This window comes from Hydrogenophaga sp. T2 (assembly GCF_049843535.1).
In the GTDB taxonomy this organism is placed as follows: Bacteria; Pseudomonadota; Gammaproteobacteria; order Burkholderiales; family Burkholderiaceae_C; genus Hydrogenophaga; species Hydrogenophaga crocea.
In genome coordinates, this window is record NZ_JBBHZJ010000002.1 from 388,242 (window position 1) to 607,659 (window position 219,418).

Genomic DNA, 219,418 nt, shown 5'->3' on the forward strand with positions numbered 1-219,418 from the left:
TGGTAGTCGGGTGAGCCGCCCCATTCGTCCATGGCCTCGCCCGCGAGCACCAGGGCCTCGTCGAGACCGCCGCTCTGCCCCAGGCAATGCAGCAGGCGCACCAACAGGTCGTGCCGGTAGGGCGCGCCGGGCTGGCTGCGCAGCCAGGCCGCGCGGTAGCAGGTGGCGGCGTCGGCATGCTCGCCGTAGGTTTCGTGGTCCTTGCCCAGGTGCAGCCAGACGTGCGGGTCTTCGGGATGGGCGTCGCGCTCGGCCAGCAGCAGCGTGCGGTTGCGGCCACGCTTGAGCGCGAGCTGGGCCTGGCTGTAGCCGTCGTGGCCGAGCTGTATGCCCAGGCGCACACGCGGCAGCGGCGACTCGGGCTGTTCGTGAATGCGGCCCTGGTAACGCACGCCGCGTGGCAGCACGCGCGTGAGCCAGGAGATGTGTTCCTGCGTGCCGTCGCCGAAGCCGCTGTGGATGCGCAGCTGCCCCAGGTGCATGGGCCGCTGGTGCTGCAGCGCCTCGATGGCGGCGCCGCCCGCGATCAGCCATTCGTCCGCGTCCACGACCAGGTTCCAGTCGGCGTCGGCGAGCTCGAGCGCGCGGTTGCGCGCGGCGGCGAAGTCGTCGCACCACGCGAAGCGCTGCACCTCGGCGCCGGCGGCGCGCGCGAGCGAGACGGTGTCGTCGCGCGAGCCGGTGTCGAGCACCAGCATGCGCTGCACGTGCGGCCGCAGGCTGTGGAGGGCGCGCTCGATGCAGCGCGCCTCGTCGCGCGCGATCATCACGAGCGCCACGCTGTGGGGGCCGCGGGCGGTGTTCACGCGCGGCTCAGTGTTCGCGCATCTTGGCGCGCAGGCGCGCGATCGACTGGCTGTGCAGCTGGCACACGCGCGATTCGGTCACGCCGAGCACGGCGGCGATCTCCTTGAGGTTCATGTCGTGCTCGTAGTACATGCTCATGATGTGCTGCTCGCGCTCGGGCAGCGTCTTGATGGCTTCCACCAGCGCCATGCGCATGCGCTGGTCCTGCAGCACCGATGAAGGATCGGCCTCGGTGTCGCCCATGTGGCGGTCGAGGAAGTTCTCTTCGTCGTCGCCACCGCCGCTGATGTCTTCGAGGTACACGAGCTGGGTGCCGCGCACCTTGGCCAGCAGGGCCTGGTAGTCGGGCAGGCTCAGGCCCATCTCGGCGGCGATCTCGCTTTCCTTGGGCACGCGGTGCAGCTTCTGCTGCAGGCGGTGCACGGCCTGCTCGATGTCTTTCTGGCTCTTGCGCGAACCGCGGCTCATCCAGTCGCCGTCGCGCAGCTCGTCGATCATGGCACCGCGGATGCGCTGGCTCGCGAAGGTCTCGAACTGCACGCCCTGCGAGGGCTCGTAGCGCGCGATGGCCTCGGTCAGGCCGATCATGCCGACCTGGATCAGGTCGTCGATCTCCACGCTCGGGGGCAGCTTGGCAATCATGTGGTGCGCCAGCCGGCGCACCAGCGGGCTGTATTTCTTCAGCTGGTCGTCGCGGTTGAGCGTGCCTTTGGCGGTGTACATCGTCAGCTCCAGAGGGAAGCACCGTCGGCGGCCACCGGGCCGCGGGCGTGGGAAGCTTGCTGGGAAAGGGGGTGCGCGTGCGCACGCACCAGGGCGCCGTCGGGCACGCGCTGGGCCCAGCTGCCCTGGGCCCACACCGGCGTGCGCAGGCCCAGGTGGCGCTGCGCGGTCTCGATCACATTGCCCAGCACCTGCGCCGAGGCGTCGAGCGGCGCCAGCACCGGGCACAGGCCCGCGCCGTGCAGCCACTTGAGCGCGCCGTAGGCGTCGATGCTGGCCTGGGGTTGTTCGACCACCGGCACCAGCACGCGCGCGCTCACCCCGCCCAACAGGCCCGCGAGCGCCTGCGCCGGGGCGTAGAGCAGCACCAGGGTGCCGGCCGCGAAGGGCGCGAACAGGCGCGAGAGCGCGATGTCGGCGCCCCCCGCGCGGGCCGTGCCCACCAGGGTCTGCAGGCCGTGGGCCGCGGGCATCACGAGCCAGTGCTGTGGGTTGCTGTCCAGGCCCAGGTGGGCCTCGCTGCCGTCGGCCAGGGCATGCACCAGGCCGCCGCTGTCGCCGCGCTCGCTGGCGCAGGCGTCCAGCACCACCACGCGCTGGCCGGCGTCGGCCAGGGACATGGCCAGGCGGCACAGCCATTCGAAGCCGCGCGAGGGCTGGGCCGGGCTGGCCAGGGGCATGAGGGCCGGGCTGCCATCGCGCGCCTGCATGTCCAGGCGCAGGCCGGCGGCCTGGTCGAGACCGAACTCAAACATGCAGGCCACCCAGGTTGGCGTTGCGGCCACCGGACTGGGCGAAGTAGAAACCCATGTCGGTGTTGGCCGGGTCGAAGGCCGACTTGTTCGCCGAGCCCATGCTCATCTTGACCAGCGCGCCGGCGTCGGGCTGCTGCCAGTCTTCGGGCACGCGCTGGCCGTTGGCCACGCCGCGCAGCGTCACGTGGTGGCGCACCAGGGCGTCGATCGCGGGGCCGAGCTTGACGGCCTCGTCCACCTTGGAGAGCACCACGCCGTGCAGCTTGTCGGCCTTGAAGGCGGACAGGGTCTCGTCGATGGTGTCGCCCTGCGAGCCGGCGTTGAGCACCAGCACCTTCTTGAGCGTGGGCATTTCCAGCACGTCGAGCATGTCCTGCACGCGCTGGTCGCGCTGGCCCAGGCCGGCGGTGTCGATGATGACCAGGCGCTTGCCGGCCAGCAGGCCCAGCATGTCCTTGAGCGCGGCGCGGTCGTGCGCCAGGTGGGCCACCACGCCGAGCATGCGGCCAAAGGAGCGCAGCTGCTCGTAGCCCGAGACGCGGTAGCTGTCGAGCGTGACCAGGCCCACGCTGCCGGCGCCGTACTGCTTGACGCACTGGGCGGCGAGCTTGGCGGCGGTGGTGGTCTTGCCCACGCCGGTGGCGCCCACGAGCGCGACCACGCCGCCCTCGTCGGCCAGGCCCGCGCCGTTGCCGGCCACACGCAGGTTGCGCGTGATGGCGTCCATGAGCCAGCGCAGGGCTTCACCGGCGCCGGCCTCGGCAGGCAGGCGTTCGAGCAGCGCGCGCGCCATCGCGGGCGAATAGCCGGCGCGGATGAGCTTGTGCATCAGGCTCGACTGGATCGGGTTGTTCTTGCTCGAACCCAGCCAGGCCAGGGTGTTGAAGCGCTCTTCGATCATGTCCTTGAGCGCGTTGAGCTCGACCGCCATGCGCTGGTCGTCCTGCGTGGCGAAGCGCGTGGGCGGCTGGCTGTCGGCGAAACCGCTGTCGCGGGTGCGGATGGGCTGGGCGCGGGGCGCGCTGATCTGCGGCGGCTCGTTGTAGCGCTGCACCGGCACCACGATGGGCTCGGGATCGGCCATGCGCATGGCCGGCTGCGGCATGGCCTTGGCGACCGGCGCCTCGGGCTCGGCGGCGGCGCCCAGCGACTCGCGGCGCTTGCGCAGCATGCGCTCGCGCACGTAGTCCTGGAACGACAGCGTGCTCATGGCCATGGCTTCGGTGTCGTTGGCCACCGAGGTCTGGGTGTTGGCGAACACCTCCTTGCGCGCGGCGGGGGCGGCGGGCGCGGCGGCGGCCATGCCGGGCTGCGCCGCCTGGGCGATCGAGGCCAGGCTCTCTTCGGCCGCGGCCATCACTTCGAACCCCTCGGCGGTCTGGCGGGTGGAGAGGATCACGGCGCTGTCGCCGATCTGGCGGCGCGCACGGGCCATGGCTTCGCGCGAGGTGGGGGCAATGAAGCGTTGGATGTTCATGCTGTCAATCCCGGAGGTGAGCGATCAATCGGAGAAAGGGGTCAGGCCGCGAGCTGGCCCAGGATGGGGCCGATGCGGATGAGGTGGGTTTCGGGCACTTCGCTGTGCGCCAGCACCTGCAGGCGCGGGGCGGCACGGCGCAGCAGGCGCGCCATGGCGCTGCGGATGGCGTCGGGCACCAGCAGGCAGGCGGGCACGCCCTTTTCTTCCTGCCGGTTGGCGATGTCGGTGGCGGACTTGCTCAGCATCTCGGCCACGCCGGGATCGAGCGCACCGGCGTTGTTGCCGGTCAGGGCCTGCATCAGCAGGCGTTCCAGGCCGGGCTCGATGGCGATCACTTCGAGCTCCTTCACCGGGCCGTAGATCTGCTGCACGATGGCCGGGGCGAGCGCCATGCGCACGCGGCGCGCCAGTTCGTGGGGTTCGGTGGTCTGCACCGCGTGTTCGGCGATCGATTCGATGATGGTGCGGATGTCGCGCACGTTGACACCTTCTTCGAGGAGCAGCTGCAGCACCTTCTGGAACGTGGCGACGGAAACCATCTTGGGAACGACTTCTTCGATCAGCTTCGGGGCCAGGCGGGTCACGTGTTCGACCAGTTCCTGGGTCTCGGTCCGGCTCAGCAACTTGGCGGCCTGGACTTGCATCAAGTGTGAAAGATGGGTCGCCAGCACAGTCTCGGAATCAACCACGGTGAAACCGGCCATTTGCGCGTTTTCCTTCTGGCGCTCGTCGATCCAGTGCGCGGGCAGGCCGAAGGCGGGGTCGGTGGTGGGGGTGCCGATCAGGGGCGTGCCGGTGCCGCCCGGGTCGATGGCCAGCCACATGCCGGGGAAGACCTCGCCCTCGCCCACCACCACGCCGCGCAGGGTGATGCGGTAGGCGCTGGGGCGCAGCTCGAGGTTGTCGCGCACGTGCACCGGCGGGGGCAGGAAGCCCACGTCCTGCGCAAACTTCTTGCGCACGCCCTTGATGCGGGTGAGCAGGTCGCCCTGGCGGTTCTTGTCCACCAGCGAGATCAGGCGGTAGCCGAGCTCCAGGCCCAGCAGGTCCACGGGCTGCAGGTCGTCCCAGCTGGCTTCGCCGTCGTTGACCGGGCCGGCCGGCGCGTCGCCGGTCGCGGGCTTGGGCGCGAGTTCCTGCTGGCGGCGCCACCAGGCCGCGCCGCCGAGCAGCGCGGCGAAGGCCAGGAAAAAGATGTGCGGCATGCCGGGAATGATCCCGAGCAGGAACAGCACGCCGGCGGCGATCGCCATCACGCGCCACGAGACGAACATCTGGCGCGCCACCAGGCTGCCCACGTCCTCGTCCTTGCCCACGCGCGAGACCACCATGGCCGCGGCCACCGAGATCAGCAGGCCGGGGATCTGCGCCACCAGCGCGTCGCCCACCGCGAGCAGGATGTAGTTGTCGGCCGCCTGGCCCGCCGACAGGCCGTGCTGCAGCATGCCGATGGCGAAGCCGCCGATGATGTTGATGATCAGGATCAGGATGCCGGCGACCGCGTCGCCGCGCACGAACTTGGAGGCGCCGTCCATGGAGCCGAAGAACTCGGCCTCTTCGCCCACCTCGGCGCGGCGGCGCTTGGCCTCCTTCTCGTCGATCAGGCCCGCGCCCAGGTCGGCGTCGATGGCCATCTGCTTGCCGGGCATGGCGTCCAGCGTGAAACGCGCCGACACCTCGGCGATGCGCTCGGAGCCCTTGGTGATCACCACGAAGTTGATCACCACCAGGATCACGAACACGATCAGGCCAACCGCGAAGTTGCCGCCGATGAGGAAGTGGCCGAAGGCCTCGATCACCTCACCCGCGGCGCCCGGGCCGGTGTGGCCTTCGAGCAGCACCACGCGCGTGGAGGCCACGTTGAGCGACAGGCGCAGCAGCGTGGTGAGCAGCAGCACCGTGGGAAAGACCGAGAAGTCCAGCGGGCGCTTCATGTGCGCAGCCACCATCATCACCACCAGCGCGAGCGCGATGTTGAGCGTGAAGAAGGTGTCGAGCAGCCAGGGCGGCAGCGGCAACACCATCATGGCGAGCACCGTCATCACGAGCATGGGCGCGGCCAGGGCCCCGGCCATGGCGCCATTGCGCTTGAACCATTGCTGCAGATCGTTCATGCCTCAGACTCCTGGGCGGCTTTCTTGAAATGGGGGTCGAGTTCGGGCGGCACCTGCGGCTGCGGGTCGGCGGGCATCACGCCCTCGCCGCGCAGCGCGGCCTTGAGCTGGTACACCCAGGCCAGCACCTGGGCCACGGCGGTGTAGAGCGCGCCGGGAATCTCCTGGTCGATCTCGGCGTGGGCGTAGAGCGCGCGCGCCAGCATGGGCGACTCGAGCACCGGCACCTGGTTGGCCTTGGCGACGTCGCGGATCTTGAGCGCGATCAGGTCGGTGCCCTTGGCGATCACGCGCGGCGCGGCCATGGTGGCGTCGTCGTAGCGCAGCGCCACGGCGTAGTGGGTCGGGTTCATCACCACCAGGTCGGCCTTGGGCACGGCGCGGATGCTGTTGCGCTGCGCGAGCTCGCGCTGGCGCTGCTTGCGCTTGCCCTTGACGTGCGGGTCGCCTTCGGCCTCCTTGTGCTCGCGCTTGATCTCGTCGTGCGACATGCGCAGCTTGTGCTTGTGCAGCGCGCGCTGGGTGGGCACGTCGATGGCGGCCACCACGCCCACCACCAGCAGCAGCAGGCCCACGCCGGCCATGAGCCATTGCGCGAGCTGGCCGATGCCGGCCTCGAGCGGGCGCATCAGCAGGGTGGAGAAGGCCTCGGCGTGCGAGCGCACGAACTGCGTGGCGACGGCCAGGATGATGGCCACGATGAGCAACAGCTTGGCAGTTTCCACCAGCTGCTGGCGCGAGAACAGGCGCTTGATGCCCGCCAGCGGGTCGAGGTGGGACAGCTTGGGCTCGATGGGCTTGGTGCTGGGCGCGTAGCCGCCCGAGGCGACGATGGCGGCGATCACCATCACGGCCACGATCAGGGCCAGCGGCAGCACCAGCACCAGGCCATTGCCGGCGTTGTCCACCAGGCGCTGCAGCATGAGTTCGGGGGTGCGCACGCTGGCGTTGTCGAAACGCAGCTGGGTGGCCAGCGCATCGCGCAGGCGGCCGAAACCCATGGGCGCGAGCGCGAACAGCGCGGCCATGCCGCCGCCCAGCACCACCAGGTGGGTGAGGTCTTTCGAGCGCGCCACCTGGCCCTCATCGCGCGCCTTCTTCAGGCGCTGCGGGGTCGCTGGCAGGTTCTTGTCTTGGGCGGAGGAATCCATCGATCAGGCTCGGAGCAGTGAGCCTGATTGTGGAAAGCGGGCCGGAAAACTAAAGGGCGATAAGGCGGTGCGAAACCGGCCTTTTCGCCCGGGCCGATGGCCGGGTGTGCGGTTTTCAGCGCGCGTCGCTAGGCCAGCGGACCGAGGCCCTGCAGCCCGATCATGAGGGTCATGGGTTCGAGGCCCGAGGGCTGGAAGCCGTGCCGCAGATAGAACGAGCGGGCTTCATCGTCGATGGCGTGGCACAGCAGGGCCCGCCCGCCGACGATGCGCGCGGCCTGCACGCTGCGCAGCAGGGCGTCCCGCAGCAGCCCCGCGCCGATGCCACGGCCGCCCCAGTCGGCTCGAACGACGAGCCGGCCCAGCACGAACACCGGCACCAGGCTGGGCATGTTGCGCCGCACCGGGCCGGTGGCCACGGCGTGGGCGACGGCCCCTGGCGCCAGCGCGTAATAGCCCACCACGTCCCGGTCCGCCGTGCACACCACGTAGGTGCTCGACGCCCCGCTGGCCTGGCTGCTCAGGGCGCGCTTTTGCAGCCATTCGGTCAGCGCGGGGTGCTTGCACACGAAGGCCGAGCTGTCGTGCTCGGCGGTGATGGGCTCGGGTGCGCGGAGCGGGCCGGGACTCACGCCGACCATGGGGTTCGGCGCGACAGCAGGGCGCGAACGGCCGCGTTGTATTCGACGGGCTGCTCCATCACCGCCTGGAAGGCTTTCATCTGGGCCTCGTCGGCCTGGAAAAACACCTGGTCGAGCAGCACGCGGCGGGCCGCCTCGACAGACGCCTCGAGCATGAAATCGGTGCGTGTCTTGCCCTGGGCCTGGGCGGCGCGGTCGATGAGATCACGCACCTCGGCGGGTGCGCGGACGTTGATGGTGGTGGCGGCGGCTTGCATGGGGCGCCAAACATGCCAGCCCGTATACACAACGTCAACACAGCGCCGCTCGCGGGCGGCGCGATGGTCGCACGATCAGAAGCCCAGCGAGGCGAGCAGGTCGTCGACCTGCTGCTGGTTGGTCACCACGTCGGTGCGGCCTTCGGCGCTCACCACCGGGCCCGCGAGTTCGTAGGCCTTGTCCTGGCCGGGCTGGCCCGAGGGGGCCGATTCGAGCAGCAGCGCGAGCAGCTGCTCCTCGATCGTGCCGGCCAGGTTCACCACGCGCGCGATCACCTGGCCGGTGAGGTCGTGGAAGTCCTGCGCCATCATGATCTCGGTCAGGCGCTGGTCGGTCTTCTCGGCCAGGGCCACCACGTCGTTGGACCATTCGAGCAGCTCGGGCATGGCCTTGGCCAGCGCGGGCACGCGGCGGATGGTGTCGGCGAGCTCGCGGCCGCGGTGGGCGAGTTGCTCCTGCTCCTTCTTGCCCTCTTCCACCTGGCTCAGCACCTTCTCGGCGGCTTCGCCGGTGAGGCGGGCGATGTAGGACAGGCGGCTCTGCGCATCGGGCAGTTGCTCCACCGTGCCCTGGAGCTTGTCGGTGTAGCCCAGCTCCTTGAGCGCGTCGTGCAGCTGGCGCGTGATGCTGCCCAGCTTGCGGAACATGTCCGGGCTGCTGCCGGACTCGCTATCGTTGATGTCGCTGCTCATGACAAGCCCCCGTGCTCAGAGACCGAGCTTCTTGAAGATGTTGGCGAGCTTGTCTTCCAGCGTGGCCTTGGTGAAAGGCTTGACGATGTAGCCGGCCGCGCCGTTTTGCGCCGCGAGCACGATGTCTTCCTTGCGCGCCTCGGCGGTCACCATGAGCACGGGCAGGTGCTTGAGCTTTTCGTCCTGCTTGATCGCCGACAGCAGCTCGAAGCCGTTCATGTTCGGCATGTTGATGTCGGTGACCACGAAGTTGAACCCGCCCGACTTGAGCTTGTTCAGCGCGATCGCGCCGTCTTCGGCCTCGTCGGCATCGGTGTGACCGATCTCCTTGAGCAGGTTGCGCACGATGCGGCGCATGGTGGAGAAGTCGTCAACGATCAGGAATTTCATCGGGGTGGACATCGCAGGCTCCACGGTTCAAGGGGCAACACGGGCGCGCCAGGGTCAGCGCGGGCTCGCTTCTTTAGAAGCTTTCGTCAGGTTGGCGGAAATCTGTAGGGGCGGCACGATGTTGGGCGTCATCGGCGCGCCAGGCGCGGGGTTGGCCGAGGGGTTGGCCGCTGGGGCGGCCGGCGCCGTGCCCATGCTGGCGGGCGGCAGCGGCGCGGCCGGCAGCGCGGGCGGGAACATGCGCTCCTCGTACTCCTTGGTCATCACCACGATGCTGATGCGGCGGTTCGAAGGGTCCAGCGGCTTGTCGGGCAGCAGCGGCACGCTCGCGGCCAGGCCTTCGACGCGGCGCAGCTTGTTGTCGGGCAGACCGCCGGCCACGAGCTCGCGGCGTGAGGCGTTGGCGCGGTCGGCCGAGAGCTCCCAGTTGCTGTAGCCGCGATCGCCGCTGCCGTAGGGCGAGGCGTCGGTGTGGCCGGCCAGCGCCAGGTGGTTCTCCACGTCGCCCAGGGCCTTGCCCAGGGTGCGCAGGATCTCCTGCATGTAGGGCTTCACCAGCGCGCTGCCGGTGTCGAACATGGCGCGGTTCTGGTCGTCCACGATCAGGATGTGCAGCCCGTCGGGCGTCTTGATCATGCGGATCTGCGAGCGGTACTCGCCGAGCTTGGGGTTGCTGTCGATCAGCGTGCTGATCTTGCGCTCGAGCGCGTCGATGCGCTCCTGGTCCTTGCGCGCGAGTTCGGCGCGTGCCATCTGGGCGCCGAGCTCCCTGGTCGTGCGCTCGGTGTCGCCCGAATCGCGCTGACCGTTGGTGGCCGACAGGTCGCGGCCGCCCCCGGGGATGATGCTGTTGCTGTTGCCCGTGCCATTGCCGCCCATGAGCGACACCTTGACCGGGTTGGAGAAGTAGCTCGCGATGCCTTGCAGCTCGCCCTTGGCGGTCGAGCCGAGCAGCCACATGAGCAGGAAGAAGGCCATCATGGCCGTGACGAAGTCGGCGTAGGCGATCTTCCACGCGCCGCCGTGGGCCGCGTGACCGCCCTTCTTCACGCGCTTGACGATGATGGGCTGTAGTTTTTTTCCGTCCCCGGCCATGTCGGTGCCTCAGGTGATCAGGCCTTCTTGCCCTTGACGTGGTTCTCCAGCTCCGAGAACGAAGGACGCACGTCGCTGAACAGCACCTTGCGGCCGAACTCCACCGCGGTGGCGGGCGCGTAGCCCTGCATGCTCGCGAGCAGCGTGGTCTTGATGCACTGGAATTCCTTGCCCGCCTCTTCGACCTTCTGGTCCATCAGGCCGCCGATGGGCTCGAACACGCCATAGGCCAGCAGAATGCCCAGGAAGGTGCCGACCAGGGCCGAGCCGATCATGGCGCCGAGCACCGCGGGCGGCTGGCCCACCGAGCCCATGGTGTTCACCACGCCGAGCACGGCGGCCACGATGCCGAAGGCCGGCAGGCCGCCCGCGAGGCGGCCGATCGCGGCCACCGGCGCGTGCGCTTCCTGGTGGTGGGTCTCGATCTCGCTGTCCATGAGCGACTCGATCTCGTGCGCATTGAGGTTGCCCGAGACCATCATGCGCAGGTAGTCGGTGATGAACTCGACCACGTGGTGGTCGGCCGCGATCGTGGGGTACTTCTTGAACACCGGCGACTGGTCGGGGTTCTCCACGTCCTGTTCGATGGCCATCAGGCCTTCCTTGCGCGCCTTCTGCAGCAGGTCGTAGAGCAGCGCCAGGATCTGCATGTAGCGGTCCTTGGTGTACTGGCTGCCCTTGAAACAACCGGCCATGCCTTTGAACGCGGCCTTGACCACCTTCATCTGGTTGTTGATCAGGAAGGCGCCCAGCGCCGCGCCGAGGATGGTGGTCATCTCGAAAGGCAGGGCCTTGAGCACCACACCGATGTTGCCCCCGTGGGCGATGAACACCCCGAAGATGCAGGCCATCGAGACCAGGAAGCCGATGATGACGAACATGTTGTTGGTCGCTTGGGTGGCGGGTGCAACGGGCGCACCTGCCGGAATGGGATGAAGAACTTATCGGCCGACTCTAGGGGGGATGAAGGCCCTTCAGAAACGGAAAAAGGGCCCTTGTCGGGGCCCTTTTCCGGCTTTGAGGAAGCGCAGGGTGTTCAGTGCAAGCGCAGGCTGCCGGCGGTGGAGCCCTTGCCGGCGCGGGCCGGCGGCTGGCACAGGCCGCAGACGAAGTTGCGCGCGTTCTCGTAGGGCTCGGTGACGAAGTTGCCGCCGCAGCACGAGCACTTGGTCAGCGTGAGCATGCCGTTGTCCACGAACTTCACCAGGCGCCAGGCGCGGGTGATGGACAGCAGGGGCTCGATGGCGCTGGCGGTCATCTGCTCGCTGTAGAGGCGGAAGGCCTTGATCACGGTGTCGATCTCTTCGAGTTCGCTGGTCTTGGACAGGTACTCGTGGATGTTCAGGAACAGCGAGGCGTGGATGTTGGGCTGCCAGGTCAGGAACCAGTCGGTGGAGAACGGCAGCTGGCCCTTGGACGGGCTCTTGCCCGCGACTTCCTTGTACAGGCGCAGCAGGCGCTCGTAGGACAGGCTGGTTTCGTACTCCAGCACCTGCAGGCGGGCGCCGAGCTGGATCAGCGCGACGGCACGTTCGATGTCACGCGACTCGTTGAGGATGCTTTTGCCTGCGGCCATGGTGCGCTCCGGGGTACGAAATGAGACGGGGATCAGTGGGCGGTGGCGGCGACGGACTCGGCGAACTTGCCGGCCATCAGGATGCTCGCGTGCAGCTGGGTCGTGGTGGTGTTGTCCACCTTCTTCACGTTGTGGTTCGTGAGCAGGTTCCACACCAGGTCGTCGTCGACGCGGAAGCGGCACAGCAGCATGTTGCTCGACGCGATCTTGAGCAGCTGCGCGGTCGACAGCATGCCCAGCAGGTCGGCGGCCTCTTCGGTCAGGCCCAGGCGGAACAGGGCTTCGGCGCGGTCCTTGCGGATCAGGTTCTGCGCCAGCATCAGGTAGGTCAGGTTGGCTTCGCGGATCTCGGCCAGAAGTTGTTCGCTGTCCATGTGTCGCTCCTTCGCGTTCCTCAAGTGGGGGGTTTTGCTGCCGAAAGGCTTTGCGAGACCCGATGTGAGGAATTGTGTCGACCGGTGAAAAAACTTGAATCGGTAATTCGCTGTGCAACGTGTCGGGAGAACCGGAGGCCTTTGTCAGCGCGTTGCCTACACCTTTGGTTTTCAAAACGGCCCGAAACCGACTGTGCGGTGGGCAAACGGGGACCAGCGGAACTGGCGGGCGACTTGGGGGCTTATCGAGCGATCGGTTTTCACGGCGGCCTAAAGAATTCCAGCGCATCACCGAAATTGGACTCAACGGACTTCAAAAGGGGTTCGTCGTCCGGCCAGCCAAGCCCGGGGCCGCGGTGATGCAGGTGCAGCGCCGCAGCCAGGGAAGAAGCTCCGGTCAAGCCGCCGGTGGCATCGCCGGCAACTGATTGGCAGCAATGCCGGATTACCAGTCAATCTCTTTCAGGAGTAAGTCATGACCGCCATCAACACCAACGTGATGTCCCTCAACGCCCAGCGCAACCTGGCCACCAACCAGAGCTCGCTGGCGACCTCGATGCAACGCCTGTCGTCGGGCCTGCGCGTGAACAGCGCCAAGGACGACGCCGCCGGCCTGTCCATCGCCACCCGCATGAGCGCCCAAGAGCGTGGCATGAACGTCGCGATCCGCAACGCCAACGACGCCATCTCCTTCTCGCAGACCGCCGACGGCGCGCTGGGCAAGGTGAGCGACGCCCTGCTGCGCATGCGTGACCTGGCCGTGCAGTCGGCCAACGGCACCAACGGCACCGGCGACCGCGCCAACCTCGACGCCGAATTCCAGCAGCTCGCCTCCGAAGTGACCCGCCTGGGCAGCTCGACCCGCTTCAACGGCGCGAACGTGTTCGGCTCGGCCTACACCTTCCAGGTCGGCGCCAACAGCGGCGACACCATCGCCGTGGCCTCGGTGGCCGCCGTGACCATCACCGGTGACGTGACCAGCGCCGCCAACGCCACGACCGCCCTCGGCGCGATCGACACCGCCCTGAACGACGCCACCACCAAGCGCGCCACGCTGGGTGCGGTGCAGAACCGCTTCGAATCGGTGGTGAGCAACCTGCGCATCGCCTCGGAGAACCAGGCAGCTGCCCGCGGCCGCATCATGGACGCCGACTTCGCGCAGGAAACCGCGAACCTGTCGCGCACCCAGGTGCTCACGCAGGCCGGCACCGCGATGGTGGCCCAGGCCAACCAGGTGCCGCAGAACGTGCTGGCCCTCCTGCGCTGATCCGGCGTCAGGGAGCGTTCACGCGGCGGAGGTGCGAGCACCTTCCGCCGCTTCGTGCGTTTCGCGCCCGCGAAACGCCGATGCACCCAGCGCATGCCGCACGGCGTGCGCTGCGTCCATCGAGCGAAAGGCAAGACCATGGCCATCTCTTCCCCCGGCATCGGCACCGGCCTGGACGTGCAGAGCATCGTCTCGCAGCTGGTCGCGATCGAACGCAAGCCGCTGGAGACCCTGCAGACCCAGGCCACGTCCCTCAAGACGCAGCTCTCCACCTACGGCACCATCAAGTCGCAGTTCGCCGCGCTCGGTGACGCCGCCGCCAAGCTCTCCACCACCTCGGGCTGGGGCCTGTTCACCGCGAGCTCGAGCGACAACACCTCGATCAGCGTCACCGCGGGCACCGGCGCCACCGGCGGCAGCTTCACCATGGAGGTGCAGCAGCTCGCGCGCGCGCAGTCCACCGCGTCGACGCCCGTGACCACCGGCAGCACGGTCGGCACCGGCACGCTCAGCATCGAGATCGGCAGCTGGTCGGGCACGGCCTTCACCAGCAACGGCAAGGCCGCCGTGCCCGTGAGCGTGAGCGCCACCGACACCCTGAGCAGCATCGCCACCAAGATCAACCAGGCCGGCGCCGGCGTGACCGCCACCGTGCTGCGCGACGCCAACGGCGAGCGGCTGCTCATGCGCTCGAGCGAAACCGGCGAGACACAGGCCTTTCGCGTGCAGGCCAGCGGCGACGCCGGCGTGCAGGCCCTGGGCTACGACCCCGGCGGCACGGGCGGCGCCACGCTCACGCAGGCCGCGCAGAACGCGCTGGCCAAGGTCAACGGCGTGGACATCGTCTCGGCCAGCAACAAGCTCAGCGACACGCTCACCGGCCTGAACATCACGCTCAACCAGACCACGCTGGCGCCGGTCGAGATCCGCGTGACGCCCGACACCGAGGCGCTGAAGAAGCAGATGCAGGCCTTCGTGGACGCCTACAACACGCTCAACGACACGCTGAGCAACGCCGTGAAGTACGACGACGCCACCAAGACCGCGGGCCCGCTGCAGGGCGACTCCACCACCGTGGGCCTGCAGAACGCGCTGCGCGCGATGATGCGTTCGGTCTCGGGCACCACGCCGTTCTCGCGCCTGCTCGACGTCGGCATCTCGACCCAGCAGACCGGCGGCAAGCTCACGCTGGACACCAAGAAGTTCGACGAGGTGATGGCCAAGGACCTGCAGGGCGTGCAGCGCCTGTTCACCGCCACCAACACCGACGCCACGCTGCGCGGCTTCGGCCTGAAGGTGAAGGCCTTCACCGACGGCATGCTCGCCACCGACGGCAAGATCACCAGCCGCACCGAGGCGATCCAGAAGCAGCAGACGCGCAACACGCAGGAGCAGGACCGCATCAACGAGCGCGCCGACCGCGCCCAGACCCGCCTGCTCGCGCAGTTCTCGGCCCTGGACACCACGGTCGCCCAGTACAACACCCTGGGCAGCTTCGTGAGCCAGCAGCTGTCGCTGTGGAGCGCCGGTTGAGGCGCGCTTGAAAGCCTTTGTGACACCGCGCGTTTCGACGCATCAGCCGCCTACAGTCCGGCCCTGGCTTGCCGATACAGAAAGGCATCAGATGCAAGGAACCGACGCCATGTTCACCTCTGTCAACACCCGAGCCGCCAGTGCCTACCGCCGTGTCGCGGTGGAGTCCAATGTGCAGGCCTCCGACAGCCACCACCTCATCGCCCTGCTGTTCGACGGCCTGCTCCAGGCCCTGAGCAAAGCACAGGCCGCGATGGCGCGCGGCGACGTGGCGGTCAAGGGTGAACAGATCGGCAAGGCCTTGCGCATCCTCGACGAGGGCCTGCTGTCCGGCCTCGACGAAGCCCGCGGCGGTGAACTGGCCGTCAACCTGCGCCTGCTCTACACGTACAGCGCCAACCGCCTTTCGCTGGCCAACCTGCACAACGACGTCAAGCCTCTGAACGAGGTCGTCGCGCTCATCGAGCCCATCGCGCAGTCATGGCAACAGATCCGCGAACAGGCCATTGCCGGAGCCTGACCATGACCACCCCGCTGATCGACTACTACAAGGCCATCGAACGCACCAGCGAGCAGATGCTCGCGGCCGCGCAGTCCGAGAACTGGGACCAGGTGGTGCGGCTCGAAGGCGCCTGTGCGGTGCTGATCGCCCAGCTGCGCTTCAAGTCGCGCGAGACCGATCTCGCGCCCGAGGAGCGCAAGGAGAAGGCGCGCATCATGCAGCGCATCCTGCGCACCGACGCCGAGATCCGCTGCCTGGCCGAGCCCTGGCTCAACGACCTCGAGCACCTGCTCGACAAATCGAGCAAGGCGGCCACGCACTGAGGCCGTCAGGCATTCATCAGGCGAGCACGCGGCCCTTCGGGGCCGCGTCTGCATTCGGGGCCGTGCCAACACGCACGGGTACCGCGATTGCCAGCTTCCTCCTGCGGCCACGATCCGGCCGTTTCCTCAGGAGGGCTCATGAAATCATGGAAACACCGGCGCGCACGCGCCAGCCTGGCCACGCTGTTCGTGGCGCTGACCCTTGCGGCCTGCGGCGGGGGCGGCGGCGGCGGAAGTGGCGCCACCGGGGGCGCAACGGACCAGTCCACCGGCTTGCAGGTGAGCGCACTGGACGGCCAGACCTACCGCTTCAGCTGGCCCCCGGCCAGCGGCGCCACCGAGCTGCGGCTGATGGAAAAGGCGCCGGGGCAATCGGACTACAGCCTGCTCGACACCCTGCCCCCTGGCACCACGGTGCATGACGTCGGCATCTTCCTGCCCACCCACGTCAACGCCTCGTACATCCTGCGCACCTGCCAGGGCAGCCAGTGCACCGACTCGAATGCCGTCACGCTGGCCGCCAGCCTGGCGCAGGCGGGCTCGGTGCTGCAGGCCTCGAACATGGGGGCCGACGACGGCTTCGGCGTGGCCGTGGCGCTGTCGGCCGACGGCACCACCCTGGCCGTGGGCGCCATGGGCGAGGACAGCGCCGCCACCACCATCAACGGCGAACAGCGCCTCAACGAGACCGCGCCCCAGAGCGGCGCCGTGTACGTGTTCACGCGCGGCGCCGGCGGCTGGACCCAGCAGGCCTACCTGAAGGCCGACAACGCCGGCAGCGACGACCGCTTCGGCCTGTCGCTCGCCCTGTCCGCCGATGGCGACACGCTGGCCGTGGGCGCACCGCTCGAAGACAGCGGCAGCGCGGTCGATGGCGGCAGCAACACCGCGCCCGACAGCGGTGCCGTGTACGTCTTCGGCCGCGCCGGGAGCCAATGGACCCAGACCGCCTACCTCAAGGCCTTCAACGCCGCGAGCTGCCCGGCCACCGCCTGCGGCGACCAGTTCGGCGGCCAGCTCGCGCTGTCGGCCGACGGCCAGACCCTGGCGGTGGGCGCCATCCACGAGGGCAGCGACCTCAGCGGTGTGGTCAATGGCGTGCCCGCCGCGAGCGCGATCAACCAGAACGCCGACAACAGCGGCGCGGTGTACGTGTTCGCGCATGCAAACGGAAGCTGGCAGCCCCAGGCCTACCTCAAGGCGGCCAACGCCGGGGCCGGACAGTGGTTCGGCTACAGCCTCGCGCTCGCGACCGACGGCAGCACCCTGGCCGTGGGCGCGCCCGGCGAGGACAGCGACCTCACGGGCGTCATGCCCGGCGCACCGGGCGCCACCAACGGCAATGCCACGGACAGCGGCGCGGTGTACCTGTTCGCGCGTGCCGGCACGCAATGGAGCCAGACGGCCTATGTGAAGGCGTCCAACACCGGTGCACACGACAGCTTCGGCTTTCGCGTGGCGCTTTCGGCCGCGGGCGACACGCTGGCGGTGTCCGCCTTGCTCGAAGACAGCCTGGCGGCCAGCATGGCCGGGCAACCCACGGCCGCCCAGACCATCGATGCGGACGCCAACGTGGACAGCGGCGCGGTGTACGTCTTCGCCCAGGACGGCAGCGGCCAATGGGCGCCGCAGGCCTATCTGAAGGCCTCCAACCCGGACCGGGCCGACGCCTTCGGCCGCAGCCTGGCGCTATCGGGCGATGGCAACACGATCGCCGTGGGGGCCGCCACGGAAGGCAGTGCCGACATCGGCCTGGGCGGTGACGGCGCCGACAACGACCGCCTCAACAGCGGCGCGGCCTACGTGTTCACCCGCGGGGCCACCGGCTGGACGCAGCAGGCCTACATGAAGGCGCCCGTGGGCAGTGCCCAGCAGAACGCGCTATACGGGTATGCCGTGGCCCTGGCCGGCCAGGGCCAGCGGCTCACGCTTGCCGTGGGCGCGGTGCAGGAAGACCGCCGCGACCGCGACCAGCAGATCGTGCTGAACAGCGGCGCGGTGCACCTGTACTGATCCGGCGGCTTGGCGCCCGCCAGCGCCGGCGTCAAGCCGCCGGCGGGCCGGCGTCGGTGGACAGGTCTTTCAGTCTGGCGAGGAAGGCCTGCATCGCACTGGCCCGCTTGTGGGCCACGCGCACGCTCGCGTAGTCCACGGCGATCCGGTCCCACGACAGGCCGGGCTTGAGGTACAGGGGCTTGCCCTGCACGCGGGCAGGCGCGCCGGCGTCGCCGGACGGAGCGGCGTTCGGGGTGGCCGCAAGCCCCCCGGGTCGGGCGCCCGCGCGGGGCGAAAGCGGTGTGGTCATGGAGGTCTCCAGGGGATCAGGCCCGGACCAGGGGCGGGACGGCGGCCTCGCGGGGTGCCGGACCGGGGACGCGGCCCGGCGCCGGTGGTTTCGCCAGGATCTCCTGCCAGACGCGCACCACGGACGCCACTTCGTCGAGCAGGTCGGCCAGTTCATCGGCGCCGTGCAGATCGATGGGCCAATGCCCCCACAGCTCATAGATGTCGTGGTCGCCGAGGCCGACGCGGAAGTGGTCGCAGGCGGCCGCGAAATGCGCGAGCAGCGCGTGCACGGTGTGGCGGGCCTGCTCGTGGCTCACCCGCCCGAGGGCGGCCCACAGACGCAGGCGTTCGCCGTCGGCTTCCAGCACGAGGGTCAGCACGGCCGCCCCGGGGAGGGTCACCGACCAGGTGCCGGCGTGTTCGGGGTGGCGCACGAGGGTGCGGGCGCGCGAGCGCTCGACGGCGTGACGCAGGCAGGTGTCGATCGAAGGGTCTTGCATGGGGAGCGGGTGCAGGCGTGAGGTCTGAGTGATGAACGGGCTTGACCGGTTCCAGCCCGGGCGGGCAATCGACGGCCGGCCCGCCGCCCCGGCGCGCCTGCGCTCACACGCAGTAACGCACCGCGAGCTCGGCCAGGCAGGCGTCGAGCGTGGCCGGCGGTGGCCGCTCCACCGGCGGCCGCGCGAGGATCTCGCGCCAGCTGTGCACCACGGGCGCGATGTGGTCGAACAGCGCCGCCAGATCGGCCGGCCGGCCTGGCCGCAGCGGCCAGTGGCTGTGCAATTCGTACACGCCCGCATCGCCGAGCACGATGCGCGAGCGTTCGACCGATGCCGCGTAACGCGCCATCAGGCCGTGGACGGCGTCGCGCTGCTGCGCGTCGGCCAGAGGGCCGAGTTCTGCCCACAGACTCAGGCGGCCGCGGGCGGGCTCCGATTCGGCGTACAGAACGGCCGAGCCATCGAGCACCACGCTCCACATGTCGTCGTGCTCGGGGTGGCGCAGCAAGGCATGGATGCCCGACAGCTCGGCCGCTTGCTGCAGGCAACGCTCGAGTTCGCTGGGGTGCATGGGGGCCGGGGATGGGGTGGACACCCGGCCGCGGCCGGCGGGCGACGCGCAGGTAGTGCGCCCGGCCCGCCAATGGGTTCCCGGGCCGCGCTTCGGCCCGCCCGGCGGATCAGACCGACATGTTCATCACGTCGGTGTAGGCCTGGACCATGCGGTTTCGCACGTGCAACGCGCTCTGGAAGCCGATCTGCGCCTTCTGCATGGCGATCATGGTCTCTTCCAGGCTGACGTTGGGGTTGCCCAGGGTCACCTGGGTCTGCATCTCGCTGGCCTTGTTCTGGGCCTGGCTGACCTTATGCAGCGCGGTCTTGAGGTTGTCGGCGAAGGCCGCGCCCGCGCCGCCGGCCGCGGCGGTGCCCGCGGCCGGCCGCTTGAGGGCGCCGGTGCTGGCGAGACCTTGGCTGGTCAGGGGGTTCAGGCGCATGTCCATGGAGGGACTCCTTCGAGGGTTTGCCGGTTGACAGGGCTCCATGCTAGGGACCCCCTCGGCACGAAGGGCTGGAAATAAAGGCCCATAAAAGCGCCTTTTTCCGGGACTGCCCGCCAGCCCCCTTCGGGATACTCGACCGCATTCGGGGGCCCTCCGTGCCTCCTTTTGAAGAGTCATTCCGCCCATGAGCACCACTGCCGTTGCCGAAATCGACGCCCAGCCCGTGCGCCGCAGCCCGCTCGCCGAAGGCTTCGCCCGCATGGACAACGCCCAGAAGATCAAGCTGGGGCTGGGCGTGGCCGCGCTGATCGCCGTCGCACTGGCCTTCTTTTTCATGGGCCGCCAGCCCGAGTGGCGCGTGCTGTACGCCAACCTGGGCGACAAGGACGGTGGTGCGATCGTGGCCCAGCTGTCGCAGATGAACGTGCCCTACAAGCACGCCGAGGGCGGCGGCGCCATCCTCGTGCCGGCCGACAAGGTGCACGACACCCGGCTGCGCCTGGCCTCGCAAGGCCTGCCCAAGGGCACGGTCAACGGCTTCGAACAGATGGAGACCAACCGCTTCGGCATGACGCAGTTTCAGGAGCGGCTGAGCTTCCAGCGCGGCCTCGAAGGCGAGCTCACCCGCTCCATCCAGTCGCTGGCCTCGGTGCAGGCCGCGCGCGTGCACCTGGCGCTGCCGAACCAGAACGGCTTCTTCCGCGAGCAGCAAAAGCCCAGCGCCTCGGTGCTGCTCACCCTGTTCCCGGGCCGCACGCTCGACCGCGCCCAGGTGGCCGGCATCGTGCACCTGGTGGCCAGCAGCGTGCCCGAGATGAACCCCAAGGCGGTGAGCGTGGTGGACGACCAGGGCAAGCTGCTGTCCAACCCGCCCGACGGCCAGAACGAGATGGCCGCCGACGTGCAGAAGCTGCAGTACCAGCAGCAGCTCGAACAGACCTACACCCGCCGCATCCTGGACATGCTCGAGCCCCTGGTGGGCGTGGGCAACGTGAAGGCCCAGGTGAGCGCCGACGTGGACTTCTCGCAGGCCGAGATGACCTCGGAGCAGCACCGCCCCAACCAGGGCAACGAGCCCAGCGCGGTGCGCAGCCAGCAGCTGATCGAAGACCGCAACGGCGGCGCGGGGGCACAGCCCGCGGGCGTGCCGGGCGCGGTGAGCAACCAGCCGCCGGCCCAGGGCCAGTCGCCCATCAACGGCTCGGCCGCACCGGTGGGCCCGGGCACCGGCACCAACGGCCAGGGGGCTGCGGCCGCCAACAGCGGCTCGAGCCGCCGCGAATCGGTGGTGAACTACGAGGTGGACAAGACCGTGCGCGTGGTGCGCGAGGCCACCGGCACCATCAAGCGCCTGAGCGCGGCCGTGGTGGTGAACCACAAGACCACGCTGGACAAGTCCGGCAAGCCGGTGTCGGCGCCGATCCCGGCCGAGCAGCTCGCGCAGATGACCGCGCTGGTGCGCGAGACCATCGGCTTCAACCAGACCCGCGGCGACTCGGTGAACCTGGTCAACGCCGTCTTCAACGAGGTGAAGGCGCCCGAGGCCGACGAGGTGCCTTTCTGGAAGCAGGCCGACACCCTCGACCTGGCGCGCAGCATGGCCTTCCCGGCTGGCATGGTGCTGCTCGCGCTGATCGTGTTCTTCGGCATGGTGCGCCCCGCGCTCAAGCTCATGAAGGCGCCGCCGCCGGCCCCGGTGCGCGAGGTCACGCCGCTCAACGCCCTGCTCAACGAAGCCCCCGAGCGCCCGGGTCTGCCGCAGCCCGAGGCCGTCAACGAAGACACGCCCGAGAAGCGCCGCCTGAGCGAAGCCAAGCGCCTGGCGCTGGAGAACCCGGCCGCGGTGGCCAACATCGTCAAGGGCTGGGTCAACGGCGAACAGCCGGCCTGAGGCCCCACCGGAGGAATCACGACCATGGACGACCAGGGACTGCAGGACGCCGCGATCTTCCTCATGTCGATCGGCGAGGAAGAAGCGGCCGAGGTGTTCAAGCACCTGAGCCCGAAGGAAGTGCAAAAGCTCGGCGAGACCATCGCCCGCACGCGCGCCGTGTCGCACGAGCGCGTGGACGAGGTGATCCAGCGCTTCACCAGCACCGCCTCGTCGCAGAGCCTGCTGGTGTCCGACACCGACAACTACGTGCGCAGCGTGCTCAAGCGCGCGCTGGGCGACGACAAGGCCGCGCTGCTGATCGACCGCATCCTGCAGGGTGGCGATGTGTCGGGCATCGAAAGCCTGAAGTGGATGGACCCGTTGTCCATCGCCGAACTGCTGCGCAACGAACACCCGCAGATCGTGGCCGCGATCCTGGTGCACCTGGAGGCCGAGCAGACGGCCGCCGTGCTCAAGAACTTCACCGAGCGCCCGCGCAACGAAGTCATGCTGCGCATCGCCACGCTCGAAGGCATTCAGCCCACCGCGCTCAAGGACCTCAACGAGGTGCTCTACAAGGTGCTCGCGGGCGGCGACAAGGTGCGCAAGGCCTCCATGGGCGGCGTGAAGACCGCGGCCGAGATCATCAACATGATGGGCACGCAGATCGAGAGCTCGATCATCGAAGCGATCCGCGACCACGACGCCGACCTGGCCCAGAAGATCATGGACAAGATGTTCATCTTCGAGGACCTGCTCAAGCTCGACGGCAAGGCCATCCAGCTCATCCTCAAGGAGATCGCCACGGATCAGCTCGTGGTCGCGCTCAAGGGTGCGAGCGCCGAACTGCGCGAACTCATCCTGGGCAACATGTCCTCGCGCGCGGCCGAAGCGCTGCGCGAAGACCTCGACGCGCGGGGCCCGATCCGCCTGTCCGAGGTCGAGGCGCAGCAGAAGGAGATCCTCAAGGTCGTGCGGCGCCTGTCCGACGAAGGCCAGATCATGATCGGCGGCGGCGGTGAAGAGGAGGCCTTCGTATGACCAAGATCGATCCCTACGCGCGCTTCATTCCGCGCGAGGAAATCGACGGCGTGGCCGCCTGGCAGTTCTCGGCCGTAGACGGCAGCGACCAGCGCGCGCCCGTGCCCGCGGAGACCCCCGACCCGGCGACCGACGAGCGCATGGCCGAGGTGCGCGAGCAGGCCTATGCCGAGGGCTTCCGCCATGGCCACGACGCCGGCGCGCAGTCGGTGCGCGACGCCATGGAAGCCACCATGCGCCGCACCGCCGAAGAAACCGCGGTGCGCATGGCGCAGCTGCTGCGCCACACGCGCGACCACATCAAGCGCAGCGAACAGGACATGTCGCGCCACATCCTCGACCTCGCCTGCGACCTTGCGCGCCAGGTGGTGCGCCAGGAACTGGTGCAGAACCCCCAGCACCTGCAGGGCGTGGTGGCCGAGGCGCTGAACCAGCTCATCGACGACGGCCTGCCCGCCACGGTGCGCATGCACCCGAGCGACCTCGCGCTCATGAAGGGCGCGCTGATCGAGACGCTGGGCGAGCCCGCGCCCGAGTTCGTGGGCGACGCCGCCATCACCCCGGGCGGCTGCGTGGTCGAGTCGCGCACCAACTCGGTCGACGCCACGGTGGAGAAGCGCTGGCTGCGCGCCATCGGCAACCTGGGCCTGAGCGAACCCTACAACCCCGCCGACGCCGACCTCTGAGCCCCTGGCCGCGACCATGACCGACAGCACGTTTGACGAAACCCCCAGCCGCTGGGGCCACTTCATGGAAGACCTGCGCAGCAGCGCCAAGGCCCCCACGCCGCTGGAGTCGCGCGGCACCCTGACCAAGCTCGCGGGCCTGGTGCTCGAAGCCGTGGGCCTGCGCGCCCCGGTCGGCTCGCAATGCGTGATCGACAACGGCGGCAAGCAGCCGGTGCTGGCCGAGGTGGTGGGCTTTTCCAAGGACCGCGCCTTCCTGATGCCCGCGGGCGACGTGCACGGCCTGGCCAGCGGCGCCAGCGTGACGCCGCTGCCGCCCTACCGCAGCGTGCCCCGCCTGGGCCAGGCCAACCCGCCGCCCTCGCCCAACGACCGCAGCGTGCTCAGCCTGCCCATGGGCATGGGCCTGCTCGGCCGCGTGGTCGACTCGCATGGCCAGCCGCTGGACCACCAGGGCCCGCTGCGCGACGTCGGCGTGTCACCGCTGGAGCGCGCGCCGCTCAATGCCATGGACCGCGACCCGGTGCGCGAACCGCTGGACACCGGCGTGCGCGCGATCAACGCCCTGCTCACCGTGGGCCGCGGCCAGCGCCTGGGCCTGTTCGCCGGCTCGGGCGTGGGCAAGAGCGTGCTGCTGGGCATGATGGCCCGCTACACCAAGGCCGACGTGATCGTGGTCGGCCTGATCGGCGAGCGCGGCCGCGAGGTGAAAGAGTTCATCGAAGACATCCTGGGCGAAGACGGCCGCGCGCGCTCGGTGGTGGTGGCCGCGCCGGCCGACGCACCGCCGCTGGTGCGCATGCAGGGCGCGAGCTACGCCACCGCCATCGCCGAACACTTCCGCGACGAGGGCCTGCACGTGCTGCTGCTGATGGACTCGCTCACGCGCTACGCCATGGCCCAGCGCGAGATCGCGCTCGCCATCGGCGAGCCGCCCGCCACCAAGGGCTATCCGCCCTCGTGCTTCGCCAAGCTGCCGCAGCTCGTGGAGCGCAGCGGCAACGGCCTCAACGGCCGCGGCTCCATCACCGCCTTCTACACCGTGCTGTCCGAGGGCGACGACCAGCAGGACCCGATCGCCGACGCGGCGCGCGCCATCCTCGACGGCCACATCGTGCTCTCGCGCGCGCTCGCCGAATCGGGCCACTACCCCGCGATCGACGTCGAGGCCTCGGCCTCGCGCGTGATGCACAACGTGGCCGGCCCCGCGCACCTGGAGCTGGCGCGCAAGTTCCGCTCGAATTACTCGCGCTACCAGAAGAGCCGCGACCTGATCCAGCTCGGCGCCTACGTGGCCGGCAGCGACCCGGACACCGACCGCGCCATCGTGCTCTACCCCGGCCTGCAGCGCTTCCTGATGCAGGACATGCGCGAGGCCGCGCCCATGAGCGACAGCCTGCGCCAGATGCGCACCGCGCTGCAGGAAGACAAGGCCGCCGCGCCGGCCCAGCCGCAGGCCCAGCGCGGCGCGCGCCCGCACCACAATCCCTATGAGGGCAATCAATGACCAGCGCACGGCCGCCCGAAGCTGATCGCACCGCAGCGCACTGCGCGGAGGTTTGCGAATGACCCGTCCGGCCCAGCAACTGGACCCCGTGATCGAACTCGCCGAACGCCGGCGCGACGAAGCCCTGGCCGAGTGCGCGCGCCAGCAGCAGGCGCAGCGCCAGGCCCAGGAACAGATGGACCAGCTCAGCAGCTACGCCGACGAAGCCAACCGCCGCTTCGCCGAGCGCGGCGCGGTGGGCGTGAACGTGGCGCTGCTCATGAACCACCGCCAGTTCATGGCCAAGCTCGAACACGCCATGGACTTCCAGCAGGGGGTGCTGGCCGACCACGCCCGCCGCGTGGACCAGGCCCAGGCCGCCGTGGTCGACGCCGAGCGCGAACTCGCCAGCCTGCGCAAGTACGCCGCACGCCAGATGGAAGCCTGGCAGCAGAGGCTGCAGCGCCGCGAACAGAAGCACACCGACGAGATGGCGCAGAACATCCACCGCCGCCGCCTCGAGAACGACAGCAGTTTCCAGCCCATGTCCTCCTCATGACCACCGCCGCCACCAGCACCCACGCCCCGCAGACCCCCGGCCACGCGCGCACCCAGAGCGCGCAGGGCAGCCAGGGCGCCAACGGCACGCAGGCGCACAGCCAGCGTCAGGCGCCGGCCGACCTGTTCGCCACCCTGCTCGCGCTCGCGGCCGACGCCGCGCCCGTGGACGGCAGCGCCACCGACGCCCTGGCCGCGGCCGACGCGATCGACGGCCTCGACAGCGGCGCGCCCGCCAGCGGCAAAGTCGGCAAGGCCGGCAAGGGCAAGCCCGGCATCGACGCGCAGGACCCGCTCGGCGAACACCCGCTGGCCGGCCTCATGCTGTGGCAGCCGCCGGCCCTGGACAAGACCCACCCCGACCTGGCGCGCGCCGCCCGCGGCGACACCGCCGCGGCCGCCAGCGGCGCCGCGCTCGCCGAGACCCAGGGCGCCCAGGCGCTCGACACCGACCCCGCCCTGCGTGCCACCGATGCGGGCGCGAATGGCACCGCCCGCGCGCCCGGCCTGAGCTGGCAGGTGGCGGCCACGCGCGCCGCCCAGGCCCAGCCCGCCGCCGGCTCGCCGGCCGCGCTGCAGGCCGCCGCCCGCGCCACGGGCGGCAATGGCGCCGACGCGCCCGCCCTGCGCTGGAGCGCCGCCGCGCCCGACGCGCCCAGCACGGCCAACGCCCACCTCGACGCGGTGCGCAGCACCGTCACGCTCGACGCCCGCTTCCCGGCCGCACACGCTGCACTGGGCGCCGCGGGCGCCAGCGCCGCCGACGACCCGGCCCCGGGCGCCGCGCCCAGTGGCACCTGGACCGGCCCGGCCGCCGTGGGCGCCGCCGGCAACGCCGCCCAGGCCGACGGCTCGGGCGGCCAGGCCGGCGCGGGCCCCGACAGCCACGACGGCCACACCCGCCTCGCCACCGACGACAGCACCGCCCAGCCCAAGGACCCCTATGCCGAGGCCCGCGCCGACGCCGAGGCCGTCGAGGTGCAGCACTGGGGCGGCGCGCACGGCCTGCGCCACGCCAGCCTGCGCGTGGGCGAAGAAGCCGGCCGCGCGATCGACATCCAGCTCGCCGTGCGCGGCGACGAGGTGCGGCTGGACATCCGCACCGACGACAGCGCCACGCGCGACGCCCTGCGCGAGCAGGCCCGCGCCGCGCTCGGCGAACGCCTGCAGCAGGGCGGCCTGCAGCTGGCCGACGTGTCGGTGGGCAGCCAGCAGCAGGACCGCCCGCGCGAGGGCCACACGCCCACGCTGCACCAGCCGCGCGTGCAGCGCGACAGCGCCGAGCCCGCCGCACCGGCCACCCCGCCGGCGCGCGCCCAGGCCGCCCAGCGCCCGGCCAACGGCGGGCTCGACCTGTTCATCTGAGCCCGGGAATAAGCGCCTTTTTCAGCGCTTATCCGGCGAACGGGCGTGGGAGTGGAATCCCACAATCCTTCTCATCCCCCCCGCCCTGTGCGGGTGCCACCGATGAAGGAAGCCCATGTCCGCCGCTGCTGCCGCCGCCACCGCCGACGCCCCTGAAGCGCCCAAGAAAAAGGGCAAGAAGCTGCTGTTCATCATCGTCGGCGTGCTGGTGCTCGCCGTCGCGGGCGCGGCCGGCGCACTGTTCATCCTCAAGAAGAACACCGCCGAGGACGACCACGAGGAAGACGCGCCCGTCGCCCACGTGAAGAAGGTCGACCCCAAGCACGCGCCCACCTTCCTGCCACTGGAGAACATGGTGGTGAACCTGGCCGACACCGGCGGCAACCGCTACATCCAGATCGGCCTCACGCTGCAGCTGCAGGACGCCGCCACCGGCGAGGCCGTGAAGGCCTACATGCCCAGCATCCGCAGCGCCGTGCTCATGCTGCTGGCCAAACGCACCAGCGAGCAGGTGCTGAGCGCCGAAGGCAAGGAAAAGCTCAACCAGGACATCATCGCCGCCGTCTCCGAGGTCATGGGCTACGAGGTCGACGACCACGAGGAGGAAGGCAGCAAGAAGAAGAAGCGCCGCGCACCGCCCAACCCGGTGCAGGCCGTGCTGTTCTCCAGCTTCATCGTGCAGTAACCGCGCGAGCCCCGCCATGTCCGACTCGTTTCTGTCCCAGGAAGAGGTCGATGCCCTGCTCGAGGGCGTGACCGGCGAGAGCCAGAAGCTCGCCAAGGAAGAAGCGCCCACCGACGGCGTGCGCAGCTACAACCTCTCGAGCCAGGAGCGCATCGTGCGTGGGCGCATGCCCACCATGGAGATCGTCAACGAGCGTTTCTCGCGCAACCTGCGCCAGGGCCTGTTCAACTTCATCCGCCGCAGCCCCGAGATCTCGGTGGGCGGCGTGCAAGTGCAGAAGTACAGCGCCTTCCTGCGCGAGCTCGTGGTGCCCACCAACTTCAACATCATGGCCATCCGCCCGCTGCGCGGCAACGGCCTGGTGGTGTGCGAGCCCACGCTGCTGTTCGGCGTGATCGACAGCCTGTTCGGCGGCAACGGCAAGTTCCACACCCGCATCGAAGGCCGCGACTTCTCGCCCACCGAGCAGCGCGTGATCAACCGACTGGTCGAGGTGGTGAGCGAGGAATACAAGAAGGCCTGGCGCGGCGTGTACCCGATCGAGCTGTCGTACCAGCGCTCGGAGATGCAGCCGCAGTTCGCCACCATCGCCACGCCCAGCGAGATCGTGGTCTCCACCAGCTTCACGCTGGAGATCGGCGACCTCACGGGCTCGCTGCACATCTGCATTCCCTACGCCACGCTCGAACCCATCCGCGACGTGCTGTATTCCAGCGTGCAGGGCGACGCCATCGAGGTCGACCGCCGCTGGGTCAAGCTGCTCAGCCACGAGATCCAGGCCGCCGAGGTCAACGTGGTGGCCGAGCTCGCCAAGACCGAGGCCACGGTGGAGCAGCTGCTGGCCATGCAGGTCGGCGACTTCATCGAGCTCGACCGCCTGCCCACCATCACCGCGCACGTCGACGGTGTGCCCATCTTCGAGTGCCAGTACGGCACGCACAAAGGCAAGTACGCCTTGCGCGTGGAGCGCAGCCTGCGCGGCGCCGACCTGAACTGGCTCGGCTCCAACGCCGACCTGTGACCCGTTTTCAGGAGAGACATCCATGTCCGACACCCCGAACCAGGACGCCATCGCCGACGAGTGGGCCCAGGCCCTCGAGGAACAGGCCGCCACCGCCACCGCCGATGGCGCCCCCGCCTTCGATGCCGAGCACACGCCCGTGAAGGCCGCCGCCGCCGCGGCCGCGGGCAATGCCGCGATGCAGGACATCCAGATGGTGCTGGACATCCCGGTGCAGCTCTCGGTGGAGCTGGGCCGCACGCGCGTGCCGATCAAGTACATCCTGCAGCTCGCGCAGGGCTCGATCGTGGAGCTCGACGCGCTCGCGGGCGAGCCCATGGACGTGCTGGTCAACGGCTACCTGATCGCCCAGGGCGAGGTGGTGGTGGTCAACGACAAGTTCGGCATCCGCCTCACGGACATCGTGACGCCGTCCGAGCGCATGAAACGCCTGAGCCGGAAGTAAACCCATGTGGCAGAACGCTTGGCCGGCGCTGGTGCTGCTGGCGCTGATGGTGGGCATCGCCTGGGCGCTCAAATGGGCGCGCGGCCGCATGCCCGGCTTGGCCGGCCTGCCCGGCGTGCCGGGCCAGCAAGGCCCCGCGCTCAGGCTGCTCGCGAGCCAGGCGCTCGGCCCGCAGCAGCGCGTGGTGACCCTGCAGGTCGGCCAGGGCGAGGACGCCGTGTGCCTGGTGCTCGGCGTGGCGCCGGGCAGCATCACCGCGCTGCATCACATGCCGCTGCCCGAGGGCGCCGCCGCTGCGCCCGCAGCCCCCGCGGGCTTTGCCGCGCGGCTGGCGCAACAACTGGTCAACAAGGGCCCTGGCGATGCGCCGCGTTGACGTGCTGATCCTGCGCACGCTCGCGCTCTTTCTCGCGCTGGCCCTGCTCTCGCTGGGCGTGTGGGCGCAAGGCGCGCCCGTGCCCACGCCGCAAGGCCCCTCGCTGCCGCTGGTGGTGGGCCAGGGCGCCGGGGGCAACAGCTATTCGGTGCCGATCCAGACCCTGCTGTTCTTCACCGCGCTGTCCTTCCTGCCCGCGGTGCTGCTGCTGATGACGGGCTTCACGCGCATCGTCATCGTGCTCTCGCTCATGCGCCAGGCCCTGGGCACGCAATCGGCCCCGCCCAACCAGGTCATCGTGGGCCTGTCGCTGTTCCTCACGCTGTTCGTCATGGGCCCCACGCTCGACCAGGTCTACGACAACGCCTACGCGCCCTACTCGCGCAACCAGATCACCTTCGAGCAGGCGCTGCAGCGCGGCGAAGCGCCCATGCGCGCCTTCATGCTCAAGCAGACGCGCCAGTCCGACTTCGAACTCTTCGCCCGCCTGGCCAAGCTGCCTGCCGACGTGAAGGCCGAGAACGCGCCGCTGCGCGTGATCGTGCCGGCCTTCGTCACCAGCGAGCTCAAGACCGCGTTCCAGATCGGCTTCATGATCTTCATCCCCTTCCTGGTCATCGACATGGTGGTGGCCAGCGTGCTGATGTCGCTCGGCATGATGATGCTGTCGCCGGTGCTGGTCGCCCTGCCCTTCAAGCTCATGCTGTTCGTGCTCGCGGACGGCTGGAACATCCTCATCGGCTCGTTGGCCGCATCCTTCGCGCAATAGGCAAGACCATGGAACCCCAAGCCGCTCTCACCTTCGGCCAGAACGCGCTGTTCCTGCTGCTCAGCGTGGCCGCGCCGGTGCTGCTCACCGTGCTCGGCGTGGGTCTGGTGATCAGCCTGTTCCAGGCCATCACGCAGATCCACGAACAGACGCTGGCCTTCGTGCCCAAGCTGGTGGCCGCCATCGCGGTGTTCGCCATCGCCGGGCCGTGGATGCTCACCACCCTGGTCGAGTTCATCCGCAGCACGCTGCTGTCGATCCCGCAGTACGCCGTCTGAGCGCAGGCCCGCGGACGGTTCGAGCATGGTCACGTTCACCGAAGCCCAGCTCATGGCCTGGGTGTCGCCGGTGTTCTGGCCCTTCATCCGCGTGCTCGCGGTGTTCTCCAGTGCGCCCATCTTCTCGGCGCGCTCGGTGCCGCTGCGCACGCGCGTGGCACTGGCCTTCCTGATCGCGGTCTGCGCGCAGGCCACGCTGGGCGATCAGCCCGTGGTCGCGCTCGCCGACCCGCGCGCACTCGAGGTGCTGATGCAGCAGCTGCTGATCGGCGTGTCCATCGGCCTGGCGGTGCGCATCGTGTTCGCCGCGGTGGAACTGGCGGGCGAACTCGTGGGCCTGCAGATGGGCCTGAACTTCGCAGGCTTCTTCGACCCCACCACGGGCGCCCAGACCAGCACCGTGGGCCGCTTCTTCGGCAACACCACCATGCTGCTGTTCGTGGTCATGGGCGGCCACCTCATGCTGCTGCAGGCCGTGGTGGCCAGCTTCAACACCTTCCCCCTGGGCGGCGGCGCGCTCGACGCCGTCAACACCATGCGCCTGCACGAACTCGGCGCGGTGGTGTTCCGCTACGGGCTGTGGATCGCACTGCCGCTGATCGGCATGCTGATCTTCATCAACACCGTGCTGGGCATCGTCTCGCGCATCGCGCCGCAGATGAACGCCTTCGCCATCGGCTTTCCGGTCACCCTGTCGGCCGGGCTGCTGGGCATCGCCTTCACGCTGCCCATGCTGGACACGCCGATCGCCGCGCTGCTGCGCGTGGCCACGGCGATGTTCACCGGCTGATCACCAACGACGCCGGGGGGTGGGTACACGCGCTGCGCTTCACTAGATTGGCCTGTGCAGGTCCATTCCGGGCCTGCGGCTTTGCCCAAAGCCTCAACGCCATGAAACAGGAGCCTTCCATGTTGTCCCACCTCATCGACCTGCCCGAGTCCGTTCGCCACAGCCTGCCTGCACCCACCCCGGCGCGCCGCGCCATCAAAACCTTCCTGCACAGCATCGACATCTACCTGAAGGATTCGAATGCCTATGCAAACACGTACTTTGCGCGGTACTTTGAATGGCAAGGCATCTGCCGTGAACGCTGGCTGCACGAGAGCGTGTCTGCAGAGGCTCGGCGCTCGCTCGGCGTGTTCATCACCAAGCGCGCCCATCTTGAGTACGTGCATGAGACCTTTCCGTTTCAGCGCGTCGACTGCGAACTGAACAGCTTCGATGTGCGCCAGTGTTCGTTCTACATCGAGTTTCGGTTTGCCGTGGAGGGCCGGAACGTCGCCACGGGCTACCAGCAGATCGTCTATGCCGGTCCAGACAAACGCATCCAGCGGCTGCCCGAGTGCGTGTTGCGCCATGTGCGCGATCACGCATTGGATGTCAGCGGAACCGTCACGCTTTGCTGAGTCCTGATCGGGGGGGTGGGGAAGCGCATGCTGAATGCGGTGTACTCGCCCTCCACCGATTCGCAGGCCATGCTGCCGCCGAAGGACTCGACCACGCGGCGGCAGAACGCAAGGCCAAGCCCGACACCCTGCGTGGATTTCGTGGTGAAGAAGCTTTCGAAGATGCGTCCCATGTCGTCATTCCGGATGCCCGTGGCAGTGTCACGCACCACCAGCACCGAGCCACCGACAGGCCGTTCCATCGTCACCTGGATGTCGCCCTTGCCGGCAACGTGCATGGCGTACAAGGCGTTCTTGAACAGGTTGAAGAGCACATAGACCATCAACGGCTCGGACCCCACGAACTCGAAGTCCTTGTCGGTCTCGACCTTGAGCTTTTCACGCTCTCCGCCCCGGAATGGGTAGCTGTCGATGGCTTCGCGCACGCAAGCCCGCATGGAGCAGCGCGTAAAACCACTGCGATCGATCCGCTCCATGCGCGCTGCGGCCAAGGTGAGATCGATAACCAGGTTGGAACGGTCGATATGGCGGGCAATGGCGCGCGCGGCTGCGCACAGGCGCCCAAGATCGGGGGCAGCAAAAGGCCTCATGAGGAGACCTTCGTCGACAGCCATGCGGTAGCCCCGGTCAAGTTCCGGCAACCATTGGGCCAGGGCTTCCGCCTGCATGCGGATGCTGGCCAACGGCGTGCGCATTTCGTGCACCACCGAGGCGGCCACCGCCACCGGATTCATGAGCTGGTGCCGAGTGACCGCGAGCACGATCAAGCCGAGGCTGATCGCAATGAAGATGACCCCGGGTGGGTAGAAGCTGAAGCCGTAGTTGCACAAGTAGTCACCGGCAGCGAAGAAGTAACCCACGAGGCTGGCCGCACACAGCTTGAATCGTGTCCTCTGCTCCCTGGGTGCATCACAGCCTGCCTGCCAAGAAACCCAGAAGCTGCGCAGGCCAACGGCCACCGTTTGCAGCACATGGAGACCGTGCAATGGACCGGCCTTGGGGTAATAGCCGAAGAAGTAGGTGTAGTGCCCCTCAACGAAGAGGCCACTGCTGGCATTGACAATGAGTAGCGCGAACGCAGGCACATACGACAGCCGGACCCACCACAAATCGCCCCTGCGCTTGGCCGTCTCTACGATGAAGTGGTAGTAACAGGTCGGCAGGAACAGAATGGGCATGTAACCCAGGCGCACGAGCAGGTCGGCCGTGGCGGGATCGCGTGTCTGGTATAGAACGGCCCACGCCGCCTGCCACAGGAAAGTGGTCAGACACAGCAAAAAGAAAATGCCGCTCCCGCGATTGAACCCCTTGCTGACGATGACGTGAAAGCCATAGCCCAGGAACAGCCCCGCGACCAGAGCCGGCAGCAACGAGTACATGGGGTTCCTCCTGCGGCCGGCTGCTGCGCCGGCACTGAGCGGCGCAGTGTAGGTTTGGCCAGGCCGGGCAAACCCCGCGATCCGGGGTGCAGCGCGCGCCAGCGCATGATGTTTCGATCAGCGCAGAAGAATGGCCTGCGCGCCGCGTTCGCGGCGGGCCGGTGAAAGGCGATCCAAAGAACCCTGTAGGGTATTTAGCCTGATGTTTCGAGCAAGAGCGCTGACCGCCTCAGACCAGCCCGTTGCGGATGGCATAGACCGTCAGTTCCGCGTTGTTCGACAGGTGCAGCTTCTCGAGCACCCGCGCGCGGTACACGCTCACGGTCTTGGGGCTGAGCATGAGCTCTTCGGCGATGTCGGACAGCTTGCGGCCCGAGGCGATCTTCTGCAGCGTCTGCAGTTCGCGCTCGGACAGGCTGGCGTGCAGTTCCTCGGTCTCGGGCGCGCTCAGGGTGTCCACCAGCATCTGCGCGACCTCGGCCGTCACGTACTTGCGGCCCTGCATCACCACACGGATGGCGTTCACCAGTTCGGCCGGGTCGCCGGCCTTGTTCACGTAGCCGCGTGCGCCCGCGCGCAGGCAGCGGATGGCGTACTGGTCCTCGGGGTACATGGACACCACCAGCACCTTCACCACCGAGCCCTCTTCCTTGAGCGCGGCCAGCACCTCCAGGCCGCCGCGGCCGGGCATGTTCAGGTCGAGCACGAGCACATCGCACACGGCCTTGCGCATGAGCTCGCGCAACTCGGGGTAGCTGCCGGCCTCGCCGACCACCTGGATGTCCACCGCTTCACTGATCGTGTCGCGGATGCCGCGGCGCACCACGGCGTGGTCATCACACAAAATCACCTTGATCATGGGCTTCCTTGGGGGCGGGGACCTCGGCGGCCCGCGGCAATGGCACCGACAGGATCACGGAGGTGCCGCGGGGCGACGAGCTCACGTCGAGCCAGCCACCGACCTTGGCCGCGCGCTCGCGCAAGCCGAGCAGGCCGAACGATTGGGTCTTGCGCAGGGCGCCCGTGCTCATGCCCGGGCCGTTGTCGCTCACCTCCAGCGTGAGCACGCCCTCGCCGTCGCTGAGGTCGATGTCCACCTGCGACGCGCCCTGCGCGTGTTTGCCGATGTTGGTGAGCGCCTCCTGCGCGGTGCGGTAGGCCACGAGCTGCACGTCGCGCGAGACCTCGATGCGCTCGGCCGAGCGGCGCACGTTCACGCGCAGGCCGGTGCGCCGCTCGAAGCCGCTGGCCAGCCACTGCACCGCGGCCACCAGACCCTGGTCGAGGATGGGCGGGCGCAGGTTCATCATGATGCGCTGGCTCGCGCCCAGGGCGTGCTGCAGCATGTCCATGGCGCTGTTCAGGTGGCGCTGCACCTCGGGGTCGCTGGCGCGGCGGCTCACCCACGACAGGTCGAGCTTCACGGCCGCCAGTGCGCCGCCGATGTCGTCGTGGATCTCGCGCGCGATGTCGGCGCGTTCGCGCTCGATGCTGGTCTGCAGGTGCTCGGCGAGCTCGCCCAGGCGCTGGCGCGACTCGGCCAGTTCGGCGTCGGCGCGGGCCTTGGCGCGCCGCGTTTCGCTCACCTCCAGCGCACGCTGCACCACGTGGGCGAGCCGGTGCATGCTGTCTTTGAGCAAGTAGTCACTTACGCCGCGGTGCATGGCATCCACGGCCGCGGTCTCGCCGATGGCGCCCGACAGCACCACGAAGGGGATCTGGATCTTGAGCTCGCGCGCGACCTCCCAGGCCTCGATGCCGGTGAAACCGGGCAGGTGGTAGTCGGCCAGCACGATGTCGTGCCGCCCCTGCTGCAGTTCGCGCCGGAAGTCCTCCAGGGTGTCGACCAGCGTGATCTCGTTGGCCAGCTGGCTGCGCTGCAGCGCGAACTTCACCAGGGCATGGTCGACCCGGGAGTCCTCGAGGTGAAGGATGCGCACCACGCGCTGTTCGGTCGCTGCACCGGGGCCGGTCATGGGTGATCGGAAGGAGGGGGGAGGAAGCCGACGAGGGGTCTTCGCAGGCGACCAAAAGCGCCTGATTTCTGGCGGTTTTCGGTCGATACACCACGGGACTGCTGTCGAGAATTCTAGTACCCCCTAACCGTATATCTGACCGAACTGTTGCCATGGAGCCCACCCCAATGCTGCCGAATGAGCCATCGGTCACGCTCTCCGTGGCCCTGGTCGCCGATCTGCAGGATTCGCTGCTGATGGCCATGACCGACCTGCAGCGCCTGCAGGGCCTGCTCGACCACGCCACGGGCAACCTGCTGGAGCGCTTCGGCAACGCCAACCGCGACCTGGCCGCCCTGGAGGCGGTGCACGGCGCGGGCGAGCTCACGCGCATCCACCACAGCCTTCACCAGGCCGTCACGGAGTTGCAGTTCCACGACATGGCGACCCAGCTGCTGACCCACACCGGCAAGGTGCTGCAGGGCTGCGCCTGGCGCCTGGCCGACCAGGCCATGGCGCCCGAAGAAGACGAAGAGCCGCTGCAGCTCGACCCCATCCCCGAACGCCCCAGCCCCGTGACGCAGAGCGAAATGGACGCCGGGTCGATCGAACTGTTTTAAGAACGCGCGCCCGGTGCCGATAACACCCGAAGTACGGAGAAACCCATGCGATCCATCCTAGCCGTCGACGATTCGGCATCCATGCGAAAAATGGTGTCGTTCACGCTCACCGGAGCGGGCTTCCACGTGGTGGAGGCGGTGGACGGCCAAGACGCCTGGGACAAGGCCCAGAACCACAGCATCGACCTGGTGCTGACCGACCAGAACATGCCGCGCCTGGACGGGCTGGGGCTGACGCGCAAGCTGCGCGAGCACCCCAAATTCAAGACCACCCCCATCCTCATCCTGACCACCGAGTCGAGCGACGCGATGAAGCAGGCCGGCCGCGCCGCGGGCGCCACGGGCTGGCTCGTGAAGCCTTTCGACCCGGGTCGCCTCATCGAGGTGATCAACAAGGTGATCCGCTGAGCCGCAACCCCAGGAGCCAAGACATGGGTGACATGATGAGCGAGGGCCAGCACCTCGGCAACGACATCGACCTGAGCCAGTTCTATCAGATCTTCTTCGAGGAGGCCGGCGAGAACCTGGACCAGATGGAGCAGATGCTGCTCGCGCTGGACGTGGAAGCGGCCGAAGACGAAGAGCTCAACGCGATCTTCCGCTGCGCCCACTCGATCAAGGGCGGCGCCGCCACCTTCGGCTTTGCCGACGTGGCCGAGCTCACGCACCAGGCCGAGTCGCTGCTGGACAAGCTGCGCCGCCACGAACTCAAACCCACCACCGCCATGGTCGACGTGCTGCTCGAATCGAGCGACGCGCTGCGCGGCCAGCTCGCGGTGCACCAGGGCGGCGCCAGCAGCAGCCCCGACACCGGCAACCTGGTGGCCCGCATCTACGCGCTGGCCCAGGGCCAGGAGGCACCCGCCGCCGTGGCCAGCGCCCCGGCGCCCGCGCCGGTGGCCGCCCCCGCGCCGGTCGCGGCCGCACCCGTCGCTGCGCCCGAGACGCCGAGCGAGCCCGCCAAACCCCTGGCCAAGGGCGAGCGCGAGATCGACATCCACATCGGCCCGATCGACAACCCCGCGACGGCCGATGGCATCGCCGAGCTGTTCCGCGACATCCCGGGCCTGGGCACGGTGAGCGCCCTGCCCTGCGACCAGCCGGGCAAGCGCGTGTTCCGCGCGCGCACCGCGGCCAGCGACAACGAACTGCTGGACCTGTTCACCTTCCACGTGAGCAAGGAACAGATCCAGATCCACGAAGCCGGCGACATGGTGCACGGCCGCGTGCCCATGCCCCCGGCCACCGAAGGCCGCGACTACGGCTTCTTCGAAGGCTCGCCCGGCCTGCCCGCCGCCGACGCCGCGCCCGCGCCGCGCAAGGACGCGCGCAGCGCCGAGCCCAAGGCGGCGGCCGCCGCCAACAGCAGCGCCGGCCTCGAATCGACCACGCTGCGCGTGTCGGTCAGCAAGGTCGACCAGCTCATCAACCTGGTGGGCGAGCTCGTGATCACCCAGGCCATGCTGGCGCAAAAGAGCCGCGAACTCGACAACACCGCCAGCCACCCGCTGCTCGCGGGCCTGGCCGATCTGGACCGCAACACGCGCGACCTGCAGGAAGCCGTGATGTCGATCCGCATGATCCCCATGTCGGTGGTGTTCAACCGCTTCCCGCGCATGCTGCGCGACCTCGCGGCCAAGCTCGGCAAGAAGGTCGACCTGGTGACGCAGGGCGAATCGACCGAACTCGACAAGGGCCTGGTCGAGAAGATCACCGACCCGCTGACCCACCTGATCCGCAACAGCTGCGACCACGGCATCGAGATGCCCGAGGAGCGCCGCGCCAAGGGCAAGAGCGAGACCGGCACGATCACGCTGTCGGCCACGCACCAGGGCGGCAGCATCCTCATCGAGGTGCGCGACGACGGCAAGGGCCTGTCGCGCGAGAAGCTGCTCCAGAAGGCGCGCGAAAAGGGCATCGACGCCCCCGACACGCTCAGCGACCCGGAGGTCTGGAACCTGATCTTCGCGCCCGGCTTCTCCACCGCCGAACAGGTCACCGACGTGTCGGGCCGTGGCGTGGGCATGGACGTGGTCAAGAAGAACATCACGGCGCTCGGCGGCACGGTCGAGATCGACTCGGCCGAGGGCTACGGCATGCGCGTGTCGGTGCGGCTGCCGCTCACGCTGGCCATCATGGACGGCATGTCGGTGCGCGTGAGCGACGAGGTCTACATCCTGCCGCTGGCCAGCGTGATCGAGTCGTTCCAGATCAAGCCCAAGGACATCAACACCGTGGCGCACGGCGCCCGCGTGGTGAAGGTGCGCGACGAGTTCATGCCGGTGGTCGAGCTCGAGCAGATCTTCTCGGTGCCGCGTTTCGAGCACAACGCCGCCAGCCCCATCATGGTGGTGGTCGAAGCCGACGGCCAGCGCGCTTCGCTGATGGTCGACGAACTGCTCGGCCAGCAGCAGGTGGTGATCAAGAACCTGGAGAGCAACTACCGCAAGGTGCCCAACGTGTCGGGCGCCACCATCCTCGGCGATGGCAAGGTGGCGCTGATCCTCGACACCTCTGCCCTGGTGCGCCGCTCGCGGCACTGAACATGAACACCCCCGCCGCGCTTCGCGCGACCCCCTCGAGGGGGCAACACCAGCGGCCCGGCAAAGCCGGTTCCGCGGGGTTTCCCGGTTCCGGGCCGGCGCTCGACGACGGGCCGGTGGCCGAAGGCCGCGAGTTCGTCTGGTCGGACGCCGACTTCGGCCGCATCAAGGCGCTGATCTACCAGAAGGCCGGCATCAGCCTGCACGACGGCAAGCACGCCATGGTCTACAGCCGCGTCTCGCGCCGCCTGCGCGAAACCGGCCATGCGAGCTTCAAGGACTACCTCGACTGGCTCGAGCGCCACGACGGCGCCGAGTGGCAGGAGTTCATCAACGCGCTCACCACCAACCTCACGGCCTTCTTCCGCGAGTCGCACCACTTCGACGCCCTGGCCCAGCTGCTGCGCAGCAAGCCCGGCCATGCCTGGCGCATCTGGTGCGCGGCCGCGTCCACCGGCGAGGAGCCCTACTCCATCGCCATGACCTGCGCCGAGGTGCTGGGCGCCAACGGGCAGTACGAGATCGTCAACAGCGACATCGACACCAAGGTACTCGCCACGGCGCAGCGCGGCGTCTACAAGGTCGACGGCAACAAGGGCCTGTCGGCCGAGCGGCTGCAGCGCTTCTTCCTGCGCGGCAAGGGCGCCAACGCGGGCTACATGCGTGTCAAGCCCGAGCTGCAGAAGCACATGAGCTTCCTGCCCGTGAACCTGGTGCAGGAGCTGCCGTTGCGCGACACCTTCGACGTGGTCTTCTGCCGCAACGTGATGATCTATTTCGACGCCGGCACCCAGCGCGCCGTGCTCGAACGCATCCACCGCGTGATGCGCCCGGGCGGCACCCTCTTCGTGGGTCACGCCGAAAACTTCAGCGACGCCCGCAGCCTGTTCCAGCTGCGTGGCAAGACCGTGTACGAGCGCCTATGACCGCCGCCGCGGTGCCGACGCCGCACAAGCCCCTTCTGCCGGTGACGCCGCACCCGGGCACGGTCTCGCGCGTGGCCGAGTACCGCGCGCGCAAGCCCAAGCCCGGCGAGGCCTCGTTCTTCTTCTACGACCCGCACTTCCGCAGCGATGCCGTGAAGGTGCTGCCGGGCGAGTACTACGTGAGCGCCGACCCGCTCGTGATCCAGACCGTGCTGGGCTCGTGCATCGCGGCCTGCATCTGGGACCCGCGTGTGCGCGTGGGCGGCATGAACCACTTCATGCTGCCCGAAGGCGGCAGCGACTCGGGCGGGCGCTACGGCTCCTACGCGATGGAACTGCTGATCAACGAACTGATGAAACAGGGTGCGCGGCGCGAGACCATGCAGGCCAAGGTGTTCGGCGGCGGCCAGGTCATGAGCAGCTTCACCACCATGAACGTGGGCGAGCGCAACACGAGCTTCGTGCTCGACTACCTGCAGACCGAACGCATCGCGGTCGTCTCCAAGGACGTGCTGGACATCCATCCGCGCAAGGTCTGCTTCTTCCCGTCCACGGGCAAGGCCATGGTCAAGCGCCTGGCGCATTCGCACCCCGAGACGCTGGAAACCCAGGAACGCAAGGGCAGCGCCGCCACCGTGGTCACGAGCACCGCGGGCGGCTCGATCGACCTGTTCTGAGGGCGCGACGACAAGGAGAACAACATGCCCAAGACCCGAGTGGTGGTGGTGGACGATTCGGCGCTGGTGCGCAGCCTGCTCACCGAGATCATCAACCGCCAGAGCGACATGCAATGCGTGGGCGCGGCCGCCGACCCGCTGGCCGCGCGCGAGATGATCCGCGAGCTCGACCCCGACGTGATCACGCTCGATGTCGAGATGCCGCGCATGGACGGCCTGGAGTTCCTCTCGCGCCTCATGCGCCTGCGGCCCATGCCGGTGGTGATGGTGTCCACCCTCACCGAACAAGGCGCCGAAATCACCATGCGCGCGCTCGAATTGGGCGCGATCGATTTCGTGGCCAAGCCGCGCATCGGCGTGAGCCAGGGGCTCAACGAACTCGCCAGCGACATCACCGACAAGATCCGCGTGGCCGCGGCCGCCAAGGTGCGGCGCCTGGCCGCCGCCGCGCCGGCGGCCAGCCCCGGCGTGAACCCTGCCGCGGCCGTTTCTCACACCCGGCCCGCGGCCCCCTTGCCGCGCGTATCGACCGAGAAGATCATCTGCATCGGCGCCTCCACCGGCGGCACCGAAGCGATCCGCGAGGTGCTGGTGCCCATGCCCGCCGACGCGCCCGCCATTGTCATCACCCAGCACATGCCGCCCGGCTTCACCACCAGCTTCGCGAACCGCCTCAACGGTCTGTGCAAGATCCGTGTGGCCGAGGCCCGCGACGGCGAGCGCATCCTGCCCGGCCATGCCTACATTGCCCCCGGCGGGCACCACCTGCGCATCGACCGCAGCGGCTCCAACTACGTGGCTGTGGTCGAAGACACCGAACCCGTCAACCGCCACCGGCCTTCGGTGGAGGTGCTGTTCAAGTCCGCCGCCCGCGTGATCGGGCCCAACGCCATCGGCATCATGCTCACCGGCATGGGCGCCGACGGCGCCAGCGCCATGCGCGAGATGAAGGACGCGGGCAGCTACAACTACGTCCAGGACGAAGCGAGCTGTGTCGTGTTCGGCATGCCCCGCATGGCGATCCAGCACGGTGCGGCGCACGAAGTCCTGCCCCTCAACCAGATTGCGCCGGCGGTGTTGGCCCGCCTGGCGAACGCACCGGCCGGTGTGCGTCACCGCATCTGATGCCAACGCACCCTTTCTGGAGTACCCCGATGTCCCTGCATCCCCGTCTGCCGCGCCGTGGCGCGCTCGCCCTCGGCTTTGCGCTGGCCTTCTCGACGCTGACCGCCGCCGCCCAGGGCCTGCCCGAACCCAAAGGGCGCGTCATCCTCACGGTGAGCGGCCAGATCGAGCAGACCAACCGCGGCAAGGACGCCGCCTTCGACATGGCCATGCTCGAAGCGCTGCCGCAGCAGAGCTTCACCACGCGCACGCCGTGGTTCGACAAGCCCATGAAGTTCACCGGCCCGCTGCTGTCCGACGTGCTCGCGGCCGTCAAGGCCAAGGGCCAGACCATCAAGGCCAGCGCGATCAACGACTACACCATCAGCATCCCCGTGGCCGACGCCGCGGCGCACGGCGTGATCGTGGCGCGCCTGCTCAACGACCAGCCCATGCCCGTGCGTGAAAAGGGTCCCCTGTTTGTCATCTATCCGTTCGACAGCAAGGCCGAGTTGCGCAGCTCCACGTACTATGAGCGTTCGATCTGGCAACTCAAGCGCATGAGCATCGAATGAACAGCAAGCCGAGCGGTATTGCGGCCTGGGGGTCTCGCACCTGGACCCTGGCGATCCTCGCGATCCTTGTGGTCACGCTGACACCGCTGGGCCTGATCGAGTGGCGCCAGTGGCAGTTGCTCAAGGACACCGACACGCGCCAGGTCGACTCCATCATGTGGCAGGCCTATCAGCTCGAGCGCGAGCTGAGCCGGCTCGAGCACGCCATCATGGAGGCGGGCGAACCCAACACCCAGGTGCTGCCCGAGGACCTGCAGGAACGCTACGAGATCTTCCTGAGCCGCATCACCTTGCTCAGCGACATTCCGCGCCGCGACCTGCTCGAGGCCTGGACCGGCTACCAGCCCACCATGCAGGCCATCGCCGCCTTCCGCAGCGAGGCCGACCCGCTGTTCGCCGATGGCGCCCGGCTCATCCAGAACCGCGCGGCCCTGCAGAAGATCGACGGCATGGCCCACGAGCTCAGCCAGAGCCTGGCCGAACTCACGCGCGAGGCCAACCGCGCGGTGGCCCGCTACCTGGACGAGCGCAACACCCAGCTGCGCCGCCAAGGCCTGTTGCTGATCGCGCTGGCCGGCGTGCAGGTGGCCGCCATGCTGCTGTTCGTGGCGGTGCTGGTGCGGCACATCCGCCAGCAGACGCGCCAGTACGCCAACCTGCAGCAACTCAGCCGCGAGCTCGCCGCCGCCCGTGACCAGGCCGAGGCCGCGAACCAGGCCAAGAGCGTGTTCCTGGCCAACATGAGCCACGAGATCCGCACGCCGTTCCAGGGCGTGCTGGGCATGCTCAAGCTGCTCGAGGACACGCGCCTGACCAGCCAGCAGAAGGACTACGTGCAGACCGCGTCCGACTCGGCCCATCACCTGCTCGGTGTGGTCAACGACATCCTCGACGTGTCCACCATCGAATCGGGCACGCTCAAGCTCTCGCCCGCGCCGATGAACCTGGCGATGACGGCCAACGAGGTCACCACCCTGCTCGAGCCGCTCGCGCTCGAGAAGGGCGTGACCATGAACTGCGTGTGCGATCACGAATTGCCCGAATGGGTGATGGCCGACCCCACGCGCGTGCGCCAGATCCTGCTCAACCTGGTCAACAACGCGGTCAAGTTCACGCGCCAGGGCAGCATCGACGTCATCGTCGAAGCCGACGCCAGCCTGCCCGACGGCATCCGCATGACGGTGCAGGACACCGGCATCGGCATGGACGAAGAAACCGTCGGCCAGCTTTTCACCCGCTTCTACCAGGCCGACAACTCGCTGCGCCGCCGCGTGGGCGGCACCGGCCTGGGCCTGGAGATCTCGCGCACGCTGGCCCGCATGATGGGCGGCGACATCCGCGTCACCAGCACCGCGGGCAAGGGCTCGATCTTCGTGGTCACGCTCAGCCTGCCGCGCACGGCCGCGCCCGCGGTCGACAAGGACGCCCTGCTCGACGACGCCGCCTGGGAACGCGACCGCCGCCGCCCGCCGGCGCGCCGGCTGCGCCTGCTGGTGGCCGAAGACCACCCGGTCAACCTCAAGTACCTGAACCTGCTGATCGAACGCATGGGCCACGAAGCGGTGTTCTGCGAGAACGGCTTCGAGGCGCTGCAACTGCTCAACCGCGAGACCTTCGACGCGGTGCTGCTCGACTACCACATGCCCCTGCTCGACGGCATCGCCACGACGCAGGAGATCCGCCTGCTGCCTGGGGCCGCGGGCCAGGTGCCGGTCATCATGGTCACGGCCGACGTGGTCAACGACACGAGGCAGCTCGCGGCCGAAGCCGGTGTGACGCAGTTCGCCCCCAAGCCGCTGCAGGAAGCCGACCTGCGCCGCGCCCTGCGCCGCTGCGGCCTGTTCGGCGAATCGACCGACACCCAGCCCGCGCCGCTGACGCCGTTGCAGCCGGCCTCGCGCCACCCGAACGAGCTCATCGACGCCGACATGCACCACCAGCTCTTCTCGATGATGCCGCCCGGCATGCACGACGAACTGCTCGACATGCTGTTCAAGGCCCCCGATGGCACCGCCCCCCTGCTCGAGAAGGCACTCGCAGAGGAGGATGTGGCCGCGGTGGTGTACCAGGCGCACCGGCTCAAGGGCTCGTGCATGCTGATGGGCCTGCGCGCGCTGGTCGAGGTCTCGACCCAGATCGAGAAAGCGGGCCAAGAGGGCGATCTTGCGCAGCTGCGCACCCTGGCCCGCCGGCTGACCAGGGACGTGCACGACACCGTCAAGGCCCTGCCAGCCTTCACCGGCAATGCGGTCTTCATCGACGCCTGAGGGGGCGGGGCGCTGATTGCGCGCCCCGTTCGCGCGCGCCGGTCCAAGCGCGCGGGTTCAAGCGCGCGGGTTCAAATCACCCGCGTCAAACGCGCTTGCTGAGGTTCGTGGGCGTGCCGGCTCCGGTCGACGCGCCATAGGCATCGACCGAACGAGCGCGCGAGGCCTGCTGACTCGCGGCCTCGGCGTCGCGCGCGAGCGCCCGGTCCACCACCGCGCCGCTCGCGTCCCACACCTTGCGCAGCGCCGTGCGCAGGTGCTCCATGGCTTCCTGCTGGATCTGCGCCTGTTCGCGGGCGCGCTGCGCCTGCTGCTCGCTGCGCAGGGCCCGGCTGCGCTCCTCGGCCAGTTCCTCTTTGGCACTGGCGCCCGCGTCGACGGTGTCGGTGGGGACGGCGGCGTCGCGCGTTTGCACCGGCCGCGGTTGCCCGCGGCGCTGCTCGAGGCCGGCTTGCTGATCGCGCGCGGCGGCGGCCGCGGGCGCGACGCCCACGACGGCAGGCACGGGCACCACCGCCGGGGACGCCGGGGCGGTCCACGACACGGAATGGGCTGGACTGGTCGGGATCATGGTGAAACCCCCAAATAGGGTGCCCCGGCGGGGAGGCCTGGGCTTCCCCAAGGCTATCGGTCGAACTGGGGCCGAACTTGAGGTCATTTCCGCGAATCGGCCGATCGGCGGTTGCACCGTCATTTAAGAAACGGTTAATGGCATCACAAGAGCATCACATCCCAACGTGCCGCCCCCCGGGCGAACAGGAGATCCGATGCCACCGCATGCCGCGCTGCCCTGCGCCGCCCCACCCCGCCCCACCGCCCACGGCCCGCGCCTGTGCGAGGTGCTGCGCGACGACCCCCGCCGCGCCGAGGTCGAGGCCTTCATCCACGGGGTCTTCCAGGAGCGCTTCGGCGCGCGGGTGCGCGGCTTCGCGCCGGTGCTCGTTGCCCTGCGCGACGCGCAGGACCGGCTCGTGGCCGCCGCCGGCTACCGCGCCGCCGACGGCGGGCCGCTGTTCCTCGAACGCTACCTGGAACACCCCATCGAACACCACCTGCAGATGGCCTCGGGCGCGCCGGTCTCGCGCGCACGCATCGCCGAGGTGGGCCACCTGGCCTCCATCCAGCCCGGCGAAGGCCGGCGACTGGTGGGTCTGATGGCCATGCTGCTGGCGCGCGAAGGCTTCGACTGGATCGTCAGCACCCTGACGCAGGAGCTGCGCCAGCTCTTCGTAAGACTGGGCGTGGCGCCGCTGGCCCTGGGCGTGGCCGACCCCGAACGGCTGGGCGAGCAGGCGGCCGACTGGGGCAGCTACTACGACCACCGCCCGCTGGTGCACGCCGGGCAGCTGCAGCTCGCGCTGCAGGCCATGCAACGCCGGAGCCGCGCATGACGCCCGCCCCCCTGATCCAGGGTGAACACCAGACCTGGGACGCCGCCGGCTGGCAGGCCGAGGTCCGGGGCGCGCGCCAGGCGCTGGCGACCACGGGCGCCCGCGTGGTCGCCACCCTGCTCGACAACGGCCCGGCCTTCGTGGTGCTCGACGAGGCCGCACTCGACGCCGGCCTGGTGCATGTGCCGCTGCCGCCCTTCTTCACCAGCCAGCAGGCCTTGCACGCGCTCGACGCCGCCGGCGTGGACACCCTCATCGCCAGCCCCCTGCTCGCCGCCCAGTGGCCCCAGTGGCCATGGGCCCCGCTGCAGGTCGCGGGCGAGACCCTGAGCATGGCGCACCGTCCGGCCACGCCGCGCGCCATGCCGGCCGGTACCGTCAAGATCACCTTCACCTCGGGCACCACCGGCCAGCCCAAGGGCGTGTGCCTGGGCCGCGAGGCGCTCGACGCCATTGCCAACGGCCTGGTGCAGGCGCTGGGGCCGCTGGGCATCGAGCGCCACCTGAGCGTGCTGCCCTACGCGGTGCTGCTCGAAAACGTCGCCGGCTCGATGGCGGCGCGCCGACAGGGCGCCACGCTGGTGAGCCTGCCCACGGCCCGGGTCGGCCTCAGCGGCTCGTCGCGCTTCGACCCCGCCACCTTCGACCGCGCCCTGCGCGTGCTCGATGTCCAGAGCGTCATCCTGCTGCCGCAGATGCTGCGCGCCTGGTGCGGCTGGCTGGCGCAGACCGGCCAGCGCGCCCACCCGGGCCTGCGCTTCGTGGCCGTGGGCGGCGCCGCCGTGGGCGCGCCGCTGCTGGCCCAGGCGAAGGCGCTGGGCGTGCCGGCGTTCGAAGGCTATGGGCTGTCCGAAGGCGCGTCGGTGCAGACGCTGAACCTGCCCGGGGCCGAGCGCGCCGGCAGCGCGGGCCGCGCCCTGCCGCACGCGCAGCTGCGCATCTCGCCCTCGGGCGAGATCGAGGTGCGCGGCAGCCTGCACCTGGGCTACCTGGGTGACACCGCGCCGGTCCCCGACTGGTGGCCCAGCGGCGACCTGGGCCGCATCGACGACGACGGCTTCCTGTTCATCGAAGGCCGGCGCAAGAACGTGCTCATCACCGCCTACGGCCGCAACGTGTCGCCCGAATGGGTCGAGACCACGCTGGCCGGCGAAGCCGCGATCGCGCAGGCGGTGGTGATGGGGGAGGGCCGGGTGCACCTGAGCGCGGTGATCTGGCCCACGCCGCTGGCAGGCAGCCTGCCCGCGGCCGCGATTGCCAGCGCGGTCGAGCGCGTCAACGCCCGGCTGCCCGACTACGCGCGCATCGGCGCCTGGACCGTCGGCGAGCTCGCCAGCGATCTCGCCAGCGGCCTCTTCACCCCCAACGGCCGCCCGGTGCGCGAGCGCGTGCAGGCGCGCTACGGCCCGGACCTGATGCCTCCCGTCACCGACGGCGGCGCCGCCACCGCCACCGCCCCCTGAATCCGAACCCGAACCCGAGACCCGCCATGAGCTTTCACACCACCCTCGTCTCCGACACCGAATCGGCGCGCCAGCGCCTGCTCCAGACACCGATCATCCAGGGCGCCCTGCGCGGCCAGGTGTCGGTCCCGAGCTACCTCGCCTTCCTCCGCGAGGCCTACCACCACGTGCGGCACACGGTGCCCCTGCTCAAGGCCATGAAGGCCGCACTGCCCGAGCACCACCGCTGGCTCGACGCGGCGCTCGACGAGTACATCGAGGAAGAGGCCGGCCACGACGAGTGGATCCTCAACGACATCGCGGCCTGCGGCGGCGACGCCGAGGCCGTGCGCCACGGCCGGCCGTCGGCCGCCACCGAACTCATGGTGGCCTACGCCTACGACACCGTGCAGCGCGGCAACCCGCTGGGCTTCTTCGGCATGGTGCATGTGCTCGAAGGCACCAGCGTCTCGCTCGCGCTGCTCGCGGCCGACGCCATCCAGCGCCCGCTGAACCTGCCCGACAGCGGCTTCTCCTACCTGCGCTCGCACGGCACGCTCGACCAGGAGCACACCGCGCACTTCGCGCTGCTGATGGACCAGATCGCCGACCCGAAGGACCAGCAGGCCATCGTGCACGCGGCGCGCATGTTCTACGGGCTCTACGCCAACGTGTTCGCCAGCCTGCCGATGCCCCAGCCCCAGGCCGGCGCCACCGCCGAGGCGACCGCATGATGCCGACCGGCTCGCGGGTTCTGCTCACCGGCGCCACCGGCGGCATCGGCCGCGCCATGCTGCGCGCGCTGCGCCGCAGCGGCGCCGCCACCATGGGCGTGTCGCGATCGCCCGCCGACTTCACCGCGTCCGACGCACCCGACCAGCCGCAGGTCTGGGTGCAGGGCGACCTGTCGCGGCCCGAAGACATCGACCGCGTGGCGCGTTCGGCCACGGCCTGGGGCGCCGACACCCTGGTGCACGCCGCGGGCGTGCCCGCCTTCGGCGCCTTCGACGAGCTCGACCCGGCCGAGGTCGCGCGCGTGCTGCAGCTCAACCTGTGGTCGCCGATCGCGCTCACGCGCGCCCTGCTGCCGCACCTGCGCCAGATGCCGCAGGCCCGCATCGTGTTCGTGGGCTCGGCGCTCGGGCGCATCGGCGTGCCGGGCTCGGCGGTGTACGGCGCCAGCAAGGCCGGCCTGCACCGGCTGGCCGAAGCGCTGCGGCGCGAACTCGCCGGCAGCGCCGTGGGCGTGCAGTGGCTCGCGCCCCGGGCCACGCGCACCGCGTTCAACAGCGCGCGCAGCGAGGCCTTCAACCGCGCCACGCAGACGCACAGCGACCCGCCCGAGGTGGTGGCCCAGGCGCTGATCGGGCTGCTGCGCAGCGGCGCCGCCGAACGCCACATCGGTTTTCCCGAACGCCTCGCGGTGCGCCTGAACGGCGTGCTGGGCCCGCTCATGGACGCGGGCTTCCGCAAGCACCGCGACGCACTCTTGTCCCTGCCCTCCGAAGGAAGCACCTCATGAAACGCCACACCCTTTTTGCCCCGCTGCTGGCCTGCGCGCTGGCGCTGCCGCTGTTCGCCGCCCATGCCGCCCCGGTCGACGACGCCGTGTCCACGCTGCAGCACGACTGGGAAACCATCCGCTACCAGGCGCCGCCCAAGGAGCGTGAGAAGCGCTTCGAGACCCTGAGCGCCAAGGCCCGCGAAGCCAGCCAGGCCTTCGCCGACCGCAGCGAGCCGCTGGTGTGGGAAGGCATCATCGTGAGCTCCTGGGCCGCCGAACGCGGCGGCATGGGCGCGCTCTCGCTCGTGAAGCAGGCCAAGGCGCTGTACGAGAAGGCGATCGAGATCGACGGCAAGGCGCTCGACGGCTCGGCCTACGCGAGCCTGGGCGTGCTGTACCACAAGGTGCCGGGCTGGCCCATCGGCTTCGGCGACAAGGCCAAGGCCGAGGCGCTGTTCAAGCAGGCGCTGGCGATCAACCCCAACGGCATCGACCCCAACTTCTTCTACGCCGAACTGCTCGCCGACACCGGCCGCGCCGACCAGGCCAAGGTCTACCTGGACCGCGCGCTGGCGGCCCCGGCGCGCCCCGGCCGCCCGCTGGCCGACGCGGGCCGCCGCGACGAGATCAAGGCCCTGCAGGCCAAGCTGGCCAGCGCGCGCTGAAGCGCGTGCCGTGGCGCGTGCCCTGGCGCGCGCCTCAGCCCCGGGCCCGCACCACCGTGACGGGCACCGGCGCCGCGCGCACCAGGTCGAGCGAGACCGAGCCGAGCACCCGATCGCTCAGGCCGCTGGCGCCCGCGCCCATCACGATCGCGTGCACGCCGTGGCGCTCGGCCACGTCGAGCAGGGCCTGCGCGACCTCACCGGTCTGCACCACCTCCTGCTCGAAGGCCACGCCGGCCGCGGCCAGCAGCTGCTGCGCGGGCTTGAGCAGGTCCCGCCCCGCGCCGTCGGCCACGCGCTGCAGCACGGCCGGGTCGGGCGCGGTCACCACCTCGTAGAGCGAAGCGCTTTCCTGCACATTGGCCAGCACGCAACGCAGCCGCAGGCCCTGGCCCACGAGCTGCAGCACGTGGTGCACCGCCGCGAGCGCCTCGGGCGAACCATCGATGGGGATCAGGACCTTGTGCATGGGGGACTCCTGTGGCGGTCAGTAAGGGCGTTCGTTGAAGACGCACCAGTACAGCTCGATGTGCCCGGCGACCTCGATGAACTTGTTGAAGCTGACCGGCTTCTCGATGTAGGAGTTCACGCCCAGGTCGTACGCGGCCTTGAGGTCGCGGTCGTCGCGCGAGGACGTGAGCACCACCACCGGCACGTGCCGCGCCTGCGGGTGCTCGCGGAAGGCCTTGAGCACCTCCAGGCCGCTCGCGCGGGGCAGGTTGATGTCGAGCAGCACCACGGCCGGCATGGGCTCGCCCGCGGCCCAGCGCGGCAGCCAGGCCAGCGCCTCTTCGCCGTCGCGCGCGACGATGATCTCGTTGGAGAAATTGCGCTTGCTGAACGCACGCAGCGTGAGGTCGAGGTCCATCGGGTTGTCCTCGACCAGCAGGATGGGCCGCAGCGGCACCTGTCGTGAGCTCATGACGGGAACTCCAGGAAAAACGTGGCGCCCTGGCCGGGCTCGCTCTCGGCCCACACACGGCCGCCCATGCGCTGCATGGCCTTGGCCACCAGCGCCAGGCCCACGCCGGTGCCGGGGTAGTCCTCGGCGCGCTGCAGGCGCTGGAAGATGCCGAAGATGCGGTCGTGGTACTTCATGTCGAAGCCCACGCCCTGGTCACGCACCCACACCAGGTGGCGATCGCCTTCGCGCCGCGCCCCCACCTCGACCTGCGGCGGCTGGCCCGGCTGCGCGAACTTGAGCGCGTTGCCCACGAGGTTGCGCAGCACCACGGCCAGGCCTTCGCGGTCGGTCATGAGCGAGATGTCCGGCACGTTCACCGCCACGCGCGCGCCGCTGCGTTCGAGGTCGGCGCCGAACTCGTCGAGCACACGCGTCACCGTGGCGTGCAGGTTCATGGTCTGCGGATCGAGCGTGCGGCGTTCCATGCGCGAATAGGCCAGCAGGTCGTTGATGAGCGCGCTCATCTGGCCCACCCCCCGCCGGATGCGGACGATGAAACCGCGCGCGTCGTCGTCGAGTGTGGGGCCGTACTCCTCTTCGAGCAACTGGCTGTAGCCGTCGATGCCGCGCAGCGGCGCCTTCAGGTCGTGCGACACGGTGTAGGTGAAGGCCTCGAGTTCGCGGTTGGCCACGCTGAGCTGCTCGGTGCGTTCGGCCACGCGACGCTCGAGCTCGGCATTGGTCTGCTGCAGCGCGATCTGCGCGCGTTTGAGTGCGGTGATGTCGAGCAAGGTGCCCGAGTAGCGCGAGCCGCCTTCGGGCGTTCGGTGGTGTTCGAGGCTGGCGCGGAACCAGCGCTCGGGACCGAGCTCGGGGTGGCGGCGGAATTCGGTGTGCATCACGCCGCCGCCGCTGCCGGCCGAGCGCATGAAGTCGGCGATGCGCTCGCGGTCGCCCGGGTGCAGGCAGTCCAGGTAGTCCGCGAGCGTGGCCGGCGGCCCGAGCGCGGGGTCGCGCCCGATGTTGCGGAACATCTGGTTCGACCACAGCACCAGGCGCTGCCTGGCGTCGTACTGCCAGCTGCCCAGGCCCGCAAGGCCTTCGGCCTGCTCCAGCAGCGCCTTCTGCTCGCGCAAGGCCTCGCTGGACTGCAGGGACTCGGTGATGTCCTGCACGGTGGCGAACAGGCGCTGCAGCGAACCGTCGGCCGCGCGCACGGCGCGCACGTCCAGCAGCGTGTGCACCAGGCGCCCGTCGCCGCGCACGAAGCGCTTCTGCATCATGTAATGGTCGGTCTTGCCGTCCATCATGGCCTGCAGCAGCTCGAGGTTGCGGTCCAGATCGGGCTGGGGCGTGAACGCGGTCCACGGGGTGCTGATCAGGTGCTCGCGCGTGTAGCCCAGGATCTCGCACAGGCGGTCGTTCACCTGCAGCCACTGCTTGCTGCCGGGCGACGAGATGCCCATGCCGATGAAGGGCAGGTCGTAGAACAGTCGCTGCACCTCGCTTTGCTCGCGCAGCGCGAACTGGGCCTGCTTCTGGGCCGTGATGTCGAGCAGGATGCCGCTGATGCTGTCGATGTCGCCATCGGCGCGGCGCGCGATCGAGGTGCGGTCGTCGACCCAGGCGTAGCCACCGTCGGCGCGGCGCAGCCGGTATTCCTGCCGGTACTCGTTGCGCCCGGCGGCCCAGTGGGCCGCGATCTCGGCGTTCATCTGGGCCACATCGTCGGGGTGCACGAGGTCGTCCCAGTCGATCGCGCCATTGAGCAGCTCCTCGGGCGCGTAGCCCCACTGGGCCACGTTGCGGCTCAGGTAGGTCATGGGCCAGCCGGGCCGGTTGGCCCATTCGATCACCACCGCGGGCGAGCGGTCGACCAGCGCGTGCAGGTGCCGCAGTTGCTGCTGCTGCTTCTGCAGACGCTCGGCCATGCGGTCGGCCTCGGCGCCGATCTGGCCGAGCTCGTCCTGGCCGCGCAGGCCGGTGCGGTGGTCGAGCCGGCCCTCGCCGAGCGCCGCGAGCGTGGCCGACAGGCGCTGCGCGCGGCGGAACCAAAGCAGGTGCAGCAGCACCGCGAGCGCGGCCACCACCACCAGCATGAGCAGCGATTCGCGCAGCACCTCGTGGCGCAGCTGGGCGTGTCGCTGGGCCAATGGCACGCCGAGGTCAACCACGGTGAACAGGCGCGACCCCGTGGGGTACGGCACCACGCCCACCAGTTCGTCGGTGCCGGCGCGCCGCTGCACCAGCACCGGCAGGGTCGGGCCGCTCACCGGGCCCCGCGCGAGGTCGCGCAGGTGGGCCAGCTCGGGCCGGGCGTTCAGCAGCGCGTCGAACGGGCGGCCGGCGTCGGCGCGCTCCAGCGCCGCGATCACCATGCCGTCGGCGCGCACCAGCATCGCCTCGGCCAGGCCCTGGTAACGCGCCAGGCCATCGATCACCTGCTGCACCAGCGGCTGCGGCGTGTCGGGGTTCTGCAGTCGCATGCGCGTCTGCTCCATCACCAGGCGCTCGAACAGGCGGCGCGACTCGGTCTGCTCCACCTGGGCGTCGAGGTCGCGCAGACCGCTGAGGTAGTTGACGCCGGTCGCCGCCAGCGCGAAGAGGCCGAACAGCACGGGCAGCCACCAGCGGCCCGGTGGCGTCCAGCGGTCGGCGCGCGGGCTCATGCCGCGCGCTCCCGCGTGGCCGCGGTCAGGCGCCGCAGCCCTAGCTCCCCTGATGGCGTCGTTTCGATCATGCCGTTGCCTCGCGCCGCGGCAGCATACCCTGCTCTGGTATCAATCAGGTGGCCGGCGTGGCCAGTGGCAGCGACACCACGAAGCACGCGCCCTGCCCGGGCTCGCTCTGCGCCACGATGCCGCCGCCGTGCGCTTCGGCGATCTGGCGCGCCAGCGCCAGACCCAGGCCGGTGCCTTCGTATTCGCTCTTGAGGTGCAGGCGTTGAAAGGGCTGGAACAGCCGGCCCAGGTGCTCGGGCGCGATGCCCAGGCCGTTGTCCTGCACCCGCACCGTGGCCCAGCCGTTGCGCGCGCTGGCGCTCACGTGCACGCGCGGCGTGCGCTCGCGCGGCACGAACTTCATGGCGTTGGTGAGCAGGTTCTGGAACAGCAGCGCGAGCAGGTTGGGGTGGCCCATGACCACGGGCAGCGGCTCGATCGTGAGCTCGGCGTTGGTGGCGGCCACGCGCGCCGCGAGCGCGTCGCGCAGCTCGGCGAGCACACGGTCCAGCGCCACCTCGACCGGGCGCTCGGGCTCGCCGCCCTGCAGCCGCGCGTAGCGCACCACGTCGTCGAGCAGGGTGCGCATGCGCTCGCTGGCGCGCAGCACCAGGCGCATGTACTGGTGCGCGTCGGGCGGCAGCAGCGCGCCGTGGTCTTCGTCGATCAGGCCCACGAACTGCGCGATGGTGTTGAGCGGCTCGCGCAGGTCGTGCGAGGCGATGCGCACGAACTGCACCAGGCTTTCGTTGGCCTGGCGCAGCTGGTCGGCGGTGCGCTGCAGGCGGTCGTGGCTTTCGCGCAGGTCTTCCACCGCCACCGCGAGCTTGAAGCGGTCCATGGCCGACATCTGCTTGAGCTGGTCGTTGGCCTGCTTCAGGCGCAGCTGGGTGCGCGCGCGCGCCTGCACGATCGCGGGGTGGATGGGCTTGGCGATGAAGTCGGCCGCGCCCTTGTCGAGGCCCGCCTGCTCGAAATCGGCCTCGGCGTGGCTGGTGACCATGATCACGGGCAGGCCCGCGAGCACCGGATCGGCCTTGATGGCGTCGAGCACCTCGAAGCCCGAGAGGCCGGGCATCTGCGCGTCGAGCAGCACCAGGTCGGGCACGCTTTCGGCGATGCGGCGCAACGCGTCGTGGCCGTGGGTGGCAAAGCGCAGCCGGCCCAGCGGGCGCAGCACCTTGGCCAGCGCCTGCACCATGCCGGGGTCGTCGTCGACGATCAGGATGTCGGGCAGCACCGCGTCGTTCATGAGGCCCCTCCGCCCGAGAGTTCGGCGCCGAGCAGCGCCGCGGCGGCGCCGAAGTCCAGCGCCTCGATGCGTTCGGCGAGTTCGCCGAAGCGCGGCGAACCCAGCCGCGCCTGCAGCGGGCCGCGCTGGGTCTCGAAGTGGCTCAGGGCTTCGAGGTCGTGCTGGTCGAGCAGCGCGTGCAGGCTGGCCACGGCCGCGTCGTCGGCCGGCGCCACGTCGGCCGCGGGTTGGGCGGCCGGTTCGCTTTGCTGCAGCCAGTGGCCGGCGGCCAGCATGAGGCGGCGCAGCGCCGCCTGCATGGCCTGCCAGGGCTCGGCCAGCGCGAGCGTGGTGGCGCCGTCGCGCAGCGCGTTCTCCAGTGTGCCGGCGCGCCGGTGCAGCGCGTCGGCGGCGATCAGGCCGGCGCCGCCGCGCAGCTTGTGCACGCGCGCGGCCAGGCGCTGGCGCTCCACGTCGGGCAGGTTGTCGGGCAGGGTCTCGTCGGCGAGCGCGCCGAACTCGTCGATCAGGCGGCGCAGGCTGCGGCGCAACAGGCCCTGGTCGCTGCCGAGGCGGCGCGCGGCCTGTTCGGCGTCGATGCCGTCGATGGTGGGCCAGTCGCTGGCCAGCGCCGGCGCGTTCGCGCTGGCCGCGGCCGGGGCCGCCTGGCGGACCACGCCGCGCAGGTCGAGCAGCTCGCCCACCGTGGCCATCAGCTGCTCGGGGTCGAGCGGCTTGGTGAGGAAACGGTCCATGCCGGCTTCCATGGCGCGGCGCCGCTCCTCGGCGAGCGCGCCCGCGGTGAGCGCGATCACGGGCAGTTCGCGCAGCGCATCGTCCTCGCGCATCTGGCGCGTGGCCTGCAGGCCGTCGAGCTCGGGCATCTGCACGTCCATCAGCACCACGTCGAAACCCGCGGGATCGTCGCGCAGCACGGCCAGGGCCTCGCGGCCGTTGCCGGCCAGGAACACCTGCGCGCCTTCGCGCAGCAGCATGTGCATGGCGATCTCCTGGTTGATCTCGCTGTCGTCGACCACCAGCAGGCGCGCACCCGCGAGCCGCTGCCCCTGCGGCGCCTGCGGCGCGCGCTGCGACTGCAGCACGCGGCCGCTGTGGCCGTGGCGCGCCACCACGCCCTGGTGCACCGCGTTGAACAGCACCGAGGCGTTGACGGGCTTGGTGAGGATGTCGTCGGCCAGGCGCAGGCGGTCTTCGCGGGCCACGCGCTCGCGTTCGCTGGCCGAGACCATGAGCGCGGCCGGCAGGCGTTCGAGGCCGAAGCGCTCGGCCAGCGCGGCCAGGGCCTGCAGGCCGTCCATGCCCTCACCCTGCTCGTTCTGCAGCTGCCAGTCGACCAGCATCGCATCGGGCAGCGGCTGGCCCTGGGCCACGCGGCGCTCGGCCCAGGCCAGCATGGCCTCGGCCGATTCGCACGATTCGGTGCGCCAGCCGAAGGCGCGCGCCATGTCGACCAGGGCCTGGCGCTCGCCGGCCACGTCGTCGACCACCAGCACCTCGAGCGCGGCGCTGCCCGGTGCGGGCAGCGCGCTGTCGGCGTGCATGAGCACCTCGAACCAGAAGCGGCTGCCCTGGCCCGGCGTGCTCTCGACGCCGATGCGCCCGTCCATGAGCTCGACCAGGCGGCGCACGATGGACAGGCCCAGGCCGGTGCCGCCGTGGCGGCGCGAGGTCGAGGCGTCGGCCTGCGAGAAAGGCTGGAACAGGCGGGCCTGCACCTCGGGCGGAATGCCTTCGCCGCTGTCGACCACCTCGCCGAGCAGGCGCACCCCGCCGGGCCCGGCCGCTTCGGCGCGCAGCCGCACGTCGATGCCGCCTTCGGCCGTGAACTTGAGCGCGTTGCCCAGCAGGTTGGTGAGGATCTGGCGCAGCCGCAGCGCGTCGCCGCGCACCTGCGCGGGCAGGCTGGCGTCGCCCTGCACCAGCAGCTTCAGGCCCTTGGTCTCGGCCTGCTGGCGGAACACGGCGTCGAGCTCGGCGAGCAGCGAAGCCGGCGCAAAGGGTGCTTCTTCGAGCGTGAGCGCGCCGGCCTCGATCTTGGCCATGTCGAGCACGTCGTTGACGATGCCCAGCAGCGACTGACTCGCCATCTGCGACTTGGCCAGCAACTGCTGCTGGCGCGCGGTCAGCGGCGTGTCGCCCATGAGGTGCGACAGACCGATGATGGCGTGCAGCGGCGTGCGGATCTCGTGGCTCATGTTGGCCAGGAACTCGCCCTTGGCGCGCGACGCCGCCTCGGCCGCGTCGGTGGCGGCCACGAGGTCGGTGATGTCGATGCAGAAACCCACGGTGTGGCCGTCGGGCATGCGGTTCTCGAGCATGCGCACCACGCGGCCGCCGCGCAGGCGCTGCACGAAGGCGCTGTTGCCCGCGCGGTGCAGCTCGATGCGGTGCTCGACCCAGTCGGCGCCTTCGCCCAGGCCGTCCATGTCGACGATCTGGCTGCGCGCGTGGCTGGCGCGGATGATGTCCTCGAACGGCGTGCCGGGCTGCAGCTTGTCGATCACCAGCGCGTAGAGCTCGCGGTACTTGTCGTTGCACAGCAGCAGGCGGTCGTCGGGGTCGTAGATGACGAAGGCCTCGTCCACCGTGTCGATGGCGCCGCGCAGCAGGGCCTCGCTGCGCGCCACGTTCTGCTCGGCGCGCTTGCGCTCGCTCATGTCCATGTAGGTGGTGACGAAGCCGCCCCCCGGCATGGGCGTGCCGCGGATCTCGATCGGCGTGCCGTCGGGGCGCACGCGCTCGAAGCGGTGCGCCACCGGGTGGCGCGCGCGCTCGACCAGCTGCGCCACCATGACCTCCACGTCGCACGGGCCGTACTCGCCGCGCAGGGCGTTGAAGCGCATGATTTCCTCGTAGCTCGGCACGCCGCGCGCGAACAGCGCGCCCAGGCCGAGCAGGCTCACGAACTCGGTGTTCCAGGCCACCAGGCGCAGGTCGGCGTCGAAGGCGCTGAGCGCGCAGGGCATGTGTTCGAGGATGCTGTGCTGCAGCGCGTTGATGCGCAGCAGCTCGGCTTCCATCAGGTGGCGCTCGGTCACGTCCTGCATGGCGCCCACGATCTGCGAGACCGTCATGGTCTCGTCGTAGATCGGCTCGCCCACCAGGCGCACGCGCCGCGGGTTGCCGCGCGCGGTGGTGAACTGCACCTCGACGTCGAAGGGTTCGCCCTCCTTGCGCGCCAGCCGCAGGGCCTGCAGCAGCGTGCGGCGCGCCTCGCCTTCGTAGAAGCGCAGCGGCATCGAGGGCTCGATCGGGTGGTCGGGCGCGAGCTCGTGCATGGCGTACATCTGCGGCGTCCACACCACCGTCCAGGCCTTGAGGTCGAACTGCCAGCCGCCCACGCCGGCCACGCGGCCGGTGCGGTTGAGCAGCGCCTCGCTCGCGGCCAGGCGCTGCTGGGCCTCCTTGGCGGCCGTGATGTCGCGGTGCGTGCCGTACATCCACAGCGGCTGGTGGTCGTCGGTCCAGCTGTTCACGCGGCCGCGGTCCAGGATCCAGACCCAGTGGCCATCGCGGTGGCGCATGCGCAGCTCGCACTCGTAGAGGTCGATCTCGCCCGCGAAGTGGCGGTTGAGCTCGGCGCTCGAGCGGTCCTTGTCTTCGGGGTGCACCAGCTGGTGCCAGATGTTGGGGCCCAAGGCCTCGACCTCGGCCAGCGTGTGGCCCAGCATCTCGGCCCAGCGCGCGTTGTAGCGGCGCTCGCCGGTCTGCACGTTCCATTCCCAGGTGCCGGCGTTGGTGCCGCGGATGATGTTCTCGAGCCGCTGGCGCTCGTGCGACAGGCTCGCGGTGCGCTCGCGCACCTGCTGCTCCAGGCTTTCGTTGAGCAGGATCACCTCGCGCTGCGCGGCGCGCTCGTCGGTGATGTCGCGCACGATCGCCGCGGCACCCGCGGCACTGCCGTCGGGCGCGAAGATGGGCGACAGCGTGATCGAGACCTCGACGCGGCGGCCGTCGCGCGTGCGCAGCCAGCGCTCCATGTGCGGCGCGTCGCCCGCGCCCTGCTCGCCTTGCACCTCCACCTCGGCGCCCTCGTCGTCGGGCGGCACCACCAGCGATTCGAGCGTTCGGCCCGCGGCCTCCTCGGCGCTGTAGCCGAACAGCACCTGCGCCCCGCGGTTCCACGAGGTGATGGCGCCGTCGTTGTCGAGGCCGATGATGGCGTCGCTGGTCTGCTCCACGATGGCGGCGAGCCGCAGGCGCTGGCGGCGCGCTTCCTCGCGCCGGCGCACGCTCACCCAGTACAGGTACAGCACCACCTGGCCCGCGAGCAGCGCCACCGCCAGGTAGGGCAGGCGGTGGCGCAGGCCGGCCCAGGCCTGGGCCTCGACCTCGCGCTGCGGCAGCGAGACGTGAAAGCGCAGCACGCCGACGTCGGTTTCGGGGTTGGCGCGCGCCTCGGCCATGCCCACCAGCAGCACGCCGTCGGTGGCGTCGGACCAGCGCGGCGCGCCGCCCGCGCGGTAGGGCGGCACACGTTCGTGGTCGTCCTGCCAGCGGCGCGGCTTGCCCAGGTCGAAACCGAACTGGCGCGAGGGATCGGGGTGGTGCACGTAGTCGCCCGCGGCGTTGGTGACCGTGACCGCGGCGCCGGCCGGCGGCCGCGCGGGGAACTGCTGGGCCACCCGGTCGCGGTCCACGTGCATGACCACCAGGGCCACAGGCAGGTTGGCCTCGTTGAACACCGGCGTGGCGTAGCGCATGGCGGCGCGGTGCGGCACGGCCACCTGGCCGCCCTCGCGGTGCAGCGACAGGTCCGAGGTGTACACCTGCCCCGGCCCGAGCCGCTGCGCGTCGCGCAGGTCGCGCAGGCTGTCGTGCTGCTCGAGCATGGTGTGCGGCACCACGTGCACGCCGCTGTCGTTGCGCTGCACGCGCACCAGCTCGCGGCCGCCGTCGGCCAGCGCCACCAGGCGCACCAGGTACACGTCGGGCGTGGTCTCGAGGAAACCGACGAAGAACTGCTGCAACCGCGCTTCCCATTGCGCCTGCGCCGCGCGGCCGCGCGGATCGATGCCGCCGTGGTCGAGCGCATGCAGCGCGTCACTGACCGCGGGCGCACCGGCGATGAAGCTCAGCGAGCGGCGGCGATAGGCCTGCTGTGCCTGCGTGGTGCTGGCGAAGGCGCGCGCGCTGTCGTCGAGCACGCGCTGGCGCTCGCTCACCGCCTGGCCGAGCTCGAGGCGGTAGCCCACGAAGGCCCAGAGCGAGAGCACCAGCGCACTGACCAGCAGGCTGCGGCGAAACAGCGTGCTGCCGAAAAAGGTCCACAGGCCCACGGCCGCGCGCACGGCGGCCACCCGCGGCTCCCCCGTGGCGGCCCGCTCGGGGGCGAGGGCCGCCTCTTCGCGCTGGCCCACCATCCACAGGTACAAGGCCGCGGCCAGCGCGCTGACCAGCAGCACACCGTAGGCGAACACGGTGAGCGGCGGTGCACCGGCCACGCCGTCGACCAGCGCGGTGGTGGCGCGCGTGCGCACGGTCCACTGGCGTCCGTGCACCGAGAGGGGCACCGAGTGCTCGAAGCCGGGCACCACCGCGCCTGTGCCGGCGCGCTGGTGGAAGGGCGCGAGGTCGGCGCCGTCGGTGAGCTCGATCTGCACCTCGTGCGCGCGCGGGCCGAGCTGCGACAGCACCTCGTCGAACACCAGGGGCGCGTACACCCAGCCCACGGTTTCGCTCCAGCGGGTCTGCGGGTCGGCGCCCGGATCGGCGCGGTACACCGGCACCAGCAGCAGCAGGCCGCGGCGCGAGCGGTCCACCCCGAGGTCGAGCGCCACCGGCGGCGTCAGGCGGGCGCGCCCGGTCTGGGCCGCGGCCATCGCGGTCTCCCGGCGCAACGGTTCGGAGCCGATGTCCAGCCCCGGCCCGCCCAGGTTTTCCTGGGTGGGGTACAGGTACTGCACCACCATGCGGTCGCCCTCGTGGGCGTCGAACTGGCGCACCCGGAACGAGGGCTGGCCGTCGGCGCGCATGGCGATCTCGAAGTCGGTCAGGCGATCGGCCGGCACGCGGCGGATGAAACCGAAACCGCGCGCGCCCGGGAATTCGGTGGTGAGGTCGCGCGTGCCCACGTAGGCCTCGAAGGCGCGGCGCCGGATGTCGGCGCCGCCGGCCGCGGCGATCGCGCCGCGCGCGCCGCGCAGGCCGTACTCGTACAGGCGCAGCCGGTCCTCGATGCGCTGCACCACCTCGGTGGTGTCGCTCTCAAGGCGTTCCTGGACGCGCGCACGCCAGTCCAGGTGCGCCCAGCCCGCGATGACCGCGCTGAGCATCACCCCCAGGCCCCAGGCCATCCAGGCCCGGCCACGCGGCGTCTGGCGCCAGCCCTTGTTCAATTCCTGCGGCTCCCGGGCCCGCGGGCCCGCGTGGGTTCAACGGTCCGGCGGCTGCAGGCAGCGACCGGTGCGGTGCGAGCGCCCGCGACGGGGCCAGCACACGCGATGCTACCGGCCTGATTCGGCAGCGCGGCGCAGAAATGAAGGGTGGAGGCGGCCCAAATGCGTCGGCCAGGCGCCGTGCGGCGCCCGGGTGCGTCGGCCAGGCGCCGTGCGGCGCCCGGGTGCGCCGGCCGGGCGCCGTGCGGCGCCCCGGGCCCACTGGCCAGGCGCCCTGCGGCGCCCCGGGCTCACTGGCCGGCGGTGCGGCGCAGCAACGCGGCCGCCTCGCCGCGGTCGAGCGGCTTGATGAGGTAGCCCGTGACGCTCTGGTAGGCCTGGGCGCGTTCGCGGTCGGCCGGGTCGGACGAAGACGACAGCATGACCACCGAGGCCCCGCCGCGCTGCGCAGGCGGCAGCGCCTCGAAGGCGTCGAGGAAGGCGAAGCCGTCCATCACGGGCATGTTGATGTCGAGCAGGATCAGGGCCACGCCGTGGTCGGGCCGGGCCAGGTGGTTCAGGGCGTCCTGGGCGCGCTCGAAGGCCAGGACTTCACAGGGTTCGCCGCAGCGTTGCAGCGTGACGCGGGTGTAGAGCAGGTCGCTGTCGTTGTCGTCGACCATCATCACGCGGGTGGACATTCGGGCTCCAGGGGGCATTCGGGCGCAAAACCCGAACTGTACGCGGGCCGCGCCCGCTCCCCTGTCTCCTCCCCCGCCGGATCCCCGGCCAGCAGCCCCGCCAGCAGCTGCGGCACCTCGAACAACGCCCGGTTGCGCTGCGCGCCCACGCGCGCCCGGAAGGCCGGCAGATCGGCCAGCAGGGCGCTCACCGCGGCCCCGATGCCGCGGTGGCTGCGCGCCACCAGGCCCAGGCCGTGTTCGAGCACCCACTGCGGGTTGTAGCGCTCCTGCGGCATGGTCCAGGCGTTGTCGACCACGATCACGGGCAGGCCGCGCTGCACCGCCTCGCTCACGCTGCCGGGGCCGGGCTTGCCGATGAAGAAATCGGCCAGGTCCATGAGCTGCGGCACCTCGGTGGTGAAGCCCACCACGTGGCGCGGGGCGGGCGCGGGCAGGGCCTGCAGCCGGCGCGCCAGCGCCGCGTTGTGGCCGCAGATGAGGATGAGCTGCACGCCGGGCAATTGCCGCGCGAGGGTGAGCATGGCGCGCGAGCCGTGGCCACCGAACAGCACCAGGCCGGTGGGGCGATCGGGGTCGAGCCCGAGGGCGCGTCGCGCGGCGGCGCGGTCGGCCACGGGCGGTCGGTAGAAGTCGGGCCGCAGGATCATGCCGCTGGTGGCGTGCACGCGCCCGGGCGGGTGGCCCGCCGCCAGGGCCTGCTGCACGGCGCGCGGGGTGCCGCAGATGAGGTGCTGGGGCTGGCCGGGTTCGATCCAGAAATGCGGCGGGTGGTCGGCGAGGTCGGTGAGCACGGTGGCGTAGGGCACGCCGGGCCGGGCCTGCGCGAGCGCGGCGCACATCGCGCGGTTGAAGTTGGGGATCAGCGAAACGACCAGATCGGGCCGGGTGCCGCGCCAGTGGGCGGCGAGGCGGCGCGTGAGCGTGGGGTGCGAGACGCGGATCAGCGCCTGCAGCAGCTTGAGCTCCTGGGCCATGCCAAGGGTCCAGCCGCGCGCGAGGCGGCGGTTGTACCAGTCTTCGGGGGCCATGCCGGTGAGCTGGCGGAAGCGGCCCTGGGGGTCGAGCACCTCGAACAGGTTGACCAGGCGCACGTTCCAGGGGCGGGCCTGCTCCTTGAGCACGGCCTGCAAGGCGAGCGCGGACGCGCGGTGGCCGCCGCCGGCGTTGAAATAGACGAGGTCGACCTGCTGCATGGGCGCAGGCTAGGGGGCGGATGCGACGTTTGTGTGACGGGCGGGTGTCGGTGGGGTTTCAGGGTGGGGGGGGGTTCACGCCGGCGGGTGGGCGGGTGCCTGGGGCGGGCGCTGTGGCGGGGCGGCTTCGGTGCCGTGCCCCTGCGGGGTTCCCTGCGATGCTCGGACGACCGGCCCGGCCACCGCCACCGCCCTGACACGCCCGAAGCGCCCAGCGCGCAAGCCCCTCAATCCCCCGTCGGCGACAACCGGAACTGCTGCACCGCCTTCAAGCCGCTCAGGCTGCGCGCCAGCACCGCGAGTTGCTCGGGCTTGCGCGTGCGCACCATCATCCGGTACTCGAAGGCGTCGCCGTCTTCGAGCCGGTAGCTCAGGTTGGCGATCGTGAAGCCGTGCTCGGTGAGCAACTGCCGCAGCTCGGCTTCGAGCATGGCCTGCTCGCGGCCGAAGCGCACGTTGAGCTGCGCATAGATGTGCGTGGGCAGGCGCTGCTCGATGCGGTGGAACACCACCAGCACCCCGAGCGTGAGCACCGTGGCGAGCACGCCCGCGAAGTAAAAGCCCACGCCCATCAGCACGCCGATGGCCGCCGTCACCCAGATCGAGGCCGCGGTGGTCAGGCCGCGCACCGACAGGCCCTCTTTGAAGATCACGCCCGCGCCGAGGAAGCCGATGCCGGTCATGATGCCCTGCGCCATGCGCGTCGGGTCCATGGTCACCTGGCCCTTGGCGGCTTCGCCGCCGAACCAGTAGCCCTGGTACACCGTCACCAGCATCAGCAGGCTCGACGCCAGGCACACCAGCGTGTGCGTGCGAAAGCCCGCGGGGCGGCCGTGGTAGCTGCGCTCCAGGCCGATCAGGCCGCCCGCCACCATCGCACTCAGCAGGTGCACGGCCACTTCGAGGTACAGGGGGTTCATGTTCATCCTTTGCCCAGGGGCGGTCGACCGAACAGGCCCGAGGCATTGCTCACGGGCCCGAGTTCAGCGGCAGCCGCCAGCAAGGACGGTGCCAGGGCCTGCATGGCCGCAGGCCCCAGGCGCGAGCGCGGGCCCGCGATGCTGATCACGCCGATGCACTGCTGGCGCCGCAGCACCGGCGCGGCCATGGCGCACATGCCCGGTGCAAACACCTCGTCGATCATGGCGTAGCCGCGCACACGCGCGGCGTGCAGAAAGCCCAGCAGGGCCTTGATGGTGGTGGGCGCCTTGGGGCCGAAGTCGCGCGTGCTGCCATAGCCCTGGCGCGCCACCAGCGCCACCGCGCGCTCGTCGCTCAGCGTGGCCAGCCACGCATGGCCCGAGGCCGAGCACGAGAGCCACACGTCCGCGCCCATGTCGGGGTCGTAGCGCACGCCCTGCTGGCGCTCGCCCTGGGCCTTGGCCACGAAGGTCAGGCGGTCATCGTCCACGATCGAGAGCCGCACCAGCTCGCCCGATTGCTGTGCGAGCCGCTCGAGCAGGGGGCCCGCGATGTCGACCAGCCCGCCATGGCTCAGGTAGCCCAGGCCGATCGACACCACTTTGGTGGTGAGCTGGTAGTCGCCTTGCTTGCGCTTCTGCCGCACGTAGCCGCGGTGCTGCAGATCCGATAGCAGGCGGTGGCAGGCGCTCAGGGGAATGTCGAGCTCTTCGGCCATCAGCGCGAGCGGCAGGCCGTCGGGGTGGCGGGCCAGGTGTTCGAGCAGCGAGAGGCCGCGGTCCAGGGCGAGGTTCATTTTTCGTATATCGAAAAGAGTTTCCAGTTCGGAAAGTGTTTCCTGCGGCGACCCAAAAATCGCCCCCATCATGAAGCCAAGCGTCCACATCCTCAATGGCCCCAACCTCAACCTGTTGGGCATCCGCGAGCCGCACCTCTACGGCCACACCACGCTCGCGCAGGTGGAGCAGCGCTGCACCGCGCTTGCGGCCGAACTCGGGCTGGGCTGCGTGTTCCGGCAATCGAACCACGAGGGCGTGCTGGTCGACTGGGTACAGGAAGCGCGCGCCGCGGGCGCGGCCGTGGTGATCAACCCCGCGGGCCTGTCGTTTCGCTCCATCCCGCTGCTGGACGCGCTCAAGACGCTGGACCTGCCCGTGGTCGAGGTGCACATCACCAACCTGCACCGCCGCGAGCCGATGTACCAGCAGTCGGTGACGGCCATCGGCGCCACGGGCGTGATCTGCGGCCTGGGCCCGATCGGCTACGAGCTCGCGCTGCACGCCATTGCACAGCGCCTGCGCGAAGCCGCGCCCGCCGCTTGACGGTGCAAGGCCGCCCCGTTTTCTGTTCCCCCACCACAACCACACGGAGACACCCACCATGAAGCCTGCTGTCATCGATCGCCGCACCGCCCTGTGCGTGGGCGCCGGCCTGGCCGCCGCCGCGCTGGTGCCGGGCCTGGCCCGCGCCCAGACCAAACTGCGCTTTGCCGCGGTGTTTTCCGACACCGACATCCGCGCCGAGATGATCAAGCGCCTGAGCGCCGACATCGCGCCCGATCACGTCATCGAGCCGCACCTCAACGCCACGCTGTTCCGCCAGGGCACCGAGCTGGTAGCGCTGCAGCGCGACAACCTCGAGATGGGCAACATCGCGCCGCAGGACATCGCCAAGCAGGTGCCGGCGTGGTCGGTGCTGACCTCGGCCTACCTGTTCCGCGACGCCAACCACCTCTCGGCCTTCTTCGCGAGCGATCTGGGCGCGCAGATGAAGAAGCAGGTGGAAGACCAGCTGCGCGTGAAGATCCTCGGGCCGACCTTCTTCGGCACGCGCCACGTGGGCCTGCGCGGCAAGAAGAAGGTCAATGTGCCGGCCGACCTCGCCGGCGTGAAGCTGCGCATGCCCGCGGGCGACGCCTGGCAGCTGCTGGGCCGCTCGCTCGGCGCCAATCCCACGCCGCTGGCCTATGCCGAGACCTACACCGGCCTGCAGACCGGCACCGTGGACGGCCAGGACAACCCGCTGCCCAACGTGCAGAACATGAAGTTCTACGAAGTCATGGGCCAGGTGGTGCTGACCTCGCACCTGGTGAGCTTCGACCTGCTCACGCTCAACCTCAAGACCTGGCAGGCCATGTCGGCCGACAAGCAGCGCGCCTTCCAGGCCGCGGCCGACAAGGCCATGGCCTGGAGCGCGGCCGAACACGTCAAGCGCGAGGCCGAGCTGGCCGAGGGCCTGCGCCGCCAGGGGCTGGACGTGTACACGCCCAACATCGCGGCTTTCCGTGAGCACGCGCAGAAGATCTACCTGGCCTCCGACGAGGCCAAGGCCTGGGCGCCGGGCGTGCTCGACAAGATCGCGGCGATCAAGTGAAGGCCTTTGCGTTGCTGGCGCGCGCGGCGGAGGCGGTTGCGGCCGCCCTGCTCGCGGTGATCTTCCTCGCCTTCATCCTGCAGATCGCGCTGCGCTACCTGTTCGATCTGCCGGTGGGCTGGACCGCCGAGATTTCGCTCGTGGCCTGGCTGTGGCTGATCCTCTGGGGCGCGGCCTTCGTGCTGCGCGACGCCGAAGAGATCCGCATCGACCTGCTGCGCGCGCTGTTCGGCCGGCGCACGCAGCGCGTGCTGGCCTCGCTGGGCTCCATCGCCACGGTGCTGCTGTTCGCGCTCGCGCTGCCCGCCACCTGGGACTACGTGAGCTTCATGAAGGTCGAGAAAACCTCGTACCTCAAGATCCCCTTCAACTGGCTCTACTCGGTCTACCTGCTGTTCGCGGTTGCGGTCATCGCGCGCCACCTGTGGCTGGTGTTCAACGCGCTGCGCGGACGCGACGCCGAGGCCTCGACCCACATAGGTTCGCTGTGAACCCCACCAGTCCCTTTTCGATGGCGCTGGCCGCCATCGTGCTGCTGAGCCTGCTCGGCGTGCCCATCGGCCAGGCCATGATCGGCGGCTCCATCCTGTACCTGTGGCTCAAGGGCATGGACATGGGCAGCGCGGCCGAGCAGTTGCTCAACAGCACGTATTCGAGCTACCTGCTGCTGGCCATTCCGCTGTTCATCCTGGCCGCCAGCCTCATGAGCTCGGGCAGCGTGCTCGACCGCCTGCTGCGCTGGTGCAACGCGCTGGTGGGGCGCTTCCCCGGCGGCCTGGCGCAGGTGAACGTGCTGCAGAGCGTGGTGTTCGCGAGCATGTCGGGCTCGGCGCTGGCCGACGCGGCGGGCTCGGGCAAGCTCATGCAGGCCATGATGACGCGCGACGGCCGCTACCCGCCGGCCTTCGCGGCGGCGCTGACCGCGGTGTCGGCGGTCATCGGCCCCATCCTGCCGCCGTCCATTCCGCTGGTGCTCTATGCGCTGGTGTCGGGCACCTCCATCGGCTACCTGTTCCTGGCCGGCGTGCTGCCCGGCCTGCTGCTGGGCGCGGTGCAGATGGCCCTGATCCACCACCAGGCGCGCACGCGCCGCTTTCCGGTGGAAGAGCCGACGCCCCTGCGCGAGCTGCCGCGCGTGACGCGCGCGGCCCTGCCGGCGCTGATGATGCCGGTGCTGCTGCTCGGCTGCCTCTACAGCGGCATCACCACGCCCACCGAGGCCGCGGGCGTGGCCGCCGCCTACGCGCTGCTGATCGCGGCCTTCTACTACCGCAGCCTGTCGCTGCGCGACGTGTACGAATCGCTGCAGCAGAGCGCGCGCACCAGCATCTCCATCGGCATCCTGATCGCGGGCGCCACGGTGTTCAACTTCGTGATCACCTCCGAGAACATCCCGGCCTCGCTGAGCACGCTGATGCGGGGGCTGGACCTGTCACCGGTGGGCTTCCTGCTGCTGGCCAACCTCTTGCTGCTGGTGCTGGGCGCCTTCCTCGAAGGCTCGACCATCATCCTGGTGATCCTGCCGGTGCTGCTGCCCACGGCCGTGGCGCTGGGCGTGGACCCGGTGCACTTCGGCGTGGTGGCCGTGCTCAACGTGATGATCGGCCTGGTCACGCCGCCTTATGGCCTGCTGCTGTTCATGATGACCAAGATCGCCGAGGTGCCCATGGGTGCGCTGGTGCGCGAGTGCCTGCCCTTCCTGGGCGTGATGCTGGTGGCCCTGGGCATCACCACCTTCTGGCCCGACTTCGTGCTCTGGCTGCCGCGCCTGGCGGGCTACACGGGCTGAAGCCTCAGGCCGTGCGCAGCCGCAGCTGACCGGGCAGCGGCAGCGAGCGCCGCAGCACGTCCTCGGCCAGCCAGAGCGCCGAGCGGCGCGCACGGTCGCACACCATGGGCAGCGGCATCTGCTGGTAGTCGTCGTTGAAGACCTCGAAGCTGTGGTCGCCCACGTAGCCCATGCGGTCCAGGGCCTGCACCAGTTCGATGATCTGCGGCGTGTGCACGCCCTCGCCCGGGAACACGCGGTACGTGCGCGCCGTGGTCATGCGTTCCTCGAAGGTGCGCGCCTCCTGCCACAGGAAGTCCGAGAGCTGCACCAGGAAGATCTTGTCGGGGTCGATGTCGGCCAGCGCGTCCAGCGGGGTCTTGGCCGCGAGCATGTGGAAGGAGTCGAGACCGATGCCCAGGTTGGGGCAGTCGGCGCGGCAGACCACGTCCCAGGCGGTGGTGTATTCGTTCACCGTGCGGCCCCACGAGAGGCCTTCGTAGGCGATGCGGATGCCCAGCGGCAGCGCCAGCATCGCGAGCTTGCGCAGGTCACGCGCGTGGTGGTCGAGGTCTTGCGAGGCATGGGCCGAGGTGGACGAGCACACCAGCAGCACCTTGCTGCCGAGCGCGGCGCACATCTGCAGCATGGTCTTGGCGATGTCGAGCTTGTACTCGTGCAGGTGGCCCGAGAGGCCCTCGAAATCGCGCAACACCTGGAAACCCGTGCCGCGCAGGCCGCTCTCGCGCACCTCGCGCACCGCGGCCTGCCAGCCCTCGGGGTGGCCCACGAGGTCGTTGGCCTTGAGCATCACCTGGCTGAAGCCGGCCTCGCGCATCGCCTGCAGCTTGGCCTTGAGCGGGCCCGCGAGCGTGATGGTGTCCATGCCGAAGCCGCGCACGGCCTCTTCGATGCTGCGGCTGTGGTTCATGGCTGTGCGGCGAGCGGGTCCTGCACCAGTTCGAACACCACGCTGCCCAGGTAGGCCTTGGTGATGGCGCCGCGCTGGTCCGAATGTGCAGCCTCGGACTCGACGAATTCCACGCCACGCGCGCGCAACGTGCGCACCGCGGCCAGTACGTCGGGCACGCCCAGGCCGATGCGTTGCCAGCTCTCGCGCTCGGCGTCGCCGTCGAGCGCGTCCACCGCGGGCTCCACCAGCTGCAGCAGGAAGCCGTTGCCCGGCTGCTGCGCAGGCACGCGCATGAGCTGGCCCGCGGGCATGATGCCGAAGCGCTGCTCGTCGGGAATGGGCGTGGCGCCCAGCAGGGTTTCGTAGAAGGCGGTCCAGTCGGGGCTGCGTGCCAGGCCGATGTACTGCACCAGGCCGAAGAAGCGCAGCGGGAACAGCGCGGGCGGCTGGCGCTCCACGCCCGGGATGGGCACGAAGTCGACGTCGTAGATGGAGAAGTCGCGCCAGCGGTCGATCAGGTGCAGGCGGCTGCCGCCCACGCCGTGGATCGCGGGGATGTTGAGCTCCATGGCCTCGGGGTGCGTGGGCACCTCCCAGCCGCCGCGCGAGAGCACGTACTCGCGCGCGGCGCGCGCGTCGCGCACGCGCAGGCCCACGGCGCCGATCACGGGCTGCGGACCGCCGTGGGCTGCGCCCAGCGCGTCCACCGGGTTCGCGTTCACCACGATGTTCAGGCCGCCCTGGCGGTACAGCAGCACCTCGCGCGAGCGGTGCCGTGCCACGGGCTGGAAGCCCATCATCTCGAGCACCTGGCCCAGGGCCTGGGGCTTGAGCGTGGTGTATTCGATGAACTCGATGCCGTCGAGGCCGATCGGGTTGTGCGCGTCGCTGTGCGAGGCCTGCAGCGGCTCGCGGGTGGGGGCGGGGTCGAGCAGCCAGGCGCTCATTGGAAGGTCCTCCGTGCTGCGCACTGCGGGGCTGAGCGCCTTGGGAACGGCCCGGCGGCGCTCATGGGGTGTCCTCCTGCGGTTCGAGCCACGCGAGTTCGCGCAGGTGCTCGGCCGTGGTGGTGGGAAAGCCGAAGAAGTCGAGGTAGGCGGGGATCTGCTCGAACAGCATGTCCGAGCCCACCTGCACGCGGCAGCCGCGCGCCTGCGCGGCGCTCAGGAAGGCGGTCATGCGCTGGCGCATCACCACCTCGCCGACGAAGGTGCGCGGATCGAGGCGTTGCACGTCCACCGGCAGCGGATCGCCGGGCTCCATGCCCAGCGGCGTGGCGTTGACCACCAGGTCGTGGCCCGCGGGGTCGCGCTCGCCGGTGCCCACCTGCAGCGCCGGGTACTCGGTGCGCAGGCGCGCGGCCAGGCCCTCGGCCGCGGCGGGGTTCACATCGAACAGCGCAAGCCGCTGCACGCCCGCGGCCGCGAGCGAGGCCGCGATGGCCGAGCCCACGCCGCCGCTGCCCACCACCAGCGCCGAGGCGCCGGCGAGCACCAGGCCCTTGCGCAGCAGGCCGCGCACGAAGCCTTCGCCATCGAACATGTCGCCCACCAGGCGGCCCTCGGCGTCGCGCCGCACCGCGTTGCAGGCGCCGGCCACGCGCGCGGTGGGCGACACCGTGTCGAGCAGCGCCATCACGCTCACCTTCAGCGGCATGGTGATGAGCGCGCCGCGCACGTTGTCGAGCCCGAACAGCGCGGGCAGCAGCACCGGCAGCGCCGGGCCGCGGCAGGCCATGGGCACCACCACGGCGTTGATGTTCGCGGCCGCGAAGTACGGGTTGTAGATCAGCGGCGCCTTGAAGCTGTGCGTGGGGTAGCCCAGGTGCACGATCAACTCGGTGTGGCCGTCGATGCGGCCCGCCGCGGGCAGGCGAGCGTTCATGCGGGGCTTACTTGCGCAGTTTGTCGAGCTCGGCCATGAGCGACTGCACCGTGGCCTCGCCCACCGCGGCCGAGTGTTTGGCGATCACGGGTTTCATCTTGTCGCGCAGCTTGGCCACCTCGGCCGGCGGCAGCTCGGTGACCTGCATGCCGGCCTTCTTGAGCTGATCGAGGATGCCCGCGGCCGCCGCGCGCGACTGTTCGCGCTGGTACTTGATGGACTCGTTGGCCGCGTCCTGCAGCAGCTTCTTCTCGTCGGCCGACAGACCGTCCCAGAACTTCTTGCTCACCACGATGGACTGCGGGTTGTACTGGTGGCTCGTGAGCGCCAGGTGCTTCTGCACCTCGTAGAGCTTGGCGCCATTGATGGTGGCCACCGGGTTCTCCTGGCCGTCCACCGCCTTCTGCTCCAGCGCGGCGTAGAGCTCGGGGAAGGGCAGCGGCGTGGGGTTGGCGCCCAGCGCGTTCACCCAGTCGATGTTGATCGGGTTGGGGATCACGCGCAGCTTCAGGCCGGCGATGTCTTCGACCTTGTTGATGGGGCGCTTGCTGTTGGAGATGTGGCGAAAACCCAGTTCGTAGTAGCCCAGGCCCACCAGGCCCTTTTCTTCGAGCTTGGCGTGCAGCGACTTGCCGAAGGCGCCGTCGACCACGGCGTCGGCCTCGCGCGCGTTGGCGAACAGGAAGGGAAAGTCGTAGACCGCGAACTCCTTGACCAGGCTCGCGAAGATGCCCGAGTTCATCGAGGCCATCTCGATCGAGCCGCCCTGCAGCGCCGACACGTTGGCCTGGTCGCTGCCCAGGGCGCCGCCCGGGAACACCGTGACCTTGATCTTGCCGCCCGATTTCGCGTCCACGATCTCGGCGAACTTGTCCATGCCCATCACGATGGGATGGCCCTTGGCGTTCTGGTTCACGAACTTGATGTTGCGGCTCTGCGCGTGCGCGCTGCCGGCCAGGCCGATGGCGGCCAGGGCCAGCGCGGCGATCGTGGTCTTGAGGAAGTGGCGTTTCATGGGTCGTCTCCAGGGGTGGTCGTTGAAGGCCGGTTCAGCCGTAGAACCAGCGGGCGGGCACGGTGATGAGCGAGGGGAACAGCACGAACAGGAACATGAGCGCGAACTGCACCGCCATGAAGGGCCACACGCCCTTGGTGACCGCGTCCATGCTCACCTTGCCCACGCCGGCCACGGTGCTGAGCACCGTGCCCACGGGCGGGGTGATGAGGCCGATGGCGTTGTTGATCATGAACAGCACGCCGAAGTACACCGGGTCGATGCCCGCCGCCTTGATGAGCGGCATGAACACCGGCGTGAGGATCAGGATGGTGGGCGTCATGTCCATGGCCGTGCCCACCAGCATGGTGATGACCATGATCGCGATCAGCAGCAGCGTGGGGCTGTCGAGCAGCGGTTGCAGCAGCGCGATGAGCTCGCCGGGCAGGTTGGCCACGGTGATCATCCAGGCCGAGACCATGGCCGCGGCCACCAGGAACATCACGACCGCGGTGGTCTGCGCCGCGCTGAGGAAGACCTCGCCCAGTTGCGGGATCTTGAGCTCGCGGTAGACGAACAGCGAAATGACCAGCGCGTACACGGCGGCCACCACGGCGGCCTCGGTGGGCGTGAACACGCCGAACTTCAGGCCCACCACCACGATCACCGGCAGGCCCAGCGCCAGCAGCGCGTCCTTGAGCGCGGCGCGCACCTCGGCCATGCTGGCGCGCGGCGTGGCCTCGATCTTGTCGTGCCGCACCAGCCACCACCAGGTGAGCCACAGCGCCGCGCCCAGCATGATGCCGGGCGCGATGCCGGCCATGAACAGGCGCGAGATCGACACGTTGGCCGCAACGCCGAAGATCACGAAGCCGATGCTGGGCGGAATGATGGGCGCAAGGATGGAGGCCGACGACAGCAGGCCCGCCGAGCGCGCGGGGTTGTAGCCGGCGCGCTTCATCATGGGCAGCAGCAGCGCCGACAGCGCCGCCGCGTCGGCCACGGCCGAGCCCGAGAGCGCGGCCATCATCACCGCGGCCATGATGCCCACGTAGCCCAGGCCGCCGCGCACGTGGCCCACGAGCGTGATGGCCAGGTTCACGATGCGCCGCGACAGTCCGCCCGCGTTCATGATCTCGCCCGCGAGCATGAAGAAGGGCACGGCCAGCAGCGGGAAGCTGTTGGCGCCCTCGATCACGTTCTGCGCCAGGATCTGCGGATCGAACATGTTCAGGTGCCACATCAGGGCCACGCCCGAGACCAGCAGCGAGAACGCGATGGGCACGCCCAGGGCCATGGCCCCGAGCAGTGCCACGAGGAAGATGGTGATGGTCATGGCCGCTCCTGCGCCGCGGGCTGGTCTTCCGACTCGCGCACGCCGATGAGTTCAGAGGGATGCAGGCGGCCGGTGATCAGGCGCCACAGGTTGTTGAGCAGCACCACCGTCGCCAGCACCGAAAACACCACGCCCGAGGCGTAGAGCCCGGCCACCGGCACCTCCATCGCCGCGCTGGTGGTGCCCAGGTTGATCACGGTCTGCGCCCAGGCGCCCTGCACCATGAGCACGCTGATGAACAGCATGAGCAGGTGCGCGAGGATGAAGCAGACCTTCTGGCCCGCGGGCTTGAGCGCGGCGAGCAGCATGTCGGTGCCCAGGTGCGCGCGGCGGTGCAGACCCACCACGGCCCCCAGGAAGGTCATCCAGACGAAGAGCCAGCGCGAGAGCTCTTCCGACACGGTGATGCCGGCATTGAAGCCGTAACGCAGCACCACGTTGCCGAACACCATGCAGACCATGAGCGCCATGCAGGCCACCATGAGCCAGCTGAAGGCGCGGCAAAGGGCATCGATGAGTTTGTCGATCACGGGATTCGTCTCCTGCGATCGATTTTGTACGAACTGGTTAGTTTTCTATGCGCGGGTAAACCCTAGGGTTTTCGCACGAAGCGCACCACCATCTCCACCACGTTCTCGCGCCGTTGCGCGATGTAGGCGGGCGAGAGCAGGTCGAGCTTGAAGATCAGCCCGAAGGTGTGGCGGTTGGAGACGTTGAAGAAGCTCAGCGCCGAGATCGAGGCGTGGATGTCCACCGGGTCCAGGCCTTTGCGGAACACGCCGCTTTTGACGCCGCGTTCGTAGAGCCGCTTGATCGCCGCGATCGCAGGCACGTTGAGCTCCTGGATGCGCGGGCTCTGCGCGAGGAACTCGCCGCGGTTGATGTTCTCGGCCATCACGAGGCGGATGTAGCTCTCGTGGTGCAGGTGGTGGTCGAAGGTGAAGGCCACGAGGCGGCGCAGCGCGTCCTCGGGCTCGAGGTCTTCGAGGTGCAGCTCGCCCTCGACTTCGCGCACGCGCCGGTAGGCCTCTTCGAGCACCGCGAGGTACAGGCCCTCCTTGCTGCCGAAGTAGTAATAGATCATGCGCTTGGAGGTCTGCGTGGCCTCGGCGATCTCGTCGATGCGCGCGCCCGCAAGCCCCTTCTCGCCGAACTCGATCTCGGCGACTTCGAGGATGTTGGCCTGGGTGCGTTCCGGGTCATTGGTGCGACCCGTGCGGCCCGTGCCGCCGGTGCTGCGCGCCGCCGCCTTGGGCGCACGGGCGGGCGTGGGGCGTTTGCGATGTACCGGTTCGTTCATTTGGCCAGTATAGGACGCGCCACCGCCCCACCGGCCGTTCGCTCAGCCGTTGGGGATCTCGGGCTGCACCAGCTTCGCGAGCTGTTCGAGCGATTCCTGCCAGCCCAGGTAGCACATCTCGGTCGGGATGGCCTCGGGAATGCCTTCCTGCACCACCTCGAGCGCGGTGCCGCAGGACACGGCCTTGAAGCTCACCGTCACCTGCATCTGGCCCGGCAGATTGGGGTCGTCGAAGCGGTCGGTGTAGCGCAGCCGCTCGCCGGGCACGAACTCCAGGTACTCGCCGCCGAAGGCGTGCGTGTGGCCGGTGCCGAAGTTGGTGAAGGACATGCGGTGGCTGCCGCCGGCGCGCGCGTCCATGTGGTGCACCTCGGCCGTGAAGCCATGGGGCGGCAGCCAGCGGCACAGGGCCGCGGGTTCGACGAAGGCGCGGAACACGCGCTGCGGCGGCGCGGTGAGCACACGGTGGAGGCGGACGGTTCCGGTGGGCATGGCGGTTCTCCTGGGGGTCTGAAGGGATCGGGCGATGGCCATTGTGGCCATGGCCCCTGACGACGGTTCGCCCACGCCGCGGTGGACAGCCGTTCATCAGATCGCGCCGCGCCTGATAAGGTCGCGCCATGACCCGCCCGCTTCCCATCGGCATCGTGGCCTGCTCGTCCGAAGGCGCCGCGCTGTGCTACCGCACGCTGTGCGCCGAAGCGCCGGCCCTCATGGGCCCGCACGCCCACCCCGACATCGCGCTGCACGGCGCCTCGCTGGCCGACTACGTTGCGGCGCTCGAGCGCGGCGACCGCCAGGCCGTGGCCGATCTCATGCTGGACTCGGCGCGCAGGCTGCAGGCCGCGGGCGCGGCCTTTCTGGTCTGCCCCGACAACACCATCCACGAGGCCATGCCGCTGGTGCGGCCGCACTCGCCCCTGCCCTGGCTGCACATCGCCGAGGTGGTGGCCGACGAGGCCCGCGCGCGCGGCTTTCGCCGCCTGGGCCTCACGGGCACGCACTGGCTGGTGCGCAGCGAGGTCTACCCGGAGGCCCTGCGCTCGCGCGGCATCGAGGCCGTGCGGCCGGGCGACGCCGAGCGCGACGAACTCGGCCGGCTCATCATGGACGAGCTGGTGATGGGCGTGTTCCGGCCCGAGACCACCGCGCGCTTCCTCGCCGTGATCGCGGGCCTGCAGGCGCGCGGCTGCGACGCCGTGGTGCTGGGCTGCACCGAGATCCCGCTGATCGTGAGCGACGCCAATTCGCCGTTGCCCACACTGGACTCGACGCGCCTGCTCGCGCGCGCGGCGCTGCGGCACGCGCTGGCGCAGGCGCGCTGAGCGCGGGCCGCGGGCTCAGCGGCCCAGCCGGCAGGCGTCGCCGCTCGCGGGCCGCTCCACCTGCACCCATTGCACCGTCCAGCGCGGGTCGGCCATGTGGTCGAACACGAAGCGGCACAGGTTCTCCAGCGTGGGCCGGCCCAGGCCGGGCACCTCGTCGAGCAGGTGGTGGTCGAGCCGCTCGCGCACGCGTGCGATCGCCGCGCGCAGCAGCGCGAGGTCGACCACCATGCCGGCGTCGAGCGGGCCGGCCGGGCCCACGGCCACGGTGGCGTGGTAGGTGTGGCCGTGCACGCGCCGGCTCGGCGCGCTGTCGTGGGCGCGCTCCAGCGTGTGCGCGGCGTCGAAGAAAAAGCGCTGGCTCAGCTCGATGGGCATGGCCGGCCTCAGCGGATGCCCAGCAGCTTGTGCAGCTGCACGCTCAGGCGCCAGCGCGGATCGCGCAGGCACAGCGCGCGCGCCAGCCGCAGGTGCACCGCCTGCATCGGCCCGTCCATGGCCTGCACCAGGTGGTGGTCGAAGGGCAGTTGCACCAGGGCGTCGAGGTCCAGGCCCACCTGGGGCACCACCACCTTGAGTTCGTCGCCACTGCGCTGCAGCAGCTCGCTGCCGTGCTTGGGGCTCACGCACAGCCAGTCGATGCCGCGCGGCGCGCGCACCGTGCCATTGGTTTCCACGGCGATCTCCAGGCCCTGGGCGTGCAGCGCGTCGATCAGCGGCCGGTCGACCTGCAGCAGGGGCTCGCCGCCCGTGAGCACCACCAGCGGCTGGCCCGATGTCGCGGGCCACCGCGCCTTCACGGCCTCGGCCAACAGCCGCGCGCTGCCGAAGCGCCCGCCGCCGGTGCCGTCGACGCCCACGAAATCGGTGTCGCAGAAACGGCAGATGGCCCGGGCCCGGTCGGCCTCGCGGCCCGACCACAGGTTGCAGCCCGCGAAGCGGCAGAACACGGCGGGCCGCCCCGCGTTCATGCCCTCGCCTTGCAGGGTGTAGAAGATTTCCTTGACGCTGTAGGCCATGCGAACCGCCCTCCCGGAGCAAAAGCGGCAGTCTCCGCACTGGGCAAGGCCGATACCCCCCACCCGTTCCCCCAGGCCAGCGTTCCCGCGCATGCAGCGATCGCGGACGTCACGCCCCAATCATTTCTGTTTCAGCAACGGTGCGTTGCCGGTCCGGTGGTTTTTCGATATCCGGGTAAACCCTAAAGTTGAGCCCATGCCAGACACACGACGGCATCTGACAGACCTCCACTTCAAGCCGTTCCGCCGTCACCCCTTCAAAGGAATCACCATGAAAACCGCCCGCATCGCCCTCCCCCTCGCCATCGCCCTGACCGCCGGCGCCGCTTTCGCCGAAGGCCCGATCGAAGGCAATGAAGTCTTCAACTTCCAGTCGCAACTGACCCGCGCCGAAGTGCAAGCGCAAGTCGCCCCGGCCTACAAGACCGACGTGATCGCCCGCGGCGAAGCCAGCCCCGCCCAGGCGCAAGCCACCGTGGTGGCCAGCGGCCTGAGCCGCGCGCAGGTGCAGGCCGAGGCCGCCGAGGCCTACCGCCTGGGCCTGGTCGCCCAGGGCGAGATCCTGCCGGTGCCCACCGCCGCGCAAGCCGAGCAGATCCGCATCGCCGGCCAGAACGCCGTGACCAGCCAGTCGGCCGCCAGCGCTTCGCAAGTGCGCGCCAACTGAGCGCACACACCCCCGACCCGGCGATTGCCCGGGTCGTGACCACAAAAGGCCCTGCGGGGCCTTTTGTGTTGGGTGTTCACAAAGCGCGCCCGGGGCTTCAGGCCAGCACCTGGCGCAGCAGCGTCGCCGCCAGCCCCAGCATGGTCAGGCCGATCAGCGCGTCCAGCACTTGCCAGGCACGCGGGCGCGCGAACAGGGGCGCGAGCCAGCGCGCGCCGAAACCGAGCAGGCAGAACCACAGCGCGCTGGCGGTGCTCGCGCCCGCAATGAACCAGGCGCGCAACAGGCCCGGCTGTTGCGCGCCGATGCTGCCCACGAGCAGCACCGTGTCGAGGTAGACGTGCGGGTTGAGCAGGGTGAAGGCCGCGGCCTGGGCGAGCGCGGCGCCCGCGCGCAGGCCGTGGCCGCCCTCGGCCGCCTGCAAGCGGTGCGCCTGGCGCGCGCGCCCGAGCGCCCGAAGCCCGTACCACGCCAGAAACGCCGCACCGGCCAGCGCCAGCGTGCGCGCCAGGGCCGGACGGTCGCCGAGCAGCTGGGCCATGCCCAGCACGCCCGCGGCGATCAGCACCGCGTCGGCCGCGGCGCAGAACAACACGATGGGGCCCACGTGCTCGCGGCGCAGCCCCTGACGCAGCACGAAGGCGTTCTGCGCGCCGATGGCCACGATCAGGCCCAGGCTCAGCGCCAGGCCTTGCAGGAACACCGGCCAGCCGGTCGGGAGGGGGGTATCGGGCAGGGTCATGGGCGGGATGTTCGCTCAGCCCGCCGGTCCCATGTCGAGCAGATGGCCACCGAGGCAGCCGTAGCGCGCCTGCGCGCGCTCGACCAGCCAGCCGCCCGTGAAGGCCGAGAACGCGGGCAGCACGAGCTGGCCATCGACCCGCACGAAGGCCGGGAAGCGCCCGCGCAGCCCGGGCACCCGCACCACCGGGTGCACGTGGCCGCACACGGCGAGCCGCGGTTCGCCGCCGGCGGCCGCCGGTGGTTCGGGTGGTTCGGGCGCGTGGCGGAACACGAAGGGGCCGTCGATCACCGGCCCCCGGTGAATGGCAATGCCCAGGTCGGCGCGTGCGGCCGAACGGTCGTGGTTGCCTTCGACCAGCGCGATGTGCAGCTGCGCGTGCTGCGCGCGAAAGCGCAGCCAGTCGTCGCGCCAGCGCGCGTCGGGCCGCGCCCCGTGCAGCAGGTCGCCCAGCACCCACAGTTCCTGCGCGCCCGTGGCCGCGAGCAGCGCGGCCAGGCGGTCGAGGTCGTGGCGCGTACCGCCCGCGGGCAGCGCGATGCCCGCGGCGCGGAAGGCGTCGTCCTTGCCCAGGTGCACGTCGGCCACCAGCAGGCGCTGTCGCGCCGGCCAGGACAGCGCGCGGTCGGCGTGCAGCCGCAGGGTTTCGCCCGCCAGGCTGAAGTCCAGCACGTCAAGCACGGCGGCGCCCCCGCGCGGGCGCGGGCCCGCCCTGCTGCAACTGCTCGGCGGCGCGCCGCACCCGGGCCGACCAGTCTTCGGTGCTGAGTTCGCCGCGCACCGTCTCGGCCCAGAGGGGAAACGACAGCGGCGTGAGCTGGGCCGGCGCCCGCAACACGGTGCGGCGCCCGGCGCAGCGCTGCAGGGTGGCCTGCAAGGCCACCACGTCCATCTGGGCCTCGAACACCTCGCGCTCGGCCTGGGCCAGCAGCACGTGGTCCGGGTCGTGGCGGCGCAGCACGTCGAACAGCAGCCCGCTCGAGGCCTGCAACTGCCGCAGGCTGCGCGGCGCGCCGCCCGGCAGCGACGGCACCAGCATGCCCGCCACGCGCGCGATCTCGCGGAACTGGCGTCGCGCCATTTCGCTGAGGTTGAGCGCCTCGCGCAGGTCGGCCATCAGGCCTTCGGGCGTGAGCAGGCGGCGCAGCAGGGCCTCGTCCACCGGCACACGCTGCTGGGCCTGCAGCACGAAGCCGTAGTCGTTCACCGCGAACAGGAAGGTGTTGGGCGTGGCGCGGCCCCAGCGCAGGGCGCACAGCGCGGCCATGCCCTCGTGCACCGCCCGGCCCGCGAACGGGTACACGAACAGCAGCCCGCCCGCGCTGCCGCGCGCGGGCAGGTCTTCCACCAGCAGCGTCTCGGGCGAGGGCACGGCCGAGACGCTGGCCTGCAGGTCGAGCAGCGGCCCGAGCGCGCGCAATTCGGCGGTGTCGCGCGGGCCGGCCAGCGCCGCCTGCACCGCCTCGCCCAGCTCGGTGGACAGCGGCATGCGGCCCCCCTGCCAGCGCGGCACGCTGGCCCCGGCGCGGCTGGCTGCGGCCTTGCGCACGTGGGCCGTCATGCCGTCGACCGACACCAGCTCGAGCGTGCGCCCCGCGAACTGGAAGCGATCGCGCGGCCGCAGCCGGCTGATGAAGCTCTCTTCGACCGACCCGAGCGAGGCGCCGCTGAGGTAGCGCACGTTCACCGCACCGTCGGCGGTGATGGTGCCGATGGACAGGCGGTGGCGCAGCGCCACGCGGCGGTCGGTCACGCGGTGCACGCCGTCGGCGTCGACCACGACGCGGTGGAAATCGGGGTAGTTGGCCAGCGCCTGGCCGCCGCGCTCGATGAAGGCCAGCACCGCCTGCCACTGCAGCGGACCGAGCGCCGCGAACGCATGGGTGCCGCGCACCTCGTCGAACAGCGCGTCGGCCCGGAAGCCGCCGCCAAGCGCAAGCGTGACGCAGTGCTGCGCGAGCACGTCGAGCGAGAGCCGCAAGGGGTGGCGCGACTCGATCCGGCCCTCGGCGATGGCCCGCCGCGCGGCCGCGTACTCGGCCAGCTCAAGCACGTGCGTGGGCACGCAGTGCACCGTGCTCGCGGCGCCCGGGCGGTGGTGCGCGCGGCCGGCGCGCTGCAGCAGCCGCGCCATGCCCTTGGGGCTGCCGATCTGCAGCACCAGGTCCACGCTCGGGAAGTCCACCCCGAGGTCCAGGCTGGACGTGGCCACCACGCAGCGCACGCGGCCGTCGCGCAGGCCCTGCTCGGCCTCGTGGCGCAGCGCGGCGTCGAGCGAGCCATGGTGCAGCGCGAGCGTCTCGGGTGGCTCGAGCCAGATCGAGGCCAGCGCGCGGTGCCAGAGCTCGGCCTGCGCGCGGGTGTTGGTGAAGACGATGGCGGTGCGCGCCTGCGAAAGCAGCTCCACCACCCGCCCGAGCTGCGACAGGCCCAGGTGCCCGGCCCAGGGAAAGCGCTCGCCCGCCTCGGGCAGCAGGGTCTTGAGCACCACGGGGCGCGGCCGCGCGCTGTTCACGATGGGCGCGTCGGGCCGGTGCGGCAGCAGCACGTCGCGCGCTTCTTCGAGGTTGCCCAGCGTGGCCGACAGGCCCCAGGTGGGGGCCGCGGGCGCGATCGCGCGCAGCCGCGCCAGGCACAGCTGCAGCAGCACGCCGCGCTTGTTGCCCAGCAACTCGTGCCATTCGTCCACCACCACGCCGCGCAGGCCCGCGAAGCGCGCCGCGGTGTCGGGGTACGAGAGCAGCAGCGCAAGCGATTCGGGCGTGATCACCAGCACCTCGGCCAGGCCTTCGCGCGCCAGGCGCCGGTCGCGCGAGCCCGCGTCGCCGGTGCGCCGGGCCACGGTCCAGCCCAGGCCGAGCGCGTCGATGGGCCGCTGCAGCGCCCGCGCGGTGTCGCTGGCGAGCGCGCGCAGCGGCGTGACCCAGAGCAGGCGCAGCCGCGGCGCGCCTTGGGGCGCGGCCCCGGCCGCGGGCCCTTCGCGCAGGGCGTCGATCAACACGCCGCCCAAGGCGGCCAGGGTCTTGCCGCTGCCCGTGGGCGTGACCAGCAGGCCCGATTCGCCGCGCGCCCAGTGCCGCCACACCGCGCGCTGAAAGGGCGCGGGCGTCCAGCCCTGGTCGGTGAACCAGCGCGCAAAGCGGGCGGTGGCGGCGGCGATGGAGGGGCGGCGGGGGGCGTTCAAGGCGGGCGCGGCACGGGGCAGGCGCGCAGTATGGTCGCGCCCCGCCCGGCCGGCGCGTCCGGGCCGCTCAAGGCCCAGGGCCCGCTCGGGTACCGCCGGGCCCTGGGGCCCGCCTCAGCCGTAGAACCAGCGCGCCGGCACCAGCACCAGGCTGGGGAAGAACACCAGCAGGAACATCACGCCGAACTGCACCAGCATGAAGGGCCACACCCCTTTGGTGACCGCGTCCATGCTCACCTTGCCCACGCCGGCCACGGTGCTGAGCACCGTGCCCACGGGCGGCGTGACCAGGCCGATGGCGTTGTTGATCATGAACAGCACGCCGAAGTACACCGGGTCAATGCCCGCGGCCTTCACCAGCGGCATGAACACCGGCGTGAGGATCAGGATGGTGGGCGTGAGGTCCATGGCGGTGCCCACCAGCATGGTGATCACCATCATCACCAGCAGCAGCAGCGTGGGGCGGTCGAGCAGGGGCTGCAGCAGCGCGATGAGCTCGGCCGGCAGGTTGGCGACGGTGATCATCCAGGCCGAGACCATGGCCGCCGCCACCAGGAACATCACCACCGACGTGGTCTGTGCGGCCGATCGGAACAGGCCGAACAGCTGCGACCAGCGCAGCTCGCGGTAGACGAACACCGACACCAGCAGCGCGTACACCGCGGCCACCACCGCGGCCTCGGTGGGCGTGAACACGCCGAACTTCAGGCCCACCACCACGATCACCGGCAGGCCCAGCGCAAAGGTGGCGTCGCGCGCCGCGCCCAGCATCTGGGCCAGGCTGGCGCGCGGCTGGGCCTCGATCTTGTCGTGCCGCACCAGCCACCACCAGGTGAGCCACAGCGCCGCGCCGAGCATGATGCCGGGCGCGATGCCGGCCATGAACAGGCGCGAGATCGACACGTTGGCCGCGACGCCGAAGATCACGAAGCCGATGCTGGGCGGAATGATGGGCGCGAGGATGGCGGCCGACGACAGCAGACCGGCCGAACGCGCGGGGTTGTAGCCGGCGCGCTTCATCATGGGCAGCAGCAGCGCCGACAGCGCCGCCGCGTCGGCCACGGCCGAGCCCGAGAGCGCGGCCATCATCACCGCGGCCATGATGCCCACGTAGCCCAGGCCACCGCGCACATGGCCCACCAGGGTCATGGCGAAGGCCACGATGCGCCGCGACAGGCCGCCCGCGTTCATGATCTCGCCCGCGAGCATGAAGAAGGGCACGGCCAGCAGCGGGAAGCTGTTGGCGCCCTCGATCACGTTCTGCGCCAGGATCTGCGGATCGAACATGTTCAGGTGCGCCATGAGCGCGGCGCCGCTGAGCAGCAGGGCGAACGCGATCGGCATGCCCAGGGCCATGCCGCCGAGCAGGGTGACGAGGAAGATCGTGAGGATCATGGCCGTGCCTGCGCGTGCGGCTGCTCTTCGGAGCCGGCAAAGCCCAGCAGCATGTCGTCGCTGCCGCCGCCGCCGAGCACCTGCACGAGTTCGTGCAGCACCACGAGTCCGCCCAGCACTCCGAACACCACACCGCTGGCGTAGAAGATCGCGCTGGAGACCTGCATCACCGCGCTCAACGCGTCGCGGTTGATCAGCGTCTGCTGCCAGCCGCCCAGCACCACCAGCACACACACGAACAGCATGCCCAGGCGCGCCAGCACGAAGCACAGCTTGCGGCCGCCGCGCGAGAGCCGGCCGACGAGCATGTCGGTGCCCAGGTGCTGGCGCGTGTGCAGGGCCACGAAGGCGCCGAGGAAGGTCATCCACACGAAGAGCCAGCGCGACAGCTCTTCGGACACGGTGATGCCCGAGTTGAAGCCGTAGCGCAGCAACACGTTGCCGAACACCATGAGCACCATGGCCGCGAGGCAGATCACCATCAGCCACTCGAACAGGCGGCAGATGTGTCCTATGAGCCGATTCACCATCAGGGGGTCTCCAGGGGGTCTGGGGTTCCGCGGCGCAGGGCCAGTGCCGCCGCATGGGCGAACACGATCGCGGGACCGAGGTTGATGCCGGGTCCGGGGTAGTGCGACCCCATCACCGACTGCATGTCGTTGCCCACGGCGTGCAGGCCGGGGATGGGCCCGTCGGGCCCGAGCACGCGCGCGGCCGCGTCGGTGAGCAGGCCGCGGCTGCCCGCGATGTCGCCCACCTGCAGCCGCAGCGCATGGAAAGGGCCTTCGCGCAGCGCGCGCAGGCTGGGGTTGGGCACCACCGCGGGGTCGCCGAGGTGGCGCTGGTAGGGGGTGCGGCCGCGGCCGTGGTCGCTGTCCAAGCCGGCGTCGGCCAGTGCGTTGAAGCGCGCCACGCTGCGCACCAGCGCATCGGCGGGCACGCCCATGGCCCGGGCGAGTTCGGGCAGCGTGCGGGCCCGCAGCACATGGCCTTCGCGCACGTACCGGCGCAGGCCGCGCGCCCCGGGCCGCACCAGGCCCAGGCCGTAGCGCTGCACGGCCTCGCGGTCGGCCAGCAGCCAGGCTGCCGCCTCGCCGCCGGCCGGCGCGTGGGCCAGCATGGCTTCGCCGAAGCGGTGGTAGGAGCTGCTCTCGTCGAGGAAGCGGCGGCCCTGCGGATCCACCACCAGGGTACCGGGCTTGGCGCGGTCGAGCACGAAGTGCGGGAACACCGCGGTGCTGCCGTCGCGCCGCGGGTGCACCGACACCGGCGCCCAGCAGGCGCTGCTGCCGGGCGCGTCACCCAGGCGCGCGCCCAGGCGCAGCGCATCGGTCAGCAGGGCGCCCTGCGAGGTGCCCGCGCGCGGGCTGTGGCGCACGGCCGGGGGCAGCCAGCGCGCGCGCCAGTCGGGGTGGTCGTTGAAGCCGCCGCCGGCCATCACCACCGCGCGGCGCGCCCGGCAGATCAGCGTGGTGCCGTCGCGCTGCAGCCGCACGCCGCAGACGCGATCGCCGTCGTGCAACAGGCCCAGCGCGGCGCTGCGCGTCCACACCGGCACGCCGCGCTCGCGCAGTGCTTGCAGCAGCCATCCCACGAGCGCATTGCCCATCACCAGCCGCGTGCCGCGCGGGTGGCGCAGGCGGTCGGCGGCGTGGCGCGCGAGCAGGCCCGCGGCGTGCCGCAGCGAGGCCCAGGAACGGCCCATGGCCAGCAGGTGGCCGATGTCGGTGCGGTCGACCATCATGCCGCCGAGCACGGTGAACTCGGGAATGGGCGGCCGCAGGCGCGCGAAGTCCGCGCCGAGCCGGCGGCCGTCGAAGGGCGGGCATTCGAGCACGCGGCCCGCGGTGCTCGCACCGGGCAGGTCGCCCAGGTAGTCGGGGTGGTGGGCAAAGGCGCGCAGGGGCACGCCGGCTTCGGATTCGAGCCGCTGGACCGCGTCCGCGCCCAGGCGCAAGAAGGCCTCGCGCAGCGCGGTGGGGCTCTCTCCCTGCGTGGCCGCGGCCAGGTAGGCGGCGGCGCGTTCGGGCGTGTCGCCGGCCGCGGCGCCATGCGGCGTGTTGGGGATCCACATTGCCCCCGCCGACAAGGCGCTGGTACCACCGATCCAGGGGCTCTGTTCGAGCACCAGCACGTCCAGGCCGTCGAGCGCCGCGAACAGCGCGGTGGCCAGGCCGGCCGCGCCCGAACCCACCACGATCACGTCGTGCTCATGCGCTTGCGGGGTGTTCATGAGCGGCCCACGGCTTCGAGCAGCGCGCGCGCGCCGCGGTGCAGCGCACGCGCCTTGTCGAGCGGCGATCGCGCATCGGCCAGCGGCGCTTCCACCGACACCACCAGGCCTTCGGGCAGCGCGCGCAGCATGCCGCGCAGGTCCAGCCCGCCTTCGCCGGGCACCAGCCGCGCCTCGCGCGCCTGGCGCAGCAGCTCGGCCTCGTCGCTTGGCCGCTGCGCGGGCGCGTCGCAGATCTGGAAGTAGCTCCATTGCGCGGCGGGGATAGCCGCCAGCGCCCCGGCCCCGTCGCCCGAGCGGTCGAGGTGGATGGCGTCGACGATGAGCCCGCCCCCGGCCTCGGCGGCCAGGGCGAGCACGCGCTGCGCCGACGCGAGGTCGCGCACGCCGCGCCAGGGCATGAACTCCAGGCCCATGCGCAGACCATAGCGCCGGCCCAGCACCGCGAGCTCGGCGAAGCGCTCGGCCAGGCGCGCCTCGTCGTGGCCGTCGCCGGCCACCAGCACATGGCGCGCACCCAGGCGGGCGGCGGCTTCGAACAGGGCCTCGTGGTCGGCGGCCACGCTGTCTTCGCGCAGGCCCACGAGTTCGACGTCGTGCACCGCCGCGCCGAGGGCGTCCAGGCGGGCCAGCGTCTCGCGCATGAGGGGCGAGCGCCCGAGCATGGGGAACACGGCCTGGCCGGGCATGGCCGCTGCGAGCCTCAGGCCGACCAGACCAAAGCCGGCGGCGGCCGCGGTCTCCACCACCTGCGGCGGCGAGAGTTGCAGCACGCTCAGGTGAGCGAGGCAGAGCGGGTGTGCCATGCGCGGCAGACCTCCAGGGTGCGGGCGATGCCCTCGGCCAGCGGCGTGACCGGCAGGGCCGCGATGTCGGGATGGGTGGCGCCCTGCGCGATGTCGGGCGACAGCGCCAGCGGCGGGCCTTCGCTGCCCAGCCTGGCGTCCGGGCACTGGCGCCGGATCTCGTCGATCACCGCGTCCACCGCGTGCACCTCGCCCACCAGGTCGGCCAGATGGGCGCCGGCCAGCGGCAGACGCAGCGCGTGTTCGATCACGCGCACCACGTCGTCCACGTGCACCATGCCCGCGCGGCCGCTGAAGGGCACGCGGTAGGGTCGGCCCTGCACCGCGGCCTCGCAGGCCAGGCTCACGCCCGCGCTGGCGCCGAGTTCGCGCCCCGGGCCATAGACCACGAAGGGGCGCAGGCCCAGGCTGCCGATGCCGGCGTCGTGCCACCAGGCGCGCGCGCTGCCTTCGCAGGCCAGCTTGAACGCGCCGTAGTGCGTGGTGGGTTCGGGGTGGCGCGCGTGCTCGGGGCCGAACACGCCGGCCGAGCTCGCGTAGATCACGCGGTGAATGCCGTGCCGGTGCGCGGCATCGAACACGTTGAGCGTGCCCAGCAGGTTGACGCGCGCGCCCTGCGCGGGCGCCTCGCGGCAGAAGGGCGTGAGCACGCCCGCGAGGTGCACCACCGCGTCGCAGGCGGTCGTGGCGCGCACCACGGCCTCGGCGTCGCACACGTCGGCGCGGCACCAATCGATGCGCTCGAGCGGCACGCCGATGCGCTGCAGCAGCGCCGAGGGCGCGGCCAGGTCGAGCGCCCGCACGGCGTGACCGGCTTCGGCCAGGCGACGCAGCGTCCAGGCGCCCACGAAGCCGTTGGCGCCAGTCACCAGCAGCTTCATGCCATGTCCGTGGGCAGGGCCGAATAGGCGAGCGCGTAGCGGCCGTGCACCACGTCGCGCGCGCCAAGCGCGGCGAGCGCGCCGGCGCTCAGCGCGCCCTGCGCGAGCGCGTCGAGGGCGCGGGCGTCGTAGCCCGTGACCACCAGCACCCAGTCGGCCACGGCGTCGCCGCCGCGGATCTTCTGCTCCGCGGTCTGCGCGATCGGCGGCGCGCGGTGGCGCAGCAGGTGCGCGCCCGTGAGCCCGGGCTGCGAGGGCCATTCGCGCAGCCAGCCGGTGAGCCGCGCGCGCAGGCCGCCGGGGGCCTCGGCCGCGTCGGCCTGCGTGGGCGACAGCCGCACCGTGAGCGCTTGCGCGGCGGTGACCGCGCCCTGCGTGGCCAGCACCTCGCACTGGCTGCGCACCATGCGCAAGTGCAGCGGCATCATGCTGACCGACCAGGGCGTGGGCGCGTTCAGCCGCGCCAGGTAGGCCGGCGAGCCCAGCACGGCGTGGTCCTCGAGTTCGTACATCACGAACACACCGGGTCCGCCGCCGGCCTCGCGCCAGCGCGTGGCGCGGCGAAAGCCCGCGATGCCCAGGCGCTCCGGAAAATGCTCATGCGCATGCCAGTGGCAGAAGCCGTCGAAGCCATCGGCCCCGACCTCCCACCACATGGCGAGCGCCGCCTTGCCCAGCAGTGCCATGGATCACTTCCCGCCGCGCAGGCGGGCCAGTTCGTCGACGACCTGCTTGTAGACGCCCTCGCCCACTTCGCGCGAGAACTTGTCCACCACCGGCTGCACCTTCTGGCGCAGGCGCGCGAGCTCCTGCGGCGAGACCTCGTTGACCTGCATGGTCTTCTTCAGGCCCTCGACGGCCTGCGCCTCCTTGGCCAGCGTGGCCTCGCGCTGCACCTTCTTCGCCTCGTCGGCGGCCTCGCGGATGATCTTGCGCTCGGCCTCGGACATGGCGTCCCAGGTCTTCTTGCTCATGAGCAGCGGCATGCCGGTGTACACGTGGCGCGTGAGCGAGAGGAACTTCTGCACCTCGGCGAACTTGGCCGACTCGATCACGCCCAAGGGGTTGTCCTGGCCGTCCACGGTGCGCGACTCGAGCGCGCCGTAGAGCTCGCCGAAGGTCATGGGCACGGGGTTGGCGCCCAGCGTGGTGAACAGGTCGACGAAGATCGGCGAGGCGATCACGCGGATCTTCAGGCCCTGCACGTCTTCGAGGCGCGCGATCGGGCGGCGGCTGTTGGTCATGTGGCGAAAGCCCAGGTCCCAAACGCCCAGGCCGACCACGCCGTGCGGCGCGAGGTCTTCCTGCATCTTGCGGCCAATGGGGCCGTCGGCGATGGCATAGGCCTCCTGCGCGTTGTTGAACAGGAAGGGCAGGTCGAACACCATCTGCTGCTTGTCGATCGACGCCACCAGGCCGGTGGCCATGGACGTGAAGTCCAGCGTGCCGCCGCGGATTGCCGACAGGTTCTGCGGGTCGCTGCCCAGCACCGCGCCGGGGAACAGCGTGACCTTCATCTTGCCGCCGCTCTTTTGCGCCACCGCGTCGGCGAACTTCTTCGCGCCGGTGCCGAAGGGGTGGTCCTGCGCGAGGCTGAAGGCGAAGCGCAGGTTGCGCTCCTTGATGTCCTGGGCTTGCGCGGCCACCGCGCCGCACAGCGCTGCGCCCGCGACGAGGGCCATGAACGCACGGCGCAGGGGATGGAAGCGATGGGAATGCATGGGCTTGTCTCCGGTCTGGGTGTGAAAGCCGCGCATCATGCACATTTTGTGAATGCCTTTCAAATTTTTGATATCTTTCAAAATTTGAAAGCTGCGATGATTCTCCCCACGATCCCTGCCCACGACGGAGACAACGCATGAGCGGCTCGCTCGAAAAATCCCTGGCCATCCTCGAGTACCTCGCGAACCACCCCGACGGCGCGCCGCTGGTGCAGATCGCCACCGCGCTCAACCAGCTGCGCAGCGGCTGCCACCGCACGCTGCACGAGCTGATCCGCTTCGGCTACGTGCGCCAGCTGCCGCAGCGCGGCGACTACGCGCTGAGCACCAAGCTCGCCTCGCTGGGCCTGAGCTACCTGAGCCGCTCGGGTGTGGTCGACATCGCGCAGCCCGTGATCAACCGGCTGGCCGAAGCCACCGAAGAACTGGTGCGGCTCGCGGTGGTCGACGGCGAGCGGCTCACGCTCATGGCCAAGGCGCAGGGCGCGCGCAGCGGCCTCAAGTACGACCCCGACATGGGCATCGACCTGCGCCTGTCGTGCAGCGCCGCGGGCCACGCCTGGCTCATGACGCTGTCCGAGGACGCGGCCATCGCCTGCGTGACGCGCCAGGGCATGGGTGACCCGCGGCATTTCGGCCCCAACGCGCCCACCAGCATCAAGGCCCTGCTCAAGATGCTCGACGAGCACCGCAAGCGCGGCTACAGCCTGATCCAGGACGTGTACGCACCGGGCATGAGCTCGATGGCCGCGCCCGTGGCCCGGCCCAAGGAGCCGGCCACCGGCGTGGTGGTGATCGCCGGGCCGTCGTCGCGCCTGACGCACAAGCGCATGCTGGGTTTCGCGCCGCTGCTGCTGACCGCGGCCAGCGAGCTCGCCGACGCGGGCAATGCCTCGCCGCTGCTGAAGGCCGCGAACGTGGGCACCTGGGGCAATGTGGGCGAGGCCGCGGCGGCGGCGCCGGCACGGCGGCCCGCGCGCCCGCCGGCCAAGGCCACGCCGCAGGGCCGCGTCAACCGGGCACGCTGAGCCAGCGCGCGAGCCACTGACCCAGACCGCGGCGGCGCGGGGCCTCCGGTGGTGGCGGCTCGATGCCCAGCCGGGCCAAGCGCCCCAGCACGCTGGCCATGCCCACATGGCGCGCGGCCTCCACAGGCGTCATGCCGTCGAACTCGGAATGCAGGCGCGGATTCGCGCCGTGGTCGAGCAGGTGGTGGGCCACGGCCTCCTGGCCCGCGAGGATGCAGGCCACGAGCGGCGTGGACAAAAACTCGGGGTGGGCGTAGTTCACGTCCACCCCGTTCTTCGCGTGGTATTGCACGAGGGCGAGATCGCCCTCGCACGCCGCGTTGAAGAGCTCCTTCCAGTCGCCTCCGGACATGCACGGCCTCCTTGATGTGTCAGCCGTGCATTGTGGCGGCGATCGGTCAGCGCGTTCAGTTCATGAACGCCTCACGCTCCATGGGCGAGAGCGCCAGGTTCTGGTTCTGCACCGAGCGGGCCGCGGCGAACTGCATCTGCTGCAGCTGTTCCTCGGTGGGCACGGGCATCAGTTCGCCCTGGGCCACCAGGCCCATGCGGTAGGCCTCCTGGGCTTCGGCCTGCACGTAGGCGCGGCTCAGGTAGCTGTTGCTGCGGGCCTGGTGCTCGGGCGCTGTGGCCTCGCCGCGTTCGATCAGGCCGGCCTGTTCCAGGCCCACCACGGGCGACTGCACCTGGCTGCGGGTGGTGTCGCTCTGCACCTCGGTGCTGGTGAACTGCAGCGGCTCCTCCTGCAGGGTCGGGCCTTGCAGCGGGCCTTCGGCGAAGCTGGCGCCGGCCGCCACACCCAGGGCCAGGGCGATGGGGAAGAGGACACGTTGCGATGCTTTCATGGCGATTCCTTTCAGCGGGTTGGATCGGAGATTCGAGGCCCGCCGCGCGGCGGCCGGCCCTGAAACCCCAGTGTTCCCGCGCGCCGGTGCCGCGGCTGTAGGACATCGCGCCGTGTCCGGGGCGGACAAGGCCGACCGTGCGCCTCAGCCCGGGCCGGCGTCGCGCGTGGCCTGGCGCATGAGCTCGATGAAGCGCTGCGCGCCCAGGCCCATGGGCCGCTCGCTGTGCCAGACCACGTCAACCCACACGCGCAGCTCGTTGCTGATGTTGCCGAAGCGGATCTCGGCCAGCGCCCCCGCCGCCACCAGCGGTGCCACCAGCCGCCGCGGCAGGTAGGCCCAGCCCAGGCCGGCCTGCACCAGACTCAGCGTGGCCAGGTGGCTGTCGGTGCGCCAGATGTGGCGCGACAGCAGCAGCCGCGGGTCGCGGCCCTTGGGATCGCGGCCGGCCACCGCGATCTGCCGCACGTCGATCAGGTCGTTGAGCTGCAGGCTGCCCTGGCGCGCGCGCGCCTCGGGGTGCTCGGGCGAGATCACCGCGACCAGCACCTCCTGGCCAAGCTCCTGGAAACCCTCGCGCTCGTCGGTGCCCGGGCGCTCGAACACCAGCGCCAGCTGCGCTTCGCCCGAGTGCAGCATCTTGAGCGCGTCGGCCTGCGGCGCCGAGAGCACCTCGACGATCAGCGCCGGAAATTCCGTGGCCAGCACCGCGAGCGGCTGGCTCCAGGGCGCCGACAGCAGTTCGGGCGCGATGGCGATGGTGAGCTGGCGCTCCAGCCCCTGGTGCAGGGCCTGCGCGTGCGCCTGCAGCCGCCGCCACTGGCCCGCGATCTGGCGCGCCTGCGGCTCGAGCGCGCGCGCCGAATCGGTGGGCCGCGGCTCGCGCGTGCTGCGGTCGAACAGCGTGAGGTCGAGCTCGGCTTCGAGCTGCGCGATGGTCATGCTCACGGCCGAGGGCACGCGTCCGAGCTGGCGCGCCGCGGCCGAGAACGAGCCCGCGTCGAGCACCGCCAGGAACACGCGCAGGTTGTCGCTGGTGAAGGCCATGACCCCAAACCTATCAGAATTTCTGAAAGCTTCCGACTTTTTTGTTCAGAAACAGACACATAAGATGCCCGCATTGCCCCCGCCAACCGGCCCGGGGTGCCGCCATCCCGGAGCGTTCGCCATGCAAGGCCTCCGACGCAAAGTCGTCTACCTCACCCTTTACGAAGCCATCGCCATCGTGTCGTCGAGCGCCGGCCTGGCGCTGCTTTCGGGCAGCGGCATGGGCCACGCGAGCGTGGCCGCGGCGGCGGCCTCGGTGATCGCCGTGGTGTGGAACCTGGTCTACAACACCCTGTTCGAGCGCTGGGAAGCGCGCCAGACCACCAAGGGCCGCAGCGTGCTGCGCCGGGTGGTGCACGCCGTGGGCTTCGAAACGGGCCTGGTGGTGACGCTGGTGCCGCTGTTCGCCTGGTGGCTGGGCATCACGCTCTGGCAGGCCTTCGTGCTCGACCTTGGCCTGATCGTGTTCTTCCTCATCTACACCTTCGTGTTCAACCTGGCGTTCGACCGCGTGTTCGGCCTGCCGGCCTCGGCCGCGCCGGCGCAGGCCTGAGCCGCGCGCTCAGGAGTCCTGGAACAGGCTCTCGCGCACGCCCGACCCGTCAGGCAGCGCGAAATCCTGGCGCACCGCGCGCCCGAAATAGCCCTGGCGCACCGCCTGGCTGGTCTGCCAGGCCGCGATGGTGTTCTGCGCGCGCTGCGTCTCGAGCAGGCGCATGGCCGGGGTGCGGAAGTAGATGATCAGCGCGGCCTCGCGCGCGTTGAAACCCTCGCTCTGTCCGAGCGCGATCACGGCGCGCCGCAACTGCGGGTTCACCGTGTTCGACGCGATGCCCAGCTCGCCCAGAGCGAAGCGCAGCGCGATGCGGAACCAGAGCGTTTTGAACATGCCGTCGATTGGAGCAGCGCCGGCGCGCGCGCGCATCGGGACATGCCCCGAGCCTCGCCCATCGGGGGGAAAACCCGGGCCGCGGCGCGCGCGGATGCGGCATGCGCGCAACGCATGCGATCGGCGCCCGGTCAACGCGCGATGTGCGGGTGCTTCGCGAACTGCTCGGCCGCCCACTCCACGAAGGCCCGCACCTTGGCGCTCAGGTGGCGGTTGGGCGGGTACACCACCCACACCGGGATCGCAGGCACCTGCCAGTCTTCGAGCACGCGCACCAGCTCGCCGCGCTCGATGTGCGGGATGACCGAGAAGCTGCCGGTCTGGCCCACGCCCAGGCCGGCGAGCAGCGCGGCCGTCATGGCGTTGCTCTCGTTCACCGCGAGCCGGTAGCGGCCCGCGATCTCCAGCCGCTCGCCGTCCTTCTCGAATTCGTTCGGGTAGAGCCGGCCGGTGCGCGTGGAGAAGTAGTTGATCAGCGTGTGTTCGTCCTCGAGCTGCCCCGGGTGCGTGGGCGCGCCGTGGGCCGCGATGTAGGCGGGCGAGGCCACGGTGAGCAGGGGCACGTTGCCGATGCGCCGCGCCACCAGCGACTGCTCCTGCAGCTCGCCGCCGCGGATCACGCAGTCCACGTTGTCGGTGATCAGGTCCACCGGCCGGTCGCTCACGCCCATGTCCAGGCGGATGTCGGGGTAGCGGCGGTAGAAGTCGGGCAGCGCGGGAATGATGATCTGCCCCGCGACCGAGGCGCCCACGTCCACGCGCAGCCGCCCGCTCGGGCTGGCCTGCGCGTTGCTCATGCTGGCCTCGATGTCGTCGAGGTCGTTGAGCAAGCGGCTGGTGCGCTCGTAATAGGCCGCGCCGTCGGGCGTGACCGTGACGCGCCGCGTGGTGCGGTTGAGCAGCTTCACCTTCAGGCGCGCTTCCAGGTGCTGCACCAGCTTGGTCACCGTGCCCTTGGGCAGGTCGAGCGATTCGGCCGCCTTGGTGAAGGTGCCCGCTTCCACCACCCGCGCGAACACGCGCATCGATTGGATCTGATCCATGCCTCTCTCCTGCGGTCGTGCCGCTCAGGGGGCGGATTGTTCGTGCATTGGAAACAGACCTGTGGTCATCAAGGGCTTTTTTCGCGCCGGGGGCCTGCCTATAGTCGCCGCCATGGTTTCCACTGCCGCCCATTCCACAACGCCGACCACCACCGAGACCCTGAGCCTGCCGGGCCAGGCGCCGATGGCGCTGCGCGTGTGGGGCCGCAAGCCGCGGGGCGCGCGGCTGCCGCTGGTGCTGCACTTCCACGGCGGCACCTTCACCAGCGGCGACACGGACAGCGGCGCCTGCCTGGCCGAGCTGCTGGCCGAGGCCGGCGCCATCGTGGCCTCGCTCGACTACCCGCTCGCGCCCGCGCACCGCTTTCCGGTGGCGGTGGAAGCGGGCCACGCCGCGCTGGGCTGGCTGCACAAGCAGCGCACGCGCCTGGCGGGCAAGGACGCGCCGCTGTTCGTGGCCGGTGAAGAGGCCGGCGGCAACCTTGCGGCCGCCGTGGCGCTGATGGCGCGCGACCGCGCCGCGCCGCCGCTGGCGGGCCAGATCCTGGTGGCGCCCATGCTCGACCCCTGCAACGCCACCGCCTCGCTGCGCGAGAAGCTGGGCAGCTGCACCGAATGCAAGTGGGCCGACGGCTGGCAGCAGTACCTGCGCGGCCCCATGGACGCCGAGCACCCCTACGCCGTGCCAGGCCTCGCGCAGCGCCTCGCGGGCCTGCCGCCCACGCTCATCCTCACGAGCAGCGACGACCCCCTGCGCGACGAGGCCCTGGCCTACGCCGAGCGCCTGCGGGGCGCGGGCATCGCCGTGCACGGCGGCCTGCTGCAACCGGCCACGGGCTGGCCCGAATCGCTGAGCGAGCAGCCCGCCGACGCCTGCCCCTTCGCCGACGACGTGCGCGCGCAGCTGCGCGCCTTCCTGCAGGCCACCGCGCCGCCGCCTTCGTGATCGCGGCGGCCGCGCGCCGCCCGCCCCTTCCGCCGCATTCCCCTGGTTTCCCCCATCGCTCCCCCGGCCACAAGCCGGGGCGGGCCGCTGTTTTCTTTTTTCTCAGGAAAGCCCTCACCATGTCCCGCTCTCCCCTGTTCCCGCGCCGCCTCTGGTGGCCCACCGGCACCGCGATCGCGGCCATCGCCGTGGCCGTGTTCGTGCTCACGCAGAAAGCCCCGAGCGCCCAGGCGCAGGCGCCCGCGGCGCCGCCGCCCCTGCCGGTGTCGGTGGCCACGGTGGAGGCCACCGAGGTCGCGGCCTGGCAGGCCTTCTCGGGCCGGCTCGAGGCCGTGGAGCGCGTCGAGGTGCGCTCGCGCGTGGCCGGCGCGGTGCTGGCCACGCACTTCCGCGAAGGCGCGCTGGTGGCCAAGGGCGATCTGCTGGTCACCATCGACCCCGCGCCCTACGAGGCCGAACTCGCGCGCGCCCAGGCCCAGGCCACGGCCGCGCAGGCCCGGCTCACGCACGCCAGCGGCGAATACGCGCGCTCGCAACGCCTGTGGGAGGACAAGGCCATCGCCCAGCGCGAGCTCGACGACCGCCACAACGCGCTGCGCGAGGCCGAGGCCAACCTGCTCGCCGCACAGGCGCAGGTGCAGGGCGCACGCCTGAACCTGGGCTACACCCAGGTGCGCGCGCCCGTGGCCGGCCGCATCGGCCGGCTCGAAGTGACCGTGGGCAACCTGGTGGCCGCCGGCCCGGGCGCGCCGGTGCTGGCCCACCTGGTCTCGGTGAGCCCCATCTACGCGAGCTTCGACGCCGACGAACAGACCGTGACCCGCGCGCTCCAGGGCCTGGGCGCGCGCGCCACGCTCGAGCGCATTCCCGTGCGGATGGGCACGGGCGAGGGCGCCGACACGCCTCACACCGGCCAGCTCCAGCTCATCGACAACCAGGTCGACCCGCGCAGCGGCACGGTGCGCGTGCGCGCCGTGTTCCCCAACACCGACGGCCGCCTCATTCCCGGCCAGTTCGCGCGCATCCGCATGGGCGAGCCGCAGCGCAGCCGCGCGCTGCTCGTGAGCGAACGCGCCGTGGGCACCGACCAGGACAAGAAGTACGTGCTCGTGGTGGGCGATGACAACAAGACCGCCTACCGCGAGGTGCGCCTGGGCGCGAGCGTGGACGGCCTGCGCACCGTGCTCAGCGGGCTCGAGCCCGGCGAGCGCATCGTCGTCAACGGCCTGCAGCGCGTGCGCCCCGGCGACGTGGTGCAACCCCAGCCCGTGCCCATGAACGCGCGCGCCGGGCAAACCCAGCAACTCGCCGCGGCCAAGCCCTGAGCCGCCGGAGTGCCGCCATGAACCTCTCCAAATTTTTCATCGACCGGCCGATCTTCGCGGGCGTGCTCTCGCTGCTGATCCTGATCGCCGGCCTGGTCGCGCTGCGCGGCCTGCCCGTGTCCGAGTACCCCGAGGTGGTGCCGCCCTCGGTGGTGGTGCGCGCCCAGTACCCGGGCGCCAACCCCAAGGTGATCGCCGAGACCGTGGCCACGCCGCTCGAAGAAGCCATCAACGGCGTCGAAGGCATGCTCTACATGGGCAGCCAGGCCACCACCGACGGCGTGATGACGCTGACCGTGACCTTCGCGCTCGGCACCGACCCCGACAAGGCCCAGCAGCTGGTGCAGAACCGCGTGTCGCAGGCCGAGCCGCGCCTGCCCGAAGAGGTGCGCCGCCTGGGCGTGACCACGGTCAAGAGCTCGCCCGACATCACGATGGTGGTGCACCTGGTCTCGCCCAACGACCGCTACGACATCAACTACCTGCGCAACTACGCGGTGCTCAACGTGAAGGACCGGCTCGCGCGCATTGCCGGCGTGGGCCAGGTGCAGGTCTTCGGCGGCGGCGACTACGCCATGCGCGTCTGGCTCGATCCGCAGAAGGTCGCGCAGCGCGGCCTCTCGGCCAGCGACGTGGTGGCCGCCATCCGCGGCCAGAACGTGCAGGCCGCGGCCGGTGTGGTGGGCGCTTCGCCCGGCCTGCCGGGCGTGGACGTGCAGCTTTCGGTGAACGCGCAGGGCCGGCTGCAGACCGAAGAAGAGTTCGGCGACATCATCGTGAAGACCGGCAGCGACGGCGCCGTGACCCGGCTGCGCGACGTGGCGCGGCTCGAGATGGGCGCGGCCGACTACGCGCTGCGCTCGCTGCTCAACAACGAGCCCGCCGTGGGCATGGGCGTGTTCCAGGCGCCCGGCTCGAACGCGCTCGAGATCTCGGCCCAGGTGCGCGCCACCATGGCCGAGCTGCAGAAGAACATGCCCGAGGGCGTGGAGCACCGCATCGCCTACGACCCCACGCAGTTCGTGCGCGCCTCGATCGACTCGGTCATCACCACCCTGCTCGAAGCCATCGCGCTGGTGGTGATCGTGGTGATCGTGTTCCTGCAGACCTGGCGCGCGTCCATCATCCCGCTGCTCGCGGTGCCGGTGTCGGTGGTGGGCACCTTCGCGGTGCTGCACCTGCTGGGCTTTTCCATCAACGCGCTGTCGCTGTTCGGACTGGTGCTGGCCATCGGCATCGTGGTCGACGACGCGATCGTGGTGGTGGAGAACGTGGAGCGCAACATCGAGGCCGGCCTGAGCCCGCGCGAGGCCACCTACCGCGCCATGCGCGAGGTCTCGGGCCCGATCATCGCGATCGCGCTGGTGCTGGTGGCGGTGTTCGTGCCGCTGGCCTTCATCAGCGGTCTCACGGGCCAGTTCTACAAGCAGTTCGCGGTGACCATCGCGATCTCCACCGTGATCTCGGCGGTCAACTCGCTCACGCTGTCGCCCGCGCTGTCGGCACTGCTGCTGCGCGGCCACGACGCCCCAAAGGACGCGCTCACGCGCGGCATGGACCGCGTGTTCGGCCGCTTCTTCCGCGCCTTCAACCGCTTCTTCGACCGCAGCGCCCAGGCCTACAGCGGCGGCGTGCGCCGCGCCATCTCGCGCAAGGCGCTGATGATGGGCCTGTACCTGGTGCTCGCCGCGCTCACCGTGGGCCTGTTCAAGGCCGTGCCCGGCGGCTTCGTGCCCGCGCAGGACAAGCAGTACCTGATCGGCTTCGCGCAGCTGCCCGACGGCGCCACGCTCGACCGCACCGACGAGGTCATCCGCCGCATGGGCGAGATCACGCGGCGCAACCCCAACGTGGAAGACGCCATCGCCTTCCCGGGCCTGTCCATCAACGGCTTCACCAACAGCTCCAACGCCGGCATCGTGTTCGCCACGCTCAAGCCCTTCGCCGAGCGCCGCCGCGCCGACCAGAGCGGCGCGGCGGTGGCGGGCCAGCTCAACCAGGCCTATGGCGAGATCCAGGACGCCTTCGTGGTGATGTTCCCGCCGCCGCCCGTGGCCGGTCTGGGCACCACCGGCGGCTTCAAGCTGCAGCTCGAAGACAAGGCCTCGCTGGGCTACGAAGCCATGGACGCGGCGGTCAAGGCCTTCATGGCCAAGGCCTACCAGACGCCCGAGCTGGCGGGCATGTTCACGAGCTGGCAGGTCAACGTGCCACAGCTCTATGCAGACATCGACCGCACCAAGGCGCGCCAGCTCGGCGTGCCCGTGACCGAGATCTTCGACACCCTGCAGATCTACCTCGGCAGCCTCTACGTGAACGACTTCAACCGCTTCGGTCGCACCTACAGCGTGCGCGCCCAGGCCGACGCGCCGCACCGCGCACGCGCCGAAGACATCGGCCTGCTCAAGGTGCGCTCGACCAGCGGCGAGATGATCCCGCTGTCGGCGCTGCTCAAGGTGGACTCGGCCTACGGCCCCGAGCGCGCCATGCGCTACAACGGCTACCTCTCGGCCGACATCAACGGCGGTCCCGCGCCCGGTTATTCCTCGGGCCAGGCCCAGGCGGCCATCGAGCGCATCGCCGCCGACACGCTGCCGCAGGGCATCGGCTACGAATGGACCGAGCTCACCTACCAGGAGATCCTGGCCGGCAACTCGGCGCTGTGGGTGTTCCCGCTCGCGGTGCTGCTGGTGTTCCTGGTGCTCGCGGCGCAGTACGAAAGCCTCACGCTGCCGCTGTCCATCATCCTCATCGTGCCCATGGGCCTGCTCGCGGCCATGACCGGCGTGTGGCTCGACGGCGGCGACAACAACGTGTTCACCCAGATCGGGCTCATCGTGCTGGTGGGGCTGTCGGCCAAGAACGCGATCCTGATCGTGGAGTTCGCGCGCGAACTCGAGTTTGCGGGCCGCTCGCCGGTGCAGGCCGCGATCGAGGCCAGCCGCCTGCGGCTGCGCCCCATCCTCATGACCTCGCTGGCCTTCGTGATGGGTGTGCTGCCGCTGGTGCTGGCCACCGGCGCGGGCGCCGAGATGCGCTCGGCCATGGGCGTGGCCGTGTTCGCCGGCATGATCGGCGTGACCGCCTTCGGCCTGTTCCTCACGCCCGTGTTCTACGTGCTGCTGCGCCGCCTTGCGGGCAACCGCCCGCTGCGCCAGCACGGCACGCACGAAGCCTTTGCCAGCGGCACCGGCGGCGCGGGCGCCGACCTGCGCGCCCTGCCCGCCGCGCCCCTGAAACACTGATGGAGTTCCCCGTGACCAAGCCCCTGCTCTCGCGGCTGCTGCCGCTGGCCGCCGCCCTCGTGCTGGCCGGTTGCGCCGCCGCCCTGCCCCCGCTGCCCGCGGCCACCGACACGCCGCCCCAGTTCAAGGAACAGCGCGACCCCGCGCGCTGGACCGTCGCGCCCGCCGCCGAAGCGCAGCCGCGCGGCGAATGGTGGAAGGCCTTTGGCGACCCGGTGCTCGACGACCTGGTGGCGCGCGCCGACGCGCACAACACCGACGTCGCACAGGCCGGCGCGCGGCTGGCCCAGGCGCGCGCGCTGCTGCGCGGCGCGCAGGCCGATCGCGCGCCGCAGATCGGCCTGGGCGCGCAGGCCGCGCGCAACGCCGGTGCCACCACCACCGGCGGCCCCGCGCCCGCCACGCTGCTGCAGACCGGCGCGAACCTGTCGTACGAGCTCGACCTGTTCGGCCGGCTCGCGCGCGCCCAGGACGCCGCTGCACTCGACGCGCAGCAGCGCGAGGCCCTGCTGCAAAGCACGCGGCTGCTGGTGCAGGCCGAGCTCGCGCAGACCTACCTCGCCTTGCGCGCGGCCGACACCGAACGCGCGCTGGTGCAGGACACCGCGCGCGCCTACGGCGACACACTGCGCCTCACGCAGCGCCGCTTCGAGGCCGGCGACGTGGCCGAGCTCGACGTGATCCGCATCCAGACCGAGCTCGCGGCCACCGAGGCCGAGTCCTTTGCGCTGGAGCGCCAGCGCAGCGCGCTGGAGAACGCGATCGCCGTGCTGGTGGGCGCGCCCGCGAGCGGCTTCACGCTGCCGGCCCGGCCCGCGGACAACGCCGCGCGCGCCCTGCCCGTGATCCCCGCGGGCGTGCCCGCGAGCGTGCTCGCCCGCCGGCCCGACGTGGCCGCCGCCCAGGCACAGCTGCTCGCGGCGCAGGCGCGCGTGGGCGTGGCGCAGACGGCGTGGTTCCCCAGCGTCTCGCTCACCGCGGCCGCGGGCTTTGCCTCACCCGAGCTCGGCGACCTGTTCAAGTGGTCGGCGCGCGCCTGGGGCTTGGGTGCGCTGCTCGCGGTGCCCCTGTTCGACGGCGGCCGCCGCGACGCCGGTGTGCAGGGCGCGCAGGCCCAGTTCGACGCCTCGGCCGCGCAATACCGCGGCCAGGTGCTCAACGCGCTGCGCGAGGTGGAAGACCAGCTCGCCGCGCTGCGCCTGCTTGACGAACAGGCGCAGGCCCAGGGCCGCGCGGTGAACGCCGCGCAGCGCGCGAGCGCGATCGCGCAAACGCGCTACCGCAACGGCCTGGTGAGCCAGCTCGAACTGCTCGACGCACGCCGCAACGAACTCGCCAACCGCCGCCAGGCCCAACGCGTGGCGGCCACGCAGCAACAGGCCACGGTGCAGCTGATCCGCGCGCTGGGTGGGGGCTGGGAGGCATCGGGCGGCTAGAACCGCCCCCCGCTGGTAGACTTTGCGAGCACCCGTTTTCCGCCAGTGCGACATGTCTCAACAACGCCCCATCCCCCTCAGTGAAGCCGCCATGCGCTCGGCCGAGCAGCAGATCCCTGCGCTGGCGGCCAAGTCGGGGCGCGCGGCATACAAGCAGGCCCTGGTCCGCACCGGGGCCGTGGTCGTCAAGACCAGCAAAGGCACGCTGGTGGAACGCAAGGCCGACGGCACGTCCACCGTGATCAAGGCCCTGCCGCCTGGCAAACGCGTCAAGGTCGGACTCGTGCTCAAACGTGGCCGCCAGGACGCCCCGGCCTGAGCGCCAAGCGCCTGCGCAGCCGCGCCTGCGGGTGCTGGCCGGCCCCAATGGCTCGGGCAAAAGCACCATCAAGGGTGAACTCAGGCCCGAATGGATCGGCGTGTTCGTCAATGCCGACGAGATCGAGCGCAGCCTGCGCGAATCCGGCGGCCTCCTGCACCTCTCGCCACTGGGCCTCACCGAAGACCCTGCCGTTCACTTGCGGCACATGCAGGCCCACATTCGCCGGTCGGCCTTTGCGCGCCAACGGGGCCTGGATGTCGCGCTTGACGCGATGGCCGTGCACCCTTCGGGTGCCTTGCAGATACCCGGCCCGTTCGATTCCTACCTCGCCTCGGTGCTGGCCGACGCCATCCGCCGCGAGTTGCTGCGCGGCGGCCGCACCTTCACCTTCGAGACGGTGATGTCGTCACGCGACAAGGTGGACTTCATGCGAGAGGCGCGCGACCAGGGCTATCGTGTCTACCTGTACTTCGTCGCCACCGACGACCCCGCCATCAACGTGGACCGCGTGCAGCGCCGCGTGCAATTGGGCGGACATCCGGTGCCCGAACGCAAAATCCGCGAGCGTTATCGGCGTTCAATTGACCTGATGGGCGAAGCCTGTGACATTGCGCACCGCGCCTATGTGTTCGACAACTCCGGTGCCCAGCACAAGCTGCTGGTGCAGGTGAAGGACGGGCACGAAATGCAGATCGAGACGGCCACCCTGCCGCGGTGGTTCGTGGAGACGGCCTACTGGCGCTCGTTCAACGCCTGACCATCTTTCATCCCCACCATGCCCGCACCCGCCCTCATCGTCATCGACGTCCAGAACGACTATTTCCCCAACGGCCTGTTCCCGCTGTGGAACGCCGAGGCCGCGCTCGTGGCCACGCTCAAGGCCATGGCCGCGGCGCGCGCGCAGGGCCTGCCGGTGGTGCTGGTGCAGCACGTGTCGAAAGCGCCCCCCGGCGCTGCGCCCTTCTTCAACGCCGACTCCGAGGGCGTGAAGATCCACCCGCAGGTGCTGGCCGCCGCGCCCGATGCGCCCGTGGTGGTGAAGCACCAGGCCGATTCGTTCGCGCAGACCACGCTCGCCCAGGAACTGAAGGCGCGCGGCGTGGACGAGTTGCTGCTGTGCGGCATGATGACCCAGCACTGCGTGACCTACACCGCGCTCTCGAAAAGCGCAGAGGCCTACGGCAAGGTCACGGTGCTCGGCGACGCCACCACCACGCTGAGCGAGGTGGTGCACAAGCTGGCGCTGGGGGGCCTGGGCACGCGCGTGAACATGGCCACGGTGGCGCAGGCGCTCGGCGGCTGAGGCCGAGAAAGCCAAACAGATCGAGCGGGCCGGGCTCGGCGACAACGGCCTTCGCTCAAGCCGGTCGGGCGGGCCGGGTCTTGCGAGGAACGCCCTCCAGGTCCTTGTCCAGCAAGCAGTCGATGAACGCACCGAGCAGCGCCGGTCGGTGCTGCCGGTTCGGGTAATAAAGAAACAGCCCCGGGCGCGAGACCGACCAGTCCGCCAGGACCTGCACCAGGCGGCCCTGGGCCAGGAGCTCGGCCACGCCATCGCGCTCGAAGTGGTAGGCGATGCCCAGGCCGTTCACCGCCGCCGCCAGGCCCACGTCGGCGTGGTTGGTGACAACGGGGCCGTCGACCGCCACTTCCAGCCGCTTGCCCCTTTTCTCGAACTCCCATCGGTAGTGCCTGCCGTCCATCTGGAGCCGCCAGTTGATGCAGGCGTGGCCGTGCAGATCGGCAGGTGACCGGGGTGTGCCGTGGCGCGCCAGGTACGCGGGCGAGGCAACGGCCACCATGTCGAGGTCGGGCGTGAGGCGGATGGCGATCATGTCCTTCTCGAGCCGCCCCCCGACGCGAATGCCGGCATCGAACCGGCCCGTGACGATATCGGCCAGCGCGTCATCGACCACGATGTCGAGCACCACGTCGGGGTAGGCCCGATGGAAGCGCGCCAGCCGGGGCGCGATCAGCGTTCTCGCGGCCAGCCCCAGCGTGTTGATGCGCAGCGTGCCCGTGGTCTGCCCGGCGGACTCGCTGGCTTCGGCCACGGCCACGGCCATCTCCCGAAACAGCGGGGCGATGCGGCCGTAAAGCCGCTCGCCGCTCGCCGTGGGCGCGACGCTTCGGGTGGTACGGTTGAGAAGGCGCGCGCCGATGCGGCCTTCGAGCTGGCGGATGGTCTGGCTGAGCGCAGATGGCGACACACCCAGATGCTCGGCCGCGCGGGCGAAGCTCGCCCGTTCGACCACGGCCGCGAAGGCCTTCAGCTCGGCGAATTCAGACCCTCGCATTGTGCATTCCTTGCTTCATGGCGAATGCAGACTATAGGCCATTCACTTAATGAAACCAGGCGCGCATGCTCGGGCCTTCATTCAACACCCGGAGCCCTCGACATGCATGCGCTTGCCTTCCCCAACGTCCCGGCCAGCCCGACTGGCCTGCCTTGCCCCCTTCGGCCCGCACGCGGCCTGATCACCACGCAGGAGGTCTCGGCATGAGCTTCGACCTGCAACTGAAGGGGCAACGGGCCCTGGTCACGGGCGGCACCAAAGGTCTGGGCGCCGCGCTCGTCAAAAGCCTGCGCGATGCCGGCGCGCACGTGATGACCTCGGCGCGCTCGGCGCCCGAGGAACCGCTGGACGGGGTGAGCTATGTCGAGACCGACCTGACGACCGCGGACGGCGTGGCCCGGCTGGCGCGCGCGGCCACCGAGCGCTGGGGCGGCGTGGACATCCTGGTCAATTCCCTCGGCGGCTCGAACGCACCGGCGGGCGGTTTCGCGGCCCTGGACGACGCGGCGTGGCTCGACGAGCTCAACCTGAACCTGCTGTCTGCCGTTCGCCTGGACCGCGCCCTGCTGCCCGCCATGCTGGCCCAGGGCGCGGGCGTCATCCTGCACGTGACCTCGATCCAGCGCGTGCTGCCGCTGCCCGAGTCGACCACCGCCTACGCCGCGGCCAAAGGCGCCCTGTCGACCTACAGCAAATCCTTGTCCAAAGAGGTCACGCCCAAGGGCGTTCGCGTTCTGCGCGTTTCACCGGGCTGGATCGAGACCGAGGCTTCGGTGGCGTTCGCCGAGCGCATGGCGGCCCAGGCCGGCACCGACTACGAGGGCGGCAAAAAAATGGTCATGGACTGGCTGGGCGGCATCCCCGTCGGCCGGCCCGCCCGGCCGCAGGAAGTCGCCGACCTGATCACCTTCCTGGTCTCGCCGCGCGCGGCGTCGGTGTCGGGCTCGGAGCACGTGATCGATGGCGGCACCGTGCCCACGGTGTAGGTCGCTGCACAGGGCCGCCCGCGAGGGCGGCGCCGGGCCGCTCCGTGGCTTCGCCGCGGGCGACCAGCCCTCGCGGCGGTGGCGCGCGGCATGCGACCATCGCGCCATGGCCAAACCCCCGCCCCCTCACCTGCAACGCACCGTCGTCATGGGCACCGTGGGCCGCAGCGGCGGCGCGGTGCTGCGCGAGCTGCTCGGCCAGGTGCCGCCACCGCCCGTCACCGTGCTGGGCACGCGCCCGTTCCGCCACCTGCCGCGCGGCCTCATGCAGGCCGTGGTCGAAGGCCAGGGCTGGGCCGCGTGCCTGCGCCACATCGATGCGGGCGACCGCGTGCTCATCGTGTTCGACACGCAGCGCCACGAGCGCGAAAGCGTGTTCTGGCGGCTCGAGCGCGCGCACCTGATCGACCTCGCGAGCGCGCTGCACGCGCGCGGCCTGCAGCGGCTCGACGTGGTCTTTGCCCCCGACCAGCCCGCGAGCGCCGCCGAAACGGTGGCGCTCAAGAGCCTGGGCTACGGCATCCACGTGCCCGGCCCGGGCCAGCGCGCGGTGGCCAAGGCCACGGGCGGCGCCACGAGCGCGCCCGCGCGCCTGGGCCAGTGGGTGATCCACATCCTGGTCGACACCATGCGCCAGTTCAGCCAGAGCCTGATCCACGGGCGGCGGCAGCAGCGCGAGCGCGCGCGGACGCGCCAGCGCGAACGCGAAACGGGCGACCGGGGCGACTGAATCCGGGGCGCGACGACCCGCGCTTGTTGCCGATCGCGAAACAGTGCGTTGTGGGCGCGGTGGTTTTTCGAAACGGGGCCGGCTTTCACAATCCATCCCATGCCGAACACAAACAGCGGCATGTGAAAGAACCCAAGTCAAGCCACCCGCTCAACCTCTGTTTCGAAAGACCCCATCATGAAAACCGCTCAAAGCCTCGCCCTCTCCGTTGTCCTCGCCCTGTCGGCCGGCGCCTCGTTCGCCCAAGGCCCGATCGAGGGCAATGAGGTGTTCCACTTCACCTCCACGCTGAGCCGCGCCGAAGTGCAGGCCCAGGCCGTGCAAGCCAACCGCGACGGCCTGATCGCCCGCGGCGAAGCCACGGAGCAGCCCGGCACCGCCATCGCCAGCGGCCTGAGCCGCGAGCAGGTGCGCGCCGAAGCCGCGCTCGCGCTCAAGCAGGGCCGCACGGCCCGCGGCGAGATCGTGCCGACCGGCGTCTGAACGCCGCGCTTCGCGCCCGAACAAGAAGGCCCTCAGGGGCCTTTTTTGTTTTGGCGGCCGCTGGCGAGGTGCCCCGGTAACATAGTCCCCCTGGCTATCTTGAGGCGCAAGCATGTCCCACACCCTGCGAAAGAAAACCAAGCTGCTGGCGCGCGTGCGGCGCATCAAAGGCCAGCTCGAAGGCATCGAGCGCGCGCTCGATGCGGACCTGGCCTGCGGCGAGGTGCTGCGCCAGCTGGCCTCGGCGCGGGGCGCGTTGAACGGCCTGACCGCCGAGCTGATGGAAGACCACCTGCTGGAGCACGTGGTCGAGGCCGAGAGCGCCAAGGCGCGCCGGCTGGGTGGCCAGGAGATGGCCGAGGTGATCCGGGCGTACCTCAAATGAACGCCTTGCCTTCCCCGGCGGCGCCCTTTGCCGCGCCCCACACGCACCACTTCCTCGGCGCCGACCACGCGCGCAACGAGCGTCGCGTGTGGTGGGTGATCGCGCTGACGGCCAGCATGATGCTGGTCGAGATCGTGGCCGGCACCGTGTTCGGCTCCATGGCCCTGGTGGCCGATGGTTGGCACATGGCCACGCACGCGGGGGCCCTGCTCATCACCGCCCTGGCCTACCGCTACGCGCGGCGCCACGCCGACGACCCGCGCTTCTCCTTCGGCACCGGCAAGCTCGGCGACCTCGCGGGCTTCGCGAGCGCGGTGGTGCTGGCGCTGGTGGCCGTGCTGATCGCCTATGAGAGCTTCGTGCGGCTGGTGCGCCCCGTGCCCATCGGTTTCGAGCAGGCCCTTGCGGTGGCGGTCGTCGGCCTGCTCGTGAACCTGCTGTCGGCGTGGCTGCTCAAGAACGACCACGGGCATCACCCCCACGGGCACGGGCACGCACATCACCACGACCATGCTCACGACCACGACCACGGCGATCACGCCCTGGCCCACGACAACAACCTGCGCGCGGCCTACGTCCACGTGCTGGCCGACGCCCTCACCTCGGTGCTCGCCATCGTGGCACTGCTGCTGGGGCGCAGCCAGGGTTGGCTGTGGGCCGACCCGCTGATGGGCGTGGTCGGCGCCCTGGTCATCGCGCGCTGGGCGTGGGGGCTCATCCGGGCCGCGGGCCGCGTGCTGCTGGACGCGCCCGTCGAAGCCGCTGACCTGCGCGACGAGATCCGCGAGGCGCTCGCCGCCACCGGCGACACCGTGCACGACCTGCACGTCTGGCAGGTGGGGCCGGGGCACTTCGCGGCCATCGTCTCCATCGGCTCGGCGAACCCGCAAACACCCGCGGCCTACAAGGCCCTGCTGGCGCCGGTGCACGAGCTCTCGCACGTCACGGTCGAGGTGGTGCCGGCTTCACCGGGCGCCGCTGGTGTTCCGGACAAAGCCGCTTGAAGGATCGTCGCGATTGAAGGCTTTGCTGGACATCACGATGGCGCGACTGTCTGCGCGGGGATGAACGCGACCCGGATCACCCAGCGATGAATCGCTGCAACGACAAAGGGCCCCGAAGGGCCCTTGTGCTCTGGCGGAGCGTGAAGCTCAAACGCCCATCGGCACGATCTCGCCGCGGGCCGTGCGGCCCTGCTTGAGCGCGAGCGCGGCTTCGGCGCGCACCTGCTCGCGGCTCAGGCCGCTGGCGATGGCGGTGCCGGGCTGCTCCGTGGCTTCGCCGCGGGCGATCAGGCCGTCGCGGTTGGCTTGCACGGCCTGGGCCTGCACTTCGGCGCGGCTCAGCGTGGAGGTGAAGTGGAACACCTCATTGCCTTCGATCGGGCCTTGGGCGAACGAGGCGCCGGCGGTCAGGGCAAAAGCGAGGGGCAGAACGAAACGGGCGGTTTTCATAATGAGGTCCTTGAAACAGAGGTTGAGCGGGTGGCTTGACTTGGGTTCTTTCACATGCCGCTGTTTGTGTTCGGCATGGGATGGATTGTGAAAGTCCGCCCCGGTTTGAAAAACCACCGCGCCCACAACGCACTGTTTCAGGATCGGCAACAAGCCACCCCCATCCGAGGCCGCCATGAACCCCCTCACGCTGCATTACCACCCGCTCTCCTCGTGCTGCCACAAGGTGCTGATCGCGCTCGACGAGCTGGGCATCGACGCCGCGCTGCGGTTGCTCGATCTGGGCGACGCCGCGCAACGCGACGCACACCGGGCGCTGTGGCCCACGGGCAAGATGCCGCTGCTGGTGGACCGGGGCCGGCCCGTGCCCGAGACCAGCATCATCATCGAGCACCTGCAGCGCCACCACGCGCGCCCGGGCCGCGCGCTCATCCCGGCCGACGCCGATGCCGCGCTCGAGGTGCGCCTGTGGGACCGCCTGTTCGACCTCTACGTGATGACACCCATGCAGGCCCTCACGGGCGATCTGCTGCGGCCCGAAGCCGAACGCGATCCCCTGGGCGTGGCACAGGCGCGCGAGCGCCTGGCCTCGACCTACGCCCTGCTGGACGAGCGGCTCGCGGGCCGCACCTGGGTCTGCGGCGATGCCTTCAGCATGGCCGATTGCGCCGCGGCGCCGGCGCTGTTCTACGCCGTGACCCACCTGCCCTTTGCGCCGCAACAGGCCTCGCTGTCGGCCTACTTCGAGCGCCTGGTGGCCCGCCCCTCGGTCGCGCGCACGATCGAGCAGGCCAGGCCCTGGTTCGCGCACTACCCGGGGCGCGCGGGCCTGGCGCGGCGCTTCTACGACCCGGCGGCCGGCGCAGCCGCCGCGTAACGCGCCTCCAGCGCGTCCCACGCGGGCTTGTCCACCAGCCGCTGGCGCGCTTCGAACGGCAGCAGCAGCGACGGGTCTTCGTGCAGCACCCCGTGCTCGCGCAGCGCGCCGAGCGCGCGCTGCATGCCCAGGCAGGCGCCCTGCAGCGCCGCGTTCGCATAGAGCACGAAGCTGTAGCCCCAGGCCGCGAGCTGCGGCGCGGGCACGGGCGGCGTGCGGCCGCCCACCACCAGGTTCATGAGCAGCGGCTGCGGCAGCAGCGCGGGCAGGCGCTGCATCTGGTCGAGGCCGGTGAGCGCCTCCACAAAGAGCACGTCGGCGCCGGCCTCGGCGAAGCGCTGCGCGCGCTCCACCGCGGCTTCGAAGCCCAGCGTGGCGGCGGCGTCGGTGCGGGCCACGATCAGCAGGCCGCTGTCGTGGCGCGCGTCCACCGCGGCACGGATGCGCGACACCGCTTCGTCGGTGTCCACCACGGCCTTGCCTTCGAAATGGCCGCAGCGCTTGGGCGCCACCTGGTCTTCGATCTGCACCGCGTCGGCGCCCGCGCGTTCGAGCACGCGCACCGTGTGGCGCACGTTGAGCGCGTTGCCGAAACCGGTGTCGGCGTCCACGATCAGCGGCAGATCCACCGCATCGCGGATGCGCGCGGTGTGTTCGGCCACCTCGGCGAGGCCGATGAAGCCCAGATCGGGCAGGCCCAGCGCCATGTTGCTCAGGCCCGCGCCCGTGAGGTAGAGCGCGGGAAAGCCCTGCTCCGCCACGATGCGCGCCGACAGCGCGTTGAACGCGCCCGGCACCAGCGCGCCCTGGCGCTGCGCGGCCAGCGCCTTCAGGGCCTGGCGGCGCGCCACGCTCATGCCGCTGCAGCGCGGCGCGCCGCCAGCCGGCGCAGCGCCATCGGCACCACCAGCACGCTCACCGCGCACACCCACAGGCCCACGGTGATCGGGCTGCCCACGAGGATGTGCGGGTCGCCGTTGCTGATGGACAGCGCGCGGCGCAGGTTCTGCTCCATCAACGGGCCGAGCACGAAGCCCAGGATCAGCGGGGCCATGGGCACGCCCTGCTTGCGCAGCAGGTAGGCCATCAGGCCCAGCGCCACCATGAGCAGCAGGTCGAAGGTGGTGGCGTGCACCGCGTACACGCCCACGCTGGACACCGCGAGGATGCCCGGCACCAGCACCCAGTTGGGCACGTTGAGGATGCGCGTGAAGATGCCGACCATGGGGATGTTGAGCACCAGCAGGATGACGTTGGCGAGGAACATCGAGGCGATCAGGCCCCACACCAGGTCGGGCTGCTGGGTGAACAGCGCGGGGCCGGGCGTGATGTTGTAGAGCGCGAGCGCGCCCATCATCACGGCCGTGGTGCCCGAGCCCGGCACGCCCAGCGTGAGCATGGGCACGAACGAGCCGGTGGCGGCCGAGTTGTTCGCGGCCTCGGGCACGGCCACGCCGCGGATGTCGCCGGTGCCGAAGGTGTTGTCCTTGTCGATCAGGCGCTTTTCCATGGCGTAGGTCATGGCGCTGGCCACGGTGGCGCCCGCGCCGGGCAGCACGCCCACGCCAAAGCCCACCACGCTCGCGCGCAGCGTGCTCCACCAGGTGTGGGCCATCTCGCGCAGGTTGAACATCATGCGGCCGGTCTGCGTCACCAGGCCGGCGTTGCTGTGGTGCTCCTGCAGCATCAGCAGCACCTCGCTGATCGAGAACACGCCGATCACCACCACCACGAACTGGATGCCGTCGGACAGGTGCACGTCGCCGCCGGTGAAGCGGTACACGCCCGAGTTCGCGTCCAGCCCCACGCACGACATGGACAGGCCGATCAGCGCGGCGAGCGCGGCCTTCACGGGCGCCTGGCCCATGAGGCCCGCGATGCAGGTGAAGGCGAAGCACATGAGCACGAAGTACTCGGCCGGGCCGAACGACAGCGCCCACTGCGCGAGCAGCGGCGCGAACAGCACGATGCCCAGCGTGGCCACCAGCGAGCCCACGAACGAGCTCCAGGCCGAGATCGACAGCGCCACGCCCGCCAGGCCCTTGCGCGCCATGGGGTAGCCGTCGAGCGCGGTCATGATCGCGCCCGCGTCGCCCGGCACGTTGAGCAGGATGGACGAGATGCGCCCGCCGTACTCGCAGCCGATGTAGACCGCCGCGAGCAGGATCAGCGAGGCCTCGGGCGGCAGCTTCATGGCGAAGGCCAGCGGCATGAGGATGGCCACGCCGTTGATGGGCCCGAGGCCGGGCAGCAGGCCCACCACGGTGCCGATGAACGAGCCGATGGCGGCGATCAGCAGGTTGATGGGGCTGAAGGCAACGCCGAAGCCGTCGATGAGGTGACGCAGCGTGTCCATCTCAGAAGCCCCCGAGCACGAAGGACAGCACGCCCGCGGGCATGGTCACGTCGAGCAGTTTGTCGAACAGAAAATGAAAGCCCAGGCCCAGGGCGGCGCCGCCCGCGAGCGAGCGCAGCCAGTGGCCGCCGAAGGCCAGGCCCACGGGCACGGCCATGAGCGTGGTGGCGAGCGCGAAGCCCAGGGTTTCGAACAGCAGCGCGTAGGCCAGCACCGCGCCCATGCACAGGCCGGTGGCCTTCCAGGGCACGCCGCGAAAGGCCTCGGCGCCCGCGGCGGGCTTGAACACCAGCCACAGCCCGCCCAGCGCCAGCCCCGCCGCCAGCAGCAGCGGGAAGGCGCTGGGGCCCAGCGGCTCGTAGGAATACGGCGCCTCGTAGCCGCGCGCGGCCCACGCCATCGCCGCGGCCGTGCCCACGCAGGCCGCGCCCAATACACGGTCAGACATGTCAGGCCTCCCGCCGGGCCGCCCCAAGGGAGGCCTGCGCCCCCTCGGGGGGCAGCAAATACACGAAGTGATGCGCGTGGGGGCTCATGGTCAGTTCGCCGGTTTGGTGGACAGGCCGAATTCTTCGGCCAGCTTGCGGTACTCGGCCACCTGCTTCTTCACGTAGGCATCGAGCGGCGCACCCGTGAGGGCCAGCGGGAACAGGCCGCGATCGTCGCGCAGCTTGTCGTAGGCGGGCGTGGCCATCACCTTGGTGAAGGCCTCGGCCCAGGCCTGGTAGTCGGCGTCGCTCACCTTGGGGCCCACGTAGAAGCCGCGCACGATGGGCCATTCGACCGCAAAGCCTTCTTCGGTGGCGGTGGGCACGCTGGCCAGCTCGCCGGTGAGGCGCTTGCTGTGCATCACCGCGAGGATGCGGATCTTCGCGCCGGCCTTGCGCTGCTGCAGCGCCTCGGCGGCGTCGCCGGTGAACACGTGGATGTGGCCGCCCTGCAGCGCGGTGAGCGCCTCGCCGCCGCCCTCGAAGGCCACGTAGCGCATGGTCTTGGGGTTCACGCCGCCGGCGCGCGCGGTGAGCGCGGCCTTCATCCAGTCCTGGCTGCCCACGGTGCCGCCCGCGCCCAGCACCACCTTGGTCGGGTCGGCCTTGATCGCGGCCATCACGTCCTTGAGCGATTTGAAGGGCGAGTTCTCGGCCACCACGACGGCGCCGTAGTCGGTGCCGATGGCGGCCACCCAGCGCACGTCGTTCTCGGTGTAGCGGCCGAACTTGCCTTGCGCGAGGTTGAGCAGCGAGCCGCCCGAGAAGGCCACGATGGTGCCGGCCGCGTCGGGCCGCTGGGCCACGATGGTGTTGTAGGCCACCGCGCCGATGCCGCCGGGCATGTAGGTCACGCGCATGGGGTCGCCGATGAGCTTGGCGTCCTGCAGCGCGGTCTGCGCGAGCTTGCAGGTGAGGTCGAAGCCGCCGCCGGGCTTGGCCGGGGCGATGCACTCGGTCTTGGCGAGCGGGTCGGCGAGCGCGCTGGCGGCGCCGGCCGCGAGCAGCACGGCCACGAGGGTGTTGAGGGTTCGCACGGTTCGTCTCCTGGTTGTGGCGGGGGCGCAGCGCGCCGGGGGCATCGGCAGATGCTGGGGCCGCACTCTAGGAAGCCGGCACTTTCAGACCGCTTTCAAGGCGCGCGGGGTTTTCCCAGGGTTAACCCGGAGCCGTGGGGGCCGCGGCGGGCAGGGCCGGCAGCACCAGGGTCGCGCACAGGCCGCGCCCGCCCTCGCCCGGGGCCAGGCGCAGTTCGCCGCCGTGGCGCTGCGCCACGGTGCGCACGAAGGCCAGCCCCAGGCCCGAGCCCGGCACCGCGTGCGCGCGCTGGCCGCGGAAGAAGCGCTCGCCCAGGCGCGCGAGCTCCTCGGGCGGCAGGCCGGGCCCGTCGTCGACCACGGCGATGTGCACCCGGGCCGGCGCGCCCGCGCGCGGCTGCTCGCGCAGGTGCACCGTCACGCGCGTGCCCGCGCCGGTGTGGCGGATGGCGTTCTGCAGCAGGTTGCCCAGGGCCTCGCGCAGCAGGTCGGCATCGGCCAGCACGGGCATGGCGCGCTCGGGCGCATCCAGCCCCAGGTCCACGCCCTGCTCGCGCGCGGCGCTCCAGGCCTCGCGCGTGGTGGCCTCGGCCAGGCGCAGCGCGTCCACCGGCTGCAAAGCGAGCGGCGCTTCGTCGGCGCGCGCCAGGGCGAGCAGCTGGTTGGTCTGCTGGATGGTGCGGTCGAGCTGCTGGCGGATGGTGCCCAGCGCCTCGCGCTGGCGCACCGGGTCGGGCTCGCGCTGCGCGTAGGCCACCTGCGTGGACAGCGTGGCCAGCGGCGTGCGCAACTGGTGCGAGGCGTCGTCCACGAAACGCCGGCGCGCCTCGGCCTGCTCGCGGCTGCGGCCGATGTGGTGGTTCACCGCGTGCACCAGCGGCAGCACCTCGGCGGGCACGCCCTCGGGGTCCATGGGCGTGAGATCGCCCGGTGCGCGCGCCTCGACCTCCTGCCGGAAACGGTTGAGCGGGCTCATGGCCCAGGCGATGCTGGCCACCAGCAGGCCGCTGGCGAGCAGCATGAGCAGCAGGTCGCGCGCGAGCGTGCGCAGCAGCAGCGCGCGCCGGAAGTCGTGCCGCGCCTCCAGCGTCTCGGCCACCTGCACGATCACGCGCTGCGGCGCCTGCGCGCCGGCCACGGGCGTGCGCAGCTCGCGCGCGTAGCTGCCCACGCGCACGGCCTGGCCGAAGTACTCGCCTTCGTGGAACTGCGGCTTGTCGGTCTCCAGCGGCTGCGGCGGCAGCGGCAGGTCGGGGCTGCCGATCTCCACCAGGCCGTCTTCGGTGGCCACGCGGTAGAACACCTGGCCCTGGGCGGTGAGCTCGAAGAATTCGAGCATGCGGTAGGGCAGCTCCACACCCAGGCCGCCGCTGGCGGTGGAGATGCTCGAATCGATCGACTTCACCGCGCCCAGCAGCGAGCGGTCGTAGGCGGCGTCGGCGGCGTCGCTGGCGGTGCGCCACGACAGCCACAGCTCGGCGCTGGCCACCACCAGCATGCCCGGCACCAGCAGCATCAGCAGCAGGCGGCGGATGCTCACCAGCGGCCAGCGCGGGCGTTTCATGCCACGGCCTCGAGCAGGTAGCCCAGGCCGCGCAGCGTGGTCACGCGCACCGGCGTGCCTTCGAGCCGCTTGCGGATGCGGTGGATCAGCACCTCGATCGCCTCGGGGTGCACGTCCTGCTCGTCTGAGAACACGCGTTCGAGCAGCTCGCGCTTGGACAGCGGCTCGCCGGGGTGCTGGATGAGCGCGCGCAGCACCGCGTGCTCGCGCGGCGTGAGGTTGAGCGGCTCGTGCTGCAGCCGGAATTGCTTGGACGCGCTGTCGTACACCAGCGGCCCGCAGGCGAAGCGCGGGTGCTCCTGCCCGCGCGAGCGGCGGATCAGCGCGGTGAGCCGGGCCTCGAGCTCGGCCACGTCGAAGGGCTTGGCGAGGAAGTCGTCGGCGCCCGCGTGCAGGCAGTCCACGCGCTCGTTGAGCGTGTCGCGCGCGGTGAGGATCAGCACCGGCAGCCGGTGATCGGCCTCGCGCAGGTCGGCGAGCACGTCGTGCCCGTCGAGCCCGGGCAGACCGAGGTCGAGGATCAGCGCGTCGTAGCGCGTGGCCTTGAGGCTGCGGCGCACGAGGCGGCCGTCGTTGACCCAGTCGACCTGGAAGTCGTTCTGGGCCAGGGCCTTCACGAGCCAGGTCGCGAGGTCGGTTTCGTCTTCGGCGAGCAGGATGCGCATGGGAGGATCGGTGGGCGCGGGGACGGGGCGCTTCAGCCCTGCAGCGCACGCTGCGCCGCGTTCTCGGCCTCGATGGCCTGCCCGAAGGATGCCAGACCGATCTGGTTGAGCACCCGCTTGAAGCGGCCCGCGACCGCCGGGTCGAGCTGCGCCAGGCGCTCGCTGGTGCGCTGCGCTTCGGCCGCCAGGGCCTCGTCGGGCACCACCTGCCACACCAGGCCCCAGGCCTGCGCCTGCGCGGCGCTGAAGGGCTCGCCGAGCAGCATCAGGCCCTTGGCGCGCGCCAGGCCCGCGTAGGCCGGCAGCGTGGCGCTGAGGCCGCCGGTGACGAACACGCCCAGCGAGGCCTCGGGCAGCTTGAAACGCGTGCCCTCGGCCGCCACCACGATGTCGGCGTTGAGCATCCACTCGAGCCCGGCGCCCACGGTCCAGCCGTGCACCGCGGCCACCACGGGCTTGGGCAGCGCCACGAGCGCCTGCGACACGGCCTGCACCAGCACCAGGTCGTCCTCGGTGGGCGGTGCGCTCACGTCGCGCCCGGCGCAGAACGCGCGGCCCGCGCCGCGCAGCAGCAGCACCCGCACCGCGGGATCGGCCTCGGCCACGGCGATGGCCGCGAGCAGCGCGCGCGCGAGCCCGTTGTCGATGGCGTTGAGCTTGTCGGGGCGGTGGAGGGTGAGGGTCATCACGCCGCCCTGGGTGTCGATCAGCAGCCGGTCGTCGTTCATGGTCGTGTCCATCCCCCGCCCAGCGCGCCGACGAGCGCCATGCTCGCCGCCAGCCGCTGGGCCTGCACGTCGAGCGCCGCGCGGCGCGCCGCGAGCGCGGTGTTCTGCGCGGTGGCCACTTCGAGAAAGCCGATCTCGCCGGCTTCGTAGCGGTCGATCACCACGCGCTCGTTCTGGTTCGCGAGTTCCACCAGGCGCTGCTGCTGGCGGTCCTGCGCGGTGAGGCTGGCCAGCTGCGCCAGCGCGTCTTCGGTTTCGCGCACCGCCGCGAGCACGCCCGCGCGCCAGGCCGCGGCCTGTTCGTCGTAGGCCGCGGTGCTGAAGGCCTCGTTGGCGCGGCGTGCGCCGCCGTCGAACAGCGTGGCCGCGAGCTGCGGGCCCAGCGACCACACGCGCGCGGGCGCGTCGACCAGCCGCGCGAGGCTGCCGGCCTGCAGGCTGCCGCTGGCCGAGAGCGTGAGATCGGGCAGCCAGGCGCGCTGCGCGAGGCCCACGCGCGCGTGGGCCGCGGCCAGCAGGCGGTCGGCCGCGGCGAGGTCGGGCCGGCGGCGCAGCAGCCCGGCGGGCACGGCGGCGGGCGCGGGTGGCACCGCGGGCAAGGCGGCCTCGCGCACCGGCACCGGGAAATCGGCCGGCGTGCTGCCCGCGAGCAGCGCGAGCGCGTTGGCTTCGAGCGCGCGCTGGCGCTGCAGCGTGAACACCTGCGTGCGCAGCGACTGCAGTTGCGTCTCGGCCTGGATCACGTCGGCGCGCGCGACCAGGCCGGCCTCGTACTGCAGCTGGGTGATCTGCAGCGAGCGCGCGAAGGCCTGGTCGGCCTGCGCGAACAGCGCGGCCTGCGCGTCGAGCGCGCGCAGGCGCACATAGCCCTGCGCGGCCGCGAGCTGCAGCGCGAGCCGCGCGGCATCGACCAGCGCGGCCTGCGCGTCGGCGCTCGCGCTGGCGGCCTGGCGCTGCAGCGCCACGCGGCCCCAGAGGTCGGGCGTCCACGAGAGGTCGAGCCCGGCGCTGTAGAGGCTGCGCGTGCCGCCCGCGCTGTTGAGGCCCGAGGCCGCGCCGCCGCTGCTGCCGCTGCGCGTGGCCGCTGCGCCCGCGCCGAGCTGCGGCCAGGCCAGGGCCCTTGCCGCGTCCACCTGCGCGAGCGCCTGGCGGTAGCGCGCCTCGGCCTGCGCGAGCTCGGGGTTGGCCTGGGCCACGCGGCGCAGCAGGCGGTCGAGCTCGGGGTCGCCATACGCCAGCCACCACGCGGGGTCGATGGGGGCCTCAGCGGCCTTCGCGGCCTCGGCGGCCGCGGGCGCGGCATGCTGGAAGGCCACAGGCAGCGCGGCATCGGGCGCGCGGTGCGCGCCGGGATTGCTCGCGCAGGCCGCGAGTGCCAGGAGCGGGGCCAGCAGCAGCGCGCGTCGCAGCGGGGGCATGGGAGACAGGTCAGGCATGGCGGGCAACGGCGGTGTCCGACGGCGCGCGCCACAGGCGCTGGCGCAGGCGTTCGAGCATCAGGTAGACCACAGGCGTGGTGTAGAGCGTGAGCAGCTGGCTCACCGCGAGGCCGCCGATGATGGCGATGCCCAGCGGGCGGCGCAGCTCCGAGCCCTCGCCCAGGCCCAGCACCAGCGGCACCGCGCCGAGCAGCGCCGCCAGGTTGGTCATGAGGATGGGGCGCAGGCGGCGCAGCGCGGCGTCGTGGATGGCCTCGCGCGGCGCGAGCGCGCGCTCGCGCTGCGCGGCGAGCGCGAAGTCGATCATCAGGATGGCGTTCTTCATCACCACGCCCAGCAGCAGGAACAGGCCGAGCAGCGCGATCAGGCTGAACTCGGTGTCGGACACGCGCAGCGCCAGCAGGGCGCCCACGCCGGCCGAGGGCAGCGTGGACAGGATGGTGAGCGGGTGCAGCAGGCTTTCGTAGAGCATGCCCAGCACCAGGTACACGGTGACCAGCACCGCCAGGATCAGCCAGGGCTGGCGCTTGAGCGTGGCCTGCAGGCTGTTGGGGTCGCTCGCGCGCTCGCCGGTGGAAATGCTGGTGGGCATGACCAGGCCATTCACCGCGCGCTCGATCGCCTGCTGCGCCTGCTGCAGGCTCACACCGGGCGCGAGACCGTAGCTGATGCCGGCGGACGCGAACTGCGCGTCGTGCTGCACACGGTCGCGCGTGAGGCCGTAGCGCCAGGTGGCGATGGCGCTCAGCGGCACGCGCTGGCCCGCGGCGTTGAGGATGTCCACCGTCTCGAGCGCGCTCGGCTCGCTGTGGCCGCGCGGGTCGGCCTCCATCACCACGCGGTACTGGTTGAGCGGGTCGTAGAGCGTGGCCACCTGGCGCTGCGAGAAGGCGTTGTTGAGCGCGGTGGTCACGGTGTTCATGTCCACGCCGAGGCGGCGCGCGGCCTCGCGGTCCACCTGCAGCGTCACCTGCTGCGCGTCTTCGCCGGCGCCGAAGTCCACGTCGGCCAGCTCGGGCAGCGCGCGCAGGGCCTCGCCCACGGGGCGGGTCCAGCGGCGCAGGTCCTGCAGCGAGTCGGAGCGCATCACGAACAGGTACTCGTTGTCGCCGCCGCCGCTGGCCAGGCGAATGTCCTGGTCGACCGAGACGAACAGCACCCCGCCGGCGATCCTGGGCGCGCTCGCGCGCAGCCGCGCCACCACGGCCGACGCGCTCTCGCGCCGCTCGGCCAGCGGCTTCAGGCGGATGCGGAACCACGAGTTGCTGGTGCCGGTGCGCCCGCCGCTCACGCCGGTCACGTCGGCCACCGCGGGGTCGGCCACGAGCAGGCGTCGGTAGGCCTCGACCTTGGGCTGCATGCCCTGGAAGGAGAAGCCGTCGTCGCCGCGCACGAAGCCGCTGAGCTGCCCGGTGTCCTGCTGCGGCAGCATGCCCTTGGGGATGGCCACGTAGAGCCACACGTTGAGCGCCACCGTGGCGCCGAGCAGCAGCAGCGTGAGCCAGGGGTGGCGCAGCGCAAAGCCCAGGCTGCGCGCGTAGCCCGATTGCACGTCGGCCAGCAGCGTGGCGAAGAAGCGCGCCAGCGGCCCGGGCGGGCGCGGCGCGCCACCCGCGGGCAGGCCGTGCGCGCACAGCGCGGGCGTGAGCGTGACCGACACCGCGAGCGAGATCAGCATGGCCGCCACCAGCGTGATCGCGAACTCGCGGAACAGGCGCTCGACCACGCCGCCCATGAACAGGGTGGAGATGAACACCACGATCAGCGCGAGGTTCATGGCCAGCAGCGTGAAGCCGACCTCGCCCGCGCCGGCGAGCGCGGCGCGCCACACCGTGCGCCGGCCGATCTCGCGCCGGCCCGCGGCGGCCAGCGCGGCGCGCGCGCGTTCGAGGTGGCGCTGGATGTTCTCGAGCACCACGATGGCGTCGTCCACCACCAGGCCCGCGGCCACGATCAGCGCCATCACCGAGAGGTTGTTGAGCGAGAAGCCCTGCCACCACATGACCACGAGCGCGCCCACCAGCGACACCGGCAGCGCGAGCGCGGGGATCAGCGCGGTGCGCAGGTTGGCCAGGAAGGCCCAGACCACGGCCATCACCAGCACGCACGAGAGCATGAGGGCGAAGCGCGCTTCGCGCAGCGTGGCGCGGATGCCGGGCGAGCGGTCCATCACCACGCGCAGCTCGGTGTCGGCCGGCAGCAGCGCGCGCAGCTGCGGCAGCTGCTCGTGGATGGCGTCGATGGTCTGCACGATGTTCGCGCCGGGCCGCCGGCTCACCAGCAGCACCACCGCGGGCCGGTCGTTGTGGTAGCCCGCGGTGTAGCGGTTTTCCACCGAGTCGCTGACCTCGGCCACGTCGGCCAGGCGCACCAGCGCGCCGCCCTCGTTGCGCACCACGAGCTGCGCAAAATCGGCCGCGCTGCGCAGCGGCGCGGGCAGCGCGATCTGCCAGCGCCGATCGTTCGCCTCCACCTGGCCGAAGGGCCGCCAGGCGTTGGCGTCGGCGATGGCGCGGCGCACGTCGTCGAGCGCCATGCCGCGGTGCGCGAGCGCCTCGGGCTTGACCTGCACGCGCACCGCGGGCAGCGAGGAGCCGTCCACCGTGACCTCGCCCACGCCCACGATCTGCGCGATCTTCTGCGCCAGCACGGTGGACGCGTTGTCGTACAGCGCCGACGAGGGCAGCCGCGGCGACGACAGCGCGAGCGCCATGATGGGCGCCTGCGAGGGGTTGACCTTGACGAAGGTCGGGTTGCCCGGCATGCCCGAGGGCAGCTGGCCGCGCGAGGCGTTGATGGCGGCCTGCACTTCGCGCGCGGCGTCGTCGATGTCGCGCGCGAGGTCGAACTGCAGCGTGATGTTGGTGCTGCCCTGGTTGCTGTTGGAGCGGATGCTGGTGACGCCCGCGATGGCGCCGAGCGCGCGCTCCAGCGGCGCGGCCACGGTGGCCGCCATGCTCTCGGGGCTGGCGCCGGGCAGGCTGGCGCGCACCTGGATCACGGGGAAGTCCACGCGCGGCAGTGGCGACACCGGCAGCAGCCGCAGCGCCAGCAGGCCCGCGAGCACGATGGCAACCGCCAGCATGACGCTGCCCACGGGACGGCGGATGAAGAAGCGGGCCAGGGCGTGCATGGCGGCGGCGCGGGGTTCAGGCGGCGGGGGCGGCCGCGCGGCGGCGCGCGAGGCGGTCGAACGCCAGGTACACCACCGGCGTGGTGAACAGCGTGAGCACCTGGCTCACGATCAGACCACCCACCATCACGATGCCCAGCGGCTGGCGCAGCTCGGCGCCCGAGCCGCTGGCCAGCATCAGCGGCACCGCGCCGAACAGCGCGGCCAGCGTGGTCATGAGGATGGGGCGAAAGCGCAGCAGCGCGGCGCGGTGGATGGCCTCGCGCGGCGACAGGCCCAGGCGGCGCTGCGCGTCGAGCGCGAAGTCGACCATCATGATGCCGTTCTTCTTCACCAGACCGATCAGCAGCACGATGCCGATCACCGCGATCAGGTCGAGCGGGCGGCCCGCGAGCAGCAGCGCCGCGAGCGCGCCCACAGTGGCCGAGGGCAGCGTGGACAGGATGGTGAGCGGGTGGATGGCGCTTTCGTAGAGCATGCCCAGCACCAGGTACATCACCACCACCGCCGCCAGGATCAGCCACAGCGTGTTGGCCAGCGAGCTGCGAAAGCCCTCGGCCGCGCCCTGGAAGCGCAGCTCCACCGCGAGCGGCAGCGCGATCTGGCGCTGCACGGTTTCGATCGCGGCCACGGCCTCGCCGAGCGAATGGCCGGGCGCGAGGTTGAACGACAGCGTGACCGCGGGGAACTGGCCCTGGTGGTCGATGGCCAGCGGCGCGCGCTTTTCCACCGCGCGCGCCACGGCCGACAGCGGCACGGGCCGCGCGTCGGCGCCGCCCGCGGCGGGCCGCACGTACACGCCTTCGAGCGCGGCCAGGCCGCCGCGCGCGGCGTCGTCGCTCTCCAGCACCACGCGGTACTGGCTGGCGTGCGTGAACAGCGTGCTCACCTGGCGCTGGCCGAAGGCGCTCTGCAGGGCCGAGGCGATGTCGCCCATGCGCAGGCCCAGGCGTGCGGCGGCGTCGCGGTCGATCTCGAGGTAGGCCTGCAGGCCTTCCTGCTGCAGGTTGCTCGCCACGTCGGCGAGCTCGGGGCGCTCGGCCAGCGCGGCCAGCAGGCGCCCGGTCCACTCGGCCAGCAGCGCGCTGTCGGGCGAGCTGAGCGTGAACTGGTACTGGGTGCGGCTGATGCGGTCTTCCAGGCCCAGCTCCTGCACCGGCTGGAACCAGGCGCTGATGCCCTGCACGCCGCGCGCGCGCTCGCGCAGCCGCTCGATGAGTTCGCCCGCCGAGACCGAGCGCTGCGCGTGCGGCGCGAGCGTGATCAGCATGCGGCCGCTGTTGAGCGTGGCGTTGCTGCCGTCCACGCCGATGTAGGACGCCACGCTCTGCACCGGCGCCTCGTCGAGCAGGGCGCGCGCCAGCGCCTGCTGGCGCTCGGCCATGGCGGCAAACGACACGCTCTGCGGCGCTTCGGTGACGACCTGGATCGCGCCCGCGTCCTGCACCGGGAAGAAGCCCTTGGGCACCACGAGGTAGAGCAGCGCCGTGAGCACCAGCGTGGCCACCATGGCCAGCAGCGCGAGCGGCTGGCGCTGCAGCACCCAGCCCAGGGCCTGGTCGTAGCGGTCGATGATGCCGCTGAGCCAGTCGCGCCGGCCCTCGGCGTGCGCGGGCGCGGCGGTGAGCATGCGCGCGGCCATCATGGGCGTGAGCGTGAGCGAGACCAGCAGCGAGATGCCGATGGCCACCGCGAGCGTGACCGCGAACTCGTGGAACAGCCGGCCCACCACGTCGGCCATGAACAGCAGCGGGATCAGCACCGCCACCAGCGACACGGTGAGCGAGACCAGGGTGAAACCGATCTCGCTCGCGCCCTTGAGCGCGGCCTCGAGCGGGCCCGCGCCCTCTTCGCGGTGGCGCGCGATGTTCTCCAGCATCACGATGGCGTCGTCGACCACGAAGCCGGTGGCGATGGTGAGCGCCATGAGCGAGAGGTTGTTGAGCGAGTAGCCCAGCATCAGCATGGCCGCGAAGGTGCCCACCAGCGACAGCGGCACCGCCACGCTGGGGATGAGGGTGGCGGGCAGCGTGCGCAGGAAGACGAAGGTCACGGCCACCACCAGCGCGATGGCGAACAGCAGCTCTTTCTGCACGTCGCGCACCGAGGCGCGGATGCTCTCGGTGCGGTCGGACACCACCTGCACCTTCACGTTGGCCGGCAGCGTGGCGGTGAGCTGCGGCAGCAGCGCGCGCACCTGGTTGGCCACCGCGATCACGTTGGCGCCGGGCTGGCGCTGGATGTTGAGCAGCACCGCGGGCGCGAGGCCGCAGCCGCCGGTCTGGCCCTCGGCGCAGGCCATGCCGGCCCAGGCCGCGAGGAAGCGGTCTTCGGCGCCCTCTTCCACGCGCGCCACGTCGCCCAGGCGCAGCGGCGCGCCGTCGCGCCAGGCCACGATCAGGCGGCGGTACTCGGCCACGGTGCGCAGCTGGTCGTTGGCATCGAGCAGGGTGCTGCGCAGCGCACCGTCGAAGCTGCCCTTGGGCTGGTTGTTGTTGGCCGCGGCGATGGCCGTGCGCAGCTCTTCGAGCGTGAGCCCGTTGGCCGCGAGCGCGCGGCCGTTGGCCTGCACGCGGATGGCGGGCCGCTGGCCGCCGGCCAGGCTCACCAGGCCCACGCCGGGCAGGCGCGAGATCTGGCCCGCCATGCGCGTGTCCACCAGGTCGACCACGCGCGGCAGCGGCAGGCCTTCGGAGCTGATGGCCAGCGTGAGGATGGGCACGTCGGCCGGGTTGACCTTGCGGTAGATCGGCGGCGCGGGCAGGTCGTTGGGCAGCAGGCTGTTGGCGCTTTGCAGCGCGGCCTGCACGTCCTGCTCGGCCACGCCGAGGTCGACCTCGAGCGCGAAGCGCAGCGTGATCACCGAGGCCCCGCCCGAGCTGGTGGACGACATCTGCGCCAGGCCGGGGATCTGGCCCAGCCGGCGCTCCAGCGGCGCGGTGACGGTGCGCGCGGTCACGTCGGGGCTGGCGCCGGGCTGGAAGGTGAACACCTGGATCACCGGGTAGTCCACCTGCGGCAGCGCCGACACCGGCAGCTGGCGCCAGGCGAGCAGGCCCGCGATGAGCACCGCGAGCATCAGCAGCGAGGTCGCCACCGGCCGCAGGATGAAAGGGCGCGAGAGCGAGATCGGGGCGGCGGCGGCCATGGGCGGCACCCGGTCAGCGTGGCGCGGCGGCGTCGGGCGCGAGCGGCGAGCTGGCGGGCAGTTCGGTGGCCGCCACCACGTTCACCGCGCGGCCGTCTTCGAGCCGGTCCAGGCCTTCGAGCACCACGGGCTCGCCCGCGGCCAGGCCCTTGAGCACCACGGTGCGGCCACCGCTGGCGGGGCCGAGCTGCAGTTCGCGCACGCGCGCCTTGCCCTCGGCGATCACGTACACGTAGCTGCCGCGCGAGCCGTGCTGCACCGCGTCGGTGGGCACGGTGACGGCGCCGGGCAACTGGCGCAGCGACAGGCGCACGTTGACGAACTGGTTGGGGAACAGCGCGTCGTCGGCGTTCTCGAAGCGCGCCTTCAGGCGCAGCGTGGCGGTGGCGGCGTCGATCTGGTTGTCCAGCGTGTCGAGCCGGCCCGCGGCCAGGCGGCTGCGGTTCTCGCGGTCCCAGGCCTCCACGCGCGGCGCGGCCTGGCCGGTGGCGGCGTGCGCGGCGCGCACCTCGGGCACCTGGGGCTCGGGCACGCTGAACAGCACCGCCACGGGCTGGGTCTGGGTGATGGTGAACAGGCCGTTGGCGTCGTTGGCCGAGATCAGGTTGCCCGCGTCCACGCGGCGCAGGCCCACACGCCCCGCGATCGGCGCGGTGATGCGCGTGTACGAGAGCTGCAGCTTCGCGTTGTCCACCTGCGCCTGGTCGGCCTGCAGGGTGCCGCGCAGCTGCTGCACCAGCGCGGCCTGGCGGTCGAGCTGCTGGCGCGCGATGGCGTCGCGCTGGAACAGGCCCTGGTAGCGCGCGAGCTCGCTCTCGGCGTTGCGCAACTGGGCCAGGTTCTGCTGCTGCTGGCCCTGGGCCTGCGAGAGCGCCACGCGCAGCGGCTCGGGGTCGATCTCGGCCAGCAGCTGGCCGCGCTGCACGCGCTCGCCTTCGCGCACCAGCACGCGCGCGAGCTGGCCGTCGACGCGGCTGCGCACGGTCACGGTGTTGTAGGGCGCCACCGTGCCCACCGCGCGCGCCTGCACGGTGAAGTCTTCGGTGCGCGCGGCCTCCACGCGCACGGCCACGGGCCCGCGCCAGGCGCTGGGCGTGGCCGGCGGCTGCGGCGGCGGGCGCAGCAGGAACCACCACGCCGCCGTGCCCACGGCCGCCAGCAGCACCAGCCAGAACAGGCCGCGCAGCCAGGGGCGGCGCGGGCCGGGCGCGGAGGAGCGGTCGGGATCGGACATGGGTTGGAGGCTGGCGCGGAAGGGGCGGACAGGCAAGGGTGGAAACGCCACGGTGGCGCAACCCGAGCGGGCGGGGACGGGGGCCTGCGGGGCCGCGGCGATGATAAAGACCCGCCATTACCCCAGCGGGCCACCCCCACATCGCGCGGCGCCGGCCGGCCGGGGCTCAGGGCTCACACGGATCGCCCTCGCCGGGCTTGCCCAGGTCCACCAGCGGGATCACCGCCGCCGCGGGGCCCGCGACCGCGCCCAGCGCGATCGCGCCCGCGATGCGGCCCGCGAGGCGGCGGCCTTCGATGCCCACCTGCGGCCGGCCCAGCGTGCCCGTGACGGTCACCGGCGTGCGCAGCGACAGCGGCGTCCAGTCCTTGGGCTGGGTCACCACGCGCAGCGCCAGCGATTCGTCGCGCAGGTTCACGCGGCCGCCCAGGCGCACGGTGCTGTCGCGGTTGTCGAGCACGGCCAGGCGCGGCTCCACCACGCCGTTGCGCGCCACCAGGTCGAAGCGCGCGCAGCGCAGCGGCAGCGGGTCGTCGCCGCGCACGAACACGCCCAGGGCCTGCGCGAGGTCCAGGCCCAGGCCTTCGGTGACCAGGTGCGAGACCGTGCCATCGCGCAGCCGCAGGTCGATCGGGCCGTCGAGCGAGCCCAGGATGTCAGCGGTGGACGCGCCGCGCCCGCTCAGGTCGAGCCGGGCCTGCAGCACGCCCGTGAGGTAGGGGTCGGCATTGCCCTGGCCCTGGCCTTGGCCGTTGCGGCGCAGGCCCTTCACCCAGTCGGCCAGGTTCACGCCGGCCACGTCGAGCGTGGCGCGCCAGGCCGCGGGCTCGGCGGTGCTGTCGAGCTGGGTCATGCCCTGGAAGCGCCCGCCCGAGACCGAGGCGCGCAGTTCGTCGAGCCGCAGCACGCCGGCCTGCAGCCGCACCTGGGTCTGCAGGCCGCGCAGCGGGGCCATGGCGTCGGTGCCGAAGTCCACGCGGTCGATGGCCACGCGCACGTCGGCGTCCATGGCCTTGAGCGAGGGCAGGTCGAAGCGGCGCTGCGGCAGCACGCGGCCCGCGGGCGGCGGGGTCTGGGGCCGCGCCGCCGCGGCCGGCGCGCCGATGGCGGGGCCGAGGTCGGCGAACGCGAGCCGGCTGCCGGTGAGCTCGCCCGTGAGCCGGCGCGGCTGCGTGCGCTGGAAGAAGCGCAGATCGCCCGCGAGGCGGCTGCTGCCGATGTGGGCGCGCTCGGCCTGCAGCCGCCACACGCCCGCGTCCTGCGAGAGCCGGCCGCGCAGCTCGAAGGGCGGGGTCTGCGGCAGCGTGAGGCCCAGCGGCCGGCCGACCTCGGCCAGCGAGGGGCCGCTGAAGGCCAGCGCGCCCTGCAGCCGGGGCGTGCCCAGCAGCGCCGCGGCCTGGCCGTCGTACAGCAGCCGCGCGCGGCCCACCGTGCCCTCCACGCGCAGCGGCACCCAGGGCGCGTCGCGCGCGGTGTCGGGGTCGTGCAGCAGCGGCAGCGTGCCGCCGGCGCGCGCCTGCAGGCGCAGGGGCATGGCGCGGTAGCGGCCGTTCAGGCGCGCCTCGGTGCCCGCGCCCGCGCCGTCTTCGGCCTCGCCTTCGCGCGCGCGCAGCGCGATCTGCAGATCGACGTCGGCCACCGGGTCCTGCCAGTCGACCATGCCTTCGCCGATCACGAGCGAGCCGAAGCGCGGCAGGCCGCCGAGCGGCTCGGCCTCGGCCTCGACTGCTTCGGCGCGCGGCGTGCGCGCGCCGATCTGCCAGTTCGCGCGGCCATCGGGCGTGCGCACCAGGCGCGCGTCGAGCGCATCGGCGCGCAGCGCCTGCAGGCGCAGGCGATCGCCCTGCCGCCAGCGCCACACGTCGCCCCAGCGCCAGGCCACGGCGGCGCCGCGCGCATCGAGCAGGTGCGGCGCGCCGAAGCGCGGGTCGGACGCGATGTGCAGGTGCTCCACGGCCAGCCGCGGCTGGCCGATCAGGTGCAGCCGGAAGCGCCCCTGCATCTGCACCGGCACGCCCGCGCTCTGCGTGGCCGCGCGCTCCAGCGGCGCACGCAGAAAGCGCCAGCCGCTCAGCTCGGCCGCCACCACCCCCAGGACCAGCAAGGCGCCGGCCCAGGCCAGGAGGGGGGTGAAGCGCGCGCGTGCCATGGGGGTGGGAGCCCGCCGGGCAAGCGGTGTTCCTGGCGGGATGTGTCGGGATGTAGGCCGCGCCTCACCAGGTCTTCACCAGCGCCCGCCCAGCGCGCGCAGCAGGTCCACGCGGTTGGCGCGTTCGGCCTGGCGCAGGTCCACCAGGCCTTGCTGCGCGCTGGCGAGCTGGCGCTGGGCGTCGAGCAGATCGAGCTGGCTGTTCGCGCCCAGGCGGTAGCCCTGTTCCACCAGGCCCAGGCTGCGCTGCGCGGCCTCGACCTGGGCCTGCTGGGCCGACAGGCGTTCGGCCAGGCCGTCGCGCACCGCGAGCGCGTCGGCCACCTCGCGGAAGGCGGTCTGCAGCGTGGCTTCGTAGCGGGCCAGGGCCTCGCGCCGGCTGGCCTCGCTCGCGTCCACCTGGGCGCGGCGGGCGCCGGCGTCGAACAGCGCGAGATCGAGCTGCGGCACCAGGCTCCACACGCCGCTGCCGCGGCCGAACAGGCCGCCGAGCTCGGCGCTGCGCGTGCCCGCGCTCGCGGTGAGCGTGAGGCGCGGGAACAGCGCGGCGCGCGCGGCGCCCACATCGAAGGCGCTGGCCTGCAGCGCCTGTTCGGCCGCGCGCACGTCGGGCCGCTGCAGCAGCACCTCGGCGGGCAGGCCCGCGGGAATGGCGGGCAGCGCGGTGGCGTCGCCGCGCTCGGGGGCCTCCTGCGCGGCGGGCAGCAGCGCATCGGGCAGCGGCTGGCCGGCGAGCAGTTCGAGCTGTGCGCGCGCCTGCTGCACCGCCACCGCGCTGCGCGCCGCCTCGCCGCGCGCGGCCTCGAACGCGGTGCGCGCGCGGGCGCGGTCCAGGCCCGAGCTCGCACCGCGCTGGTACTGCGCCTCGGAGAGATCGAGCGTGCGCTGCTGGCTTTGCAGGAGCTGCTGCGCCAGCGCCGCGCGCTGCTGCAGCGCCTGCAGGTCGAGCCAGGCGTTCAGGGTCTCGGCCACCAGGCTCAGGCGCGCGCTGCGCTGCGTCTCGGTCTGCGCAAGGTAGCGCGCGAGCGCTGCGCCTTCGAGGCTGCCGAGGCGGTCGAACAGGTCGATCTCCCAGGCCGCGAGGCCCAGGCTCAGGCTGTAGCTGGTGGCGGCGCCGTTCTCGAGCGTGCGCTGGCGCGTGGCCGCGGCCGACACGCCCACCTGGGGCGCGCCCGCGGCGCGCTGGATGCGGTACTGCGCCTGCACGCGCTCGACCGCGGCGGCGCTGGCGCGCAGCGAGCGGTTCTGCGTGAGCGCGATGCCCACCACCTCGCGCAGGCGCGGGTCGTTGATGAAGCCGGCCCAGTCGCGCGCGGCGGCATCGGCCGCGGCGGTGTCGACCGCGGGGGCCGGCGCGCCGGCGCGGAAATCGCTGCGCAGCGGCGGCACGGGGGCCTCGGTGCGCGGCACCAGCGAGCCGCAGCCCGCGAGCAGCGCGGCCGCGGCCAGCGGCGCGGCCAGGGCCTTCACACGCAGCGGCCTCATTGGAATACCCTCCGTGCTGCGCACTGCGGGGCTGAACGCCTTGGGAGCGGCCCGGCGGCGTTCATGCCCCCACCTCCTGCCCCGCGGCGGGGGCGGCGCGGCGCGCCGAGAAACGCCGCCGCACCCACAGGTAGAACAGCGGCACGAAGAAGATGCCCAGCGCCGTGGCGCTGGCCATGCCGCCGAGCACGCCGACGCCGATGGCGCGCTGCGAGCCCGAGCCCGCGCCGGTGGCCAGGGCCAGCGGCAGCACACCCATCATGAAGGCCAGCGAGGTCATGAGGATGGGGCGCAGCCGCTGCCGGCTGGCCTTGAGCGTGGCGTCGAGCAGGCCCATGCCCTGGTCCACCAGCGACTGCGCGAACTCCACGATGAGGATGGCGTTCTTGGCCGCCAGCCCCACGGTGGTGAGCAGGCCGACCTGGAAGAACACGTCGTTGCTCTGGCCGCCGATGTGGTGCGCGAGCAGCGCGCCCACGATGCCCAGCGGCACCACCAGCATCACGCTGAAGGGCACCGACCAGCTCTCGTAGAGCGCGGCCAGGCACAGGAAGATGAACAGCACCGAGATGGCGTAGAGCATGGGCGCCTGGTTGCCCGAGAGCCGCTCCTGGTAGCTGCGGCCCGACCATTCGTAGCCCACGCCGGGCGGCATCTGGCTCAGGACCTGCTCCATCGCGGCCATGGCCGCGCCCGAGCTCACGCCGGGCGCGACGTCGGCCTGGATCTCGTAGGCCGCGCTGCCGTTGTAGCGCACCAGCTGGCGCGGGCCGTTGACCCAGTCGCTGGTGGCGAAGGCACTGAAGGGCACCATGGCGCCTTCGGCGTTGCGCACGTACCAGTGGCGCAGGCTGTCGGGCGCGGCGCGGAAGGCCGCGTCGCCCTGCACCAGCACGCGCTTGACGCGGCCGCGGTCGAGGAAGTCGTTGACGTAGCTGCCGCCGAAGGCGATCGACAGCGTGTCGTTGATGGTGGTGGTGCTCACGCCCAGGGTGCCGGCCTTGTGGTCGTCGATGTGGATCTGCAGCTGCGGCGTTTCGGCCAGGCTGTTGACGCGCGCGCGGTTGAGCTCGGGCCGCTGGTTGGCCGCGGCGAGCAGCTGGTCGCGCGCCTTCGCGAGCGCCTCGCTGCCCACGCCGCCCAGGTCTTGCAGGAAGAGCTGGATGCCCGCGCTGCCGCCCAGGCCGCGCACCGTGGGCGGCTGCACCACGAACACGTCGGCGTCGCGCACGCGGCGCTGCAGTTCGCGGCTGAAGCGCTCGGCGAGCGCGCCCGCGCTCTGGGCCGCCTCGGGGCGCTGGTCCCAGTCGGTCAGGCGGATGAAGCCCTGGCCCGAGCCCTGGTCGCCGCCCGAGCCGCGCACGAAGTTGTAGAAGCGGATCTCGGGCTGGGCCGCGAAGTAGTCCTCGATGTCCTCGGCGATGGCCTCGAGCCGTTCGGCCGTGGCGCCCGGGGCCATGCGCACCTGGAACTGCAGACTGCCCTGGTCTTCGTCGGGCAGGAAGGAAGTGGGCAGCGCCCGGTACAGCAGCACCATGCCCGCAATAACCAGCAGGTACACCACGAAGCTGCGCACGCCGCGCGCGCTGAGCCAGCGCACGCGCTCGACGTAGCGTTCGGTCATGCGCTCGAACCAGCGGTTGAAGCCGCCGAAGGCGCGGCCCAGCACACGGCCGAAGGGCCCGCCCGGGGCCGCGTGTTCGCCCGCGTGCACCGGCTTCAGCAGCGTGGCGCACAGCGCGGGCGACAGGCTCATGGCCACCAGCACCGACAGCACCATGGCACTCACCACCGTGATCGAGAACTGCCGGTAGATGACGCCGGTGGAGCCGCCGAAGAAGGCCATGGGGATGAACACCGCCGACAGCACCACCGCGATGCCCACCAGCGCGCCGCTGATCTCCTTCATGCTGCGGCGCGTGGCCTCGCGCGGGTCCAGGCCCTCTTCGCGCATCAGCCGCTCCACGTTCTCCACCACCACGATGGCGTCGTCCACCAGCAGGCCGATGGCCAGCACCAGGCCGAACATGGTGAGCGAGTTGATGGAGTAGCCCGCCACCGCGAGCACGCCGAAGGTGCCCAGCAGCACCACCGGCACCGCGATCGCGGGGATCAGCGTGGCGCGCAGGTTCTGCATGAACAGGTACATGATGACCACCACCAGCACCATGGCCTCGATCAGCGTCTTCACCACGCCTTCGATGGACACGCTGATGAAGGGCGTGGTGTCGTAGGTCACCGTGGTCTTCATGCCCGGCGGAAAAAAGGGCTCGAGCTCGGCGAGCTTGGCCTTGACCGCGTTGGCCGTGGTGAGCGCGTTGGCGCCGCTGGCCGGGTAGATGGCCATGCCGGCCGCGGTCTGGCCGGTGCTGCGGATGTTGGTGGTGTAGCTGTCGCGGCCGAGCTCCACGCGCGCCACGTCGCCCAGGCGCAGCACCGAGCCGTCGGGCAGCACGCGCAGCACGATGTCGCGGAACTGCTCGGCCGTCTGCAGCTTGGCGCGCGCCGTGACGATGGCGGTGAGCCGCTGGCCCTCGGGCGAGGGCGGCGCGCCGATCTGGCCCGCCGAGACCTCGGTGTTCTGGGCCAGCAGCGCGTTGCGGATGTCGCCCGGCACCAGCGCGTAGCGCTGCAGCCGGGCCGGGTCGAGCCAGATGCGCATGGCGTAGCCGGAGCCGAAGATGTTCACGTCGCCCACGCCCTCGACGCGGCTCACGATGTCCTGCAGCGTGCTCGAGAGGTAGTCGCCGAGGTCGGCCGAGCTCACGGCGGGGTCGTCGCTGGTGAGCGTGACCACCATGAGGAAATCGGTGCCGGCCTTGGTGACGCGCACGCCCTGGGCCTGCACCGCCTGCGGCAGCCGCGAGAGGGACTGCGCCACCTTGTTCTGCACCTGCATCTGCGCGAGGTCGGGGTCGGTGCCGGCGACGAAGCTCAGCTGCGTGCTCGCGGTGCCCGAGGCGTTGCTCGACGACTCGATGGAGAACAGGCCGTCGATGCCCTTGAGGTTCTGCTCGATCACCTGCGTCACCGAGTCCTCGATGGCCTTGGCCGAGGCGCCCGGGTAGCTGGTGTTGACCGAGATGCGCGTGGGCGCGATGTCGGGGTAGCGCTCGAGCGGCAGCGTGAGCACCGCGGCCGCGCCCGCGAGCATGACCACGATGGCCAGCACCCAGGCGAAGATGGGGCGGTCGATGAAAAAGCCGGCCATGCGCTCAGCCCCCCTGCGCCAGCTTCGCGGGCACCGGCGTCACCACCAGATCGGGCCGCGCGCGCTGCAGGCCTTCGACCACCAGGCGTTCGCCGGGCTTGAGGCCTTCGTTGACCAGCCACTGGTTGCCCAGGCTGCGCCCGAGCCCGAGGCGGCGGCGTTCGAGCTTGTTGCCCTCGCCCACCACCCAGGCCGTGGCGTCGCCCGTGGGCGTGCGGCTCACGGCCTGCTGCGGCACCACGATGGCGCTGCGGTTCACGCCCGCGAGCAGCCGCGCGGTGACCACCATGCCGGGCAGCAGGCTGGCGCGCGGGTTGGGCACGCTGGCGCGCAGCGTGACCGCGCCGGTGCCCGGGTCCACGGTCATGCCACTCACCTGCAGCCGCGCGGGCTCGGGGTGCTCGCTGCCGTCTTCGAGCACCAGGCGCAGCTCGCGGCTGCCGCTGCCCGCGTCGAGCTGGCGGCGCAGCGCGAGCATCTCGGCGCTGCCCTGCACGATGTCGACCTGCATCGGGTCGAGCCGCTGCACGGTGGTGAGCGGCTGGGTCTGGCTGGCCGTGACGAGCGCGCCCGCCGTGACCTGCGAGATCTCGACCCGGCCCGCGATGGGCGCGGTGATGCGTGTGCGCGCGAGCTGCACCTGCGCGGCGTTGAGCGCGGCGCGCGCCACGGCCACCTCGGCCTCGGCCTGGCGCAGCGCGGCCGCGCTGTCTTCGGCGGCCTGGCGGCTGATCACGTCGGCCTGCAGCAGTTCGGCGTCGCGCGCGGCCTTGGTGCGCGCCACCGCGAGCTGGGCCTCGGCGCGCTGCAGCGTGGCGGCCGCGCCCGCCCGCTCGGCCTCGAACGCGGCGGCATCGAGCTGGTAGAGCGGCTGGCCCGCGCGCACCGTGCTGCCCTCTTCGAACAGGCGCTTCTGCACGATGCCGCTCACCTGCGGCCGGATCTCGGCCACCTCGCTGGCCGCCAGGCGCCCCGGCAGTTCGAGTTCGAGCGGCGCGTCCTGCGTGGACACCGTGACCACGCCGACCTCGGGCGGCGCGGCCGCGGGCTTCGGGGCGTCGCCGCCCTTGCTGCAGGCGGCCAGGAACATCAGGGCGCTCAGGGCGCCCAGCGTGAGGAGGGAGGGGAGCGTGCGCGGCATGGCGCGCGACTGTGCGCAAGGAATGTGGAGAGAAATTGAAGCGCCCGGGCCAGCAGGGGGTATGGCTTGTCAGGTACACACGGGCGCGACGACCATAGCCCCCATGAGACTGAGCCTGACCGCGCGGCTGTTCACCGCGGTGCTGAGCACCGCGATCGCCGTGGCCTTTGCCATGGGCGTGTTCACGCACGTCAACCTCAACCGCGACTTCCTGGGCTTTCTGAACGAGCAGGAGATCAACCGCCTCGACCAGGCCACGCTGAGCGCGGCCCTGGCCTACCGCGAGAACGGCAACAGCTGGGACTTCACGCGCCTGCAGACGCACCTGGGCGGCTACCTGCTGCGCCGCGGCGTGCCCACCGAGCAGGCCGAGGCGCTCAAGCTCAGCCCGGCCGAGCTCATGGGCGCCACGCGCCGCATGACCCTGCTCGACGCCCAGCGCCGGCGCGTGTTCGGCTACCCCAACCCGTCGACCGACGCGATCGAGCGGCCGATCGAGGTCGACGGCCTCACCGTGGGCTGGATGCTGCTCACGCCGATCGACTCGGTGAGCTCGGGCGCCGAGAAGCGCTTCGCCGACGCGCAGCGCCGCTCGGCCTGGCTGGTGGGCGGCGCGGCCACGCTGCTCGCGGCGGCGGTGGCCTTCTGGGTCTCGCGCCGGCTGCTGCGGCCGGTGCGGCAGGTGGCCGAGGCCACGCACCGGCTCGCGGCCGGCGACTACGCGGCGCGCGTGCCGGTCGACGACCGCGCCGACCGCGAGGCCGACGAGGTCTCGCGCCTGGGCCACGACTTCAACCACCTCGCGCTCACCCTGCAGCGCAACGAGGCCGCGCGGCGCGAGTTCATGGCCGACGTGTCGCACGAGCTGCGCACGCCGCTGGGCGTGCTCAACGGCGAGCTCGAGGCGCTGCAGGACGGCGTGCGCACGCTCGACGCGCAGGCGCTGCGCTCGCTCAAGGGCGAGGTGGCCACGCTGCACAAGCTGGTCGACGACCTCTACGACCTCTCGCTGGCCGACGTGGGCGCGCTCTCGTACCGCAAGGCCGAGCTCGACCTGCGCGAGCTGCTCGCCGACGTGGCCGCGGCCTTCGGCGAGCGCCTGCAGGGCCGCTCGCTGCGGCTGGCGCTCGAGCTGCCGGTCACGCCGCTGCCGCTGTTCGGCGATGCCGGCCGGCTGCAGCAGCTGTTCGCCAACCTGCTGGAGAACAGTTGCCGCTACACCGACGAAGGCGGCGCGGTGCGGCTGGCCGCGCGCACCGAGGGCCGGCAGGTGGTGGTGGACGTGCAGGACAGCGCGCCCGGCGTGCCCGCCGACCAGTTGCCGCGCCTGTTCGAGCGCTTCTTCCGCGCCGAGCCCTCGCGCAGCCGGGCCAGCGGCGGTGCGGGCCTGGGGCTGTCGATCTGCCAGCGCATCGCGCAGGCGCACGACGGAACCATCGAGGCCCGGCCCTCGCCCCTGGGCGGGCTGTGGCTGCGCGTGGCGCTGCCCCTGCCATGAACGGCGTGCTGCTGCCCATGGACCCTGGCCCGGCGCGCGTGCTCGTGGTCGAGGACGAGCCCAAGATGTCGGCCCTGCTCGCCGACTACCTGCGCGCCGCGGGCCACGAGCCCGAGTGCATCACCGACGGCCGGCAGGTGCTCGCGGCCTGGACCGCGCGCCGCCACGACCTGGTGCTGCTCGACCTCATGCTGCCCGGCGTGGACGGGCTCACGCTGTGCACCGAGCTGCGCAAGCTCGGCAGCGTGCCCATCCTCATGCTCACCGCGCGCGCCGACGAAGCCGACCGCCTGCTCGGCCTGGAGATCGGCGCCGACGACTACATCACCAAGAACCCCTTCAGCCCGCGCGAGGTGATGGCGCGTGTGAAGGCCGCGCTGCGCCGCAGCCGCGCCATGAACGGGGCGCTGCAGGACCCGGGCGCCGCCGCGCTGCAGATCGACGCCGAGGCCTGGAGCGCGAGCTGGCGCGGCCATCCCATGGACCTCACGCCGATCGAGTTCCGCCTGCTGCGCGCGCTGGCCAGCCACCCGGGCCGGGTCTACAGCCGCATGCAGCTGCTCGACGCGCTGCACGGCGACGGCCGCGACGTGACCGAGCGCGCGGTGGACAGCCACATCAAGAACCTGCGCCGCAAGCTCGATCAGGCCGGCGCGGGCGCCGAGCGCATCGCCTCGGTCTACGGCATCGGATATCGCTACGAAATGTGAAGCGGGGCGGTCAAGGGTGCCCATTGGGCGCAGACCTGCCTAAGATGTGGCCATGACTGCCATACCTGCCGGGGCTTCGGGGCTTCGCGGGCGTCGCGCTTGAAGACGCCGCTGGCCCGCGCACGGCGCCCCGTGGCCTTTCTGGGCGAGGTGCTGCTGTCGGCCGCGGCCGCGGCCGCGGCGGGTGGCCAGCGCCGCTACCGCCCGCAAGACCTGGTGCGCGTGCTGGCCGACACCAGCGCGCGCGCCGTGCCCATCGTCTGCGTGGTGAACTTCCTCGTGGGCGCGATCCTGGCCTTCGTGGGTGCGGTGCAGCTGGCCAAGTTCGGCGCTGGCATCTTCGTCGCCGACCTCGTGGGCATCGCGCTCGCGCGCGAGATGGCGGCCATCATCACCGCGGTGGTCATCTCGGGCCGCACCGGCGCGGCCTTCGCGGCCGAACTCGCCACCATGCAGACCAACGAGGAGGTGGACGCGCTCGCCGTGCTGGGCCTGCCCGCCATGGACTTCCTGGTGCTGCCGCGCGTGGCCGCGCTGCTGGCGATGATGCCGCTGCTGTTCGTGTTCGCCTGCCTCGCGGGCCTGCTTGGCGGCATGGTGGTGTCGGCCGCCATGCTCGACATCTCGCCCGCGGCCTACCTGGCGCGCACCGCCGACGCGCTCAACTGGACCCACCTGGGCCTGGGCGCAGCCAAGTCGCTGGTGTTCGGCGCGCTGATCGGCATGGTGGGCTGCTACTGGGGCCTTTACGCGCAGCGCAACGCCGCGGGCGTGGGCCGCGCCACCACGGGGGCGGTGGTGACCAGCATCGTGGGCATCATCGTGATCGACGCGGTGTTCGCCTTGTGCGCCAACACGCTGGGGATCTGAGCATGCGGCTGGCCGTGCAAGACCTCGAGATGCGCTTCGGCGAACGCCTGATCCAGCGCGGCGTGTCCTTCGAGGTGCCCGCGGGCACGATCTTCGCGGTGATGGGCGGCAGCGGCTGCGGCAAGAGCACGCTGCTCAAGCACCTCGTGGGGCTGCTGCCGCCCGCGGCGGGCCGCGTGCTGCACGACGGCGAGGACTTCTGGGCCGCCGACGAGGCCGCGCGCCAGCGCCTGCGCGGCCGCTTCGGCATGCTGTTCCAGAGCGCGGCGCTGTGGTCGTCGATGACGCTGCTCGAGAACGTGTGCCTGGCGCTCGCGCAGCAGACCGCCCTCGAACCCGCGGCACAGGCCGAGCGCGCGCGCGAGGTGCTGGCCTGGGTCGGCCTGGCGGCCTTCGCCGACTACTTTCCGGGCGACCTCAGCGGCGGCATGAAAAAGCGCGCGGGCCTGGCGCGCGCAATCGCGGCCGAGCCGCCGCTGCTCTTTCTCGACGAACCCTCGGCCGGCCTGGACCCGATCAGCTCGCGCAAGCTCGACGAGCTGATCCTCGACATCCGCGAGCGCACCGGCACCGCCGTGGTGTTCGTGAGCCACGAGCTGCCCAGCCTGTTCGCGATCGCCGACGACGGCATCTTCCTCGACGCCGACAGCAAGACCCCGATCGCGCGCGGCTGCCCGCGCGAACTCGTGCGCCAGCGCGTGCATCCCACGGTGGACGCCTTCCTGCGGCGCGAGCTGCCGCCCGAGACCGCCGCGCCCGCCGCGGCCCCTGCTTCCGGAGACCCCGCATGAAACGCAACGCCCTGCTCATCGGCAGTTTCGTGGTCGCCGCCGGCTTCATCGTGCTGGCGGCGATCTTCTGGCTCGGTGGCGACGACTGGTTCGGCCGCCAGCAGAAGGCCACCGTGTTCTACGAGGACAACGTGAGCGGTCTCTCGGTGGGCGCGCCCGTGACCTTCCGCGGCGTGGCCATCGGCCAGGTCACCGAGATCGGCATCCGCGTGGACGGCGCCACGCTGCGCACCACGGTGCCGGTGGTGCTCAAGCTGCAATCGGCCGCGCTCAACCTGAGCGGCACCGACGCGCCGGCCGACATCCCTGCGCTGGTGCGGCGCGGCCTGCGCGCGCGGCTGGCTTCACAAAGCATCGTCACCGGGCAGAAGGCCGTGGAGCTCGACTTCGCGCCCGACACCGACGCGAAGCTGCACGGCGCCACGCGCCACCCCGAGATCCCCGCGATCCAGGACCGCTTCGGCCCGCTGATCGAGCAGGTGGCCGAGCTGCCGCTGCGCGAGACCGTGCGCGAGATGCGCGCCACGGTGGAAGAAATGCGCGCCACGCTGGTGTCGGTGCAGCAGACCCTGGGCGGCGTGCAGACCGCGATGGCCAGCGCCTCGGGCGAATTGCAGAAGACCGCGGTGGCCTCGCGCGAGACGCTGAGCGCGGCCACCGAGACCATCCGCGAACTGCAGGCGAGCTCGCGCACCACGCTGGCCTCGATCGACCGCCTTGCGCAAAGCACCGAGCAGACCGTGCGCGACGCGCGGCCCGAGTTGCAGGCCGCGCTGGAGGGCGCACGCGAGGCCTCGCAGTCGGCCCGGCTCGCCATGAACCGGCTGGCCGACCTGTCTTCGCCCGACGCGCCCCTGCGCGCCGATCTCGAGGCCGCGGTGCGCGACCTGTCGCAGGCCGCGCGCGGCCTGCGCTCGTTCAGCGAGCTGCTCGAAGAACAACCCAACGCCCTGATTTTCGGGAACCGACGCGAATGAACACGCCCCTGCCGCCCCTGCCCCGCCGCTTCGCCGCGCTCGCGCTCGCGGCCGCGGCCGCCGCCCTGCTCGGCGCCTGCGCGTCGGCGCCCGAGCGATCGCCCACGCTGATCACGCTGCCGGGTGCGCCCGGGCCCGCGGCGCCGGCCGCGGGCAACGGCGCCCTGCCCACGCTCGCGCTGGCGCGGCTGGAGCTGCCCGAGTACCTGGTGTCGCGCCGCGTGCGCTACCGCACCGACGGCAGCACCCTGGCCGAGTGGCCCGACACGTTCTGGGCCGAGCGCATCGAGGTGGGCATGGCGCGCGAGTTCGCCGCCGCGCTGCGCGCGCGCCTGCCGGGCTGGCGCGTGTGCGAATCGAATTGCGCCGAATGGGGGCCGGTGGCCACGCTGCGCGTATCGATCGAACGGCTCGACGCGGTGCGGCCCGAGCAGCGGCTGCGCGCGAGCGCGCGCATCGCGGTGACGCGCACCGCGCCGCGCGGCCTGAGCGAGCAGGCGGTGGCGCACGAACTGCCGCTGGAGGCCGACACCCCGCAGGCCCAGGCGCGCGCCTACGCGGCGCTGCTGGCGCGGCTCGCGGCCGATGCCGCGGCGGTGATGCCGGGCGCGCCCGCGAACGGCACGCCCCCGGTGCGCTGAGCCCTTCAGCCGCGCGGCAGGCGGAACACCGAGACCGATTCCAGCATCTGCGCGGCCTGGCCGTTGAGGCTGGTCGCGGCGGCGGCGCTTTCTTCCACCAGCGCAGCGTTCTGCTGCGTGGCCTGGTCCATCTGCGTCACGGCCTCGCCCACCTGGGCCACGCCCGAGCTCTGTTCGCTGCTCGCGGCGCTGATCTCGCCCACGATGTCGGTGACGCGGCGGATGCTCGCCACCACCTCGGTCATGGTGCTGCCCGCGCGGTCGACCAGCGCCGAACCCTGCTCCACGCGCTCCACGCTGGCGCCGATCAGCTCCTTGATCTCCTTGGCCGCCTCGGCGCTGCGCTGCGCGAGGTTGCGCACCTCGCCGGCCACCACGGCGAAACCCCGGCCCTGTTCACCGGCGCGCGCGGCTTCCACCGCCGCGTTGAGCGCGAGGATGTTGGTCTGGAACGCGATGCCGTCGATCACGCTCGTGATGTCGGCGATGCGGCGCGAGCTGTCGTTGATGGTCTTCATGGTGTCGACCACCTGGGCCACCACCTCGCCGCCCTGCGCGGCCACGGTGGACGCGCTCATGGCGAGCTGGTTGGCCTGCTGCGCGTTTTCGGCGTTCAGGCGCACGGTGGAGCTGAGCTCCTCCATCGAGGCCGCGGTTTCTTCGAGTGCCGAGGCCTGCTGCTCGGTGCGTGCCGACAGGTCGTTGTTGCCCTGGGCGATCTGCGCGCTGGCCGTGGCCACGCCTTCGGCGTTGCTGCGCACGCGCGAGACCACCTGCGCGAGCTTGTGCTGCATGCCTTGCAGGGCCTGCAGCAGCTGCGCGGCCTCGTCGCGGCCCTCGCTGTGGATGGTGGAGGTGAGGTCGCCGTCGGCGATGCGGCGCGCGCTCTCGGCGGCCCGCGCCAGTGGCACCGTGATGGAGCGGCTGAGCACGAAGGCCGCGGCCGCGCCGAGCAGCACGGCGATCACACCGCCGGCGATCAGGATGACGCGGCCCTGGGCCGCGTTGGCGTGCGCGTCGGCCAGCGCCTGGTCGTAGGCGGCGCGCTGGAATTCCTCGAGTTTCTCGATCGACTGCAGGTAGGTCTCGGCCAGGGGGCGCAGGTCGCGCTGGAGTGCGGCGCTCACGTCTTCGCCGACCATGCGGCGCTTGAGCAGCTCGGCGCGCGGCGTGCGGTAGGCCTCGCGCGCGGCGTCGATGGCGGCGATCTGGTCCTTGCCCTGCGCCGAGGTGACGAGCTCGACCAGGCGCTTGCGCGAGGCCACCGTGAGCTCGGAGGTCTTGTCCATGCGGGCCTGCCATTCGGGCATGCGGCTGGTGTCGGAATCGAGTGCTGCGGCGCGCGTGCGCTCCCAGTTCAGGTCGATGGTCTGGCGCCACTGCATGGCCATGCGCAGCTTTTCGTTCTCGGTCGTGGCGAGCTGCTGCGTGGTCTGGGCCAGCTCCTGCAGGCGCCACACGCCGATGCCGGCCATCAGGGCCGTGATGAGCAAGACGAGTCCGAAAGCGATGGCGAGGCGGTTGGCGACCTTGAGGTCATTGAGTTTCATGCGGGCGGCGGTCAGAGACACGAAAAGAAACGGACAGGACTCGCGTATCGACCGCGCGCGGCTGCACTTGAACGGTGCACGGCGACACGACCGTTCATGCGGCTTATCATTCCGCCCATCCATGTCCTGCCCCAACCAGCCCCTCGAAATGCGACCGACCCGCGCCGCCCTGGCCGCCGCCGCGGCCCTGGCCTGGGCCGTGTTCGCGGGCCCCGCGCTGGCGCTCGACCGGCCCGCCGTGGGCCACGTGAAGACCGTCAAGGGCGAGGCCACGGTGAGCACCGACGGCCAGGTGGTGAGCGCCCGGCCCGGCACGCCGCTGCACGCGGGCAGCGTGCTGAGCACGCGCGGCGCATCGAGCATGGGCGTGGTGTTCGGCGACAACACGCTGATGTCCTTCGGGCCGAACACCGTGCTCACGGTGGACGAATACCTCTACGAGCCGGGCGCGGGCAAGCTGCGGCTGGGCGCGCGCATCGGCAAGGGCACGCTCAACTACGTGTCGGGCGCGATCGCGCGGCTGCAGCCCGACGCGGTGAGCGTGAAGACGCCCAGCGGCACCATCGGCGTGCGCGGCACGCAGTTCCTGCTCAAGGTCGAAGAAGACTGAGCCCGCGCGGGCTCACTTGGCGCTCAGCACGATGCGGTCGCCGCGTTCGCCGGCCGCGAGCCGCGCGGCGTGCAGGCGCACCAGCGGGTCGTGCGGCCACGGCGCCTGCAGCGCGCGCAGCCGCTCGGCCGCCTCGGCGTCGCGGCCCTCGCGCAGCGCTTCGAAAGCCGCCTGATAGGCCGCCAGCGGGGCGCGTTCGCTGGCGTCGGTGTCGGTGACCGGCTCGAACACCGCCAGCGCCTCGGTCTTGCCCTTGAGCACCAGCCGGCCCACGGGCCGCGCGGGGCACGGCGCGCAGGCCGACAGCGTGGTGCCCGACACGCACAGCAGCGTGCCGAACTGCTTGTTCACGCTCTCCAGCCGCGCGGCGGTGTTCACGGGGTCGCCGAGCGCGCGGTAGTCGAAGATCGTCTGCCCGCCGAAGTTGCCCACGATCACCTCGCCCGAGTGCACGCCGATGCGCGTGAGGCCGAACGCCATGCCGCGCGCCTGCTGCTCGCGCGCGAAGCGGGTGGCGAAGCGGTGCATCTCGAGCGCGCAATCGAGCGCGCGCTGCGCGTGGTCGGGCTGCACCACGGGGGCCGAGAACATGATGGCGAGCGCATCGCCCACGATGCGGTCGAGCGTGCCCTGGTGACGGAAGGCGATGGCGATCATGCCCTCGAGGTAGCGGTTGAGCAGGCCCACCGCATCGGCCGGGTCGATGGCCTCCATGAGCGCGGTGAAGCCCGCGAGGTCGGTGAAGACGAAGCTGCAGTGCTGGCGCTGGCCACCGAGCTCGAGCTGGCCCGGGTGGCGCACGAGGTGGTCCACGCGGTTGGGCGAGACGTAGCGCGCAAAGGCCTGGCGCAGCCAGCGCTGGCGGCGCTCGCTCTGGAAATGGCGTGCCAGGCTCGCGAGCGCGTACGACAGCGCCCCCGCGATCGCGGGCGTGAAGCTGTCGAGCAGCAGGCCGTGCGCCGAGAAGGCCCGCCAGCCGCCCCAGAGCAGGCCCGACACCAGCAGCAGCGCGGCGGCCGCGGCCCACAGCGAGGGCACGAAGGCCCCCACCCACACCAGCAGCACGCAGGCCAGCACCACCGCGATCGCCTCGGCCGCGATCGCCCAGCCGGGCCGCGTCAGGGTGTGGCCCGTGAGCGCCTGCTCGATCGCCTGCGCGTGCGCCTCGACGCCGGGCATGAGCCGGCCCTGCGGGTTGAAGCGCAGGTCGAGCAGGCCCTGGGCCGAGCTGCCCACGAGCACGATGTGGCCGTCGAACAGCGCCGGGTCGGCCGTGCCCGCGAGCACCTCCCAGGCGGGCACATAGCGCTGCGGCTGCGCGTCGCTGTAATGCAGCCAGAGCTCGCCCTGCGCGTTGGTGGGGATGTTGAACGCGCCGATGCGCACCGCCTGCAGCGCGGGCGCAGCGCCCTCGGCACGCTGCAGGATCACGTTGTCGACGCCCTGGGCCACGCGCAGCAGCTCGGCCGCGAGACCGGGCGCGGGCTGGCCCCGCAGCAGCAGCGCCAGCGGCACGCGGCGCACCACGCCGTCGGCGTCGGGCACGAAGGCCAGCGCACCGCTGCCGCGCGCCACGGCCTCGAGCGCGGCCAGCGGGCGCACGGGCGCACCCAGCTCGGGCAGGCGCTGCGGCGCGGGCTCGCCGAGCCACACGTAACGCGCCCGGGGTTCGGGCGCGGGACCCGCGGGCGCGGCCGGCGCGCCGGCCTGCACCGCGAAGCCCAGCACCACGGGGTGGCGCGCGATGGCCTCGGCGAACACCGTGTCGTGGTCGGGCAGGCGCTGCAACTCGGCGCGCGCGGCGGCCGACAGCGGCCAGTCCTGCGCGGCGCGTTGCGGCGCGCTGCGATCGGGCTCGGCGAACACCACGTCGAAGCCGATCGCGGCCGCGCCTTGCGCGCCCAGGCGGTCCGTCAACGCCGCGAGCCGCGTGCGCGGCCAGGGCCACTGCCCCAGGCGCTGCAGGCTGGCCTCGTCGATGTCCACGATGCGCACCGGCACCGGCGTGTAGGGCCGCGGCTGCCAGCGCTGGTACTGGTCGAAGCCCTGGTGGCGCAAGGCCTGCAGCGCCAGCGGATCGGCCAGCACCAGGCCCAGGCCGAGGCCGGCCGTGAGCAGCATCAGCAGCGCGGCGAGGGAACGCAGGGACAGGGGTTTCAAGGCAGCGGCGGGCGGCGGAATGGCTGCCCCCGAGGGTATCCGACCCGGGCGCCCGCCCGTGCGGCCGGACGCGCCCGGCCTGTGGGACAGTTCGGGCCATGAACCGCCACGCCCAGCTTCGCCCCTTGCTCCTGCTGCCCCTGGCCGCCCTGCTCACGGCCTGCGGCCCCACGCTGCCGCGCTCCTACGTGGTGCTGCTGCCCGACCGCGACGGCAAGGTGGGCCAGGTGGTGGTGACCGGCCCCCAGGGCCGGCAGGTGCTCACGCAGGCGGGCCAGGTGGCGGCGCTCGACGGCCGCGCGCCCGCGACCACACCCACGCCCGCGCAGATCGAGGCCGACTTCGGCGCCGCGCGCGACGCGCTGCCCGCGGCGCCCGAGCAGCACCTGCTGTACTTCGTGCTGGGCAGCACCCAGCTCACCGAGCCGGCCGAAGCGGCGCTGCAGCAACTGATCGCGCAGCTGCGCGCGCGCACGCCGCAGGCCATGGCCACCACCGAGGTGGTGGTGAGCGGGCACACCGACACCATGGGCAGCGAGGCCGACAACCTCGCGCTGTCGGCGCAGCGCGCGGCGCTGGTGGCCAGCCGCCTCAAGGCCTCGGGGCTGAGCTTCCTGTCGCTGCGGCAGGAGGCGCACGGCGAGAAGAACCTGCTCGTGCCCACGAAGGACGAAACCCCCGAGCCGCGCAACCGGCGGGTGGAGGTGACGGTGCGCTGAGGCGCCCGCCTCACTCCACCGTCACGCTCTTCGCGAGGTTCCTCGGCTTGTCCACATCGGTGCCCTTGGCCAGGGCCGTGTGGTAGGCCAGCAGCTGCAGCGGCACCACGTGCAGGATGGGCGAGAGCGCGCCGTAGTGCTCGGGCATGCGGATCACGTGGATGCCTTCGCTGCTGGTGATGCGGGTGTCGGCGTCGGCCAGCACGTAGAGCACGCCGCCGCGCGCACGCACCTCCTGCATGTTGCTCTTGAGCTTCTCGAGCAGCGCGTCGTTGGGCGCCACGGTGACCACGGGCATGGCCGCGGTCACGAGCGCGAGCGGGCCGTGCTTGAGCTCGCCGGCCGGATAGGCCTCGGCGTGGATGTAGCTGATCTCCTTGAGCTTCAAGGCGCCTTCGAGCGCGATCGGGTAGTGCAGGCCGCGGCCCAGGAACAGGGCGTTGTCCATGCGCGCGAAGTCTTCGGCCCAGCTGATCACCTGCGGCTCGAGCGCGAGCACGGCCTGCAGCGCCACGGGCAGGTGGCGCATGCTCTTGAGGTGCTCGGCCTCCTGTTCGTCGCTCAGGTGGCCACGCACCTGGGCCAGCGCCAGCGTGAGCAGGAACAGGCCCGCGAGCTGGGTGGTGAAGGCCTTGGTCGACGCGACACCGATCTCGACCCCCGCGCGGGTGATGTAGGCCAGCTCGCACTCGCGCACCATGGCGCTGGTGGACACGTTGCAGATGGTCAGCGTGTGCTTCATGCCCAGGCCCTGCGCGTGGCGCAGCGCGGCCAGGGTGTCGGCGGTCTCGCCGCTCTGGCTGATGGTGACGACCAGGGTGCGCGGGTCGGGCACGCTGGTGCGGTAGCGGTATTCGCTGGCCACCTCCACCTGGGTCGGGATGCGGGCGATGGATTCGAGCCAGTACTTGGCGGTGCAGCCGCTGTAGTAGCTGGTGCCGCAGGCCAGGATCAGCACGCGGTCGATGTCCTTGAACACGCGGTAGGCGCCGTCGCCGAACAGCTCGGGCGTGACGCCGGCCACGCCCTCGAGCGTGTCGGCGATGGCGCGCGGCTGCTCGAAGATTTCCTTCTGCATGTAGTGGCGGTAGGGGCCGAGCTCGGCCGCGCCGCTGTGTGCATGCACGGTGCGCACCGGGCGCTGCGCGGCGCCGAGCGAGCGGCCTTCGCCGTCGGCGATCCAGTAGCGGCCCATCTGCAGGTCCACCAGGTCGCCCTCTTCGAGGTAGACGATCTGGTCGGTCACGCCCGCGAGCGCCATCGCGTCGCTGGCGAGAAAGTGCTCGCCGCCCTCGGCGCCCACGCCCAGCACCAGCGGCGAGCCCGCGCGCGCGCCGACCACGCGGTGCGGCTCGTCCTTGTGGAACACGGCCAGCGCGTAGGCGCCGTGGAGTTGTTTCACCGCGGCCTGCAGGGCGGCGAACACGTCGCCGTCGTAGAGCGAGTCGATCAGGTGGGCGATCACCTCGGTGTCGGTCTGGCTCTCGAACACGTAGCCCCGGGCCTGCAGCGCAGCGCGCAACTCGTCGTGGTTCTCGATGATGCCGTTGTGCACCAGGGCCACGCGCCCCGCGCTGCCGCTGGCCGCGCCCGGGCCGTGGCTGAAGTGCGGGTGGGCGTTGTGCACCGCGGGCGCGCCGTGCGTGGCCCAGCGCGTGTGCGCGATGCCGGTGCCGCTGGCGATGCCCTCGGTCTGCACCTGCTGGCCCAGTTCGGCCACGCGCGCCACGCTGCGCGCGCGCTTCAGGCCGCCGCTGTGCACGGCCACGCCACAGGAGTCATAGCCGCGGTACTCGAGCCGCTGCAGCCCCTGAACCAGCACGGGCACGATGTCGCGCCCCGAAACCCCCGCCACGATGCCGCACATGCAAGCCTCCGATGTCCGTTGTTGGAAAGTGGGGCGAATGCTAGAGAGCCGCCCGTGAAATGAATGTGCGAAGTTGAACGGTTTCTGAACTTTTCTGTCGCCTCCATGAGCAATCGACGATTCGTTTCATTAGCATTTGATTCATGGAAGATTTGAACATCGACACCACCGACCTGCGGCTGCTGGAGTTGTTGCAGGACGACGCTTCGCAGAGCAACCAGGCCCTGGCCGAACGCGCCCATCTCTCGCCGCCCACCTGCCTGCGTCGGGTCAAGCGCCTGCGCGAGCGTGGGCTGATCGCGCGCGAGGTGGCCCTGCTCGACGCCGACCGCCTGGCCCCGCTGCTGGGCCACGGCCTCACCGCCCTGGTCGAAGTGAGCCTGGAGCGCCAGGGCGCCGAGGCGCTCGACGCCTTCGAGGCGCGCGCCGTGGCCGAGCCGCGCGTGCAGCAGTGCTACCGCGTGAGCCCGGGCCCCGATTTCGTGCTCGTGGTGCGCTGCAGCGACATGCCCGACTACCTCGCCCTCACCCAGCGCCTGTTCACGGGCGACGCCAACGTGCGCAACGTCAAAGGCTTCTTCAGCACGCGCTGCGCCAAGTTCGATCCGCGCCTGCCGCTGAAGCCGCCGATGTGACCGAATGGCTTAAATGCCCCCGGGGGTGTGCAGCAAAACGCACACTTGCGGCCCCGCCCCCCAATTGGGTGTTGACGCCGCGGCGCATGTGTAACAACCTTGCTACAAATTGCGCCCGCCCCCCGGCCGTGGCGCTTGGAGGAGGTTCGTTTTCATGGATTTGGTGGTGATCGGATCGGTGATCGCGGTGGTGGTGCTGGCGCTGTGCGTCTGGCTCTACCTGCGCTTCATGCGGTCCCAGGACGACGGTCGCGACGACCGTTACAGCCCGGAACGCGTGCTCTCGACCGAGCAGGTGGCCATGCTCGACTACCTGCAGGACACCTTCCCCGGCCAGGTGGTGCTGCCCAACGTGTCGCTGGCCAACATGCTGTCGGTGCGCCGTGCGGGCGACAAGGTCGCGGCCAAGCAGCGCCTCAAAGAGCAGCGCGTGGACTTCGTGGTGTGCGGCGCCGACGGCCGTCCCACCTTCGCCTTCGACATCGAGCAGTACCACCTGAGCAATGCCGAGGCCAAGGCGCAGCGCGCCAAGGTCAAGAACCGCATGCTCAAGACCGCGGGCGTGCGTTTCCTGCTGCTCAAGAACGGCATCCACCGCATGCCGTCGCCGGCCGAGTTCCGCGCCCAGCTCAACCTGGTGGAACTGCCCAAGCCCAAGGCGGCGCCGCCGGCGCCACAGGCCAGCGAGCGCGACAGCGTGATCAAGGAGCTCGAGAGCCAGATGTCCACGCTGGACGACCGCTTCGGCGGCTCGGCCTACCGCGATTCCGAGGTGATGGGCCTGAGCGGCCTCATGAGTCTCGAAGACGAGCTCGCGCCGCCCAAGCCGCGTGGCGGCGAGCGCCGCTACGACGGCGGCTCGTACGACGTGCGCGGCGGCCGCTGAGCCCGCCGACACGCCCGAAAGGCCTCCTCAGGAGGCCTTTTTCTGTTTCTGGGGCCGCTGCCAGCCGGGGATGCTCGCCTGGCGGCCGCGCGCCACGGCCAGCGCGCCGGGCTCGGTGCTCTTGGTGATGGTGGAGCCCGCGCCCACGGTGCCGCCCGCGCCGATGGTGACCGGCGCCACCAGCACGCAGTTGCTGCCCACGTGCACGTCGGCCTCGATCACGGTGCGGTGCTTGTTGGCGCCGTCGTAGTTGGCGGTGATGCTGCCCGCGCCGTAATTCACGCGCTCGCCCACGCTGGCGTCGCCCAGATAGGCCAGGTGGTTGGCCTTGGCGCCCGCGGCCAGCGTGCTGTTCTTCACTTCGACGAAGTTGCCGATGTGCACCTCGGCACCGAGATCGGCCCCGGGACGCAGGCGCGCGAACGGCCCGATCAGCGCGCCCGGGCCCACGCGCACGCCCGCGGCCTCGCCCTCGATGTGGGTGAAGGGGTGGATCACCGCGCCCGCCTCGATGCGCGCGTTGGCGACCACGCAGTTCGCGCCGATGCGCACGCCGTCGCCGAGCTCGACGCGGCCTTCGAACACGCAGTTGACGTCGATCTCCACGTCCTGCCCGCAGACCAGGTGGCCACGCACGTCGAAGCGCGCCGGGTCGGCCAGGCGCACGCCGTCGGCCATGAAGCGGTTGGCCAGGCGCAGCTGGTAGGCGCGCTCGAGCTCGGCGAGCTGCTGCGGGCTGTTCACGCCGGCCACCTGCACCGCGTCCGCGATGCGGTGGGCCCTGACGGTCTCGCCATCGGCCACGGCGAACTTCACCACGTCGGTCAGGTAGTACTCGCCCTGGGCGTTGCGGTTGTCGAGCCGCGCGAGCCAGCCGCGCAGCAGCCGCGTGGGCACGGCCATGATGCCGCTGTAGATCTCGGTGATGGCGCGCTGCGCCTCGCTCGCGTCCTTGTGCTCGACGATGGCGCGCACGCTGCCGTGTTCGTCGCGCACCACGCGGCCGTAGCCCGTGGGGTCGGGCAGGTCGAGCGTGAGCAGCGCGAGGTGGCGACCTTCGCTGAGGTCGATCAGGGCCTGCAGGGTGGCGGGCTCGGTCAGGGGCACGTCGCCCGAGAGCACCAGGGTCAGGCCGTCGTCGGCGAGCGCGGGCACGGCCTGCTGCACCGCGTGGCCGGTGCCGAGCTGGGGCGACTGGCGCACGAAGGCCAGCGCGGTGGCCTCGGGCGCGTGCAGCCCGGCTTCGACCTGCTCGGCGCCGTGGCCGGTGATGACCACCACCGAGCGGGCCTTTAACCCTGCGGCGCAATCGATCACGTGCTGGGCCAGTGCACGGCCGCCCAGGCGGTGCAACACTTTGGGCCGCTGGCTTTTCATGCGCGTGCCTTTGCCCGCGGCCATCACCACCACATCCACCGGTAAGGACATGAACACCTCTTTCGCGATTCGACAGCAGCGCCAGGAGGGCGGTGCCGGGTCGCGGCGGATTATCGCGCGCACCCTGCTGCTGCCTGTGCTGCTCGCGACCGTGCTCGCGCTGACCGCGTGCACCACCGCACGCCTGGCCTACACGCAGGCGCCCACGCTGAGTTACTGGTGGCTCGACAGCCATTTCGACTTCGATGGCGAGCAGGCCAGCCAGGTGCGCGGCGACATCGACGGCTTCTTCGCCTGGCACCGGCGCGAGGAGCTGCCGGTGTACGCCGACCAGCTGCGCCGCTGGCAGGCCATGGCCCCGCACGACATCAGCGCCGACGAGGCCTGCCAGCAGTTCGAGACCGCGCGCCGGCGGCTGGTGGGTGCGAGCGAGCGCCTGATCGAGCCCTTCGCGCGGCTGGCGCCGCAGCTCACGCCCGCGCAGCTCGAGCACCTGAACCGGCGCCAGGCGCGCAGCAACGACGAATTCGCCCGCGACTTCCTGCGCGGCACGCCCGAGCAGCGCCTGCAGCGCCGGCTCGACGCCACGGTGGAGCGCTACGAGCGTTTCTACGGCCGCCTGAGCGATGCGCAGCGCGAAGGGTTGCGCCAGTCGCTCGCGGCATCGCCCTGGGATGCGCGGCGCACGCAGGCCGAGCGCGAACGCCGCCAGGCCGACCTGCTGCAGGCGCTGCGCGAGGCCCAGGCCCAGCCGGCCCGCGCACGCGCCCTCTTGCGCGGCTACGCCGAGCGCCTGGTGGTGTCGCCCACGCCCGGCTACGCGGCGCAGAGCGAAGCGGCCATCCGCCACGGCTGCGCGCAGTTCGCGGCCCTGCACAACAGCGCCACGCCGGGCCAGCGCGAGCGCCTCGCGCGCCAGCTGCAGGGCTACGAAAAAGACCTGCAGATCCTCAGCGCGCAGCGCTGAGCGCTCCGCCCCCTTCCACCCCCCCCTTCCGCCGCGGTGCACAGCCGTGTGCACACGCGTGCGCACACGGGTGTGCATGGCTTCGTGCATGCCGGTGCCGCGCGCACCAGCGTCGCGCCGCCGGCGCACACATCGGGTGCATCAGGCTTGCATACAAGCCTGATGGGCCCATGGCACGGATCTGGCATGCAAGCCTGCCATGGTCAGCTCCACCGACATCGCCCGACGCATCGTCGAGGCCATCCTCGCCCAGCGGCTCGCGCCCGGCACCCGCCTGGGCGAGCAGAACCTGTCGATGCTGTTCGACTGCAGCCGCACGCTGGTGCGCGAGGCCCTGGTGCGCCTGGCCGCGCGCGGCATCGTCACCGTGAGTTCGCGCCGCGGCTGGTACGTGGTGCAGCCCTCGCACGCCGAGGCGCGCGAGGCTTTCGAGGCGCGCCGCGTGATCGAAACCGGCCTGATCCGCAGCAACGACGGCCGCGTGGACAAGGCCGCGCTCAAGCGGCTGCGCCAGCACATCCGCCAGGAGCAGGCCGCGCTCAAGGGCGAAGACGTGGGCCAGCGCAGCTACCTGCTGGGCGACTTCCACGTCTGCCTCGCCGAGTGCCTGGGCAACCAGCTGCTGGCCGACACCCTGCGCGATTTCACCGCGCGCACCACGCTGATCGCCATGCTTTATCAGAGCACGCACGACGCGGTGCAGTCGTGCGCCGACCACGTGCAGATCGTCGAGGCGCTTGAGCGCGGTGATGTCGCCGCGGCCGAGCGCCTGATGGAAGCGCACATCGGGCAGGTGCAGGCCGCGCTGCGCCTGAGCCCGCCCGCCGACCCGCTGGCCGACCTGCGCGAAGCGCTGGCGCCCGTGGGCGCGCCCCGTTCCCCCGCCGCGCGCAAGCCGGCCGACCCGTCCCCACCCGACCGCGAAACCTACCTAGGAGCCCTGCTATGAACCCCAGCAAACGCCGCCTCATCGTCCTCACCGCGGCCCTGGCTGCCACCTTCGCCATCGGCGCCCAGGCGCAGACCGCGCTCGAGGGCGTGATGAAGGCCAAGCTCATCAAGATCGCCGTGCCCACCGACTTCCCGCCCTACGGCTTCGTGGGCATCGACCTGAAACCGCAAGGCCTGGACGTGGACACCGCCAACCTGATCGCGGCCAAGCTCGGCGTGAAGGTGGAGCTCGTGCCCGTGACCAGCGCCAACCGCATTCCCTACCTGCAGACCAGGAAGGCCGATCTGGTGATCTCCACACTGGGCAAGAACCCCGAGCGCGAGAAGGTGATCGACTTCAGCGTGGCCTACTCGCCCTTCTTCCAGGCCGTGTACGGCCCCAAAGGCGCGGCCCTGCCCGACTTCAACGCGCTCGGCGGCAAGAGCATCGCGGTCACGCGCGGCGCCATCGAGGACCAGGAGCTGAGCAAGGTCGTGCCCGCCAGCACCGAGGTCAAGCGCTTCGAGGACAACAACGCCACCGTCTCGGCCTTCGTCTCGGGCCAGACCCAGTTCATCGCCACCGGTGTGTCGGTGGCCGACAACATGATCAAGCGCAACCCCGCGCTGGGCGCCGAGTACAAGCTGCTGCTCAAGGACAGCCCGAACTTCATCGGCGTGGCCAAGGGCGAAGACGCGCTGCGCGCCAAGGTCAACGAGATCGTGCTGGCCGCCAAGAAGGCCGGCGAGCTCGACGCGATGGCCAAGAAGTGGCTGGGCCGCCCGGCCGGCACGCTGCCCGAGTAAAGCGCCCGCGCCGCCATGGGCATCGAACTCGATTTCGCGGCCGTGCTCGCGCAGTGGCCGCTGCTGCTCAGGGGCATGGCCTGGACGCTCGGGCTCACGGCCGTCTCGGCCGTGCTCGGCGTGGCGCTGGGCGTGGCCTGCGCCTGGGCGCGCACCGACGGCCCGGCCGCGCTGGGCTGGCTGGCCGCGGCCTACGTGGAGCTGATCCGCAACACGCCCTTCATCGTGCAGCTGTTCTTCGTGTTCTTCGGCCTGCCCGCGGCGGGCGTGAAGCTCACGCCCGAGCTCGCGTCGGTGATCGCCATGGTGGTGAACCTCGGGGCCTACGCGGCCGAGATCGTGCGCGCGGGCGTGGAGGCCACGCCGCGCGGCCAGTTCGAGGCCGCGGCCAGCCTCGCGCTGTCGCGCGCGCAGACCTTCGTGCACGTGGTGCTGCCGCCCGCGCTGCGCAAGGTGTGGCCCGCGCTCACCAGCCAGATCATCATCGTGATGCTGGGCTCGGCGGTGTGCGGCCAGATCGCCACCGAAGAACTGAGCTATGCGGCCAACCTGATCCAGAGCCGCAACTTCCGCGCGTTCGAGGCCTTCATCGTCGCCACCGCGCTCTACCTGCTGATGTCGATGGCGGTGCGCGCGCTGCTGAACTGGGCCGGCCCGCGTTTCATCTTCGGAGGCCGCCGTGGTTGATTTCAGCCTCTGGGACATCGTGCGCAACCTGCTGCTGGCGGCGCGCTGGACCGTGGTGCTCTCGCTGATCGCGTTCGTGGGCGGCGGGCTCGTGGGTGGGCTGCTGCTGGTGGCGCGCACCGCGCGCTGGCCCGGCGCCACGGCCTTCGTGAAGGCCTATGTGCAGCTCTTCCAGGGCACGCCGCTGCTCATGCAGCTCTTCCTCGCCTACTTCGGCCTCGCGCTGTTCGGCGTCGACACCTCGGCCTGGGTGGCGGCCACGCTCGCACTCACGCTCTACACCAGCGCCTTCCTGGTGGAGATCTGGCGCGGCTGCGTGGAAGCCGTCCCCAAGGGCCAGTGGGAAGCCGCACAAAGCCTGGCACTGAGCTTCGGCGAACAGCTGCGCCACGTGATCCTGCCGCAGGCGCGGCGCATCGCCATCGCGCCCACCGTGGGCTTTCTGGTGCAGGTCATCAAGGGCACCGCGCTCGCGTCGGTGATCGGTTTCGTCGAGCTCACCAAGGCCGGCACCATGATCACCAACGCCACCTTCGCGCCGTTTCTCGTCTACAGCTGCGTCGCGCTCATGTACTTCGCGCTCTGCTTCCCCGTGAGCTGGGCCGCCCGCACGCTCGAAAGGCAACGCCATGCCCACCGCTGAACCCCACGCCATCGTCCACATCACCGGCCTGCGCAAGGCCTACGGCGCCAACGAGGTCCTCAAGGGCATCGACCTGCAGGTCGGCCGCGGCGAGGTGATCGCCATCATCGGCAAGAGCGGCTCGGGCAAGAGCACGCTGTTGCGTTGCATCAACGGGCTCGAGGTGTTCCAGTCCGGCGCGCTCACCGTGGACGGCCAGCCGCTGCGGCACGAAGACGCCGCCGCCATGCGCGAGCTGCGCCAGCACGTGGGCATGATCTTCCAGGGCTTCAACCTGTTCCCGCACCTGAGCGTGGGCCGCAACGTGATGCTCGCGCCCGCGCTGGTGAAGAAGGCGCCCGAAGCGGTGAACGCCGAGCGCGCGCGCCAGCTGCTGCAACGCGTGGGCCTGGCCGACAAGTTCGATGCGTTTCCCGACCAGCTCTCGGGCGGCCAGCAGCAGCGTGTGGCCATCGCGCGCGCGCTGGCCATGCAGCCCAGCGTGCTGCTGTGCGACGAGATCACCTCCGCGCTCGACCCCGAACTCGTGGGCGAGGTGCTGCAGGTGGTGGAGTCGCTCGCCAACGAGGGCATGACGCTGCTGATGGTGACGCACGAGATGAACTTCGCGCGCAAGGTGAGCGACCGCGTGATCTTCATGCACCAGGGCCGGGTGCACGAGATCGGCCCGCCCGAGCAGCTCTTCGGCCAGCCGGCCACGCCCGAGCTGCGGCAGTTCCTGGCCTCAGTGCATTGAGCGCATCACCACCACGATCACGCCCAGCGACAGCAGCGTGACCGGCACGCCCACCACGGCGTGGCGCTTCCAGTCGATCACGATGCCCTGCTGGCGCGCGAGGTCGGCCACGATGAGGTTGGCGATCGAGCCCACCAGCAGCAGGTTGCCCGCGAAGGTGGTCACGAGCGCCAGCGTCACGCCGGCCTGGGCATCGCCCTGCAGGTGCGGCAGCAGCAGCATCACCGCGGGCACGTTGGACACCAGGTTGCTCAGCACCACGCCCACCACCAGCAGCGGTCCGGGATCGGCCAGGCGCACGCCGTGGCCCGCGAGCCAGGCCACGGCATCGGCCGAGAGACCGGTTTTCTCGAAGGCGTGGTTGACCACGAACAGGCCGATGAACAGGATCAGCAGCGGCCAGTCGACCAGCTTCATGAAGGCCGACGAGGCGAGTCGGCGGCTGAGCAGCAGCAGCGCCGCCCCCACCAGGGCCATCACCTCGTGCGGGCCGTCGCGGAACAGGAACAGGCCCATGAGGCCGCCCGCCACCAGCAGGCCCTTGGCGGTCTGCCACAGGTCCAGCGGCGGCTCCTCGTCGGGCCGCTCGGGCACGGGCAGGGGCTCCACGCGCGCGTGCGGCACGCAGACCAGCCAGCCCCAGAGCACCACCAGGCTGATCAGCACCGGCAGCAGCGCAGCGCGCGCGTAGGCCGCGAAATCGAGCTGCAGCACCGAGCCGATCAGCATGTTCTGCGGGTTGCCGATCAGCGTGGCGGCCGAGCCGATGTTGGCCGCGCACGCCAGGCCGATGAGAAAGGGCAGCGGATTGGCGCCGCGGCGCAGGCACAGCCGCGCCACGATGGGCGTCATGGCCAGGCAGACCACATCGTTGGAAAACACGGCCGAGAGCAGCGCGGCCACCGCGATCAGCGCGGCCAGCAGCGCGGCATCGGGCAGGGGCAGCGCGCCCACGCGGCGCGTCACTGCGGCGTAGAAGCCGCCCAGGCGCATCTGCGCCGAGATCACCATGAAGGCGAACAGCAGCAGGATGGTGGGCAGGTCGACCGCCTGCGCCGCCTCGACCACGCCCATGCCCGAGAGCGCGATCACCGCGATCGCGCCCAGCAGGGCCACGCCCGAGCGGTCGAGCTTGAGCCGCGGCAGTCCGCCCAGGAACATGCCCAGGTAGACCACGCCGAAGACCACGACGATGGCCCAGTCGGCGGCGGCATTCAGCAGGGGATCGGTTTGCAGCATGGAGCGCGCATGGTAGCGGCGGGCAGCAAAAAGCCGCCCGCGGGCGGCTTGTGCGGGGCGGTGGGCCGGCTCAGGCCTGCAGCGCGGCCCACATTTCCTTGTCGCGCTCGGCGGTCCAGATGCGCGGGTTCTTGATGCCCTTGGCCTCGTCGTAGGCGCGACTCACGTCGAAGGGCAGGCAGTGCTCGTAGATGAACACGTGGCCGAACATCGGGTCCATGGTCTTGCGCGTGTGGGCCATGGCGGCCTTGAGGTCCATGTTGGCGGCCACGGCCTCCTTGCCGGCCTGGAACAGGGTGGTGACCCAGCGCTTCGTGTAGTCCAGCGCCTTGTTCACGTTGGCGTTGCCCTTCATGGCTTCGCCGCGGCCCGGCACGATGTACTCGGCCTGCAGCGCGCGCAGCGCCTCGAGCGTGGCGGGCCATTCCTCGAGCTGGGCGTCGCCGGTGTAGACGCCGGCCTCGTACTCGACGAGGTCGCCGCTGAACAGCACCTTCTCGGCCTCGACCCAGGCGATGGTGTCGCCGCGCGTGTGGCCCTGGCCCGGGTGCCAGATCTCGACCTTCACGCCGCCCAGGTCGACCGTGAGCGAGCCCTGGCGGCCCGGTGTGCCGTCGCCGATGACCATGGTGGGCCAGGTCAGGCCGGGCACGCTGTCGGCGCCGCGGAACAGGCGCGGGAAGCGCTCCATTTCGCTCTGCATGTCCTCGGCGCCGCGCTCGACGATCAGCTCGTAAGTGCCACGGCTGGCGATGATCTCGGTCGCGCCTTCGGCCGCGTAGGCGCTCGCGCCCAGCACGCGCACCGCGTGGTAGTGGGTCAGCAGCACGTACTTGATGGGCTTGTCACTGACCTCGCGGATGCGCTTGATCAGGTCCTGCGCCATGGCCGGCGTGGCGGTGGCGTCGCTCACCATGATGAACTTCTCGCCAATGATCACGCCCGAGTTCGGGTCGCCTTCGGCGGTGTAGGCCCAGCAGTGCGGGCTCAGTTGCTCGAAGGTGATCTTCTTGTCCTGCAGGTCGGCCTGGGAGGCGAAAGCTTTGCTCATGGGGCGGTCTCCGTGGAAAAGGCGGATTTTACTTAAACGAAATCGGTTTCACATAAGTAAACTGGAAAATCGCTGAACAGGCGGATCGGTTCAGGGCCGGCGCCCGCCGAAGCCGCCCTCGATCACGGCCACGACCTCTTCGGCGAAGGCCGAGTAGCTCATGGGCCCGCCGGGGCGCAGCCAGATGAAGGTCCAGTTGATCATGCCGAACAGCATCATGGTGAGCGCGGCCTGGTTCTCGGGCGTGACGCGATCCGGGTAGGCGCGCCGGATGAAGCGCGTGAAGGCCGCGACCACGTCGCGCTGGCGGTTGACCACCAGCTCGCGCTGGGTTTCACCGAGGAACTTGGTGTCGGAGACCAGGGCCGCATGGCGTGTGGCGCTGTGCTCGTACTCGGCCAGAAAGGCCCGCACCAACTCGCTCAGCGCCTCGCGCTCGCTCAGGTTCTTGCGCTGTGCCCGGCCCTCGGCCTCGCCGATCAGGGCCAGCAGGCGCTGGGTGTAGCGGTCCAGCAGGTCGAACAGGATCGCTTCCTTGCTCTCGTAGTAGTGGTAGAGCCGCGCCTTGCTGGTGCCGCAGGCCTGGGCGATGTGGTTCATGCTCGCGGCCGGGAAGCTCTGGCGCGCGAAGCACTGGGCGGCGACGTCGAGGATCTCCTCGCGCTTGAGGTCGTGGGTGGCGGATTTGGGTCGGGCCATCGGACGATTCTGCCTGCGGCCGCACAATCGACCCATGTCGGGCGCCCGCGATCCCTTCGTCGACCACGTGTGCGAGCTGCTGGCCAGCCTCGGGCCGGTGGCGGCGCGGCGCATGTTCGGCGGCTGGGGCCTGTCGGTGGACGGCATGAACGTGGGCATCGTGGCCTGGGACACGCTGTTCCTCAAGACGAATGCCGAGACCGAGCCGCAGTGGCTCGCGGCGGGCGCGCGGCCCTTCGTGTACGAGGCCAAGGGCAAGGCCATGCGCCTGCACTACCACACGCCCCCGGACGAGGCGCTCGAATCGCCCGCGCTGATGGCGCCCTGGGCCCGGCTGGCCCTGCAGGCGGCGCTGGCCGCGCGCGCCCCGGCGAAGCGGGCGCGCGCACAGAAGGCGCCGGCCCGCCGGGCGCCGCGCTGACTCAGGGCGGGTTGGACTCGAAGCGCGAGAGCACGCGGCCGCGGCCGGCCACGAGGAACTCGCCATAGCCCAGCACGCCGCGCGCGAGGCGGCCGAAGGCCAGCACCACCTGGCCCAGCGCCTGCGCGAGCTCGCGCGTGGGGGCGCCGACCTCGCGCTGGAAGCGGCCCGGGGCCGGCACGGCCACCGGCAGCACGCACCAGTCGAAGCGCACCGCCTCACCGCTCGCCCAGGGCTCCATCACCAGGTGCGCGCCCGCGGGCACGTGCAGGGTGTCGCCGGCCTGGAGCACGTGGTCACCCAGGCCCTCGGGCACATGGGGCAGGTTCAGCGTGACCCAGGCGCGGCCGCTGAGGACGCTCAGGCAGCTGTCGTCGGCGGGGTACAGGCTGAGCGCCCGATGGGCACCGACCAGGTGGCCGCGGCGGGCCGTGTTTGATGCCGATTCGGAACGGGTATTCATGGGGTTTCTCCATGCACCAGGGGGTATTGGTGCGGATGGAATCTTCGCGGGACGCATGTCCAACGTCCAATGAAACCCGGCTAAGCTATTGATTCCCCGACCGCATCAATGCCGCCATGAGCCTGCCGCCCCGCCACCCCCGCACCCGCCCCATCGGCATGGGCCACCTGCGCGCCTTCGAGACCGTGGCACGGCACCTGAATTTCCGTGCCGCGGCCGAAGAGCTTTCGCTCACGCAGAGCGCCGTGAGCCGGCAGATCCAGGCGCTCGAAGACGAGGTGGGCGCGGCGCTGTTCCTGCGCCACACGCGTGCGGTCGAACTCACGAGCGCGGGCTCCATGCTGCTGCGCGCGGCGTCCACCGCGCTCGAGCGCGTGGACATGACGGTGCGCCAGATCCGCCAGAGCGCGGGCCGCAAAAGCGTGGCCATCACCACCTGGGCTTCGTTCGCCTCGATGTGGCTGATCCCGCGGCTCGAGGCCTTTCAGCGCGACCACCCCGACATCGACATCCGCATCGACGCCACCGACGCCGCGGTCGACCTCGCCACCGCCGACGTCGACCTGGCGCTGCGCTACGCGGTGCCGCAGGCGGTGCCGGCCGACGCGGTGCGCCTGTTCGGCGAGAAGCTCACGCCCGTGGCCAGCCCCTGGCTGCTGCAAAGCCACCCGATCCGCCGCATCGAAGACCTCGCGGGCTGCGCGCTGATCGAGGCCGGCGACGCGCACCGCACGCGTCACCTCGAATGGCTCACCTGGCAGCGCTGGCTCGACCACTTCGCCACGCCCGAGCCCGCACCGCGCGGGCGCAAGGCCGCGCCCAAGCCGCGCCTGAACCCGCAGCGCTGGCTGTACTTCAACTACGCGCAGCAGATCGTGCAGGCGGCCATCATCGGCCAGGGCGTGGCGCTGGCGCGGCTGCCGCTGGTGGCCGAGAACCTGGCCAGCGGCGCGCTGGTGGAGCCGCTGCCACACGCGCGCATCGACTCGCCGCTGGTGTACTGGCTGGTGGTGGCGCCGCGCAGCGCGCAACGGCCCGAGGTCAAGGCCTTCGCCGACTGGCTGCTGCAGCAGGCGGCGATCACGCGCGAAGCCATCGGCGACGTGCCCGACCCCGACACGCTGGACCAGATGGACTGAGATGACCAACAGCAACCTGCGCAGCATCGTCGCGATGCTGATCGCCGTGGGCTTCTTCGCCCTCATGGACGCCGTGCTCAAGACCCTGTCGGCGCGCTACCCGGTGCTGCAGATCGCCGCGTTGCGCGGGCTTACCGCGCTGCCGCTGGTGCTGGCCTACATCGCCTGGCGCGGCGCCTGGCACACGGTGCTGCGCATCCGCTGGCCGCTGCACCTGCTGCGCGGGCTGCTGGGCATCGTGATGCTGAGCCTGTTCACGCTGGGCGTGCGCACGCTGCCGCTGTCGGCGGCGTACACGCTGTTCTTCATCGCCCCCTTGCTGATCACCGCACTGTCGGTGCCGGTGCTCAAGGAACGCGTGCCCGCCGCGCACTGGTGGGCGATCGGCGCCGGTTTCATCGGCGTGCTGATCGCGCTGCGCCCCAGCGGCGCCGACCTGCAGGCCGGCCTGGCCACCGCTGGCGGCCTGGCGGTGCTGGGCGCGGCCCTGTGTTACGCGGTGGCGGCCGTCACCGGGCGGCTGGCCAGCCGCACCGACAGCAGCGAAGCGCTGATCCTCACGATGATGCTGGCGATGGCGCTGGGCGCGGGTGCGCTCGCGCTGCCGCAGTGGGTGCCGATCGCGCGCGCCGACCTGCCCCTGCTGATCGCACTCGCGGTCACGGGCTTTTGCGGCCAGCTCGCGATCACCGAGGCCTTCCGCCACGGCCAGGCGTCCATCGTGGCGCCGTTCGAGTACAGCGCCCTGGCCTGGGGCCTGGGACTGGACTGGCTGATCTGGCACACGCTGCCCTCCTCGCACACCTGGCTCGGCGCGGCGATCGTGATCGGCAGCGGGCTCTACCTGATCCGGCGCGAGAAGCGCATCACCGAGGCCCACGCAAACGCCGAGCACCCCTGAGGGGCGCGGCGCGGCGACCTCAGTCGACCGGCCAGGCCACGCCCGAATCGACCAGCACCGCGTCGAGCGGCACGTCGTGCGGCTCGGGCCGCAGTTCGGGCACGAAGGCGAAGTCGTAGCCCAGGCCCACGGTGACCGGGCGCGGCCGCAGCGTGGCCAGCGTGCGGTCGTAGAAGCCGCCGCCGTAACCGAGCCGGTAGCCGCCGGGGCCGTAGCCCACGCAGGGCACGAAGATCAGCGTGGGCACCACCACCTCGGTGTCCTTGGGCTTGGGAATGCCGTAGGCGTCTTCCTCCATCGGGCAGCCCGGGTACCAGGTGTGGAAGGTCAGGGTCTTGTCGATCTTGTTGATCACGGGCAGGCCGATGCGGCGGTGGCGCTGCTGGCTCTGCGCGTCTTCCTCGAGCCCGGCCTCCTGCCAGCGAAACAGCGCGGGCAGCGGATCGAACTCGCCCTTGATCGGCCAGTAGGCGCCGATCACCGTGTCGGGCCGGTTCACGAGGAACACGCGCATCACGCGCTGCAGCTGGTCGTTGCGCCACAGCCGGTCGGGCAGCGACTGGCGCTTGTCGATCAGCGCCTTGCGCCAGCGCGCCTTGGTCTCGCCCGGGCTGCCGCCGGCCGTGCGGCCGTCGGGGGAATGGGAACTCTCACCGGGCTTGCTGTCCATAATCCTCGTGTGTCCGAATTGCTCGAGAGCCAGGAAGTGAAATGCCGTTGACCTCACCGCTGTGGCATGCCACGCGACTGGGCCGCCGCCTGATTATGGGGGCGCTCCTGCTGCCCGTTCTTGCGTCATCGCAGACCGTGGGCGACAAGGCCCTGCTCGACATGCGCGCCGCCTACAGCCGTGGCCAGAGCGCCGAACTCGCGCGGCTGTTGCCCACCGTGCGCGGCCACGTGCTCGAACCGCTGGCGCGCTACTGGGACATGCGCGTGCGCCTCGACACCGCATCCCCCACCGAGATCCGCGCCGCGCTCGACGCCATGGCCGGCACCTACTGGGAAGACCGCCTGCGCAACGACTGGCTGCTGCAGCTGGGCAAGCGCCGCGACTGGGCGCGCTTCGAGGCCGAGCGCCCGCTGTTCCGCATGAACGACGACCGCCAGGTCACTTGCTACACCGTGATGCTCGACGCCGCGGGCAGCCGCCTGCCGCCCGAGGTCGCGGCCGAACGCGTGCGCGAACTCTGGCTCGCGCAGCGCGACGCCGAAGACGGCTGCGCCACCGCGGCCCAGGCCCTGCTCGCCAGCGGCCACCTCAAGCCCGCGGTGGTGTGGCAGCGCGCCCGCGCGATGATGGAGGTGAACCGCCCGCGCGCCGCGAGCCAGGCCGTGGCCCTGATCGACCCCGAACGCGCGGCGCAGATCGACGGCATCGCGGCCGACCCCGCGCGCTACCTCGACGACAAGATCACCGCGATCCGCCCGCGCACCAAGGAGCTGGTCACGCTCGCGCTGCTGCGCCTGGCGGCGGTCGATCCCAATGCCGCGGCCAGGGAGCTCGAAAGCCTCAAGTGGCGCACCCAGCTCACGGCCGAAGAGCGCAGCCACGCCTGGGGCGCGATCGGCCGCCGCGCGGCGCAGCGCCTGCAGACCGACGCACTCGATTTCTACGCCCGTGGCGAGCTGCAGCACATGACCGACGAGCACCTGGCCTGGATGGCGCGCGCCGGTCTGCGCCTGGGCCGCTGGACCGCGGTGCGCGACGCCATCTACGCCATGAGCCCCGCGCAGCGTGCCGACAGCGACTGGGTCTACTGGCGCGCCCGCGCCATCGAAGCGCTGCAGGAACCCGATGCCGTGGTGGCCCGCGCGCAGGCGCGCAGCCTGTACGAGTCCATCGCCTCCACGAGCGACTTCCACGGCATGCTCGCGCTCGAGACGCTGGGTGTGCCCATCACCACCCCGCCGGCCCCGGCGCCGCTCACCGCCGAAGAACGCCGCGCGGCCGAGAACGACCCCGGCCTGCGCCGCGCGCTCGCTGCCATGCGCCTGGGCCTGCGCAGCGAAGGCGTGCGCGAATGGAACTACCAGGTCGCGCTGCACAACACCGGCGGCATGGCCGACCGCGAGCTGCTCGCTGCGGCCGACCTCGCCTGCCGCGAGCAGATCTGGGACCGCTGCATCAACACCAGCCAGCGCACGCGCGACCTGATCGACCCCGCGCAGCGCTTCCCCACGCCCTACCGCGAGCAGGTGGTGGCGCGCGCCCAGGCCATCGGCCTCGATCCTGCCTACGTCTACGGCCTGATCCGCCAGGAAAGCCGCTTCGTCACCGAAGCGCGTTCGAGCGTGGGCGCCTCGGGCCTCATGCAGGTCATGCCCGCCACCGCGCGCTGGACCGCGCAGAAGATCGGCCTGAGCGATTTCCGCCCGCACCAGATCAACGAGCGCGACACCAACATCCAGATCGGCACCGCCTACCTCAAGTTCGCGCTCGACGACTTCGAAGGCTCCATGCCGCTCGCGGCCGCGGCCTACAACGCGGGCCCGGGCCGCGCGCGACAGTGGCGCAACGGTCCTGTGCTGCCAGGCGACATCTGGGCCGAGAACATCCCGTTCGAAGAAACGCGCGACTACGTGCAGCGCGTGCTCACCAACACCACGCTGTACGCGGCGCAGCTCACGGGCCAGCCGCAGTCGCTGCGCGCGCGCCTGGGCACCGTGGGGCCGCGCAGCGCCACGGCGGGCGCCGTCAACGCCGAACTGCCCTGAATCCCCCTTGCGCAACGCCATGAAGAACGTCCTCGTCCTCGGCGGCACCGGCTTCGTCGGCCGCCACACCTGCGAAAAGCTGCAGCGCGACGGCTGGCACATCACCGTGCCCACGCGGCGCGCGGCCCGCGCCGCGCTCGTGCAGCACCTGCCCCGCGTCACCGTGATCGAAGCCGACGTGCACGACCCGCGCCAGCTGCTCGCGCTCATGGCCGGGCAGGACGCGGTGGTCAACCTCGTGGCCATCCTGCACGGCAGCGAAGCCGCCTTCGAACGCGCCCACGTCGAACTGCCGCTGGCCATCGAAGAAGCCTGCCTGGCTGCGGGCGTGCGCCGGCTGGTGCACGTGAGCGCGCTCGGCGTGTCCCTCGACGGCCCTTCGCGCTACCAGCGCAGCAAGGCGCGCGGCGAAGAGGTGCTGCGCGCCGCCAACCTCGACCTCACCGTGCTGCGCCCGAGCGTGATCCACGGCATGGGCGACCGCTTCCTCAACCTGTTCGCGCAGCTGCAGGCCGTGGCGCCGGTGGTGCCGCTGGCCTGCGCCGACGCGCGCTTCCAGCCCGTGTGGGTCGAAGACGTGGCCGCGGCCATCGCGGCCTGCCTGCGCGACGACGCGATCGGCCGCGCCAGCATCGGCCAGACCTACGAGTGCGTGGGCCCCGAGGTGTTCACGCTGCGCGAGCTGGTGCAACTCGCGGGGCGCCTGGGCAGCCGCGAGCGCCCCGTGATCGGGCTGCCCGCGGCCCTGGGCCGCTGCCAGGCCGCGGTCATGGAATGCCTGCCCGGCGAGCCGCTCATGAGCCGCGACAACGTCGACGCCATGGCCGTGCCCAACGTGGCCACCGGCCAGTGGCCCGGCCTCGACCGCCTCGGCATCCGGGCCGCCAGCGTGCACGCCATCGCCCCCGAGACCCTGGCGCAGCGCACAGGCCACAGTCGGCTACTGCATTGGCGGCAGCAGGCTGGACGTTGATCGGATATTGATCGCGAATCCCCGGCACCGAACTGTACGGGGGTTGTGTTATCTGAAACACTGGCGCGGCTCGCGAATGAGCACCTTTAACTTAAGGGCGCACCATGCAATCCGATCCGTACGAATCCCCCACCCACCGTGCTCGAATCGCTGCCAGCCTCGACAGCCAACGCGACGTGATCAACCGCCTCAAGCGCATCGAAGGCCAGATCCGCGGCCTCATCGACATGGTCCAGAGCGACCGCTCGTGCGAAGAGGTGGCGCAGCAGATGTCGGCGGCCCGCAAAGCCATGGACAAGGCCTTCTACCGCATGATGGCCTGCTCCATGCTCGACGCGGTCGCCGAGGCCGCGGTCGAAGGCCCCGCGATGCGCGACGTCGAGCGCTCCACGCGCATCCTCGAGAAGTACGCCTGAGCCATTCATGACGGGCCCGCATCCAAAAGGCCCGCGGTTTTCATCGATGGCACGGCCCCGCGGGCCTAGCATGCGGTTTCTTCACGGAGACCTCCCATGCCCCTGCAATTGATCATCGGCAACAAGAACTACTCGTCCTGGTCCATGCGCCCCTGGGTGCTGATGCGCCAGGCCGGCATCCCCTTTGAAGAGGTGCAGATCCGGTTCGATTCCTTCGAAGCGGACTCGGTCTTCAAGCAACGCGTGAAAGCCATCAACCCCGTGGGCAAGGTGCCTGCGCTGGTCGACGACGGCTTCGCCATCTGGGACTCGCTGGCCATTGCCGAATACCTCGCCGAACGTTTCCCCGAGCGCCAGCTCTGGCCGGCCGACACCCGCGCTCGCGCCCGCGCGCGCAGCGTGTGCGCCGAGATGCACAGCGGTTTCAGCGCGCTGCGCAACCACTGCCCCATGAACATCGAGGCATCGCTGCCCGAGGTCGGTGCGCTGCTCTGGCGCGACCAGGCCGGCCTGCGCGCCGATGTGGCACGGCTGGTCGCCATGTGGACCGAGCTGCTCGCAGCGCAGCCCCCGGGCAGCCTGCTGTTCGGCGACTTCGGCATCGCCGACGCCTTCTACGCGCCGGTGTGCACGCGCATCCGCACCTACGCCTTGCCGGTGCCGCCCGAGGTGCAGGCCTATGTCGATCGCGTGCTTGCGCTTCCGGGCGTGCAGGCCTGGGTCGGAGAGGCGCTGGCCGAAAAAGACTTCATCGACTTCGACGAGCCCTACCGGCTGCGGCCCGGCACCCGCTGAGCCCCCGCCTACACTCGCGCCCATGCAGATCTACCTCGTGGGCGGTGCCGTGCGCGATGCCCTGCTCACACGCGAGCTGGGCTGGCCCGCGCCGGCCAGCGCCGACCGCGACTGGGTGGTGGTGGGCGCCACGCCCGAGGCCATGGCCGCCCAGGGCTTCGTGCCGGTGGGCCGCGACTTCCCGGTCTTCCTGCACCCGCAGACGCACGAGGAATACGCGCTGGCGCGCACCGAGCGCAAGACCGCCCCGGGCTACCACGGCTTCGCGTTCCATGCGGCGCCGGGCGTCACACTCGAAGACGACCTCGCGCGGCGCGACCTCACGGTCAACGCCATGGCGGTGGCGGCCGAACACGCCGACCACCCGGCCGATGCCCCGCTGATCGACCCCTGGGGCGGCCTGGCCGATCTGCGCACGCGCACGCTGCGCCACGTCACGCCCGCGTTCGCCGAAGACCCGGTGCGCATCCTGCGCGTGGCGCGCTTCATGGCGCGCTGGGACGGCTTCCACATCGCACCCGCCACGCTTGCCCTGATGCGCGAGATGGTGGCGCACGGCGAGGCCCACCACCTCGTGGCCGAGCGCGTGTGGCAGGAGATCGCGCGCGGGCTGATGGAGCCGCACCCGAGCCGGCTCATCGCCGCGCTCGACGCCTGCGGACTGCTCGAGGCCTGGGGCCTCGCCGCGCTGCGCCGCGCCGCGCTCACGCCCTCGCTCGAGCGGCAGGCGGCTTTTGCGCACGCCCCGCTGGCGGTGCGCTGGACCTGGCTGGTCGCTGCGCTGCCCGACGACCTGGCCCTGCGCGCCCTGGCCGATCGCTGGCGGGTGCCCAACGAAGCGCGCGATCTCTCGCTGCTGTTGCAGCGCGAAGCCATGGCCTTGCGGCAGGCGGGCAGCGCCGACGCCGCCTCCGTGCTCGGCCTGTTCGACCGCTGCGATGCCTGGCGCAAGCCCGCGCGCTTCGCGGCCCTGCTGCAGGCCCTCGACGGCCTGGCGCTGGCCGACGCCGACGGCGGGACCGCGGCCCACGCCGCCACCGCGCGCCTGGGCCAGGCACTGCAGCGCCTGCAGGCGCTCGACGCGGCCGCCATCACGCGCGCCGCGCTCGCCGACGGCCTGAGCGGCCCCGAAGTGGGCAAGCGCTTGCATTCGGCCCGCCTCTCGGCTTTGCAAGCGGCCCTGGGCCTGCCCAGCTGAAGGCGGCGCTGTCAAGCCGCGGCGATTTGCCGCAGCGCAACACTGCGACAAACCACGCCACGCTTGCGCCCGCCGCGCCCCCCGCGGTACGGTGCAGGGCTGATGACGAGCACGCTGCCCACCCTGTCGGCCCGGCGCTCCGCGCTGTTCCTGGACTTCGATGGCACCCTGGCCGAACTCGCCAGCCGGCCCGACGCCGTGCAGATCCCGCCCGATCTGCCGGTGCTGCTGGACGCCCTGCACCGGCGCCTCGATGGCGCCTTGGCGATCGTGACCGGCCGCGCGCGCGCCGACCTGCAGCGCTGGCTGCCGGTGCAGCGCTGGCCCGGCGCCTTCGAGCACGGCGCCGTGCACGTGGGCGCCGACGGCACCGAGCGCGTGGCCGGCGGGGCCGACCTGCGCAGCGTGACCGCCCTGGCGCGCGACTTCGCGGCCCGCCACGAGGGCCTGATCCTCGAGGTCAAGCAGACCTCGCTCTCGCTGCACTTCCGGCTCAACCCCGGCCTGGGCCCGGCCTGCGTTGACCTGCTCGCGCGCGCCATCGAACACCAGGACGGCCTGCGGCTCATGAGCGGCAAGGCCGTGGTCGAGGTCAAGCCCGCCCACGTCGGCAAAGGCCGCGCGATCGCCGCTTTCATGGCCGAGCCGCCGTTCACCGGCCGCCAGCCCTGTTTCGCAGGCGACGACGTGACCGACGAAGACGGCTTCGCTGCGGTGCAGGCGCTCGGCGGCGAGGCCATCAAGGTGGGCGACGGCCCCACGCGCGCGCAGCGCCGCTGCCCCAATCCCCAGGCCTTGCGCGCCTGGTTGCACCACGCCCTGGAGACCCGCGCATGAGCCACGGATTCGCCCCTCCCGCCCCCGCGTCGCTGCAACTGGGCGTGATCGGCAACTGCACCATCAGCGCCCTGATCGACGCCCGCGCCCGCCTGGTCTGGTCGTGCATGCCGCGCTTCGACGGCGACCCCGTGTTCTGCGCCCTGCTGGGCGGCGACGGCGGCGAAAGGGGCGATTGGGCGATCGACATCGAGGACTTTGCCGAAGCGCGCCAGCGCTACGAGCCCAACACCGCGGTGCTGGTGACCGAGCTCTGGGACCGCCACGGCCAGGGCCTGCAGATCACCGACTTCGCACCGCGTTTCGCCACCCGCGGACGCATGTTCCGGCCCATGCAGATCGTGCGCCGCGTGCGCGCGCTCAAAGGCGCGCCGCGCATCCGCGTGCGGCTTTCGCCGCGCTTCGACTGGGGCGCGAACGCGCCGCGCACCACCTCGGGCAGCCACCACATCCGCTACGTGGGCGAGCACCTCACGCTGCGCCTGTACACCGACGCGCCGATCAGCCACGTGCTCGCGGCCGAGCCGTTCCTGCTGCTGCAGGAACACAGCTTCCTGCTCGGGCCCGACGAGACCCTGCAGCACGGCGTGGGCGATACCGCGCGCCACTTCGAGCAAGAGACCATTGCCTACTGGCGCACCTGGACGCAGCGTCTGGCGCTGCCGCTCGAGTGGCAGGACGCGGTGATCCGCGCCGCCATCACGCTCAAGCTCTCCCTGTTCGAGGACACCGGCGCCATCGTGGCCGCCATGACCACCAGCATCCCCGAAGCGCCCGGCACCCAGCGCAACTGGGACTACCGCTACTGCTGGCTGCGCGACGCCTTCTTCGTGGTGCGCGCGCTCAACAGCCTGTCCGAGGTGGGCACCATGGAGGACTACCTGCGCTGGGTGTCCAACGTGGTGGTCGACAGCACGCGCGGACGCGACGGCCACGTGCAGCCGCTCTTCGGCGTGGGTCTGGAACGCGATTTGCCAGAGCGCACCGTGAGCACCCTGCCCGGCTACCGCGGCATGGGACCGGTGCGCGTGGGCAACCAGGCGCACGAACACTTCCAGCACGACGTGTACGGCAACATCGTTCTCGCCTCGGCACAGGCCTTCCACGACCACCGCCTGCTGCACCAGCCGGGCCTCGACGAGTTCCACCGCCTCGAGGCCATCGGCGAGCACGCGGTGCGCGTGTTCGACCAGCCCGACGCGGGCATGTGGGAGCTGCGCACGCGCGCGCGGCTGCACACCTCCTCGGCCCTCATGGGCTGGGCCGCGTGCGACCGGCTCACCAAGATCGCGCGCAAGCTGCGCCTGCCCGAGCGCGAACGCGTGTGGAGCGAGCGCGCGGCACACATGCGCGAGCGCATCCTGCGCGAAGCCTGGAGCGAGGAACGCCAGGCCTTTGCCGAGAGCTTCGGCGGCCGCGACCTCGACGCCAGCGTGCTGCTGATGGCCGAGGTGAACCTCATCGATCCGCGCGACCCGCGCTTCGTGGCCACGCTGCGCGCGCTCGAGCAGCACCTGTGCGACGGCCCCTACATGCGGCGCTACGAAGCGCCCGACGACTTCGGCAAGCCCGAGGTGGCCTTCAACATCTGCACCTTCTGGCGCATCGACGCGCTCGCGCGCACCGGCCGCCAGGCCGAGGCGCGCGAAGTGTTCGAGGCCATGCTCGCGGTGCGCAACCCGCTGGGCCTGCTGTCGGAAGACACCCACGCCACCACGGGCGAGATGTGGGGCAACTTCCCGCAGACCTATTCGATGGTGGGCCTGATCAACGCCGCGATGCGGCTGTCGGCCCCCTGGGACTCGGTGATCTGAGCATGGGCCGACTCGTCGTGATCTCCAACCGCGTCGCCGATCCGCGCAAGACCGCGGCCGGCGGCCTGGCCGTGGCCCTGGGCCAGGCCCTCGAAGCCAGCGGCGGCCTGTGGTTCGGCTGGAGCGGGCGCATCGCCGAAGGCGGCACGCCCGGCGAAGGCGAGGTCAACCGCCAGCAGGCCGGCCCGGTGCAGCTGGTCACGGTCGACCTCTGCCGCGAAGACCACGACGCCTACTACGAACGCCACAGCAACGGCGTGCTCTGGCCGGTGTTCCACTACCGCCTCGACCTCGCCGACTTCGACGGCGGCAGCATCTCGGGCTACCGGCGCGTCAATCAGCTGTTCGCGCTCAAGCTCAAGGCCCTGCTGCGGCCCGACGACCTGATCTGGGTCCACGACTACCACCTGATCCCGCTCGCGGCCGAGCTGCGCGCCATGGGCTGCGAGCAGCGCATGGGCTTTTTCCTCCACATCCCGCTGCCGCCACCGCTGATGCTGGCCGCACTGCCCGAGCACGAATGGCTGATGCGCTCGCTGTTTGCCTACGACCTCGTGGGCCTGCAGAGCGAGGCCGACGTGACCCACTTCGCGCGCTACGCGAGCGACGAACTGCAGGCGCGCGCCGAGGGCGACCACGGCTGGCACGCCTTCGGCAAGACCCTGCAGGTGCAGGCCTTCCCCATCGGCATCGACGTGGACGAATTCCAGGCCCTCACGCGCCAGCGCGAAGCGCAGGACATGCACGACCAGCTGCGCCGCGAGTACGCGCGCCGGCGCCTGCTCGTGGGCGTGGAACGGCTCGACTACTCCAAGGGCCTGCCGCAACGGCTCAAGGCCTTTCGCACCCTGCTGCAGAAGTACCCCGAGAACCAGGGCAGCGCCACGCTGATCCAGATCGCCTCGCCGAGCCGCGAATCGGTGGACGCCTACGCCTCGCTGCGCGCCGAGCTCGAAAGCCTGTCGGGCGCCATCAATGGCGAACACGGCGAGCTCGACTGGATGCCCGTGCGCTACATCCACCGCAACGTGGCGCGCAAGCGCCTGCCCGGCCTGTACCGCGCGGCCGCGGTGGCGCTGGTGACGCCGCTGCGCGACGGCATGAACCTGGTGGCCAAGGAGTTCGTGGCCGCGCAGGACCCCGAAGACCCCGGCGTGCTTGTGCTCTCGCGTTTCGCGGGCGCGGCCGAACAGCTCAAGGAGGCCTTGCTGGTGAACCCCTACGACACCGCGCGCACCGCCGAGGCCATCCAGCGCGCGCTGCAGATGCCGCTGGCCGAGCGGCAGCAGCGCCACCAGGCGCTGCTGCAACGCATCCGCACGCACGACGTGCACTGGTGGCGCGAGCGCTTCCTGCGCGCGCTGCAAGCGACCCCTGCACAGGAGAAAACGGTTTGAACGAAAGATTCATCGACATCGCCACCGGCTGGTGGCAGGGCCTGGGCAGCCTGGCCACCAGCGGGCTGCGCATCGTGCTGATCCTGATCGCGGCCTGGGTCGTGGTCGGCATCGCGCGGCGCGCCATCCGGCTGCTGCGCGACCGCGTGGCCGGCCAGCTCGACAACGACCGCGAAGCGATCAAGCGCGCCGAAACGCTCAGCCGCGTGTTCCGCTACCTCTCGGTGGTGGTGGTGAGCCTGATCGCGGGCATGTTGGTGCTGGGCGAGCTCGGCGTGTCGGTGGCGCCCATCCTCGGCGCCGCGGGCGTGGTCGGCCTGGCCGTGGGCTTCGGCGCGCAGAGCCTGGTCAAGGACTACTTCACGGGCTTCTTCCTGCTGCTTGAGAACCAGATCCGCCAGGGCGACGTGGTGAAGCTCGGCGAGCACGCGGGCGTGGTCGAAGAGGTCACGCTGCGCTACGTGCAACTGCGCGACTACGACGGCAACGTGCACTACGTGCCCAACGGCCACATCACCACGGTGGTCAACATGACGCGCGGCTTCAGCCAGGCGGTCTGCGACGTCGCGGTCTCTGTGCACGAAGACGTGGACGCCGTGGTGCAGGTGATCCGCGAGGTGGCCGCCAGCCTGCGCGCCGACCAGGCCTTCGGCGCGCGCATCCTGGACGACCTGGAGGTGGCCGGCGTGGAGCGCTGGGACAACGCCTCGGTGGTGATCCGCTGCCGCTTCCGCACGCTGCCGATCGAACAATGGGGCGTGCGGCGCGAATTCCTGCGCCGGCTCAAGGCGGCCTTCGGGGCGCGCGGCATCCGCCTGCCCTACCCCAACCTCACGGTGCACGCCGACGGCGAGGCCGCCAACGCGGCGAACCTGCGCGAGGCCGCGGCCGCCGCGGCGCGCTGAGCGCGCGGCGCAAGCTCAGCCGAACACCGAGTCGCTCTCGGCGTGGGCCGCGCCCACGAACACCCGCAGCAGCGGGCCGTGCAGGTCGTGCTCCCACAGCCGGCCCTGGATGGTGAACTGCCGCCCGCCGACGCGGAACACGTCGCCGGGCATGGGGGCCACGCCGTGGCCGCGCCAGTAGTCGGGCACCACCAGGTTGGACCGCCGCAGCCAGGCCTGGTCTTCGTGCGAAAAGACGAGCACGGTTCGCAGTGGGTTGCTCATGCGGCCTCCTGGGTAGCGGTTGGCCGGCCAGCGTAGCGCAAGCGTGCGTTCAATCCAAGCCGTCGAGGCTGCGCGCCGCGCCCAGCAGCGCGGGCGAGTCGGGCGCGGTGATCACCCACACGGGAATGCCGCGCAGGTAGGTGGCGAAACGGCCCTTGGCCTCGAAGCGCGCCCGGAACGGCGAGGCGTCGAAGGCCGGGCCCAGGCGCGGCACGATGCCGCCGCCGATGTACACGCCGCCGCGCGCGCCCAGCGTGAGCGCAAGGTTGCCCGCCACCGTGCCGAGCAGCGCGCAGAACACCTCGAGCGCGGCCACGGCCTGCGGCTGCGCGGCCGATAACGCGGCCGCGGTCACGTCGGCCGGTGTGGCGATGCCCTGCACCGCCGCGCCTTCGGCCTCGCAGAGCACGCGGAAGGTGTCGAGCAGGCCCTCGCCGCTGCACACGCGTTCGCCCGAGGCATGGCCGTACCGGCGCACCAGGCCGTCGATCACCGTGCGCTCGCGCGCATCCTGCGCGGCCAGGGTCACGTGGCCACCCTCGCCCTGCAGCGGCACCCAGCCGCCGCGGCCGTCGGGCAGCAGGCCCGACACGCCCAGGCCCGTGCCCGCGCCCAGCAGGCCGATGGCGGCCCGCGGATCGGCCGTGCCGCCGCCCACCTGGCGCCGGTGCGCCGCGGGCAGCGCCGGCAGCGCGAGCGCGAGCGCGGTGAAGTCGTTGAGCACGCGCAGGTGCCGCAAGCCCAGCTCGGCCTGCAGTTCGCGCTGCGAGAACGCCCAGTGGTGGTTGGTCATGCGCACCGCATCGCCCAGCACCGGGTTGGCGATGGCGATGGCCGCGGCCTGCACCGTGCGCGGGGCAATGCCCGCGAGGTAGTGGCGCAGCGCATCCTGCAGGCGCGGGAATCCGGCCACCGGCAGCACCTGCACCGCCTCGAACGGGGCGCCGGGCGCTGGCTGGAAGGCAAAGCGGGCGTTGGTGCCGCCGACGTCGGCCAGCAAACGGGCGAGGGGCGCGGGAGGGCTCATGGCGAAATCATAGGGTTAGGGCCCGCCACGCACGCTCTAAACCCGGCGACCTAGGCTCCAGCCCGAGAGGAACCATGACATTGAGCCGGCCACTGAAAAGCCTTCATCGAAGGATCTCTGCCATGACCGAACTCGAGCACATCGACCCCCTGATCGCCAACGCCGTGGATGCCTCCGACCATGTGCTGGGCTTCGTGCGCGAAGACCAGGAGCCTTGCTGGACCTTGCTGTTCGCCGACGAGCTCTGGGTCGAGGTCGAGATCCGCGACGACGGGCTGGTGTCGGTGGGCGCTTCGATCGGCGAGGCGCCCCAGGGGCTGGCCTCGCAGAAGATGAACGAACTGCTGCTGCAGTACACCGGCCTGTCGGCCGACACCGCCGCGAGCCTCACGCCCGATGGCGAGCTGCGCCTGCGCCAGCTGCTGGCACCCACGTCGCTCGACGCCGAGCCCCTCAGAACCCGCCTCGAAGGCTTCGCCGCCAAGGCGCAGGTGTGGCGCGAATTGCTGCGCACGCCGCCCAGGGAGCCCCTCGAGGCCGCTCCCGAGCGTCCGGCGGCCTTCGTGCTGGGCATGCGCGGTTGACGCCTGAGACCACCCGCCCGTCTTCCACCCCACTTCGCACATCCCATGCGCACCACCACCGTCGGAACCAGGATCGAGGTCGGGACGCGCCCGGGGCACCGTCGCCAAGGCGTTTGATGGCCAACGCGCGAAACGGCCCGAACGCACGCAGCAGAGACCTTGAAGCAATGGGCCGGCAGGGTCGACGCCGAGTGGGGCGAGGACACGGCGGCTCGCATCGGTCTCGTCTGCGATACGCGAGGCGGCAAGGCCGCGGCCTGATCACACCAGATAGCCGATCAGCGTCGCCACGAAGCTCAGCAGCACGGTGCTCGCAAAGGGCAGGAACCACTCGCGGCCAAAGGCGCGGAAGTGAAGATCGCCCGGCAGCCGGCCCAGGCCGAGCTTGCGCAGCAGCGGCGTGGCCCAGCTGATCAGCAGCAGGGCCAGGAAGATCACGATCATCCAGCGGATCACGGCGGACCTTTCAGAGCCGGTGGGTGCGGTCGCCCGCGCTGAAGCCGATCGGCACCCAGCCCGCGCTGCTCGCGCGCGGGGCGAGCGCGATCACCTTGAACAACTCGCCCATCTCGTGCTCGTTCACGAGCTTTTGCATCAGCGCGTTCTCGCGCACCCCGGCCTCGCGCGCCAGGTCGATCAGGCCGGCGTTGATGAGGAAGCGGCCCTGACCGGTGTAGCCGATCACGTCCAGGCCCGCGTCCTGCGCGGCGAGCGCGATGCCGGTGAAGTTCACGTGCGCGGTGATGTCCTTCTCACCCGGGTCGCCGAGCACGTCGTCGTCGCGGCGGTGGGCGCGGTGCGCCACCAGCGTGCCCATGGCGCGCTGCGGGTGGTAGTACTCGGCCTCGGGAAAGCCGTAGTCGAACAGAAAGGCCGCGCCGCGCGCGAGCCGGTCGGCCAGGGTGCGCACGAAGGCTTCGGCCTGCGGGTGGATCTCGGTGAGGTAGTCGTGCGCGCCGGGCACCTCGATCGGGGGGCGCAAGTCGGTGGGCCGGTCGGCCCAGGCCAGGCGCTCGCCGTCCAGCGCCACGCCGCGCTCGAACCACTGGCCGCCCACGCGCGCCAGCAGGGTCACGGGCATGGCGTCGAGCACCTCGTTGCCCACCACCACGCCCTCGAAGCGTTCGGGCAGCGCATCCACCCACTGCACCCGATCGGCGTGCGCGGCCAGTGTGGCGCGCTGGCGTTCGCGCAGCACGCCCGAGAGGTCGACGATGCGGTAGCGCACGGGCGGGCGGCCGCGCTCGGCCAGGCCTTCGATGAGCTGCAAGGCCAGCGCGCCGCTGCCGGCGCCGAACTCCCAGACCTCGTCGGTGCCGGTGGCGTCGAGCGCCTGCGCCACCTGGCGCGCGAGCGTGCGGCCGAACAGCGGCGTGAGCTCGGGCGCGGTCACGAAATCGCTGCCCTGCTGCGGCCCGTGGCCGAATTTGCGGCTGGGGTTGGCGTAGTAGCCCAGGCCGGGCTCGTAGAGCGCCAGCGCCATGTAGCGCTCGAACGGCAGCCAGCCGCCCGCGGCGCGAATGGCCGCGGCGATGCGCGCCCGCAGGGCGCTGGCTACACTCTCGGCCTCGTTCACGGGTGCGGTGTTCACGCGCCGCATTGTCCCCGATGGCCCCCACCCCACCCGCTTCCACCCCCGATTCGTCCCGCACCGCGCTGGTCACCGGCGCGGGCAAACGCCTGGGCCGCGAGATCGCCCTCACGCTCGCGCGCGCGGGCTGGAACGTCGCCATCCACCACCGGCATTCGGTGGACGAGGCGCGCCAGACCGCGGCCGACTGCGAGGCCGCCAGCGGTCGCGCCGGCAGCGCCCACACCTTCTTCGCCGACCTCGCCGACGAGCGCAGCGTGCGCGCCCTGCTGCCGGCCGTGGCGCAGCGCTTCGGCGCGGTCGACGCGGTGGTCAACAGCGCCTCGACCTTCGAGCACGACAGCGCGCGCAGCTTCGACTACGGCGCGATGGAAATGCACCTGCGCGCCAACACCGGCGCCGCGGTGGTGCTGGCCCAGGCCTTGCACGAACACCTGAGCGAACGCGGCACGCCCAACGGCCACGGGGCGGTGGTGAACCTGCTCGACCAGAAGCTCTGGAACATGAACCCGGACTTCTTCAGCTACACGCTGTCCAAGGCCGCGCTCGAGGCCGCGACCACCATGCTGGCGCTGGCGCTGGCGCCGCGCGTGCGCGTGGTCGGCGTGGCGCCCGGGCTCACGCTCACCAGCCACCTGCTCAGCGACGACAAGTTCGCCGAGCTGCACAAGCAGTCGCCGCTGGGCCGCTCGTCCACCGCGGCCGACGTGGCCGCGGCCGTGGCCTTCGTGCTGGCCAACGGGTCCATCACCGGCACCTCGCTGCTGGTCGACGGCGGCCAGCACCTGATGCGCTTCGAGCGCGACTTCTCCCTGATGTGAGGGCCCCATGATCCCCACCGTCGCCGGCAACCAGACCCTCACGCTCAGCGGCTTGCGCTTCGATGCCAACCTGGGCATCCTCGACCACGAAAAGCACGCGCCGCAGCCGATCCGCGTGGACGCCGAGCTCAACCAGGGCACGCAGCCGCTGCTGCCCAAGGACGACGACATCTCGCACGTGCTCGACTACCGCAAGGTGCGCCAGATCATCATCGACGAGTGCACCGCCGAGCACGTGAACCTGCTCGAGAGCCTGATCGGCAAGCTCACGCGCCGGCTCATGCAGCTGCCGGGCGTGATCGGCGTGCGCGTGAAGATCGCCAAGCTCGAAATCTTCGACGACTGCGAGGTCGCGATCCGCATGGAAAGCGGCCAGTGGTGAAGGCCCGAAAGGCACGAACATGAACATCGAACTCGAAAACCACAAGCTCGAGAAGCGCCTGTGCCGCGAGGTCGGCCGCGCCATCGTCGACCACAACATGATCGAGCAGGGCGACCGCGTGATGGTCTGCCTCTCGGGCGGCAAGGACAGCTACGGCATGCTCGACATCCTGCTCAAGCTGCAGGCGCGCGCACCGGTCGATTTCGAGCTCATCGCGGTCAACCTCGACCAGAAGCAGCCGGGCTTTCCGGAACACGTGCTGCCCGAGTACCTCACCAAGCTCGGCGTGAAGTTCCACATCGAGAACCAGGACACCTACTCGATCGTCAAGCGCGTGATCCCCGAGGGCAAGACGCTGTGCAGCCTGTGCAGCCGGCTGCGCCGCGGCATTCTCTACCGCGTGGCCGGCGAACTCGGCGCCACCAAGATCGCGCTCGGCCACCACCGCGACGACATCCTGCAGACGCTGCTGCTCAACATGTTCTTCGGCGCCAAGCTCAAGGGCATGCCGCCCAAGCTGGTGAGCGACGACGGCAAGAACGTGGTGATCCGCCCCATGGCCTACGTGCCCGAGAAAGACCTCGCGCGCTGGGCCGAGGTGCGGCAGTTCCCCATCATCCCGTGCACGCTGTGCGGCAGCCAGGAGAACCTGCAGCGCAAGCAGGTGGGCAATCTGCTGCGCGAGTGGGACGCGAAGTACCCGGGCCGCATCGAGAACATGTTCAACGCGCTGCAGAACGTGGTGCCCAGCCACCTCATGGACCGCACGCTGTTTCCGTTTGAAACCCTGCGCGCCACGGGCCAGCCCGATGATGGCGGCGACAAGGCCTTCGACGAAGAGCCCTGCGCCCCGCCCCCATCCGCGCCCACGCCCACGACCGCGGGCTGGGACGCCGACGGGAACCCGTCCGGCGCACGCACGGTCATACCCATCGCCGCCGGCGGCTGAGCCGGCCCCTCGCGGAGCCTGCATGAACACCGCCTTTCTGCGCCTCGCCGTTCCCGCCCTCGCCGCGCTGCTGCTCTCGGGCTGCGCCTCGGTCTTCCTGGTCGACAACCAGGTGCAGAGCTTTCCGCGCTGGCAGGACCGCGCCCCCAACGCCGGCGTGCCCGCGGCGCCCCAGGTCTACCGCTTCGAGCGCCTGCCTTCGCAACAGGAAGCGAACGCGCGCGGCCAGGACGAACTCGAGCGGTATGCCGAGGCCTCGCTCGCCAAGCTCGGCTGGACCCGCGCGGCGCCCGGCGTGTCGGCGCCCTGGTCGGTGCAGGTGAATGCGAGCGTGGTGCGGCTGCCCCACGCGCCCTGGGAAAGCCCCTGGGACCGCTGGGGGCCCTACGGCTACTACGGCTCGCCCTTCGCGCTGCCGGGCCGCGACTACGTGGTCACGGGCAGCGGCCAGGTGATCTTCTTCCCGCCCGTGCCGCGCTTCGAGACCCCCTACTACCAGCGCAGCGTCTCGCTCGTGATCCGCGACGCCGCGAGCAACCGCGTGGTCTACGAAACGCGCGGCGCGCACGACGGCCGCTGGAACAGCACGCCCGCGCTCTGGACCGCGATGCTCGATGCCGCGCTGCAGGGCTTTCCCACGCCGCCGGCCGGCGTGCGCCAGGTCAACATCGAGGTGCCGCGCTGATCAGGCGCCGGCGGGCTCGAGCAGGCCGCGGATCGCGGCGCCCAGCGCGTCCATGCTGTCCTGCTTGGCCATGACCTCGGTGATGCCGATGGCCGCGGCCTCGGCGATCAGCGCGTCGCTCACGTGGCCCGACACCACCGCCATGCGCAGCGCGGGGCGCAGCCGGCGCAGCTCGCGCGCCGCCTCGATGCCCGAGAGCCCGGGCATGTTCTGGTCGGTCACGAGCAGGTCCACGGGTTCGTCGGGGTGCGCGGCGAACCAGTCGATCGCCGCCTGCCCGGACTCGAAGGTGGTCACGCGGTAGCCCTGCTTGCGCAGCAGCCGGTTGACCAGGAACACCAGGGCCTCGTAGTCGTCCACGTAGACCACGTGCAGGCCGGCGCGCACCGGCTCGAGCGGCGCCGCCGCGGGCGCGATGGCGTCCGCCTGCGGCGCGACATCGGCCGCGGCGAGCGGCAGGTAGACGTCGAAACGCGCCCCCGCGCCCGGCCGGCTCACGAGCCCGATCGCGCCGCGGTGTGCCTTGACGATGCCGTGCACCACGGCCAGGCCCAGGCCGGTCCCCGTGCCCGGGGCCTTGGTGGTGAAGAAGGGTTCGAACACGCGGCGCTGCGTGGCTTCATCCATGCCCGGGCCGTTGTCGGCCACGCTCAGCCGCGCATAGGCGCCGGGCTCGATGGCGCCGAGCTGCAGCGCGTGGCCCGCATCCAGCGTCACGGCTTCGAGCGTCACCGTGACCTCGCCGGCCCGGCCTTCGAAAGCCTGCCAGGCATTGGTGCACAGGTTCATGAGCACCTGCTGCATCTGCGTGCCGTCGACCAGCACGGGCAAGGCTTGCTCGGACAGCCGCGTGGTCAGCCGCACGCCCGCGGGCAGCAGCGAACGCATGAGGCGCAGCGCCTCGTCCACCAGCGGCAGCAGCGGCTGGCGCTCCATCACCTGCGTGCCGCGCCGGCTGAAGGTGAGGATCTGCTGCACCAGCTGGCGCGCGCGGATCGCCGCGCGGTTGATCTCGGCCAGGCTTTCCTGGGCCGGGTGGTCGGGGCCCACGTCTTCGCGCGCCAGCACCAGGTTGCCGAGGATGGCCGCGAGCAGGTTGTTGAAGTCGTGCGCCACGCCGCCGGCCAGGGTGCCGATGGCTTCCATCTTCTGGCTCTCGCGCAGCTGCGCCTCGAGCGCATGGCGCTGCTCCTCGGCCTGCTTCATCTCGGTGATGTCGGTGTGCGTGCCCACCATGCGCAACGGCCGGCCCTGCTCGTCGCGCGCGATCACCATGCCGCGCGTGAGCACCCAGACCCAGCGCCCGTCTTTGGCCTGCACGCGGTGTTCGTTGCGGTACACGCGCGAGCGGCCCTCGAAGTGGGCGATGCGCGCGAGGCTCATGCCCACCACGTCGTCGGGATGGGTGCGGGCGTCGAGCGCCACCGCTTCGCCGCGCAGTTCTTCGCGCGTGTAGCCATACAGCGCGAGCATGCTGTCCGAGAGGTATTCCTCGCCGGTCACGAGGTTCCAGTCCCACACGCCCTCGCCCGCGCTTTCCAGCGCCAGCTTCCAGAGCGCCTCGTTTTCGTGCAGGGCGTCTTCGGCGCGCTTGCGTTCGGTGATGTCGAGCAGCACGCCCACGCGGTGCACGCCTTCGCTGTCGCGCCGCACTTCGATCGAGCGGTTGTGCACCCACTTGACGCGGCCGTCGGCGAGGCGGATGCGGAACTCGCCCGAGAGCACCAGCGACTGCTCGAGCAGCGCCTGGGTCTCGACCTGCAGCCGGGGGGCATCGTCGGGGTGCAGCATGCGTGCGATCAGCGTCGCGTCGCGCATCACGTCTTCGGGTTCCACGCCGTACAGCTCGCGCACGCCGGAGCTCACGAAGCGGTAGCTGCGCGAGCCGTCGTGGTGCACCACGAGCGAGAACAGCATGCCGGGGATCTGGTCGGCCAGCGCCCGCATGCGCTCCTGCTGCTCGTCGATGGCCTGCTGCTGGGCCATCTGGGCGCTGATGTCTTCGACCGTGCCTTCGTAGAACAGCACCTGGCCGCTGGCGTCGCGCACCACGTGGGCGTTTTCGCGCACCCACATGCGCTCGCCGACGTGGCGGCTGCGGACCTCGGACACGAAGCCACGCACCGCGCCATCGCGCGCCAGCAGCGCGCGGAATTCGGCGCGGCGCTGCGGGTCGACGTACCAGCCGTCGGCGTCGGCGCGCGCATGGGTCAGCAGCTCGTCGACGTCGCGAAAGCCATTGATGCGCGCCAGTTGCGCGTTGGCGTGAATCATCTGCCCGTCGGCGGAGCTGCGGTAAGCACCGATCGGCAGGAAGTGGAACAGCGTGGTGAAGTCGGCGCCCGGTGCGCTCGGCGAATCCATGCGGCCCATTGTCTCGCAAGGCCCGGTACATTTCATCGGTCTTTCCACGCCCTCCAACGCTTTGCAAGCCACCCGAATCCTGGCCGTGCGCCACGGTGAAACCGCCTGGAACCGCGACACCCGCATCCAGGGCCACACCGACATCGACCTCAACGAACACGGCCGCTGGCAGGCCGCGCGGCTGGGCCAGGCCCTGCGCGACGAGCCCATCGCCGCCGTCTACAGCAGCGACCTCAAACGCGCGCGCGACACCGCGCAGGCCGTGGCCGAGCGCCATGGCCTGCCGATCCACACCCACATCGGGCTGCGCGAACGCGGCTTCGGCCGCTTCGAAGGCCACACCTGGGACGAGCTGGCCCTGCGCTACCCCACCGAAACCCTGGCCTGGCGCAAGCGCATGCCCGATTTCGCGCCCCCGGGCGGCGAAACCCTGGTGCAGCTGCGCGAGCGCGTGGTCGCCGCCGTCGAGGAACTCGCGCAGCAGCACCTGGGCGAGCAGATCCTGCTGGTGGCGCACGGCGGCGTGCTCGACGTGATCTACCGCGCCGCCACGCGCCTGGAGCTGCAGGCGCCGCGCACCTGGCAGCTCGCCAATGCCGGCGTGAACCGCCTGCTCTGGTCGCCCGAAGGCCTGAGCCTGGTGGGCTGGGGCGACGTGAGCCACCTGCAGGTGGGCGACGACGAGGACGTGCTCGATGAACGCAGCGCCTGACCGCTTTTCGCACCTGGTCGGCCAGCCCGTGGCCACGATCGACACGCCCGCGCTGGTGCTCGACCTCGACGCCATGGACCGCAACCTGCACCGCATGGCCGACTTCTGCCGCGCGCGCGGCCTGCGGCTGCGCCCGCACGCCAAGATGCACAAGTGCGCCGAGCTCGCCAGGCTGCAGATGGCGCACGGCGCGGTGGGCGTGTGCGTGCAGAAGATCGGCGAGGCGCTGGCGCTGGCCGCGCAAGGCGTGAGCGACATCTACGTGAGCAACGAGGTGGTGGACGCAGCCAAGCTTGCGCGCCTGGCCGCGGCGGTGCGCACGGGCGGCACGCGCTTCGGCCTCGCGGTCGACAGCGCGCTCGGCGTGCAGCGCCTGGCCGACGCACTGGCGCACGCGGGCGTGACCGCGGCTGCAGCGGTCGACGTGTATGTGGAGATCGACGTGGGCCACGGCCGCTGCGGCGCGGCCCCGGGCGAGCCCGCGCTGGCGCTGGCGCGCGCGGTGGCGGCCCAGCCGGTGCTGCGCTTCGCGGGCCTGCAGGCCTACCACGGCACGGCCCAGCACCAGCGCTCGGGCGCCGAACGCCGCGCCAGCATCGCGCGCGCCGCCGAGGCGGTGGCGCTCACCCGCGGCCTGCTGGAGGCCTCGGGCCTTGCGGTGCCGCTGGTCACGGGTGCGGGCACCGGCACCTTCGTGCACGAGACCGCCAGCGGCCAGTGGGGCGAGCTGCAGGCCGGCTCCTACCTGTTCATGGACGCCGATTACGCGGCCAACACGGCCGACGCCGACGCGCCGGCCTTCGAGCACGCGCTGTTCGTGAAGGCCCAGGTGATGAGCCGGCCCGAGGGCCGCGCGGTGATCGACGCCGGCCACAAGAGCCACGCCATCGACAGCGGCCTGCCACGCGTGTGGTGGCCCGAGGGCCTGGACTTCGCCAACGGCGGCGACGAGCACGGCGTGCTGCGCGGCGCGCACCTGCCCGCACTGGGCGACACCGTGTGGCTGGTGCCCGGCCACTGCGACCCCACGGTGAACCTGCACGACGTGCTGGTGGGCGTGCGTGGCGGCCTGAGCGCCGGCCACGTGGAACGGCTGTTGCGCGTGGACGCGCGCGGGGCCTTGGGCTAACGCGGGCCGTAGGGGCGCGCCTCGAGCCCGAGGTTGCGCACGGTCTCGGCCGCGGCCGTGGCCTCTTCGGCCGATTCGAGCGGGCCCACGCGCACGCGCGTGAGCGTGCCGCGCGCCGATTCCAGCGGATCGCTCACCACCGGCAAGCCGGCATCGCGCAGCCGCTTGGCCACGCGCTCGGCATTGGCCGGGTCGGCAAAGATGCCCACGGACACGCCATGGCCGCCCAGGCGCGGGCGCAGCGCGGCGTTGTTGTCGGGCGCGGGTGCGGGTGTGGGTGCGAGGAGGGTCGGTGCGGGCTTTGGCGCGGGTGCGGCAACGGGTGCAGGTGCAGGTGCAGGTGCAGGTGCAGGCACGGCCGGGGCCGGCACAGGCTCCGGTGCGGGTGCCGCCGGTGGCTCTGCCGGCGGCGGTGACGGCGGCACAGACGGCTCGGGCGCCGGCTCGGGCGCGGGCGGCGGCTCAGCAGGCGGCGCGGCTGGGGGCGCCGGCACGGCCTCGGCCACGAGCGGTTCGGGCCGGGGCGGCGGCGGCGAATCGCCCCAGGGGGACCCGCCCATGCACCAGGCCAGCAGCGCCGCGATCTCGAGCAGCAGCACGAGCAGCCAGGCCTTGTGCGCCAGCGCGGGCCGCGCGAGCCGGTCGCAGGCCTCCTGCACGGTCCTGGCCTCGCGCACCGCATCGGTCATGCGCTGGCGCACTGCGGCGTGCAGCCAGGCGTCGCCCCACCAGCCGGGCGCGGCCACGGCCACCACGGCGATGGCCGCGAGCAGGCCCCAGCGCACGCCCGCGGGCCAGGGCCCGGTGTGGGCCTGCAGCCACCACCAGGCCCCGAGGGCCAGGGCCAGCAAGGCCATGTGCAGCAGGGCCGCGCGCCAGAGCCGGCGGTACAGCAGCCAGTGCCAGCCCAGCCAGCCCGCCGCGTGGTTCCAGTGGGGACGCGCCACGCCGAGCTCGTCGAAGCGCGCGAAGGCCGGCAGGTAGTGCCCCAGCGCGCGCGGGCCCAGCGCCGCGCGGTACAGCGACTCGGTGGCGCTGGCCGGCTGTGCCTGTGACAGCGCCCTCGGGTCGGCGGGAGGCGTGTCGCTCATGGCGGTGTCAGCCGGCGTCGGAGAACAGCCCGCCCTCGCCTTGGGGCGGCACCACGCCCAGGTGGCGGTAGGCCGCGAGCGTGGCGGTGCGCCCGCGCGGCGTGCGCTGCAGGTAGCCCTGCTGGATCAGGTAGGGCTCGATCACGTCCTCGATGGTGTCGCGCTCTTCGCCGATGCTCGCGGCGATGTTGTCCAGGCCCACGGGGCCGCCGTCGAAGCGGTGGATCACGGCCTCCAGCAGCTTGCGGTCCATCAGGTCGAAGCCCTGGGGGTCGACATCGAGCATGGCGAGCGCGCGCTCGGCGATGTCCTTCGAGATGTGGCCGCCGCCCTTCACGTCGGCGTAGTCGCGCACCCGGCGCAGCAGCCGGTTGGCGATGCGCGGCGTGCCGCGCGAGCGGCGCGCGATCTCGAACGCGCCTTCGGCGTCGATGGGCGCGTTGAGCAGGCCCGCACTGCGGCGCACGATGCGCGCGAGCTCGTCGGCCGTGTAGAACTCCAGCCGCGCCACGATGCCGAAGCGGTCGCGCAGCGGGTTGGTGAGCATGCCCGCGCGCGTGGTCGCACCCACGAGGGTGAACGGCTGCAGGTCGAGCTTGATGCTGCGCGCCGCCGGGCCCTCGCCGATCATGATGTCGATCTGGTAGTCCTCGAGCGCGGGGTAGAGGATTTCCTCGACCACGGGCGAGAGCCGGTGGATCTCGTCGATGAAGAGCACGTCGTTGGGCTCGAGGTTGGTCAGCAGCGCCGCCAGGTCCTTGGGCTTTTCGAGCACCGGGCCGCTGGTCTGGCGCAGGTTCACGCCGAGCTCCTGCGCAATGATGTGCGACAGCGTGGTCTTGCCCAGGCCGGGCGGGCCGAACAGCAGCACGTGGTCGAGCGCCTCGGCGCGCTTCTTCGCGGCGCCGATGAAGATCTCAAGCTGCTCGCGCACCTTCATCTGGCCCACGTACTCGTCGAGCAGCTTGGGGCGCAGCGCGCGCTCGATCGCCTCTTCCTTGGGCGACACGCTCACCGGCGAGATGACGCGCGGTGACGGGGCGAAATCGTCGGTCTGGATGCTCATTTGCCTGGCGAGCTTACTTGGCGAGCGCCTTGAGCGCGAGCTTGATGCCGTCGGTGACGCCGACGTCGGCCGGTAGCGCCTTGAGCGCGGCGGCCGCGTCTTTTTCGCTGTAGCCCAGCGCCATCAGCGCCTGCTGGATATCGGTCTGCGCGTCGCTGCGCGTGGCGCCCGCGGGCAGGCCCAGGTCGACGCCGATCTTGCCCTTGAGCTCGAGCAGCAGCCGCTCGGCGGTCTTCTTGCCGATGCCGGGCACCTTCACGAGCCGGCCCGGCTCCTGTGCGCTCACGGCCTGGGCCAGGTCGTTCACCGACAGGCCCGAGAGCACGGCCAGCGCGGTGCGCGGGCCCACGCCGCTGATCTTGATGAGCTGCCGGAAGGCGTCGCGCTCGCCCGCGGTGGCGAAGCCGTACAGGATCTGCGCATCCTCGCGCACCACGAAGTGCGTCAGCAGGGACAGCTTCTCGCCGCTGGCGGGCAGGTGGTAGAAGGTGCTCATGGGCACGTCCACCTCGTAGCCCACGCCGTGGCAATCGAGCAGGATCTGGGGCGGGTTCTTCTCCAGCAGCGTGCCGGTCAACTTGCCTATCATCGGTGTCCTTCGAGTCGTTCGCCGGGCCGCCCCAAGAACGACCGCACCCCCTCGGGGGGCCTGGCTTCGCCAGGGTCGGGGGTCCATCTTTTTACGCTCGCAGGATTATCGGCTTGATTCTCAGACACACCTTCAGCCCGCCGGACAACACCCGCATGGCGCACCTGTGCGGCCCGCTGGACAGCCACATCCGCGCGATCGAAGCCGCGCTGCAGGTGAAGGTGGCGCACCGCTTCGAGCAATTCCGCATCGAAGGCCCCAAGGCCCGGGCGCAGCAGGCGCTCGAGGTGATCCAGGCGCTCTACGAGATGGCGCGCGGCCCGATCCCGCCCGAGCAGGTGCAGCTCATGCTCAGCGGCGACACCGCGCTGACCGAACCCGGCGAGGGCGCGCTGGCCATGCAGACGCGCCGCGGCGAGGTGCGCGGGCGCACGCCCAACCAGGCGCGCTACCTCGAGAACATGGCCCAGCACGACATCACCTTCGGCATCGGCCCCGCGGGCACGGGCAAGACCTACCTGGCCGTGGCCTGCGCGGTCGACGCGCTCGAGCGCAGCGCGGTGCAGCGCATCGTGCTCACGCGGCCCGCGGTCGAGGCCGGCGAGAAGCTCGGCTTCCTGCCCGGCGACCTGGGGCAGAAGGTCGACCCCTACCTGCGCCCGCTCTACGACGCGCTCTACGACCTCATGGGCTTCGACAAGGTGCAGAAGGCCTTCGAGCGCCAGCAGATCGAGATCGCGCCGCTGGCCTTCATGCGCGGGCGCACGCTCAACCATGCCTTCGTCATCCTCGACGAGGCGCAGAACACCACGCCCGAGCAGATGAAGATGTTCCTCACCCGCATCGGCTTCGGCAGCAAGGCCGTGGTCACGGGCGACGTGAGCCAGATCGACCTGCCCGCCACGCAGCTCTCGGGCCTGATCGACGCCGAGCGGGTGCTCAAGCGCGTCAACGGCATCGGCTTCAACCGCCTCACCAGCGCCGACGTGGTGCGCCACCCGCTGGTGGCCCGCATCGTCGACGCCTACGAGGCGCGCAGCCCCGCGCGCGAAGACGCCCCCGCGCCGCGCCGCGCGCGCCGCAGCGCCGCCTGACCCCAACGCCCCCGACCGCGAGCGCCGCCCCATGGCCCTGCCCGACCTCACCCTGTCCCTGCAGTTCGGCCGCTTCGACGGCGTGGCCGAACACCGCGCCGCGCTGCCGCGCCACTTCGTGCGCCGCTGCATGCGCCATGCGCTGGACGCCGACGCCGAGATCACCGTGCGCATCGTCGACGCCGAAGAAGGCCGGGCGCTCAACCGCGACTACCGCGGCCGCGACTACGCCACCAACGTGCTCACCTTCGACTACGCCACCGAGCCCGTGGTGATGGCCGACCTGGTGCTGTGCGCCCCCGTGGTCGCCGCCGAGGCGAAGCAGCTCGGCAAGCCGCTGGCCGCGCACTACGCGCACCTGCTGGTGCACGGCACCCTGCACGCCCAGGGCTGGGACCACGAAACCAGCGAGGCCGACGCCGACGCCATGGAAGCGCGCGAAACCGCCATCCTCGCGGGCCTGGGCGAACCCGACCCCTACGCCGATCCCCGCGCCTGAGCGGCTTCAGCCGCCTCAGCAGCCGGCGCTGCCGTCCCAGCGTTCGATCGGGAAACGCAGGCCGCCGGCCTCGATGTCGCGGCCCGGCCGGACCCGCAAGCCCACCTGCCCCGCGCGCACCGCGTCGAACAGGCGCTCGCCCGCTTCGCGGCGCTGGCAGCGTTCGTCCACCCCGAGCGCCGGCAACTGCCCGCGCGAAAACCACTCGCCCTGCGGATTCGCCGCCCACAGACTGCCGCCCACGCCCGGCTCGCGCGACAGCAGCGTGAACACGCCCTCGCCCGCCACCTCGGCCGGCAGCCGCCAGACCAGGCAGGTCTCGGGCGTGCAATGCCCCAGGTATTCGCCCCGCACGAGCGCGCCGTAGAGTGCGGCCGGCACCGCGGTGCCGGCGGGCAGCACCGGCAGCGTCTTCACGAGTTCGGCCTCGAGCGCCTTGCGCTCGCGCGCGCTGAGCAGCGCGTGGTGCGCCAGCCGCTGGCGCGCCACCGGCACGCCGCCGAGCGCGGGGTCGTTGGCGGCCAGCGCCTCGAGCGCGCGGCGCCCGAACACGCCGCCCTCGCGTGCGAGGTAGCGCACCAGACCCTCTTCGTCCGGCGCGCCGCGGGCCAGGCGCTGCAGCTGGTCGCTCACGCTCAGGCGGCGCGGGTCCAGCGCACCGCCCACGAGCAGCAACAGGCCGGCCACCACGAAGACCGCAGCCGCCGCGTTGGCGGCGGGCACCAGGCAGCGCTCGCGCCGGCCCGCCCATTCGGCCAGCGCGTTGAGCGCATAGCCCAGCGCGAACACCGCCACCACCCCGGCCACGAACACGCCCCAGACGCGGTCCACCGTCCAGCCGTGCTGCGCGATGCGCAGGCCCAGCGCGTACACCGCCACCGCCACCATGGGCAGCAGCACCAGCAGGCCGGTGGACAGCGCGCGGCGCAGCCAGCGCGGGTAACGCGGGGCGTCGAGGCCGCCGCGCGACGCCGCATTCACCAGCAGCACGCACAGCACCGCGAACCACAGCAGCAGAAAGGCCGCGCGGCGCGTCTGCAGCAGCGGTCCGATGCCCTGCACCAGCCAGCTCGCCACGAAGGCCAGGCCCAGCGCGCCCGCCAGCGGGTAGATCCAGCCGCACAGCTGCGTGAGGCGCTCGAACAGGAAGCGCGCGACGCCGCGGTGCTTCACCGCGAGCGACACGCCATAGCCGAACACCAGCGCGGTGGCGGGAATCCAGAACGCCGCGTGTTCGATGAGCTGGTGCAGAAAGGGCAGCTTCACGAGCCGGAACAGGCTGGCCGCGCTGAACAGCACGAGCCAGAACAGGCCCGTGACCAGGCCGCCCTGCAAGAGCAGCAGGGTGTTGTGCAGCAGGCCGTCGAACCAGGCCTCGTAGCGCACGCGCGCGCCCTGCGCCACCGCGAGCGCGGGCACGGCCACCAGCAGCGCCAGCGCGAGCAGCAGCAGGGGCGGCAGCGTGTCGTCGGGCGTGAACGGCAGGCGTTCACCATCGAGCAGGCCGAGCCCGCTCACCGTGAGCCCGTGGTACAGGCCGACGGCCAGCGCCAGCGCGCCCGCGCCCAGCGCGATGCCGGCGCGGCGGCGCAGCGGCGCGGCGCTCGACAGGTAGAACGCGAGCGGCGCCAGCGCCATGAACAGCAGCAGCGGCACGAACACCGCGGGCTGCGTCGCCGGCCACACGGGGGTCGGGGCGGTCGCCGAGGCGTAGAGCGCGCCGGCGAGCAGGGCCTGCAGCGCGCCCACCAGCAGGTGGGCACGGGCTTCGGCATCGCGCGGGGTGGCGGGGGTGGGGGCGGCGGTGTCCATGCTCAGGCGCCCAGGCGCAGGGGGATGGTCACCGGGCCGTCGTTGACCAGGTGCACCGCCATGTCGGCGCCGAAGCGGCCCGTGGCGACCTCGGGGTGGGCCGCACGCGCCGCGGCCACGAAGGCGTCGTACAGCGCTTCGCCGAGCGCGGGCGGCGCGGCGTGGGTGAAGCCCGGGCGGTTGCCGCCCGAGGTGTCGGCCGCCAGGGTGAACTGGCTCACGATCAGCAGGCCGCCGCCCACGTCCTGCAGGCTGCGGTTCATCTTGCCCGCCGCGTCCGCGAAGATGCGCAGCTTGAGGATCTTCTGGAGCAGCTTCTGCCCCACGGCCTCGGTGTCGGTGGGCTCGGCGCACACCAGCACCAGCAGCCCCACGCCGATCGCGCCCACGGTGTCGCCCGCGATCTCCACGCGGGCCTGGCTCACACGCTGCAACAGGGCGATCACGCGGCGCCCTCCCCGTCGTCGCCCAGGGCCTGCACCTCCACATCGGTGGGCAGGAGCTGGATGCTCGCGCGCAGGCCGGGCACGGCGGCCATGAGGGCCTGCTCCACCTCGCCGCGCAGCGCCGCGGCGCGCGTGAGCGACCAGCCGCCCGGCACGTGCATGTGCAGGTCGGCGAAGCGGCGCTGGCCGGCCTTGCGCGTGGTGACGTGGTCGAAGCGCAGCACCGACGCCCCGCCGTGGGCGGCCGTGAAGCCTTCGAGCAAGCGGTCGATCGTGCCCTGCAGCTCGGGATCGAGCGCCTCGTCCATGAGGCCCTGCGAGGCCTGCCACACCAGGCGCACGCCTTCGCGCAGGATGTTGAGCGCCACGCCGATGGCGATCACCGGGTCGAGCCAGAGCCAGCCCGTGAGGCCCACGAGCGCGATGCCGCCGATCACGCCCACCGAGGTCCAGACGTCGGTGAACAGGTGGCGCGCGTCGCCCTCGAGCGCCACCGAGCGGTGCACGCGCGAGGCGCGCAGCATGGCCCAGGCGAGCAGGCCGTTGAACACCGAGCTGAGCACCGACAGCCACAGACCGAGGCCGATCTGCTCCAGCGGTTGCGGGCTCAGCAGCCGCTGCACCGACGCCCAGGCGATGGCGATCGCCGCGACCCCGATGAGCACGCCTTCGAAGCCCGACGAGAAGTACTCGGCCTTGTGGTGGCCGTAGGGGTGGTCGTCGTCGGCCGGACGCGCGGCCACGGTCACCATCAGCAGGCCGAAGGTGGCCCCGGCCAGGTTGACCAGCGATTCGAGCGCGTCCGACAGCAGGCCGACCGAGCCCGTGACCCACCAGGCCGCGGTCTTGAGCGCGATGGTGAGCACGGCCACGCCGACCGAGATCTGCAGCAGGCGGCGCGGGGTGAGGCGTTCGAGCACATGGACCATGGCGCGCATTGTGCGCGTGCCAGAATGCCCCGCATGCAACGCGCGTGGTGGTCCCGGCTGGGCTGGATGGCGGCGGGCCTGGGCCTGTCACTGGGCGGCGCATGGTTGATCGCCCAGCGCGGCCTCGACGCGCAGCGCGCGGCCTTCGAGACCGACGCGCGCATCGTGCACCGGCTGCTGAGCCAGCAGGTGGTGCAGCACGACGCGGTGCTCGCCACGCTGGCCCTGCTCGAGCCCGAGCGCGGCGACGCCCTGCCGCGCCTGAGCGCCATCTACCCGCGGCTGCTGCAGGTGCGCGAGCGCGCGCCCGCCAGCGCCTGGGGCGACGAGGCGCTGGCCCGGGCCGAAGCCGCGTCACGCGCCAGCGGCCGCGCGGCCATGGCCGAGGGCGATCTGGCGCAGGGCCGCTACACCCTGGTGCGCGGCAGCGGCGACAGCGCCTACGCGCTGGTGATCGCGCTCGCGGGCCTGGTGCCCGACGCCGACTGGCCCATGGACCGCGCGCGCAGCCCGGTGCAGGTGGCGTTGCAATGGAACGGCCAGACGCACACCGTGCAGCCGGGCCGCCCGCTCACGCACGGCTGGCGCTTCGATTTCGACAAGGTGGTGGCCGCCGAGAGCCAGCCCTTCCACGCCGTGGCCACGCGCTGGGTGGGCTGGGGCGAGCTGCCCTGGCTGCCCATGGGCGCCTGGGTGCTGGCCGTGGCCGCGGGCCTGGCCGCGCTGCGCCACGCGCTGCGCCTGCGCGAGGCGCGCCAGCGCGCCGAGGCCCTGCTGCGCCTGGGCCAGCTGGGCCGGCTCAACGCCATGGGCGAGTTCGCGGCCGGCCTCGCGCACGAGCTCAATCAGCCGCTCACCGCGGTGCTGTCGAGCACCCAGGCCGCGCAGCGCCTGCTGACCGACGACCCCCCGGCGCTCGACACCGCGCGCGAGGCCATGGGCCGCGCCGCGGCCCAGGCGCGGCGTGCGGCCGAGGTGCTGGGCCGGCTGCGCCGCGGGCTCGAACCGCCGGCCGGGGCCGCGGGCGGGCGCGCCCGGCTCGACCTGGCGGCCTGCGTGCGCGAAGCCCTGCACCTGCTGGAGCCCGAGATCCAGCACCGCGGCGTGACCGTGCGCTGGCTGGCCAGCGAGGCGCTGGCGGTGCAGGCCGATCCGGTCGCGATCGATCAGATCGTGCACAACCTGATCACCAACGCGCTGCAGGCCCTGGACCGCCAGCCTCAGGGCACGCGCGAGTTGCGGCTCGCGGTGCAGCGCGAGGGCGATCAGGCCGTGCTCACGGTGGCCGACACCGGCCCGGGCCTGCCGCCCGAGGTGCTGCCGCGCCTGTTCGAGCCCTTTTTCAGTACGCGCGAGGGCGGGCTGGGCCTGGGCCTCACGCTCAGCGAATCGCTGGCCAATGCCCAGGGCGGCCGCCTGAGCGCTGACAACGCCCCCGGCGGCGGCGCACGCTTCCTCCTGCACCTGCCGCTGGACCCCGCATGAACCCCGACGACCGCTCCCCCACCGTGCACCTGCTCGACGACGACGAGGCGGTGCGCGACAGCCTCGCGCTGCTGATCGGCACCGTGGGCCTGCGCGTGGTGCCCTGGGCCGACCCGCAGGCCTTCCTGGCCGGCTTCGACCGCGAGGGCATCGGCGCCATCGTGCTCGACGTGCGCATGCCCGGCATCAGCGGCCTGAGCGTGCTCGACACGCTGATCGCCCAGGGCGTGGACCAGCCGGTGATCCTGCTCACCGGCCACGGCACGGTGGACATGTGCCGGCGCGCCTTCAAGGCCGGTGCGGCCGAGTTCCTGGAAAAGCCGGTGAACGACGAGGCGCTGATCGAGGCCTTGCAGCAGGCGGTGCGCCAGCACGTGCAGTCGCGCCAGCGCGCGCAGACCGACCGCGCCGCGCGCGAACGCTGGCAGCAGCTCTCGCCGCGCGAGCGGGAGGTGCTCGCGCTGATCATCGAGGGCCTGTCCAACAAGGCCATTGCGCGCGTGCTCGACCTCTCGCCGCGCACCGTGGAGACCCACCGCGCCCACGTGTTCGAGAAGCTGCAGGTCGATTCGCTCGCCCAGCTCGTGCGGGGCTACGCGGCCCTGGTGGCCGAAGCGGGCGGCGCGGGCGCTGCGTAGTTTTACGGAGCCGCGGGCGTAGCCGGCCGAATGGTGCGCGCGGCGGGCAATTTCTACAGTGCGGGCACGGTTGATCGAACCGCAGCACACCCCCCGGAGACCCGCATGAACACCCCGATCCGCACCGCCCTCGTTCTGTCCCTGCTCGCCGCCAGCGCCTTCGCGCAGGCCCAGTCCGCCGCACCGCTGGTGCGCAGCGAGCGCAACGTGTCGCTCGAACTCGCCAACCAGATCGCCGCCGCCACCGTGGCCGCGTGCAGCGCCAACGGCCACGCCGTGACGGCCACCGTGGTGGACCGAGCGGGCAACGTGCGCGCGGTGCAGCGCGCCGACAACGCCGGCCCGCACACCCTCGAAGCCAGCCGCCTCAAGGCCTACACCTCGGCCTCGGCGCGCAACACCACGCTGGCCATGATGGAGGCCTCGCAGAAAAACCCCGCGGCGGCCAACCTCAAGGACATTCCCGGCTACCTGCTGCTTGGCGGCGGTGTGCCGGTGCGCGCGGGCAACGAGGTGATCGGCGCGGTGGGCGTGGGCGGTGCGCCCGGCGGCCACCTGGACGAGCAGTGCGCCGTGGCCGCGCTCGACCAACTGAAGGCGGCCCTGCAATGAAGCGCCGCGCGCTGCTGCTGACGCTCGCCGCGGCGGGCCTGCCGGTGGCGGCGCAGGTGCCGCCGGCGCCGGCCGAAATCGCGGCCTACCAGGGCCTGCACGCGGCCGCGCAACGCGGCGATGTCCCCGCGCTGCAGCGCCTGCTCAAGGCCGGCGCGCCGGTGGACGCCACCGACGCCGCGGGCCGCACGCCGCTGCACGTGGCCACCTTCGCGCGCCAGCGCGAGGCCGTGCGGGCGCTGGTGCAGGCCGGCGCCGACACCGCGCGGCTCGAACACGGCCGCTACGACGCGGTCACCATCGCGGCGGTGGCCGACGACGAGGACACGCTGCGCGTGCTGCTGCAGCTGGGCGCGAGCGCGAAGCTCGTGACCAGCCGCTACGACGGCACCGCGCTGATCGCAGCGTCCCACCTCGGCCACGACGGCGTGGTGCGCCAGCTGATCGCGGCCGGCGCACCGCTGGACCACGTGAACAACCTGCACTGGACGGCGGTGATCGAAGCCATCGTGCTGGGCGACGGCGGCGCACGCCACCAGGCCACGCTCAAGGCCCTGATCGGCGCCGGCGCGAACCTGCAGCTCGCAGACCGGCAGGGCCAGACGCCGCTCGCGCTCGCGAAGGCGCGCGGTTACGGCGAGATGGTGGCGATGCTCGAGCAGGCCGGCGCGCGCTGAGCCGCAGCCGCCCCGCTCAGCTCAGGCTCACGCGCGCGAACTTGCGCTTGCCCACCTGCACCACGTAGGTCCCGGCGGGCAGCTTCAGGCCCTTGTCGCTCACCACGGCGCCGTCCACGCGCACCCCGCCGCCATCGATGAGGCGGTTGGCCTCGCTCGACGACGGCGCCAGGCCGGCGGACTTGAGCAGCGCCGCGATGCCCAGCGGCGCGCCCGACAGCGACACCTCGGGGATGTCGTCGGGCACACCGCCCTTGGAGCGGTTGATGAAGTCCTGCTCGGCCGCGTCGGCGGCCGCGGCGCTGTGGAAGCGCGCGGTGATCTCCTTGGCCAGCATCACCTTGGCGTCCTTGGGATTTCGCCCCTCCGCCACTTCGCGGCGCAGGGCTTCGATCGCCTCGATCGACTGGAACGACAGCAGCGTGTACCAGCGCCACATCAGGTCGTCGGAGATGCTCAGCACCTTGGCGAACATGGTGTTGGCGTCTTCGGCGATGCCGATGTAGTTGCCCTTGGACTTGGACATCTTGTCCACGCCATCGAGGCCTTCGAGCAGCGGCATGGTCAGGATGCACTGCGGCTCCTGGCCGTACTCGGCCTGCAGGTGGCGGCCCATGAGCAGGTTGAACTTCTGATCGGTGCCGCCGAGTTCGAGGTCGCTCTTGAGCGCCACCGAGTCGTAGCCCTGCATCAGCGGGTAGAGGAACTCGTGCACGCTGATCGGCGTGCCGGCCGTGAAACGCTGGTGGAAGTCGTTGCGCTCCATCATGCGCGCCACGGTGTACTTGGCCGCGAGCTGGATCATGCCCATGGAGCCCAGCGGCAGGCTCCACTCGCTGTTGTAGCGGATCTCGGTTTTGGCCGGGTCGAGCACCAGGCTGGCCTGCTTGTAATAGGTCTCGGCGTTGGCCTTGATCTGCTCGGGCGTGAGCGGCGGACGGGTGTTGTTGCGGCCCGAGGGGTCGCCGATCAGCGAGGTGAAGTCGCCAATGAGGAAGATCACCGTGTGCCCCAGGTCCTGCAGCTGGCGCATCTTGTTGAGCACCACGGTGTGGCCGATGTGGATGTCGGGCGCGGTCGGGTCGAGCCCCAGCTTGATGCGCAGCGGCGTGCCGGTGCGCTCCGAACGTGACAATTTTTGCACCCAGTCGGCCTCGGGGATCAATTCTTCGCACCCGCGCCGGGTGACGGCCAGCGCGTGCCGCACGCCGTCGGTCAGCGTTTCGGCGCCGCTGGGGCGCGAGGTCGGCAGGTCGGGCGAAATTGAGCCGTTCTTCATACGTGTTTGTTCCGATGGGAGGGGCCCGGCCCGTGGGTACACTTGCCGGTTGTCGCCGGATTTTAGTTGGCGTGTTTTTTGCACATGGCAAAGCACACGTGTAAAGCCGGCCCGCGGCGTGAACTCTCGCAGCGCCGCCCGCTCACTCCCTGGACGCCGGTGTGTGGCCAAGAGCCCTCACCGGCCCTTTCATGGATGACCGAAATTGATACGCCAGACCCTGAACGCGGCGGCCGGCCTGGGCCGCCAGACCGCTGAATCGATCGCCCGCCACCCCCGCCGCCTCATGGGCAGCCTCGGCGTTCTCCTGCTCGGCACCGGCGTGACGGCCTTCGGCATTGCCCCGCTCGCCCCCGACGCCGCCGACCTGCCCGTGCACCAGGTGGTCGAGGCCCTGCCCGCGTCGGCCCAGCCCACGCTGATCGCCTCGCCGCTGATCCCCCTGGGCCTCGAACAAGGCAACCCGCTGCTGGCCGACACCAAGCCCTGGACCCTGTACCGCAGCGACACCACGCGCAGCGACGACACACCGCAAAGCCTGCTCAAACGCCTGGGCGTGAACGACACCGAAGCCCAGACCTTCCTGGGCCGCGACCCGCTGGCCCGCCAGCTGCTCGCCAGCCGCCAGACCCGCCTGGTGCACGCCGAAGCCTCACCCAGCCAGGAACTCGAGCGCCTCACCGCGCGCTGGGTCGATCCGCGCGACGACCGCGGCTTCCTGCGCCTGGTGGTCGAGCGCGCGCCCGACGGCCTGAGCGCCCGGCTCGAGAAGGGCCGGCTCGAAGCCAGCCCGCGCCTGGTGAGCGGCGAGATCAACAGCTCGCTGTTCGCGGCCACCGACGCCGCCAACATCCCCGACGCGGTCGCGGTGCAGTTGGCCGAGATGTTCGCCAGCGACATCGACTTCCGCCGCGACCTGCGCAAGGGCGACCGCTTCCACGTGGTCTACGAAGCCCTGGTGGCCGACGGTGAGCCGCTCAAGACCGGCCGCATCCTGGCCGCCGACTTCATCAACAACGGCCGCACGCACGAGGCCGTGTGGTTCGAAGCCCCGGGCATGAAGGGCGGCTACTACAGCTTCGACGGTGAAAGCAAGCGCCGCTTCTACCTGTCCTCCCCGCTCGAGTTTTCGCGCGTGAGCAGCGGCTACGGCATGCGCTTCCACCCGGTGCTGGGCACCCAGCGCGCCCACCTCGGTGTCGACTTCGCGGCCCCCACGGGCACGCCGGTGCGCACCGTGGGCGATGGCCTGGTGGAGTTCGCGGGCGTGCAGCGCGGCTACGGCAACGTGATCTTCGTGCGCCACCGCAACAACCAGGTCACGGTGTACGCGCACCTGAGCCGCATCGGCGTGCGCACCGGCCAGCGCGTGGCCCAGGGCGAATTCATCGGCAACGTGGGCTCCACCGGCATGTCCACCGGCCCGCACCTGCACTTCGAGTTCCGCGACAACGGCGTGCACCGCGACCCGCTGGTGATCGCGCGCGAGAGCGAGGCCATCAAGCTGCCCGAGAACCTGCGCGGCAGCTTTGCGGCCGTGGCCCAGGCCCAGCGCAGCAAGCTCGAGGCCGCCGCCCAGGTGCGCCAGGCCAGCGCCGACTGAGCGGCCCCCGCGCCCGCCCACAAAAAAGGAGCCCTGGGGCTCCTTTTTTCATGCCGGCGGCAGAAGGCTCAGACGCTGAAGCTCGAACCGCAGCCGCAGGTGGTGGTGGCGTTCGGGTTCTTGATCACGAACTGCGCACCCTGGAGGTCTTCCTTGTAGTCGATCTCGGCGCCGACCAGGTACTGGTAGCTCATGGCGTCGATCAGCAGGGTCACGCCGTTCTTGTTCATCGCGGTGTCGTCTTCGTTGACAACCTCGTCGAAGGTGAAGCCGTACTGGAAGCCCGAGCAGCCACCGCCTTGCACGAACACGCGCAGCTTGAGGTCGGGATTGCCCTCTTCGGCCACCAGCTCGGCCACCTTGGCGGCGGCGCTGTCGGTGAAAACCAGCGGGGCGGGCATGTCGGTCTGGACGGTCTCGGCAACAGCGCTCATGGGAATTCCTCTTCTCGTGGGGGCGGGCTGCCCCGCGAATACCCTGAATGGTACGGCAGGGCGCTCGGGATTGCGGCTATCGGTTGTTTGCCGCCAATTTCAGTGTGGGCATTTCCACGCTGCCGTCGGCGGCCACCGGGCGCAGCTGGCCCGAGATGCGCGCGCCCTGGTGCATCTCGATCGAGCGGTAGGTCACGTCGCCCTCGATGTGGGCCTTGGGTTGCAGTTCGAGCAGTTCGCGCGCGAGCACCGGGCCCTTCACGTGGCCGTTGATGATCACGTGGTCGGCCTCGACCGAGCCGGTGACCGAGGCCACCTCGCTCACGATCAGCAGGCTGGACTGGCCGTCGACCGCACGGATGTTGCCGCCGACCTCGCCGTCGATGCGCAGGCCATCGGCGAACTGCAGGTCGCCCTGGATGCGGGTGCCCTGTGCGATCAGGCTCTTGATCGGGGGCTGCTTGGTCTTGCCGAACATGGTGGGCTCCTCTGAACGTCGGTGGGTGTCACAGGCCGGACGTCTGGACCGACCGGACCGCGTTGCCCTGAAGGACCTTGGCGGTCACGGACTTGATCTCGGCCTGGGCAGGCAGCTCGACAACGCCTTCCTGGCGCAGGTAGCCCTTGACCAGCACCGCCTGTGGCGCCGGCGCCTGCTTGGCGGTCCAGGGCTTGCCCGCGAGCGTGCCGGCAAAGCTGATTTCCAGCGATCCGCGGAATTCTGGCGCACGGCGGCCCGGCTGGATCATGAGCACCTGCCAGCGCCACTGGGTGGGCGACAGGCGCTCGGCCTGCAGGCCGCGGATGGCGAGCTCGTCGCCGCTGCCTGCGGGCAGCAGGCGCTCGAAGAAGCCCAGGTCGGCGCGCAGCGACTGGTTGTCGGCCTCGAGCTGGCGGATCTGCACCCGCAGCTGTTCGAGCAAGGCCTGCTCGATGGTGCGCTGGCTCTGCGCGACGTTGCCTTGCGCCTGCGACTCGGCGAGCTCGGTGCGCAGGCTCACCACCTCGCGGCGCAGCTGCTGAAGCTCCTGACGCGCATCGCGGTCGAGGCCGGCCAGGTCGCGGCCGAACTCGAAGGCCCAGAGGGCCAGTGCGCCCGAAAAGCCCAGCATGAGCGCCAGCAGCAGCCAGCGCAGGGGCCAGGGCAACGCCCCGCGCACCGACATGCGCGGCGCCCCCGCCGACCACCGCCTACGCCCCAAGCGCCAACGCATGCAAGCCTTTCATTCAAGTGCAAGCAAAAGAAAACAGGCCCCAGAAAGCAGAAACCGCCCCAAGCGGAACTTGCAGGCGGTTTCTGTGGGCCGTGGCCGGAGGATCAGCGCTTGCTGAACTGCTTGCGGCGGCGTGCAGAACGCAGACCGACCTTTTTCCGTTCCACTTCGCGGGCGTCGCGGGTCACGAAGCCGGCTTGCGACAGCGCGGGCTTGAGGCTCGCGTCGTAGTCGATCAGCGCGCGGGTGATGCCGTGGCGCACCGCGCCGGCCTGACCCGATTCACCACCACCATGCACGTTGACCTGGATGTCGAAGGTCTCGGCGTGGTTGGTCAGCATCAGCGGCTGCTTGGCGATCATGATCGAGGTTTCGCGGCCGAAGAACACCGCGATGTCCTTGCCGTTGACCGTGATCTTGCCGCTGCCCTTCTTGAGGAACACGCGGGCGACGCTGGATTTGCGACGGCCGGTGCCGTTGTTCCATTCACCAATCATTCAGGGCTCCTTAGATGTCCAGCGCCTGCGGCTGCTGGGCGGTGTGAGGATGCTCGGCGCCGCCGTAGACCTTGAGCTTCTTGATCATGGCGTAGCCCAGCGGGCCCTTGGGCAGCATGCCCTTGACGGCCTTCTCCAGCGCGCGGCCGGGGTGCTTGGCCTGCATGTCGCGGAAGTTGGTGGCGTAGATGCCGCCCGGGAAGCCCGAGTGGCGGTAATAGATCTTGTCGGTGGACTTGGTGCCCGTCACTCGCAGCTTGGCGGCGTTGACGACGACGATGAAGTCACCGGTATCGACGTGAGGCGTGTAGATGGCCTTGTGCTTGCCGCGCAGTCGGAGAGCCACTTCACTGGCAACTCGTCCGAGGACCTTGTCGGTCGCGTCAATCACAAACCACTCGTGCTTCACGTCAGCGGGTTTGGCGCTGAACGTTTTGGTCATGAGTTTTCTCTGTTACGAGGGTTTGGCGGCCCTTTTCCACGGTCGGCGGTTCTCTTTCGGAACCCTCTTAGGTGGTGTTGGAAGCTTCGCCGCGGGGCCAGCAAAAACGCTGCGAAGCCCGCGATTGTACGAAATCCCGGCGCCCGGGGCAATTCCGGCGCTACCATGCGCGGCCCATGTTCTCCTACCGCCACGCCTTTCACGCCGGTAACCACGCCGACGTGCTCAAACACTTGGTGCTGATCGCCACGCTGCGCCACCTCATGCTCAAGCCGCCCGCGATCACGCTGGTGGACACGCACGCGGGCGCCGGCCTGTACCGGCTCGACAGCGATTTCGCCGACAAGGGCGGCGAGGCGGAACACGGCGTGGTGCGCCTGTTTGCCGCACAGCGCCCCGCGAGCGGCCCCGCCCCCGCGAGCACGCCGCTGCTCGACGACTACCTCGACCTCGTGGCCGGTTTCAACCCCAGCGGCTCGCTGCGTGTCTACCCCGGCTCGCCCTTCGTGATCCAGCAGCTGATGCGCCACGAATCGCGCGACCGGCTCAAGCTGTTCGAGCTGCACCCGACCGACGGCAAAACCCTGTCGGCCAACATCGCCCAGCTCGACGCCGGCCGCGCGGTGGTCGTCAAGCGCGAAGACGGCTTCGAGGGCCTCAAGCCCCTGCTGCCGCCACCGGCCGACGCCAAGGGCTCGCGCCGCGCCCTGGTGTTGATCGACCCGAGCTACGAGCTCAAGAGCGATTACGCCAAAGTGAGCGCCTGCATACAAGATGCACTCAAACGTTTCGCCACCGGCACCTACGTGGTCTGGTACCCGGTGATCCCACGCACCGAGGCGCACGACCTGCCGCGCAAGCTGCGCGGCCACGCGCAGCGCGCGGGTCGCCCCTGGCTGCACGCCACCCTGGCCGTGGGCCACCCCCCGCTCGCGCCCGACGAACGCCCCGGCCTCACGGCCAGCGGCATGTTCGTGATCAACCCGCCGCACACCCTGTCGGCCGCGCTGGCCGAGACCTTGCCGCTGCTGGTGAAGGTGCTGGGCCGCGGCCGCGGCCAGGGCCACACCCTGGAATCGGGCGAGGGCTGAGCCCGGTCCCGCGCGCCGCCCGACGGCGCCACTCAATTAACCAACCGATCGGTCGGTTAATTTGCTAGACTGCGCGCCACGCCCGCGATGGCGAGGAGACGCGCATGTACACCCAATCCTTCAACGTGCCCGACGGCGGCCCGCCCGCCGCGACCCTGCAGCCCGTGGCCAGCGAGGCGGACGCCGCGCTGCAGGCCCATTTCGACGCCGTGATCGACGCCGACGGCAAGATCGAGCCGCGCGACTGGATGCCCGAGGCCTACCGCAAGACCCTGGTGCGGCAGATCAGCCAGCACGCGCACAGCGAGATCGTGGGCATGCTGCCCGAGGGCAACTGGATCAGCCGCGCGCCGAGCCTCAAGCGCAAGAGCATTCTGCTGGCCAAGGTGCAGGACGAAGGCGGCCATGGCCTGTACCTCTACAGCGCGGCCGAGACCCTGGGCACCAGCCGCGACCAGATGTTCGACGCGCTGCACAGCGGCCGCGCCAAGTACAGCTCCATCTTCAACTACCCCACCTTGAACTGGGCCGACGTGGGCGTGATCGGCTGGCTGGTCGACGGCGCGGCGATCATGAACCAGATCCCGCTGTGCCGCTGCAGCTACGGGCCTTATGCGCGCGCCATGATCCGCGTCTGCAAGGAAGAAAGCTTCCACCAGCGCCAGGGCTACGAATCGCTGCTGACCATGATGCAGGGCACCCCCGAGCAGAAGGCCATGGTGCAGGACGCGGTGAACCGCTGGTGGTGGAAGTGCCTGGCCATGTTCGGCCCGCCCGACGACAACAGCCCCAACAGCGTGCAAGGCATGCGCTGGGGCATCAAGCGCATCAGCAACGACGCGCTGCGCCAGAAGTTCGTCGACGCCACCGTGCCGCAGGCCGAGGTGCTCGGCGTGACCCTGCCCGACCCCGAGCTCAAGTGGAACGCCGAACGCGGCCATTACGACTTCGGCGCCATCGACTGGGACGAGTTCTGGCAGGTCGTCAACGGCAACGGCCCCTGCAACAAGGAGCGCCTGGCCACGCGCGTGAAGGCCTGGGAAGACGGCGCCTGGGTCCGCGAAGCCGCGCTGGCCCACGCGCGCAAGCAACAGCAACGCCAATTGAAGGAGGCCGCATGAGCACCCCCGCTTTGAAGGAATGGCCGCTGTGGGAGGTGTTCGTGCGCAGCAAGCAGGGCCTGGAGCACAAGCACTGCGGCAGCCTGCACGCGAGCGACGCGCAACACGCGCTGCAGATGGCGCGCGATGTGTACACGCGCCGCCAGGAAGGCGTGAGCATCTGGGTCGTGCCTTCGGCGAGCATCACGGCCAGCGAGCCCGATTCGAAGGACGCGTTCTTCGATCCCGCGGCCGACAAGATCTACCGCCACCCCACCTTCTACGAGATCCCCGAGAAAGTGGGGCACATGTGAGCGCCGCGCCGGTCGATCACCTGCTGCACCTGGCCGACAACGCGCTGCTGCTCGGCCAGCGCAACGCCGAGTGGGCGGGCCACGGCCCCATTCTCGAAGAGGACCTGGCGCTCGCCAACCACGCGCTCGACCACCTGGGCCAGGCGCGGCTGCTCTACCAGCACGCGGCCGCGCAGATCAACGCCGACCCGCAACAGGCGCAGCGCTTCGCGCACCTGCAGGGCGCGCGCGTGGACGGCGGCGTCAGCGAAGACACGCTTGCGTACTTCCGCGGCGCGCACGAGTTCCGCAACTTCACGCTGCTCGAACTGCCGCACCACGGACCGCTCGCGGGCCCCGCGCGGCAAGACCGCGACTTCGCCACCACCACGGTGCGCAACTTCCTCTACGCCGCGCTCATGGCGCTGTGGTGGGAACGCCTGCAGCACAGCGCCGACACACAGCTCGCGGGCATCGCAGCCAAATCGCTCAAGGAGGTGCGCTACCACCTGCGCCACGCGGGCGACTGGCTGGTGCGCCTGGGCGACGGCACCGACGACAGCCGGGCGCGCACGCAGGCCGCACTCGACCACCTGCTGCCCTACACGCAGGAATTCTGGATCGGCGACGCCGCCGAAGCCGCGGCCGTGGCCAACGGCACGGGCGTGGCGCTCGCGGCGCTCAAGCCCGCCTGGGACGCCCTGGTCGACGAGGCCGTGGCCGAGGCCACGCTCAAGCGGCCCGCCGGCGGCGGCTACGTGACGCAGGGCCGACACGGCGTGCACTCCGAGCACATGGGCTTTGTGCTCGCCGAGATGCAGGGCCTGGCGCGCGAGCACCCCGCGGCCGTCTGGTGAGGCCATGAACGCGGCGCTGCGCACCGATCCGCTGGCCGCCGTTCACGCGGCCCTTGCGCCCCTGAGCGATCCCGAGATCCCGGTGGTGAGCCTGAGCGAACTCGGCATCCTGCGCGAGGTGCGCAGCGGTGCCGACGGCGTCACCGAGGTGGTCATCACGCCCACCTACAGCGGCTGCCCGGCCATGGGGCAGATCGAGGACGACATCCGCGCCGCGCTCACCGCGGCCGGCCTCGAAGCGCGCGTGGTCACGCAGCTCGCGCCGGCCTGGACCACCGACTGGATGACGCCCGAAGCGCGCGAGAAGCTGCGCGCCTACGGCATCGCGCCGCCCAACGGCCGCGCCGCGCACGGCAGCGACAAGGTGGTCACCTTCGCGCGCCGCGCCGCCACCCAGCCCGTGCCCTGCCCGCGCTGCGGCTCCACCCACACCACCGAAACCTCGCCCTTCGGCTCGACCGCGTGCAAGGCGCTCTACCGCTGCCTCGACTGCCTCGAACCCTTCGACCTCTTCAAGCCCTACTGACCATGAGCACCAGCCCCCGCGGATTCGTCGAACTGCCCGTCGCGCGCGTGAGCCCCGAGGCCGCGGGCTCGGTGGCCGTCACGCTGGCCGTGCCGCCCGAACAGCGCAGCGCCTTCGCCTTCGAGCCGGGCCAGTTCCTCACGCTGCGCGCCCTCATCGGCGGCCAGGACGTGCGCCGCAGCTACTCCATCAGCAGCCCGCGCAGCGTGTACACGCACAAGGGCGAGCTCACGCTGGGCATCCGCCCGGTCGAAGGCGGCGTGTTCAGCAACTGGGCGGCCACGCAGCTCAAGGCCGGCGACACGCTGCTGGCCATGCCGCCCGATGGCCGCTTCACCGTGCACCGCCCGCGCGCGATCCACCGCGTGGGCTTCGCGGCGGGCTCGGGCATCACGCCCATCCTGTCCATCATGACCAGCACGCTCGAAGAATCGCCCACGGCCAAGTTCACCCTGGTCTACGGCAACCGCCGCATGGCCAGCGTGATGTTCAATGAAGCGCTGCAGGATTTGAAGGACCGCTTCCGCGACCGGCTCACGCTGGTCCACATCCTCTCGCGCCAGGCGCAGGAGGTGCCGCTGCTCGAAGGCCGCATCGACGGCGACAAGGTGCGCGCGCTGATCGCCGCGCTGCTGCCCGTGCCCAGCATGGACGAGGTCTTCATCTGCGGCCCAGAGGCCATGATCGAGGCGACCGAGCAGGCCCTGCTCGGCGCGGGCGTGAAGCCCGAGCGCATCCACACCGAGCGCTTCAGCTCGCCTGCGCTCGACGCCCTGCCGCGCGCGCAGCGCGAACAGGTGCAGCTCGGCCACGCCGACGCCAGCGAGGGCGAGGTGGCCCTCACCGTGGTGCTCGACGGCAAGCCGCACGCGCTGCGCATGGGCCGCGACCAGCACGTGCTCGACGTGGCGCTCGAGGCCGGGCTCGACCTGCCCTGGTCGTGCCGCGGCGGCGTGTGCTGCACCTGCCGCGCCAAGGTCATGCAGGGCAGCGTGGCCATGGACAAGAACTTCACGCTCGAACCCTGGGAGACCGACCAGGGCTTCGTGCTGAGCTGCCAGGCCCGGCCCACGAGCGATGCGCTCGTGGTGAGCTACGACGAGCGTTGAAGCACGCCGCCGGGCCGGGGCCCGGCGGCATCGGGCCTCAGAAGCGCCAGCCCAGGCCCACGCCCACGAGCAGCGGGTCGACCTTGAAGCTGCCGACCTTGGTGCCGCCGGCGCTCACGTCGGTCTTGATGTACGCCTTTTTCACATCGACGTTGAGGTAGAGGTTCTTCGCCAGCGGGATGTCCACGCCCACCTGCAGCGCCGGACCCCAGCTGTTGCGGTCGATGTCGGCCGCGCCGCCCAGCAGCTTCACCGAGCTGAAGCGCGTGTAGTTCAGACCCGCGCCCACGTAGGGCTTGATGCCGCTGTCGGTGTGGAAGTGGTACTGCAGCGTGAGCGTGGGCGGCAGGTGCTTGAGCGTGCCGATCTCGGTGCCGTTCGAATACACGTGCTGCTTCTGCGGCACGGTGAGGATCAGCTCGGCCGCGATGTTGGGCGTGAAGAAGTAGCTGAAGTCCACCTCGGGCAGGGCCTTGTTGTCGATCGACAGGCCCAGGCCGGTGCTGTCCTTGTTGGCGCTGTCCAGGTGCACGGCGCGCGCGCGCACGAGCACGGTGCCGGCGTTGAAGTCCTGCGCCAGGGCGGCGCCGGAGGCGAGAAGGCCGGCCGTGACCGCCACGGCCGCGGCGATGTGATGCGGTTTCATGATCTTGTGTGTTGCGATGCCGGGGAACAGTCCCCACACGCATTACAGAAGTCGCCCGCTGGCGCGCGCTTGCGTCAGATCAAGCGCGCGCGCTCCCGAATCCGCAGCGCTGCCGGGGTTTGACGCAGGTCAAGGCCGCGCGTCGTCGGTGGGCAACAGCAGCACCGCGCCCACGCCCTCACGCAGCAGGCCCAGGCGCTCGGCCGCGGCGCGGCTGAGGTCGATGATGCGGCCTTGCGCATAAGGGCCGCGGTCGTTGATGCGCACCACCACCGACGCGCCGTTGGCCGGGTTGAGCACGCGCACGCGCGTGCCGAAGGGCAGCGTGCGGTGCGCCGCGGTGAGCGCGTTCATGTCGAAGGCCTCGCCGTTCGCGGTGCGGCGGCCGTGGTGGCGATCGCCGTACCACGAGGCCATGCCGCGCTCGATCACCTCGGCCTCGTCGACCGCCACGGCCGGCGCACCGCTGGCGTCGCGCGGCGCGGGCCCGGTCGCGCACCCGGCGAGGGTGGCGACCAGCACGAGCGCGAGCAGGCGGTGCCGGGGCATGGCGTCAGTGGCCGTCGAGGCGGCGCAGGATCTCGAGCGTGGCCACGCTCTGGTTCATGGTGTAGAAGTGCAGCCCCGGCACGCCCGCGTTGCGCAGCTGGTCGCAGAGGTCGGTCACGACGTCGAGGCCGAAGGCCTTGATGGACGCGGTGTCGTCGCCGTAGGCCTGCAGGCGCAGCCGGATCCAGCGCGGGATCTCGGCGCCGCAGGCGTCGGAGAAACGCAGCAGCTGCGCCGAACTCGTGATGGGCATGATGCCCGGCACCACCGGCACCTCGGCGCCCAGGCGGTGCGCGTCGTCGACGAAGCGGAAATACGCGTCGCTGTTGTAGAAGTACTGCGTGATCGCCGAGTGCGCACCGGCCTTCACCTTGGTCACGTAGGCCTTGAGGTCGGCCTCGGGCGACTTGGCCTGCGGGTGCACCTCGGGGTAGGCCGCGACCTCGATGTGGAAGTCCTCGCCGGTCTCGGCGCGGATGAAGGCCACGAGATCGCTCGCGTACTGGAACTCGCCGCCCAGGCCGTAGCCGCTGGGCAGGTCGCCGCGCAGCGCCACCAGGCGCTTCACGCCCATGGCCTTGAGCTGCGCGAGCTGCGCGCGCACCGAAGCGCGCGTGGCGCCGATGCACGAGAAGTGCGAGGCCGCATCCACGCCCTCGGCGAGGATGTCGCGCACGGTGCCGAAGGTGCCCTCTTGTGTCGAACCGCCCGCGCCATAGGTGACGGAGCAGAACAGCGGCTGGCGCACGTAGAGCTGCTGGCGCACGGCGCGCAGCTTCTCGGCGCCTTCGGGCGTCTTGGGCGGGAAGAACTCGAAACTGATGGGCAGGTTCATGCCGGTTTCCGAATGAAGACGAAGTACTCGCGGTTGCCATCGCCGCCGGCGATGGCGCTGTCGAAATAGTCGAGCAGCTGCAGGCCCAGGCCTTGCAGCGCGTCGGTGATGCGCGCGCGCACCCGCGCGTGGCTGGCCGCGTCTTTCACCAATCCGCCCTTGCCGATGTCGCCGGGCTGCAGCTCGAACTGCGGCTTGACCAGCACCAGCCCGTGGCCGCCCGCTTTCAGCAGCGGCAGCAGGGCCGGCCACACCAGCGTCTGCGAGATGAACGACAGGTCGCCCACGATCAGGTCGAACGGCGGCTCGGCGCCGGCCGCGCGCAGTGCGTCGGCGTCGAGCCCGCGCGCGTTCGTGTGTTCGAGTGCGATCACGCGCGGGTCGCTGCGCAGGCGCGCATGCAGCTGACCGCTGCCCACGTCCACGCCCACCACCTGCGCGGCACCGCGCTGCAGCAGGCAGTCGGTGAAGCCGCCGGTGCTCTGGCCCACGTCGAGCGCGCGCAAGCCCTGCACCGCGAAGCCCGTGTGCGCGAGCGCGCCTTCGAGCTTCAAGCCGCCGCGCGACACGTAGCGCGCCTCGGCGGCGTCGGACAGTTCCAGCTCGGCCAGCGGGGACAGCAGCTCGCCGTTCTTGGCGACGGGCCTCCAGGCCTGCCCCGCCCCGAGCCGCCAGCGCACGCCCGCGGCGATCAGCCGCTGGGCCTGCGAGCGCGACGCCGCGAGTCCGCGCTCGACCAGCAACTGGTCGGCACGCACGGCCGCGATCAATACCGGTACGTGTCGGGCTTGTAGGGGCCTTGCTTGGGCACGCCGATGTAGGCGGCCTGATCGTCGGTCAGCTCGGTGAGCATGGCGCCGACCTTCTTCAGGTGCAGGCGCGCCACCTTCTCGTCCAGGTGCTTGGGCAGCACGTAGACCTTGCCGATGTCGTAGGCGTCCTTGTGGGCGAACAGCTCGATCTGGGCGATGGTCTGGTTCGCGAAGCTCGAGGACATCACGAAGCTGGGGTGGCCCGTGCCGCAGCCCAGGTTCACCAGGCGGCCCTTGGCGAGCAGGATGATCTTCTTGCCGTCGGGGAAGATCACGTGGTCCACCTGCGGCTTGATCTCTTCCCACTGGCACTTCTCTTCGAGCTGCGCCACCTGGATCTCGTTGTCGAAGTGACCGATGTTGCAGACGATGGCCTGGTCCTTCATGGCGGCCATGTGCGCGTAGGTGATGACGTCGCGGTTGCCGGTGGTGGTCACGAAGATGTCGGCCTTGTCGGCGGCGTACTCCATGGTCACGACCTTGTAGCCTTCCATGGCGGCCTGCAGGGCGTTGATGGGGTCGATCTCGGTCACCCACACCTGGGCCGACAGCGCGCGCAGCGCCTGGGCCGAGCCCTTGCCCACGTCGCCGTAGCCGCAGACCACGGCCACCTTGCCGGCGATCATCACGTCGGTGGCGCGCTTGATGCCGTCGACCAGCGACTCGCGGCAGCCGTAGAGGTTGTCGAACTTGCTCTTGGTGACCGAGTCGTTGACGTTGATGGCGCGGAACATCAGCGTGCCCTTGGCCGACATTTCCTTCAGGCGGTGAACGCCCGTGGTGGTCTCTTCGGTCACGCCGATGATCTCGGCGCTCTTGCGGCTGTACCAGGTGCTGTCCTGCGCGAGCTTGGCCTTGATGGCCGCGAACAGGATGCGCTCTTCTTCGCTGCCGGGGTTGGCCAGCACCGAAGGATCCTTCTCGGCACGCTTGCCCAGGTGCATGAGCAGCGTGGCGTCACCGCCGTCGTCGAGGATCATGTTGGGGCCTTCGCCCGGCGTGCCCTTGGGGCCGAAGTCGAAGATGCGGTGCGTGTAGTCCCAGTAGTCGACCAGGGTCTCGCCCTTGATGGCGAACACCGGCGTGCCGTTGGCCGCGATGGCGGCGGCGGCGTGATCCTGGGTGGAGAAGATGTTGCACGAGGCCCAGCGCACGTCGGCGCCCAGCGCCTGCAGCGTCTCGATGAGCACCGCGGTCTGGATGGTCATGTGCAGCGAACCGGTGATGCGCGCGCCCTTGAGCGGCTGCTTCTCCGCGTATTCCTCGCGGATGGCCATGAGGCCGGGCATCTCGGTTTCGGCGATGCGGATTTCTTTGCGGCCCCAATCGGCCAGGTTGATGTCGGCAATGGCGCTGTCGGCGCTGACGGGGTTCACTCGTGCATTCATGTGGCGCTCCTGTGAGGTGGAACCACGGCACGGCGGGGGCAGATGAAAAAAAGCCCATCGCACGTACTGTGGATGAGCGTCGTTGCAAACAGGGGTCCGAGCCTCACGCCCGCGGCCCGCCGGGGGCGGGTGGGGCGCTGCAACGCTCCTCGGATGGGGCGCGATTCTATCCAAGCCGCCGCCGCACGGGTGCAACCAATCGCACACAGGCGACGGGCGCGAGGGGGTATGGCGCGCTGTGCGACACTGCCGCCCCCATGCAGCCCACCCCCCTGGCCCACTGGCCCCTGGCCGAGCGCGCGCGCATCCACGGCGTGCTCACCGACATCGACGACACGCTGACGGCCGACGGTGCGCTCGCGCCCGAGGCCGAAGCCGCGCTGCAGCGCCTGCGCGCCGCCGGCCTGCCGGTGTTCGCGGTCACGGGCCGCCCCGCGGGCTGGAGCGAGCCCTTCGCCCTGGCCTGGCCGATCGACGCCATCGTGGCCGAGAACGGCGCCGTGGCGCTGTGGAACGACAAGGGCCGGCTGCACAAGACCTATGCGCAGGACGCGGCCACCCGCCGGCAGAACGCCGAGCGGCTGCAGGCCGCGGCCGCGCGCGTGCTCGCCGAGCTGCCGCACGCGCGCCTGGCCACCGACAGCGCGGGCCGCGAGACCGACATCGCGATCGACCACAGCGAACACGCCCACCTGGGTGAAGCCGACATCGCGCGCGTGGTCGCCATCCTGCGCGGCCTGGGGCTCACGGCCACCGTGAGCTCCATCCACATCAACGCCTGGATCGGCTCGCACGACAAGCTCAGCGGCGCGCGCTGGATCGTGCGCGAGCGCCTGGGCCGTGCGCTCGACGACGAGATCGCGCACTGGGTGTACGTGGGCGACTCCACCAACGACGCCGTCATGTTCGCGCGCTTCCCGCACAGCGTGGGCGTGGCCAACGTGGCGCGCTTCTGGCCGCAACTCAGCCACCACCCGCGCCACGTGGCACCGCGCGAACGCGGCGCGGGCTTCGCCGACGTGGTGGACGCCGTGCTCGCCGCGCGGGCCACGCCATGAGCGAGCACCCGCTGCCGGCGCGGGGCCTGCCCGCCGCGCCGCCTGCCCACGCGCGCCTGGGCCTCACCGCCGTCTTTGGAGCCACCTTCTTCGAGCTCGTGGGCTACTTCATGCTCACGCCGATGCTGCTGCTGCGGCTGAAAGACGGCGGCGTGTCCACCGCGCTCGCGGGCGTGTTCGCGGCCAGCGGCTGGCTCGGCATCCTGCTCATGGTGCCCTTTGCCTCGGCCGTCACGCAGCGCCTGGGCCGCCGGCCCACGCTGTGGCTGTCGGCGCTGATCCCCACCGTGGCCACCATCGGCTTCGCGCTGTCGGACGCCCTGCCGCTGTGGTTCGCGCTCAAGATCGCCGCGGGCATGGCCTCGGGCCTGCGCTGGGTGCTGGCCGAAGCCCTGGTGGCCGAGTTCGCGCCGCCCGCGCAGCGCGGCCGCTATGTGGGCCTGTTCGAAACCCTGGTGGGCATCACCTTCGTGCTCGGGCCGCTGGTGCTGGCCTGGGTCGGCCCGCAGAGCGAGGCCGCGGTGTGGGCCGCGTTCGGCTTCATGGCGTTGGGCCTGGCCTGGAGCCTGCTCACGCCGCCCGTGCCGCCCGCGGCCGACGCGCACGAGGCCCGCGTGGGCCTGCGCGGCGTGTGGCACGCGCTCGCTGCGCACCCGCTGATCATGACCGTGGGCTTCGTGGGCGGCTTCTTCGAGAGCGGGCTCACGTCCATCCTGCCGCTCTACGGCCTGGCCCTGGGCCTGGGCGCGGTGGCGGCCGCGCTGCTGGTGTCGGCCAGCGGCCTGGGCAGCGCGCTCATGATGCTGCCCGCGGGCGTGCTGGCCGATCGCATGGCCCACCACCCCAAGGCCCGCTGGGGTGACGCGCGCAGCACGCGCCTCACGCTCATGCGCGTGTGCGCGGCCATCACGCTCGGCGGCACGCTGCTCATTCCTTTCGTGGCCGGCACGCCCTGGCTCGCCGCGCCCGTGGCCTTCGTGTGGGGCGGCGCGGGCGGCTGCCTCTACACGCTCGCCATGATCGACATCGGCTCACGCGAGCAGGGCATCACCCTGGTCAACAGCACCGCGGTGCTGGTGATGAGCTACACCCTGGGCGGCGTGCTCGCACCGGCCCTGGGCGGCGCGGCGCTGCAGTGGTCGCCCACGCTGGGTTTTCCAGCGCTGCTGGTGGGAGTGGCGGCGCTCGGGGTATGGTTGCTGCGGCGCCGGGAACCCTGAGCGGCGGGGCGGCGTCCCACGCCCATTCACACGAGGACACCGCCCATGGCCATTCCCTGGATCGCCGCGCTCAAGATCATTCCCTGGGGTGACGTGATCGAGCACGCCCCCAAGGTGCTCAACGCCGCGCGCAAGCTGCTCGACAAGAACAAGGCCCCGGCCGCGCCGGTGCCCGCGGGCCCGCCGCTCGACCCGGCCGCCGAACCCCCGACCCTGGGCGAGCTGCGCAACCGCCTGATCGAGACACGCCAGCTCATCGACCAGCAGGCCGCCGTTCAACAGCAGATGGCGCAGACGCTGAGCGAACTCGCCGAGCAGAACGCGCGCCTGGTGGAGGCCGTGCAGCTGCTGCGCGTGCGCACGCGGGTGTTGATCGCGGCGGTGGCGGTGTTGGCGGTGGGGGTCACGGTGCTTCTATCACGATAGCAACAAGATTCGATTTCATGCGGGCGCTGGGCCGAAGCCCCGGGGAACCATGCCAACGGGGGCGACGACACAAGGCCTTCCTGGTCCATCCCCCGGAGCACACCCCGTGAACAAGACAACGCTGTCGCCGTCCCCATCCCGCCACGCCCACAAGCCCTCTCCTTCCGCCGCCACGGAAGCCGCCGAAGAAGACCAGTACGAAGCCGGCCCGCTGACCGAGATGGTCAGCAACGCGCTCAGAACGCAGCCCCTTGCGGCCACGGGTTCGCACGATGCGCCAGTGCTCTTCCGGCGCATCCGCGACGGCGTCGCCTTCATGGGGGTGGGGCCCTCGGCCGGATTGCTGCGCATCGACGAGCAGCGCGATAAGGACTGGATCGCGCGCACCTGGGGCCTGGTTCAGGCGCGCAACCTCTACATCGCCTACCCCTTCAAACACCCGGGCAATGAGAAGGTGGCCGCCGCCTGCCAGGCGTTGAAGGCCCTGTGCAACCGCAGCGATGTGCAACGCAGCGGCCTGCCCTGCGACAGGGATCTGCTCCGACTCCTGATGGTGCTCAAGGCCGCCGACGAAGAACTGGCCATCGGTCTGCAGGCCCAGCCGCCCGAGTTCACGCGTCCGCAGTCGGTGATATTCCAGAACCCCTTGCCAATCATCGATGAAATGCCCGTGTCGCCTGTGCGCGTGCCGCCGCTGGCCGTGGCGCACCTGACCCGCACGCCCGCTTCACTGACCGATCGGCACGCTTCGAAGCGCGACAGCGGTGCAGAGCAGCGCTCGACACCCCGGGTCGATGCGCTGTCGCGCCGGTCAAAAACCCAGGATCGGTCGGGGCAAAGGCTGCAACGCGGCAGCGACGGCGGTGCGGATCGCAACGCCCCGGCCCCCCAGTGACACGGGCCACCCGCCTTGCACCGTCGAGCCGATTCCATGGTTCACAAATCTTCCAAATCGCCCCGCACGCTGCTCACGCTCGCCGAGGTCATGGCCCGCGAGGCCGCCGACCCCGAGCAACGCACGGTGGGGCCGATGTACCAGGTGGTGGCGGCCAAGCGCGACCGCATGGTCCGCAAGCACATCGATTTCGAGCGACATCCCAAAGCCCTGTACGTCAGGCCCGATGCGGACGGCCAGGCCGTGCTGAAGGTCAAGGGGCACGTCAAGACGCCTCGCCTCCTCGACCTCTCGGGCGGCGACCCGCCGCTGCAAAGCGCCGCGGGCATGGGCCAGCTGCAGCAGCTCATCGCCGTCTACCGGCGCAAGCACGGTGGCAACGCGCTCGTGGAGCAGGCCTGCGAGGAGCTGCGCCAGCTGTGCCGGTCCGCACGGGACCACAAGAACCAGTTTCCCGTCGACCGCCTCTGCGAAGCGCTCAAGGTGCTGCACGACGCCGACCATCCTGTCAGCCCGCCCACGCTCACGGGCCACATCTCGGCGGCAGACATCGTCGACCTGCCGCCCGAAGCGGTGGGCCCACTGATCGCCGAAGACATCGAGCAGCTGACGCCGCGCGACACCACGGCCGCCGACACCCCCACCACCGTGCCCGCGCCCCCGGTGTGGCCGGTGGCCGTGCCGCGCCTTGCGCTGCTCCATGCCGTGGAATCCGCGGCCACGCCGCTGGAGCGTCAGGCGACGTTCACGGGCCACACGCCCCACAGCCCGAGGCCGCTGAGGCCCCAGCCCGTGCCGCAGTCGCTCAGGGTGTCCACGGTCAGGACCACGCCACGCACGCTACCGGGCTCGGCCGACCGCAACGCCGACCCGCCACCCGAACCGCAGTGAGCGGCGGCCGCCGCTGCGCGCCTCAATGCGGTCCCGCAGGGCCTTGCACCTCGATGCCGGCATCGCACCCCGCCCCGGCCGCGATCCAGCGCCGCGCAAGCCGGCGCAGCAAGGGCGCAGCCCAGGCCCAGCGCGGGCCCAGCACGCCCGCGGCATCGGTGATCGCGCCGCAGCGGTACAGCGCCGCAGCGCCGTCCCAGCGCAGCGCGTCGCAGGCGCCGACGCGCTTGCGCGAGATCACGCGCCCCAGGGGGCAGGGCTCGGCCAGGCAGCACACGCCGCAGCCATTGCAAGGCGCGCCCAGCGCGGGCTTGGCGGGGGCCTCGGGGTGGATGTGGATGGTCTGGTGGGGCATGCGGTGGCGGGGCCGGGCGAGACGCGAATCATCGCGCGCTTCACACCGCCCGCGGCGACGGCGTGCCGGAACCCCGCCCGGCACGCAACCACCCACCCCACCCATCCCCTTCACACGTGCTGTCACACACCGCCGCCCCGCCTTCAACCCCTTGCCGCACGACCATGGAAAGAACCTCTCAACTCAAGTACGCCGCCGTCGCCCACCACAGCACGCCCTCGATCGACAACGTCGCGCCACTCGATGACTACCTGCAGTCGCTGAAGCAGTGGGGACAGCCGGGGCCCACGCGCAAGGTTCTTTACCTCAAGGTCGTGGACGGGGTGGCGCATCTGTCCACCCAGAAGGGCATCACGCCCCGCGCCACGGCCACCACCGAAGCGCGCGCGATGACGGACTTCCTGTACGCACTGGGCTTGAACATCACCACCGATGGCCCGCCGGCACTCCAGGCGGCGGGCCGCGCGCTCTACGATCTGGCCCACAACCCCGACAAGCAAGGCAGGGTCGCGGACACCGAGGCACTGCGCGCCTGCGTGCACCGGTTGCGCGTGGCGATCGATGAAGCGCGCCCCGAGCACCTCGACGATCAGGCGGTGAGCCTGCAGTCGTCCAGCCGCGAGGCTTCACCCCAAGCGGTCTTCCCTTCCGCCCCCAGCCACGAGGCCCTGATCGGCGCTCCCGCCACCGACATCCCCTTGCCGCGCCCCCACTCCCTGCTCAACCTCAACCTGTCCGCGGTGCGCATGCATCAAGCCGGTTACCGGCCGCTCGACGCGGCGCGCCCCAGCACCGACCGCTCGGACCTCGCATCGCGCTTCTTCAAAACGACGAGGCGCCCCAGCGAAGAAAAGAAGCACCTCATCAACAGCAACGAGGACTGACCTCAGCGACGCGCCTCGGCCGCGATGTGCGCCGCGTCCACGCCGAAGTAGCCACGCAACGCGGCCCGCGTGTCGCTGCGACCGAAGCCGTCGGTGCCCATGCAGCGGTAGCGGCGGTCCGGCGGCAGCCAGGCGCGCAAGGCTTCGGGCACGGCGCGCACGTAGTCGCTCGCGGCGATCACCGGGCCCGCGGTGTCGGCCAGCAAGGTGTGCAGCCAGGGTGTGCGGCCCTCGGCTTCGGCGGCCTGCGCATCGCGCGCCAGCTCGCTCCAGCTCGTGACGCTGCACAGGTGCACGCGCCGGCCTTCGGCGGCCAGCACCTCGGCCGCGCGCTGCACCTCGGTGAAGATCGCGCCCGATCCCATGAGCGTGACCGGCTCGCCACCCTCGGGGCCGAGGCTCGCAAAGCGGTAAGCGCCTTTGAGCACGCCCGTGTGCGCGGCGATCGGCAGGTCGGGCTGGGCGTAGTTCTCGTTCATGAGCGTCACGTAGTAGAAGACGTCGCGCTGGTCCACCAGCATCTCGCGCATGCCGGCGTCGACGATCAGGGCCATCTCGCCCGCGAACGCGGGGTCGTAGGCCTTGCAGTTGGGAATGGTCGCGGCCACCAGGTGGCTGCTGCCGTCCTGGTGTTGCAGGCCTTCGCCACCGAGCGTGGTGCGGCCCGAGGTGGCGCCGATGAGAAAGCCCCGCGCGCGCTGGTCGGCCGCGGCCCAGATGGCATCGCCCACGCGCTGGAAGCCGAACATCGAGTAGTAGATGTAGAAGGGCAGCATGGCCAGGCCGTGCACGCTGTAGCTCGTGGCCGCGGCGGTCCAGCTCGCGAGCGCGCCCGCTTCGCTGATGCCCTCTTCGAGGATCTGGCCGTCGAACGCCTCACGGTAGCTCAGCACCGAGCCGATGTCTTCGGGCGCGTAACGCTGGCCCACGCTGCTGTAGATGCCCACCTGCTTGAACAGGTTGGCCATGCCGAAGGTGCGCGCCTCGTCGGCCACGATGGGCACGATGCGCGGGCCGAGCGTGGCGTCCTTGAGCAGGTTGCCGAGCAGGCGCACGAAGGCCATGGTGGTGCTCATGGCCTTGCCGTCGGCCTGCAGCGCGAAGCCGGCATAGCCGTCGAGCGCGGGCACGGGCAGCACCGCGCAGGCCGATTCGCGGCGCGGCAGCGAACCGCCGAGCGCGGCGCGGCGTTCGCGCAGGTAGCGCATCTCGGCGCTGTCCTCGGCCGGCTTGAGGAAGGTCAGGCCCGTGGCCTGCTCGTCGCTCAGCGGCAGCTGGAAGCGGTCGCGGAAGGCGATCAGTTCGTCGGCGTCGAGCTTCTTCTGGCTGTGCGTGGTCATGCGGCCCTGGCCCGCGGCGCCCATGCCGTAGCCCTTCTTGGTGTGCGCGAGGATCACGGTGGGCTGGCCGCGGTGCGCCACGGCCGCGGCATAGGCCGCGTGGATCTTCACCAGGTCGTGGCCGCCGCGCTTGAGGCGGTCGATCTGCTCGTCGGTGAGGCCTTGCACCAGCGCGGCGAGCGCGGGGTTCTGGCCGAAGAAGTTCTCGCGGTTGTAGCGGCCGTCCTTGGCCGCGAAGGTCTGCATCTGGCCATCCACGGTGTCGCCGAGCGCGCGCACCAGCGCGCCGCTGTGGTCGCGCGCGAACAGGCCGTCCCAGTCGCTGCCCCACAGCAGCTTGATCACGTTCCAGCCCGCGCCCGCGAACAGGCGCTCGAGCTCGTCGATGATGCGGTGGTTGCCGCGCACCGGCCCGTCGAGCCGCTGCAGGTTGCAGTTGACCACCCACACCAGGTTGTCGAGCTTCTCGCGCGCGGCCAGCGTGAGCGCGCTCATGCTCTCGGGCTCGTCCATCTCGCCGTCGCCGAACACGCCCCACACGGTGCGGCCGCCGCAGTCGAGCAGGCCGCGGTGCGTGAGGTAGCGCATGAAGCGCGCGTGGTAGATCGAGCTGATCGGCCCGATGCCCATGGAGCCCGTGGGGAACTGCCAGAAGTCGGGCATGAGCCAGGGGTGCGGGTAGCTCGAGAGGCCACGCGCGCCCTGCGCGGGCGCCACGATCTCCTGGCGGTAGTGCAGCAGGTCCCGCTCGCTGAGCCGGCCTTCGAGGAAGGCCCGGGCGTACACGCCGGGTGCGCTGTGCGGCTGGAAGAACACGAGATCGCCGCCGTGCGCATCGGTGCGGCCGTGGAAGAAATGGTTGAAGCCGGTCTCGAACAGGTCGGCCGCGCTCGCGTAGCTCGCGATGTGGCCACCCAGTTCACCGTAGGCCTGGTTGGCGCGCACCACCATGGCCAGCGCGTTCCAGCGCATCAGCGAGGCCAGCCGCTCCTCGATCGCGAGATCGCCCGGGAACACCGGCTGCTGCTCGGCGGCGATGGTGTTCACATAGGGCGTGTTGAGGCGGGGCCGCCAGCCCACGCGCCCGGCCCCCGCGGTGGCCACCAGCGCGTCCAGCAGCTGGCGGGCGCGCGTGGGGCCGTGGGCCTGCAGCAGGGCCCGGAACGCGTCTTGCCACTCGGCGGTTTCCTGGGGATCGGGGTCGGGCGAAAGGTGTTCGGACGGGCTCATGGCCGCGCACTGTAGGCGCGGGCGCGCGGCATGTGCTGCCGTACAGGCCGCTAGCGGTCGAATCTGCAGCACATAATGCCGAGAAAGTCATTGTCAGCAGCACAAATGAACCTCGACGCGCTCGACCGCCGGATCCTCCACGAATTGCAGCAAGACGGTTCCTTGTCCAACGTGGCGTTGGCGCAGCGCGTGGGCCTGTCGCCTTCGCCCTGCCTGGCGCGCGTGAAGGCGCTGGAGAAGGCCGGCGTGATCCGGCAGTACGTGGCGCTGGCCGACGCGGCGCGGCTGGGCCTGGGGCTCAACGTGTTCATCAACATCAGCCTCAAGACCCAGAGCAAGGAAGCGCTGGCGCGCTTCGAGCGGCACATTGCCGACTTCGACGAGGTGATGGAGTGCTACCTGATGACGGGCGACTCCGACTACCTGATCCGCGTGGTCGTGCCCGACATGGGCACGCTCGAACGTTTCATTCTCGAGCGGCTCGCGCCGCTGCCGGAACTCGAGAAGATCCGATCGAGCTTCGCGCTCAAGCAGGTGCGCTACAAGACGGCGCTGCCGCTGGCGCGGGGGTGAGGCGCCAGCCGCGGGGGCTCACCCCCGCGCCAGCACCGGCGCCAGCACCTTGCCCGTGTGCGTGCCCGCGGCCACCACGCCTTCGGGGGTGGTGGCCGCCACGATGCGGCCGCCGCCCGCGCCGCCTTCGGGGCCGAGGTCGATGATCCAGTCGGCTTCGGCCATCACGTCGAGGTCGTGTTCGATCACCACCACGCTGTGGCCGCCGTCGACCAGGCGGTGCAGCACGCGGATGAGTTTTTCCACGTCGGCCATGTGCAGGCCCACGGTGGGTTCGTCGAGCACGTAGAGCGTGTGCGGCGCTTTCTGGCCGCGCCGGCCCACCTCGTCGCGCACCTTGCTCAACTCGGTCACGAGCTTGATGCGCTGGGCCTCGCCGCCCGACAGCGTGGGGCTGGGCTGGCCCAGCGTGAGGTAGCCCAGGCCCACGTCCTTGAGCAGCTGCAGCGGGTGGCTGATGGCGGGCATGGACGCGAAGAAGTCCACCGCCTCGTCGACCTCCATCTGCAGCACCTCGCCGATGTTCTTGCCCTTCCAGGTCACGGCCAGCGTTTCGGGGTTGAAGCGCGCGCCGTGGCAGGTTTCGCAAGGCACCTTCACGTCGGGCAGGAAGCTCATCTCGATGGTGCGCATGCCCTGCCCTTCGCAGCTGGGGCAGCGGCCTTCGCCGGTGTTGAAGCTGAAGCGGCCCGGGCCCCAGCCGCGCGCCTTGGCCTCGAGCGTGTCGGCGAACAGCTTGCGCACCGTGTCCCAGAAGCCGATGTAGGTGGCCGGGCACGAGCGCGGCGTCTTGCCGATGGGCGTCTGGTCGACCTCGAGCACGCGGTCCACGGGTTCGCTGCCGAGCAGCTTGTCGCAGCCGTTCCAGGCCGGGCGGTCGCCCTTGTCCCAGGCCTTCTTGCCCGCGGCGGTGCTGCGCATGCCCACCGCCGCGGCGACGTTGGTGAGCAGCACGTCGCGCGCGAGCGTGCTCTTGCCCGAGCCCGACACGCCGGTGATGACCACGAGCCGCTGGAGTGGCACGCGCGCGTCGAGCTGGTGCAGGTTGTGCAGCGTGGCGCCGCGCAGCTCCAGCGTCTGGTCGTCGCCGAGCGGCACCGGGCGGCGCGGCTGCAGCGGGTGCTTCATGGCGTGCAGCAGGTAGCGGCCGGTGAGCGAGTCGGGGCTGGCCGAGAGCTCGGCCACCGTGCCCTGCGCCACCACGCGGCCGCCGCGCTTGCCCGCGCTCGGGCCGATGTCGATCACGTGGTCGGCGCGGCGGATGGTGTCTTCGTCGTGCTCCACCACCACCAGGGTGTTGCCCTGTTCGCCGAGCTGGTGCAGCGCGTCGAGCAGGATCTGGTTGTCGCGCGGGTGCAGGCCGATGGTGGGCTCGTCGAGCACGTAGCACACGCCCTGCAGGTGGCTGCCGAGCTGCGCCGCAAGGCGGATGCGCTGCGCCTCCCCGCCGCTGAGCGTGGGCGCGCCGCGGTCGAGCGTGAGGTAGTTCAGGCCCACCTGTTCGAGAAACGCCAGGCGGCTTTCGATCTCGGGCAGCAGGTCGCGCGCGATGTCGGCCTCGCGTTCGGTCAACACAGGCGATTCGTCGCGTGGCCGTTTCGCCGCCGGGCCGCCCCAAGGCGAAACAGCCCCCTCGGGGGGCAGCGACCCGCGCAGCGGCGGAGCGTGGGGGCCCATCAAGCCTTTCACCCACTGGCGCACCTCGCTCACCGAGAGGCGCGCGATGTCGGTGATGGCCACGCCCGCGAAGCGCACGGCGCGCGCCTGGGCATTGAGGCGCGTGCCTTCGCAGCCCGGGCAGACCTCGTCGCCCACGCCTTCCACCTCGGGTTCGGCGAAGCTTTGCTCGCGGCCCTTCTGGTCGTCGTCGCGCACCGAGTCGTCGAGCGCCTTGCGCTGCTCGCGCGAGAGCTTCACGCCCGTGCCCACGCAGTCGGGGCACCAGCCGTGCTTGCTGTTGTACGAGAACAGGCGCGGATCGAGCTCGGGGTAGCTGGTGCTGCACACCGGGCAGGCGCGCGCGGTGCTGAACACCTCCACCTGGCCGATGGCCTTGGTGGACCGGCCCTCGGCGATGGCCTCCTTGAGGCCGTCGAGCGGGTGCAGCAGGTGCAGCACGCCCTTGCCGTGTTCGAGCGTGCGCGCCAGCTGCGCGCGCAGGTTCGCCTCGTCGCCGGGATCGACGACGAAGTCGGCCACCGGCAGTTCGATGGTGTGTTCCTTGAAGCGGTCGATGCGCGGGAAACCCGTGGTGGGCAGGAACTCGCCGTCCACGCGCAGGTGGGTGTGGCCGCGCGGGCGCGCCCAGTCGGCGAGCTCGGTGTACACGCCCTTGCGGTTGACCACCAGCGGCGCGAGCAGGCCCACGTGCCGGCCCGCGTGCTTGCGCAGCAGCGCGGCGGCGATGCTGTCGGCGCTCTGCGGCTTCACGGCCGCGCCGTCGTGCACGCAGTGCTGCGTGCCCAGCTTCACGTAGAGCAGGCGCAGGAAGTGCCAGACCTCGGTGGTGGTGCCCACCGTGCTCTTGCGGCCGCCGCGCGAGAGGCGCTGCTCGATCGCCACCGTGGGCGGGATGCCGTAGACCGCGTCCACCTCGGGCCGGCCCGCGGGCTGCACGATGCTGCGCGCGTAGGCGTTGAGGCTTTCGAGGTAGCGGCGCTGGCCTTCGTTGAACAGGATGTCGAAAGCCAGCGTGCTCTTGCCCGAGCCGCTCACGCCCGAGATCACGTTGAACTTGCCGCGCGGGATGTCCACGCTGAGCTGCTTGAGGTTGTGTTCCTTGGCGTTGACGATGCGGATCGCGTCGCCGTGCGGCGCGGCGCGGCGCGCGCGCGCCGCGGCGTAGGGCCGCGCGGGCGCGTCGTTCACCGCCACCACGCGGTCCATGGCCTCGGCGTATTCGCGCAGGGCCCGCGCGGTGTGGCTCGTGGGGTGCTCGCGCACCTGCTCGGGCGGGCCTTCGGCCACCACCGTGCCGCCGCCCGATCCGCCCTCGGGGCCGAGGTCGATCAGCCAGTCGGCGGCGCGGATCACGTCGAGGTTGTGCTCGATCACCACCAGCGAATGGCCGGCGTCGATGAGCTTGCGCAGCGAGCGCATGAGCTTGGCGATGTCGTCGAAGTGCAGGCCGGTGGTGGGCTCGTCGAACAGGAACAGCGTGCCCTTGCGCGACACGGGCTGGCGGCTCGAGCTGCCGGCCTTGGCCGCTTCGGCCAGGAAGCCCGCGAGCTTGAGGCGCTGGGCCTCGCCACCCGACAGCGTGGGCACGGGCTGGCCGAGCTTCACGTATTCCAGGCCCACGTCCACGATGGGCTGCAGCGCGCGGATGGCCTCGCGGTCGGCGCGGAACAGCTCGGCCGCCTCGCTCACCGTGAGGCCGAGCACGTCGGCCACGCTGAGCAGGCGGCCGCCGCGCTCGATCTTCACCTCGAGGATCTCGGGCCGGTAGCGCTGGCCGTCGCAATCGGGGCAGCGCAGGTAGACGTCGGAGAGGAACTGCATCTCCACGTGCTCGAAGCCCGAGCCGCCGCAGGTGGGGCAGCGGCCGTCGCCGCTGTTGAAGCTGAACTTGGCCGGCGTGTAGCCGCGCTGGCGCGACAGCGGCAGGTCGGCGAACAGCGAGCGGATCGCGTCCCACGCGCCCACGTAGCTCACCGGGTTGGAGCGCGCGGTCTTGCCGATGGGCGACTGGTCGACGAAAACCACGTCGGCGAGCTGTTCGGCGCCGAGCAGGCGCTCGTGCGCGCCGGGCGATTCGGTGCTCTGGCCGAAGTGGCGCATGAGCGCGGGCGCGAGCACGTCCTGGATGAGCGTGGACTTGCCCGAGCCCGACACGCCGGTGACCACCACCAGGCGCTGCAGCGGGAATTCCACCGACACGTTCTGCAGGTTGTGCTCGCGCGCGCCTTCGAGGATCAGGCGCGGCGTGCTGTCGGTGACGGCGCGCTTGAAGCCCATGCCGATGGTCTTGCGCGCGCCCAGGTAGGCGCCGGTGAGCGTGTCGGCCGCGCGGATCTGCTCGGGCGTGCCGTCGAACACGATCTGGCCGCCGCGCTCGCCCGGGCCCGGGCCCATGTCGATCAGGCGGTCGGCCGCAAGCATCACCGCCGGGTCGTGCTCGACCACCACCAGGGTGTTGCCGGCGTCGCGCAGGCGCTTCATGGCGTCGACGATGCGCGCCATGTCGCGCGGGTGCAGGCCGATGCTGGGCTCGTCGAGCACGAAGAGCGTGTTCACCAGCGAGGTGCCGAGCGCGGTGGTGAGGTTGATGCGCTGCACCTCGCCGCCGCTGAGCGTGCGGCTCTGGCGGTCGAGGGTGAGGTAGCCGATGCCCACCTCGCAGAGGTAGCGGATGCGGGTGTTGATCTCGTCGAGCAGCAGCTTGAGCGCCTGCTGCTCGCCCGCGCTGCCGGCCTGCGCGGGCGCGATGGACTCGAAGAAGCGCCGCAGGCTGGTGAGCGGCATGAGCATCAGGTCGTGCAGGCACAGGCCGGGCAGCGCCTCGAGCTGTGCGCGCGACCAGGCCACGCCCGCGGGCAGGTAGCGCCGCTCGGGCGGCAGCACCGCGTCGGCCTGGGCTTTCGTGCCCACGCGCCAGAGCAGGCTGTCGGTCTTGAGGCGCGCACCGTGGCACACCGGGCATTCGGTGTAGCTGCGGTACTTGGACAAGAGCACGCGGATGTGCATCTTGTAGGCCTTGCTCTCAAGGTACTCGAAGAAGCGGCCCACGCCGTACCAGTGCTGGTTCCACTTGCCGTTCCACTGCGGCGAGCCGTTCTTCACCCAGTCCTGCTGCTCGGGCGTGAGCTTGGCCCAGGGCGTGTCGCGCGGAATGCCCGCGGCCTCGGCGTGGCGCATCAGGTCGTCCTGGCACTCCTTCCACGCGGGCGTCTGGAAGACCTTGATCGCGCCGTTGCGCAGCGTGAGCTTGTCGTTGGGGATCACCAGGCCGTAGTCCACGCCGATGACACGCCCGAAGCCGCGGCAGCTCTCGCAGGCGCCCACGGCGGAGTTGAACGAGAACATCGAGGGCGAGGGATCGGCGTAGCGGATGTCGCTTTCGGGGCAATGCAGCCCCGTCGAAAACTTCCAGATCTCGGGCTCACCCTCGTCTTTCAGCGCATACACCGTGAGCTTGCCCGCGCCGCGCTTGAGGCCGACCTCGATCGCCTCCATCACGCGCGCGGGTTCGGCACTGGAAAGGCGGAAGCGGTCGGCCACCACGTCGAGCAGCTTCACGGCCTCGATGGGCGGCTTGGCCTTCTTGCCCTTGGCCGGCGCTTCGTCCTTCACCGCGCGCTGCACCGTGCGCTCGGCCTGCACGCGGGTGTAGCCGCTGGCCGAGAGCCACTGCTCGACCTCTTCGGCCGTGGTGTTGGCCGGCAGCTCGACCGGAAAGGTGAGCACCAGCCGCGGATCGCCTTGCGCGGCGGCGCGGCGCTGCAGCTCGGCCGCGATGCTGTCGGGCGAGTCGTGGCGCACGGGCAGCGCGGTCTCGCGGTCGAACAGCTCGGCGCCGCGCGCGAACAGCAGCTTGAGGTGGTCGTTGAGCTCGGTCATGGTGCCCACCGTGGACCGCGAGGACCGCACCGGGTTGGTCTGGTCGATCGCGATCGCCGGGGGCACGCCTTCCACGCGGTCCACCGCGGGCTTGTCCATGCGGTCGAGGAACTGGCGCGCGTAGGCGCTGAAGGTTTCCACGTAGCGCCGCTGGCCTTCGGCGAACAGGGTGTCGAACACCAGACTCGATTTGCCCGAGCCGCTCGGGCCCGTGACCACGGTGAGCTCGCCGGTGCGCACGTCCAGGTCCAGGTCCTTGAGGTTGTGCTGGCGCGCGCCGCGGATGCGGATCACGCCCTGCTCGGCCTCGCCCCCGGACGGCTCGGGATCGGCGGGAAGGTCGGCTGGGCGCAGGTCGTCGGACATGGAGAGGCTCCGGAAGGCGAAGCGGAAGATTCTAGAAAGGCCGGCGCCGGGCCGGGCGCCCGCGACCGATGCCCCTGTGGCCGCCTCAGGCTAGGCCTGCGCCGCTCACGGCGCTTTGGACACCCTACGTCCCGTGCGGCGCGCTTCCGCCTTAATCCTGTGTTCAGAATCGCGGGATTCATCACGGAGACATGCATGACGAAGACCTGGTTCATCGGCCTGGCCGTCGCCCTGGCCTGCGCCCAGACCCACGCCCAGTTGCGCATCGGCCAGCCCTCGGGCTTCAGCGGTTCGGTGGCCGCGGGCGTGAAGGAGAACACCGACGGCGCCAAGCTGTACTTCGATGCGGTGAACGCGCGTGGCGGCGTGAACGGTCAGCCGATCGAGCTGATCTCGGTCGACGACCAGTTCGACCCCAAGCGCACGGTGGAGCTGGGCCGCGAGCTGATCACGAAACGCGGCGTGCTCGCGCTGTTCCTCAACCGCGGCACGCCGCATGCGCAGGCGCTCATGCCGCTGCTGGCCGAGCACAAGGTGCCGCTGGTGGCGCCCAGCACCGGCGCCATGGTGCTGCACGAGCCCGTGAACCCCTGGATCTTCAACGTGCGCGCCACCTACCAGCGCGAGGCCGCACGCGCCATCGAGCACCTGGCCAGCATCGGCCAGAACCGCATCGCCATCCTCGAAACCGACGACAGCTTCGGCGCCGATGGCGCGGCCGGCGCCATGCAGGGCTTCGCCAAGGTCAAGCTCGAACCCGTGCTGCGCCAGAAGACCCCGCGCGAGAAGCCCGACTTCAGCGCCGTGGCCGCCGAGATCGCCAAGCTGCAGGCGCAGGCCGTGATGGTGATCGCGTCGGCCGGCAACACCGCGAACGCGGTGCACGCGCTGCGCGCCGCGGGCTCGCGCGCGCAGGTGGTCACGCTGTCCAACAACGCGTCCGAGGGCTTCATCAAGCTGCTCGGCGAGCACGCGCGCGGCGTGATCGTGACGCAGGTCTTCCCCAACGAGCGCTCGGTGAGCTTCCCGCTGATCAAGGAAGCGCAGGACCTCGCCAAGGCCAAGGGTCTGGACGGCGTGTCGCCCGCGATGATGGAAGGCTTCGCGGCCGCCAAGGTGCTCACCGAGGGCCTGCGCCGCGCCGGCCCCAACCCCACGCCGCAAAAGCTGCGCGACGCGCTCGAAGGCCTGTCGCGCTACGACCTGGGCGGCCTGACCGTGAGCTACAGCGCCACCAACCACACCGGGCTGGACTTCGCCGACCTCTCGATCGTGGACGCCAACGGACGCTTCCGCCGC

Annotated in this window: 216 protein-coding genes and 1 riboswitch (2 of these 217 only partly in view); of the genes, 109 read left to right on the forward strand and 107 right to left on the reverse strand. The window is 71.2% G+C overall.

Annotation, left to right across the window (positions count from 1 at the left end; all coding sequences use genetic code 11):
- From WDZ95_RS05455 to flhD, 14 genes are all read right to left on the reverse strand, one after another.
- Positions 1–806 carry the 5' portion of a glycosyltransferase gene (locus tag WDZ95_RS05455; RefSeq protein WP_425776765.1) on the reverse strand. The gene continues 253 nt to the left of window position 1, outside the view, so only the first 806 of its 1,059 coding nucleotides appear in the window; its start codon is at positions 804–806; its stop codon lies off the left edge, out of view.
- A 7-nt stretch (positions 807–813) separates the two neighbouring features.
- Positions 814–1,530, reverse strand: a complete 717-nt coding sequence (locus tag WDZ95_RS05460) for an RNA polymerase sigma factor FliA (RefSeq protein WP_166230225.1) — start codon at positions 1,528–1,530, stop codon at positions 814–816.
- A 2-nt stretch (positions 1,531–1,532) separates the two neighbouring features.
- On the reverse strand, positions 1,533–2,285 hold the full coding sequence (locus tag WDZ95_RS05465; protein WP_425776767.1) for a hypothetical protein: 753 nt from the start codon (positions 2,283–2,285) through the stop codon (positions 1,533–1,535).
- Positions 2,278–3,762 (reverse strand): flagellar biosynthesis protein FlhF, encoded by a 1,485-nt coding sequence (gene flhF, locus WDZ95_RS05470; protein WP_425776769.1) that lies wholly within the window; start codon positions 3,760–3,762, stop codon positions 2,278–2,280. The genes WDZ95_RS05465 and flhF overlap by 8 nt, the downstream gene beginning before the upstream one ends.
- A 41-nt stretch (positions 3,763–3,803) precedes the next feature.
- Complete coding sequence (flhA, locus tag WDZ95_RS05475; RefSeq protein ID WP_425776771.1) at positions 3,804–5,879, reverse strand: flagellar biosynthesis protein FlhA; 2,076 nt, start codon at positions 5,877–5,879, stop codon at positions 3,804–3,806.
- Positions 5,876–7,030 (reverse strand): flagellar biosynthesis protein FlhB, encoded by a 1,155-nt coding sequence (gene flhB / locus WDZ95_RS05480; RefSeq protein WP_425776773.1) that lies wholly within the window; start codon positions 7,028–7,030, stop codon positions 5,876–5,878. Before flhB ends, flhA begins: the two co-directional genes overlap by 4 nt.
- 128 nt (positions 7,031–7,158) lie before the next feature.
- Positions 7,159–7,671 (reverse strand): GNAT family N-acetyltransferase, encoded by a 513-nt coding sequence (locus WDZ95_RS05485; protein WP_425776775.1) that lies wholly within the window; start codon positions 7,669–7,671, stop codon positions 7,159–7,161.
- Complete coding sequence (locus WDZ95_RS05490; protein ID WP_425776777.1) at positions 7,659–7,928, reverse strand: DUF1778 domain-containing protein; 270 nt, start codon at positions 7,926–7,928, stop codon at positions 7,659–7,661. Before WDZ95_RS05490 ends, WDZ95_RS05485 begins: the two co-directional genes overlap by 13 nt.
- 75 nt (positions 7,929–8,003) lie before the next feature.
- Positions 8,004–8,576: a protein phosphatase CheZ gene (locus WDZ95_RS05495; protein ID WP_425776779.1), complete on the reverse strand. Its 573-nt coding sequence runs from the start codon at positions 8,574–8,576 to the stop codon at positions 8,004–8,006.
- A 60-nt stretch (positions 8,577–8,636) separates the two neighbouring features.
- Entirely contained in the window at positions 8,637–9,023 is a 387-nt protein-coding gene (cheY, locus tag WDZ95_RS05500; RefSeq protein ID WP_166230210.1) for a chemotaxis response regulator CheY, read from the reverse strand.
- 42 nt (positions 9,024–9,065) lie between these two features.
- Entirely contained in the window at positions 9,066–10,106 is a 1,041-nt protein-coding gene (gene motB / locus WDZ95_RS05505; protein WP_425776782.1) for a flagellar motor protein MotB, read from the reverse strand.
- A 17-nt stretch (positions 10,107–10,123) separates the two neighbouring features.
- Positions 10,124–10,987 carry a flagellar motor stator protein MotA gene (gene motA, locus WDZ95_RS05510; RefSeq protein WP_166230206.1) on the reverse strand — a complete coding sequence of 288 codons (864 nt, stop codon included), beginning with the start codon at positions 10,985–10,987 and terminating at the stop codon, positions 10,124–10,126.
- Between the two features lie 155 nt (positions 10,988–11,142).
- Positions 11,143–11,682 carry a flagellar transcriptional regulator FlhC gene (gene flhC, locus WDZ95_RS05515; RefSeq protein ID WP_166230204.1) on the reverse strand — a complete coding sequence of 180 codons (540 nt, stop codon included), beginning with the start codon at positions 11,680–11,682 and terminating at the stop codon, positions 11,143–11,145.
- A gap of 32 nt (positions 11,683–11,714) precedes the next feature.
- Positions 11,715–12,056, reverse strand: a complete 342-nt coding sequence (flhD, locus tag WDZ95_RS05520; protein WP_166230202.1) for a flagellar transcriptional regulator FlhD — start codon at positions 12,054–12,056, stop codon at positions 11,715–11,717.
- A gap of 475 nt (positions 12,057–12,531) precedes the next feature.
- Between flhD and WDZ95_RS05525 the strand changes: the two genes are divergently transcribed.
- The 5 genes from WDZ95_RS05525 (at position 12,532) to WDZ95_RS05545 (ending at position 17,694) form a co-directional block, all read left to right on the forward strand.
- Positions 12,532–13,323, forward strand: coding sequence for a flagellin (locus tag WDZ95_RS05525; RefSeq protein WP_425776785.1), 792 nt, complete (start codon positions 12,532–12,534; stop codon positions 13,321–13,323).
- Positions 13,324–13,461: 138 nt separating this feature from the next.
- Positions 13,462–14,856: a flagellar filament capping protein FliD gene (gene fliD, locus WDZ95_RS05530; RefSeq protein WP_425776787.1), complete on the forward strand. Its 1,395-nt coding sequence runs from the start codon at positions 13,462–13,464 to the stop codon at positions 14,854–14,856.
- 109 nt (positions 14,857–14,965) lie between these two features.
- On the forward strand, positions 14,966–15,376 hold the full coding sequence (gene fliS / locus WDZ95_RS05535) for a flagellar export chaperone FliS (RefSeq protein ID WP_425776789.1): 411 nt from the start codon (positions 14,966–14,968) through the stop codon (positions 15,374–15,376).
- 2 nt (positions 15,377–15,378) lie between these two features.
- Positions 15,379–15,681 carry a flagellar protein FliT gene (locus WDZ95_RS05540; protein WP_425776791.1) on the forward strand — a complete coding sequence of 101 codons (303 nt, stop codon included), beginning with the start codon at positions 15,379–15,381 and terminating at the stop codon, positions 15,679–15,681.
- A 138-nt stretch (positions 15,682–15,819) separates the two neighbouring features.
- The gene (locus WDZ95_RS05545; RefSeq protein WP_425776793.1) at positions 15,820–17,694 is read left to right on the forward strand and encodes an FG-GAP repeat protein; all 1,875 of its coding nucleotides are present in this window, start codon (positions 15,820–15,822) and stop codon (positions 17,692–17,694) included.
- A gap of 31 nt (positions 17,695–17,725) precedes the next feature.
- Here WDZ95_RS05545 and WDZ95_RS05550 read toward each other — a convergent pair whose 3' ends face one another.
- From WDZ95_RS05550 to fliE, 4 genes are all read right to left on the reverse strand, one after another.
- Positions 17,726–17,986 carry a hypothetical protein gene (locus WDZ95_RS05550; protein ID WP_425776795.1) on the reverse strand — a complete coding sequence of 87 codons (261 nt, stop codon included), beginning with the start codon at positions 17,984–17,986 and terminating at the stop codon, positions 17,726–17,728.
- Between the two features lie 16 nt (positions 17,987–18,002).
- The gene (locus WDZ95_RS05555; RefSeq protein ID WP_425776797.1) at positions 18,003–18,467 is read right to left on the reverse strand and encodes a hypothetical protein; all 465 of its coding nucleotides are present in this window, start codon (positions 18,465–18,467) and stop codon (positions 18,003–18,005) included.
- Between the two features lie 103 nt (positions 18,468–18,570).
- The gene (locus WDZ95_RS05560) at positions 18,571–19,038 is read right to left on the reverse strand and encodes a hypothetical protein (RefSeq protein WP_425776799.1); all 468 of its coding nucleotides are present in this window, start codon (positions 19,036–19,038) and stop codon (positions 18,571–18,573) included.
- 109 nt (positions 19,039–19,147) lie between these two features.
- The gene (fliE, locus tag WDZ95_RS05565; RefSeq protein ID WP_425776801.1) at positions 19,148–19,468 is read right to left on the reverse strand and encodes a flagellar hook-basal body complex protein FliE; all 321 of its coding nucleotides are present in this window, start codon (positions 19,466–19,468) and stop codon (positions 19,148–19,150) included.
- A gap of 184 nt (positions 19,469–19,652) precedes the next feature.
- On the opposite strand from fliE, the gene fliF reads away from it, so the two are divergent.
- From fliF to WDZ95_RS05635, 14 genes are all read left to right on the forward strand, one after another.
- Positions 19,653–21,359 (forward strand): flagellar basal-body MS-ring/collar protein FliF, encoded by a 1,707-nt coding sequence (gene fliF, locus WDZ95_RS05570; RefSeq protein ID WP_425776803.1) that lies wholly within the window; start codon positions 19,653–19,655, stop codon positions 21,357–21,359.
- A gap of 24 nt (positions 21,360–21,383) precedes the next feature.
- On the forward strand, positions 21,384–22,382 hold the full coding sequence (gene fliG, locus WDZ95_RS05575) for a flagellar motor switch protein FliG (RefSeq protein ID WP_166230180.1): 999 nt from the start codon (positions 21,384–21,386) through the stop codon (positions 22,380–22,382).
- The gene (locus WDZ95_RS05580) at positions 22,379–23,068 is read left to right on the forward strand and encodes a FliH/SctL family protein (protein ID WP_425776805.1); all 690 of its coding nucleotides are present in this window, start codon (positions 22,379–22,381) and stop codon (positions 23,066–23,068) included. The genes fliG and WDZ95_RS05580 overlap by 4 nt, the downstream gene beginning before the upstream one ends.
- Before the next feature lie 16 nt (positions 23,069–23,084).
- Positions 23,085–24,575, forward strand: coding sequence for a flagellar protein export ATPase FliI (fliI, locus tag WDZ95_RS05585; protein WP_166230177.1), 1,491 nt, complete (start codon positions 23,085–23,087; stop codon positions 24,573–24,575).
- Positions 24,576–24,633: 58 nt separating this feature from the next.
- Positions 24,634–25,113, forward strand: a complete 480-nt coding sequence (gene fliJ / locus WDZ95_RS05590) for a flagellar export protein FliJ (protein ID WP_425776808.1) — start codon at positions 24,634–24,636, stop codon at positions 25,111–25,113.
- On the forward strand, positions 25,110–26,477 hold the full coding sequence (locus tag WDZ95_RS05595; protein ID WP_425776810.1) for a flagellar hook-length control protein FliK: 1,368 nt from the start codon (positions 25,110–25,112) through the stop codon (positions 26,475–26,477). The genes fliJ and WDZ95_RS05595 overlap by 4 nt, the downstream gene beginning before the upstream one ends.
- Before the next feature lie 115 nt (positions 26,478–26,592).
- Positions 26,593–27,162, forward strand: a complete 570-nt coding sequence (locus WDZ95_RS05600) for a flagellar basal body-associated FliL family protein (RefSeq protein ID WP_425776812.1) — start codon at positions 26,593–26,595, stop codon at positions 27,160–27,162.
- A 16-nt stretch (positions 27,163–27,178) separates the two neighbouring features.
- Positions 27,179–28,183, forward strand: a complete 1,005-nt coding sequence (gene fliM, locus WDZ95_RS05605; protein WP_166230169.1) for a flagellar motor switch protein FliM — start codon at positions 27,179–27,181, stop codon at positions 28,181–28,183.
- Positions 28,184–28,205: 22 nt separating this feature from the next.
- Positions 28,206–28,628, forward strand: coding sequence for a flagellar motor switch protein FliN (gene fliN / locus WDZ95_RS05610; RefSeq protein WP_166230167.1), 423 nt, complete (start codon positions 28,206–28,208; stop codon positions 28,626–28,628).
- Between the two features lie 4 nt (positions 28,629–28,632).
- Positions 28,633–29,004, forward strand: coding sequence for a FliO/MopB family protein (locus WDZ95_RS05615; protein ID WP_425776814.1), 372 nt, complete (start codon positions 28,633–28,635; stop codon positions 29,002–29,004).
- Positions 28,991–29,773, forward strand: coding sequence for a flagellar type III secretion system pore protein FliP (gene fliP, locus WDZ95_RS05620; RefSeq protein ID WP_166230163.1), 783 nt, complete (start codon positions 28,991–28,993; stop codon positions 29,771–29,773). Before WDZ95_RS05615 ends, fliP begins: the two co-directional genes overlap by 14 nt.
- Positions 29,774–29,781: 8 nt before the next feature.
- Entirely contained in the window at positions 29,782–30,051 is a 270-nt protein-coding gene (fliQ, locus tag WDZ95_RS05625; RefSeq protein ID WP_166230161.1) for a flagellar biosynthesis protein FliQ, read from the forward strand.
- A 25-nt stretch (positions 30,052–30,076) separates the two neighbouring features.
- Positions 30,077–30,841 carry a flagellar biosynthetic protein FliR gene (gene fliR, locus WDZ95_RS05630; protein WP_425776817.1) on the forward strand — a complete coding sequence of 255 codons (765 nt, stop codon included), beginning with the start codon at positions 30,077–30,079 and terminating at the stop codon, positions 30,839–30,841.
- Positions 30,842–30,960: 119 nt separating this feature from the next.
- Positions 30,961–31,458 (forward strand): acyl-CoA thioesterase, encoded by a 498-nt coding sequence (locus tag WDZ95_RS05635; protein ID WP_425776819.1) that lies wholly within the window; start codon positions 30,961–30,963, stop codon positions 31,456–31,458.
- Here WDZ95_RS05635 and WDZ95_RS05640 read toward each other — a convergent pair.
- From WDZ95_RS05640 to WDZ95_RS05650, 3 genes are all read right to left on the reverse strand, one after another.
- On the reverse strand, positions 31,419–32,837 hold the full coding sequence (locus WDZ95_RS05640; RefSeq protein ID WP_425776821.1) for an ATP-binding protein: 1,419 nt from the start codon (positions 32,835–32,837) through the stop codon (positions 31,419–31,421). The genes WDZ95_RS05635 and WDZ95_RS05640 overlap by 40 nt on opposite strands.
- A gap of 229 nt (positions 32,838–33,066) precedes the next feature.
- Positions 33,067–33,696, reverse strand: a complete 630-nt coding sequence (locus WDZ95_RS05645; protein WP_166230153.1) for a response regulator — start codon at positions 33,694–33,696, stop codon at positions 33,067–33,069.
- Positions 33,674–34,813 carry an ATP-binding response regulator gene (locus tag WDZ95_RS05650; RefSeq protein ID WP_166230151.1) on the reverse strand — a complete coding sequence of 380 codons (1,140 nt, stop codon included), beginning with the start codon at positions 34,811–34,813 and terminating at the stop codon, positions 33,674–33,676. Before WDZ95_RS05650 ends, WDZ95_RS05645 begins: the two co-directional genes overlap by 23 nt.
- Before the next feature lie 152 nt (positions 34,814–34,965).
- Here WDZ95_RS05650 and WDZ95_RS05655 point away from each other — a divergent pair, with 152 nt between their 5' ends.
- Genes WDZ95_RS05655 through WDZ95_RS05690 form a run of 8 tightly spaced genes read left to right on the forward strand, consistent with a single transcriptional unit; the run spans position 34,966 to position 43,504 of the window.
- Positions 34,966–35,412 carry a hypothetical protein gene (locus WDZ95_RS05655; RefSeq protein WP_166230149.1) on the forward strand — a complete coding sequence of 149 codons (447 nt, stop codon included), beginning with the start codon at positions 34,966–34,968 and terminating at the stop codon, positions 35,410–35,412.
- Positions 35,413–35,457: 45 nt separating this feature from the next.
- The gene (locus tag WDZ95_RS05660; protein ID WP_166230147.1) at positions 35,458–35,820 is read left to right on the forward strand and encodes a response regulator; all 363 of its coding nucleotides are present in this window, start codon (positions 35,458–35,460) and stop codon (positions 35,818–35,820) included.
- A gap of 23 nt (positions 35,821–35,843) precedes the next feature.
- The gene (locus WDZ95_RS05665; RefSeq protein WP_425776824.1) at positions 35,844–37,955 is read left to right on the forward strand and encodes a chemotaxis protein CheA; all 2,112 of its coding nucleotides are present in this window, start codon (positions 35,844–35,846) and stop codon (positions 37,953–37,955) included.
- A 2-nt stretch (positions 37,956–37,957) separates the two neighbouring features.
- Positions 37,958–38,881, forward strand: coding sequence for a CheR family methyltransferase (locus tag WDZ95_RS05670; protein ID WP_425776826.1), 924 nt, complete (start codon positions 37,958–37,960; stop codon positions 38,879–38,881).
- Positions 38,878–39,558, forward strand: coding sequence for a chemoreceptor glutamine deamidase CheD (gene cheD, locus WDZ95_RS05675; RefSeq protein ID WP_425776828.1), 681 nt, complete (start codon positions 38,878–38,880; stop codon positions 39,556–39,558). Before WDZ95_RS05670 ends, cheD begins: the two co-directional genes overlap by 4 nt.
- 24 nt (positions 39,559–39,582) lie before the next feature.
- Positions 39,583–40,683, forward strand: coding sequence for a protein-glutamate methylesterase/protein-glutamine glutaminase (locus tag WDZ95_RS05680; protein WP_425776830.1), 1,101 nt, complete (start codon positions 39,583–39,585; stop codon positions 40,681–40,683).
- Between the two features lie 29 nt (positions 40,684–40,712).
- The gene (locus WDZ95_RS05685; protein WP_425776832.1) at positions 40,713–41,237 is read left to right on the forward strand and encodes a molybdopterin-dependent oxidoreductase; all 525 of its coding nucleotides are present in this window, start codon (positions 40,713–40,715) and stop codon (positions 41,235–41,237) included.
- Positions 41,234–43,504, forward strand: a complete 2,271-nt coding sequence (locus WDZ95_RS05690; protein ID WP_425776834.1) for an ATP-binding protein — start codon at positions 41,234–41,236, stop codon at positions 43,502–43,504. The genes WDZ95_RS05685 and WDZ95_RS05690 overlap by 4 nt, the downstream gene beginning before the upstream one ends.
- A gap of 85 nt (positions 43,505–43,589) precedes the next feature.
- On the opposite strand, the gene WDZ95_RS05695 is transcribed toward WDZ95_RS05690, so the two are convergent.
- Complete coding sequence (locus tag WDZ95_RS05695) at positions 43,590–44,075, reverse strand: hypothetical protein (protein ID WP_425776836.1); 486 nt, start codon at positions 44,073–44,075, stop codon at positions 43,590–43,592.
- 196 nt (positions 44,076–44,271) lie between these two features.
- Between WDZ95_RS05695 and WDZ95_RS05700 the strand changes: the two genes are divergently transcribed.
- Genes WDZ95_RS05700 through WDZ95_RS05720 form a run of 5 tightly spaced genes read left to right on the forward strand, consistent with a single transcriptional unit; the run spans position 44,272 to position 48,506 of the window.
- Positions 44,272–44,895 (forward strand): thermostable hemolysin, encoded by a 624-nt coding sequence (locus WDZ95_RS05700; protein ID WP_166230131.1) that lies wholly within the window; start codon positions 44,272–44,274, stop codon positions 44,893–44,895.
- Positions 44,892–46,358, forward strand: coding sequence for an AMP-binding protein (locus tag WDZ95_RS05705; protein ID WP_425776838.1), 1,467 nt, complete (start codon positions 44,892–44,894; stop codon positions 46,356–46,358). Before WDZ95_RS05700 ends, WDZ95_RS05705 begins: the two co-directional genes overlap by 4 nt.
- A 26-nt stretch (positions 46,359–46,384) precedes the next feature.
- Positions 46,385–47,071 (forward strand): TenA family transcriptional regulator, encoded by a 687-nt coding sequence (locus tag WDZ95_RS05710; protein WP_425776840.1) that lies wholly within the window; start codon positions 46,385–46,387, stop codon positions 47,069–47,071.
- Positions 47,068–47,859 carry an SDR family oxidoreductase gene (locus WDZ95_RS05715; RefSeq protein WP_425776842.1) on the forward strand — a complete coding sequence of 264 codons (792 nt, stop codon included), beginning with the start codon at positions 47,068–47,070 and terminating at the stop codon, positions 47,857–47,859. The genes WDZ95_RS05710 and WDZ95_RS05715 overlap by 4 nt, the downstream gene beginning before the upstream one ends.
- Positions 47,856–48,506 carry a tetratricopeptide repeat protein gene (locus WDZ95_RS05720; RefSeq protein ID WP_425776844.1) on the forward strand — a complete coding sequence of 217 codons (651 nt, stop codon included), beginning with the start codon at positions 47,856–47,858 and terminating at the stop codon, positions 48,504–48,506. The genes WDZ95_RS05715 and WDZ95_RS05720 overlap by 4 nt, the downstream gene beginning before the upstream one ends.
- 34 nt (positions 48,507–48,540) lie before the next feature.
- Here the strand turns inward: WDZ95_RS05720 and WDZ95_RS05725 are convergent, their stop codons facing one another.
- The 9 genes from WDZ95_RS05725 to WDZ95_RS05765 form a co-directional block, all read right to left on the reverse strand.
- Positions 48,541–48,975 (reverse strand): universal stress protein, encoded by a 435-nt coding sequence (locus WDZ95_RS05725; RefSeq protein WP_425776846.1) that lies wholly within the window; start codon positions 48,973–48,975, stop codon positions 48,541–48,543.
- Positions 48,976–48,993: 18 nt separating this feature from the next.
- Positions 48,994–49,428 (reverse strand): response regulator, encoded by a 435-nt coding sequence (locus tag WDZ95_RS05730; RefSeq protein WP_166230119.1) that lies wholly within the window; start codon positions 49,426–49,428, stop codon positions 48,994–48,996.
- On the reverse strand, positions 49,425–52,079 hold the full coding sequence (locus WDZ95_RS05735) for a PAS domain-containing protein (protein WP_425776848.1): 2,655 nt from the start codon (positions 52,077–52,079) through the stop codon (positions 49,425–49,427). The genes WDZ95_RS05730 and WDZ95_RS05735 overlap by 4 nt, the downstream gene beginning before the upstream one ends.
- Before the next feature lie 115 nt (positions 52,080–52,194).
- Complete coding sequence (locus tag WDZ95_RS05740; RefSeq protein ID WP_425776850.1) at positions 52,195–53,382, reverse strand: sensor histidine kinase; 1,188 nt, start codon at positions 53,380–53,382, stop codon at positions 52,195–52,197.
- Complete coding sequence (locus WDZ95_RS05745; RefSeq protein WP_425776852.1) at positions 53,379–59,720, reverse strand: PAS-domain containing protein; 6,342 nt, start codon at positions 59,718–59,720, stop codon at positions 53,379–53,381. The genes WDZ95_RS05740 and WDZ95_RS05745 overlap by 4 nt, the downstream gene beginning before the upstream one ends.
- A gap of 290 nt (positions 59,721–60,010) precedes the next feature.
- Entirely contained in the window at positions 60,011–60,400 is a 390-nt protein-coding gene (locus WDZ95_RS05750) for a response regulator (RefSeq protein WP_425776854.1), read from the reverse strand.
- Complete coding sequence (locus WDZ95_RS05755; RefSeq protein ID WP_425776856.1) at positions 60,385–61,596, reverse strand: glycosyltransferase; 1,212 nt, start codon at positions 61,594–61,596, stop codon at positions 60,385–60,387. Before WDZ95_RS05755 ends, WDZ95_RS05750 begins: the two co-directional genes overlap by 16 nt.
- A 227-nt stretch (positions 61,597–61,823) precedes the next feature.
- Positions 61,824–62,516 carry an MgtC/SapB family protein gene (locus WDZ95_RS05760; protein ID WP_425776858.1) on the reverse strand — a complete coding sequence of 231 codons (693 nt, stop codon included), beginning with the start codon at positions 62,514–62,516 and terminating at the stop codon, positions 61,824–61,826.
- A gap of 2 nt (positions 62,517–62,518) precedes the next feature.
- Positions 62,519–63,313, reverse strand: coding sequence for an IclR family transcriptional regulator (locus WDZ95_RS05765; RefSeq protein ID WP_166230103.1), 795 nt, complete (start codon positions 63,311–63,313; stop codon positions 62,519–62,521).
- 70 nt (positions 63,314–63,383) lie between these two features.
- On the opposite strand from WDZ95_RS05765, the gene WDZ95_RS05770 reads away from it, so the two are divergent.
- Genes WDZ95_RS05770 through WDZ95_RS05785 form a run of 4 tightly spaced genes read left to right on the forward strand, consistent with a single transcriptional unit; the run spans position 63,384 to position 66,679 of the window.
- Positions 63,384–63,839: a type II 3-dehydroquinate dehydratase gene (locus WDZ95_RS05770; protein ID WP_166230101.1), complete on the forward strand. Its 456-nt coding sequence runs from the start codon at positions 63,384–63,386 to the stop codon at positions 63,837–63,839.
- Positions 63,840–63,897: 58 nt separating this feature from the next.
- On the forward strand, positions 63,898–64,890 hold the full coding sequence (gene dctP / locus WDZ95_RS05775; protein WP_425776860.1) for a TRAP transporter substrate-binding protein DctP: 993 nt from the start codon (positions 63,898–63,900) through the stop codon (positions 64,888–64,890).
- On the forward strand, positions 64,887–65,381 hold the full coding sequence (locus tag WDZ95_RS05780) for a TRAP transporter small permease (protein WP_287470217.1): 495 nt from the start codon (positions 64,887–64,889) through the stop codon (positions 65,379–65,381). Before dctP ends, WDZ95_RS05780 begins: the two co-directional genes overlap by 4 nt.
- A complete protein-coding gene (locus WDZ95_RS05785; protein ID WP_425776863.1) occupies positions 65,378–66,679 on the forward strand; it encodes a TRAP transporter large permease in 1,302 nt (433 codons plus the stop codon). Before WDZ95_RS05780 ends, WDZ95_RS05785 begins: the two co-directional genes overlap by 4 nt.
- Positions 66,680–66,683: 4 nt before the next feature.
- On the opposite strand, the gene WDZ95_RS05790 is transcribed toward WDZ95_RS05785, so the two are convergent.
- From WDZ95_RS05790 to WDZ95_RS05825, 8 genes are all read right to left on the reverse strand, one after another.
- The gene (locus tag WDZ95_RS05790; protein WP_425776865.1) at positions 66,684–67,589 is read right to left on the reverse strand and encodes a sugar phosphate isomerase/epimerase family protein; all 906 of its coding nucleotides are present in this window, start codon (positions 67,587–67,589) and stop codon (positions 66,684–66,686) included.
- Positions 67,586–68,518: a 4-hydroxyphenylpyruvate dioxygenase gene (locus WDZ95_RS05795; RefSeq protein WP_425776867.1), complete on the reverse strand. Its 933-nt coding sequence runs from the start codon at positions 68,516–68,518 to the stop codon at positions 67,586–67,588. Before WDZ95_RS05795 ends, WDZ95_RS05790 begins: the two co-directional genes overlap by 4 nt.
- Positions 68,519–68,579: 61 nt before the next feature.
- Positions 68,580–69,455, reverse strand: a complete 876-nt coding sequence (locus tag WDZ95_RS05800; protein WP_425776869.1) for a shikimate dehydrogenase family protein — start codon at positions 69,453–69,455, stop codon at positions 68,580–68,582.
- A 7-nt stretch (positions 69,456–69,462) separates the two neighbouring features.
- Positions 69,463–70,470, reverse strand: coding sequence for a TRAP transporter substrate-binding protein (locus WDZ95_RS05805; RefSeq protein ID WP_425776871.1), 1,008 nt, complete (start codon positions 70,468–70,470; stop codon positions 69,463–69,465).
- A gap of 34 nt (positions 70,471–70,504) precedes the next feature.
- Complete coding sequence (locus WDZ95_RS05810) at positions 70,505–71,785, reverse strand: TRAP transporter large permease subunit (protein WP_425776873.1); 1,281 nt, start codon at positions 71,783–71,785, stop codon at positions 70,505–70,507.
- Positions 71,782–72,315, reverse strand: coding sequence for a TRAP transporter small permease (locus tag WDZ95_RS05815; protein ID WP_425776875.1), 534 nt, complete (start codon positions 72,313–72,315; stop codon positions 71,782–71,784). The genes WDZ95_RS05810 and WDZ95_RS05815 overlap by 4 nt, the downstream gene beginning before the upstream one ends.
- A gap of 62 nt (positions 72,316–72,377) precedes the next feature.
- A complete protein-coding gene (locus WDZ95_RS05820; protein WP_166230086.1) occupies positions 72,378–73,085 on the reverse strand; it encodes a TetR/AcrR family transcriptional regulator in 708 nt (235 codons plus the stop codon).
- Between the two features lie 42 nt (positions 73,086–73,127).
- Positions 73,128–73,577 carry an SRPBCC family protein gene (locus tag WDZ95_RS05825; RefSeq protein ID WP_425776877.1) on the reverse strand — a complete coding sequence of 150 codons (450 nt, stop codon included), beginning with the start codon at positions 73,575–73,577 and terminating at the stop codon, positions 73,128–73,130.
- A 128-nt stretch (positions 73,578–73,705) separates the two neighbouring features.
- Between WDZ95_RS05825 and WDZ95_RS05830 the strand changes: the two genes are divergently transcribed.
- On the forward strand, positions 73,706–74,410 hold the full coding sequence (locus WDZ95_RS05830) for an aspartate/glutamate racemase family protein (RefSeq protein ID WP_425776879.1): 705 nt from the start codon (positions 73,706–73,708) through the stop codon (positions 74,408–74,410).
- 15 nt (positions 74,411–74,425) lie between these two features.
- Here WDZ95_RS05830 and WDZ95_RS05835 read toward each other — a convergent pair whose 3' ends face one another.
- Both WDZ95_RS05835 and queE read right to left on the reverse strand, forming a co-directional pair.
- A complete protein-coding gene (locus tag WDZ95_RS05835) occupies positions 74,426–74,788 on the reverse strand; it encodes a 6-carboxytetrahydropterin synthase (protein WP_425776881.1) in 363 nt (120 codons plus the stop codon).
- Between the two features lie 8 nt (positions 74,789–74,796).
- On the reverse strand, positions 74,797–75,429 hold the full coding sequence (gene queE, locus WDZ95_RS05840; protein WP_425776883.1) for a 7-carboxy-7-deazaguanine synthase: 633 nt from the start codon (positions 75,427–75,429) through the stop codon (positions 74,797–74,799).
- 271 nt (positions 75,430–75,700) lie between these two features.
- Here queE and WDZ95_RS05845 point away from each other — a divergent pair, with 271 nt between their 5' ends.
- Positions 75,701–76,096, forward strand: coding sequence for a DUF4148 domain-containing protein (locus WDZ95_RS05845; RefSeq protein WP_425776885.1), 396 nt, complete (start codon positions 75,701–75,703; stop codon positions 76,094–76,096).
- A gap of 97 nt (positions 76,097–76,193) precedes the next feature.
- Here the strand turns inward: WDZ95_RS05845 and WDZ95_RS05850 are convergent, their stop codons facing one another.
- The 10 genes from WDZ95_RS05850 to WDZ95_RS05895 form a co-directional block, all read right to left on the reverse strand.
- Complete coding sequence (locus WDZ95_RS05850; RefSeq protein ID WP_425776886.1) at positions 76,194–76,838, reverse strand: LysE/ArgO family amino acid transporter; 645 nt, start codon at positions 76,836–76,838, stop codon at positions 76,194–76,196.
- 15 nt (positions 76,839–76,853) lie between these two features.
- Positions 76,854–77,519: a ligase-associated DNA damage response endonuclease PdeM gene (gene pdeM, locus WDZ95_RS05855; protein ID WP_425776888.1), complete on the reverse strand. Its 666-nt coding sequence runs from the start codon at positions 77,517–77,519 to the stop codon at positions 76,854–76,856.
- Positions 77,512–80,022 carry a ligase-associated DNA damage response DEXH box helicase gene (locus WDZ95_RS05860; protein WP_425776890.1) on the reverse strand — a complete coding sequence of 837 codons (2,511 nt, stop codon included), beginning with the start codon at positions 80,020–80,022 and terminating at the stop codon, positions 77,512–77,514. The genes pdeM and WDZ95_RS05860 overlap by 8 nt, the downstream gene beginning before the upstream one ends.
- Positions 80,023–80,136: 114 nt before the next feature.
- On the reverse strand, positions 80,137–81,417 hold the full coding sequence (locus WDZ95_RS05865) for a TRAP transporter large permease subunit (protein WP_425776892.1): 1,281 nt from the start codon (positions 81,415–81,417) through the stop codon (positions 80,137–80,139).
- Complete coding sequence (locus WDZ95_RS05870) at positions 81,414–81,947, reverse strand: TRAP transporter small permease (RefSeq protein WP_425776894.1); 534 nt, start codon at positions 81,945–81,947, stop codon at positions 81,414–81,416. The genes WDZ95_RS05865 and WDZ95_RS05870 overlap by 4 nt, the downstream gene beginning before the upstream one ends.
- On the reverse strand, positions 81,947–83,650 hold the full coding sequence (locus WDZ95_RS05875) for an FAD-dependent oxidoreductase (RefSeq protein ID WP_425776896.1): 1,704 nt from the start codon (positions 83,648–83,650) through the stop codon (positions 81,947–81,949). Before WDZ95_RS05875 ends, WDZ95_RS05870 begins: the two co-directional genes overlap by 1 nt.
- Positions 83,647–84,456 (reverse strand): sugar phosphate isomerase/epimerase family protein, encoded by an 810-nt coding sequence (locus tag WDZ95_RS05880; RefSeq protein WP_425776898.1) that lies wholly within the window; start codon positions 84,454–84,456, stop codon positions 83,647–83,649. Before WDZ95_RS05880 ends, WDZ95_RS05875 begins: the two co-directional genes overlap by 4 nt.
- Entirely contained in the window at positions 84,426–85,337 is a 912-nt protein-coding gene (locus WDZ95_RS05885; RefSeq protein ID WP_425776900.1) for an NAD-dependent epimerase/dehydratase family protein, read from the reverse strand. The genes WDZ95_RS05880 and WDZ95_RS05885 overlap by 31 nt, the downstream gene beginning before the upstream one ends.
- A complete protein-coding gene (locus tag WDZ95_RS05890) occupies positions 85,334–86,023 on the reverse strand; it encodes a hypothetical protein (protein WP_425776902.1) in 690 nt (229 codons plus the stop codon). The genes WDZ95_RS05885 and WDZ95_RS05890 overlap by 4 nt, the downstream gene beginning before the upstream one ends.
- A gap of 3 nt (positions 86,024–86,026) precedes the next feature.
- Complete coding sequence (locus WDZ95_RS05895; protein WP_205710682.1) at positions 86,027–87,058, reverse strand: TRAP transporter substrate-binding protein; 1,032 nt, start codon at positions 87,056–87,058, stop codon at positions 86,027–86,029.
- Between the two features lie 137 nt (positions 87,059–87,195).
- Between WDZ95_RS05895 and WDZ95_RS05900 the strand changes: the two genes are divergently transcribed.
- Positions 87,196–88,086, forward strand: coding sequence for an IclR family transcriptional regulator (locus tag WDZ95_RS05900; protein ID WP_425776904.1), 891 nt, complete (start codon positions 87,196–87,198; stop codon positions 88,084–88,086).
- Here the strand turns inward: WDZ95_RS05900 and WDZ95_RS05905 are convergent.
- The 3 genes from WDZ95_RS05905 to WDZ95_RS05915 all read right to left on the reverse strand — a co-directional run bounded on the left by WDZ95_RS05905 (position 88,070) and on the right by WDZ95_RS05915 (position 89,978).
- Positions 88,070–88,438, reverse strand: a complete 369-nt coding sequence (locus WDZ95_RS05905) for an ankyrin repeat domain-containing protein (RefSeq protein WP_425776906.1) — start codon at positions 88,436–88,438, stop codon at positions 88,070–88,072. The two genes, WDZ95_RS05900 and WDZ95_RS05905, sit on opposite strands and share 17 nt — an antisense overlap.
- 55 nt (positions 88,439–88,493) lie before the next feature.
- Complete coding sequence (locus WDZ95_RS05910; protein ID WP_425776908.1) at positions 88,494–88,931, reverse strand: DUF4148 domain-containing protein; 438 nt, start codon at positions 88,929–88,931, stop codon at positions 88,494–88,496.
- Positions 88,932–89,075: 144 nt separating this feature from the next.
- A complete protein-coding gene (locus WDZ95_RS05915; protein ID WP_425776910.1) occupies positions 89,076–89,978 on the reverse strand; it encodes a LysR family transcriptional regulator in 903 nt (300 codons plus the stop codon).
- Between the two features lie 121 nt (positions 89,979–90,099).
- On the opposite strand from WDZ95_RS05915, the gene WDZ95_RS05920 reads away from it, so the two are divergent.
- Positions 90,100–90,531 (forward strand): PACE efflux transporter, encoded by a 432-nt coding sequence (locus WDZ95_RS05920; protein WP_425776912.1) that lies wholly within the window; start codon positions 90,100–90,102, stop codon positions 90,529–90,531.
- Positions 90,532–90,540: 9 nt separating this feature from the next.
- On the opposite strand, the gene WDZ95_RS05925 is transcribed toward WDZ95_RS05920, so the two are convergent.
- Together WDZ95_RS05925 and WDZ95_RS05930 are read right to left on the reverse strand one after the other, a co-directional pair.
- Positions 90,541–90,867: a hypothetical protein gene (locus WDZ95_RS05925; RefSeq protein WP_166230050.1), complete on the reverse strand. Its 327-nt coding sequence runs from the start codon at positions 90,865–90,867 to the stop codon at positions 90,541–90,543.
- A 131-nt stretch (positions 90,868–90,998) separates the two neighbouring features.
- Positions 90,999–91,910, reverse strand: a complete 912-nt coding sequence (locus WDZ95_RS05930) for a LysR family transcriptional regulator (protein ID WP_287470243.1) — start codon at positions 91,908–91,910, stop codon at positions 90,999–91,001.
- Between the two features lie 112 nt (positions 91,911–92,022).
- Between WDZ95_RS05930 and WDZ95_RS05935 the strand changes: the two genes are divergently transcribed.
- The 7 genes from WDZ95_RS05935 (at position 92,023) to WDZ95_RS05965 (ending at position 100,487) form a co-directional block, all read left to right on the forward strand.
- The gene (locus WDZ95_RS05935; protein WP_425776914.1) at positions 92,023–92,856 is read left to right on the forward strand and encodes an alpha/beta hydrolase; all 834 of its coding nucleotides are present in this window, start codon (positions 92,023–92,025) and stop codon (positions 92,854–92,856) included.
- A gap of 119 nt (positions 92,857–92,975) precedes the next feature.
- Entirely contained in the window at positions 92,976–94,181 is a 1,206-nt protein-coding gene (locus tag WDZ95_RS05940; protein WP_425776916.1) for an efflux RND transporter periplasmic adaptor subunit, read from the forward strand.
- Between the two features lie 17 nt (positions 94,182–94,198).
- On the forward strand, positions 94,199–97,426 hold the full coding sequence (locus WDZ95_RS05945) for an efflux RND transporter permease subunit (protein WP_425776918.1): 3,228 nt from the start codon (positions 94,199–94,201) through the stop codon (positions 97,424–97,426).
- Positions 97,426–98,862: an efflux transporter outer membrane subunit gene (locus tag WDZ95_RS05950; RefSeq protein ID WP_425776920.1), complete on the forward strand. Its 1,437-nt coding sequence runs from the start codon at positions 97,426–97,428 to the stop codon at positions 98,860–98,862. The genes WDZ95_RS05945 and WDZ95_RS05950 overlap by 1 nt, the downstream gene beginning before the upstream one ends.
- Before the next feature lie 52 nt (positions 98,863–98,914).
- Positions 98,915–99,181: a hypothetical protein gene (locus tag WDZ95_RS05955; protein ID WP_425776922.1), complete on the forward strand. Its 267-nt coding sequence runs from the start codon at positions 98,915–98,917 to the stop codon at positions 99,179–99,181.
- The gene (locus WDZ95_RS05960) at positions 99,156–99,941 is read left to right on the forward strand and encodes a zeta toxin family protein (RefSeq protein ID WP_425776924.1); all 786 of its coding nucleotides are present in this window, start codon (positions 99,156–99,158) and stop codon (positions 99,939–99,941) included. Before WDZ95_RS05955 ends, WDZ95_RS05960 begins: the two co-directional genes overlap by 26 nt.
- A gap of 18 nt (positions 99,942–99,959) precedes the next feature.
- Positions 99,960–100,487, forward strand: a complete 528-nt coding sequence (locus tag WDZ95_RS05965) for a cysteine hydrolase family protein (protein ID WP_425776926.1) — start codon at positions 99,960–99,962, stop codon at positions 100,485–100,487.
- Positions 100,488–100,542: 55 nt separating this feature from the next.
- On the opposite strand, the gene WDZ95_RS05970 is transcribed toward WDZ95_RS05965, so the two are convergent.
- Positions 100,543–101,481: a LysR family transcriptional regulator gene (locus WDZ95_RS05970; RefSeq protein WP_425776928.1), complete on the reverse strand. Its 939-nt coding sequence runs from the start codon at positions 101,479–101,481 to the stop codon at positions 100,543–100,545.
- 203 nt (positions 101,482–101,684) lie between these two features.
- Between WDZ95_RS05970 and WDZ95_RS05975 the strand changes: the two genes are divergently transcribed.
- The 5 genes from WDZ95_RS05975 to dmeF all read left to right on the forward strand — a co-directional run bounded on the left by WDZ95_RS05975 (position 101,685) and on the right by dmeF (position 105,069).
- Positions 101,685–102,467: an SDR family oxidoreductase gene (locus tag WDZ95_RS05975; RefSeq protein ID WP_425776930.1), complete on the forward strand. Its 783-nt coding sequence runs from the start codon at positions 101,685–101,687 to the stop codon at positions 102,465–102,467.
- Between the two features lie 106 nt (positions 102,468–102,573).
- Positions 102,574–103,197, forward strand: coding sequence for a hypothetical protein (locus WDZ95_RS05980; protein WP_425776932.1), 624 nt, complete (start codon positions 102,574–102,576; stop codon positions 103,195–103,197).
- Positions 103,198–103,374: 177 nt separating this feature from the next.
- Complete coding sequence (locus tag WDZ95_RS05985; protein ID WP_166230037.1) at positions 103,375–103,680, forward strand: DUF4148 domain-containing protein; 306 nt, start codon at positions 103,375–103,377, stop codon at positions 103,678–103,680.
- 112 nt (positions 103,681–103,792) lie between these two features.
- Entirely contained in the window at positions 103,793–104,065 is a 273-nt protein-coding gene (locus tag WDZ95_RS05990; protein ID WP_166230031.1) for a metal/formaldehyde-sensitive transcriptional repressor, read from the forward strand.
- On the forward strand, positions 104,062–105,069 hold the full coding sequence (gene dmeF, locus WDZ95_RS05995; protein WP_425776935.1) for a CDF family Co(II)/Ni(II) efflux transporter DmeF: 1,008 nt from the start codon (positions 104,062–104,064) through the stop codon (positions 105,067–105,069). The genes WDZ95_RS05990 and dmeF overlap by 4 nt, the downstream gene beginning before the upstream one ends.
- A gap of 147 nt (positions 105,070–105,216) precedes the next feature.
- Here the strand turns inward: dmeF and WDZ95_RS06000 are convergent, their stop codons facing one another.
- A complete protein-coding gene (locus WDZ95_RS06000; RefSeq protein WP_425776937.1) occupies positions 105,217–105,672 on the reverse strand; it encodes a DUF4148 domain-containing protein in 456 nt (151 codons plus the stop codon).
- A 22-nt stretch (positions 105,673–105,694) separates the two neighbouring features.
- Here WDZ95_RS06000 and WDZ95_RS06005 point away from each other — a divergent pair, with 22 nt between their 5' ends.
- Positions 105,695–106,396: a glutathione S-transferase family protein gene (locus WDZ95_RS06005; RefSeq protein WP_425776939.1), complete on the forward strand. Its 702-nt coding sequence runs from the start codon at positions 105,695–105,697 to the stop codon at positions 106,394–106,396.
- On the opposite strand, the gene WDZ95_RS06010 is transcribed toward WDZ95_RS06005, so the two are convergent.
- From WDZ95_RS06010 to WDZ95_RS06080, 15 genes are all read right to left on the reverse strand, one after another.
- Positions 106,363–107,253 carry an isocitrate lyase/PEP mutase family protein gene (locus WDZ95_RS06010; protein WP_425776941.1) on the reverse strand — a complete coding sequence of 297 codons (891 nt, stop codon included), beginning with the start codon at positions 107,251–107,253 and terminating at the stop codon, positions 106,363–106,365. The two genes, WDZ95_RS06005 and WDZ95_RS06010, sit on opposite strands and share 34 nt — an antisense overlap.
- Positions 107,250–108,752, reverse strand: a complete 1,503-nt coding sequence (locus WDZ95_RS06015; protein ID WP_425776943.1) for a tripartite tricarboxylate transporter permease — start codon at positions 108,750–108,752, stop codon at positions 107,250–107,252. The genes WDZ95_RS06010 and WDZ95_RS06015 overlap by 4 nt, the downstream gene beginning before the upstream one ends.
- 1 nt (position 108,753) lies before the next feature.
- A complete protein-coding gene (locus WDZ95_RS06020) occupies positions 108,754–109,200 on the reverse strand; it encodes a tripartite tricarboxylate transporter TctB family protein (protein ID WP_287469107.1) in 447 nt (148 codons plus the stop codon).
- Between the two features lie 90 nt (positions 109,201–109,290).
- The gene (locus tag WDZ95_RS06025) at positions 109,291–110,322 is read right to left on the reverse strand and encodes a Bug family tripartite tricarboxylate transporter substrate binding protein (protein WP_425776945.1); all 1,032 of its coding nucleotides are present in this window, start codon (positions 110,320–110,322) and stop codon (positions 109,291–109,293) included.
- A gap of 76 nt (positions 110,323–110,398) precedes the next feature.
- Positions 110,399–111,841, reverse strand: coding sequence for a sensor histidine kinase (locus WDZ95_RS06030; protein ID WP_425776947.1), 1,443 nt, complete (start codon positions 111,839–111,841; stop codon positions 110,399–110,401).
- Complete coding sequence (locus tag WDZ95_RS06035; protein ID WP_166230011.1) at positions 111,838–112,506, reverse strand: response regulator; 669 nt, start codon at positions 112,504–112,506, stop codon at positions 111,838–111,840. The genes WDZ95_RS06030 and WDZ95_RS06035 overlap by 4 nt, the downstream gene beginning before the upstream one ends.
- 32 nt (positions 112,507–112,538) lie before the next feature.
- Positions 112,539–113,234, reverse strand: a complete 696-nt coding sequence (locus WDZ95_RS06040; protein ID WP_425776949.1) for an enoyl-CoA hydratase/isomerase family protein — start codon at positions 113,232–113,234, stop codon at positions 112,539–112,541.
- Positions 113,231–114,652 (reverse strand): efflux transporter outer membrane subunit, encoded by a 1,422-nt coding sequence (locus WDZ95_RS06045; RefSeq protein WP_425776951.1) that lies wholly within the window; start codon positions 114,650–114,652, stop codon positions 113,231–113,233. Before WDZ95_RS06045 ends, WDZ95_RS06040 begins: the two co-directional genes overlap by 4 nt.
- A 10-nt stretch (positions 114,653–114,662) precedes the next feature.
- Positions 114,663–117,806 (reverse strand): efflux RND transporter permease subunit, encoded by a 3,144-nt coding sequence (locus WDZ95_RS06050; RefSeq protein ID WP_425776953.1) that lies wholly within the window; start codon positions 117,804–117,806, stop codon positions 114,663–114,665.
- A gap of 16 nt (positions 117,807–117,822) precedes the next feature.
- Positions 117,823–120,936 (reverse strand): efflux RND transporter permease subunit, encoded by a 3,114-nt coding sequence (locus tag WDZ95_RS06055; RefSeq protein WP_425777261.1) that lies wholly within the window; start codon positions 120,934–120,936, stop codon positions 117,823–117,825.
- Positions 120,937–120,967: 31 nt separating this feature from the next.
- Positions 120,968–122,188: an efflux RND transporter periplasmic adaptor subunit gene (locus WDZ95_RS06060; RefSeq protein ID WP_425776955.1), complete on the reverse strand. Its 1,221-nt coding sequence runs from the start codon at positions 122,186–122,188 to the stop codon at positions 120,968–120,970.
- A 166-nt stretch (positions 122,189–122,354) separates the two neighbouring features.
- Positions 122,355–124,337, reverse strand: coding sequence for an AsmA family protein (locus WDZ95_RS06065; RefSeq protein WP_425776956.1), 1,983 nt, complete (start codon positions 124,335–124,337; stop codon positions 122,355–122,357).
- A 75-nt stretch (positions 124,338–124,412) separates the two neighbouring features.
- Positions 124,413–125,822, reverse strand: a complete 1,410-nt coding sequence (locus WDZ95_RS06070) for an efflux transporter outer membrane subunit (protein WP_425776958.1) — start codon at positions 125,820–125,822, stop codon at positions 124,413–124,415.
- Between the two features lie 61 nt (positions 125,823–125,883).
- The gene (locus tag WDZ95_RS06075) at positions 125,884–129,033 is read right to left on the reverse strand and encodes an efflux RND transporter permease subunit (RefSeq protein ID WP_425776960.1); all 3,150 of its coding nucleotides are present in this window, start codon (positions 129,031–129,033) and stop codon (positions 125,884–125,886) included.
- Between the two features lie 4 nt (positions 129,034–129,037).
- Entirely contained in the window at positions 129,038–130,174 is a 1,137-nt protein-coding gene (locus WDZ95_RS06080) for an efflux RND transporter periplasmic adaptor subunit (protein ID WP_425776962.1), read from the reverse strand.
- A 103-nt stretch (positions 130,175–130,277) separates the two neighbouring features.
- Between WDZ95_RS06080 and WDZ95_RS06085 the strand changes: the two genes are divergently transcribed.
- From WDZ95_RS06085 to WDZ95_RS06110, 6 genes are all read left to right on the forward strand, one after another.
- The gene (locus WDZ95_RS06085) at positions 130,278–131,672 is read left to right on the forward strand and encodes an ATP-binding protein (RefSeq protein ID WP_425776964.1); all 1,395 of its coding nucleotides are present in this window, start codon (positions 130,278–130,280) and stop codon (positions 131,670–131,672) included.
- Positions 131,669–132,382: a response regulator gene (locus tag WDZ95_RS06090; protein ID WP_240936440.1), complete on the forward strand. Its 714-nt coding sequence runs from the start codon at positions 131,669–131,671 to the stop codon at positions 132,380–132,382. The genes WDZ95_RS06085 and WDZ95_RS06090 overlap by 4 nt, the downstream gene beginning before the upstream one ends.
- Positions 132,383–132,481: 99 nt before the next feature.
- Positions 132,482–133,252, forward strand: coding sequence for an MlaE family ABC transporter permease (locus WDZ95_RS06095; protein ID WP_425776967.1), 771 nt, complete (start codon positions 132,482–132,484; stop codon positions 133,250–133,252).
- A gap of 2 nt (positions 133,253–133,254) precedes the next feature.
- On the forward strand, positions 133,255–134,043 hold the full coding sequence (locus WDZ95_RS06100) for an ABC transporter ATP-binding protein (RefSeq protein WP_166229988.1): 789 nt from the start codon (positions 133,255–133,257) through the stop codon (positions 134,041–134,043).
- Positions 134,040–135,020, forward strand: coding sequence for an MlaD family protein (locus WDZ95_RS06105; RefSeq protein ID WP_166229986.1), 981 nt, complete (start codon positions 134,040–134,042; stop codon positions 135,018–135,020). The genes WDZ95_RS06100 and WDZ95_RS06105 overlap by 4 nt, the downstream gene beginning before the upstream one ends.
- Positions 135,017–135,661, forward strand: coding sequence for a PqiC family protein (locus WDZ95_RS06110; RefSeq protein WP_425776969.1), 645 nt, complete (start codon positions 135,017–135,019; stop codon positions 135,659–135,661). Before WDZ95_RS06105 ends, WDZ95_RS06110 begins: the two co-directional genes overlap by 4 nt.
- Before the next feature lie 5 nt (positions 135,662–135,666).
- Here WDZ95_RS06110 and WDZ95_RS06115 read toward each other — a convergent pair whose 3' ends face one another.
- Positions 135,667–137,211, reverse strand: coding sequence for a methyl-accepting chemotaxis protein (locus WDZ95_RS06115; protein WP_425776971.1), 1,545 nt, complete (start codon positions 137,209–137,211; stop codon positions 135,667–135,669).
- Between the two features lie 148 nt (positions 137,212–137,359).
- On the opposite strand from WDZ95_RS06115, the gene WDZ95_RS06120 reads away from it, so the two are divergent.
- Positions 137,360–137,821 carry a FecR family protein gene (locus tag WDZ95_RS06120; RefSeq protein WP_425776973.1) on the forward strand — a complete coding sequence of 154 codons (462 nt, stop codon included), beginning with the start codon at positions 137,360–137,362 and terminating at the stop codon, positions 137,819–137,821.
- Between the two features lie 12 nt (positions 137,822–137,833).
- Here WDZ95_RS06120 and WDZ95_RS06125 read toward each other — a convergent pair whose 3' ends face one another.
- Positions 137,834–139,981, reverse strand: a complete 2,148-nt coding sequence (locus WDZ95_RS06125; protein ID WP_425776975.1) for a CHASE2 domain-containing protein — start codon at positions 139,979–139,981, stop codon at positions 137,834–137,836.
- A 98-nt stretch (positions 139,982–140,079) separates the two neighbouring features.
- Here WDZ95_RS06125 and WDZ95_RS06130 point away from each other — a divergent pair, with 98 nt between their 5' ends.
- Complete coding sequence (locus tag WDZ95_RS06130; RefSeq protein WP_425776977.1) at positions 140,080–140,700, forward strand: OmpA family protein; 621 nt, start codon at positions 140,080–140,082, stop codon at positions 140,698–140,700.
- A 10-nt stretch (positions 140,701–140,710) separates the two neighbouring features.
- Here WDZ95_RS06130 and glmS read toward each other — a convergent pair whose 3' ends face one another.
- Positions 140,711–142,567: a glutamine--fructose-6-phosphate transaminase (isomerizing) gene (gene glmS / locus WDZ95_RS06135; protein ID WP_425776978.1), complete on the reverse strand. Its 1,857-nt coding sequence runs from the start codon at positions 142,565–142,567 to the stop codon at positions 140,711–140,713.
- Between the two features lie 143 nt (positions 142,568–142,710).
- On the opposite strand from glmS, the gene WDZ95_RS06140 reads away from it, so the two are divergent.
- Positions 142,711–143,202, forward strand: a complete 492-nt coding sequence (locus WDZ95_RS06140) for an Lrp/AsnC family transcriptional regulator (protein WP_425776980.1) — start codon at positions 142,711–142,713, stop codon at positions 143,200–143,202.
- Positions 143,203–143,356: 154 nt separating this feature from the next.
- Complete coding sequence (locus WDZ95_RS06145) at positions 143,357–144,088, forward strand: DUF2726 domain-containing protein (protein ID WP_425776982.1); 732 nt, start codon at positions 143,357–143,359, stop codon at positions 144,086–144,088.
- Positions 144,089–144,115: 27 nt separating this feature from the next.
- On the opposite strand, the gene glmU is transcribed toward WDZ95_RS06145, so the two are convergent.
- Complete coding sequence (glmU, locus tag WDZ95_RS06150; RefSeq protein ID WP_425776984.1) at positions 144,116–145,516, reverse strand: bifunctional UDP-N-acetylglucosamine diphosphorylase/glucosamine-1-phosphate N-acetyltransferase GlmU; 1,401 nt, start codon at positions 145,514–145,516, stop codon at positions 144,116–144,118.
- Between glmU and WDZ95_RS06155 the strand changes: the two genes are divergently transcribed.
- The 6 genes from WDZ95_RS06155 (at position 145,515) to WDZ95_RS06180 (ending at position 150,235) form a co-directional block, all read left to right on the forward strand.
- Positions 145,515–146,432 carry a DUF6279 family lipoprotein gene (locus tag WDZ95_RS06155; protein ID WP_425776986.1) on the forward strand — a complete coding sequence of 306 codons (918 nt, stop codon included), beginning with the start codon at positions 145,515–145,517 and terminating at the stop codon, positions 146,430–146,432. The two genes, glmU and WDZ95_RS06155, sit on opposite strands and share 2 nt — an antisense overlap.
- A 199-nt stretch (positions 146,433–146,631) precedes the next feature.
- Positions 146,632–147,381 (forward strand): GntR family transcriptional regulator, encoded by a 750-nt coding sequence (locus WDZ95_RS06160; RefSeq protein ID WP_166229967.1) that lies wholly within the window; start codon positions 146,632–146,634, stop codon positions 147,379–147,381.
- Positions 147,378–148,169 carry a transporter substrate-binding domain-containing protein gene (locus WDZ95_RS06165; protein WP_425776989.1) on the forward strand — a complete coding sequence of 264 codons (792 nt, stop codon included), beginning with the start codon at positions 147,378–147,380 and terminating at the stop codon, positions 148,167–148,169. The genes WDZ95_RS06160 and WDZ95_RS06165 overlap by 4 nt, the downstream gene beginning before the upstream one ends.
- 15 nt (positions 148,170–148,184) lie before the next feature.
- Positions 148,185–148,856 carry an amino acid ABC transporter permease gene (locus tag WDZ95_RS06170; protein WP_425776991.1) on the forward strand — a complete coding sequence of 224 codons (672 nt, stop codon included), beginning with the start codon at positions 148,185–148,187 and terminating at the stop codon, positions 148,854–148,856.
- Positions 148,849–149,499, forward strand: coding sequence for an amino acid ABC transporter permease (locus WDZ95_RS06175; RefSeq protein WP_166229961.1), 651 nt, complete (start codon positions 148,849–148,851; stop codon positions 149,497–149,499). Before WDZ95_RS06170 ends, WDZ95_RS06175 begins: the two co-directional genes overlap by 8 nt.
- The gene (locus WDZ95_RS06180) at positions 149,486–150,235 is read left to right on the forward strand and encodes an amino acid ABC transporter ATP-binding protein (RefSeq protein WP_425776993.1); all 750 of its coding nucleotides are present in this window, start codon (positions 149,486–149,488) and stop codon (positions 150,233–150,235) included. The genes WDZ95_RS06175 and WDZ95_RS06180 overlap by 14 nt, the downstream gene beginning before the upstream one ends.
- On the opposite strand, the gene WDZ95_RS06185 is transcribed toward WDZ95_RS06180, so the two are convergent.
- From WDZ95_RS06185 to WDZ95_RS06195, 3 genes are all read right to left on the reverse strand, one after another.
- The gene (locus WDZ95_RS06185) at positions 150,224–151,474 is read right to left on the reverse strand and encodes an SLC13 family permease (RefSeq protein WP_425776995.1); all 1,251 of its coding nucleotides are present in this window, start codon (positions 151,472–151,474) and stop codon (positions 150,224–150,226) included. The genes WDZ95_RS06180 and WDZ95_RS06185 overlap by 12 nt on opposite strands.
- A gap of 70 nt (positions 151,475–151,544) precedes the next feature.
- Positions 151,545–152,525 (reverse strand): MBL fold metallo-hydrolase, encoded by a 981-nt coding sequence (locus WDZ95_RS06190; RefSeq protein ID WP_425776997.1) that lies wholly within the window; start codon positions 152,523–152,525, stop codon positions 151,545–151,547.
- 90 nt (positions 152,526–152,615) lie between these two features.
- On the reverse strand, positions 152,616–153,224 hold the full coding sequence (locus tag WDZ95_RS06195; protein ID WP_425776999.1) for a TetR/AcrR family transcriptional regulator: 609 nt from the start codon (positions 153,222–153,224) through the stop codon (positions 152,616–152,618).
- Positions 153,225–153,258: 34 nt separating this feature from the next.
- Between WDZ95_RS06195 and WDZ95_RS06200 the strand changes: the two genes are divergently transcribed.
- Positions 153,259–153,645, forward strand: a complete 387-nt coding sequence (locus WDZ95_RS06200; RefSeq protein ID WP_425777001.1) for a TfoX/Sxy family protein — start codon at positions 153,259–153,261, stop codon at positions 153,643–153,645.
- A 1-nt stretch (position 153,646) separates the two neighbouring features.
- On the opposite strand, the gene WDZ95_RS06205 is transcribed toward WDZ95_RS06200, so the two are convergent.
- Positions 153,647–154,108 carry a DUF2917 domain-containing protein gene (locus WDZ95_RS06205; RefSeq protein WP_425777003.1) on the reverse strand — a complete coding sequence of 154 codons (462 nt, stop codon included), beginning with the start codon at positions 154,106–154,108 and terminating at the stop codon, positions 153,647–153,649.
- Positions 154,109–154,224: 116 nt separating this feature from the next.
- Here WDZ95_RS06205 and WDZ95_RS06210 point away from each other — a divergent pair, with 116 nt between their 5' ends.
- Entirely contained in the window at positions 154,225–155,247 is a 1,023-nt protein-coding gene (locus WDZ95_RS06210) for a LysR substrate-binding domain-containing protein (RefSeq protein ID WP_166229947.1), read from the forward strand.
- Between the two features lies 1 nt (position 155,248).
- A complete protein-coding gene (locus WDZ95_RS06215; RefSeq protein ID WP_425777005.1) occupies positions 155,249–156,148 on the forward strand; it encodes a DMT family transporter in 900 nt (299 codons plus the stop codon).
- Positions 156,149–156,167: 19 nt separating this feature from the next.
- Here WDZ95_RS06215 and WDZ95_RS06220 read toward each other — a convergent pair whose 3' ends face one another.
- A complete protein-coding gene (locus tag WDZ95_RS06220) occupies positions 156,168–156,818 on the reverse strand; it encodes a 5-formyltetrahydrofolate cyclo-ligase (protein WP_166229943.1) in 651 nt (216 codons plus the stop codon).
- A 41-nt stretch (positions 156,819–156,859) separates the two neighbouring features.
- On the opposite strand from WDZ95_RS06220, the gene WDZ95_RS06225 reads away from it, so the two are divergent.
- From WDZ95_RS06225 to WDZ95_RS06265, 9 genes are all read left to right on the forward strand, one after another.
- Positions 156,860–158,866 (forward strand): transglycosylase SLT domain-containing protein, encoded by a 2,007-nt coding sequence (locus WDZ95_RS06225; RefSeq protein WP_425777008.1) that lies wholly within the window; start codon positions 156,860–156,862, stop codon positions 158,864–158,866.
- A gap of 19 nt (positions 158,867–158,885) precedes the next feature.
- Positions 158,886–159,839, forward strand: a complete 954-nt coding sequence (locus WDZ95_RS06230; RefSeq protein WP_425777010.1) for a complex I NDUFA9 subunit family protein — start codon at positions 158,886–158,888, stop codon at positions 159,837–159,839.
- 104 nt (positions 159,840–159,943) lie between these two features.
- A complete protein-coding gene (locus WDZ95_RS06235; protein WP_166229940.1) occupies positions 159,944–160,255 on the forward strand; it encodes a metal-sensitive transcriptional regulator in 312 nt (103 codons plus the stop codon).
- Between the two features lie 96 nt (positions 160,256–160,351).
- On the forward strand, positions 160,352–161,050 hold the full coding sequence (locus WDZ95_RS06240) for a glutathione S-transferase family protein (RefSeq protein WP_425777012.1): 699 nt from the start codon (positions 160,352–160,354) through the stop codon (positions 161,048–161,050).
- Positions 161,051–161,072: 22 nt separating this feature from the next.
- Complete coding sequence (locus WDZ95_RS06245) at positions 161,073–162,248, forward strand: multifunctional CCA tRNA nucleotidyl transferase/2'3'-cyclic phosphodiesterase/2'nucleotidase/phosphatase (RefSeq protein ID WP_425777014.1); 1,176 nt, start codon at positions 161,073–161,075, stop codon at positions 162,246–162,248.
- Between the two features lie 102 nt (positions 162,249–162,350).
- Entirely contained in the window at positions 162,351–163,085 is a 735-nt protein-coding gene (gene otsB, locus WDZ95_RS06250; protein WP_425777016.1) for a trehalose-phosphatase, read from the forward strand.
- On the forward strand, positions 163,082–164,899 hold the full coding sequence (locus tag WDZ95_RS06255; protein ID WP_425777018.1) for a glycoside hydrolase family 15 protein: 1,818 nt from the start codon (positions 163,082–163,084) through the stop codon (positions 164,897–164,899). Before otsB ends, WDZ95_RS06255 begins: the two co-directional genes overlap by 4 nt.
- A 2-nt stretch (positions 164,900–164,901) precedes the next feature.
- A complete protein-coding gene (gene otsA / locus WDZ95_RS06260; RefSeq protein ID WP_425777020.1) occupies positions 164,902–166,296 on the forward strand; it encodes an alpha,alpha-trehalose-phosphate synthase (UDP-forming) in 1,395 nt (464 codons plus the stop codon).
- Positions 166,293–167,201, forward strand: coding sequence for a mechanosensitive ion channel family protein (locus WDZ95_RS06265; RefSeq protein WP_425777022.1), 909 nt, complete (start codon positions 166,293–166,295; stop codon positions 167,199–167,201). Before otsA ends, WDZ95_RS06265 begins: the two co-directional genes overlap by 4 nt.
- Positions 167,202–167,216: 15 nt before the next feature.
- Here WDZ95_RS06265 and WDZ95_RS06270 read toward each other — a convergent pair whose 3' ends face one another.
- Positions 167,217–167,465 carry a hypothetical protein gene (locus WDZ95_RS06270; protein ID WP_166229927.1) on the reverse strand — a complete coding sequence of 83 codons (249 nt, stop codon included), beginning with the start codon at positions 167,463–167,465 and terminating at the stop codon, positions 167,217–167,219.
- 49 nt (positions 167,466–167,514) lie between these two features.
- Positions 167,515–168,492, reverse strand: a complete 978-nt coding sequence (gene glk, locus WDZ95_RS06275; RefSeq protein WP_425777024.1) for a glucokinase — start codon at positions 168,490–168,492, stop codon at positions 167,515–167,517.
- Between the two features lie 122 nt (positions 168,493–168,614).
- Between glk and WDZ95_RS06280 the strand changes: the two genes are divergently transcribed.
- A complete protein-coding gene (locus tag WDZ95_RS06280; protein WP_425777026.1) occupies positions 168,615–169,076 on the forward strand; it encodes a hypothetical protein in 462 nt (153 codons plus the stop codon).
- A gap of 261 nt (positions 169,077–169,337) precedes the next feature.
- Here WDZ95_RS06280 and WDZ95_RS06285 read toward each other — a convergent pair whose 3' ends face one another.
- Complete coding sequence (locus tag WDZ95_RS06285; protein WP_166229919.1) at positions 169,338–169,532, reverse strand: DUF2905 domain-containing protein; 195 nt, start codon at positions 169,530–169,532, stop codon at positions 169,338–169,340.
- Positions 169,533–169,542: 10 nt separating this feature from the next.
- The gene (locus WDZ95_RS06290; RefSeq protein ID WP_425777028.1) at positions 169,543–170,676 is read right to left on the reverse strand and encodes a class I SAM-dependent methyltransferase; all 1,134 of its coding nucleotides are present in this window, start codon (positions 170,674–170,676) and stop codon (positions 169,543–169,545) included.
- Positions 170,677–170,684: 8 nt separating this feature from the next.
- On the opposite strand from WDZ95_RS06290, the gene WDZ95_RS06295 reads away from it, so the two are divergent.
- From WDZ95_RS06295 to WDZ95_RS06310, 4 genes are read left to right on the forward strand one after another with little or no spacing between them, the layout of a single operon-like run.
- Entirely contained in the window at positions 170,685–171,488 is an 804-nt protein-coding gene (locus WDZ95_RS06295; protein ID WP_425777030.1) for an SDR family oxidoreductase, read from the forward strand.
- A 7-nt stretch (positions 171,489–171,495) separates the two neighbouring features.
- The gene (locus WDZ95_RS06300) at positions 171,496–171,870 is read left to right on the forward strand and encodes a dihydroneopterin aldolase (protein WP_166229913.1); all 375 of its coding nucleotides are present in this window, start codon (positions 171,496–171,498) and stop codon (positions 171,868–171,870) included.
- Positions 171,871–171,889: 19 nt separating this feature from the next.
- Entirely contained in the window at positions 171,890–172,819 is a 930-nt protein-coding gene (gene ttcA / locus WDZ95_RS06305; RefSeq protein ID WP_425777033.1) for a tRNA 2-thiocytidine(32) synthetase TtcA, read from the forward strand.
- Positions 172,820–172,841: 22 nt separating this feature from the next.
- Complete coding sequence (locus WDZ95_RS06310; protein ID WP_425777035.1) at positions 172,842–173,504, forward strand: DUF4136 domain-containing protein; 663 nt, start codon at positions 172,842–172,844, stop codon at positions 173,502–173,504.
- Here WDZ95_RS06310 and WDZ95_RS06315 read toward each other — a convergent pair whose 3' ends face one another.
- Positions 173,505–175,868, reverse strand: a complete 2,364-nt coding sequence (locus tag WDZ95_RS06315; RefSeq protein ID WP_425777037.1) for a PAS domain-containing protein — start codon at positions 175,866–175,868, stop codon at positions 173,505–173,507.
- Positions 175,869–175,929: 61 nt separating this feature from the next.
- On the opposite strand from WDZ95_RS06315, the gene WDZ95_RS06320 reads away from it, so the two are divergent.
- Together WDZ95_RS06320 and WDZ95_RS06325 are read left to right on the forward strand one after the other, a co-directional pair.
- On the forward strand, positions 175,930–176,580 hold the full coding sequence (locus tag WDZ95_RS06320) for a histidine phosphatase family protein (RefSeq protein WP_205710680.1): 651 nt from the start codon (positions 175,930–175,932) through the stop codon (positions 176,578–176,580).
- Complete coding sequence (locus WDZ95_RS06325) at positions 176,564–177,709, forward strand: DSD1 family PLP-dependent enzyme (protein ID WP_425777039.1); 1,146 nt, start codon at positions 176,564–176,566, stop codon at positions 177,707–177,709. Before WDZ95_RS06320 ends, WDZ95_RS06325 begins: the two co-directional genes overlap by 17 nt.
- On the opposite strand, the gene WDZ95_RS06330 is transcribed toward WDZ95_RS06325, so the two are convergent.
- The 3 genes from WDZ95_RS06330 to ruvA are packed head-to-tail and all read right to left on the reverse strand — an operon-like array spanning position 177,706 to position 180,455.
- Entirely contained in the window at positions 177,706–178,800 is a 1,095-nt protein-coding gene (locus tag WDZ95_RS06330) for an SPOR domain-containing protein (protein WP_425777041.1), read from the reverse strand. The genes WDZ95_RS06325 and WDZ95_RS06330 overlap by 4 nt on opposite strands.
- A gap of 7 nt (positions 178,801–178,807) precedes the next feature.
- Positions 178,808–179,866 carry a Holliday junction branch migration DNA helicase RuvB gene (gene ruvB, locus WDZ95_RS06335; RefSeq protein ID WP_425777043.1) on the reverse strand — a complete coding sequence of 353 codons (1,059 nt, stop codon included), beginning with the start codon at positions 179,864–179,866 and terminating at the stop codon, positions 178,808–178,810.
- A gap of 13 nt (positions 179,867–179,879) precedes the next feature.
- Complete coding sequence (gene ruvA / locus WDZ95_RS06340) at positions 179,880–180,455, reverse strand: Holliday junction branch migration protein RuvA (RefSeq protein ID WP_166229899.1); 576 nt, start codon at positions 180,453–180,455, stop codon at positions 179,880–179,882.
- A gap of 113 nt (positions 180,456–180,568) precedes the next feature.
- Between ruvA and WDZ95_RS06345 the strand changes: the two genes are divergently transcribed.
- Together WDZ95_RS06345 and ybeY are read left to right on the forward strand one after the other, a co-directional pair.
- Positions 180,569–181,549, forward strand: coding sequence for a PhoH family protein (locus WDZ95_RS06345; RefSeq protein ID WP_425777046.1), 981 nt, complete (start codon positions 180,569–180,571; stop codon positions 181,547–181,549).
- A gap of 31 nt (positions 181,550–181,580) precedes the next feature.
- Complete coding sequence (ybeY, locus tag WDZ95_RS06350) at positions 181,581–182,048, forward strand: rRNA maturation RNase YbeY (RefSeq protein ID WP_425777048.1); 468 nt, start codon at positions 181,581–181,583, stop codon at positions 182,046–182,048.
- 15 nt (positions 182,049–182,063) lie between these two features.
- On the opposite strand, the gene WDZ95_RS06355 is transcribed toward ybeY, so the two are convergent.
- Genes WDZ95_RS06355 through WDZ95_RS06365 form a run of 3 tightly spaced genes read right to left on the reverse strand, consistent with a single transcriptional unit; the run spans position 182,064 to position 185,235 of the window.
- Positions 182,064–183,860: a hypothetical protein gene (locus tag WDZ95_RS06355; RefSeq protein WP_425777050.1), complete on the reverse strand. Its 1,797-nt coding sequence runs from the start codon at positions 183,858–183,860 to the stop codon at positions 182,064–182,066.
- A 2-nt stretch (positions 183,861–183,862) separates the two neighbouring features.
- Positions 183,863–184,306 (reverse strand): D-aminoacyl-tRNA deacylase, encoded by a 444-nt coding sequence (gene dtd / locus WDZ95_RS06360; RefSeq protein ID WP_425777052.1) that lies wholly within the window; start codon positions 184,304–184,306, stop codon positions 183,863–183,865.
- Entirely contained in the window at positions 184,303–185,235 is a 933-nt protein-coding gene (locus tag WDZ95_RS06365) for a cation diffusion facilitator family transporter (protein WP_425777263.1), read from the reverse strand. Before WDZ95_RS06365 ends, dtd begins: the two co-directional genes overlap by 4 nt.
- Positions 185,236–185,268: 33 nt before the next feature.
- Between WDZ95_RS06365 and WDZ95_RS06370 the strand changes: the two genes are divergently transcribed.
- The 4 genes from WDZ95_RS06370 (at position 185,269) to WDZ95_RS06385 (ending at position 188,647) form a co-directional block, all read left to right on the forward strand.
- Positions 185,269–186,720, forward strand: coding sequence for a sensor histidine kinase (locus WDZ95_RS06370; RefSeq protein ID WP_425777054.1), 1,452 nt, complete (start codon positions 185,269–185,271; stop codon positions 186,718–186,720).
- Positions 186,717–187,358: a response regulator transcription factor gene (locus WDZ95_RS06375; protein ID WP_425777056.1), complete on the forward strand. Its 642-nt coding sequence runs from the start codon at positions 186,717–186,719 to the stop codon at positions 187,356–187,358. Before WDZ95_RS06370 ends, WDZ95_RS06375 begins: the two co-directional genes overlap by 4 nt.
- 105 nt (positions 187,359–187,463) lie before the next feature.
- Positions 187,464–187,970: a GlcG/HbpS family heme-binding protein gene (locus tag WDZ95_RS06380; RefSeq protein WP_425777058.1), complete on the forward strand. Its 507-nt coding sequence runs from the start codon at positions 187,464–187,466 to the stop codon at positions 187,968–187,970.
- The gene (locus tag WDZ95_RS06385; protein ID WP_425777060.1) at positions 187,967–188,647 is read left to right on the forward strand and encodes an ankyrin repeat domain-containing protein; all 681 of its coding nucleotides are present in this window, start codon (positions 187,967–187,969) and stop codon (positions 188,645–188,647) included. The genes WDZ95_RS06380 and WDZ95_RS06385 overlap by 4 nt, the downstream gene beginning before the upstream one ends.
- A gap of 16 nt (positions 188,648–188,663) precedes the next feature.
- Here WDZ95_RS06385 and tyrS read toward each other — a convergent pair whose 3' ends face one another.
- Positions 188,664–189,926 carry a tyrosine--tRNA ligase gene (gene tyrS / locus WDZ95_RS06390; RefSeq protein ID WP_425777061.1) on the reverse strand — a complete coding sequence of 421 codons (1,263 nt, stop codon included), beginning with the start codon at positions 189,924–189,926 and terminating at the stop codon, positions 188,664–188,666.
- 205 nt (positions 189,927–190,131) lie between these two features.
- Here tyrS and WDZ95_RS06395 point away from each other — a divergent pair, with 205 nt between their 5' ends.
- Positions 190,132–191,529 (forward strand): peptidoglycan DD-metalloendopeptidase family protein, encoded by a 1,398-nt coding sequence (locus tag WDZ95_RS06395; RefSeq protein WP_425777063.1) that lies wholly within the window; start codon positions 190,132–190,134, stop codon positions 191,527–191,529.
- Positions 191,530–191,597: 68 nt separating this feature from the next.
- Here WDZ95_RS06395 and erpA read toward each other — a convergent pair whose 3' ends face one another.
- From erpA to rplM, 5 genes are all read right to left on the reverse strand, one after another.
- Positions 191,598–191,963 carry an iron-sulfur cluster insertion protein ErpA gene (erpA, locus tag WDZ95_RS06400; protein ID WP_166229880.1) on the reverse strand — a complete coding sequence of 122 codons (366 nt, stop codon included), beginning with the start codon at positions 191,961–191,963 and terminating at the stop codon, positions 191,598–191,600.
- 76 nt (positions 191,964–192,039) lie between these two features.
- Positions 192,040–192,441 (reverse strand): bactofilin family protein, encoded by a 402-nt coding sequence (locus WDZ95_RS06405; RefSeq protein WP_425777066.1) that lies wholly within the window; start codon positions 192,439–192,441, stop codon positions 192,040–192,042.
- Between the two features lie 28 nt (positions 192,442–192,469).
- Positions 192,470–193,129, reverse strand: coding sequence for a DUF6776 family protein (locus WDZ95_RS06410; protein ID WP_425777068.1), 660 nt, complete (start codon positions 193,127–193,129; stop codon positions 192,470–192,472).
- A gap of 152 nt (positions 193,130–193,281) precedes the next feature.
- Positions 193,282–193,674 carry a 30S ribosomal protein S9 gene (gene rpsI / locus WDZ95_RS06415; RefSeq protein WP_166229874.1) on the reverse strand — a complete coding sequence of 131 codons (393 nt, stop codon included), beginning with the start codon at positions 193,672–193,674 and terminating at the stop codon, positions 193,282–193,284.
- Positions 193,675–193,684: 10 nt separating this feature from the next.
- Positions 193,685–194,116 carry a 50S ribosomal protein L13 gene (gene rplM / locus WDZ95_RS06420; protein ID WP_166229872.1) on the reverse strand — a complete coding sequence of 144 codons (432 nt, stop codon included), beginning with the start codon at positions 194,114–194,116 and terminating at the stop codon, positions 193,685–193,687.
- 176 nt (positions 194,117–194,292) lie between these two features.
- Here rplM and WDZ95_RS06425 point away from each other — a divergent pair, with 176 nt between their 5' ends.
- The 6 genes from WDZ95_RS06425 to WDZ95_RS06450 all read left to right on the forward strand — a co-directional run bounded on the left by WDZ95_RS06425 (position 194,293) and on the right by WDZ95_RS06450 (position 199,092).
- Positions 194,293–195,207 carry a 23S rRNA (adenine(2030)-N(6))-methyltransferase RlmJ gene (locus tag WDZ95_RS06425; protein ID WP_425777071.1) on the forward strand — a complete coding sequence of 305 codons (915 nt, stop codon included), beginning with the start codon at positions 194,293–194,295 and terminating at the stop codon, positions 195,205–195,207.
- 104 nt (positions 195,208–195,311) lie between these two features.
- Positions 195,312–196,328 carry a 1,2-phenylacetyl-CoA epoxidase subunit PaaA gene (gene paaA / locus WDZ95_RS06430; protein ID WP_425777073.1) on the forward strand — a complete coding sequence of 339 codons (1,017 nt, stop codon included), beginning with the start codon at positions 195,312–195,314 and terminating at the stop codon, positions 196,326–196,328.
- Positions 196,325–196,621, forward strand: a complete 297-nt coding sequence (gene paaB, locus WDZ95_RS06435) for a 1,2-phenylacetyl-CoA epoxidase subunit PaaB (protein WP_166229866.1) — start codon at positions 196,325–196,327, stop codon at positions 196,619–196,621. The genes paaA and paaB overlap by 4 nt, the downstream gene beginning before the upstream one ends.
- A complete protein-coding gene (gene paaC, locus WDZ95_RS06440; RefSeq protein WP_425777075.1) occupies positions 196,618–197,457 on the forward strand; it encodes a 1,2-phenylacetyl-CoA epoxidase subunit PaaC in 840 nt (279 codons plus the stop codon). Before paaB ends, paaC begins: the two co-directional genes overlap by 4 nt.
- A 4-nt stretch (positions 197,458–197,461) precedes the next feature.
- On the forward strand, positions 197,462–197,983 hold the full coding sequence (gene paaD / locus WDZ95_RS06445) for a 1,2-phenylacetyl-CoA epoxidase subunit PaaD (protein WP_425777077.1): 522 nt from the start codon (positions 197,462–197,464) through the stop codon (positions 197,981–197,983).
- 2 nt (positions 197,984–197,985) lie between these two features.
- On the forward strand, positions 197,986–199,092 hold the full coding sequence (locus tag WDZ95_RS06450) for a 2Fe-2S iron-sulfur cluster-binding protein (RefSeq protein WP_425777079.1): 1,107 nt from the start codon (positions 197,986–197,988) through the stop codon (positions 199,090–199,092).
- A gap of 37 nt (positions 199,093–199,129) precedes the next feature.
- Here WDZ95_RS06450 and WDZ95_RS06455 read toward each other — a convergent pair whose 3' ends face one another.
- From WDZ95_RS06455 to ahcY, 5 genes are all read right to left on the reverse strand, one after another.
- The gene (locus tag WDZ95_RS06455) at positions 199,130–199,738 is read right to left on the reverse strand and encodes an OmpW/AlkL family protein (protein ID WP_425777080.1); all 609 of its coding nucleotides are present in this window, start codon (positions 199,736–199,738) and stop codon (positions 199,130–199,132) included.
- Positions 199,739–199,867: 129 nt separating this feature from the next.
- A complete protein-coding gene (locus WDZ95_RS06460; protein WP_425777082.1) occupies positions 199,868–200,287 on the reverse strand; it encodes a septal ring lytic transglycosylase RlpA family protein in 420 nt (139 codons plus the stop codon).
- Positions 200,288–200,291: 4 nt separating this feature from the next.
- Positions 200,292–201,122: a methylenetetrahydrofolate reductase [NAD(P)H] gene (metF, locus tag WDZ95_RS06465; RefSeq protein ID WP_425777084.1), complete on the reverse strand. Its 831-nt coding sequence runs from the start codon at positions 201,120–201,122 to the stop codon at positions 200,292–200,294.
- Positions 201,119–201,880 (reverse strand): TlyA family RNA methyltransferase, encoded by a 762-nt coding sequence (locus WDZ95_RS06470; protein WP_425777086.1) that lies wholly within the window; start codon positions 201,878–201,880, stop codon positions 201,119–201,121. Before WDZ95_RS06470 ends, metF begins: the two co-directional genes overlap by 4 nt.
- A gap of 8 nt (positions 201,881–201,888) precedes the next feature.
- Positions 201,889–203,322, reverse strand: a complete 1,434-nt coding sequence (gene ahcY, locus WDZ95_RS06475; RefSeq protein WP_425777088.1) for an adenosylhomocysteinase — start codon at positions 203,320–203,322, stop codon at positions 201,889–201,891.
- A 67-nt stretch (positions 203,323–203,389) separates the two neighbouring features.
- Positions 203,390–203,479: riboswitch (S-adenosyl-L-homocysteine riboswitch) on the reverse strand.
- 100 nt (positions 203,480–203,579) lie between these two features.
- On the opposite strand from ahcY, the gene WDZ95_RS06480 reads away from it, so the two are divergent.
- The 5 genes from WDZ95_RS06480 to WDZ95_RS06500 all read left to right on the forward strand — a co-directional run bounded on the left by WDZ95_RS06480 (position 203,580) and on the right by WDZ95_RS06500 (position 207,812).
- Positions 203,580–204,380, forward strand: a complete 801-nt coding sequence (locus WDZ95_RS06480) for an HAD-IIB family hydrolase (protein ID WP_425777090.1) — start codon at positions 203,580–203,582, stop codon at positions 204,378–204,380.
- Positions 204,377–205,600 carry an MFS transporter gene (locus WDZ95_RS06485; RefSeq protein WP_425777092.1) on the forward strand — a complete coding sequence of 408 codons (1,224 nt, stop codon included), beginning with the start codon at positions 204,377–204,379 and terminating at the stop codon, positions 205,598–205,600. Before WDZ95_RS06480 ends, WDZ95_RS06485 begins: the two co-directional genes overlap by 4 nt.
- 45 nt (positions 205,601–205,645) lie before the next feature.
- Complete coding sequence (locus WDZ95_RS06490) at positions 205,646–206,026, forward strand: hypothetical protein (RefSeq protein WP_425777094.1); 381 nt, start codon at positions 205,646–205,648, stop codon at positions 206,024–206,026.
- Positions 206,027–206,132: 106 nt separating this feature from the next.
- The gene (locus WDZ95_RS06495; protein WP_425777096.1) at positions 206,133–206,921 is read left to right on the forward strand and encodes a hypothetical protein; all 789 of its coding nucleotides are present in this window, start codon (positions 206,133–206,135) and stop codon (positions 206,919–206,921) included.
- 36 nt (positions 206,922–206,957) lie between these two features.
- The gene (locus tag WDZ95_RS06500) at positions 206,958–207,812 is read left to right on the forward strand and encodes a hypothetical protein (RefSeq protein WP_425777098.1); all 855 of its coding nucleotides are present in this window, start codon (positions 206,958–206,960) and stop codon (positions 207,810–207,812) included.
- 22 nt (positions 207,813–207,834) lie between these two features.
- On the opposite strand, the gene WDZ95_RS06505 is transcribed toward WDZ95_RS06500, so the two are convergent.
- Entirely contained in the window at positions 207,835–208,167 is a 333-nt protein-coding gene (locus tag WDZ95_RS06505; RefSeq protein WP_425777100.1) for a hypothetical protein, read from the reverse strand.
- A 116-nt stretch (positions 208,168–208,283) separates the two neighbouring features.
- On the opposite strand from WDZ95_RS06505, the gene WDZ95_RS06510 reads away from it, so the two are divergent.
- Positions 208,284–209,051 (forward strand): hypothetical protein, encoded by a 768-nt coding sequence (locus tag WDZ95_RS06510; protein ID WP_425777102.1) that lies wholly within the window; start codon positions 208,284–208,286, stop codon positions 209,049–209,051.
- A gap of 2 nt (positions 209,052–209,053) precedes the next feature.
- On the opposite strand, the gene mdeB is transcribed toward WDZ95_RS06510, so the two are convergent.
- Entirely contained in the window at positions 209,054–211,621 is a 2,568-nt protein-coding gene (gene mdeB, locus WDZ95_RS06515) for an alpha-ketoglutarate dehydrogenase (protein ID WP_425777104.1), read from the reverse strand.
- Between the two features lie 105 nt (positions 211,622–211,726).
- On the opposite strand from mdeB, the gene WDZ95_RS06520 reads away from it, so the two are divergent.
- Positions 211,727–212,194, forward strand: a complete 468-nt coding sequence (locus WDZ95_RS06520) for an Lrp/AsnC family transcriptional regulator (RefSeq protein WP_166229832.1) — start codon at positions 211,727–211,729, stop codon at positions 212,192–212,194.
- Between the two features lie 18 nt (positions 212,195–212,212).
- Here WDZ95_RS06520 and uvrA read toward each other — a convergent pair whose 3' ends face one another.
- Positions 212,213–218,119 carry an excinuclease ABC subunit UvrA gene (gene uvrA / locus WDZ95_RS06525; protein ID WP_425777106.1) on the reverse strand — a complete coding sequence of 1,969 codons (5,907 nt, stop codon included), beginning with the start codon at positions 218,117–218,119 and terminating at the stop codon, positions 212,213–212,215.
- 195 nt (positions 218,120–218,314) lie between these two features.
- Between uvrA and WDZ95_RS06530 the strand changes: the two genes are divergently transcribed.
- Positions 218,315–219,418, forward strand: partial view of an ABC transporter substrate-binding protein gene (locus WDZ95_RS06530; RefSeq protein ID WP_425777108.1) — the 5' portion only. It continues 3 nt past the right edge of the window; only the first 1,104 of its 1,107 coding nucleotides appear in the window; the start codon lies at positions 218,315–218,317; the stop codon falls past the right edge of the window.

Excerpts from the sequence above, each read along its gene's own strand:
- WDZ95_RS05460 (WP_166230225.1), bottom strand. The coding sequence starts at position 1,530 with ATGTACACCGCCAAAGGCACGCTCAACCGCGACGACCAGCTGAAGAAA.
- WDZ95_RS05465 (WP_425776767.1), bottom strand. The coding sequence starts at position 2,285 with ATGTTTGAGTTCGGTCTCGACCAGGCCGCCGGCCTGCGCCTGGACATG.
- flhF (WP_425776769.1), bottom strand. The coding sequence starts at position 3,762 with ATGAACATCCAACGCTTCATTGCCCCCACCTCGCGCGAAGCCATGGCC.
- flhA (WP_425776771.1), bottom strand. The coding sequence starts at position 5,879 with ATGAACGATCTGCAGCAATGGTTCAAGCGCAATGGCGCCATGGCCGGG.
- flhB (WP_425776773.1), bottom strand. The coding sequence starts at position 7,030 with ATGGATTCCTCCGCCCAAGACAAGAACCTGCCAGCGACCCCGCAGCGC.
- WDZ95_RS05485 (WP_425776775.1), bottom strand. The coding sequence starts at position 7,671 with ATGGTCGGCGTGAGTCCCGGCCCGCTCCGCGCACCCGAGCCCATCACC.
- WDZ95_RS05490 (WP_425776777.1), bottom strand. The coding sequence starts at position 7,928 with ATGCAAGCCGCCGCCACCACCATCAACGTCCGCGCACCCGCCGAGGTG.
- WDZ95_RS05495 (WP_425776779.1), bottom strand. The coding sequence starts at position 8,576 with ATGTTCCGCAAGCTGGGCAGCATCACGCGCCAGCTGCACGACGCGCTC.
- cheY (WP_166230210.1), bottom strand. The coding sequence starts at position 9,023 with ATGTCCACCCCGATGAAATTCCTGATCGTTGACGACTTCTCCACCATG.
- motB (WP_425776782.1), bottom strand. The coding sequence starts at position 10,106 with ATGGCCGGGGACGGAAAAAAACTACAGCCCATCATCGTCAAGCGCGTG.
- motA (WP_166230206.1), bottom strand. The coding sequence starts at position 10,987 with ATGTTCGTCATCATCGGCTTCCTGGTCTCGATGGCCTGCATCTTCGGG.
- flhC (WP_166230204.1), bottom strand. The coding sequence starts at position 11,682 with ATGGCCGCAGGCAAAAGCATCCTCAACGAGTCGCGTGACATCGAACGT.
- flhD (WP_166230202.1), bottom strand. The coding sequence starts at position 12,056 with ATGGACAGCGAACAACTTCTGGCCGAGATCCGCGAAGCCAACCTGACC.
- WDZ95_RS05525 (WP_425776785.1), top strand. The coding sequence starts at position 12,532 with ATGACCGCCATCAACACCAACGTGATGTCCCTCAACGCCCAGCGCAAC.
- fliD (WP_425776787.1), top strand. The coding sequence starts at position 13,462 with ATGGCCATCTCTTCCCCCGGCATCGGCACCGGCCTGGACGTGCAGAGC.
- fliS (WP_425776789.1), top strand. The coding sequence starts at position 14,966 with ATGTTCACCTCTGTCAACACCCGAGCCGCCAGTGCCTACCGCCGTGTC.
- WDZ95_RS05540 (WP_425776791.1), top strand. The coding sequence starts at position 15,379 with ATGACCACCCCGCTGATCGACTACTACAAGGCCATCGAACGCACCAGC.
- WDZ95_RS05545 (WP_425776793.1), top strand. The coding sequence starts at position 15,820 with ATGAAATCATGGAAACACCGGCGCGCACGCGCCAGCCTGGCCACGCTG.
- WDZ95_RS05550 (WP_425776795.1), bottom strand. The coding sequence starts at position 17,986 with ATGACCACACCGCTTTCGCCCCGCGCGGGCGCCCGACCCGGGGGGCTT.
- WDZ95_RS05555 (WP_425776797.1), bottom strand. The coding sequence starts at position 18,467 with ATGCAAGACCCTTCGATCGACACCTGCCTGCGTCACGCCGTCGAGCGC.
- WDZ95_RS05560 (WP_425776799.1), bottom strand. The coding sequence starts at position 19,038 with ATGCACCCCAGCGAACTCGAGCGTTGCCTGCAGCAAGCGGCCGAGCTG.
- fliE (WP_425776801.1), bottom strand. The coding sequence starts at position 19,468 with ATGGACATGCGCCTGAACCCCCTGACCAGCCAAGGTCTCGCCAGCACC.
- fliF (WP_425776803.1), top strand. The coding sequence starts at position 19,653 with ATGAGCACCACTGCCGTTGCCGAAATCGACGCCCAGCCCGTGCGCCGC.
- fliG (WP_166230180.1), top strand. The coding sequence starts at position 21,384 with ATGGACGACCAGGGACTGCAGGACGCCGCGATCTTCCTCATGTCGATC.
- WDZ95_RS05580 (WP_425776805.1), top strand. The coding sequence starts at position 22,379 with ATGACCAAGATCGATCCCTACGCGCGCTTCATTCCGCGCGAGGAAATC.
- fliI (WP_166230177.1), top strand. The coding sequence starts at position 23,085 with ATGACCGACAGCACGTTTGACGAAACCCCCAGCCGCTGGGGCCACTTC.
- fliJ (WP_425776808.1), top strand. The coding sequence starts at position 24,634 with ATGACCCGTCCGGCCCAGCAACTGGACCCCGTGATCGAACTCGCCGAA.
- WDZ95_RS05595 (WP_425776810.1), top strand. The coding sequence starts at position 25,110 with ATGACCACCGCCGCCACCAGCACCCACGCCCCGCAGACCCCCGGCCAC.
- WDZ95_RS05600 (WP_425776812.1), top strand. The coding sequence starts at position 26,593 with ATGTCCGCCGCTGCTGCCGCCGCCACCGCCGACGCCCCTGAAGCGCCC.
- fliM (WP_166230169.1), top strand. The coding sequence starts at position 27,179 with ATGTCCGACTCGTTTCTGTCCCAGGAAGAGGTCGATGCCCTGCTCGAG.
- fliN (WP_166230167.1), top strand. The coding sequence starts at position 28,206 with ATGTCCGACACCCCGAACCAGGACGCCATCGCCGACGAGTGGGCCCAG.
- WDZ95_RS05615 (WP_425776814.1), top strand. The coding sequence starts at position 28,633 with ATGTGGCAGAACGCTTGGCCGGCGCTGGTGCTGCTGGCGCTGATGGTG.
- fliP (WP_166230163.1), top strand. The coding sequence starts at position 28,991 with ATGCGCCGCGTTGACGTGCTGATCCTGCGCACGCTCGCGCTCTTTCTC.
- fliQ (WP_166230161.1), top strand. The coding sequence starts at position 29,782 with ATGGAACCCCAAGCCGCTCTCACCTTCGGCCAGAACGCGCTGTTCCTG.
- fliR (WP_425776817.1), top strand. The coding sequence starts at position 30,077 with ATGGTCACGTTCACCGAAGCCCAGCTCATGGCCTGGGTGTCGCCGGTG.
- WDZ95_RS05635 (WP_425776819.1), top strand. The coding sequence starts at position 30,961 with ATGTTGTCCCACCTCATCGACCTGCCCGAGTCCGTTCGCCACAGCCTG.
- WDZ95_RS05640 (WP_425776821.1), bottom strand. The coding sequence starts at position 32,837 with ATGTACTCGTTGCTGCCGGCTCTGGTCGCGGGGCTGTTCCTGGGCTAT.
- WDZ95_RS05645 (WP_166230153.1), bottom strand. The coding sequence starts at position 33,696 with ATGATCAAGGTGATTTTGTGTGATGACCACGCCGTGGTGCGCCGCGGC.
- WDZ95_RS05650 (WP_166230151.1), bottom strand. The coding sequence starts at position 34,813 with ATGACCGGCCCCGGTGCAGCGACCGAACAGCGCGTGGTGCGCATCCTT.
- WDZ95_RS05655 (WP_166230149.1), top strand. The coding sequence starts at position 34,966 with ATGGAGCCCACCCCAATGCTGCCGAATGAGCCATCGGTCACGCTCTCC.
- WDZ95_RS05660 (WP_166230147.1), top strand. The coding sequence starts at position 35,458 with ATGCGATCCATCCTAGCCGTCGACGATTCGGCATCCATGCGAAAAATG.
- WDZ95_RS05665 (WP_425776824.1), top strand. The coding sequence starts at position 35,844 with ATGGGTGACATGATGAGCGAGGGCCAGCACCTCGGCAACGACATCGAC.
- WDZ95_RS05670 (WP_425776826.1), top strand. The coding sequence starts at position 37,958 with ATGAACACCCCCGCCGCGCTTCGCGCGACCCCCTCGAGGGGGCAACAC.
- cheD (WP_425776828.1), top strand. The coding sequence starts at position 38,878 with ATGACCGCCGCCGCGGTGCCGACGCCGCACAAGCCCCTTCTGCCGGTG.
- WDZ95_RS05680 (WP_425776830.1), top strand. The coding sequence starts at position 39,583 with ATGCCCAAGACCCGAGTGGTGGTGGTGGACGATTCGGCGCTGGTGCGC.
- WDZ95_RS05685 (WP_425776832.1), top strand. The coding sequence starts at position 40,713 with ATGTCCCTGCATCCCCGTCTGCCGCGCCGTGGCGCGCTCGCCCTCGGC.
- WDZ95_RS05690 (WP_425776834.1), top strand. The coding sequence starts at position 41,234 with ATGAACAGCAAGCCGAGCGGTATTGCGGCCTGGGGGTCTCGCACCTGG.
- WDZ95_RS05695 (WP_425776836.1), bottom strand. The coding sequence starts at position 44,075 with ATGATCCCGACCAGTCCAGCCCATTCCGTGTCGTGGACCGCCCCGGCG.
- WDZ95_RS05700 (WP_166230131.1), top strand. The coding sequence starts at position 44,272 with ATGCCACCGCATGCCGCGCTGCCCTGCGCCGCCCCACCCCGCCCCACC.
- WDZ95_RS05705 (WP_425776838.1), top strand. The coding sequence starts at position 44,892 with ATGACGCCCGCCCCCCTGATCCAGGGTGAACACCAGACCTGGGACGCC.
- WDZ95_RS05710 (WP_425776840.1), top strand. The coding sequence starts at position 46,385 with ATGAGCTTTCACACCACCCTCGTCTCCGACACCGAATCGGCGCGCCAG.
- WDZ95_RS05715 (WP_425776842.1), top strand. The coding sequence starts at position 47,068 with ATGATGCCGACCGGCTCGCGGGTTCTGCTCACCGGCGCCACCGGCGGC.
- WDZ95_RS05720 (WP_425776844.1), top strand. The coding sequence starts at position 47,856 with ATGAAACGCCACACCCTTTTTGCCCCGCTGCTGGCCTGCGCGCTGGCG.
- WDZ95_RS05725 (WP_425776846.1), bottom strand. The coding sequence starts at position 48,975 with ATGCACAAGGTCCTGATCCCCATCGATGGTTCGCCCGAGGCGCTCGCG.
- WDZ95_RS05730 (WP_166230119.1), bottom strand. The coding sequence starts at position 49,428 with ATGAGCTCACGACAGGTGCCGCTGCGGCCCATCCTGCTGGTCGAGGAC.
- WDZ95_RS05735 (WP_425776848.1), bottom strand. The coding sequence starts at position 52,079 with ATGAGCCCGCGCGCCGACCGCTGGACGCCACCGGGCCGCTGGTGGCTG.
- WDZ95_RS05740 (WP_425776850.1), bottom strand. The coding sequence starts at position 53,382 with ATGAACGACGCGGTGCTGCCCGACATCCTGATCGTCGACGACGACCCC.
- WDZ95_RS05750 (WP_425776854.1), bottom strand. The coding sequence starts at position 60,400 with ATGTCCACCCGCGTGATGATGGTCGACGACAACGACAGCGACCTGCTC.
- WDZ95_RS05755 (WP_425776856.1), bottom strand. The coding sequence starts at position 61,596 with ATGCAGCAGGTCGACCTCGTCTATTTCAACGCCGGCGGCGGCCACCGC.
- WDZ95_RS05760 (WP_425776858.1), bottom strand. The coding sequence starts at position 62,516 with ATGAACCCCCTGTACCTCGAAGTGGCCGTGCACCTGCTGAGTGCGATG.
- WDZ95_RS05765 (WP_166230103.1), bottom strand. The coding sequence starts at position 63,313 with ATGAACCTCGCCCTGGACCGCGGCCTCTCGCTGCTCGAACACCTGGCC.
- WDZ95_RS05770 (WP_166230101.1), top strand. The coding sequence starts at position 63,384 with ATGAAGCCAAGCGTCCACATCCTCAATGGCCCCAACCTCAACCTGTTG.
- dctP (WP_425776860.1), top strand. The coding sequence starts at position 63,898 with ATGAAGCCTGCTGTCATCGATCGCCGCACCGCCCTGTGCGTGGGCGCC.
- WDZ95_RS05790 (WP_425776865.1), bottom strand. The coding sequence starts at position 67,589 with ATGAACCACAGCCGCAGCATCGAAGAGGCCGTGCGCGGCTTCGGCATG.
- WDZ95_RS05795 (WP_425776867.1), bottom strand. The coding sequence starts at position 68,518 with ATGAGCGCCTGGCTGCTCGACCCCGCCCCCACCCGCGAGCCGCTGCAG.
- WDZ95_RS05800 (WP_425776869.1), bottom strand. The coding sequence starts at position 69,455 with ATGAACGCTCGCCTGCCCGCGGCGGGCCGCATCGACGGCCACACCGAG.
- WDZ95_RS05805 (WP_425776871.1), bottom strand. The coding sequence starts at position 70,470 with ATGAAACGCCACTTCCTCAAGACCACGATCGCCGCGCTGGCCCTGGCC.
- WDZ95_RS05810 (WP_425776873.1), bottom strand. The coding sequence starts at position 71,785 with ATGACCATCACCATCTTCCTCGTGGCACTGCTCGGGGCCATGGCCCTG.
- WDZ95_RS05820 (WP_166230086.1), bottom strand. The coding sequence starts at position 73,085 with ATGAACGAACCGGTACATCGCAAACGCCCCACGCCCGCCCGTGCGCCC.
- WDZ95_RS05825 (WP_425776877.1), bottom strand. The coding sequence starts at position 73,577 with ATGCCCACCGGAACCGTCCGCCTCCACCGTGTGCTCACCGCGCCGCCG.
- WDZ95_RS05830 (WP_425776879.1), top strand. The coding sequence starts at position 73,706 with ATGACCCGCCCGCTTCCCATCGGCATCGTGGCCTGCTCGTCCGAAGGC.
- WDZ95_RS05835 (WP_425776881.1), bottom strand. The coding sequence starts at position 74,788 with ATGCCCATCGAGCTGAGCCAGCGCTTTTTCTTCGACGCCGCGCACACG.
- queE (WP_425776883.1), bottom strand. The coding sequence starts at position 75,429 with ATGGCCTACAGCGTCAAGGAAATCTTCTACACCCTGCAAGGCGAGGGC.
- WDZ95_RS05845 (WP_425776885.1), top strand. The coding sequence starts at position 75,701 with ATGAAAACCGCCCGCATCGCCCTCCCCCTCGCCATCGCCCTGACCGCC.
- WDZ95_RS05850 (WP_425776886.1), bottom strand. The coding sequence starts at position 76,838 with ATGACCCTGCCCGATACCCCCCTCCCGACCGGCTGGCCGGTGTTCCTG.
- WDZ95_RS05865 (WP_425776892.1), bottom strand. The coding sequence starts at position 81,417 with ATGATCCTCACGATCTTCCTCGTCACCCTGCTCGGCGGCATGGCCCTG.
- WDZ95_RS05870 (WP_425776894.1), bottom strand. The coding sequence starts at position 81,947 with ATGGTGAATCGGCTCATAGGACACATCTGCCGCCTGTTCGAGTGGCTG.
- WDZ95_RS05875 (WP_425776896.1), bottom strand. The coding sequence starts at position 83,650 with ATGAACACCCCGCAAGCGCATGAGCACGACGTGATCGTGGTGGGTTCG.
- WDZ95_RS05880 (WP_425776898.1), bottom strand. The coding sequence starts at position 84,456 with ATGGCACACCCGCTCTGCCTCGCTCACCTGAGCGTGCTGCAACTCTCG.
- WDZ95_RS05885 (WP_425776900.1), bottom strand. The coding sequence starts at position 85,337 with ATGAAGCTGCTGGTGACTGGCGCCAACGGCTTCGTGGGCGCCTGGACG.
- WDZ95_RS05890 (WP_425776902.1), bottom strand. The coding sequence starts at position 86,023 with ATGGCACTGCTGGGCAAGGCGGCGCTCGCCATGTGGTGGGAGGTCGGG.
- WDZ95_RS05895 (WP_205710682.1), bottom strand. The coding sequence starts at position 87,058 with ATGCATTCCCATCGCTTCCATCCCCTGCGCCGTGCGTTCATGGCCCTC.
- WDZ95_RS05900 (WP_425776904.1), top strand. The coding sequence starts at position 87,196 with ATGAGCGGCTCGCTCGAAAAATCCCTGGCCATCCTCGAGTACCTCGCG.
- WDZ95_RS05905 (WP_425776906.1), bottom strand. The coding sequence starts at position 88,438 with ATGTCCGGAGGCGACTGGAAGGAGCTCTTCAACGCGGCGTGCGAGGGC.
- WDZ95_RS05910 (WP_425776908.1), bottom strand. The coding sequence starts at position 88,931 with ATGAAAGCATCGCAACGTGTCCTCTTCCCCATCGCCCTGGCCCTGGGT.
- WDZ95_RS05915 (WP_425776910.1), bottom strand. The coding sequence starts at position 89,978 with ATGGCCTTCACCAGCGACAACCTGCGCGTGTTCCTGGCGGTGCTCGAC.
- WDZ95_RS05920 (WP_425776912.1), top strand. The coding sequence starts at position 90,100 with ATGCAAGGCCTCCGACGCAAAGTCGTCTACCTCACCCTTTACGAAGCC.
- WDZ95_RS05925 (WP_166230050.1), bottom strand. The coding sequence starts at position 90,867 with ATGTTCAAAACGCTCTGGTTCCGCATCGCGCTGCGCTTCGCTCTGGGC.
- WDZ95_RS05930 (WP_287470243.1), bottom strand. The coding sequence starts at position 91,910 with ATGGATCAGATCCAATCGATGCGCGTGTTCGCGCGGGTGGTGGAAGCG.
- WDZ95_RS05935 (WP_425776914.1), top strand. The coding sequence starts at position 92,023 with ATGGTTTCCACTGCCGCCCATTCCACAACGCCGACCACCACCGAGACC.
- WDZ95_RS05940 (WP_425776916.1), top strand. The coding sequence starts at position 92,976 with ATGTCCCGCTCTCCCCTGTTCCCGCGCCGCCTCTGGTGGCCCACCGGC.
- WDZ95_RS05945 (WP_425776918.1), top strand. The coding sequence starts at position 94,199 with ATGAACCTCTCCAAATTTTTCATCGACCGGCCGATCTTCGCGGGCGTG.
- WDZ95_RS05950 (WP_425776920.1), top strand. The coding sequence starts at position 97,426 with ATGGAGTTCCCCGTGACCAAGCCCCTGCTCTCGCGGCTGCTGCCGCTG.
- WDZ95_RS05955 (WP_425776922.1), top strand. The coding sequence starts at position 98,915 with ATGTCTCAACAACGCCCCATCCCCCTCAGTGAAGCCGCCATGCGCTCG.
- WDZ95_RS05965 (WP_425776926.1), top strand. The coding sequence starts at position 99,960 with ATGCCCGCACCCGCCCTCATCGTCATCGACGTCCAGAACGACTATTTC.
- WDZ95_RS05970 (WP_425776928.1), bottom strand. The coding sequence starts at position 101,481 with ATGCGAGGGTCTGAATTCGCCGAGCTGAAGGCCTTCGCGGCCGTGGTC.
- WDZ95_RS05975 (WP_425776930.1), top strand. The coding sequence starts at position 101,685 with ATGAGCTTCGACCTGCAACTGAAGGGGCAACGGGCCCTGGTCACGGGC.
- WDZ95_RS05980 (WP_425776932.1), top strand. The coding sequence starts at position 102,574 with ATGGCCAAACCCCCGCCCCCTCACCTGCAACGCACCGTCGTCATGGGC.
- WDZ95_RS05985 (WP_166230037.1), top strand. The coding sequence starts at position 103,375 with ATGAAAACCGCTCAAAGCCTCGCCCTCTCCGTTGTCCTCGCCCTGTCG.
- WDZ95_RS05990 (WP_166230031.1), top strand. The coding sequence starts at position 103,793 with ATGTCCCACACCCTGCGAAAGAAAACCAAGCTGCTGGCGCGCGTGCGG.
- dmeF (WP_425776935.1), top strand. The coding sequence starts at position 104,062 with ATGAACGCCTTGCCTTCCCCGGCGGCGCCCTTTGCCGCGCCCCACACG.
- WDZ95_RS06005 (WP_425776939.1), top strand. The coding sequence starts at position 105,695 with ATGAACCCCCTCACGCTGCATTACCACCCGCTCTCCTCGTGCTGCCAC.
- WDZ95_RS06010 (WP_425776941.1), bottom strand. The coding sequence starts at position 107,253 with ATGAGCGTGGCGCGCCGCCAGGCCCTGAAGGCGCTGGCCGCGCAGCGC.
- WDZ95_RS06015 (WP_425776943.1), bottom strand. The coding sequence starts at position 108,752 with ATGGACACGCTGCGTCACCTCATCGACGGCTTCGGCGTTGCCTTCAGC.
- WDZ95_RS06020 (WP_287469107.1), bottom strand. The coding sequence starts at position 109,200 with ATGTCTGACCGTGTATTGGGCGCGGCCTGCGTGGGCACGGCCGCGGCG.
- WDZ95_RS06025 (WP_425776945.1), bottom strand. The coding sequence starts at position 110,322 with ATGCCCCCGGCGCGCTGCGCCCCCGCCACAACCAGGAGACGAACCGTG.
- WDZ95_RS06030 (WP_425776947.1), bottom strand. The coding sequence starts at position 111,841 with ATGAAACGCCCGCGCTGGCCGCTGGTGAGCATCCGCCGCCTGCTGCTG.
- WDZ95_RS06035 (WP_166230011.1), bottom strand. The coding sequence starts at position 112,506 with ATGCGCATCCTGCTCGCCGAAGACGAAACCGACCTCGCGACCTGGCTC.
- WDZ95_RS06040 (WP_425776949.1), bottom strand. The coding sequence starts at position 113,234 with ATGAACGACGACCGGCTGCTGATCGACACCCAGGGCGGCGTGATGACC.
- WDZ95_RS06045 (WP_425776951.1), bottom strand. The coding sequence starts at position 114,652 with ATGCCCCCGCTGCGACGCGCGCTGCTGCTGGCCCCGCTCCTGGCACTC.
- WDZ95_RS06050 (WP_425776953.1), bottom strand. The coding sequence starts at position 117,806 with ATGCACGCCCTGGCCCGCTTCTTCATCCGCCGTCCCGTGGGCAGCGTC.
- WDZ95_RS06060 (WP_425776955.1), bottom strand. The coding sequence starts at position 122,188 with ATGTCCGATCCCGACCGCTCCTCCGCGCCCGGCCCGCGCCGCCCCTGG.
- WDZ95_RS06065 (WP_425776956.1), bottom strand. The coding sequence starts at position 124,337 with ATGGCACGCGCGCGCTTCACCCCCCTCCTGGCCTGGGCCGGCGCCTTG.
- WDZ95_RS06070 (WP_425776958.1), bottom strand. The coding sequence starts at position 125,822 with ATGAGGCCGCTGCGTGTGAAGGCCCTGGCCGCGCCGCTGGCCGCGGCC.
- WDZ95_RS06075 (WP_425776960.1), bottom strand. The coding sequence starts at position 129,033 with ATGGCCGGCTTTTTCATCGACCGCCCCATCTTCGCCTGGGTGCTGGCC.
- WDZ95_RS06080 (WP_425776962.1), bottom strand. The coding sequence starts at position 130,174 with ATGCCGCGCACGCTCCCCTCCCTCCTCACGCTGGGCGCCCTGAGCGCC.
- WDZ95_RS06085 (WP_425776964.1), top strand. The coding sequence starts at position 130,278 with ATGAGACTGAGCCTGACCGCGCGGCTGTTCACCGCGGTGCTGAGCACC.
- WDZ95_RS06090 (WP_240936440.1), top strand. The coding sequence starts at position 131,669 with ATGAACGGCGTGCTGCTGCCCATGGACCCTGGCCCGGCGCGCGTGCTC.
- WDZ95_RS06100 (WP_166229988.1), top strand. The coding sequence starts at position 133,255 with ATGCGGCTGGCCGTGCAAGACCTCGAGATGCGCTTCGGCGAACGCCTG.
- WDZ95_RS06105 (WP_166229986.1), top strand. The coding sequence starts at position 134,040 with ATGAAACGCAACGCCCTGCTCATCGGCAGTTTCGTGGTCGCCGCCGGC.
- WDZ95_RS06110 (WP_425776969.1), top strand. The coding sequence starts at position 135,017 with ATGAACACGCCCCTGCCGCCCCTGCCCCGCCGCTTCGCCGCGCTCGCG.
- WDZ95_RS06115 (WP_425776971.1), bottom strand. The coding sequence starts at position 137,211 with ATGAAACTCAATGACCTCAAGGTCGCCAACCGCCTCGCCATCGCTTTC.
- WDZ95_RS06120 (WP_425776973.1), top strand. The coding sequence starts at position 137,360 with ATGCGACCGACCCGCGCCGCCCTGGCCGCCGCCGCGGCCCTGGCCTGG.
- WDZ95_RS06130 (WP_425776977.1), top strand. The coding sequence starts at position 140,080 with ATGAACCGCCACGCCCAGCTTCGCCCCTTGCTCCTGCTGCCCCTGGCC.
- glmS (WP_425776978.1), bottom strand. The coding sequence starts at position 142,567 with ATGTGCGGCATCGTGGCGGGGGTTTCGGGGCGCGACATCGTGCCCGTG.
- WDZ95_RS06140 (WP_425776980.1), top strand. The coding sequence starts at position 142,711 with ATGGAAGATTTGAACATCGACACCACCGACCTGCGGCTGCTGGAGTTG.
- WDZ95_RS06145 (WP_425776982.1), top strand. The coding sequence starts at position 143,357 with ATGGATTTGGTGGTGATCGGATCGGTGATCGCGGTGGTGGTGCTGGCG.
- WDZ95_RS06155 (WP_425776986.1), top strand. The coding sequence starts at position 145,515 with ATGAACACCTCTTTCGCGATTCGACAGCAGCGCCAGGAGGGCGGTGCC.
- glmU (WP_425776984.1), bottom strand. The coding sequence starts at position 145,516 with ATGTCCTTACCGGTGGATGTGGTGGTGATGGCCGCGGGCAAAGGCACG.
- WDZ95_RS06160 (WP_166229967.1), top strand. The coding sequence starts at position 146,632 with ATGGTCAGCTCCACCGACATCGCCCGACGCATCGTCGAGGCCATCCTC.
- WDZ95_RS06165 (WP_425776989.1), top strand. The coding sequence starts at position 147,378 with ATGAACCCCAGCAAACGCCGCCTCATCGTCCTCACCGCGGCCCTGGCT.
- WDZ95_RS06170 (WP_425776991.1), top strand. The coding sequence starts at position 148,185 with ATGGGCATCGAACTCGATTTCGCGGCCGTGCTCGCGCAGTGGCCGCTG.
- WDZ95_RS06180 (WP_425776993.1), top strand. The coding sequence starts at position 149,486 with ATGCCCACCGCTGAACCCCACGCCATCGTCCACATCACCGGCCTGCGC.
- WDZ95_RS06185 (WP_425776995.1), bottom strand. The coding sequence starts at position 151,474 with ATGCTGCAAACCGATCCCCTGCTGAATGCCGCCGCCGACTGGGCCATC.
- WDZ95_RS06190 (WP_425776997.1), bottom strand. The coding sequence starts at position 152,525 with ATGAGCAAAGCTTTCGCCTCCCAGGCCGACCTGCAGGACAAGAAGATC.
- WDZ95_RS06195 (WP_425776999.1), bottom strand. The coding sequence starts at position 153,224 with ATGGCCCGACCCAAATCCGCCACCCACGACCTCAAGCGCGAGGAGATC.
- WDZ95_RS06200 (WP_425777001.1), top strand. The coding sequence starts at position 153,259 with ATGTCGGGCGCCCGCGATCCCTTCGTCGACCACGTGTGCGAGCTGCTG.
- WDZ95_RS06205 (WP_425777003.1), bottom strand. The coding sequence starts at position 154,108 with ATGAATACCCGTTCCGAATCGGCATCAAACACGGCCCGCCGCGGCCAC.
- WDZ95_RS06210 (WP_166229947.1), top strand. The coding sequence starts at position 154,225 with ATGAGCCTGCCGCCCCGCCACCCCCGCACCCGCCCCATCGGCATGGGC.
- WDZ95_RS06215 (WP_425777005.1), top strand. The coding sequence starts at position 155,249 with ATGACCAACAGCAACCTGCGCAGCATCGTCGCGATGCTGATCGCCGTG.
- WDZ95_RS06220 (WP_166229943.1), bottom strand. The coding sequence starts at position 156,818 with ATGGACAGCAAGCCCGGTGAGAGTTCCCATTCCCCCGACGGCCGCACG.
- WDZ95_RS06225 (WP_425777008.1), top strand. The coding sequence starts at position 156,860 with ATGCCGTTGACCTCACCGCTGTGGCATGCCACGCGACTGGGCCGCCGC.
- WDZ95_RS06230 (WP_425777010.1), top strand. The coding sequence starts at position 158,886 with ATGAAGAACGTCCTCGTCCTCGGCGGCACCGGCTTCGTCGGCCGCCAC.
- WDZ95_RS06235 (WP_166229940.1), top strand. The coding sequence starts at position 159,944 with ATGCAATCCGATCCGTACGAATCCCCCACCCACCGTGCTCGAATCGCT.
- WDZ95_RS06240 (WP_425777012.1), top strand. The coding sequence starts at position 160,352 with ATGCCCCTGCAATTGATCATCGGCAACAAGAACTACTCGTCCTGGTCC.
- WDZ95_RS06245 (WP_425777014.1), top strand. The coding sequence starts at position 161,073 with ATGCAGATCTACCTCGTGGGCGGTGCCGTGCGCGATGCCCTGCTCACA.
- otsB (WP_425777016.1), top strand. The coding sequence starts at position 162,351 with ATGACGAGCACGCTGCCCACCCTGTCGGCCCGGCGCTCCGCGCTGTTC.
- WDZ95_RS06255 (WP_425777018.1), top strand. The coding sequence starts at position 163,082 with ATGAGCCACGGATTCGCCCCTCCCGCCCCCGCGTCGCTGCAACTGGGC.
- otsA (WP_425777020.1), top strand. The coding sequence starts at position 164,902 with ATGGGCCGACTCGTCGTGATCTCCAACCGCGTCGCCGATCCGCGCAAG.
- WDZ95_RS06270 (WP_166229927.1), bottom strand. The coding sequence starts at position 167,465 with ATGAGCAACCCACTGCGAACCGTGCTCGTCTTTTCGCACGAAGACCAG.
- glk (WP_425777024.1), bottom strand. The coding sequence starts at position 168,492 with ATGAGCCCTCCCGCGCCCCTCGCCCGTTTGCTGGCCGACGTCGGCGGC.
- WDZ95_RS06280 (WP_425777026.1), top strand. The coding sequence starts at position 168,615 with ATGACCGAACTCGAGCACATCGACCCCCTGATCGCCAACGCCGTGGAT.
- WDZ95_RS06290 (WP_425777028.1), bottom strand. The coding sequence starts at position 170,676 with ATGCGGCGCGTGAACACCGCACCCGTGAACGAGGCCGAGAGTGTAGCC.
- WDZ95_RS06295 (WP_425777030.1), top strand. The coding sequence starts at position 170,685 with ATGGCCCCCACCCCACCCGCTTCCACCCCCGATTCGTCCCGCACCGCG.
- WDZ95_RS06300 (WP_166229913.1), top strand. The coding sequence starts at position 171,496 with ATGATCCCCACCGTCGCCGGCAACCAGACCCTCACGCTCAGCGGCTTG.
- ttcA (WP_425777033.1), top strand. The coding sequence starts at position 171,890 with ATGAACATCGAACTCGAAAACCACAAGCTCGAGAAGCGCCTGTGCCGC.
- WDZ95_RS06310 (WP_425777035.1), top strand. The coding sequence starts at position 172,842 with ATGAACACCGCCTTTCTGCGCCTCGCCGTTCCCGCCCTCGCCGCGCTG.
- WDZ95_RS06315 (WP_425777037.1), bottom strand. The coding sequence starts at position 175,868 with ATGGATTCGCCGAGCGCACCGGGCGCCGACTTCACCACGCTGTTCCAC.
- WDZ95_RS06325 (WP_425777039.1), top strand. The coding sequence starts at position 176,564 with ATGAACGCAGCGCCTGACCGCTTTTCGCACCTGGTCGGCCAGCCCGTG.
- WDZ95_RS06330 (WP_425777041.1), bottom strand. The coding sequence starts at position 178,800 with ATGAGCGACACGCCTCCCGCCGACCCGAGGGCGCTGTCACAGGCACAG.
- ruvB (WP_425777043.1), bottom strand. The coding sequence starts at position 179,866 with ATGAGCATCCAGACCGACGATTTCGCCCCGTCACCGCGCGTCATCTCG.
- ruvA (WP_166229899.1), bottom strand. The coding sequence starts at position 180,455 with ATGATAGGCAAGTTGACCGGCACGCTGCTGGAGAAGAACCCGCCCCAG.
- ybeY (WP_425777048.1), top strand. The coding sequence starts at position 181,581 with ATGGCCCTGCCCGACCTCACCCTGTCCCTGCAGTTCGGCCGCTTCGAC.
- WDZ95_RS06355 (WP_425777050.1), bottom strand. The coding sequence starts at position 183,860 with ATGGACACCGCCGCCCCCACCCCCGCCACCCCGCGCGATGCCGAAGCC.
- WDZ95_RS06365 (WP_425777263.1), bottom strand. The coding sequence starts at position 185,235 with ATGGTCCATGTGCTCGAACGCCTCACCCCGCGCCGCCTGCTGCAGATC.
- WDZ95_RS06370 (WP_425777054.1), top strand. The coding sequence starts at position 185,269 with ATGCAACGCGCGTGGTGGTCCCGGCTGGGCTGGATGGCGGCGGGCCTG.
- WDZ95_RS06375 (WP_425777056.1), top strand. The coding sequence starts at position 186,717 with ATGAACCCCGACGACCGCTCCCCCACCGTGCACCTGCTCGACGACGAC.
- WDZ95_RS06380 (WP_425777058.1), top strand. The coding sequence starts at position 187,464 with ATGAACACCCCGATCCGCACCGCCCTCGTTCTGTCCCTGCTCGCCGCC.
- WDZ95_RS06385 (WP_425777060.1), top strand. The coding sequence starts at position 187,967 with ATGAAGCGCCGCGCGCTGCTGCTGACGCTCGCCGCGGCGGGCCTGCCG.
- tyrS (WP_425777061.1), bottom strand. The coding sequence starts at position 189,926 with ATGAAGAACGGCTCAATTTCGCCCGACCTGCCGACCTCGCGCCCCAGC.
- erpA (WP_166229880.1), bottom strand. The coding sequence starts at position 191,963 with ATGAGCGCTGTTGCCGAGACCGTCCAGACCGACATGCCCGCCCCGCTG.
- WDZ95_RS06405 (WP_425777066.1), bottom strand. The coding sequence starts at position 192,441 with ATGTTCGGCAAGACCAAGCAGCCCCCGATCAAGAGCCTGATCGCACAG.
- WDZ95_RS06410 (WP_425777068.1), bottom strand. The coding sequence starts at position 193,129 with ATGTCGGTGCGCGGGGCGTTGCCCTGGCCCCTGCGCTGGCTGCTGCTG.
- rpsI (WP_166229874.1), bottom strand. The coding sequence starts at position 193,674 with ATGATTGGTGAATGGAACAACGGCACCGGCCGTCGCAAATCCAGCGTC.
- rplM (WP_166229872.1), bottom strand. The coding sequence starts at position 194,116 with ATGACCAAAACGTTCAGCGCCAAACCCGCTGACGTGAAGCACGAGTGG.
- WDZ95_RS06425 (WP_425777071.1), top strand. The coding sequence starts at position 194,293 with ATGTTCTCCTACCGCCACGCCTTTCACGCCGGTAACCACGCCGACGTG.
- paaA (WP_425777073.1), top strand. The coding sequence starts at position 195,312 with ATGTACACCCAATCCTTCAACGTGCCCGACGGCGGCCCGCCCGCCGCG.
- paaB (WP_166229866.1), top strand. The coding sequence starts at position 196,325 with ATGAGCACCCCCGCTTTGAAGGAATGGCCGCTGTGGGAGGTGTTCGTG.
- paaD (WP_425777077.1), top strand. The coding sequence starts at position 197,462 with ATGAACGCGGCGCTGCGCACCGATCCGCTGGCCGCCGTTCACGCGGCC.
- WDZ95_RS06450 (WP_425777079.1), top strand. The coding sequence starts at position 197,986 with ATGAGCACCAGCCCCCGCGGATTCGTCGAACTGCCCGTCGCGCGCGTG.
- WDZ95_RS06455 (WP_425777080.1), bottom strand. The coding sequence starts at position 199,738 with ATGAAACCGCATCACATCGCCGCGGCCGTGGCGGTCACGGCCGGCCTT.
- WDZ95_RS06460 (WP_425777082.1), bottom strand. The coding sequence starts at position 200,287 with ATGCCCCGGCACCGCCTGCTCGCGCTCGTGCTGGTCGCCACCCTCGCC.
- metF (WP_425777084.1), bottom strand. The coding sequence starts at position 201,122 with ATGAACCTGCCCATCAGTTTCGAGTTCTTCCCGCCCAAGACGCCCGAA.
- ahcY (WP_425777088.1), bottom strand. The coding sequence starts at position 203,322 with ATGAATGCACGAGTGAACCCCGTCAGCGCCGACAGCGCCATTGCCGAC.
- WDZ95_RS06480 (WP_425777090.1), top strand. The coding sequence starts at position 203,580 with ATGCAGCCCACCCCCCTGGCCCACTGGCCCCTGGCCGAGCGCGCGCGC.
- WDZ95_RS06485 (WP_425777092.1), top strand. The coding sequence starts at position 204,377 with ATGAGCGAGCACCCGCTGCCGGCGCGGGGCCTGCCCGCCGCGCCGCCT.
- WDZ95_RS06490 (WP_425777094.1), top strand. The coding sequence starts at position 205,646 with ATGGCCATTCCCTGGATCGCCGCGCTCAAGATCATTCCCTGGGGTGAC.
- WDZ95_RS06500 (WP_425777098.1), top strand. The coding sequence starts at position 206,958 with ATGGTTCACAAATCTTCCAAATCGCCCCGCACGCTGCTCACGCTCGCC.
- WDZ95_RS06505 (WP_425777100.1), bottom strand. The coding sequence starts at position 208,167 with ATGCCCCACCAGACCATCCACATCCACCCCGAGGCCCCCGCCAAGCCC.
- mdeB (WP_425777104.1), bottom strand. The coding sequence starts at position 211,621 with ATGAGCCCGTCCGAACACCTTTCGCCCGACCCCGATCCCCAGGAAACC.
- WDZ95_RS06520 (WP_166229832.1), top strand. The coding sequence starts at position 211,727 with ATGAACCTCGACGCGCTCGACCGCCGGATCCTCCACGAATTGCAGCAA.
- uvrA (WP_425777106.1), bottom strand. The coding sequence starts at position 218,119 with ATGTCCGACGACCTGCGCCCAGCCGACCTTCCCGCCGATCCCGAGCCG.